This is a genomic window from Pseudonocardia sp. NPDC049635, assembly GCF_040659795.1.
GTDB lineage: Bacteria > Actinomycetota > Actinomycetes > Mycobacteriales > Pseudonocardiaceae > Pseudonocardia.
Window position 1 is genome coordinate 1 of record NZ_JBFAON010000001.1, and the last position, 220,035, is coordinate 220,035.

Here is a 220,035-nt window from a genome sequence, read left to right on the forward strand (position 1 = left end):
GATCGTGACACCGGTGGCGACGGTGCGGCCGGCCGTGCCGAGCACCGGCGGACGGCGCAGCCCGTAGCGGCGCAGGCCCAGTGCGGCCAGCGCGATCCCCCCGACGACGAGCCGGACGAGCTCACCGTGATGGGTGTCGGCCGAACGGGGGGTGCGGGCCGCCGTCGCCTCCGGATCGGCGCCGAGCCCCTTGCCGATCGCCTCGGCCAGCTCGACCCGGTCGCAACCGGGACGGACCCAGACCACGACGCTGCCGGTGCGCGGGTAGGCGTGCACCTGCCGGACCCCCGCGACGTGGTCGATCTGGTCCTCAACGGCCACGGCCAGCGCGACCCGGCCGCGCAACGCCGGCACGGCGTACCGGATCCGGCCCGCCGCGTCGCTCAGGACGGTGAGCTGCGGACCGTCGGGCCGGGGCCCGCTACGGATCCCGGCGTCGGCCCAGGTGTCGGTCTTCAGGATCCCTGCCCCGATCGGCTCTCGGCGCACGCTGTGAACGATCGCCGTGCGTGTTCGTGTGGTCGGTGTCCGCGCTCGGTGCTCGTGGTCAGTGCTCGTGGGTGTGCCCGCCGCCGCTGCCCGGGGCGGGGGCTTCCTCGCCGATCCGGCCGCGGGCCTCGCTGACGATGTCGGCGGTCGCCAGCCGGGCCCGCTCCGCGCCGGTCTCGGCGGCCCGGGCGCCGCGCAGGCCCCATGCCGTGGCCGTCACCGCGGCTTCGCGGACCGCACCGGAGCGGACCACCCGCTTCATCCCGTCGTAGGTGACCGCGCCGGCCAGGCCCGTGGCGACCAGCCCTGCAGCCTTACCCAGTACTGCTCCGAACACGAGCCGCTCCCTTCCGTATCCGGCCTGGCGCCGAGCTGCGACCACGGCCGGGGTGCCAGGCTAACGGCGGGGCACGACGTCCGGTCGCCCGGCGGCCGTCGACCGCCCACCCGGGTGGCGGTGGCCCCGGTGGTGTCGTCCCGGTGAGGCCCCGGTGAGGTCCCCCGGGCGGTGTCCCCGACGATGTCTCTGCCCCGGGTCGGGCGGGCGCGTGGGCGCGGCGTCGGTAACATCGAAGGGTTCCCGCAGGTCCGCCGCCCGCACCCCGCTGCGGCGCGACGCGGCCTGCCCCGGTCGTGCACGACGCGTGCGTCCGGCCCGAGTACGAGAGGTGGGCAGACGAGCCGATGAGTGGTCACTCCAAGTGGGCGACGACCAAGCACAAGAAGGCGGTGATCGACGCCCGCCGCGGCAAGATGTTCGCCAAGCTGATCAAGAACATCGAGGTCGCGGCCCGCACCGGTGGTGGTGACCCCGACGGCAATCCGACGCTCTACGACGCGATCCAGAAGGCGAAGAAGAGCTCGGTCCCCAACGACAACATCGAGCGTGCGGTCAAGCGCGGCTCCGGTGCGGACGCCGGCGGCGCCGACTACCAGTCGATCACCTACGAGGGGTACGGCCCGAACGGTGTCGCCGTGCTGGTCGAGTGCCTCACCGACAACCGGAACCGCGCCGCGACCGAGGTGCGGACGGCGATGACCCGCAACGGTGGCACGATGGCCGATCCCGGGTCGGTCGCCTACCTGTTCTCCCGCAAGGGCGTGGTGGTGCTCCCGAAGGGTGACCTCACCGAGGACGACGTGCTCGCGGCCGTCCTGGACGCGGGCGCCGAGGAGGTCAACGACCTGGGCGAGAGCTGGGAGGTCGTCTCCGAGGCGACCGACGTCGTGGCCGTGCGCACCGCGCTGCAGGACAGCGGGATCGACTACGACTCCGCGGAGGCGGTCTTCGTCCCCTCGATGCAGGTCGAGCTGGACGCCGAGGGCGCCAGGAAGGTCTTCCGGCTGATCGAGGCGCTGGAGGACTCCGACGAGGTGCAGAACGTCTACGCCAACTTCGACGTCTCCGACGAGGTCATGGCCGAGGTCGGCTGAGCCCGGTCCCGTTGCGGACCGCTGCCCGCCGCACACCCGTGCCGACGGCTCCGCCCGCCGCCCACCGACCGGTCCGCCCGGACCCGAGGTGCGGCGGCGGCCCCGGTGGTCGAGCCTGCCAGGCCGGGCCGGAGTTGTCGGGGCTCGGTTCTAGACTCGCCGCCGATGAGCACCGCGACGCAGGGCACCCCGTCCAAGGCCACCCCGGCGAAGGCCGCCGCATCGAAGGCGGCCGGTCGCTCGGCGCCGGATCGGCCGCGGTTGCTCCTGCTCGACGGGCACTCGCTGGCCTACCGTGCCTTCTTCGCGCTCCCAGCGGAGAACTTCCGCACCGGCACCGGGCAGACCACGAACGCCGTCTACGGCTTCACCTCGATGCTCATCAATCTGCTGCGCGACGAGGAGCCGACGCACCTGGCGGTCGCGTTCGACGTCTCACGTACCACGTTCCGCTCCGAGCGCTACGCGGAGTACAAGGCCAACCGCACCACCACGCCGGACGACTTCCGCGGCCAGATCGACCTCATCAAGGAGGTGCTCGGCGCGCTCAGCATCCCGGTGTTCGCGGTCGAGGGCTACGAGGCCGACGACCTGATCGCCACCCTGGCGACCCAGGCCGAGCGGCTGGGCTTCGAGGTGCTCATCACGACCGGTGACCGGGATGCGTTCCAGCTGGTGTCCGACGACGTCACGGTGCTCTACCCGAAGCGCGGGGTGTCCGATCTCGGCCGGATCGACCCGGCCGAGGTCGACAAGCGCTACGGGCTCACCCCGGCCCAGTACCCCGACTTCGCCGCGCTGCGCGGCGACCCCTCGGACAACCTGCCCTCCATCCCCGGCGTGGGGGAGAAGACGGCCGCCAAGTGGGTCCGCGAGTTCGGCTCGCTCGCCGAGCTGACCGACCGGGTGGACGAGGTGAAGGGCAAGGCCGGTGACGCGCTGCGCGCGAACCTGGCCAACGTGCTGCTGAACCGCCAGCTGACCGAGCTGGTCCGCGACGTCGACCTGGGATCGGGCCCCGAGCAGCTGGCGGTCCGCGCCTGGGACCGCGACGCGGTGCACCGGCTGTTCGACGAGCTGGAGTTCCGGGTGTTGCGTGAGCGTCTGTTCGCCACCCTGTCGTCGGCCGAGCCGGAGGCGGAGGACGGTTTCGAGATCTCCGGTGAGGTGATCGCCCCCGGCGCCGTGCGGGCCTGGCTGGACACCCACGCACGGGACGGCCGCCGGGTCGGGCTGAGCTTCGCCGGGGTGGCCGGGCCGGTCGCGGCGCGTGATCTCACCGGTGTCGCGCTGGCGGTGGGCGAGCCGACGGTCGAGCAGCGGGCCGCAGGTGCCACGGCCGGCGTGCCGAAGGCCGGGTACGCCGGCCTGGCCGGGCTCACCCCGGACGACGAGGCCGCGCTCGGTGAGTGGCTGGCCGACCCCGGCGTCCCGAAGGCCGCGCACGACATCAAGCCGGTGCTGCACGCGCTGCGGGCCCGCGGCTGGTCGGTCGCCGGGCTGACCAGCGACACGGCGCTCGCCGCGTACCTCGCCCGACCGGGGCAGCGCACCTTCGACCTGGCCGACCTGGCGCTGCGCTACCTGCGTCGCGAGCTGCGCACCGAGGAACCGGCGGACGGGCAGCTGTCCCTGCTCGGGGGCGAGGAGGAGGCCGACGCGCAGGCCGCGCAGCAGGAGATGCTGGCCGCCTCGGCGGTCGCCGAGCTGGCCGACGCGCTCGACACCGAGCTGGCCGGGCGCGGCGGCACCGAGCTGCTCACCGACCTGGAGCTGCCGCTGGCGTTCGTGCTGGCCGGCTGCGAGGCCGCAGGGATCGCGGTCGACTCGCAGATGCTGTCGGACCTGGCGTCCGACTTCGGTGCCCAGGTCCGCGACGCCGCGGCCAACGCCTACCAGGTGATCGGCAAGGAGATCAATCTCGGATCACCCAAGCAGCTGCAGGTCGTGCTCTTCGACGAGCTGAACATGCCGAAGACCAAGCGCACCAAGACCGGCTACACCACCGACGCGGACGCCCTGCAGAGCCTCTACGAGCAGACCGAGCACCCGTTCCTGCAGTTCCTGCTGCAGCACCGGGACGCCACCCGGCTCAAGGTCACCGTCGACGGCCTGATCAAGACGGTCGCCGACGACGGGCGGATCCACACCACCTACTCGCAGACGATCGCGGCCACCGGCCGGCTCTCCTCGACCGACCCGAACCTGCAGAACGTCCCGATCCGGACCGCGGCCGGGCGCCGGATCCGGGACGCGTTCGTGGTCGGCACCGGCCCGGGCGGGGAACGGTACGCGGAGCTGATGACCGCCGACTACAGCCAGATCGAGATGCGGATCATGGCGCACCTGTCCGAGGACGCGGCACTGATCGAGGCGTTCCGGTCGCAGCACGACTTCCACGCCGAGACCGCCGCCCGGGTGTTCGGTGTCGAGGCGGCGGAGGTGTCGGCCGAGCAGCGCGCGAAGATCAAGGCCATGAACTACGGCCTTGCCTACGGGCTGTCGGCCTACGGACTGTCCGCGCAGCTCCGGATCTCCACCGATGAGGCCAAGGGCCTGATGGACGACTACTTCGCCGGGTTCGGCGGGGTGCGCGACTACCTGGCCGGCGTCGTCGAGCAGGCCCGCAAGGACGGCTACACCGCCACCATCCTCGGCCGTCGCCGCTACCTCCCGGACCTGACCAGCGACAACCGGCAGCGCCGCGAGATGGCCGAGCGGATGGCGCTCAACGCGCCGATCCAGGGCAGCGCGGCGGACATCATCAAGGTCGCGATGCTCGGCGTGGCCCGGGCGCTGGAGCAGGAGGGGCTGCGCAGCCGGATGCTCCTGCAGGTGCACGACGAACTGGTGCTGGAGGTCGCCGACGGCGAGCGGGAGGCGCTGGAGAAGCTGGTCCGCGAGCAGATGGGGGCGGCCGCCGCGCTGTCGGTGCCGCTGGAGGTCTCGGTCGGCTACGGCCGCAGCTGGGACGCCGCGGCGCACTGAGCACGATCCGGCACTGGCGCTGTCACCGGTACCGGCGCCGCGTGCTGGTCCGGCAGGTGGACCGGGGCGAGCAGCCGGGCGGCCCGTCCCAGCTCGGCCACCAGCTGCTCGGCGGCGACGTCGTGCCGGCGGGCCGCCCGGTGCAGGGCCTGCGCCACGAGCGCGGAGCCCGGATCGGCGGACCGGTCGGCCGATCGGCGGACCCGGCGCAGGGCCAGGGCCAGCGCGCGGCCCGCCTCGGCGAGCGCGTCGACGTCGTCGAGATCGACGGTGAAGCTCGCCCCCGGCACGTCACCGCGCAACCCGGCCGCAGCCACCACGGGCCCCGCGACCCGGGTCCACGCGTGCAGCACGTGACGGCCGGCGACGGGCGCGGGCAGCGCCACCCCGGCGGCCTCGAGCTCGGCCAGGGCGCGCAGCAGCCCACCGATCCGCGCCGAGCGGGCCGTCCAGGTGGGCCGGTCACCGGGCAGGTCGCGCCGGGTCACCGTCCGGCCGGCCCGGCCGCTGTGGCCCCGTGGGTGGGGAACGGGGGACATCGGCGTCACCTCCCGCGATCGGCAGCCGCGACGACCGCCACGGGCGAGGTCGCAGGCCTCCGAGCTGCTGTTACCGGGTGCGGCCGGGTGGTCGTCCGGCGGGGGCGGACGGTCCGGCCGTCGCGCCGGGAGGTCAGCCCACCCCGGTCAGGAACCGGATGACGGCCTCGCGCGTCAGCTGTGCACCGGGGCTGCCGAAGGGCCGGTCGAAGACGTGGTCGGCGTAGGGGACCGTCACCAGCCGGCCGGGGACACCGGCGTCGCGCAGCTCCCGGTCGTAGGTGGCGACCCGGTCCGGGTGCACGTAGTGGTCGGCCGAGCCGAGCAGCAGCAGGGTGGGCGGCAGCCCCGGTCGCACCTGTTCCGACGGCGAGAGCAGCCGCATCAGGCCGGGCGCGTCGGCGGCGGCGCCACCGAACAGGGTCTGCTGCAGGTCCGTGTCGATCAGCGCCAGGTCGACCGGCGGATAGTAGGCGACGACACCGACCGGCGGCGGGCCCGGCGGTGGCGGCGGGGCGTCGGCCGGGCCGGTGCCCCCGGCCGACGCGGGCGCGTCCGAGCAGGCGAGCGTGCCGTCGAGCAGGCCGGACGTCGTGCTGAGCGCGAGCGTCGCCCCGGCGGACTGGCCGGCGAGCACCAGCCGGCCGGGATCGAGCTCGCCCGCGGCGTTCGAGCGGATCCAGTCGACCGCGCAGGCGATGTCGCGCTGCTGGTCACGGCCGACCGGCTCGGGCGGTGGGAGCCGGTAGTCGACAGCGGCGACGGCCCATCCGCGCTCGGCGAGCCAACGGTTCAGCGCCGTCCGGTCCTCCCTGTCGCCACGGACCCAGCTGCCGCCGTGCACCCACACCAGCACCGGGTGCGGGCCCGGGCCGGACGGCAGGTAGAGGTCCAGCGCGCGGCCCTCGGTGAACTCGACCGAGCGGTCCGGGGTCCCGGCGGGCTGGCCGATCTCGGTCAGCGCCGCGGTCCAGTCCAGCCGGACGCCCTCGGCGGCGGCCGTCCGGCCCTGGGCCGCGAGCACCGTCACCATCCCGACGACCGCGGCGAGCGACAGCGTCGCCGCCGCGTACCCGCTGAATCGGGCCCCCGCCGACCTGGTGGCGAGACCGAACACGATGCCCAGCACCGCGGCGATCGCCAGGTGCAGCGGGTACTGGCCGGTGAGGAGCGACCCGGCGAAGCCGGCGACCGGCGTCTCCGGTCGAAAAGCACCCACCAGGACGAACAACAGCGCGGCCGCCCAGATCAGGGCGAGCGCGCGGAGGAACGACGTCACCCCCGCACCCTGCCATCGGACCTCCCGGCCCGATCGAGGCGGTCCGCCCGGCGCGCCCCCGGCGGGAGCACAGGGAACGGCCGGTAGCGTGCGGATCTCGAACGCACGTGCGGGAGGGGTGACGCCGGTGCGGGTGCTCGGGGTCGACCCGGGGCTGACCCGGTGCGGGATCGGTGTCGTCGAGACCGGTGCCGGGCGGGGGGTCGGGTTCGTCGACGTCGGTATGGTCCGCAGCGGGGCCGACGTCCCGCTGGAACGGCGGTTGCTCGTCGTCGCCGACGAGGTCGAGCGCTGGGTGGCCCGGCACCGGCCGGACGTGATCGCCGTGGAGCGGGTCTTCAGCCAGCACAACGTCCGCACCGTGATGGGCACCGCCCAGGCCAGCGGTGTCGTCGCGCTGGTCGCGGCGCGGGCCGGGCTGCCGGTCGCCTTCCACACGCCGAGCGAGGTGAAGGCCGCGGTGACCGGTGAGGGCCGGGCGGGCAAGGCGCAGGTCGCGACGATGGTCGCGAAGGTGCTCGGGCTCGACACCCCGCCGAGACCGGCCGACGCGGCGGACGCGCTGGCGCTCGCGATCTGTCACTGCTGGCGTTCCCCGATGCAGGACCGGATGGCGCAGGCCAGGGCCCGGGCCGAGGAGCTGGCCGCGGTGCACCGGGCCCGGCTCGCCCGGGCCCGGGCGGAACAGGGCGACACCGCTCCGACCGCCGCCGCACAGTGGGCCGCCGCCCGCGCCGCCGCGGAGCGGACGGGCGGCACCTGGGCGCCCGGGGTGTCGGAGGTGCCCGGTAGCGTCGGGCATCGAACGACCGTTCGCGGGAAGGGGACCCGTCGGTGATCCACTCGGTGCGCGGCCCGGTGCTGGAGATCGGGCTCGACCACGCCGTCGTCGAGGTCGGCGGGGTCGGCCTCGCCGTGTACGCCACGCCGGCCACGCTCGGCGGTCTACGGCGCGGTGAGCAGGCCCGCCTCGCGACCACGCTGGTCGTGCGCGAGGAGTCGCTGACCCTCTACGGCTTCGTCGACGCCGAGGAGCGCGAGCTGTTCCTGCTCCTGCAGACGGTCTCCGGGATCGGTCCCCGGCTCGCGCTGGCCACCCTCGCGGTGCTGGAGCCGGACACGCTGCGCCGGGCGCTGGCCGACGGTGACCTGGCCGTGCTCACCCGGATCCCGGGCGTCGGGCGCAAGAGCGCGGAACGGCTCGTCGTGGAGCTGCGCGACAAGGTGACCGCACCCGCGGCCTCGCCCGCGGCGGCCGCCTCCCCGTCCGGCGTCACCTCCACCCGCGACCAGGTGGTCGAGGCGCTGCTCGGTCTCGGCTTCACCCAGAAGCCCGCCGAGCAGGCGGTCGACGCGGTGCTGGCCGGCTCACCGGACGCCGGGCCCAGCACGCTGCTGCGCACCGCGCTGTCGTCGCTGGGCCGGTCGAGGTGACCGCAGGCCCGGGCGGGGACGACACCGAGTTCCGCGACGTCGACGCCGTCGTCCACCCCGAGGATCTCGACGTCGAGGCGTCCCTGCGGCCGCGGTCGCTGGACGAGTTCGTCGGCCAGCCCCGGGTCCGCGAGCAGCTGCAGCTGGTGCTGGAGGGGGCGCGGCGGCGCGGCGACCCGCCGGACCACATCCTGCTGTCCGGGCCGCCCGGCCTCGGCAAGACCAGCCTCGCGATGATCGTCGCGCAGGAGATGGGCGCCGCGATCCGGCTGACCTCGGGGCCCGCCCTGGAGCGGGCCGGTGACCTGGCCGCGATGCTGTCCAACCTGGTCCCCGGTGACGTCCTGTTCATCGACGAGATCCACCGCACCGCCCGGCCCGCCGAGGAGATGCTCTACCTGGCGATGGAGGACTTCCGGGTGGACGTCGTCGTCGGCAAGGGCCCGGGTGCCACCTCGATCCCGCTCGACGTCGCGCCGTTCACCCTGGTCGGCGCGACCACCCGGGCCGGTTCGCTGACCGGGCCGCTGCGGGACCGGTTCGGTTTCACCGCCCACATGGAGTTCTACGACGACGCCGAGCTGGAGCAGGTGCTGCGCCGGGCCGCCGGGATCCTCGGTATCGACCTGCGCCCGGACGGCGCCGAGGAGATCGCCGGGCGCTGCCGCGGCACGCCCCGGGTCGCGAACCGCCTGCTGCGCCGCGTCCGGGACTTCGCCGAGGTGCGCGCGGACGGCGTGATCCGCCGCGACATCGCCCGCGCCGCTCTCGCCGTGTACGACGTCGACGAGCTGGGCCTCGACCGGCTGGACCGGGCGGTGCTCGGCGCGCTCGTCCGCTCGTTCCACGGGGGGCCGGTCGGGATCTCCACCCTCGCGGTCGCGGTCGGGGAGGACCAGGGCACCGTCGAGGAGGTCTGCGAGCCCTACCTCGTGCGGGCCGGGATGCTCGCCCGTACCCCCCGCGGCCGGGTCGCGACCCCGTTGGCGTGGTCGCACCTGGGGCTGACCGCGCCCGCCGACGCGCCGGCCGGGCACCGGATCGAACCGCTGTTCTGATTCCGGACCGCTCCGGGAATTGTGTCGGCTCGCTCTCGGGCCCGTTCCGCGAATCGTTCACGATGCCGTTCTCCGGTGCATTCCGTCCGGTCTGCGGCAATTCGGAGCAATCCGCCGACCCGGTCACGGCGCGGCCCGCCCGGGTAGCGGTACCGTCGTCGCTGCGTCGCCGGTCGGCTGCCCGGTTCGGGGCGGTGCGGCGGGCCTGCGCGGACCGCCCGGCACGGACTGCGGGTTCGGATCGGGCAGTGTGGGACAATCCACGCATCAGCGCCGTTGAGTGGTGGGGCAACGCAGCACCACCGTTCGTCCCTGCATTTCTGCGACGAGCGGCCTGAACGGTCGGGGGGGTGCTCGATGATTTCCCGGCGACCGGCACACTGATACGTGGCGAGACGAGACGGAGACCCCGCACGATGGATCTGATTCTTGCGCAGGAGGCCGGTGGTTCCGGTCTGCTGTCCCTGCTGCCCTTCCTCCTCATCCTGCTGCTGTTCGTGCCGCTGTTCCTCAACGGCCGCAGGCAGCGCAAGCAGATGATGGAGACCCAGGCGATGCAGCAGGCGCTGGAGGACGGCGACGTCGTCGTCACCACGTCCGGGCTGCGGGGAACCGTCACCGACGCCTCCTACGAGGACACGATCGACCTCGAGATCGCCGACGGCGTGGTCACGACCTGGCTGCGCGCGGCGATCCGGGAGAAGGTCAACCCCGACCCGACGTCGGAGGACGAGTCCGGTGGCTCCACCGAGTCCGCCGACGCCTCGCAGCAGCAGCCGGAGAACAAGCCGACGATCCACTGAGCCGCCGGCGGGCCCGGCCCGACCGGGGCCCCGCGCGGTCGCTGAACACCTCGCTGTGCGATCCGCTGTGCGACGGGCCGATCGGTGACCGCACCGGGCGCGCGGCGCCGCCGGCGGGGTGTGCACCGCACCGCGTGACGGCGACGGCGGCGGATATCCTCGCGGTCGTGAGCAGTACGAGCCCCGCCTCCTCCTCGTCGTCCCGGCCCACCGGCACGAACGAGCCGGTCCGCCGGTGACCGCCGTCGACGACATCCGGCCCGGGCCCGGTCTCGACGGGGACTCCGCGGAGGACCTGCAGCGGATCGCCGACCTGATCCGCTCGGTACCCGACCACCCGGAGCCCGGGGTGCTGTTCCGCGACATCACGCCGGTGCTCGCGCACGGCGGGGCGTTCGCGACGGTGGCCACCGAGCTGGCCGCGCACACCGGCGAGGCAGAGCTGGTGGTGGGTGTCGAGGCCCGCGGTTTCCTGCTGGGCGCCGCGGTGGCACTGGTCGCCGGGGTCGGGACCGTCCCGGTGCGCAAGGCGGGCAAGTTGCCCGCGGTCGCCGCGTCGCGCAGCTACGACCTGGAGTACGGCAGCGCCACCCTGGAGCTCCCGGCGGACGTCGTCGAGCCCGGCACCCGCGTCTACGTCGTCGACGACGTGCTCGCCACCGGAGGGACGGCCGCGGCGGCCTGCGCGCTGCTGACCGACGTCGGCGCGGACATCGTCGGGTTCGGCACCCTGCTGGAACTCACTGCCCTGCGCGGCCGAGGTCGGCTCGGCGACGTGCGGGTGGACGCGCTGCTCACCGCCTGAGACGCGGTCCGTTCAGGCGGGGTGGGCGTCGTCGTAGCGTCGTCGTGCCTCGAGCAGCTCCGGGACGGAGCCCTCCAGGATGTCGGCGAGCCCGCGCAGCGTCGTCGCCACCCGGCGGCCGAGCGGTGTCAGGGAGTACTCGACCCTGGGCGGGATCGTGCTGTGCACCTCGCGGACGACCAGACCGTCCCGTTCCAGGCTCTGCAGGGTGCGCGCGAGCATCCGTTCGCTCACCCCGTCGACCTTGCGGCGCAGGCCGTTGAACCGGAACGCGCCCTCACCCAGCGCGAGCAGCGCGAGGATGCCCCATTTGCTCCCGACGGTCTCGAGCGCGGTACGCGAGTCGCACCGGCGCGCGAACACGCTCGTGACGACCTCGTCGGACGGCTCCGGGTCCCGCTGCTCGGACGGTGTGGTCATGGTCTCAGTATAGGCACCAGTGGATGTGGACGCACTTACGAATAGTTAGTGCAGGTGCCGGCTCGGACGAGCCCGGTGACCGACACGTCCCCGGAGGACATCGTGACCATCTATGCCGTGACCGGAGCCGGCGGGCACCTCGGCTCCCTCGTCGTGCAGGAGCTGCTCGCCCGGGGGGTCCCCGCGGGCGACGTCGTCGCCGTCGCCCGCACCCCGCAGAAGGCCGAGGACCTGAGCGGACGCGGGGTGCAGGTGCGCCGGGGCGACTACACCGATCCGGCGTCGCTGCGGGCCGCGTTCGACGGTGTCGACCGGTTGCTGCTGGTCTCCGGTGACGCCGTCGGCCAGCGGTTCGCACAGCACGCCAACGTGGTCGACGCGGCGCGCGAGAGCGGTGTCTCGGCGATCGCCTACACCAGCCTCACCCGGGCGGACACCTCCCCGCTGGCGCTGGCACCGGAGCACCGGCGGACCGAGGAGCTGCTCGCCGGCTCCGGTCTGCCGTACACCGTGCTGCGCAACAACTGGTACCTCGAGAACTACACCGACCGGGCCGCCGAGTACCTGGCACGGGGGGAGATCCTCAGCGCGACCGGGACCGGCCGGATCGGTGCCGCCGCACGTCGGGACCTCGCCGGCGCGGCGGCGGTCGTGCTGACCACGGACGGCCACGACGGGCGGACCTACGAGCTGGCCGGGCCGCCGCTCACGCTCACCGAGCTGGCAGCGACCCTTTCCGAGGTGAGCGGCCGGCAGGTCGCCCACCGGGCGGTCCCGGCGGCCGAACTCGTGGCCGCCCTGACCGCCGCCGGCCTCGACGAGGCGACGGCCGGCTTCGTCGCCGCGATGGACGAGGCGATCGCGGGCGGCGCCCTCGACATCGAGAGCTCCGATCTCGCCGATCTCCTCGGGCGCGCGCCGACGCCCGTGGCCGACGTCCTGCGGGCCGCCCTGTGACCGGTCGCTGACCGGGACCGGTCGCCCGTCGCGTCCGTCGTGGAGGCGCCGGGCGGCGCGGGTCCGCCCCGCGCCGGTCCGCGGACTATCCTCGGCCACGGACCACCGCTACCGGGTACGAGCAGGAGGTGTGGTGACCGAGGTCGACCGGACGAGCACCCCGGCGGGTGCGCACCCCGCCACGCGCCCGCTCACGCCCGACGACGAACCGCCCCGTCCGTCCGCGACCCGGCGGGTACGGGCCCGGATCGCGCGCCGGATGACGCCGCAGCGGGTCGCGATCGTGACACCGGTGCTGGAACCGCTCGCCGCGGTGCACCGTTCGCTGCACCCCAAGGCCGATCTCGTCCTGCTGCAGCGGGCCTACGACGTCGCGGAGGCCAAGCACCAGGGGCAGACCCGCAAGTCCGGTGACCCGTACATCACGCACCCGCTGGCCGTCGCGACGATCCTGGCCGAGCTGGGCATGGACACCACGACGCTGGTCGCCGCGCTGCTGCACGACACCGTGGAGGACACCGACTACTCGCTGGAACGGCTGCGTGCCGACTTCGGCGACGAGGTCGCACACCTGGTCGACGGCGTCACCAAGCTCGACAAGGTCGAGTTCGGCACCGCCGCCGAGGCCGAGACCATCCGCAAGATGGTGGTCGCGATGGCCCGCGACCCCCGGGTGCTGGTCATCAAGCTCTCCGACCGGCTGCACAACATGCGCACCATGCGGTTCCTGCGCCCGGAGAAGCAGGTCAAGAAGGCGAACGAGACCCTGGAGGTGTTCGCCCCGCTCGCGCACCGGCTCGGCATGGCCACCGTCAAGCTGGAGCTGGAGGACCTGTCGTTCGCGATCCTGCAGCCGAAGAAGTACCAGGAGATCGTCCGGCTGGTCGCCGACCGGGCCCCGTCGCGGGACACCTACCTGCGTCAGGTCATCGACGAGGTGGCCGCCCAGCTGGACTCGGCGCGCATCTCGGCGAAGGTGGAGGGGCGCCCCAAGCACTACTACTCGATCTACCGCAAGATGATCGTCAAGGGCCGCGACTTCGACGACATCCACGACCTGGTCGGCGTCCGCGTGCTGGTCGACGAGGTGCGGGACTGCTACGCCGCGATCGGCATGGTGCACGCGCTGTGGCAGCCGATGCCGGGCCGGTTCAAGGACTACATAGCGCAGCCCCGGTTCGGGGTCTACCAGTCGCTGCACACCACGGTGATCGGCCCGGACGGCAAGCCCCTCGAGGTGCAGATCCGGACGCACGCGATGCACCGCACCGCCGAGTACGGCATCGCCGCGCACTGGCGCTACAAAGAGGTCAAGGGCGGCTCCGGCAAGGAGGTCGAGGTCGAGGAGATGGCGTGGATGCGCCAGCTGCTCGACTGGCAGCGCGAGGCCGCCGACCCCGGTGAGTTCCTCGACTCGCTGCGATTCGACCTCGCCGCCCGGGAGATCTTCGTGTTCACCCCGAAGGGCGACGTCGTCACCCTGCCGACCGGGTCCACCCCGATCGACCTGGCCTACGCGGTGCACACCGAGGTCGGGCACCGCTGCATCGGGTCCCGGGTGAACGGCAAGCTGGTCGCATTGGAGCGCCAGCTGTCCTCCGGTGACGTGGTGGAGATCTTCACCTCCAAGGCGGAGGACGCCGGGCCCAGCCGCGACTGGCTGTCCATCGCGAAGTCGCCGCGGGCCAAGGCGAAGATCAAGCAGTGGTTCGCCAAGGAACGCCGCGAGGAGGCCGTCGAGGAGGGCAAGGAGGCGATCACCCGGGAGGCGCGCCGCACCGGGATGCCCTTGCAGCGGCTCATCTCCGGCGACGCGATGTCCGCGATCGCCCGCGAGCTGCACTACCCCGACGTCTCCGCGCTCTACGCCGCGGTCGGTGAACACCAGACCAGTGCCCAGCACGTCGTGCAGCGACTGGTCGCCTGGTTCGGCGGCGAGGAGGAGGCCGAGGAGGAGCTCGCCGAGCGGGCGACGCCGTCCACGGTCCGGCACCGCAGGCCGTCCGGGAACGCGGGCGTCGTCGTGCAGGACGGCGACGGCAACGCGATGGACGACCTCTACGTCAAGCTCGCCCGCTGCTGCACCCCGGTGCCCGGTGACGAGATCCTCGGGTTCGTCACCCGCGGCGGCGGGATCAGCGTGCACCGCACCGACTGCACCAACGCCGGCGACCTCACCGCCCGGTCCGAACGTCTGGTCGACGTCGCCTGGTCGGTGTCGCCGGAGTCGGTGTTCCTGGTCGCGATCCAGGTCGAGGCGCTGGACCGGCACCGGCTGCTCTCCGACGTCACGAAGGTGCTGGCCGACGAGAAGGTCAACATCCTGTCGGCGTCGACGACGACCTCACGGGACCGGGTGGCGGTGTCCCGGTTCTCGTTCGAGATGGGCGACCCGAAGCACCTCGGCCACCTGCTGCAGGCGGTGCGCAACATCGAGGGCGTCTACGACGTCTACCGGGTCACCTCGGCGGCCTGAACAGCGCTGCCGTCCCGGGGGCGGATGTCCCGCCCCCGGGACCCGGATCAGCCGACCGTCGCCCCCTCGATGTCGACCGGGGTGTTCGGGGTGCCGTCCCCGCCCCCGGTCGACTCGCCTGCGCGGGCGACCGCGTCCAGAGTCCGCAAACCCTCCTCGCCGATCGAGCCGAACACGGTGTACTCCGGCGGCAGTTGCGCGTCACCGTAGATCATGAAGAACTGGCTGCCGCCCGAGTCGGGGGCCGCCGTCTTCGCCATCGCCAGCATCCCGCGGCCGTAGGTCAGGCCGTCGAACACCTCGTCCGGGATGGTGTAACCGGGACCGCCGGAGCCCTGCCCGGTCGGGTCGCCGCACTGCAGCACCTGCAGTCCGGGGCTGGTGGTCAGCCGGTGGCAGGACGTGCCGTCGTAGTAGCCCTGCTCGATCAGGCTCTCGAAGCTCTTCACCGTGCACGGCGCCAGCGCCCGGTCCAGCGTCAGGTCGATCGTGCCGGCGCTGGTGGTGAACGACGCCTGGACCGTGCCCTCGGCGGGGGTCGCGCCCTCGGCGGGCGGATCGACCGGCTTCGCCGCCGGCTGCTCTGCCGGATAGGCGCAGTCCACCGATGCGGGCAGCGCGGTGGGCCGGACCGGCAGCGGGGCGACCGGGAGCCCGGAGGTGTCCGGTCCGCTGTTCTGCTGGGCCTGTGCGGCCGGGTCGGCGGGCTCGGCCTCGCCACCGCCCCACGCGGCCGTCAGCGCGTAGACGCCGCCGGCGGCCACGGCGACCACCAGCACCGTCGCCACGACGGCGATCGTGGTGTTGCGCTTCTGCTTCTGGGCCCGCTCGGCCCGGCGGGCCTGCTGGGCCGCCAGCTTCCGCTTGGCCGCCTCCCGGCGCTGCTCGTTCGTCGCCACGCTCGTGCTGCTCCCTGGTCGATCAACGTCGTGTCGGAGGGTATCGGGGCACCTGGGAGCGAATCCGGGAGCCACCGGTTCTACGCTGGAGAGCCTGTGCGCACCGGCACGAGAGGACGTGGACCTGCAGTGACCGCCACCGAGCAGCAGGCGCAGCGCCGGGCGGGCAAGCCCGAGCCGTTCGCCGCGCCGAAGGGCATCCCGGAGTACCTGCCGCCGGAATCGGCCGGGTTCACCCACGTCCGGGACACCCTCGCCGGGGCGGCGGCGCGCGCCGGGTACGGCCACATCGAGCTGCCCGTCTTCGAGGACACCGGGCTCTACGCCCGCGGGGTGGGCGAGTCCACCGATGTCGTCTCCAAGGAGATGTACACCTTCGCCGACCGGGGCGACCGCTCGGTGACGCTGCGGCCGGAGGGCACCGCGGGCGTCGTCCGGTCGGTGATCGAGCACAACCTCGACAAGCAGGGCCTGCCGGTCAAGCTGCGCTACGCCGGGCCGTTCTTCCGGTACGAGCGCCCGCAGGCCGGACGCTACCGGCAGCTGCAGCAGGTGGGGGTCGAGGCGATCGGGGTCGACGATCCGGCACTCGACGCCGAGGTCATCGCGATCGCCGACGAGGGGTTCCGGGCACTGGGCCTCACCGGCTACCGGTTGGAGATCACCTCGCTGGGTGACGCCGAGTGCCGTCCGCGCTACCGCGAGCTGCTGCAGGACTACCTCGCCGGGCTCGACCTCGACGGGCCGACCCGCGAGCGGGCCGCGATCAACCCGCTGCGGGTGCTGGACGACAAGCGTCCCGAGGTCCGGGCGGCGATGGCGCAGGCCCCGCTGCTGATGGACCACCTCTCGGCGGCGGCGGCGGAGCACCACGCGGCCGTGCTGGCCCACCTGGACGACCTCGGTATCGCCTACACCCCGAACCCGCGGATGGTGCGCGGCCTGGACTACTACACGAAGACGACGTTCGAGTTCGTGCACGACGGACTCGGCGCCCAGTCCGGGATCGGCGGCGGTGGCCGCTACGACGGCCTGATGGGCACCCTCGGCGGGCCGGACCTGTCCGGGGTCGGGTTCGGCATCGGCGTCGACCGCACGCTGCTGGCCTGCGGTGTCGAGGGCGTGCAGCCCTGGTCGGCGTCCCGCGTCGACGTGTTCGGCGTGCCGCTGGGGGAGGACGCCCGCCGCAGGCTGGTCGTGGTCGCGGCCCGCCTGCGCGCGCAGGGCGTGCGGGTCGACCTGTCCTACGGCAACCGCGGCCTGAAGGGTGCGATGAAGACGGCCGACCGCTCCGGGGCCCGGTTCGCGCTCGTCCTCGGCGCCCGCGACCTGGAGAACGGCACGATCGGACTGAAGGACCTGGTCTCCGGCGACCAGCAGGACGTCCCGCTCGACGGCGTGGTCGAGGCCGTGGTGACCGCGGTCGCCGCCGAGGTCGGCTGAGCGCCGCGATGGCCGCGTCGGACCGGGAGGACTGGGACCGCAGGCACGGGGCCGCCGGCGTCGGGACCGCGCAGCCCCCGGACGCGTTGCGCGGCAGGCTCGATCTCGTCCCCGGTTCCGGCCGGGCACTCGATGTCGCCTGCGGGCGTGGCGCGGTCGCGGTGTGGCTGGCCGGGCGGGGGCTCGACGTCGTCGCGGTCGACGTGTCACCGGCCGGGCTCGCCGCGGGGGCCCGGCTGGCCACCGCGGTCGCCCCGCCCGGCCGGATCCGCTGGGTCGAGGCCGACCTCGACGACGGGTTCCCCACCGAGGACGGCGTCTACGACGTCGTCGTCTGCCAGCGGTTCCGGGCGCCCGCCCTCTATCCGGTGCTGGCCGCCGCGGTCGCCCCGGGTGGGCTGCTCGCGATCACCGTGCGGTCCGAGGTCGGTGACAGCGGTGGCCGGTTCCGGGCGGCTCCAGGTGAACTCGTCGCGGCGTTCGGCGGGCCCGACGGGTTCGACGTGCTCGCCCACCACGAGGCCGACGGCGAGGCGCACCTGCTCGCCCGCCGTCCGTGACGGACCTGCCCGCCGCGGTCCCCCGGCGTCCCGGCCCGGTCCGGCGCCCGGGACGGCCGGTGTGCCGGCGGCGGATCAGCGGCGGGCCGCGACGAGGGCGGCCAGACCGGTGGTGACCGGCACCGCGGCGACCAGGCCGATGCTGCCCGCCAGCGTCCTGACGATCTCGGTGGCGACGTCCTGGCTGGTCAGCACGTCCGTCACGCCTCCGGCGGCGACCGAGAACAGCAGCATCAACGGCAGCGCAGCACCCGCGTAGGCGAGCACCAGGGTGTTCACCGCGGACGCGACGTGGTCGCGCCCGATCCGCATCCCGGCCGAGAACAGCTCACGGGCGCCCAGCTCCGGGTTCGCCGCGCCGAGCTCCCAGACCGCCGAGGCCTGGGTGACCGTCACGTCGTCGAGCGCACCGAGCGCACCGATGACCAGCCCGGCCAGCACCAGGCCGCGGGGGTCGATCGGGGCCCCGCCGAGGGTGCCGATGAGGTTGGCGGTGGTGTCGTCGAGCCCGGTGAGCCGCGCAGCGGCGGTGAAGCCGTAGCCGATCACCCCGATCAGGGCCAGCGACACGAGCGTGCCGAGCACCGCGCAGGACGTCCGGGCGCTGAACCCGTGGGTCAGGTACAGCACCACGAACATGATCAGGCAGGCGCCGGTCACCGCCACGGCGAGCGGTGGGCCACCGGAGAGGATCGCGGGGAGCACGAACCACAGCAGGATGGCGAACGTCAGCAGCAGGCTCACCAGGGCGGCGAACCCGCGCAGGCGCCCGAGCAGGACGACCGCCAGCGCGAACGCGGCCGCCAGCCAGATCAGCGCCGGCGCCCGCTGGAAGTCGTTGAGCTGGTAGGACCCGGCCGAGTCGGGATCGCCACCGGACCAGGCGAGCGTCACCGGGTCACCGACGGCGAACCGTGGGCTGGACGGCTCGTTCGGGACCAGCTGCACCAGGTCACGGCCGGCCCGCGGACCGTCGGTCATCGCGATCGTGACGCCGGTGCAGGCGCCGTCCCCGGAGCCGGGGGAGCAGTCCGCGATCGCGACGGCGGTGACGTCACCATGCACCTGCTGGGTCGGCGGGAGATCGGGGGTCGGGACGTCCCCGGGCCACAGCAGTGCGACACCGGCCAGCGTCGCGAGCGCACACGGGATCAGCAGCGCGACCAGCAGGTTCCGTACCCGACGTCCGGCCGGGGTGGGGCTGCCGTGCCCGTGCCCGTGCCCGTGCCCGTGCCCGGAGCGGGGGTCGTGACCCGGGCCCGCTCGGTGTGCACGGCCGGAGCCGGCCGGGGTGGCGGTCCGCCGCCCGGCCGGAGCGGACGCCCCGCGCGGTCCGGCGTCGTCCGGGCCGGGTTCCTCGGACCAGGGGTCGTCGTCCGGCGGGGACTCCGGATGCCGCCCCGACCGGCCGCTGCCGTGCAGCCCCCGGCCGGGGCGCCCACCGGGGCCGTGTGCTGCGTCGTGCGGGGCATCGTGCGCTGCCCCGCGGTGCGGGGATCCGGCGGCACCGTAGGATGTGCCGTGACCGCCGGTGTCCGGCCGCCCGCCGTCAGCGTCGCCCTCGACCGTCCGGACGTGGGGCGGCCGCCGGCCGGTCCCGCTCTCGCTGCCGTGTGTGGACGGGGGGCCCGCGCCGCGCGGACGGGTCGCGGGTGGACCGGTGCCGTCCGTCCGGGCACGGTGCCCGCGTGGCCCGGGTTCACCGGCACGGGTGCGTGGTGCGGCATCCCACGGGCGAGGTCCCGTCGGATCTCCGGCCGGGCCGGTCCCGGCGGTGCGCCTGCGCGAGCCGGCCCCGTGCGGGGCAGGATCGTGGCCGCGGCCCTCGGCAGCGCGTGGGCGGCGGCCCGCATGATCCGTTCCCGGGCCGGTGTCGGCGCGCCCGACCGGGTCGCCCGCCGTGGTGCGCGGGGTGTACACCCGGCCCCCGGACCGGCCGGGACCTGCCGGACGGTCCTCGGGGGAGGCCGCCGGGTCCGTCGTCCACCGGGGCCGGTCCGGTGCCCCGGGCCGGTGGTGCCTGCCGGTCCCGTCCGCCCGGCGTCGCCCACCGGTCGCCCGGTCCGGACGCGCGTCACCGGGAGACCGCTCGGGATCGTCGGGCTGCACCCCGGCATCCTCGCAAGTGATCACCCGGCGTCGGGACGGTGCTCGCCCGGAGGACACCGCCCGGCGACGACCGGTTGCCCGTCGTTCGAACTTGTGTTCGACTGATGCTCGTGCGGTGGAGCGGACAGCAGGTGGGGGCCGACGGGGTCGGGGCGGATGCGGTGCTGCCGGGGATGCGGGGTCTCCTGCGCTCGGTGCGGACACCGGAGTTCGCGGGGATGGTCTTCCACGAGGTGGAGGCACACTCGGCGCTGAACCGGGTGGCCTCGTCGTCACCGGTGCCGTTCGGGTGGACGGTGAACCCGTACCGGGGTTGCGCACACGCCTGTACCTACTGCCTGCACGGGGACACCCCGGTGCTGACGGCCGATGGCCGGGCCCGGCCGATCGCCGAGCTCCGCCCCGGTGACGAGGTGATCGGCACCGTGACCGACGGCCGGGGCCGCCGGCGGTTCGTGCGCACCCCGGTGCTGGCCCACTGGTCGACCCGTCGTCGCGCGCAGCGGGTGACGCTCGACGACGGGACGGTCCTGGTCACCTCGGCCGAGCACCGGTTCCTCACCGGCCGCGGCTGGGCGCACGTCCGGCCGGGGCGGTGCCGCTCGTCCGCGGACCGGCCGCACCTGAGCACCGGATCGGAGCTGGTCGGGCCCGGCTCGGCGGCGATGCCCGCGCAGCGTCACCCCGCGGGCTGGGCGGAGGGTTACCTGTGCGGCCTCGTCCGCGCGGACACGGCCCGCAGCGAGCGGTCCGTGGAGCCGTTCCCGTCGGCATGGGTCGAGCTGGAGGCACTCGCCCGGGCCCATCACCTGCTCACCTCGGGCAGCGCGGGGCGTCGGGCCGGTACGGCGGGTGCCCTCGGGCGGGCGACCGCGGGTGTCGGCGGCGCGGGTGTCGGCGCTGCCGCCCCGGTCGGTGGTGCCCCGGCGGGCGCCCGGCCGGGGGATGCCCGGCGGCCCGCGGTGCCGGCACCGCGCGCCTGCGGCGCCCGGCTGCTGCAGGACCGTGCGACGGCCTCGCCGGTGGAATGGCCGGAGCACCCGGGGCCGGGCTGGTCCGCCGGGTTCCTCGGCGGCGTGCTCGACGCGAGCGGTGAGGTGAGCGCTGGCGTCCTGCGGATCACCCCCGGTGACGAGCGACTGACCCGGGCGACGGTGCAGGCGTTGCGCCGGCTCGGGTTCCGGGTGGCCTCCGAACCGACCGGCCGCCCGGGAGGTCGGGCGCTGCGGGTGCTCGGCGGGGCCGCGGAGCAGCTGCGTCTGGTCGCGGTGGCCGATCCGGCCGTCTCCCGGGTCCGCGACGTCGCGGGCGCACTGGTCGAGCAACCGCCGGACGGTGCGCCCCGGGTGGTCGAGGTGCACGACACCGGTGAGATCGTGCCGATGTTCGACATCACCACCGGCACCGGCGACTTCGTCGCGGCCGGCGTGATCAGCCACAACTGTTTCGCCCGCAACACCCACACCTACCTGGACCTGGACGCGGGCGCGGACTTCGACTCGCAGATCGTGGTCAAGGTCAACGTCGCCCGGGTCCTGGAGCGGGAGCTCGCCCGCCCCGGATGGCGGCGGGAGCACGTCGCGATGGGCACCAACACCGACCCGTACCAGCGGGCCGAGGGCCGGTACCGGCTGATGCCCGGGGTGATCGCCGCGCTCGCCCGGTCCGGGACACCGTTCTCGGTCCTGACCAAGGGCACCGTGCTGGCCCGCGACCTGCCCGAGCTGGCCGCGGCGAACGCCGACGTCCGGGTCGGCACGGGTGTCTCGGTCGCGCTGCTCGACCGTGGACTGCAGGCCCGGCTCGAGCCCGGCACGCCGAGCCCGCGGGCGCGGCTGGACCTGGTCCGCCGGATCACCGATGCCGGCCTGGCCTGCGGTGTCATGGTCGCACCGGTGTTGCCGTGGCTCACCGACTCCGAGGACGCGCTCGACGCGCTGCTCGGTGAGATCGCCACCGCGGGGGCGCGCAGCGCGACGGTACTGGCGCTGCACCTGCGGCCGGGCACCCGCGAGTGGTTCCTGCAGTGGCTGGGCCGGGAGCACCCGGCGCTGCTGCCGCGCTACGAGCGGCTCTACCGGCGCGGTGCGTACGTGGGGCGCGACTACCGGGACGCGCTCGCCCGCCGGGTGGCGCCGTTGCTCGCCCGGCACGGGCTGGACCGGCCGGAGACGAGCCCGGATGATCGCGGAGGCGCACGGCAGGTGGCGACCACCCGGGATCCGGGACGGGCCCGGCGGGGGCCGCTCCCGCCGGTGGCACCGCCCGACCCGAGGGAGGGTCAGCTGAGCCTGATCTGACACCCGGGCGGACGAGCGGTCGCGCCGGCCCGATCACCCGGGTCCGGGCCCGGGCCCGACGCCCGAGCGGCCGGGCGCAAACCTGGTGGCGGGCCCTCCGGGGTGTGCGGATAGCCTTGTCCGCCGTGATGCGAACCCACCCCGTCGGCACGCTGCGTGCCGAGAACGCCGGCCAGACCGTGACCCTCGCCGGATGGGTGGCCCGCCGCCGGGATCACGGCGGCGTGATCTTCATCGACCTGCGCGACCGGTCCGGGTCCGCCCAGGTCGTGTTCCGCGAGGGCGAGATGGCCGAGCGGGCCCACCGGCTGCGCTCGGAGTTCTGCGTGCAGGTCGTCGGGACCGTCGTCACGCGCCCGGCCGGGAACGAGAACCCCGAACTGCCGACCGGTGACATCGAGGTCACCGTCACCGAGTTGACCGTCCTGTCCGAGTCGGCGCCGCTGCCGTTCCCGATCGACGAGCACAGCGATGTCGGCGAGGAGATCCGGCTGACGCACCGCTACCTCGACCTGCGCCGCCCCGGGCCGGCTGCGGCGATGAAGCTGCGCAGCGACGTCAACAAGGCGGCCCGTGACGTGCTGGCGGCCGAGGACTTCATCGAGGTGGAGACGCCGACCCTCACCCGCTCCACCCCGGAGGGCGCCCGCGACTTCCTGGTCCCCGCGCGGTTGCGCCCCGGATCCTGGTACGCCCTGCCGCAGAGCCCGCAGCTGTTCAAGCAGCTCCTCATGGTCGGCGGCCTGGAACGCTACTACCAGATCGCGCGCTGCTACCGCGACGAGGACTTCCGTGCCGACCGGCAGCCGGAGTTCACCCAGCTCGACATCGAGATGAGCTTCGTCGACCAGGACGACGTCATCGCGCTCGCCGAACGCGTGCTGGTCGCGGTCTGGAAGCTGGTCGGGCACGAGATCAGCACCCCCATCCCGCGGATGAGCTACGCCGAGGCGATGTCGCGCTACGGCTCCGACAAGCCGGACCTGCGGTTCGGTATCGAGTTGACCGAGCTGACCGACTACTTCGCGGGTACCGGTTTCCGGGTCTTCCAGAACCCCTACGTCGGGGCCGTCGTCATGCCCGGCGGGGCGTCGCAGCCACGCAAGGTGCTCGACGGCTGGCAGGAGTGGGCCAAGCAGCGCGGCGCCCGGGGACTGGCGTACGTGCTGATCGGCGAGGACGGTTCGGTCGACGAGCGGGGCCCGGTCGTGAAGAACCTCTCCGAGGCCGAGCGGGCCGGTCTGGCCGAGGCCACCGGCGCGAACCCCGGTGACTGCATCTTCTTCGCCGCGGGCACCCCGTCGGAGGCGCGCGCGCTGCTCGGCGCGGCCCGCGGCGAGATCGCCCGGCGGATCGACGCGATCGACTCGTCGGCCTGGTCGTTCGTGTGGATCGTGGACGCCCCGCTGTTCGAGTCGACCGCCGACAGCGACGACGTCGCCGTCGGGGCCGGGGCCTGGACGGCGCTGCACCACGCGTTCACCTCGCCCACCCCCGAGTGGATCGACACCTTCGAGCAGGACCCGGGCAAGGCGCTGGCCTACGCCTACGACATCGTCTGCAACGGCAACGAGATCGGTGGCGGGTCGATCCGTATCCACGACGCGGACGTCCAGAAGCGGGTCTTCGAGGTCATGGGGCTGTCCGAGGCCGAGTCGAAGGAGAAGTTCGGGTTCCTGCTCGACGCGTTCTCCTACGGCCCTCCGCCGCACGGCGGGATCGCGTTCGGCTGGGACCGGATCACCGCGCTGCTCGCCGGCAGCGACTCGATCCGCGAGGTCATCGCCTTCCCGAAGACCGGTGGTGGCTTCGACCCGCTGACCCAGGCGCCCGCCCCGATCACCGCGGCCCAGCGCAAGGAAGCCGGGGTGGACGCGCGTCCGGCCGCACCGGCGCCCGGTGGTTCGGCCCCCGGCAAGCCGGCAGAGACCGGTGGTGGCGCACCGGAGAAGCCCGGTCCCGCCGCCTGACCGGCCTTCGGGTGGCCGGCCCTGCCGGGCGGGCCACCCGGGGCCGGGGCCCCGGGTGGCCCAGGACACGCCGTGCCGGCCCACGGTCGTCGAACCGGGCCCAGGACGCCCGGTGCCGGCCCGCGGTCGTCGAACCGGGCCCAGGACGCCCGGTGCCGGCCCGCGGTCGTCGAACCGGGCCCGTGGAGCCCCGGGGTGGGGCCCGGCGGTGTGCCGCCCGTGGCCTCCGACCGGTTGGAGATCGAGCACGTCCGTCCCGAGGGGCGTGCCCGTCACGAGGGGTAAGGTCCCGGACGATGACCGATCCGCAGGCGACACCCGGTGCGGTCGCGGCGATGGCCGGTGCCGCGCGGCTGCTGTCCCGGCGGGCTGGATCGGAGATCGAGCTCTCGGACCCGGAGGACCTCGGCGGCAGCGGCCGCTCGGTCGTGGCCCGGGCGAGGATGGCGCAGAATCCCTTCTCGGACCGGCGCAGCGTGGTGATCAAGCAGTACGCGCCGCCCGGCCCCGGCGACGAGCCGATCGCCTCCGACCCGTACCGCTACGAGGTCGCGTCCTGTCAGCTGTTCACCGCGCTGCCCAGCGACGTCCGGCCCAGCCCGGTGATCATCGCCCACGATCCGGAGCAACGGCTGCTCGTGCTCGAGGACCTCGGGCGGAGCATGACCCTCGCGGACAAGTTGTTCGGCCCGGACCGGGAGGCCGCGCGGATCTGCCTGCTCGGCTGGGCCAGGGGGCTGGGCCGGATGCAGGCCGCCACCGCGGGCCGGGAGGGCGACTTCGGGGCGCTGCTGCGGCGGCTGGGGGAGAAGGTTCGCCGCGACCCGATCGCCGAGCAGGCCAGGGCAGCGCTTGCCGGGCTGCCCGCACTGCTCGCCGACTCCCTCGGGATCGAGGTGTCGGAGATGGCCGTGCTGGAGGCCCGCGGCGGCGTCCGCCTGCTCGGTGGTACCGGGTTCCGGGCCTTCAGCCCCTCCGACACCTGCCCGGACAACAATCTCGTCACCAGCCGCGGGGTGCGGTTCGTCGACTTCGAGTGGGGGTGCTTCCGGGACGTCGTGCTGGACGCCGCCTACGTCCGGGTGCCGTTCCCCGGCTGCGCGGCCAGTTTCGACCTGCCGTCCGCGGTGCGCGACCAGATGCTCGACGCGTGGCGCGCCGAGGTCGCCCCGGTCTGGCCGGAGCTCGACGACACCGAGCTCCTGGAGTCCCGGTTGACCGACGCGCACGTGCTCTGGGTGTGGTGGTCGACCTGGCAGCTGCTGCCCCGGGTGCTGCACCGGGACCGCCCGATCGGCCGGGACGCCGGCCGGTCGCCGCGGATCAGCACCGCGCTGCGCCACTACTGGCAGGGGCTGGGAGCCGCAACCGCGGAGACCGGCCGCGCCGCGACGGCGGAGCTCGCCGCCGCGATCGTCGCAGCGCTCGACGTGCGGTTCCCGGACGCGCCGTCCGAGCTGCCGGTGTTCCCGGCGTTCCGAACCGCCGACCGGTAGTCCGGCGCCGGTCCCGGACGGTCCGCCCGTGCTGGGACGACCCCTGGGACCGAACGAACCGCACCGGGACCGCTCAGCACCGCCGGCGACCGGGTCGAGGCCGGCTGAGTGCCCGCTGAGCAGCATCTCGACGCGCCGGACGCCGGGCTTGCGTCCCCGGTGTTCCGCCGTGAGATGATCCCGCCCAGGGGAGCCGGGCCACGTCATGGGCACGGCATGACACACTCTCCGTACACGTCCGTCCACGTTCCGGGGTGGTTGATGGGTTCCGGCGAGTCTCGTCCGAGCGGTGCGGCAGCTGCCGAGACCGCAACCGGGCCGGTGGCGTTACGCATCCTCGTCGGGACGCATCTGAAGCGCTTCCGGGAGGCCGCGGGCGTCAGCCGGGCGGTCGCGGCCGACCTGATCCGTGGTTCCGAGGCGAAGATCAGCCGGATGGAGTCCGGCCGGGTCGGGTTCAAGCAGCGTGACATCGCGGACCTGCTGACCCTCTACGGCAACATCGGCGAGACCGAACGGGAGGAGCTGCTGGTCCTCGCGCAGCGAGCGAGCGAGCCGGGCTGGTGGCAACCGTTCAGCGACACGATGCCCGACTGGTTCACCACCTACGTGGGACTCGAACAGGCGGCCGTCACCATCCGGACCTACGAGCCGCAGTTCGTTCCGGGCCTGCTGCAGACCGAGGGCTACGCGCGGGCCGTGATCGAGCTGGGGCGACCGGCCCCACCGGCGGAGGTCGAGCGCCGCGTCACGCTGCGGATGGAGCGGCAGCAGATCCTGGAAGGGGCGTCGGCGCCGGAGTTCTGGGCGGTCATCGACGAGGCGGCACTGCGCCGGCCGATGGGGAGCGACCAGGCCATGCGTGACCAGCTGGAGCACCTGCTGAAGGTCTCCGAGCTGCCGAACGTGACACTGCAGGTGCTCCCGTTCAACCAGAGCGGCGCCGCCGCGACGGGGGGCCCGTTCATCCTCCTGCGGTTCGCCGACACCGACCTGCCGGACATCGTCTACCTGGAACAGCTGACCAGCGCGCTGTACCTGGACAAGCGGTCCGACGTCGAGACCTATCTGGTGCTGATCGACCGGCTCGCCGCGGCCGCCCTCACGCCGCGTCGCTCGCAGGCGATGATCTCGTCGCTGCGCGGGATGTTCTAGGCGGCCGCCACCCCCGCTGGGCCGGTGCAGCGGCCGGGCGGGGGGTGGTCAGTTCTTGAAGGCGACCCCGCCGTACTCGATCCACTCCCTGGTGACCTGCACCTCGGGTGCCACATCGTCCGGGTGCCAGGTGGAGACCTCGACGATGCCGGGCTCCACCACCGACAGCCCACCGAACAGCGCTTCGACCTCGTCCGGCGTGCGCACCCGGCCCCAGTTGCCCTGGGTGTTGGCGAGCATCATGTCGGTGAGGCTGCGGCGCACGTCGGGATCGGTGCTCGCCAGGTGCGAGATGACGACCGCGCTGCCCTTCGGCAGCCGGTCCAGCACCCCGGCGACCAGACCGGCCGGGTCGTCGGAGTCCGGGATGCAGTGCAGGAACGACAGGAACAGCGCGGCGGTCGGGCGGCTGAAGTCCAGCAGCCGGGTGACCTCCGGGTCGCCGTAGACCGACGCGAAGTCGCGGACGTCGGCCTGTACGACGGTGGACGCGTCGTCCTGCTCCAGGAGTGCACGGCCGTGCGCGAGCACGATCGGGTCGTTGTCGATGTAGACCGTGCGCGCCGAGGGATCCACCGCCTGCGCGACCTGGTGCACGTTGTCCTGGGTGGGCAGGCCCGACCCGTGGTCGAGGAACTGCCGGATGCCGTGCTCCTGGGCGAGGTAGCGGACGGCCCGGATGAGGAAGCGCCGGTTGTTGATCGCGAGCGCCGCGGTACCGGGGGCGGCCTCGGACAGCGCGGCACAGGCCTGCCGATCGACCTCGTAGTTGTCCTTGCCACCGAGGTAGAAGTCGTACATGCGAGCGACGCTCGGAGTGCTGACGTCGACCTCGGACGGAGTGACCGACCGCGCTCGATCCATACCCGTGACTCTCCCCTGTTCGGCCGTTGCGGCGGCCGGGCCCGTTCCGTCCACCCCAGGACCCGGCGAGCCGATCGTAGCGGTTGCGTCACGCATTCGTGCCACCACCCGGACGTGTCGCGAAAGGCGAACGGGGGAGCGGGCGACTGCTACGGTTGCAATTGCATCAGTCCAGAACGTCGGGAGGGACCGCGATGAGCGAGATCGATCTGCCGGATGGCCTGCAGTGGCGGAAGAGCGTGCGCAGCAACCCGAACGGGGCGTGCGTCGAGGTCGCCCCGCTGCCGGGCGGGGGTGCCGCGGTGCGCAACTCGACCCGGCCGGACGGCGCGTACGTGACCTACACCCGAGCCGAGATCACGGCGTTCCTGCAGGGCGTGCACGACGGTGAGTTCGACGACCTGATCGCCCCCTGACCGCAGGACGACGAGGTGGCGGGCGCCGATCGGTGCCCGCCACCGCTCACAGGCGGCGCAGGAAGTTCCCGATCCGCTCGACGGCCTGTTCCAGCTGGGGCAGCGCCGTCGCGTACGAGCAGCGGATGTGCCCTGCGCCGGACGGGCCGAACACGGTCCCCGGCACCACGGCGACCGACTCCTCGCGCAGCAGCCGCTCCGCGAAGGTCTCCGCGTCGAGGCCGGACGAACGGATGCTGGGGAAGGCGTAGAACGCGCCGGCCGGCTCGGGGCACTCCAGCCCGGCCTCACGCAGCCCCTTCACGAACACCCGGCGTCGGCGGTCGTAGTCGGCGACCATCTCGGCGACGTCGGGCTCGGCGTTGCTCAGCGCCTCGACCGCGGCCATCTGCGAGACGTGCGGTGCGCACAGCATCGTGTACTGGTGCACCCGCAGGCACAGTTCGGCGATCGGCCCCGGGGCGGCGAGCCAGCCGACCCGCCACCCGGTCATCGCCTGGGCCTTGGAGAAGCCGCCCAGCACCACGGTGCGCTCCCGGGCGCCGGGCACCGCACCCAGACAGGTGTGCGTGCCCTCGTAGGTGAGCCGGTCGTAGATCTCGTCGGAGAGCAGGTACAGGTCGTGCCGCTCGGCGAGCGCGACCAGTGCGCGCAGGACCTCCGGTGGCTGCACGGCACCGGTCGGGTTGGCCGGCGAACCGATGAGGACCGCCTTGGTCCGGGGGGTCACCGCGGCCTCGACGGCGGCGACGTCGATCGCGAACCCGTCCTCGGCCCGGGTCGGCACGCCCACCGGCGTCCCACCGGCGAAGGAGACGCACGGCTGGTAGGCGACATAGCAGGGCTCGGGGACGATCACCTCCTCGCCCGGGTCCAGCAGGACCCGCAGTGCCAGGTCGAGTCCCTCGGAGACGCCGGTGGTGACCAGGCACTCGGTGGCCGGGTCGTAGTGGGCCTCGTACCGGGACGCGAGGTCGGCGCAGATCAGCTCGCGCAGCCGGGGGAGGCCGGCGTTGCCGGTGTAGGTGGTGTAACCACGTTCCAGGGCGTAGATGCCGGCTTCGCGGATCCGCCACGGCGTGACGAAGTCGGGCTCACCGACACCGAGGGAGATGACGTCGTCCATCTCCGCGGCGATGTCGAAGAACCGCCGGATGCCCGACGGCGGGATGGCGGTGATCGTGCTGTTGAGCGGCTTCACGGCGTCACCGGCAACCGGTGGTCGGCCTCCGGCTCGGCGAACGAGTCGCCGTCGCGCTTGTGCGTCGCCAGCACGAAGTGGGTGGCGGTGGAACGCACACGGTCGATCGTGGACAGCTTCTGCGACACGAAGTCGCTGATCGCCCGGATGTCCGGTCCGACGACCGTGCAGCGCAGGTCGTGCCCGCCGGAGACGAGGTAGCAGTCGCGGACCTCCTCGAACCGGGAGATGCGCGCGGCCACGTCGTCGAACCCGACCCCGCGGGCGGGTTCCACCGCGACGTCGATGAACGCCGTCACCCGGGCCCCCGCCCGGCCGGCGCCGGCGAGCGCTCCGTCGGAGGTGCCGTCCTCGTAGCGGGCCCAGTCCACGACCGCGCGATGGCGCCGGATCACGCCGGTCCGTTCCCACTCGGTGATCCGCGCGTCGACCTCGTCGACGGGCAGTCCGAGCATGGTCGCGACGGTGTCGTGGCTCAGGGAGGCGTCCCGTTCGAGCAACTCGAGGATCTCGCGCACGCGCCCGACCCTACGTCGGGCACGGGCGTTCCGAGGCCGGGACCACGCCGTCGGTGACGGAGCCGACTCCGCCGGGTCGGTTCAGGCTGCCCGGGCCGTCCGGTCCGGCACCGGTGCGGCCTCGCGGGCCGGGTCGAGCAGGCCGCACTCGAGGTCGACCAGCCGGGCCCGGGTGCACGGGCCGCAGACGTACACGACCCCGCCCGGGCCGTGATGGCTGCTCCAGCTCAGGTCATGGATGTCGGCGGCGGTCCGTGGCCGGGTGCAGAGCGGGCATCCGAGGATCGTGTCCATGCCCGGCAAGGGTGCACCGGCCGTGTTGCCGGGGGGTGACGCGGCGCGTCACCGGAGTTGCGTTCCGGCGACGATCCGGGGTCCGTGACGATCATCTGACCAGGTCACGAATCGGGTTCGGCTAGGTGAACCGGACGTGCGACAGCCGGTCGCACCTCTATCTTCGCGCGCATGAGCAGTGAGCCGTCAGCGGGCGGCGACCAGCAGGGGGCCGCGGGCTCGCCGGGCGACGCGGGTGCCGCGGGGTCCGGCGGCCCGGGATCCGGGCAGCAGCCCTTCGGTCACGGCCCGTACGGGCAGGCGCAGCACCCGCAGCCACCCCCCGGCGCGCCGGACCACCGTGGTCAGCAACCCGGCGGTGATCAGCCGTACGAGGTCCCGCAGTACGGCGAGCACCCGTACGGCGCCCCGCAGTACGGGCAGCAGTACGGGCAGCAGCCGTACGGGGCACCGCCATACGGGCAGCAGCACGGTGCGCCGGATGCCTACGGCCGGCACACCCAGGGCGCGTACGGCCAGCAGTCGTACCCGCCCGGTCAGCAGTACGGCGGCTATCCCGGCCAGCCGCCCGCCGGGCACCCCGGGATGCCGGCCCCGGCCGCGGGGACCTCCCCGGACCCGCTGGTGCCGTTCTCGCTCAACGACTGGATCTCCAAGATCGTCGGCGTGCTCCAGCGCAGCTGGAAGCCGCTGCTGGTCGTGCAGGCGGCGGTCTGGGTGCCGATCGCGCTGCTGGAGGCGGTGCTGCGGCTGCTCGGGCTGGGCGCCGATCCGGTGCCGGGCGCCTTCCCGGGTCTGGGCAGCCTCCTCGCCCTCGAGATGGCGAACCTGGTCACCACGGTGCTGACGATCGTGCTGGGTGCCCTCGGGATGCTGGCGACGGTGTACGTCGTCGTGCGGGACGCGGCGGGTCGGCCCTACGAGCCGCGGCAGGTGTGGGCGTTCGTGACCGACCGTGGCCTCGCGGCCGTCGGCTGGTTCTTCCTCGCGGGGCTGCTCGCCGGGATCGGGATGATCCTGCTGGTGCTCCCCGGCATCTACCTCATGACCGTGTTCTTCGGTGCGTTGGCCGGGGTGCTCGCGGTGGAGCGGGCCGGCATCGGCCGGACGTTCGCGTTGGTCAACCCACGGTTCTTCCCGGTGCTCGGCCGGGGTGCGCTGCTGGTGCTGACGCTCGTCGTGGCGAGCGTCCTGATCGGTCTGCTGACCGTGCCGTTCGCCTTCCTGAGCAGCGTTCTCGCCGAGCTCGTCTACTCCGTGCTGTTCATCCCGCTCGGTGCGGTGTTCGGTGCGGCCGCCGTGGTCACCTACGCGGAGAACCGGTTCCACGAGCACAACCCGGTGCACACCCCCGTCCTGGCGGACGAGATGGAGCGCGCCTGACCGTCCTCCGGTCCCGTCCTGGCAGGCTGGGCGGTGATGAGTAGCGACGGCCTGTTCGACATCGATCCCGGGCCCGGGGCGGACGGCCCCGACGACGGCCCCCGCCCGGACGCCCCGCTGGCGGCCCGGATGCGTCCACGGACCCTGGACGAGGTCGTGGGCCAGGCCGACCTGTTGAAGCCCGGCGCCCCGCTGCGCCGCCTGCTCGACGGCGGCGCGGCGGCGTCGGTCCTGCTCTACGGGCCGCCCGGCACCGGCAAGACCACCCTCGCCCGGCTGATGGCCGGCGCCGGTGGTGCCGGTCCCGGTGTGCCCGCCCGGCACTTCGTCGCGCTGTCCGCGCTCTCGGCCGGGGTGAAGGAGCTGCGAGCGGTCATCGAGGACGCCCGGCGCAGGCGCGACCGCAGCGGCACCACGACCGTCCTGTTCATCGACGAGGTGCACCGCTTCTCCCGTACCCAGCAGGACGCGCTGCTCGGCGCGGTGGAGGACCGGCTGGTGCTGCTGGTGGCGGCGACCACGGAGAACCCGTCGTTCTCGGTGGTGTCACCGCTGCTGTCCCGTTCGCTGGTGCTCCAGCTGCGGTCCCTGGACGAGGACGACGTCCGTCGGCTGCTGCGGCGCGCCGTCACCTCCGAGCGCGGGCTGAACGGCACGGTGGAGCTGGCGCCCGAGGGGGAGGACGCGCTGGTGCGGCTGGCCGCGGGGGACGGCCGTCGCGCGCTCACCGCGCTCGAGGCCGCCGCCGACGGGGTGCTCGGCGCGGGCGGTTCCGTCGTCGACCTGGACGCCGTCGAGCGGGCCGTCACCGAGGTCGCCGTCCGCTACGACCGGGCCGGGGACCAGCACTACGACGTCATCAGTGCGTTCATCAAGTCCATCCGTGGCTCGGACCCGGATGCGGCCCTGCACTACCTGGCCCGCATGATCGTCGCCGGGGAGGACGCCCGGTTCATCGCGCGCAGGCTGATGGTGCACGCGTCGGAGGACATCGGTCTCGCCGACCCGACCGCGCTGCCCGCCGCGACCGCCGCCGCACAGGTCGTGCAGCTGGTCGGGATGCCGGAGGCCCGGCTCGCGCTGGCCCAGGTCACCGTGCACCTGGCGACCGCGCCGAAGTCCAACGCCGTGATCACCGCGATCGACGCGGCGATGGCCGACGTCCGGGCCGGGAAGGTCGGCGCCGTGCCGGCCCACCTGCGGGACGGGCACTACGCGGGCGCGCAGAAGCTGGGCAACGCGGTCGGCTACCGGTACCCGCACGACGACCCGGACGGGGTGCTGCGCCAGCAGTACCCGCCGGACGACGTGGTCGGGACCGACTACTACACACCGTCGGGCCGGGGGTTCGAGCGGACGCTCGCCGAGCGGGTCCCGAAGCTGCGCCGGATGGTCCGGGGTAGCGGTGACTGATCTCAGCCGGTGGTCAGCGTCAGGCCCAGCGCGCTGGTCGCGGTCCGGACCGGGGTGAAGTAGCTGGTGCAGTTGCCCGAACCGCCCGCACCGGTGTGCACGCCCTGTGCCTGACCGTTCGAGGTGATGTAGGGCGCGCCGGAGTCGCCCTCCTGCGCGCACGCCCCGACGGCGGTCAGGCCGGACTGCTGCTCGCCCTCGAAGTTGACGGTCACGTCGGTCCGCTGCACGGTCCCGCAGGACCGGCCGCTGGTGGAGCCGTGCAGGCAGACCGACGACCCGACGGGTGCGACGGAGGTACCGCGGACCCGGGTCCCGGCGACCGTCGGTGACACGCTGCCCTGCTCGACCGGGATCGCACCGACGTCGATACCGGCGCCCGCGGTACGGGCGCTCGACCCGATGGTGCTCCGGTCGGCCGCGTACCAGGTGGTGGAGCCGCGCACGCAGTGGCCGGCCGTGATCACCCAGTCGCCCGCGGAGTCGGACGCGGCGAAGCCCGCCGTGCACCGCCTGCTCCCGTCGCTGATGGTGTCTCCGCCGGCCACCGCCGCCTGCCGTTGCGGCGCCGCCGGAACCTGCTCGACCCGCACCACGGCCGGGTCCAGGCCGGCGGTGAGCTCGCGCACGAGCCGGTCCGCGTCCGTTCCCTCGACGACGTCGAGCACCACCTGTTCGGTCCGCGGGTCGATCCCGTAGGCCGCCAGCCCCTCCGGCACGGTGGCCGCGGTGCGGGTGTCGAGCTCGCGCAGCGCGGCCGAGGGGTCACGCGGGGGCCCGTCGCGGACGACCGGTGTGGCACCCAGCGCCTGCAGCCCCGGGGCGACGGCCGGGTCCCAGGTGCCCGCCATCAGCTTGCCGTCCTCGAACCAGGTCCCGGCGAGGGAGCCACCCGCCGCCTCGACGACCGCGGGCACCAGGTCCGCGGCGGCCGCCTCGCTGAGCACCGGAAGGTCCACCGGCAGCACCGGCGCCGCCGCGGCGGGGACGGCGACGCCCAGAGCGATCACGGCGGCCCCGGCGAGAGCGACGAGCGACAGGCGGTGCGGGCGGCGCAGCGGCACGGAGGTGGTCCTTCTGGGGAGCGGGCGGGGCACCCGGTTCAACGAGCCCGCGGCCGTCGGGGTCACGTTCCGCGGCGACACCGGAAGGAGTGACAGACAGTGGACGCCTGATCGGCGCATAGGTTGCCTCGATGAGCCGGAAACGACTACCCCGCGTCGCTACATACCGCAAATTGAGCATGTTGATTGACCCCGATCGGGTGTGTCGCCAGGGTTGATCGCAGGACGGGGTGCGGCCGAGCGGCCCTGCGGGCCGCCGGACCCCGGCAGAGGACACCGAGCGGGCCGACCGTCGCTCCGGGAACGGGGAGGACCGGCGGTATCGCGGGGACGGGATGCGGCGGGTCCGCATCGGAGGAGCGCTGGCACGATGCATGACGGACTCGCGGTGAGCGGACCGGCCGTGACCACCGGCCCTGCCCGGGACGGTGGTGGCGAGCCGGCCGGGTCGGTGCGCACCACGCCTGCTCCCGACCTGCTCCCGCCGGAGCTCCTGCAGGCGGCCGTCGCCGGTGACCCGCGGGCGGTCGCGCTGCTGCTCTCCCGGGTCCAGCCGCAGGTCGAGCGCTTCTGCCGGGCCCGGCTCGGGCGACGGGAGACGACCCTCGGGTCGGCCGACGACGTCGCGCAGGAGGTCTGCATGGCGGTGCTCGCCGTGCTGCCCGACTACCGCCTCTCCGGCATGTCGTTCCGCGCGTTCGTGTTCGGGATCGCCCGGCACAAGATCGCCGACGCGTTCCGGGCGATGGCGCGGAACCGGTGCGACGCGGTGGAGGAGCTGCCCGAGCAGATCGGTCGCGAGGAGGACCCCGAGCAGGTGGTGCTGGACGCCGAACGCAACGACCGGCTCAGCGAACTGCTGGGCATCCTCGGCAAGCGCCAGGTCGAGATCCTCACCCTGCGGATCGCGGTCGGCCTGACGGCCGAGGAGACCGCCGACGCGCTCGGATCGACGCCGGGCGCGGTCCGGGTCGCGCAGCACCGGGCCCTGCAGCGGCTGCGCCGCGAGCTGGAGGACCGGGCCGCCCGCCGGGACGCGGCCCCGGTGGCGGAGCACCCGCCCGCCCGGCCGCAGCCGGCCCGGTCCGCCGCCCCCACGCCGAGCCCGGTGCGACCGGCCGTCCCCGCCACGAGCACCGCACCGTCGGCTGCGGTGCCGGCAGCGCCGGCTCGGCCGGCACAACCGGTACCGGCGCGGCCCGCGGGGGCGGTCGTCCCGGCACCGCGAGCCCCGCGGCGGCAGCCGCACGACCCGGTCGGTCTGCCGGTCGCGGTCTGATCCGGCGCGGGCACGTCGGACTGGGCGGTCCCGGCCCCAGGCGCCGGCTGGTAGCGGGGCCCCGGCAGGTGACGTCCGCCGGAGGACCGCTGTCGCGCGGTGTGCCGCCCCACCCGGACGGCCCGGCCGCACCCTCCGGCTGTCCCGCGGCCCGGAGGCCGGGGAGTAACCTGGTCCACAGTTGCCGGGTCGGCCGGATCGAGGGGAGGGCCGCGTGACCAGCACCGCAGTGATCACCCGGGCACTGTCGTCCCGGGCGCTGACGCATCACGCGTCGTCGTCCCGGCCCGGCGAGCCCCGCCCGGGGCGAGCACCCGGCGCGGGCAGCTGACACTGCCCGCGATCGGTGAGCCTCCCGGCGCGCCCGCGTCGTCCCCGCCGTACGGTGTCCCCGCGCAGCGACCCCGGTCGCCGGCGCAGCCCGTCGCCGTACCCGTCACGAGAGACCTTCCGGTGCAGACCCACGAGATCGTCCGTCGCTTCACCGCCCACTTCGAGCAGGCCGGGCACACGCCCGTGCCGAGCGCCTCGCTGATCCTGGAGGATCCGCAGCTGCTGTTCGTGAACGCGGGCATGGTCCAGTTCAAGCCGTACTTCCTCGGTGACGTGCCCGCGCCGTACCCGCGCGCCACGTCGATCCAGAAGTGCGTCCGCACACCGGACATCGACGAGGTCGGCAAGACCACCCGGCACGCCACGTTCTTCCAGATGGCGGGCAACTTCTCCTTCGGTGACTACTTCAAGCGCGGCGCGATCGAGTACGCCTGGTCGCTCATCACGAAGAGTCAGGACGACGGCGGTTACGGCTTCGACCCGGAACGCATCTGGGTGACCGTCTACCAGGACGACGACGAGGCGATCGAGCTCTGGAAGGAGATCGCCGGCCTGCCCGAGGCGCGGATCCAGCGCCGCGGCGGCGACGACAACTACTGGGACATGGGCGTGCCCGGCCCCGGCGGACCCTGCTCGGAGATCTACTTCGACCGCGGCCCGGAGTTCGGCGCCGACGGCGGCCCGGAGGCCGACGAGGACCGCTACCTCGAGATCTGGAACCTCGTCTTCATGCAGGACGAGCGCGGCGAGCTGTCCCCGAAGAAGGGGCACCCGCCGATCGGGGAGCTGCCGCACAAGAACATCGACACCGGCATGGGCGTCGAGCGGGTGGCGTTCCTGCTGCAGGGCGTGGACAACGTCTACGAGACCGACCTGGTGCGCCCGGTCATCGCCAAGGCCGAGGAGCTCTCCGGCAAGCGCTACGGGCAGGACCCGGAGGACGACGTCCGGTTCCGGGTCATCGCCGACCACGCCCGGTCGTCGGTGATGATCGTCGGTGACGGCGTCACCCCCGGCAACGAGGGCCGCGGCTACGTGCTGCGCCGGCTGCTGCGCCGGATCGTGCGCTCGGCCCGGCTGCTCGGCGTCACCGGGCCGTGCCTGGGCGAGTTCGCCGCCGTCGTCCGGGACGCGATGTCGCCGACCTACCCCGAGCTGGCGAGCGACTTCGAGCGCATCTCCGCGGTGATCCGGGCCGAGGAGGAGACCTTCCGGGCCACTCTGACGGCCGGCGAGCGGATCTTCTCCGGCGCCGTCGAGGAGGCCCGCCGCGAGCGGCGCACCGTGCTGCCCGGCGACCAGGCCTTCCAGCTGCACGACACCTACGGGTTCCCGATCGACCTGACCCTGGAGATGGCGCAGGAGGCCGGGCTCTCGGTGGACCGCGAGCGGTTCGCGGCCCTGATGGACGAGCAGCGCACCCGCGCCAAGGCCGATGCGGCCGGGCGCAAGGTCGGTTTCGTCGACGCCTCGGTGTACCGGGCGGTGCTCGACACGCACGGTGCCACCGACTTCCTCGGCTACCAGACGGAGCGCTCGGAGGCCCGGATCGTCGGGCTGTTGCGCGACGGCGCGACGGTGCCCGCCGCCGAGGAGGGCGACGCCGTCGAGGTGTTGCTCGACCGGACACCGTTCTACGCCGAGGCCGGCGGCCAGCAGGCCGACACCGGCGTGCTCAGGGGTGCCTCGTTCGAGATCCGGGTGGACGACGTCCAGTCCCCGGTGGCCGGCCTGCGGGTGCACCGCGGTGCCGTCACCGCCGGGACCGTGACCTTGGACTCCGAGGTCGTCGCCGAGGTCGACCGGGCCCGCCGGGCCGCGATCTCCCGTGCGCACACCGCCACCCACCTGGTGCACGCCGGGGTGCGCGGTGCGCTGGGCAGCGCCGCGGCGCAGGCCGGTTCGCTGAACGCCCCTGGCCGGCTGCGGTTCGACTTCACCTCGCCCACCGGGGCCGTCGACCCGGCGGCGCTGGTCGAGATCGAGGAGGAGGTCAACTCGGTCCTGCAGTCCGACCGGGAGGTCCAGACCTACGAGACGACCATGGACGAGGCCCGCAAGCTGGGCGCCATGATGTTGTTCGGCGAGAAGTACGGCGACCGCGTCCGGGTGGTGGACATGGGCGACTACTCGCGCGAGCTCTGCGGCGGCACCCACGTGCGTCGCACCGGTGAGATCGGGCTGGTCCGGGTGCTGTCCGAGGCGTCCATCGGCTCCGGCGTGCGCCGGGTCGAGGCGCTCGTCGGGCTGGACGCGTTCCGGCACGCCACCACCGAGCACCTGCTGGTCAACCAGCTCGCCGAGCAGCTCAAGGCCCGGCCCGAGGAGCTGCCGGACCGGATCGCCGGCCTCGTCGAGCGGCTGCGCACCGCCGAGCGGGACCTGGAGAAGCACCGCGCCGACGCGGTCCTCGCCTCGGCCGGGACCCTTGCCCAGCAGGCCGAGGACCTCGACGGGACCGCGCTGGTCGCCGTCACCGCGCCGGACGGCGTCGGCGGCAACGACCTGCGGACCCTGGCGGCCGACGTCCGCGGCAAGCTCGGTGACCGGCCCGGTGTGGTCGCGTTGTTCGCGGTCGACCCGCAGAACGCGGGCAAGGTGTCCTTCGTCGTCGCCACCACCAGGGCCGCCCGGGACGCCGGGCTCGCGGCCGGGAAGCTGATCGGCGAGTTCGCGCCCGCCGTCGGCGGGCGCGGTGGTGGCAAGCCCGATCTGGCGCAGGGCGGTGGCACCGATCCGTCCGGGATCGACGCGGCGATCCAGAAGCTGCGCGCCGTCGTCCGCGGATGAGCAGCTCGCGCGGGCGACGCCTGGGAATCGACGTCGGCGCCGTCCGGGTCGGGGTCGCGATGTGTGATCCCGACGGGATCCTCGCCACCCCGGTGGAGACCGTCCCGCGCGGTGAGCGGGACGGTTCCGACGAGCCCGCCGTGCGCCGGATCGCGGAGCTGGTGGCCGAGCACGACGTCGTCGGCGTCGTGCTCGGTCTGCCGCGGAACCTGCGCGGTGAGGACGGCCCGGCGGCGCAGGCGGCCCGCGAGTTCGCGACCGCACTGCAGGCCGGGCTGGACGTCCCGGTCGAGTTCACCGACGAGCGGTTGACGACCGTCGTCGCCGCCCGCCAGCTGTCCGGGCGCGGGGTGAAGGGGCGCAAGCAGCGGGCCGTGGTGGACCAGGCCGCCGCCGTGCAGATCCTGCAGGGCTGGCTGGACGCGCGACGCTGACCCGGTGCACCGGACATGATCGACATCAGCGGCCCGGTGCTCGCCCGGGTCACCGGACCGTTACCCTCCATGCCGTGACCGGCGCCGGCGAGAACGACGTGAACCGACGATCCCGGACACGGGACCGGGCGTGAGTGCGTCGGTGACCGCTCCGCCCGTCCGCCACCGCCCGACGCCCGTGCACTACCGCAGGCGGCGGCTCGCGCTGCTCGCCTCGGCGCTCCTGGCCGGCGCGGTCCTGGTGGCCGCGGCGGTGTTCCTGAGCGGGCCGGACGACTACGTCGGGTCCGGCAGCGGGTCGGTGGTCGTCCGGGTGCAGGCCGGTGACCCCACCAGCGCCATCGGTGAGCGGCTGGTCGCCCAGGACGTCGTGAAGTCCCGGGCGGCGTTCCTGGAGGCGGCGGCACGGGAGTCGGGCATCCAGCGGGTCCAGCCCGGTTTCTACGAGCTGCGCTCGCAGATGTCCGGCGGCGCCGCGGTCGAGGGCCTGCTCGACCCGCAGCGCCGGGTCGGGTTCATGGACGTCAAGGGTGGCGTGCAGATCGACGACACCAGCGCTCCCGACGGCACCGTCAGCCCGGGTGTGCTCTCCCAGATCTCGCGGGCGACCTGCCTCGGCGCTGCCGACGGTGAGCCCGTCTGCACCGGCGTCGACGAGCTGCGGGCCGCGATGGCCGCCGCCGACCCGGCCGACCTGGGCGTGCCCGAGTGGGCGCACGAGGGCTACCGCAACGCGGCCCCCGAGCGCCGGATGGAGGGTCTGGTCGCCCCCGGGCCCTACGACGTCGACCCGCAGGGTGCCCCGCAGGACGTGCTGCGTGAGGTCCTCACGATCTCCGCGGAGCGGTTGGCGGAGGCCGGACTGTCCGGCGAGGGCGCCTACCGGACGCTGATCGTGGCCTCGATCGTCGAGAAGGAGGCCCTCGACCCGGACATGCCCCGGGTGGCCCGGGTGATCGAGAACCGGCTGGCGGCGAACCAGCGCCTGGAGATGGATTCGACCGTCAACTACCCGCTCGACGTGCAGGCGCTGCGCACCACCGCCGAGGCCCGCGGCACCCCGGGCCCGTACAACACCTACCTCAACACCGGGCTGCCGCCGACCCCGGTGGCGTCGGTGTCGGTCACCGCGCTGCGGGCCGCGGAGAACCCGCCGGAGGGGCCGTGGCTGTTCTTCGTGCGCTGCACCACCGAGGGGGAGTCCTGCTTCGCCGCGAGCTACGAGGAGCATCTCGCCAACGTGGCCCGCGCTCGCGAGGTCGGCGCGTTCTGAGGGGTCGGGAACGGCGCCGCTCGCCGTCCGTCCCGGGTAACGTCCTGACGCTCAGGGGTCAGGTGACCGCGGGCGGTTGCGCTGCCCTGCCGAGCAGGCCCCGTGTCGGATCTCCGGGTCAGCCGCCCCGGGGCCTCACTGCCCCCAGAGACCGGCCGGGGGCTTCGGTGAGGGTGCTGCCGTCGCGTCGGTGACGGCCGCGGCGCCGCGGGCCAGCGCCCGGGTGGCGGAGTCGTCGAGCACCCGGGCGGGGAACGGATCGGCCGCGGCCCGGCGGGTCAGCCCGGGGACCGGGAGCTCCCGGTCCGACCCGGCCAGAACGAGGTTGCCGAACCGGCGGCCGTGCAGCACGTCCGGCGCCGCGATCAGGGCCAGCTCGCCGAACGCCGCACCCGCGGTGGCGATCTGCCCCGGCAGGAACGGCCACGGCGCACCGTCGCCGAGGTTCGCGACGTGGATCCCGGTGGGGGCGAGCACCCGCCGGACGGCGTCCAGGAACTGCGCCGTCGTCACCTGGGCCGGGGTGCGGGCCCCGGCGAAGACGTCGAGCACGACGAGGTCGAACGCCCCGGCCGGGAACAGGCCCAGGCTCGCGCGGGCCTCCGCGGTCACGATCCGCAGACCGTCGCTCTCGTCCGGGCCGGGCAACCGGTGCGCGACCAGCTCGACCAGTGCGGCGTCGAGTTCGACGACGGTCTGCGCCGAACCGGGGCGGGTCGCGGCCAGGTAGCGGGCCAGTGTCCACGCACCGCCGCCGAGGTGCAGCACCCGCAGCGGCACGGCGGGCGGGGCGGCCAGGTCGGCGACGTGTGCGATCCGCCGGACGTACTCGAACTCCAGGTGCTCGGGATCGTCGAGGTCGACGTGTGACTGAGCGGTGCCGTCGAGCAACAGGGTCCACGACCGCGGACGGTCCGGATCCTGCACCAGCTCGGCGATGCCGTGCTCGACCTCGGTACCGGTGCCCACCGACCCATCCTGCCCCGCCCGGGGGGCGCGTCGGGTGCCGGGTGCCGCGCCTGTCCCCATGGGGGCGGTTCGTCCACAACCACGGGAACGGCAGGTCACACCGCCGACCGGAGCTGCAGGGTCGAGGCATGGACCTGCACCTGCTCGCAGCCCTGTTCGCCGGAGCCGTCACCGGGACCGCCACCGGGTTGTCGACCCGGTACGTGCTGCACCGGTGTTCCGGGCTCACCGCGCCGGGCTGCCCGGCGGCCCTGGGCGTGGCCGGAGCCGGGCTCGGGCTGTTCGCCGCGGGCGGGGTGCTCGCCGCCCGGTGGCTGCCGCTGCTCGCGGTGCTGTGCTGGCTCGTCGTCGCCGGTACGAGCACCGACCTCGCGCACCGGCGGCTGCCGAATGTGCTCACCCTCCCCGCGCTGCCGGTGGTGCTGGTGGCGCTCGTCCCGGCCGGTGGCACCGCCGTGCTGCGCGCCGGAGCGGGGGCGCTGCTGCTGGCCGGGGCCTACGCGGTCGTGCACCTGGTCGCACCGGTGGCGATGGGCGCCGGCGATGTGAAGCTCGCGGGCCCGGTGGGGGCCGCGGTGACCGCACCGGGCTGGGGCGGGCTCCCGGTCACGGCACTGCTGGCGATGCTGGTCTCGGGCCTGGTCGCGGTGCTGGCCCTGCTGGCCGGGCGGGCCCGGTGGGGCAGTCGCCTGCCGCACGGCCCGGTGCTGCTCGGTGCCGCGTTGACCGCGCTGCTCCCGGTCGTGACGGGGACCGTGACCTGCTCCGGGGCCACGACCACCGGGTGAGAGGATGGACGCCGTGCTGCGATGGATCACCGCCGGGGAGTCCCACGGCCCGGCCCTGGTGGGTGTGCTGGAAGGCATGGTCGCCGGAGTCGGGATCACCACGAAGGAGCTGCAGGCCGAGCTGGCCCGCCGCAAGCTGGGTTACGGCCGCAGCCCGCGGATGGCGTTCGAGGCCGACGAGCTCGAGGTGATCGGCGGTGTCCGGCACGGGATCACCCAGGGCGGCCCGGTCGCCGTGCGGATCGCCAACACCGAGTGGCCCAAGTGGGAGACCGTGATGGCGGCCGACCCGGTCGCCCCGGAGCTGATCGCGCACCGTGCCCGCAACGCCCCGCTGACCCGCCCCCGCCCCGGGCACGCCGACCTCGCCGGGATGACCAAGTACGGGTTCGACGAGGCCCGGCCGGTCCTGGAGCGCGCCAGCGCCCGGGAGACCGCGGCCCGGGTGGTGCTCGGCACGGTCGCCAAGGCGTTCCTGGAGCAGGCGCTCGGGGTGCGGATCGTCTCGCACGTCGTCGCGATCGGGGCCGTCGACGTCCCCGACGACGAGCCGCTGCCCGGTCCGGACGACCTGGAGCGGATCGACGCCAACCCGGTGCGGGCCTTCACCGGGTCCTCCGGGGCGGCGATGGCCGCCGAGATCGACGCCGCGCACGAGGCCGGGGACACCCTCGGCGGGGTGATCGAGGTGATCGCCTACGGGATGCCGGTCGGCGTCGGCACCTACGTGCAGGCCGACCGCAGGCTCGACGCCCGTCTGGCGTCCGCGCTGATGGGGATCCAGGCGATGAAGGGTGTCGAGATCGGCGACGGGTTCCGCACCGCACACCGTCGCGGCAGCGTCGCGCACGACGAGATGATCCCCGCCGGTCGGCCGCACGAGGGCCCGGCGGGCACCGTGCCGGTCACCCGGCTGACCAACCGGGCCGGCGGGATCGAGGGTGGGATGACCAACGGCGAGCCGGTCCGGATCCGGGTCGCGATGAAACCGATCTCCACCGTGCCGCGTGCGCTCCGCACGATCGACACCGTCACCGGGGAGGAGGCCACGGCCATCCATCAGCGGTCCGACGCGTGCGCCGTGCCGCGGGCCGGTGTCGTCGTCGAGACGATGGTGGCGTTGGTGCTGGCCCAGGCCGCGCTGGAGAAGTTCGGTGGGGACTCACTGACCGAGACCCGCCGCAACGTCGCCGGTTACCTGGCCGGGGGCGACCGGTGAACACCGCGCCGGGCCCCGACCCGCAGGGGCGGCCGTTCCTGGTGCTCGTCGGCCCGCCCGGTTCCGGCAAGACGACGATCGGGTCGCTGCTCGCGCAGCGCCTCGGCCTCACCTTCGCCGACACCGACGCGGTGATCGTCGAGCGGATCGGCAAACCGATCGCGGAGATGTTCGTGCAGGAGGGCGAGGCCGCCTTCCGGAAGCTGGAGCACGAGGTCGTCGCCGAGCAGCTGCGCGCCGGCCACGGCGTGCTCGCCCTCGGTGGTGGCGCGGTGCTGGCCGAGGCGACCCGGGAACTGTTGCGCGAGCACCGGGTCGTCGCGCTCGACGTCGACCTCGCCGACGGGATGCGCCGCACCGGCATGTCGACCGCCCGCCCGCTGCTGGCCGGGGTGAACCCACGGGCCACGTTCCGCGCCCTGCTCGCCGAGCGCGCCCCGCTCTACGCGCAGGTCGCGACCGTTCAGGTGCCGACGGCGCGGCGCAGCCCGAACCAGGTGGCCGCCGCCGTCCTCGGTGCGCTCGGCCTGCCCGGCGGTGCGGAGTCCGATGCCGCGCCGGACGCCTCCCCCGACGCCCAGGACCCGCTCGACCGGCCCACCCCACGGGTCGACTCGGCGCTGCCCGCACCGAGTTTCGGCGCGCCCGGCACGGACCCGACGGAGACCCGATGACCGACCCTCGCCCCCCCGAGCTGCCCGACGCCTCCGGGGACCGCGAGCCGGACGGGTCGGTCCGCATCGAGGTGAACGCCGAGCGCCCGTACCCGGTGCTGGTCGGGGCCGGCGTCGCCGGCCGGCTGGCCGAGATCGTCGCCGGGTCCGGTGCGGGCCGGGTGCTCGTCGTGCACCCGCCGACACTGGCCGAGCGTGCGGAGGCCGCGCGCACTGAACTGGCCGCCGCCGGGCTCGCCGCGTTCCGGCACGAGGTCGCCGACGCGGAGGCCGGGAAGACCCTCGACTCGCTGGCGACCTGCTGGCAGGCGTGCGCGGACGCCGCCCTGAGCCGGGCCGATGTCGTCGTCGGTCTCGGCGGGGGAGCGGTCACCGACCTCGCCGGGTTCGTCGCCGCCACCTGGATGCGCGGCGTGCGGGTCGTGCAGGTGCCGACCACGCTGCTCGCGATGGTCGACGCCGCGGTCGGCGGCAAGACCGGCATCAACACCGACGCCGGGAAGAACCTGGTCGGGGCGTTCCACGAGCCGACCGCGGTACTCGTAGACCTGGACACGCTGCGGACCCTGCCCCGCGAGGAGCTCGTCGCCGGTTCCGCCGAGGTCTGGAAGGCCGGCTTCATCGCCGATCCGGTGATCCTCGACCGGGTGCGGGCCGATCCGGTCGCCGCACTCGACCCGTCGGGGCCGGTGCTCGCCGAGCTGGTGCGGCGCTCGATCCGGGTGAAGGCCGACGTCGTCGGCGCGGACCTGCGGGAGTCGCACCTTCGGGAGATCCTGAACTACGGCCACACCCTGGGCCACGCCGTCGAGCGGCGGGAGGGGTACCGGTGGCGGCACGGCAACGCGGTCGCGGTCGGGCTGGTGTTCGCCGCGGAGCTGGCCCGGGCCGCGGGGCGGCTCGACGACGCTACCGCCGACCTGCACCGCGAGGTGCTGGAGCTGGTGGGGCTGCCGACGTCGTACCGGCCGGGGGTGCTGCCCGAGCTGGTTCAGACCATGCGCGGGGACAAGAAGTCGCGGGCCGGGACGCTGCGGTTCGTCGTCCTCGACGGGCTGGCGAAGCCGGGCCGGTTGGAGGGGCCCGACACCGCGCTGCTGGAGTCCGCCTACGCCGCGATCAGCGGCTGACCGGCAGACCGACGGCCCGGGACCCGAACCGGGGGTCCGGGCCGTCCGTTCTGCGGCGGGTCAGCCGATCGCGGGGTGGGTCTGCGACCGGAAGGCCTGGACGACCAGCACGATCCCGGTCACCACGGCGAACGCGCCGACCAGCCAGAGCAGCGCCAGGATCCCCGACGCCGGCCACACCAGCAGCAGGACACCGAACAGCACGTCGAGCGCCGCCCGGACGGCGACCCAGCCCCACGGCCCGCCGTGCTTGCGGACCTCGTAGGCCGAGATCGCGGTGACGACACCGGCCGCGATCGCCCAGAACGCGATCACGAACAGGATCGCGATCGCGGCCGACGCGGGCAGTGCGAACGCGACGACACCGGCGATGACCGAGACGACACCCTGCGCGACCGTCCAGCCCCAGCCGGGACGCTGCGCCCGGTGCCGGATGCCGAGCGCGATCGCGGCGATGCCGTCGACCAGCGCGTACGCCGCGAACACGAAGATCAGCGCCAGCAGCGCGAGACCCGGGGTGAACAACACCGCGAGCCCGAACGCCAGGACCAGCACGCCACGCAGCGCGACGAGCGCACGGACGCGCTTCGAGACCGCGCCGTCGCCGGTCGGATCCACCGGCGCCGGGGCACCGGCTCCGTCGTTGATGTCGGTCGTGTCCGCCATCTCTCGCTCTCCGTCCGATCAGGATAGTCAGGGTCGTCGTGCGTCCCGGTCCTGCGGGCCGTCGTCGACGGGCCGGACCGCGGTCACCGGGTCGGACGTCGGCCGGTCGCACTGTCCCACTCCGGGTACGGGGCGGACCGGGTCGAAAGTCCCGGTGGTCGCATCCGCCGCTGCGCTGCTGCCGGCCCCGCTGTCATGGCTGCCGGGGCGCTCGGCGTGCCCGGCCGGATCGGTGCCGGCCGGGGACGTGTCCGGGCCACCCGCCGCGGTGGCCGGTGCGGTGGGGACGCTGCCGAGCAGCGCGTCCAGCCACCGCGCCCGCGGATCGACGTCCACCAGCAGCAGCTTCACCAGCAGGGTCAGCGGCACCGCCAGCACCGCACCGAGCGGGCCGAGCAGCCAGGCCCAGAACACCAGTGCGACCAGGGTCACCGACACCGAGAGCCCGACCGCGTTCCCGACGAAACGGGGCTGGACCAACGAGGTGAGCACGAAGTTGACGACGACGAACACGACCGACACGGCGAGTGCCATCGCGGGCCCACCGGCCAGCAGCGCCAGCAGCACCGGCGGGATGAAGCCGATCCAGAAGCCGATGTAGGGGATGTAGTTGGTGATGAACACCAGCAGTCCCCACAGCACCGCCAGCGGCACCCCGAGCGCGGCCAGCACCACGGCGTCGATGACACCGGTCACCAGGCCGACCACCGTGGTGACGACCAGGAACCGCCGGGTCCCGTGGGCGAACCGGCGCAGCGCCGTCGCGATCGCCGGGCGGGCGGTGGCGACCGTGTCCAGCCGCGCCGACGCGGCCGTCGACTCGATCCCGAGGAACAGCAGCAGGGAGAACAGGAAGATCAGGTTTCCGGCCAGCCCGGCCACCTGCATCAGCAGGCCGGCTGCGAGCGCGGTGAGCCGCCGGGCGTCCAGGGAGGACGCGATCGCCTGCAGCTGCTCGGTGCCGACGCCGAACGCGGCGGCCCGCGCGGTGATCCCGGAGACGATCTGGTTCGCCTCGGCGGCATAACCGGGCAGCAGCGTCACCAACCGGGCGATCGCGACGACCGCGACGGTGGACAGCACCAGCAGCACCCCGTAGATCGCGAGCAGCAGGACCGTCGTGGCGATCCAGCCCGGGATGCCGGCCCGACGCAGCCTCCCGTGCAGCGGGTGCACCATGATCACGACCACCAGGGCGAGCGCCACCGGCCCGACGAGCCAGGCGGCGGCGTACAACCCGGCGGCTGCGACGACGGCCGCGGCCGCGCCCAGCAGGACGATCACGGCGCGGGGTGGGGAGGCGTTCTCGATCATGGTCATCTTCTAGCGTCGCGCGGAACGCTCGGTAACGGACCTAGGACCCTGATCACCGGGCAGGTGACCGACCTCGGGGAGGATGGCCGGATGCGAGTGGACATCGGGCACGGGGTGGCGCGGCTGCGCAGCCTCCCCGAGCGGTCGGCGCCGATCGGGCACGCCCGCCGCGCCGTCGACCGCTACCGCCTCCAACGGGGCAACCACCTGTCCGCGGCGGTCGCCTTCTACACCGTGATCGCGGCCGTCCCGCTGGCAATGGTGTCGTTCACGGCGCTGGGGCTCCTGGTGTTCTGGCGGACGACCTCGCCGGACGACCTCGTGCTCGCCGTGCGGACGGCGTTCCCGCCCGGGTTGATGTCGGCGGTCGAACCGGTCCTGGAGACGGCGGCCGACCGGCGTGGCTCGCTGGTCGGCATCGGTCTGCTGGGGGCGCTGTGGGCGGGCACTACCTGGACGTCGTACCTGCGGGAGGCACTGTCGGCGCAGTTCGGGCTGCCCGCGGTACGGATGGTCTCGCCGCGCCGGGTGCTCTGGGACCTGTGGGCGCTGGTGGTGCTGGGTGCGGCCGTGCTGGGCTCGATCGGGGTGACGCTGGCGGTCACCGGGCTCGCCGGGCTCACCCTGGAGCTGTTCGGGCTGCGCGACGCGATCGGCGGGCGGATCGCGCTGCGGGTGGTCGGGGCCGTGCTGGTGCTGGCCGTGGACACGGCGGTGCTGTGTTTCGTGCTGGCCCGGCTGCCGCGCCGTCCGGTGCCGCTGCGCCGGGTGCTGCGTCCCGCCGCGGTCGGCGCGGTCGCGCTGGAGCTGCTGAAGCTGGGGACCGCGCTGGCGGTCGGCGCCGTCTCCGACACCGCCGGCGGGGCCGTGTTCGGCACCGTGCTCGCGACGTTGTTCTTCCTGTTCGCGATGTCCCGGCTGCTGGTCATGCTGGCGGCATGGGTGGCCACCGACGGGGCCGACGGACAGGCCGCTGCACCACCCGGCCGGGTCGGCGTCGAGCGGGACGGGGTGGCGCTACCGGGACCCACCGGCCCCGCCGCCGACGACGGGGCGCGGCTGCGGTAACCGCACTCAGCCGCCGAACGCTGCCACGAACTGCTCCGCCGAGGTCGCGCGGAAGACCATGTTGGTGCGCTGCACGTCCTGCAGCGGTGCGCTGGGTGCGTCGGTGTAGCGGTGCCCGGGGTACACGGTCGGGTTGCCCTTCAGCGACGCCAGCTGCTGCAGCGAGTGGTACATCTGGGCGGCGTCACCACCGGGGAAGTCGGTGCGCCCGCAACTCTGGAGGAACAGCGTGTCCCCGGCGACGAGCCGGTCCCCGTCCGGGTCCTGGACCAGGAAGCACTGGCTGCCCGGGGTGTGGCCGGGGGTGTGCAGCAGCCGGATCCGCAGCGCCCCGACCTCGAGCACGTCGTCGTGGTCGTGCGGGGTCAGGTCGGTCGCCGACAAACCGGTCACCCGGGTCACGTAGTCGGACTCGGCCCGCTGCACGTGCACCGGCACCGGGTTCTTCCCGAGCAGCTCGGCCAGCCCGACCAGGTCGAAGCCCATCATCGACCCGCCGACGTGGTCGGGGTGGTGGTGGGTGGCCAGCACGCCGGTGAGCCGCATCCCGTCGGCGTCGAGCACCGCGAGCAGCTCGTCGGGGGAGTAGGCGGGGTCGACGACGACGGCCTCCCCGGACTCCCGGTCCCCGATCAGGTACGAGAAGTTCACCATCTGGGTGGCGACCGGGTCGCCGACGGCGTAGTCCTGCCCGGAGAGCAGCTGGCGGAAGTACAGGCCCATGCGCCCGACCCTAGGACATAGGGTCGGGCGCATGAGCCACCCCGACCGGCGCGACCGCCTCCGCACCGTCCTGCGCGCCGCCGGGCTGGACGCGCTGCTGGTCACCGACCTGCTCGACGTCCGGTACCTGACCGGGTTCACCGGCTCGAACGCCGCCGCCGTGATCGCCGCGGAACCGGCGGGGGACCTGCTGTGCACCGACGGCCGGTACCGGATCCAGGCCGGCGAGCAGTGTCCGGACCTGGAGATCGTGATCGACCGGCCGAGCGCCCCGGCCGCGGCGGGCCGGGTGCCGGCCGGTGCGACCCTGGGCTACGACTCCGCGGTGCTGACGGTGGACGGTCTCGCCGCGGTCCGGGACGCCACACCGGGCCGGCGGTTGCGCCGGGCCCCGGGGCTGGTCGGCGGGCTGCGCGCGGTCAAGGACGCCGCCGAGGTGGACGCCGTCGGCCGGGCCTGCGCGCTGGCCGACACCGCGTTGCGGGACCTGGTCGAGGCCGGCGGCCTGGCCCCCGGCCGGACCGAGCGCGAGGTGGCGCTGGACCTGGAGGACCGGATGCGCCGGCTCGGTGCGACCGGCCCGTCGTTCGAGACGATCCTCGCCGCCGGGGCGAACTCGGCGGTGCCGCACCATCGGCCCACCGACACGCCGCTGCGCCGCGGCGACCTCGTGAAGATCGACTTCGGGGCGACGCTGGACGGCTACCACTCCGACACCACCCGGACGTTCTGTCTCGGGACGGCGGCGGACTGGCAGCGGGAGCTGCACGCGCTGGTCGACGCCGCCGCGGCCGCCGGCCGGGCGGCGCTGGCCGACGGGGTCGCCGTCACCGCCGCCGACGCCGCCGCCCGTGACGTGATCACCGACGCCGGGCGCGGCGCGGACTTCCCGCACGGCCTGGGCCACGGCATCGGGCTGGCCGTCCACGAGGCCCCGTGGCTGACCTGGACCGGGAACGGGACGGTCGCGGCCGGGCAGCTCGTCACCGTCGAGCCGGGCGTCTACCTGGACGGCCGCGGCGGTGTCCGGATCGAGGACGTGCTGCACGTCGTCGCGGGCGGTCCGGCCGTCGCCCTCACCGCACTGCCGCGCGAGCTGCTCGAGGTGTGACACCGGGCCCCGGCATCCGAACCCGGCACCGGGATGTGGCGTCCGCCGGTCCCGGGGCTGCCGACGGCGGGAACCGTCCTACGTCATCCGTCGCAACCGGGACGTGAGGACCCGCCGCTGCTGTGCCGTCAACCGACGGGCGCGGGTCCGCGCGCGCCGCTCGTAGGGTCCGGGCAGTCAGTCAGTCAGGCGCCGCGCCCGGAGAGGTGAACTCGACCCGCCCGGGCGAGGTGTGGCCGGCACGGCGCCGCCGCTCGGCGGAGGGCGCCGCGACACCGAGAAGGAGCAGCGTGGCACGAGCCGCGGCCCGGCCCACCGCAGCGCCGGAGAGCAGCGACGACGACCCACCCCCCGCACGACCCGCCCGTTCGCCCGCCGTGGCCGGCCACCGCCTGCTCCCGCTCGCCGGGGTCGCGCTCGCGATCGGCGCCTTCGAGCTCGCCCCGCGCACCGGCCTGGTCGACGACCGGTTCCTTCCACCCGCGTCGACGATGTTCGCGGCGCTGGGCCGACTGCTCGGTGACGGCGCCGGACTGTGGATCCCGGTCGGCCAGACGCTGCTGGGATGGGCCCTGGGGCTGGGGCTCGCGGTGCTGGTGGCGCTGCCCCTGGGCATCATGATCGGGTCGGTCTTCCTGCTGTTCATGGCCAGCCGGTCGGTGGTGGAGTTCCTCCGGCCGGTCCCGTCGGTCGCGCTGATCCCGCTCGCGGTGCTGGTGTTCGGCGCCGGGCTGGAGAGCAAGGTGTTCCTCGCGGCCTGGGCGGCGACCTGGCCGATCCTGCTGCAGACCCTCTACGGGGTCCGCGACGTCGACCCGGTCGCCACCGAGACCGCGCGCTCGTTCGGGGTGTCCCGCCGGGAGCGGCTGCTGCGGGTCACGCTGCCCAGCGCGCTGCCCTATGTGGCCACCGGGGTGCGGATCTCCTCGGCGGTGGCGCTGATCCTGGTGGTCACCGCCGAGCTGGTGCTGGGCGCACCCGGGCTCGGGCAGGAGATCAACGTCGCCCGGCAGAGCGCCGCCGTCGACACGATGTACGCCCTGATCATCGTGACCGGGCTGATCGGCTGGGGTCTCAATGCCGTGCTCGCCCGGATCGAGGCCCGGCTGCTGGCCTGGCATCCGTCGCACCGGGAGCGGCGCCGATGAGCACGCCGACCCGTTCGACCCGGATGACCGGCCTCGGGCTCGAGGTGACCGTCCCGGTGCTGCTGCTGGTGGCCTGGGCGGTGCTGTCGCACGACAGCGAATCGTTCTACTTCCCGCCGCTGACCGACATCGTCCGGGCGTTCGGTGACACGTGGTTGTTCGACCGGGTCGGCAGCGACGTCGTCCCCAGCCTGTCCCGGCTGTTCGCCGGGTACCTGATCGCCGTCGTCGCAGCCGTCGGGATCGGGGTGGCACTCGGGCTGTCGGACACCGCGCGCCGGATGGCCGATCCGGTCGTGCAGTTCCTGCGGGCGGTCCCGCCGCCGGTGCTGATCCCGGCCGGGATCCTGGTGCTCGGTGTCGGTTGACGATGAAGGTCGCGCTGATCGCGTTCGTCTGCTTCTGGCCGATCCTGCTGAACACCGTCGACGGCGTGGCCGGGGTCGACCCGACCCTGCAGGAGACCGCGCGCAGCTACCGGATCCCGCGCGGCGAGTACCTGCGCCGGGTCGTGCTCCCCTCGGCGTCGCCGCAGATCTTCGCCGGCGCCCGGGTGAGCCTGTCCATCGCCGTGATCATGATGGTGGTGTCGGAGATGGTCGCCAGCACCGAGGGCATCGGCTACTTCGTCCTGCAGTCCCAGCGCACCTACGCCATCACCGAGATGTGGTCCGGGATCGCGTTGCTCGCCCTGCTCGGCTACGCCCTCAACGGCCTGTTCCTGCTCGTCGAGCGGCGCGCTGCGGTGGCACCGCGGCGCCCGCGCCGGCTCGTCCTGACCTCCCGGGAGGCACCTCCATGCTGCACGTCGAACACCTGCGGATGGTCTACGGCGAGGGCACCCGATCGGCGTTCGAGGCGGTCGGCGACGTCTCCTTCTCGGTGACCGAGCAGGAACTCGTGACGATCGTCGGCCCGTCCGGCGCAGGCAAGACCACCCTGCTCAAGTGCGTCGCCGGGCTGCTGCCGCAGACCGCGGGCACGATCACCCTGGACGGTGAGCCGGTCGACGGGCCGCCGGAGAAGATGGCGCTGGTCTTCCAGGACTACTCCCGCTCGCTCTACCCGTGGATGACGGTCGAGCAGAACGTCGCCTTCCCGCTCAAGCACCGCAGGCTCGCCGCCGACGCGCTCGCGACCCTGGTCACCGACACGCTCGGCTCGGTCGGCCTGGCCGGTGCCGGCCCGAAGTACCCGTGGCAGCTCTCCGGCGGCATGCAGCAGCGGGTGGCGATCGCCAGGGCACTGGCCTACCAGCCGGAGATCCTGCTGATGGACGAGCCGTTCGCGTCGGTGGACGCACAGACCCGGGCCGACCTGGAGGACCTCGTACTCGACCTGCGGGCCCGCTACGGCATCACCGTGCTGCTGGTGACCCACGACATCGACGAGGCCGTCTACCTCAGCGACCGGGTCGTCGTGCTGACCCCGTCGCCGACCGAGGTCGCGGAGATCGTCGACGTCGGCCTGCCCCGCCCGCGGGACCAGGTCGGGACCAAGGAGTTGCCGGAGTTCACCCGCCTGCGCGGCCACGTCTGGCGCTCGATCAAGCGCCCCACCACCCCCGAACCGACGTCCGCCTGACCGGAAGAGAGTGATCATGGGAGAGCCACGCCGGAGAGGTGCCCGCGTCCGCGCGGTCGCCGCACTCGCCGCGGTGGTCGCGCTCGTCGCGGCCGGCTGTGGTGGGGGTGACAGCGGCGGTGCCGACGGAGACGGCCCGACGACCGTCCGGGTCGGCACCCTGCCCATCGCCAACGCGGCCGGGATGTACCTCGGGATGGAGCAGGGCTTCTTCGCCGAGGAAGGCCTGGAGATCGAGCCGACGGTGCTGCAGGGCGGCAACGAGATCGTCACCGGGCTGGTGTCCGGCGACTACGACGTCGGGTTCGTCGGCTACATCTCGGCCGGCGTCGCCGCCGGGCGGGGCGTCCCGGTGTGCGTGCTCACCGCGAGCGACGCCACCGGCACCACGGCCGAGGACGACTGGCAGGTCATGGTGGCGGGACCGGACAACACCATCGGCTCCCCGCAGGACCTCGCCGCCGGCCCGATCGGGATCAACGCGCTCGGCGGTGTCGCCGAGGTGCTGATCCGCGCCGCACTCGACCGGGAGGGCGTCGACCCGGCCTCGATCGAGTTCATCGAGGTGCCGTTCCCCGAGGTTCCGGCGGCGATCGCCGCCGGCCGGGTCGCCGCGGCCTACACCGCGGAGCCGTTCGTGACGACCGTGCTCGACCAGGGTGGTGAGGTCGTGTTCGCGCCCCAGTCGAACCTCGCTCCCGAGTACCCGAACGGTGCCTACGCGGCGAGCCGGCAAGCAGTTCGTGCAGGGCGAGGCGGAGGTCGTCGAGCGGTTCACCCGGGCGATGGAGCGGTCGCTCGACCACGCCCGGGACGACCCGGACGCGGTGCGGGCGGTCATCCCGACCTTCACCCAGATCCCGCCGGAGCTCGCCGGGCGGATGCGGCTGCCGGTGTTCACCTCCGAGCTGGACCGGGCGGCGATCGACGAGCAGATGGGCTTCATGCAGCAGTACGGGGCGGTCGAGGAGGCGCCCACCGCCGACGAGCTGCTCTGCGGGTGAGCCGGTGGCCCGGGCGGGTTCAGGACCCGACCCGCCCGAGCGCCTCCCGCCACGGCACCCGCGCCCCGGTCCGCAGCACCGAGCGGTGGAACACCCGCGCGGCGACCCAACCCAGCACCCCGGTCGCGGCCAGCATGAGCAGCACCGTGACGACGATCTGGACGGTGCTCGCCGAACCGTCGGCGATCCGCAGCGGCATCAGGATCGCCGAGAACGGCGGCACCCACGCCAGCACCGTCGTCAGTGGCGACTCCGGTGAGCTCAGGTGGTAGAACGCGGCGCCGTACAGCAGGAACAGGCTCAGCATCAGCGGTGTGGTCGTGGAGTTCACGTCCTCCTGCCGGGACACCATCGAACCGGCAGCCGCGTACAGGACCGCGTAGAACGCGAACCCGAGCACGAACCAGCCCAGCACGCCCGCGAACACCCCGACCGCGGTCCCGGTCAGCGTCAGCAGGCCGGTCCCGAGCCCGGCCGCCAGCCCGACGACGCCGTAGAGCGCGAGCTGCAGCAGCCCCACCGCGCCGATCCCGAGGATCTTGCCCCAGAGCAGGTGCAGCGGCCGGATCGTCGAGAGCAGCAGCTCCACCACCCGGCTGGACTTCTCCTCGACCACGCCCATCGCCACGTAGGTGCCGAAGCCGAGGATCTGGCCGAACAGCAGGAACAGCGCGGCGACGCTCAGCGCCGTCCGCTGGCCCGCCTCCGGATCGGGCGGGTCCAGCGCATCGACGGTGAGCACGGCGGGCGGGGTCTGCTGGGCGACGACGTCGGGATCGACGCCCAGCCCGGTCAACGCGGCGTCGCGGGCCTGCCCGGCGAGCACGGCGTCCAGGACACCGCCGAGCCCGGCCGGGAGTTCGGAGTCGACGATCGCGGCGGCACCGGTGGCGTCGGGGACCAGCGCGACGTCGAGGTCGCCGGCCTCGACGGCCGCCCGGCCCTCGTCGGCCGAGCCCAGCGGCCGGATCTCGACCGGCGTGCCCGCCCGGTCGGCGGCGGCCTCGACGGCGGCGCCCAGCGACGCATCACCGACGACACCCACGGTGGAGCGCTCCGGTTCCCCGGAGCCGGAGAACATCGAGAACCCGACCACCCCGGCGGCGAGCACCAGCAGCACGATCACGTTGCTGATCACGAAGCTGCGCTTGACCACCTGGGCGCGGAACTCGCGCCGCGCGACCAGCAGCACGGCGCGACGGGCGGAGAGCGGTGGGGCGTCCATCAGGAGACCACCTCCCGGTACAGGTCGCTCAGCGACGGGGTGTGCACGGTGAAGCCGTGGACCGGCCCGGTGGCCAGCGCCGCGGCGAGGACCTCCTGATCGTTCGCGCCGTCGTTGAGGACCAGCGTCGTCCGTCCGTCGCGGACCTGTTCGACCCGGACCCCGGACAACCCGTCGGTCCAGCCGGGTGGCGCGGCGGGGGCGTGCACCTCGAGCCGGACCCCGCCGCTGCGGCGGACCTCACCGACCGTCCCGACGGTCCGCATCCGGCCGGCCACGATGATTCCGACCCGGTCGCAGAGCCGCTGCACCAGATCGAGCTGATGGCTGGAGAACAGCACCGGGACCCCGGTGCGGGCCTTCTCCCGGAGCACCTCGCTCATGACGTCCACCGCGACCGGGTCGAGCCCGGAGAACGGCTCGTCGAGGACCAGTACCGCCGGGTCGTGGACCAGTGCGGCAGCGAGCTGGACGCGCTGCTGGTTGCCGAGGCTGAGCGCGTCGACCGTGCTGCCCAGCCGCTCGGCGATGCCCAGGCGCCCGGCCCAGTGCTCCGCGGCGCGCTGCGCACCGGACCGGTCGACACCGTGCAGCTCGGCCAGGTAGGCGAGCTGCTCGCCCACCTTCATCTTCGGGTACAGACCACGCTCCTCGGGCATGTACCCGATCGTGCGGCGCACCTGCAGGTCCACCGGTCGGCCGGCGAGCCGGACCTGCCCGGAGTCGGCTGCCAGCACACCGAGCGCGATCCGCATGGTCGTCGTCTTGCCGGCGCCGTTGGACCCGACGAAGCCGAAGATCTCACCGGGGCGCACGTCGAAACTCACCCCGTCCAGCGCGACGGTCCGCCCGTAGCGCTTGTGCAGCGCGTCGATCTCGAGGGTCATGATCCGGCCCCGCCCAGGAACAGCGCGGCGATCACGAAGCCGGAGGCGTTGAACACGACGTGCGCGACGACCGCGGGCCACACCGACCGGGACCGCTCGTAGAGCAGCGCGCAGACCACACCGAGCAGGAACGCGATGACCAGGACCACGTTGATCCCGTGCGCCAGTGCGAACACCGCCGAGCTGGCGGGCACCGCGACCCACACCCCGTAACGGCGCAGCGCGCCGTAGCCGATCCCGCGGAACAACAGCTCCTCGGCGAACGGGACGAGCAGCGCTCCGGTCAGCATCACCCCGGTGAACACCAGGGCACTGCCCCCGTCGAGCGCCTCGCCGAGGAACGCCTGCGGGTTCGACATGTCCCCGGTGACCTGCTGGTACCCGGCACCGAGCAGGGCGGCCAGCCCGCGGGCGACCAGCCCCGCCGCGACGGCCACCAGCAGCCAGCCGATCGTGGTGCCGCGCAACCCGATGGCGGGCAGCCACCGCACCCGCAGCGCGAGCGCGCCGAGCGCCGCCAGCAGCGTGCACCCACCGGTGACCGCCAGAACCAGCACCGCCCCTGGCGTGCCGCCGCCGGTCAGGAACAGGACGGCGCCGGCGACGACACTGAGTCCCAGGTAGAGCACGGCACCGGTGAGCAGTTCGGTCCAACCGAGCGACGGGCGGCCGGGCGGGCCCGCACCGACCGGCGCACCTGGTGCGTCCGGTCGCGTCTCCGCGGTGGCGTCCGCCGGTGTCGATGGGGCGTCCGCCGGTGTCGATGCGGTGCCCGGCAGTGTCGTCGCGGCGTCCGCCGGTCTGGTCGTGTCGTCGGCCATCGTGGTCCCCCTCGCCACCGGTGTCGGTGGGCTCCGACGCTAGGGGCCATCGGGGTCGGCCCGCGTCGGCGCAGCGGACGAGATCGTGATCGGCCCGGTCTCGTCCGTGAGGACGAGCGGGCCGCGGGGGAGCGTGGCCCGCACCGTCCAACCCGGACCGCCGGCAGCGGAGGGGCCGGCGGTGAGCCGGCCGCCCAGCAGCGCGACCCGCTCGTGCATGCCGACCAGCCCCAGCCCGGACCCGGCATCGTCGGGGCGGTGGCCCGGCACCGGCCCTTCGTCGGTGACCTCGACCGTCACCTCCGACGGGTGGTTCCCGATCCGCACGACGGTGGGCGACGCGCCTGCGTGCCGGAGCACATTGGTGAGCGCCTCGGTGACGATCCGCTGGGCGAACAGTTCGGCGTCTCCGGGCGGGTCGACCGGGGTCCCGGTGACCTCGGCGTGCACCGGCAGACCGGCCTTCCGGGAGGCGATCAGCAACCGGTCCACGCCGTCCGGGTCGAGCGTCAACCCGTGCGGGTCCGGCGTGGCGCCTGCCAGCTCCGGCAGCACCTCCGCGATCCGGCGTCCGGACTCGGCGATGTGCGCCAGCGCTTCGGCCCGCACTGCCGGGTCGGCCGCCATCCGGGCCGCTCCGGCCTGCACCGCGATCGCGGACACGTGGTGGGCGACGACGTCGTGCAGCTCCCGGGCCACCCGCAGCCGCTCCCGGCCGACCGCATCGCGGGCGTCGGCGTCGGCGCGCTCCTCGCGCAGCCGCTCGGTCACCCGGCGGTGCCTGCCGATCATCACCCCCGCCGCCCACAGCGGGACGACGGCGAGGAACGACAGCAACGTCGTCGCCGGCGGACCCAGCTGCTCCCAGCTGCCGAACAGGGTCCCACCGGCGGCCACCACCGCGGTCGACACCAGGACGGCGACGCCGGAGCGGAGCATCGGCGCCCTGGTCGCGGCGCCCCACACGAGCAGGACCCAACCCGTCTCGGCGAACAGGTTGGCCCCGCCCAGACCACCGGCCGCGAACGACCCGGCGCCCGACACCAGCAGAGCGGAGGCCGGGGCGGTCCGCCACCAGGCGATCGCAGCGAACTGCACGGCGACCACGAGCGCCGCGAGCGGGTCGGTGGGGGGCAGCTGCAGCAGACCCTGGACCAGATCGACCTGGTCGCTGCCGATCTGTTGCCGGGGCAGGACGGCGAACGCGGCCGCGAGGACGAGGAACACTCCCAGGGTGACCAGGCCGACCCGGTCCGGCAGCGGTGGGACCCGGGCCCCGGCCGGACGCCCGGACGCGTCGGACCCGGTGTTCGCGCAGACCTGGGTCGGTGCAGGGCTCGCAGGGGCCCCGCTGCCCAGGGTGGTCCCGGTGTTCGCGGAGGCCCCGGAGCCCGGGGAACGCAGTACGCCCAGCACCCGGCGCATCGCGGCGAGCACCGCCCGGGCCTGCCCGTGCAGCGCCCGCAGCGCCTCGTCGGTGATCGGTCCGCCGGCCGCGCCGCTCGACCCGGCCCCGCCGAGTGCGGCCGCCCCGTCGACGACCCGGTGCAGACCGGTCAGCACCCCGCTGCCGATCTCCTCGGCGATCCGGGCCCGCTCGACGTCCAACGCGGCGGCCCGCCGGATCCGCTCGGTCTCGCGGCGCTCCTCCTCGGCCCGCCGGGCCGCCGTCCGCGTCCACCGCCCGGTGACCAGGCCGATGAGCACCAGCACCGACGCGCTGAGGCCCATCCCGACGACCGCCCCGACCTGCTCGCCGATGCCCTGGGAGTCCGGTTGTCCGCGGCTGCGGAGCAGGGCGGGGACCACCAGTGCACCCAGCAGCGGCAGGACCAGCCGGCCGGCGGCGCTGCCGGGCGAGCGGGCGACGGCGAACGCGAGGATCCCCCACCCGAACACACCGAACCCACCGACCAGGGCGAGGTGGGCGCTCATGAGGGCGGCCGCCAGCAGGTAGGCGCGGCGCGGCCGCCGGCGGCGCGCGAGCACCGCAGCGGCCTGCGCCACGAGGAGCACCGAGCCCACGACGACGGCGACGACCGGGTCGGACAGCACACCGCGGACGAGCGGGTTGCCCGCGGCGAACAACGAGATCATCTCCTGCACACCGAGCAACAGCACCAGCACCGCCAACGCCAGGTCCCCGGCGAGGGAACCGGGGAGCGGCGCCGGATCAGCGCCCGCCCGGGCCACCCGCGCCTCCCGCGTCGCCCGGTCCGGCGGTGTCACCGGCACCGCTTCCGATCAGGCCGTGCTCGTAGGCGAACACCACCAGCTGCACCCGGTCCCGCAGGCCCAGCTTGGCGAGCAGGTTCGACACGTGCGTCTTCACCGTGGTCCCGCCGAGCACCAGCCGGTCGGCGATCTCGGCGTTGGACAGGCCGGCGGCGACGAGCGCGAGCACCTCGCGTTCCCGGTCGGTGAGTGTCCCGGCGGGCCCGGCGTCGGGCTCCGCGGGCGCCGGCACGAACGAGCCGACCAGCCGGCGCGTCACCGACGGCGCGAACAGCTCGTGCCCCGCGTGCACGGTCCGCACCGCGACCTGCAGGTCCTCCGGCTCGACGTCCTTCAGGACGAAGCCGGAGGCGCCGGCCCGCAACGCGTCGTAGACGTGCCGGTCCAGATCGAACGTGGTGACCACCAGCACCCGGATGCCCGGGTCGCGCAGCGCCCGGATCCGCCGGGTGCCCTCGATCCCGTCCGTCCCGGGCATCCGGACGTCCATCAGCACGACGTCGGGGCGCAACGACTCCGCCAGCTCGGCCGCCGCGGCACCGTCGGTCGCCTCCCCGACGACCTCGATGTCCGGTGCGGCGGCCAGCACCGTCCGCAACCCGGCCCGGACCACCGCCTGGTCGTCCGCGACCACCACCCGGATCGTCATCGCGCCCCTCCCGTTCGCCGTACCGCCGCTGACCGGCCGCCCCCCGCGTGCTCCACCCGGCATCCTCGCAGGTGGCTCCGGCCGGTATCCTCGTCCGTCAGGTACGCACCGTCCGGAGCGAGGGTGCGCCCGACGCACCGCATGCCCGGCGTGACGCGCCGCCCGGTGCCGACAGTCAGAACCGACACCCGATCCAGGAGAGCGCGCACGTGGCGACGACGAACGACCTGAAGAACGGCCTGGTGCTGAACCTCGAGGGCCAGCTGTGGACCGTGACGGCGTTCCAGCACGTCAAGCCCGGCAAGGGCGGTGCGTTCGTGCGCACCACGCTGAAGAACGTGATGTCCGGCAAGGTCGTCGACAAGACCTTCAACGCCGGCACCAAGGTCGACACCGCGACGGTGGACCGCCGCGACATGACCTTCCTCTACCGCGACGGCACGGACTTCGTGTTCATGGACAGCGACACCTACGACCAGATCCCGATCTCGGAGAAGGCCGTCGGCGACGCCGCGAAGTACCTGCTGGAGAACGCCACCGCCCAGGTGTCGCTGCACGAGGGCGAGCCGCTGTTCGTCGAGCTGCCCACCTCGGTGGAGCTGGTCATCGCGCACACCGACCCGGGCCTGCAGGGCGACCGGTCCACCGGCGGCACCAAGCCGGCCACGCTGGAGACCGGCGCCGAGATCCAGGTGCCGCTGTTCCTGGAGACCGGCACCCGGGTGAAGGTCGACACGCGGGACGGTCGTTACCTCGGCCGCGTGAGCTGAGGTGCGCGCTCGGACCAAGGCCCGCAAGCGGGCACTGGACATCCTCTTCGAGGCCGAGGCGCGCGGTGAGGCCCCGCTGGAGGTGCTCACCGCCCGTCGGGAGACCGACGACGCACCGCCGGTGCAGGAGTACGCCGGGAAGCTCGTGGAGGGCGTCGCCGCCCACCTGGAGCGGATCGACCAGCTGCTGGCCGAGCACGCCGAGGGCTGGAGCGTCGACCGGATGCCGGCCGTCGACCGCGGGCTGTTGCGGATCGGCGTCTACGAGCTGCTGTGGGTGGACGACGTCGACGACCCGGTGGCGATCACCGAGGCGGTCGAGCTGGCCAGGACGTTGTCCACCGACGACTCGCCGCGTTACGTCAACGGTGTGCTCGGCCAGATCTCCGACATCGCCGAGCACCTGCGCGCCACGCTGTAGGTCCGGGCACGGCGAAGGCCCGCACCGTCTCCGCGACGGGTGCGGGCCTTCTGTGCTGTGTCGCCTGCCGACCGGTCGGTGGCGGCCGAGGGACTGTGCTGAGACCCCCGGCCGCCACCGCCGGGCCGAACACCGGGCGCGCCACCCTTCCCCTGGGGCGCGACCGGTGCGGACCCGATCATCCCACCTGGCTGCCCGGGCGGGCCTCGGGAGGTAGCACACCCCACTCGATGAGCTGGTCGGTCAGCTCACCGGGCGACATGTCGTAGATGATCGCCAGCGAGCGCAGGTCCTCGGCGCGGATCGAGAGGACCTTGCCGTTGTAGTCGCCGCGCTGGCTCTGGATGGCCGCCGCGTAGCGGGCCAGCGGGCCCACCTTGTCCGCCGGCAGCTGCTGCAGCCGCTCCAGGTTGATCACGATCTTCGTGGCGGGCTCGCTCCCGGACGGGATGCGGCCCTCGGGGAGCAGCTCGGCCACCGGGACGCCGTAGAAGTCGGCCAGCTCGGCCAGCTTCTGCACGGTGACCGCTCGGTCCCCGCGCTCGTAGGAGCCCACGACGACCGCCTTCCAGCGCCCGCCCGACTTCTGCTCGACACCGTGCAGCGACAGCCCCTGCTGTTGTCTGATCGCCCGGAGCTTCCCCCCGAGCGCCTTGGCGTAGTCGCCCATCGATCCCCTCGTTCCTGACGGTGGCGTACCGGCTTCGGACGGGCCGGTCACCGGCGGTGCGCCCACCCGTCCTCGCCGTAGCCCCTGTGGGTGGTCCCCGGTCGGGGCGGTGAGCCCGGTGCCGCGCGGGCACGGCCGGACCACCGTCCGCCCCGCGCACCACGACACTGCTGCACGTTCCCTGTTTGATACGGAGAGTAATCTTCCGGGTCGGGTCCGGCGCGGTCAAGTTCGACCCCCTGCTCGGGGGGTTGACGAGCGGTTTCCCACACGAACGGGGCAGTCCGTGTCCCTCGTCAGCGGTAGCGGTGGGTGCCGGGGCGCGGGTGGACCATATTTCCCGGCAGTTCGCATGGGCAGAATCGGGTATCCCGAGGCCCGCGTGCCAAGCCGTACCGGCCACTGCGGATCGTCACCGGACCGTGATCCCGACCGGGTGACGTGATGTGGCCGGGCTCGCCCTGTGACGCGCTGCGGCCGGGCCGCGGGGCCGCAGGGGCGGTTGCTAGGTTGGGTGCGGCAAGACCGTCCTTTAAGACCCGTCCGGTGAGGCGGGGAAGGAGCACACCTCGTGGCGCAGAACCGCCGCGGGGACGTCGGTGCGCAGGATCCCGCCCGGGAGCTGCTCAGCGCCGCCGACGTCGCCCGCACCGTCGCGCGCATCGCGCACCAGATCATCGAGAAGACCGCCTTCGGCCCCGACAGCCCGGACGATCTCGTCCTGCTCGGCGTGCCGACCCGTGGTGTTCACCTGGCGCACCGGCTGGCCGAGGCGATCACCGAGTTCGCCGGTGTCGCACCGGCGGTCGGGTCGGTCGACGCCACCCTCTACCGCGACGACCTGCGCCGCGGGCCGGCCCGCGCGCTGGAGTCCACCGCCGTCCCCGAGGGCGGGGTGGACGACAAACTCGTCGTGCTCGTCGACGACGTGCTGATGTCCGGCCGGACCACCCGTGCCGCGCTGGACGCGCTGCGCGACGAGGGCAGGCCGCGGATCGTGCAGCTCGCCGTCCTGGTCGACCGCGGTCACCGGGAGCTGCCGATCCGCGCGGACTACGTCGGGAAGAACGTCCCGACCTCCCGGTCGGAGCAGATCCTGGTCTCGCTCGCCGAGATCGACGGGAGCGACGGCGTCTGGATCACCCAGGGGGAGTCCTCGTGAGGCACCTGCTCTCGGTCGCCGACCTCGACGCCAGCGAGGCGACGGCGCTGCTGGACACCGCGGACCGGTTGCGGCAGGCGCTGCTCGGCCGCGAGGTCCGCAAGCTGCCGACGTTGCGCGGTCGCACGGTGATCACGATGTTCTACGAGAACTCCACCCGGACCAGGGTGTCGTTCGAGATCGCCGGCAAGTGGATGAGCGCGGACACGGTGAACGTGTCGGCGTCCGGTTCGTCGGTGTCGAAGGGCGAGTCGCTGCGCGACACGGCGTTGACGCTGTCCTCGATGGGGGCCGACTGCGTGGTCGTGCGACACCCGGCCTCCGGTGCGGCGCACCGGCTGGCGCACTGGATGGACACGGCGGGACCGCGCATCGATACGCCCTCCCGGAAGGCGACCGGTATGCCGACCGCGATCGTGAACGCCGGCGACGGCACGCACGAGCACCCCACCCAGGCGCTGCTCGACGCGGCCACCCTGCGGGACCGGCTCGGCGGGATCGCCGGGCGGCGGATCGCGATCGTGGGCGACGTGCTGCACTCGCGCGTGGCCCGCTCCAACGTCCTGCTGCTGGCGACCCTGGGGGCCGAGGTGGTGCTGGTGGCGCCGCCGACGCTCCTGCCGGCCGGGGTCGAGCAGTGGCCCTGCCGGGTCTCCTACCACCTGGACGCGGAGCTCCCCGCCGCCGACGCGGTGATGATGCTGCGGGTCCAGGCCGAGCGGATGCACGGCGGATTCTTCCCGTCGGCCCGCGAGTACGCGGTCGGCTACGGCCTCTCCGAGGACCGGGCCGCCCTGCTCGCCGAGCACGCAGTGGTGCTGCACCCGGGCCCCATGGTGCGTGGCATGGAGATCGCGCCGGCGGTCGCCGATGCGCCCAACTCCGCCGTCCTGCAGCAGGTGCGCACCGGTGTGCACGTGCGGATGGCCGTCCTCTACCACCTCCTCGCCGGAGCACCGGAGTGAACATGAGCGACCTTCTGATCACCGACGCCCGGCCCTACGGCGGCGAGGCGACCGACCTGCTGGTCAGCGACGGTCTCGTCGCCGCCATCGGCAGCGGCCTGGACGCGCCCGAGGGCGTCGAGGTGCTCGACGCCGGCGGCGCGGTCCTGCTGCCCGGCTTCGTCGACCTGCACGTGCACCTGCGCGAGCCCGGCGGCGAGGAGTCCGAGACGATCGAGACCGGCAGCCACGCCGCGGCACTGGGCGGGTTCACCGCGGTGTTCGCGATGCCGAACACCGACCCGGTCGCCGACTCCGACGTCGTCGTCGAGCACGTGTGGCGGCGCGGCGCCGAGATCGGCCTGGTCGACGTGCACCCGGTCGGTGCGGTCACCGTCGGGCTCGGCGGTGAGCGCCTCGCCGAGCTGGGCACGATGGCGAACTCGCGGGCCGCGGTCCGGATGTTCTCCGACGACGGCCGCTGCGTGAACGACCCGCTGATCATGCGCCGCGCGCTGGAGTACGCCTCGGCGCTCGACGCGGTCATCGCCCAGCACGCCGAGGACCACCGGCTCACCGCGGGTGCGCAGGCCCACGAGGGCGCGGTCGCGGCCCGGCTCGGCCTGGCCGGCTGGCCGGCGACCGCGGAGGAGACGATCGTCGCCCGGGACTGCGCGCTGGCCCGTGAGGCCCGCGCCCGGCTGCACGTCTGCCACATCTCGACCGCCCGCACCATCGACGTGCTGCGCGCGGCGAAGGCACAGGGGGTGCAGGTCTCCGCCGAGGTGACCCCGCACCACCTGCTGCTCACCGACGGCCGGCTGACCGGCTACGACCCGGTGAACAAGGTCAACCCGCCGTTGCGCACCGCGGACGACACCCGGGCGATGCGGGAGGCGCTGGCCGAGGGCGTGATCGACGTCGTCGCCACCGATCACGCGCCGCACGCCGCGCAGTACAAGGACACCGAGTGGCAGGCGGCCAGGCCGGGCATGCTGGGTCTGCAGACGGCGCTGTCGGTGCTGATCGAGACGATGGTCGAGCCGGGGTTGCTGGACTGGTACGGCGTCGCGCGGGTGCTCTCCGAGCGCCCGGCCGAAATCGGCAGGCTCGCCGACCAGGGCCGGCCGATCGACGTGGGCGAGCCGGCGACGTTCGCCCTCGTCGACCCGGACGCGGCCTGGACGGTCCGCGGCGCGAACCTGGCGAGCAAGGCGGCGAACACGCCGTACGAGGGAATGCGGCTGCCCGGCGTGGTGGTCGCGACGGTCCTGCGTGGTCGGATCACCGCGCGGGACGGGAAGGTTCAGGCATGACGAGCACGGGCAGCGCACGGAGCACGCGGGACGGGGCCGGCACGGCCCTGCTGGTCCTTGAGGACGGCCGGATCTTCCGTGGCGAGTCCTACGGCGCGACCGGGCAGAGTCTCGGCGAGGCCGTGTTCACCACCGGGATGACCGGCTATCAGGAGACGTTGACCGACCCGTCGTACCACCGCCAGATCGTCCTGCAGACCGCACCGCAGATCGGCAACACCGGCTGGAACGACGAGGACGACGAGTCGGCCCGCATCCAGGTCGCCGGTTACGTGGTCCGCGACCCGGCCCGGCGGCCGTCGAACTGGCGGGCCACCGGTTCGCTGGAGGACGCCCTGCGCGCCCAGGGCGTCGTCGGGATCGCCGGCATCGACACTCGGGCCGTGGTGCGGCACCTGCGTGAGCGGGGCGCGATGCGGGCCGGGGTCTTCTCCGGTGCCGCGCTGGCCGGTGAGCCCGAGCTCGTCGAGCGGGTGCGGCAGAGCCCGCAGATGGAGGGCGCCGACCTGTTCGGTGCCGTGACCACCGCCGAGCCCTACGTGGTCCCGGCGGCGGGGGAGCGCCGGTTCGTCGTCGCGGCCCTGGACGTCGGGATCAAGTACAACACCCCGCGGATGATGGCGGCCCGCGGCATCGAGGTGCACGTGCTGCCCGCGTCCAGCACGATCGAGGAGATCGAGTCGCTGCGCCCGGACGGGTTCTTCGTCGCGAACGGCCCCGGGGACCCGGCCACCGCCGACGGCCCGGTCGCGCTGACCCGGCAGGTCCTGGAGCGCCGGATCCCGCTGTTCGGGATCTGCTTCGGCAACCAGATCCTGGGCCGGGCGCTCGGCCGGGACACCTACAAGCTGCGCTACGGCCATCGCGGCATCAACATCCCGGTCGTCGAGCACGCCACCGGGCGGGTCGCGATCACCTCGCAGAACCACGGTTTCGCCGTCGCGGGGGAGGCGGGCGAGGAGTTCCACACCCCCTACGGCCGGGCCGTGATCACCCACACCTGCCCGAACGACGGCTGCGTGGAGGGCATGGCCGGGATCGACTTCCCGGCCTTCTCCGTGCAGTACCACCCGGAGGCCGCGGCCGGCCCGCACGACGCGGCGAACCTGTTCGACCGGTTCGCCCAGCTCATGACGGACAACCCGGCCGGTTACGCCGGCGTGGCCGCGCGCCGCCCGGCGGGTGCCGTCCCGGCGCCGTACCCGGAGCCGGAGGACGGCCCGGACGGCCCCGCCGGCAGCGGCCCGGTGACCGGTGGCGGCCCGGCGATCGGCGACGGACCGGCGACCGCCGGCGAACCGGGGAACAGCGGGGGACCGGGGGCCGGCAGCGAGCCGGCGACCGGCAGTGCAGCCGCCGGCGGACCGCAGGACGCTGTGCGGGCGCAGGCACCGGCAGCGACCGCCCAGCCGTCCCCGGCGGCACCACCGGCGGCGACGGCGGGCCCCTCGGTCGACCTGGACCCCGGCCGCCCGGGCCCGCGCCCGGCCGGGGGCCCCACCGGTGGGCCCGCGCCGACCACCCGGCTGCCGGTGACCCCGCCCGCGGGCACCCCGGCGGCCGAGCCGCCGACCAGCAGGCTGCCCACGGTGCCGGGCCCCGGCACACCTGACCCGCTGACGGCGCCGTTCTCCGACGTCGAGAACGCGCTGCGCCGTGAGGGCGGGGCATCGGACGTCCCGGCCGGACCCGACGAGCCCGCACACCACGCCGACCCGGTGACCGGCCGGTCCGGCCCGGTCGACGACCGTCCCTGGCCGCCACCCCCGGCCGGAAGCGCCGACGCCGAGCAGGCCCGGCAGGAGGAGAACTGATGCCCCGCCGCGACGACATCGACCACGTGATGGTGATCGGCTCCGGGCCGATCGTCATCGGCCAGGCCTGCGAGTTCGACTACTCGGGGACCCAGGCGTGCCGGGTGCTGCAGGCCGAGGGGATCCGCGTCTCGCTGGTCAACTCGAACCCGGCGACGATCATGACCGACCCGGAGTTCGCGGATGCGACCTACGTCGAGCCGATCACCCCGGAGTTCGTCGAGAAGGTCATCGCCGCCGAGCAGGCCGCGGGTACGCCGGTCACGGCGATCCTGGCCACCCTCGGCGGGCAGACCGCGCTGAACACCGCGATCGCCCTGCACGACAACGGCGTCCTGGAGCGCTACGGCGTCGAGCTGATCGGTGCCGACGTCGAGGCCATCCAGCGCGGCGAGGACCGGCTGAAGTTCAAGGACATCGTCACCGAGGTCGGCGGCGACGTCCCGCGCTCGCGGGTCTGCCACTCGATGGACGAGGTCCGCGAGGCAGCGGCCGAGCTGGGGTTGCCGGTGGTGATCCGGCCCTCGTTCACCATGGGCGGACTCGGCTCGGGCATGGCGCACTCGGCCGAGGAGCTGGAACGCCTCGCCGGCTCCGGGCTGGACGCCTCCCCGGTCACCGAGGTCCTCATCGAGGAGTCGGTGCTCGGCTGGAAGGAGTACGAGCTGGAGCTGATGCGCGACCGCCACGACAACGTGGTCGTCGTCTGCTCCATCGAGAACCTCGACCCGATGGGCGTGCACACCGGTGACTCGATCACCGTCGCCCCGGCGATGACCCTGACCGACCGCGAGTACCAGCACATGCGCGACGTGGGCATCGCGGTGCTCCGCGCGGTCGGCGTCGACACCGGCGGCTGCAACATCCAGTTCGCGGTGCACCCGGAGACCGGCCGCCTGGTCGTGATCGAGATGAATCCGCGGGTCTCCCGGTCGAGCGCGCTCGCGTCGAAGGCCACCGGCTTCCCGATCGCCAAGATCGCGGCCCGGCTGGCCGTCGGCTACACCCTCGACGAGATCCGCAACGACATCACCGGTGAGACCATCGCCGCGTTCGAGCCGGCGCTGGACTACGTCGCGGTCAAGATCCCGCGGTTCGCGTTCGAAAAGTTCCCGGGCGCCGACCCCGAGCTGACCACGACGATGAAGTCCGTCGGCGAGGCGATGTCGCTGGGCCGTTCGTTCCCGGAGGCGCTGGGCAAGGCGATGCGGTCGATGGAGCGGGCCAGGGCCGGTTTCTGGACCGCCCCCGACCCCGACGGCGAGCCGGAGTTCGCCACCCCGGTCGACGGCCGCATCTACGAGGTCGAGCGGGCCCTGCGGTCCGGCCGCAGCGTCGCCGACGTCGCCAAGACCTCCGGTATCGATCCGTGGTTCGTCGACCAGATCGCCCTGCTGGGGGAGCTGCGCGCGGAGATCGAGGCGGCCCCGGTGCTCGACGCCGACCTGCTGCGCCGGGCGAAGCGCTACGGCCTGTCCGATCGCCAGCTGGCCGCCGTCCGGCCGGAGTTCGCCGGCGAGGACGGGGTGCGCTCGCTGCGGCACCGGCTCGGCATCCGGCCCGTCTACAAGACGGTCGACACCTGCGCCGCCGAGTTCGCCGCGAAGACGCCGTACCACTACTCGGCCTACGAGACGGACCCGGCGGCCGAGTCGGAGATCGCCCCGCAGACCGAGAAGCCGAAGGTGCTGATCCTCGGGTCCGGGCCGAACCGGATCGGGCAGGGCATCGAGTTCGACTACTCCTGCGTGCACGCCGTGATGGCGCTGCGCGAGGCCGGGTTCGAGACCGTGATGGTCAACTGCAACCCGGAGACGGTGTCCACCGACTACGACACCGCGGACCGGTTGTACTTCGAGCCGCTGACCTTCGAGGACGTGCTGGAGGTCGTGCACGCCGAGCAGCAGTCCGGCACCGTCGCCGGGGTGATCGTGCAGCTCGGCGGGCAGACCCCGCTCGGCCTGGCGCAGCGGCTCACCGAGGCGGGGGTGCCGGTCGTGGGCACGTCCGCGGCCGCGATCGACCTCGCCGAGGACCGCGGGGCCTTCGGCGAGGTGCTCCGCAGGGCGGGCCTGCCGGCACCCGAGTTCGGCATGGCCACCAGCTTCGAGGGTGCCCGCGAGATCGCCGCCCGGATCGGCTACCCGGTCCTGGTGCGGCCCTCCTACGTGCTGGGCGGGCGTGGCATGGAGATCGTCTACGACGACGCGACGCTGGCCGGGTACATCGCCCGCGCCACCACGATCTCGCCGGACCGGCCGGTGCTGGTCGACCGGTTCCTCGACGACGCCATCGAGATCGACGTCGACGCGCTCTGCGACGGCGAGGAGGTCTATCTCGGCGGCGTGATGGAGCACATCGAGGAGGCCGGTGTGCACTCCGGTGACTCCTCCTGCACGCTGCCGCCGATCACCCTCGGCAGCTCCGTGCTGGCCAAGGTGCGGGAGGCGACGACGGCGATCGCGCACGGTGTCGGCGTGCGCGGGCTGTTGAACGTGCAGTACGCGCTGCACGGCGACGTGCTCTACGTGCTGGAGGCGAACCCGCGGGCGTCGCGGACGGTGCCGTTCGTGTCGAAGGCGACGTCGGTGCCGCTGGCCAAGGCGGCGGCCCGGATCATGCTGGGCGCCACGATCGCCGAGCTGCGCGGCGAGGGCCTGTTGCCCGCCACCGGGGACGGCGGCGCGCTGCCCGCCGACTCGCCGGTCGCGGTGAAGGAGGCGGTGCTGCCGTTCAACCGGTTCCGCAACACCGCCGGTCAGGGGGTCGACCCGCTGCTCGGCCCGGAGATGAAGTCGACCGGTGAGGTGATGGGCTTCGACGCCGCGTTCGGTCCGGCGTTCGCCAAGTCGCAGGCCGCGGCCTACGGGCCGCTGCCCGTCGCGGGCACCGTGTTCGTCTCGATCGCCGATCGGGACAAGCGCGCGATGGTCTTTCCGGTCCGCAGGCTCGCCGACATGGGATTCGAGGTGCTGGCCACCGACGGGACGGCGGAGATGTTGCGCCGCAACGGGATCGAAGTGACGGTCGTGCGCAAGCACTCGTCCGGGTCGACCCCGGACAACCCGACGATCGTGGACACGATCCTGGCCGGCGAGGTCGACCTGATCGTCAACACCCCGGTCGGGAACTCCGGTCCCCGGGTGGACGGCTACGAGATCCGCGCTGCCGCGGTGTCCCGGGGCGTCCCGTGCATCACCACGGTGCAGGGCGCCGCGGCCGCGGTGCAGGGCATCGAGGCGCTCGCCTCGGGCGGGCTCGGGGTGCGCTCGCTGCAGCAGGCGCACGCATCGCTGCGGGCCGCGGTCGAGGCCGGGGCCCCCGGCGGGACCGACGCCCCTGTCTCGGCTACATGAGCGCCCTCGCGTTCGGCGCCCGGTTGGTCGAGGCCGTCGACCGGCTGGGGCCGCTCTGCGCCGGGGTGGACCCGCACCCGGCGCTGCTGGAGGCCTGGGGGCTCGCCGACGACGCCGACGGGCTGGCCGGGTTCGCCGATCGCTGCCTGGACGGGTTCGCCGGCGCGGTGGCGGTGGTGAAGCCGCAGGCGGCGTTCTTCGAGCGGCACGGTGCCGCCGGGGTCGCGGTGCTGGAGCGGCTGCTGGCCGGGTTCGCGTCGACCCCGACGCTGACCCTGCTGGACGCCAAGCGCGGTGACATCGGATCCACGATGGACGGTTACGCGGACGCCTACCTCCGGGTCGGTGCCCCGCTCGGCGCCGACGCACTGACCCTGTCGCCCTATCTCGGTTTCGGTTCGCTCGAGCCCGCGCTGCGGGCGGCAGCGGGCGCCGGGCGCGGGGTGTTCGTGCTGGCCCGCACCTCCAACCCGGAGGGCGGGTCGGTCCAGCTCGCGGTCACCGACGGCGGCCGCTCCGTCGCGCAGTCCATGGTGGACGGTGCGGCGGCCCGCAACGCCGGGACGGACTGCGGCGACGTGGGCGTGGTCGTCGGCGCGACGCACGACCACGGGCTCGACCTGTCCGCCCTGCACGGCGCGGTCCTGGTGCCGGGCCTCGGCGCCCAGGGGGCCACCCCGGCCGAGATCGTCGAGCGGTTCGCCGGGACCGCCGGGCCGGTGCTCCCGGCCGCCGCCCGGTCGCTGCTGCGGGCCGGGCCGCGGCCCGCAGCGCTGCGTGAGGCCGCCCGTGCGCTCTCCGAGGAGCTCGCCGGACTGGCCGCCGGCGCCGCAGGCTGACTTCCGCACCGGGGCGGGGCGCTCAGCCCGGCGCGCCCGCCCCGGGGCTCCGCGGCGCGGCGGGCACCGACCGGGTGAGTCCGTGCACCCCGCCACCGGCCAGCAGGCCACCGAGGATCAGCGCGGTGAGCTCGTCGGCGAGCGCGGCGTCCTCGGCGGCGCCGCGCGGGGTGAACCAGTGCTGCATCCAGTCGAGCATCCCGATCACCGCCCGGGCCGCGATCCGCGGGTCGGTGGGCAGTGAGAGTTCCCCGGTCCGGGCCCCCTCGGCCAGCAACGACTCCACCGCCGCGAGGTAGTGGCGGTCCATCTCGTCGAAGCGGGCGAACGCGGGGGTGCGGGCCCGCCCGACGCGCTGCAGGTAGACGAAGGCGGCGGGGTAGTGGTCGGCGAACACCCTGACCTGGATCCGGACGAGTTCGCGCAACCGCACCGCGACCCCGCTGGACGAGTCCGCGAGCAGCGCGTCCACCTGGGCGAGCAACGCCTCGGCCGGTCCCTCGACCACCGCGAGGAGCAACTCCTCCTTGCTCGCGACGTAGTTGTAGACGCTGCCCTTGAGGATCCCGAGGCGCGCGCTGATGCCCTCCAGCGTGGCGTTGTCGTACCCGTGCTCCCGGAACTCCGCTCCGGCGGCCTCGACGAGCTCCGGGAAGCGGCTGGGGCGGGGCATCGGTTCCTCCGGTCGGTGCGCGGTCGGGCTCGGGTACACGGTGCACGTTCGGTGTCGACCCGGTGCCGGTTGGTTCAGTGCATGGTCCAGCCGCCGTCGACGGACAGGGTGGTGCCGGTCAGGTACGACCCGGCGGGGGAGGCCAGCAGCAGCAGCGGGCCGCTGATCTCGTCGAGCGTCCCGATCCGGCCCATCGGGATCCGGGCCGTCGCCGCGGCTGCGGCGGCCGGGCGGTCGAGCAACGGGGTGGTGAGCTCGGTGCGGACGTAACCCGGGGCGAGCGCGTTGACCCGGATGCCGTGCCGTCCGGTCCACTGCTGGGCCAGGTCGCGGGTGAGCCCGAGCAATCCCGCCTTCGACGCCGAGTAGGCCGCCTGCGGGACCGTGCCGGCGGTCAGGCCGAGCGCCGAGGCGATGTTGACGATCGCGCCCCCGCGGCCACCGTCGATCATCACGCGCCCCGCGTAGCGGCACATGGAGAGCGCACCGAGCAGGTTGACCTGCATCAGTTCGGCGGCCCGGTGCGGATCGTCGTCCTCGGCCGCGCTGATCCTCGACCGGATCCGCCACCAGCTGCGCTACGTCTACTCCGAGCTGCCGTTCTACCGGCGGCACTACGACGCGCACGGGTTCCACCCGGACCAGGTCCGCACCCTCGCGGACTTCACCGCGAAGGTCCCCGTGATCACCAAGAAGATGCTGGTCGCCGACCAGGCCGAGCATCCGCCGTTCGGCAGCTACACCCGTGACTTCTCCACGCCCGACGGACGTCGCGGGATCGCCCGTATCCACGGGTCGTCCGGCACCTCGGGTGTGCCGACGCTCTACGCGGTCTCCGAGGGTGACTGGGAGCGCGCCGCGGACGTGCACGCGATGGCCCAGTGGTGCGCCGGGATCCGGCCCGACGACCTGGCCCAGGTCGGGTTCCCGTTCGGCCTGTTCTTCGGCGGCTGGGGCGTGCTCCAGGGGCTGGAGATCGGCGCGACGGTCTTCCCCGCTCGGGGTCACCGACTCCGAGAAGCACCTGGAGCTGATCACCCGGCTCGGCTCGACGGTGTTCACCGCGACCCCGTCCTACGCCATCCACCTGCTCTCGGTGGCCGAGCGGATGGGGATCGACCTCGCCGGGAGCACCGTCCGCACACTGCTCGTCGGCGGCGAGCCCGGGGCTCCCTGCCCGGGACGCGCCGGATCATCGAACAGGGCTGGGGCGCCACCGTGGTGGACGCCGGCTCGACGTCGGAGATGTACCCGTTCCAGACGACCGTCGGCTGCCCGGCGGGCACCGGGACCCACCTGATCACCGATGAGGTGTACACCGAGATCGTCTCGGGCGACGACCCGCACACCGCCAGCCCGGCCGGCGACCGCGGCAGCGTGGTCTACACCCACCTCTGGCGCGAGTCGCAGCCGATGATCCGGTTCGCGCCCGGCGACGAGAGCTACCTCGACACCACGCCGTGCCCCTGCGGGCGGACCTACCCCCGGCTCCCGGAGGGTGTCCTGGGCAGGCTCGACGACATGCTGGTGATCCGCGGGGCGAACATCTTCCCGTCGGCGATCGAGACCGGTCTGCGCACCATCGACGAGCTGGGGCCGGAGTTCCGCATCCGGGTGACCCGGCCCGGGGCGCTGGACGAGATCAGCGTGGAGGCCGAACTGTCGCACGACGTGGTCGCGGCCGAGACCGGGCAGCCCGCCGGGGTCGTCGAGTCGCGGCGCTCCGATCTGGTGCGACGGACCGAGGCCGTACTCAGACGGATGGTCAACATCTCGGTCCCGGTCCGGCTGCTGGAGCCGGGCACGCTCCCGGAGACCACCTTCAAGGCCCGCCGGGTGGTGGACGAGCGTCCGGACATCAGGTGAGCGCGACCGGTGCGGAGGCCGCACCCCGGCCGTCCACCGCCCAGCAGACCGGTCGGCCGGTGCTGGTCGGCCGGGTCGACACGCTGGCCACGGACGTCGTCGGCGTCGAGTTGCTCCCGGCCGAAGGCGGTGTCCTCCCGGCCTGGGAACCCGGTGCGCACATCGACGTCGAGCTCGGCCCCGGCCTGGTCCGCCAGTACTCGCTCTGCGGTGATCCCGCCGACCGCGAGCACTGGCGGATCGCCGTGCTGCTCCGGCCCGACGGGGGCGGTGGTTCCCGCCGGGTGCACGAGCTCTCCGCCGGGGATGTGCTGGTCGTCCGTGGGCCGCGCAACCACTTCGCGCTGCGCCCGTCGGCCCGCTACGTGTTCGTCGCAGGCGGGATCGGGATCACTCCTGTCCTGCCGATGCTCGCCGCGGCCGACGCGGCCGGCGCGGAGTGGGTCCTGCACTACGGCGGCCGCAGCCGCACGAGCATGGCGTTCCTGCCCGAACTCGCGCGGTACGCCGACCGTGTCCGGCTGCACCCGCAGGACGAGGTGGGGCCGCTGGACCTGGACCGGATCGTGGGGGACATCCCACCGGGCACCTCGGTGTACTGCTGCGGCCCGGCCGGGCTGCTGGACGTGATGGCCGAGCGGTCCCGTGCGTGGCCGCCCGGCACGCTGCGGGTGGAGCGGTTCGCCGCCTCCGGCAGGACGGCGCCGTCCGGCGGGGCCGACTCCGCGCCCGACACCGCGCCTGACGCGGGGACCGACACAGGGACCGACACGGCGTTCGAGGTCGAGTGCCGTGCCTCCGGCGTGACCGTCCAGGTCGCGCCCGGCCGGTCGATCCTCGACGCGGTCGAGGCGGCGGGGTGGCGTGGTCGTGGCGTCGTCGTGCCGGGAGGGGATCTGCGGGACCTGCGAGACGGCGGTCCTCGACGGTGTTCCCGACCACCGCGACGAGGTGCTCGACGAGTCCGAACGCGCCGCCGGCGAGGTGATGATGATCTGCGTGTCCCGGGCGGTCGGTGCCCGGCTCGTGCTCGATCTCTGAACCCGGCGTCCGGCCGCCCGCGGGGTGCGCCGGACGGTCGACACGGACCCGTGCGCGGGGACACGCTGCGCCGACCCGCCGCCCGGGCGAGCCCGGCGGCAGTCGGCCCGTCGCCGGGCGGCCGTGCCGTTGATCACCATGTGGACGGCGAAAGCAGTGGTGGGACCCCCATTGACGCCCTACTGGAGGTCGTGGGTACGTTCGATCGCGGCTCCGGGGACGTCCCCCGGACGGGTCGGTGCGATCCACCGCCCTGCTGCCGCTTCGGCGGCGACGAGAACGACGTGTTCGACACGGAGAGTACGGAGGCAACACCGTGGCCCTTCCCCAGCTGACCGAGGAACAGCGCGCCGCCGCGCTGGAGAAGGCTGCGGCCGCGCGCCGAGCCCGGGCAGAGCTGAAGGAGCGTCTCAAGCGCGGCGGCACCACCCTCGAGGAGGTGCTGAAGCAGGCCGAGACCGACGAGGTCCTGGGCAAGATGAAGGTCTCCGCGCTGCTCGAGGCCCTGCCGAACGTCGGCAAGGTCCGCGCGCAGCAGATCATGGAGGAGCTGGAGATCGCGACCAGCCGCCGGCTGCGCGGCCTCGGCGACCGTCAGCGCAAGGCCCTGCTCGACCGCTACCCGAGCTGATCGGCGCGTCCCGTGACCGGAACCCCCTCCGCCGCGTGCTCCGAGCAGCCCGAGCGACCGGCCCGCGGGCGGCTGCTCGTGCTGGCCGGTCCCTCCGGTGTGGGGAAGAGCCGCGTGGTCGCGGGACTGCGCGAGGCGGTGCCGGAGCTGTTGTTCAGCGTGTCCGCCACGACCAGGCCGCCGCGGCCGGGTGAGGTGGACGGCCGTGACTACCACTTCGTCACCCGCGAGCGGTTCGACGCGCTGATCGAGCGTGGCGAACTCCTCGAATGGGCCGAGGTGCACGGGGGGCTGCAGCGCTCCGGCACGCCGCGGGAGCCCGTCGAACAGGCGCTCGAGGACGGCCGGCCGGTTCTCGTCGAGGTCGACCTGCAGGGCGCTCGTGCGGTGAAGTCGCTCCTCCCGGAGGCGCTCACCGTGTTCGTCGCCCCGCCGTCGATGGAGGAGCTGGCCCGCCGGCTGACCGATCGCGGGACCGACACCCCGGAGCAGCGTGAGCGCCGACTGCGGACCGCGATCGAGGAGATGGCGGCCCGCGACGAGTTCGACGAGGTCGTCGTCAACGACGACCTGCAGGCCGTGATCGGCCGGTTGGTAGCATTGGCGGTCGGCCGGGACGCCGTCGGAGACGTGTCCCAGGCCTGAGACATCCGGGCCCCGGCCGCCCTTTTCGCTTCTGGAGTGAGTACGTGAGCACGCCTACCGGCACCACCGCCCCCGAGGGCATCACCTACCCGCCGATCGACGACCTGCTCGGTCAGGTCAGCTCGAAGTACGCGCTGGTCATCTACGCGGCCAAGCGCGCCCGGCAGATCAACGACTACTACTCCCAGCTCGGCGAGGGCCTGCTGGAGTACGTCGGCCCGCTCGTCGAGCCGGGCCCCCGTGAGAAGCCGCTCTCGATCGCGATGCGTGAGATCCAGGCCGGCATGCTCGAGCACACCGAGGGCGAGTAGCACCCACCGATGCCCGAGTCGGCACCCGAGGTCCTGCTCGGCGTCTCCGGTGGGATCGCCGCCTACAAGAGCGCCGAGCTGCTGCGCAGGCTGACCGAGTCCGGTCACGCGGTGCGGGTGATCCCCACCGAGTCCGCGCTGAGGTTCGTCGGCGCCGCCACCTTCGAGGCACTCTCCGGGCGCCCGGTGGCGACCGGCGTGTTCAGTGACGTCCACGAGGTCCCGCACGTCGCGCTCGGGCAGCGCGCCGATCTCGTCCTGGTCGCCCCGGCCACCGCCGACCTGATGGCCCGGATCGCGCACGGCCGCTCCGACGACCTGCTGACCGCCGCGCTGCTCACCGCGCGATGTCCGGTGGTGCTCGCCCCCGCGATGCACACCGAGATGTGGGAGCACCCCGCGACCCGCGACAACGTCGCGCTGCTCCGGTCCCGCGGCACCGTCGTCCTGGAACCCGCCGCCGGCCGGCTCACCGGCAAGGACACCGGCAAGGGCCGGTTGCCCGACCCGGCCGAGATCGCCGACCTGGCCACGCTGCTGCTGGAGCGCCCCGACGCGCTGCCCCGCGACCTCGAGGGCAGACACGTCGTGGTGAGTGCGGGCGGTACCCGTGAGGCCCTGGACCCGGTCCGCTACCTGGGCAACCGCTCGTCGGGCCGGCAGGGCTGGGCGCTCGCGCGGGTCGCCGCCCAGCGTGGTGCCCGGGTCACCCTGATCGCCGGGCACACCGCGGACCTGGCCGTGCCGGCCGCGGTGGACGTCGTCCACGCCGGTACGGCGGTGGCGATGGAGGCCGCCGTCCGCGCCGCCGCCGCGGACGCCGACGCCGTCGTGATGGCCGCCGCGGTCGCCGACTTCCGGCCGGTCGCCACCGCGGCCGACAAGATCAAGCGGGGCACCGACGAACCCGCACCGCTTCGGCTGGCGCAGAACCCGGACATCCTCGCCGGGCTGGTGCACGACAGCCCCCGGCCGGGTCAGGTCGTCGTCGGGTTCGCCGCGGAGACCGGTGACGCGCAGGGTGACGTCCTGCACCACGGCCGCGCCAAGCTCGCCCGCAAGGGTTGCGACCTGCTCGTGGTGAACGCCGTCGGCGACGGCAAGGCGTTCGAGACACCCGACAACGCCGGCTGGCTGCTCGCCCGCGACGGCGGCGAGGAGGAGCTGCCGATGGGTTCCAAGGCTCTGCTGGCCTCCCGGATCTGGGACGCCGTCTCCCCACGCCTGAGCTGAGCCGCACACCCGGCAGCCGCGCCACACACCTGCTGCAACGGGTGTGCGGTACGGCTACCGGGTGTGCGGCCGGGGACAGCGGTGGTCGGTGCTGTCAGTCGTCGGCGAAGAACGGGTCGGCGGTGGGAGTGCTGCCGGTGCCGGTGTCCGAGTCGGTGCTGCTGTCCGTGCTGCTGCTGTCGGTGCTGCTGCTGTCGGAGCTGTCAGTGGTGTCAGTGCTGTCAGTGGTGTCGGTGGTGCCGGTCGTCGAGGGGGTCGCGCTGCCGGTCGTCGACGGCTCGGAGGCGCCCTCCGGGCTGCCGGACGTGCTCGTCGACGGCGACCGGTCCTCGGGGCGCGGCGCGGTGGAACGCTCCGAGGTGAGCGCGGTGGTGTCCTCACCGTCCGCCGGAGTCGTGGCGGACCCGGTCCCGGGCGAGGCGCTGCCGGTCGTCGCCACGTACTCGGCGACCGCCCAGCCGCCGTACTCGGGCAGCTCCACGAAGCCCTCACGGGTGTCGCCCACCGAGGTGGTGCTGCCGCGCTCGCACACCCCGACGATCGGGGCGTCGGTGGCGGGTTCCGAGCGCACGTTCACGCTCGACGTGCAGGTTCCGGTGCCGGCGGCAGCAGCAGTGCCTGCGATCACACCGGTGGCGGTGACCCCTGCCACCGCCAGGGCAGCGGTGACGGCGGCGATCCGTCGGGATTTCGGCTTCATCGTGGGACATCCTCCGTGCCGACGACGGTGGAGCACCGCCGTGGAGTCGTGTTTCGTCTGGTCCGGTGGCCCGTCCGCACGGTGTGCGGGGGTACTGCCCCGACCAACGAGCGGGGGCGCGCGCGATTCGCGAGCGGAGCGTCAATCACCCCATCCGGCGACCCTGTGTAGCTGAATCTCGGCCGGTGGTCACGGTGGGTGCACAGTTGCGCCTCGTGATCTCCGTACCGTCGCCCGATCTGGACTAGGGTCGGTCTCCGGCGGATGCTCCGAGGGCAGGAGCGTCCGAGCGCGCGCGGCCGCCGAGCGCGTCGCGCCGTCACGTAGACAGCACCACGGCAACACCAGAGCAGCACCACAACGGGATGGAGAAACTGCGCGTGTCGAACACGAGCCGCCGTCTGTTCACGAGCGAGTCGGTCACCGAGGGCCACCCCGACAAGATCTGTGACGCGATCAGCGACACGATCCTCGACGCGATGCTCGCGCAAGACCCGAGCAGCCGGGTGGCCGTCGAGACCCTCGTGACCACCGGGCAGGTGCACGTCGCCGGTGAGGTCACGACCAACGCCTACGTCGAGATCCCGCAACTCGTGCGGGACCGCATCCTGGAGATCGGGTACGACTCGTCCGCCAAGGGCTTCGACGGCGCCTCCTGCGGCGTGAACATCGCGATCGGCGCGCAGTCGCCGGACATCGCCCAGGGTGTCGACACCGCCTACGAGAAGCGCGTCGAGTCCGCCGAGGACGAGATCGCCAAGCAGGGCGCGGGTGACCAGGGCCTGATGTTCGGCTACGCCTGCGAGGACACCCCGGAGCTCATGCCGCTCCCGATCGCCCTGGCCCACCGGCTCTCCCGCAGGCTGACCGAGGTCCGGAAGAACGGCACGCTGCCCTACCTGCGCCCCGACGGCAAGACCCAGGTCACCATCGACTACGAGGGCGCCAAGCCGGCCCGTCTCGACACCGTGGTGCTCTCCACCCAGCACGCCGCGGACGTCGACCTCGACGGCATGCTCGCCCCCGACATCCTCACCCACGTCGTGACCCCGGAGGTCGAGGCGCTCGGCTGGGACCCGTCCGAGCCGCGACTGCTGGTCAACCCGACCGGGCGGTTCGTGCTGGGCGGTCCGATGGGTGACGCCGGGCTGACCGGCCGCAAGATCATCGTCGACACCTACGGCGGCATGGCCCGGCACGGCGGCGGTGCCTTCTCCGGCAAGGACCCGTCGAAGGTCGACCGCTCCGCCGCCTACGCGATGCGCTGGGTCGCCAAGAACGCCGTCGCCGCCGGGCTCGCCGGGCGGATCGAGGTCCAGGTCGCCTACGCGATCGGCAAGGCCGCCCCGGTCGGGCTGTTCATCGAGACCTTCGGCACCGAGAACGTCGACCCGGTCAAGATCCAGGCGGCCATCGAGGAGGTCTTCGACCTGCGGCCGGCCGCGATCATCCGCGACCTGAAGCTGCTGCGCCCGATCTACACCCCGACCGCCGCGTACGGGCACTTCGGCCGCACCGACGTCGAGCTCCCGTGGGAGGACACCTCCCGCGCCGACGCGCTCAAGTCGGCCGTCGGGGCCTGACCGACCGGCACCGGCCCGTGGCCGGGGCCGCCCCGTGCGGACCCGGCCACGGTCGTGTCCGGGGCCGCCACCGCGACGCCACCGGTGCCGTCCTCCCGGGGCGTCGGTGCCGTCTGGTAGACCCTGGCCGTGAGCACTCCCGCGACCGCACGACCCGCCGGGCGGGCGCGCGCCCGGCGTCCTGCGCGCAACCGCGGCGAGTGGCAGGAGGCGGCGACGCTGCCGGTGGCCCGGATCGTCGTCGACGTCGCGCTGCCGCACCTGGACCGGCCCTTCGACTACCGGGTGCCGACGCATCTGGACGACGTCGCCCGGCCCGGGGTCCGGGTCCGGGTCCGGTTCGCCGGCCGGATGGTCGACGGTTACCTGCTGGAACGCGCCGGATCCTCCGGGCACGACGGCGTCCTCGCCTGGGTGGACAAGGTCGTCTCCGCCGAACCGGTGCTGACCCCGCAGGTCGCCGGACTGGCCCGCGCCGTCGCCGACCGCTACGCCGGGGTGCTGGCGGACGTGCTGCGCCTCGCCGTCCCCGCCCGGCACGCCCGGGTCGAGTCGGAGGTTCCGCGCCGCCGCGCCGTCCCCGACCCGTCCCCGCCCGGCCGCACCGGGTGGTCGGCCTACCGGCGCGGTACGGCGCTGCTCGACGCCCTCGCGGGTGGCCGTGCCGCCCACGCGGTGTGGCAGCCGCTGCCCGGGGAGCACTGGGCGGTGCGGCTCGCCGAGGCCGCCGCCGCGACCCGGACGGCCGGCCGGTCCGCGCTGCTCGTCGTGCCCGACCAGCGCGACGTCGACCGGCTGTACGGTGCCTGCGCCGCGCTGCTCGGCGACGACGCGGTGGTCGCGCTCACCGCGGACCTCGGGCCCGCCGAGCGGTACCGCCGGTGGCTGGCGGTGCGGCGGGGGAGTGTGCGGGTGGTCGTCGGCACGCGGTCCGCCGCGTTCGCCCCGCTCGACGAGCTCGGGCTGCTCGCCGTCTGGGACGACGGCGACGACTCGCACTCCGAGCCGCGCGCCCCGTACCCGCAGGTGAGAGACGTTCTGGTGTTGCGGGCGCACCGCGAGGGCGCCGCCGTGCTGGTCGCCGGGTTCACCCGGACCGCGGAGGCCCAGCTGCTGGTCGAGTCCGGCTGGGCGGCGGCCGTGCAGGCCGACCGGGCGACCGTGCGGGCCCGCGCACCGCGGGTCACGGCGATCGGCGAGACCGACACCCAGCTGGTGCGTGACCCGGCCGCCCGCGCGGCGCGCGTCCCCGGGGTGGCGTTCGAGGCGGCCCGCGCAGCACTGACCGCCGGGCGTCCGGTGCTGGTCCAGGTGCCCCGGGCGGGCTACCTGCCGTTCCTGGCGTGCGCGTCCTGCCGGGAGGCGGCCCGCTGCCGGCACTGTGCGGGACCGCTCGGGCTGCCCCGCCCCGGTGCCGGGAGCCCGGACGCCGCCACCGGGCTGCCGGCGTGCCGCTGGTGCGGTCGGGTCGAGCCCGGCTACCGGTGCGGGAACTGCGCGTCGCGCCGGCTGCGGGCCGGGGTCGTCGGAGCCGGCCGGACGGCGGAGGAACTGGGCCGGGCGTTCCCCGGGGTCACGGTGCGGACCTCGGGCGGCGGGGCCGCGGTCGTCGACGACCTCCTGGCCGGCCCGGCACTGGTCGTCGCGACACCCGGCGCCGAGCCGGTCGCCGAGGGGGGTTACGGCGCGGCGCTGCTGCTGGACGGCGAGATGATGCTGGCCCGCCCGGACCTGCGGGTCGCCGAGGAGACGCTGCGCCGCTGGTTCGCGGCCGCGGCGGGCGTCGTCCCGCACACCGAGGGCGGCCGGGTCGTGGTCGTCGCCGACTCCGCGATCCCGACCGTGCAGGCACTGGTCCGCTGGGACCCGGCCGGGCACGCCGAGGCCGAGCTGGCCGAACGCGCCGAGGTCGGTTTCCCGCCCGCGGTGCGGATGGCCGCCGTCGAGGGCCCGCCCGCCGCCGTCGCCGAGATCTGCGAGGCCGTGCTCGACGCCGACCGGGACCCGCCCGAGGGCGTCGAACTGCTCGGGCCGGTGGAGATCGACCCCCCGGAGCGCCCGGGACGGGGCGCGGACCGGGACGACGTCCGGGAGCGCGCACTGCTGCGGGTGCCCCGTGCTGCCGGCCGCCGGCTCGCGGCAGCTCTGCACGAGGCGCAGGCGCTGCGCACGGCACGCAAGGCGACCGACACCGTCCGGGTGCGGATGGATCCGGGGGAGATCGAGTAACCCGGCCACGACGGAATGGCACAATCGGTTCCCCGCCCCCGACGACCGCCCGCGAGGAGAACCGTGCCCATCCAGCCCGTCCGGCTGTTCGGAGACCCCGTGCTCCGCACCCGTGCCACCGAGGTCACGGATTTCGACGCGGAGCTGCGCGCACTGGTCACCGATCTCACCGACACGATGCACGACGAGGGTGGTGCCGGCCTGGCCGCGCCGCAGATCGGCGTCGGCAAGCGGGTGTTCGTCTACGACTGCGACGGATTCACCGGTCATCTGATCAATCCCACCTGGGAGGCGGTCGGTGACGAGGACCAGGTGGGCATGGAGGGCTGCCTGTCCATCCCCGGCCTGGGCTGGGACTGCCGTCGCAAGCTGAGGGTCGTCGCCCGCGGCTGGAACATGCACGGCGAGCCGCAGGTGGTCGAGGGCTCCGAACTGCTCGCCCGCTGCATCCAGCACGAGACCGACCATCTCGACGGCGTGCTGTTCATCGACCGGCTCGATCCCGAGACCCGCAAGCAGGCCATGCGCGAGATCCGCGCCGCCGAATGGTTCGGTGAACCGGCACCGACCGTGCGGGTCAGCCCGCACCCCCTGTTCGGCAAGGCTCGATGAGACTGCTGTTCGCCGGCACGCCGGCGCCGGCCGTCCCGGCGCTGCGGGCGCTGCTGGACTCACCCCGGCACGAGGTGGTCGCCGTGCTGACCCGCCCGGACGCGCCGTCCGGTCGCGGACGCAGGTTGACCCGCTCACCCGTGGGGGAGCTCGCCGATGCCGCAGGCGTCCCGGTGCTCACCCCCGCCCGTCCGTCCGAGCCGGACTTTCTCGAGGCGCTACGCAAGCTGGCACCGGACTGTGCGCCGGTCGTCGCCTACGGGGCGCTGCTGCCGCGCCCCGTGCTCGACGTGCCCACCCACGGCTGGGTGAACCTGCACTTCTCGCTGCTGCCCGCCTGGCGCGGGGCGGCACCCGTGCAGGCCGCGATCCGGCACGGCGACGACGTGACCGGCGCGACCACCTTCCGCCTGGAGGAGGGCATGGACACCGGCCCGACCTTCGGCGTCGTCACCGAGACCGTGGGGCCCACCGATACGGCCGGGACGCTGCTGGGCCGGCTCGCGGAGTCCGGGGCGAAGCTGCTCGCCGCCACCCTCGACGGCATCGAGGACGGCACCGTCACGGCCGTGCCGCAGCCGGCGGACGGCGTCACCTACGCCCCGAAGGTCACCACCGCCGACGCCCGGGTGCCGATCGACGCGCCCGCCACGGCGGTCGACCGGCTGATCCGGTCGGTGACCCCGGACCCGGGCGCCTGGTACGAGTTCCGCGGGGAGCGGCTCGGCGTCGGCCCGGTCCGCCCGTTGCGCACCGGCGAGCTGGAGCTCGCCCCGGGCGAGTTGCGCGTGGAACGCCGGCGGGTGCTGGTCGGCACCGCCACCGTCCCGGTCCAGCTGGGCGAGGTGAAGCCGAAGGGCAAGCGCCTGATGGCGGCGCCGGACTGGGCCCGGGGCGCCCGGATCGAGCCTGGCGAACACCTGAGCTGACCCGCTGCACGCCGAGCGAGGCGGTGGCGGGCACCGACGACGAGCGAGAACGGCCGGATCCCTCCGGCCGAGGCGGGACGACCGCCGAGGAGACGACGTGAGCGAGCAGGACCCCGCAACCTCACCGGGCGAGGACCGACCCGGCCGTGGTGACCGGCGCGGCGGTGACGACCGGCCCGGTCGTGCCGAGCGGCCGCGCCGCGACGACCGCGCCGGATCCGGCTGGTCCAGCGGCGGGCCGGGCTCGGGCCGCGTGTCCCGCGACCGGGCTCACGACCGGCCCCGCCGCGACCGGGGCACCGGCGCCGGGCCGCGTCGTGAGGGTGCCCCCGGTGGCGGGCCGCGCCGCGATCGGGAACCCGGTGCCGGGCCGCGTCGTGAGGGTGCCCCCGGTGGCGGGCCGCGCCGCGATCGTGACTCCGGCTCCGCCCCGCGCCGCGATCGTGACACCGGCCGCGACCCGCGACGCGACCGTGCCACCGGCGGCCGTCGCGAACGCACCGCCGGGCCGCGCAACGCGGGCCCGCCGCGTGGCCGCAACGGCTCCGGCCGCCCCCCGGCGGGCGACCCGCCCCGCCAGGCGGCCTACGACCTGCTGACCGCGGTACGCGAGCGGGACGCCTACGCTAACCTGGCGCTGCCGGGGATCCTGCGCCGGCACGGGCTGCGCGACCGCGACGCCGCACTCGCCACCGAACTGGGATACGGCACCCTGCGCGCCCAGGGATTGCTCGACGCGATCATCGACGAGTGCACCGACCGGCCGCTGGCCAAGATCGAGCATCCGTTGCTGGACGCGCTGCGGCTGGGTGCCTACCAGCTGCTGCGCACCCGGGTCCCGGCCCACGCCGCCGTCTCCACCTGCGTCGACCTGGTCCGCGGTGAGCACGGCCCGCAGTCGGCCGGGTTCGTGAACGCGGTCCTGCGCCGGATCGGTGAGCACGACGAGCAGACCTGGCTGGACCGGCTCGCCCCGGATCCGGCCACGGACCCGGTCGGTGCGGCCGCCCTGCGGCACGCGCACCCGCGCTGGATCGCCCAGGCCTTCGCCGACGCGCTTGGCGACACCGGCGACGAGCTGACCGCCGCGCTGGCCGCCGACGACGCACGGCCGCGGGTGCACCTGCTGGCCCGGCCGGGTGAGATCTCGGCGGAGGAGCTGGCGCTGGCGACCGGCGGCGACGAGGCGCCGTGGTCGCCCTACGGGGTGCACCTCGAACCCGGCAGCGGTGAGATCGGCGAGCTCGACGCCGTCGCCGAGGGACTCGCCGTCGTGCAGGACGAGGGCAGCCAGCTGGTGGCGGCGGCACTCGCCCGGGCCGAGCTCGTCGGCGACGACACCGGTCGCTGGCTGGACCTCTGCGCGGGCCCCGGCGGAAAGGCCGCGCTGCTCGGCGGCCTGGTCGCCGCGCTCGGCGGCACCCTCGACGCGGTCGAGTCCGCGGAACGCCGCGCCGACCTGGTCCGGAAGATCACCTCCGAGCTGCCGGTGACGGTGCACGTCGCCGACGGCCGGGAGTCCGGGCTGCCCGACGGCGTGTTCGACCGGGTCCTGGTCGACGCCCCGTGCACCGGGCTCGGCGCGCTGCGCCGCCGCCCGGAGGCCCGCTGGCGCCGTCGCCCGGAGGACACCGCGGCACTCACCCGGTTGCAGCGCGAGCTGCTGATCGCGGCGCTACGGCTGGTCCGGCCGGGTGGTGTCGTCGGCTACGTGACCTGCTCACCGCACGTGTCGGAGACCGTGGGAGTCGTCGGGCGGATCGTCGGGCGGGCGGGGCGGCCGGGCCCGGCGGGGCCGGTCGAGCAGCTGGACGCCCGGGCCGTCCTGCCCGAGGGCATGCCGGACCTGGGCGAGGGGCCCTCGGTGCAGCTGTGGCCGCACCGCCACGGCACGGACGCGATGTTCCTCGCGTTGCTGCGCCGCCCGGCCGGCTGATCGTCCCGCCTCCCCCGTGCCGGATGTGATTCCTCCCTCGCACGGGGGTGCCGAAGGTGGTGGCGGGCAGGGATAGCCTGCGGGCGTGCACCCGATGATCGCGCCCAGCATCCTGTCGGCGGACTTCGCGCGGCTCGCCGACGAGGCCGCGGCCGTCGGGCCCCGCGGGGACGACCCGGGGGCAGACTGGTTGCACGTCGACGTGATGGACGCGCACTTCGTGCCGAACCTGACGCTGGGTCTGCCGGTGGTGCAGAGCCTCGGCGCGGCCACCGGCATCCCGCTGGACTGCCACCTCATGATCGAGGACCCGGACCGCTGGGCACCCGGTTACGCGGAGGCGGGTGCGCGCAACGTGACGGTGCACGTCGAAGCGGCCCGCGATCCGGTGATGCTCGCGAAGGACCTGCGGGCGGCGGGCTCGCTCGCCGGGCTGTCGATCAAGCCGGGCACTCCGCTGGAGCCCTACCTGGAGGTGCTGCGGCACTACGACACCTTGCTGGTGATGAGCGTCGAGCCCGGATTCGGCGGGCAGAGCTTCATCCCCGAGGTGCTCGACAAGGTGCGCACCGCCCGCCGGCTCGTCGACACCGGCCACCTGCGGCTGCTGGTCGAGATCGACGGCGGGATCAATGCCGACACGATCGAGCAGGCCGCCGAGGCGGGCGTCGACTGCTTCGTCGCGGGCTCGGCCGTCTACGGCGCCGATGACCCGGGTCGCGCCGTCGCCGCCCTGCGCGAGCAGGTCCGCCGCGTCAACCCGCACCGCTGGGCCGGCTGAGCCGGGCCGCTCCGGTGAGCACCGCGCCGCACGAGACCGCCGTCGCCGAGGCCATGCGCCGTGCGCTGGCCGCGTCCGATCTGGTGCACGGTCGCACCAGCCCCAATCCTGCCGTGGGCTGCGTGGTCCTCGACCCGGCCGGGAACGTCGTCGGCGTCGGCGCCACCGCACCGCCCGGTGGTCCGCACGCCGAACGCGCCGCCCTGGCCGAGGCGGGTCCCCGCGCCCGCGGCGGGACCGCCGTCGTCACCCTCGAACCGTGCAACCATCACGGCCGCACCCCACCGTGCGTCGACGCGTTGCTCGCGGCCGGGATCGCCCGGGTGCACGCCGCGGTCGCCGACCCGAACCCGGTCGCCGCCGGTGGCGTGGACCGGCTCCGGGACGCCGGCGTGGAGGTGATGCTCGGCACACTCGCCGACGAGGTCGTGCGGGGCCCGTTGCGCGGGTGGCTGCACCGGCAGCGGACCGGGCGACCGCATGTGACGTGGAAGGTCGCCACCACCCTGGACGGCCGGGTCGCGGCCGCGGACGGGACCAGCCGTTGGATCACCGGCCCGCAGGCCCGCGCCGAGGTGCACGACCTGCGCCGCAGGATGGATGCGATCGTCGCCGGTACGGGTACCGTCCTGGCCGACGACCCGGCACTGACCGCCCGCCACCCGGACGGCACCCTGTTCGACGTCCAGCCCCTGCGGGTGGTCGTCGGGCGCCGGGACATCCCACCCGGGGCCCGGCTCCGCACCGACGGTGCCGCCCCGACCGTGCACCTGCGGACCCGCGATCCGGCCGAGGTGCTGAGTGATCCCGCCATGCGGGATGTCGTCGACGTCCTTCTGGAAGGTGGGCCGATACTGGCGGGAGCCTTCGTCGCCGCGGGAGTCGTGGACCGGGTGCTGGTGCACCTGGCCCCCGCCCTGCTCGGTGAAGGTCCCCAGGCGCTCGGCGCCGCGGGTGTGGGAACGATCGCGGACATCGTGCGGTTGCAGGTGGACGAGGTCCGCCGCGCCGGCGGTGACGTGGTCATCGACGCACGACCGGCCCCCGGACCGGTCGGGTAGCAGGAGGCAACGAGGATGTTCACCGGCATCGTGGAGGAGGTCGGCGAGATCGTCGACGTCCGGACGGACGACGACGTCGTCGTGCTGACCGTGCGCGCCGCGCTGGCCGCCGAGGTCGGGCACGGCGAGTCGGTCGCGGTGAACGGCTGCTGCCTCACGGCCGTCGTCCCGGACGGGACGCAGCCGGGGCCGACGCTCACCCTGGAACTGGTTCCCGAGACGATCGAGCGCACCTCGCTGGGTGCGGTCGCCGCCGGGTCCGGGGTCAACCTGGAACGTGCCGTGCCGGCAGGCGGCCGGTTGGACGGGCACATCGTGCAGGGGCACGTCGACGGCGTCGGGACGCTGGTGTCGCGCGACCCGGGTGAACGCAGTGACGCGCTGCGCTTCTCGCTGCCCGCCGAGCTGTCCCGGTACGTGGTGGAGAAGGGATCGATCGCGGTCGACGGCGTGTCGCTGACCGTGGCCGCCGTCTACCCGGACGGGTTCGGGGTGGCGCTGATCCCGACGACGCTGGCCGACACCACGCTCGGCGCACGCACCCCGGGTGACCCGGTCAACCTGGAGGTCGACGTGATCGCGAAGTACGTGGAACGGATGACCGCGGGGTACCTGCAGGGCCCCGGGTCCGGAACGGAAGGGGCCGTGCGGTGAACGGGCCGTCGAACATCCCGGGCTGGAACGTCTCGGGCAAGCTGCCGGCCAACCCGCACACCGCGATGACGCCGTCCGAGCGGGCCGAGCGGTTCGCCCTGATCGAGAAGGCGATCGCCGACATCGCCGAGGGCAAGGCCGTCGTCGTGATGGACGACGAGGACCGCGAGAACGAGGGCGACCTGATCTTCGCCGCGTCCCGGGCCACCCCCGAGCTGCTGGCCTTCACCGTCCGCTACACCTCGGGCTACGTGTGCGTGGCGATCACCGAGGAGACCTGTGAGCGGCTCGACCTGCCGCCGATGCACCACACCAACCGGGACTCCTTCCGCACCGCGTACACGGTCACCGTGGACGCCAAGGAAGGCGTGACGACCGGGATCTCGGCCCAGGACCGGGCGCACACGATCCGGTTGCTGGCCGACCCGGCGACCGAGGCCGCCGAGCTGGTCCGGCCCGGGCACGTCCTGCCGCTGCAGGCCCGCGAGGGCGGTGTGCTGCGCAGGCCCGGCCACACCGAGGCCGCGGTGGACCTGGCCCGGATGGCCGGGCTGCCCCCGGCCGGTGCGCTGTGCGAGATCGTGTCCGAGAAGTACGAGGGCGAGATGGCCCGGGGCGAGGAGCTCGGGGTCTTCGCCGCGGACCACGACCTGACGCTGATCACGATCGCCGACCTGATCGCCTACCGGCGCCGGTTCGAGAAGCACATCGAGCGGGTCGCGACCGCCCGCATCCCCACCGCGCACGGCGACTTCCTGGCCTACGGCTACGACTCGCTGCTCGACGGGGTCGAGCACATCGCGATGGTGATGGGTGACGTGGGCACCCCCGCCGACGACGGCGAGAACGTGCTGGTCCGGGTGCACTCGGAGTGCCTCACCGGGGACGTGCTGGGCTCGCTGCGCTGCGACTGCGGCCCGCAGCTCGACGCCGCGCTGGAGGCGGTGGCCCGGGAGGGCCGCGGTGTGGTGCTCTACATGCGCGGGCACGAGGGCCGTGGGATCGGCCTGCTGCACAAGCTGCAGGCCTACCAGCTGCAGGAGGCCGGGGCGGACACGGTCGACGCGAACCTGGCGATGGGGTTGCCCGCCGACGCACGCGACTACGGCATCGGTGCCCAGATCCTGGCCGACCTGGGCGTGGTGTCGATGCGGTTGCTGACCAACAACCCGGACAAGCGGGCCGGCCTGGAGGGTTACGGCCTGCGGGTCGTCGGGCGCGAGGCGATGCCGGTCCGCCCGACCCCGCAGAACCTGCGCTACCTGCGGACCAAGCGCGACCGGATGGGGCACGACCTGCCCGACCTGGGCGGACTGGCCGACCCCGGGCACTGACGGCGGTGGCCCGGGGGGAGGACCCGGTCCGACGCGGATCGGGGAGGGAGGCGAGAATCGACCCATGAGCGGTGAGGGTAGGCCCACCGGGGCCGCACAGCTGGACGCGACCGGACTGCGGGTGGGTGTGGTCGCCGCCCGGTGGCACGCCGAGATCGTCGACACCCTGCTGGAGCGGGCCGTCGCCACGGCGCGGGAGGCCGGGGCGGAGCCGACCGTCGTCCGGGTGCCGGGCACCGTCGAGCTCCCGGTGGTGGCCCAGGAACTGGCCCGATCCCACGACGTGGTGGTCGCGCTGGGTGTGGTCGTCCGTGGCGGCACCCCGCACTTCGAGTACGTCTGCGACGCGGTCACGGCCGGGCTCACCCGGGTGGCGCTGGACGAGTCGACCCCGGTCGGCAACGGCGTGCTCACCACCGACACCATCGCCCAGGCGGTCGACCGCTCGGGCGCCCCCGGCGCGCCGGAGGACAAGGGCGCCGAGGCCTGTGTGGCGGCCCTGGAGTCGGCGCTGGTGCTGCGCGAGCTGCGGGCCGGTTCGGCGCAGCGCACCGCCGGGACCAGCGCATGAGCCCCGGCCCCGATCGGGCCGGGCAGGAAGGACCCTCCGTGACCGAGCAGCCGCCTCCGGGCCGCGGGTCCGGCGAAGCTCCCGATCAGCCGCGTGCCGCGGAGGCTGCGGTTCAGCCGGGTGCCGCGGCAGCTGTGGATCAGCCGCGTGCCGCGGCGCCGGCTCCGACCGGCCCGGGTCCGGACGCCGTCACCCTCCGCCCGCGGGCGATCCTGATCACCGCCTGGGTCTGCGCGGTCGGGGTGATGATCTTCTTCGGGATCGTCGCCTACCTCATGCCGTCCGAGGACACCGGTGTGATCTTCCGGCCGGTCGACCAGGCCTCGATGATGGTGATCGGCGCGTTCGTGGCGGGCGGGCTGCTGTTGATGGCGCGACCCCGGGTCCGCGCCGACGCGCACGGCGTCGAGGTCCGCAACGTCCTGACGACCCGCTGGTTCCCGTGGTCGGAGGTGTACGGCGTCTCGTTCCCGGACGGTGCCTCCTCCGCCCGGTTGGAGCTGCCCGACGACGAGTACCACCCGGTCCTCGCGGTCCAGGCCGTCGACCGCGGGCTCGCCGTGCGCGGTGTCCGCACCCTGCGCGACCTGCACCGCCGGGCCGTTGGCGCCGCCGGGCCCCGCGAGAGCTGACGGCGCTGCCGGGCCCCGCGAAGGCTGACGGTGCTGCCTGGCCGCGTGAAGGCTGACGGCGCCGCCCGGTTCCGCGAGTTCCGAGGGGCGCTGCCGAGCCGTGTGGGAGCCGCCGGCAGACCGGCTCCGCGAGGCCGGACCGGGGCCCGCGAGGACCGGTGGCGCGGGACCGGCCCCGGACGCTCAGCGGCCGAGCGCCCGCGACCGGGGCGGCGGCCCGTCCAGCCGGGTGCCGCCGAGATCGGCCCGGTCCGCGGCCTCGGCCCCGCTCCGGAAGCCCGATCCGGAAACCTGCGGGGCCCGGGCGCGGCGCAGGTCAGGGAACTCCTCGCCGTAGGCCCGCGCCACCCGGTCGCCCCGGTCGGCCAGCACCAGTTCGGCCGACCTCGCCCCGCGGGCCGCGGCATCGGCCTCGCCCACCGCGGCCCGCTGCGCCTCGCACAGCCGCTCGTGCACACGGGCGGCGAAGCCGTAGAGCCAGGAACGCCGGTACGCGGCGACCGACTCACCCGGATCGGGCGGTCGGACCCGCGCCACGTGGGTGGACGCCTGCAGCAGCAACGAGGTGTAGAGCAGCTCCACCCGCTCCCGGTCGGAGGCGAAACCGAAGATCGTGACCGCAGCGACCTTCCCGCTGCGCGAGTCGTGCATGACCCACCGGCAGTGCAGCGCCGCGGCGGTCCAGCCCAGCAGCCGGGCCTTCGCCGCGCTGTACGGGTCGTCGACCGCGATGCGGACGCCACCGATCGGGTCGTGGCCCGGTGGCCCGGTGTCGGCCAGCACCGCCTCGTCGACACCGTGCCGCGCCATCAGCTCGACCGCCTTGTTGGTGTAGATCTGCGCCTCGGCGGCGGTCCCCGCGCGCTCCGCCTTGGCCAGCAGCTTGCGGATCCGGTCGAGCCGGGCCTCCTGCAGCTCCGGGCCGGGCGTGGCGGGGGTGTCGTGCGTGGTGCTCACGGGTGCTCCTCCTCGGGGCCGGTGCATCGAACTCGTGTTCGACATGAGGTGTACCGCAGAGGACCGACGATTACCGGCCACCGACACGTCACTACACCCCGTCGAGGGGTGCCCGGGGGGCCGGGTGCGGCCCGGGCCGTCGGGGGTCGCAACTATCCTGGACGGCACCATGGCCGACCCGAGCACCTACCGTCCGGCGACCGGGACCATCCCGGACTCGCCAGGGGTCTACCGGTTCTCGGACCCACGTGGCCGGGTGATCTACGTCGGCAAGGCCAAGAGCCTGCGGCAGCGGTTGAACTCCTACTTCGCCGATCCGGCCGGACTGCACCCACGCACCCGGCAGATGGTCACGACCGCCTCGAAGGTCGAGTGGACGGTCGTCGGTACCGAGGTCGAGGCACTCCAGCTCGAGTACAACTGGATCAAGGAGTACGACCCGCGGTTCAACGTCCGGTACCGCGACGACAAGACCTACCCGGTGCTCGCCGTGACGATGCACGAGGAGTACCCGCGGTTGCACGTCTACCGCGGCCCGCGGCGCCGGGGCGTCCGCTACTTCGGCCCCTACGCGCACGCCTGGGCGATCCGGGAGACCCTCGACCTGCTGCTGCGCGTGTTCCCGGCACGGACCTGCTCGGCCGGGGTGTTCAAGCGGCACGGCCAGATCGGCAGACCCTGCCTGCTCGGGTACATCGACAAGTGCTCGGCCCCGTGCGTCGGGAAGGTCACCGCGCAGGAGCACCGCGACATCGTCGAGGGCTTCTCCGACTTCCTCTCCGGCCGCACCGACCGGATGGTGCGGCGGCTCGAACGCGACATGGCCGAGGCGTCGGAGAACCTGGAGTTCGAGCGCGCCGCACGATTGCGCGACGATCTCGGTGCGCTGCGCCGGGCCATGGAGAAGCAGGCGGTGGTGCTGGGCGACGGGACCGACGCCGATGTCGTCGCCTTCGCCGAGGACGAGCTGGAGGCCGCCGTCCAGATCTTCCACGTGCGCGGCGGCCGGGTCCGCGGCCAGCGGGGCTGGGTGATCGACAAGGTCGAGCCGACCGACACCGAGCAGCTCGTCGAGCGGTTCGTGTCGCAGTTCTACGGCGAGCAGCACGCGCTCGCCGGGTCCGCCGACGACGCCACCCAGCCGGTGCCCCGGGAGATCCTGGTCCCGGTGCTGCCCGCCGAGTCCGGTGCGTTGGAGCGGTGGCTGACCGGGCTCCGCGGTTCCCGGGTGCAGCTGAGGGTTCCGCAGCGGGGAGACAAGAAGGCGCTCGCCGAGACCGTCGCCCGCAACGCCAAGGAGGCGTTCACCCAGCACCGGCTGCGCCGGGCGGGCGACCTGACCGCCCGGTCGGCGGCGCTGCAGGAGATCCAGGAGAACCTGGAGCTCGACCAGGCGCCGCTGCGGATCGAGTGCGTGGACGTCAGCCACGTGCAGGGCACGAACGTCGTCGCGTCGCTCGTCGTCTTCGAGGACGGGCTGCCCCGCAAGTCCGAGTACCGCCGGTTCGAGATCCGGGACGGCGCACAGCGCCGGGGGGCGGCCGGGGGCGGGACGGGCGAGCACAGCGACGTCGCGGCCATCGCCGAGGTCGTCCGCCGCCGGTTCCGCCGCTACCTGGCCGAGACCGCGGGCGAGACCGCCGAGCCGGCCGGGTCCGGTGAGGTCGCGCCGGGTGAGGTGGTCCGCACCGGTATCGATCCGGAGACCGGCCGGCCGCGGAAGTTCGCCTACCCGCCGAACCTGCTCGTCGTCGACGGCGGGAAGCCACAGGTCGACGCGGCGGCCGCCGAGCTGGCCGCGCTCGGGATCACCGACGTCGCGGTCTGCGGTCTCGCGAAGCGGCTCGAGGAGGTGTGGCTCCCGGACGACGACGACCCGGTCATCCTGTCCCGGACGAGTGAAGGGTTGTACCTCCTCCAGCGGGTCCGTGACGAGGCGCACCGGTTCGCCATCACCTATCACCGGCAGCGTCGTTCCCAGGGCATGACCGCGTCCGAGCTGGACGGGGTTCCCGGCCTCGGGCCGGCGCGCAAGCAGGCGCTGTTGAAGCACTTCGGATCGGTGCGCAAGCTGCGTGCCGCCGGTGTCGAGGACATCGCCGGGGTGCCGGGTTTCGGGCGGCGCACCGCGGAGACCGTGGTGTCGGCGTTGCACGGTGGTGGCGCGCCCGGCCCGACGACCGAGGGGGAGGAACACCGATGACGGGGGCCGACGTGGGAGATCAGGCACCGGACGGTGGTCCGGGCATCGAGGTGGCGGTGGTCAGCGGCCTGTCCGGCGCGGGCCGCAGCACGGCGGCGAAGGTGCTGGAGGACCTCGGCTGGTTCGTCGTCGACAACCTCCCGCCGGAGCTGATCGCGACGATGGTCGACCTGGGCTCACGGGCCCGTGGCGAGGTCACCCGGATCGCGGTGGTGATGGACGTGCGTTCCCGGGCCTTCACCGACGACCTCGGTGCGGTGATCAAGGACCTGGACAGCCGGGGTTACCGGCCGAAGCTGTTGTTCCTGGAGGCGTCGGACGCGGTGCTGGTCCGCCGGTTCGAGCAGAACCGGCGCTCGCACCCGTTGCAGGGGTCCGGCCGGATCACCGACGGGCTCAACGCCGAGCGGGAGGTGCTGCGCCCGCTGCGCGAGGACGCCGATCTCGTCGTCGACACCTCGACGCTGTCGGTGCATGACCTGCGCGCCCGCATCGAAGGTTCGTTCGCCGCCGAGGGCGCGCATGCCGCGACCCGGATCACGGTGCTGTCGTTCGGTTACAAGTACGGCCTGCCGCTGGACTCCGATCTCGTCGTCGACGTGCGGTTCCTGCCCAACCCGCACTGGATCCCCGAGCTGCGCGAGCACACCGGGCGCGACCGCGAGGTCAGCGACTACGTGCTCTCCCAGGAGGGCGCCGAGGAGTTCGTGCAGCGCTACCTGGAGCTGCTGGACCTGGTCGGTGCCGGGTACCGCCGGGAGGGCAAGCGTTACCTGACGGTCGCCGTCGGCTGCACCGGTGGGAAGCACCGCTCGGTGGCGATCTCGGAGGAGATCGGCCGCCGGTTGGCCGGCCGGGACGGTGTCCAGGTCAACGTCGAGCACCGCGACATGGGGCGCGAGTGAGCGCAGCACCGGGTCTGCGCGTGGTGGCGCTGGGCGGTGGGCACGGCCTGCACGCCACGCTGTCGGCACTGCGCCGGTGCCCGGCCGTCACCGACGTCACCGCGGTGGTCACGGTCGCCGACGACGGCGGGTCGTCCGGCAGGCTGCGCCGCGAGCTCGGCCTGCTGCCGCCGGGTGACCTGCGGATGGCGCTCGCCGCGCTGGCCGCCGACGACGAGGGCGGCCGGTTCTGGTCGGGCCTGGTCCAGCACCGCTTCGGCGGGACCGGCGCCCTGGCCGGTCACGCCGTGGGGAACCTGCTGCTGGCGGCGCTGCTCGAACGTGACGGCGATCCGGTCCGCGCCCTCGACGCGGTCGCCGGGCTGCTCGGCTGCGCCGGTCGGGTGCTGCCGATGGCCCGGGTCCCGCTGGACATCGAGGCCCAGGTCGAGCTGGACGGTGTCGACGGGCCGCACCTGATCCGCGGGCAGGTGGCCGTCGCCTCCACCCCCGGCCGGGTACGGCGGGTCTGGCTGCTCCCGGAGAACCCGCCGGCCTGCGACGAGGCCGTCCGCGCGGTGCTGGCCGCAGACGTGGTGCTGCTCGGACCCGGGTCGTGGTTCACCAGCGTGCTGCCGCACCTGCTGGTCCCCGGTCTGCGCGACGCGCTGTTGCAGACCGCCGCCGCCCGGGTCGTGCTGCTCAATCTCAGCCCCGAGCCGGGGGAGACCGCCGGTTTCTCGCCCGAACAGCACCTTGAAGTACTGTCCGGTCACGCGCCCGAACTGCGGGCGCACGCCGTCCTGGCGGACATCGGGTCGGTGAGTCTCCCGGAGCGGTTGCACGCGGCCGCCTCCGACCTGCTGGTGCCGGGTGGGCGGGTGTGGCTGGCCGACGTCGCCGACGTCCGGGCGGCCACTCCGCGGCACGATCCGGACGCCCTCGCGGGCGCCCTGCTCGACGTGTTCCGCGACGCCGTCCCGGCGGTGGGGGAGAGCGGCCGGGACGGGGCACGGCAGCACGGCCCGCAGCGCGAGGCACGGCAGCACAGCCCGCGGCGCGGGTCACAACATCACAGCCCGCAGCGCGGAAGGAGCCCGCAATGGCCATGACCGCCACGGTGAAGGACGAGCTGAGCCGGCTCACCGTCACCAAGCAGTCGTCGCGGCGTGCCGAGGTGGCGTCGCTGTTGCGGTTCGCCGGTGGGCTGCACATCGTGGGCGGGCGCGTGGTGATCGAGGCCGAGGTCGACACCGGTTCGGTCGCCCGCCGGTTGCGGCGCGAGATCCACGAGCTGTACGGGCACACCGCCGACGCACACGTGATCTCCGCGGGTGGTCTGCGCCGCGGTGCCCGCTACGTGATCCGGGTGATCCGTGACGGTGAGGGGCTGGCCCGGCAGACCGGTCTGCTGGACAACCGGGGCCGCCCGGTGCGGGGCCTCCCGCCTCCCGTGGTGTCCGGTGACCTGTCGGACGCCGAGGCGGCCTGGCGTGGGGCGTTCCTGGCGCACGGGTCGCTGACCGAGCCGGGGCGCAGCTCCGCGCTGGAGGTGACCTGTCCCGGCCCGGAGGCGGCGCTGGCCCTGGTCGGTGCGGCGCGCCGGTTGGGTGTGGCGGCGAAGGCCCGCGAGGTGCGCGGTGCGGACCGGGTCGTCGTCCGCGACGGGGACGCGATCGGTGCGCTGCTCACGCGGATGGGTGCCCACCAGAGCGTGCTGTCCTGGGAGGAGCGGCGGATGCGCCGCGAGGTCCGGGCGACCGCCAACCGGCTCGCGAACTTCGACGACGCCAATCTGCGCCGGTCCGCGCGGGCCGCGGTCGCGGCGGCGGCCCGGGTGTCGCGCGCGCTGGAGATCCTCGGTGACGACGTTCCGGACCACCTGCGCGCCGCGGGGCGGTTGCGCGCCGAGCACACCCAGGCCTCGCTGGAGGAGCTGGGCCAGCTCGCCGATCCGCCGATGACCAAGGACGCGGTCGCCGGCCGGATCCGCCGGCTGCTGCAGACCGCCGACAAGAAGGCCGCGGAGCTCGGCATCCCGGACACCGAGTCGGCCGTCACCGCGGAGATGCTGGAGGAGGAGAGCGGCTGATCACCGTGGTGGTGCGCAGGGCCGCGATCCGCGTGGCCGGGCGCACCACGACGGCGATCATGGACGACGCCGCGCGATGATCTCGCGGATCTCCCGGACCACCCGGTCCGGGGTGCGGTCCAGGTCGTGCCAGGTGAAGCGCAGCACCGTCCACCCGGCCGCGACGAGCGCGTTCTGCTTGTGCCGGTCCCGCCGGAAGCGTTCGGCGTCGGAGTGGAAGGCCCAGCCGTCCACCTCGACCGCGAGCCGCGCCGCGGGGAATCCGAGGTCGATCGTCCACGGGTCGCAGGGGAGGCCGAGCACCCACCCGCCGATGCCCGCGGCCCGCAGCGCCGCGACGAGCAGCCGTTCGGCCGCCGACGCCGCGCCGTCGGAGGCCGCGGTGAGCAGCACCCGCGCCCGCCGCGCCCCGGGCCGCCCGACCATCCGGCAGTAGGCGTCGTAGAACATCTCCGGGGTCAGCGAGCGCTGAAGTGCCCGGTCGAACAGCGTCGGACCGTCGGGGCGGCGGGTCGCGAACTCCAGCAGCGTCAGCGCGCGGGAGGTCACCACGACGCCGCGGACGACCCCCCGGTCCTGGGCCGCGAGGTCGCGCCGCCGGATCCGCACCCCGGTCCGCGGGCGTACCCCGCAGCTGCGGGGGACGGTGACCTCCACGACGGTGGTGAGCCGGTCGAGGTCGCGGTGCCACCCGGCCGCGGTCGCCCCGCTCACGGTCGCGCCGGGGCCCGCATGCAGCACCGCGGCACGGACCCGGCCGGAGGGGGTCAGCGGATGGCCCTGCCGCGAGGAACACCGAGGGATGTACCCGCGACCACCCGTGTTCGCGGACCCGGCGCCAGAGCGCGTCGGTCGACAGCCCGCACGCCCGGGCCTGCGTGCGCGACACGAGCCCGGACTGCCGGCGCAGGAGATCGTCGAGGTCCACGGGCGGGAGGATCGGTGATCCGCGTCCCGGGGGAGGGGGAACGCGACGTCGACGTTCGCGGACGTGGACCATGATCGCCGTCGTGGTGCGTCCGGCCGCGCGGATCGCGGTCCCGTGCACCACGACGGTGATCACACCCCGTCACGGGAGCGCTGCGGGGGGTCCGGCATGATGCCGCCGTGACGAACCCGGCTTCCACCCTTCTCGCCGTTCATCTCGATCGATCCAGCATGCTGCGGCCGCTGCTCCCCGCGCTGCGCGCCGGAGTCGCCGACCTGCTCGAGGCCCAGAGCGGGCCCGACGAGCCGGAGGTCGTGCTGTCGACCGGGAACGACCTCACCCGTTCCCTCGCCGACGGCTCGCACCCGCCCGCCGTCCCGGTCCCGGCACACGAGGCCCTCGCCGCGCTCCCCGCGAAGCTGCGCGCGCTCGACGGGCCCGACCTGCGCTCCGGCGCCCACCGGCTGCTCGACGCCGTCGGTGAGGAGCTCGCCGCCCGCCCCGAGGCCGATCGTCCCGGCCGGGTCGTCGTCCTGCTCGTCGGTGAGGGCGCGGTCGGCGACACCACCGCGGTCCGCGAGCGGATCGCCCACCAGCAGTCCGCCTACGCCTGGGAGTTCGTGCTGGTGGACGTCACCACCGGCGGGGTCCCGGCCGAGGCGCAGCAGTCCGACGTGACGGCCGCCGGTGACGTCACGGGTGGGGCCGCGGCGGTCGCGGTCAAGCAGCGCTCCGGTGAGCCGGCCGCCGCCGCCCGGTTCGGCATCCCCGAGACGGCGACGATCACCGCCGGCCCCGGCCGGGAGGGGGTGACCGCCGCGCTGGCCGCGGCGACCTCGTTCGTGGCCCGGGCCAGGGCGGCGGCGCCGCACGAGCCCGTGGAGGGCTTCTCCGACGAGGAGCGCGCCGCTGCCGCGCGCCCCGACACCCGGCCCGGCTGGAAGAAGCTGCTGCGTATCGCCTGAGCCGTCCGTGATCCGCACCCGATCGGGTCCGGGTGCGGATCGCGGCGCAGGTCACCGGGTACGCGGGGTTCGTGGTGGGCGGTCCGCCGATAGGGTGGTCGCCGAGCACGGGGGGCGGCGCCCGCCCGACTGGGGTGGAGCGCCGTGACGACCTGCTGCCCCGCCGCCGGGACCCGGCGTGCCGGGGGCTGGGACACCCAGACGACAGCGCACGACGAGCCCATGGAGGCACTGTGACGGTCCGCGTAGGAGTCAACGGCTTCGGCCGCATCGGCCGGAACTTCTGGCGGGCGGTGGACGCCCAGCGCGCCGCCGGCACCACGGACATCGAGATCGTCGCGGTGAACGACATCACCGACAACGCGACGCTCGCCCACCTGCTGAAGTACGACTCGATCCTGGGCAGGCTGCCCTACGAGGTCACCACCTCCGGCGACGAGATCCTGGTCGACGGCAAGGGATTCAAGGCGCTCGCCGAGCGGGACCCGGCCCAGCTGCCGTGGAAGGACCTGGGCGTCGACGTCGTCGTCGAGTCGACCGGGCTGTTCACCAAGCGGGACGCCGCCTCGAAGCACCTCGACGCCGGCGCGAAGAAGGTGCTGATCTCCGCGCCCGCCTCCGACGAGGACATCACGATCGTCAAGGGCGTCAACGACGCCGACTACGACGGTTCGCAGAACATCGTGTCCAACGCGTCCTGCACCACGAACTGCCTGGCACCGATGACCAAGGTGCTCGACGACCTGGCCGGGATCGAGCAGGGTCTGATGACCACGATCCACGCCTACACCGCCGACCAGAACCTGCAGGACGGGCCGCACAAGGACCTGCGTCGTGCCCGCGCCGCCGCGCTGAACATCGTGCCCACCTCGACCGGCGCGGCGAAGGCGATCTCGCTGGTCATGCCGCACCTGAAGGGCAAGCTGGACGGTTACGCGCTGCGGGTGCCGATCCCCACCGGCTCGGCCACCGACCTCACCGTCGAGGTGCGCGAGGAGGTCACCGTCGACCAGATCAACGCCGCGATGAAGGCGGCCGCCGACGGCCCGCTGAAGGGCGTCCTGCGCTTCTCCGAGGACCCGATCGTGTCCTCGGACATCGTGACCGACCCGCACTCGTGCATCTACGACGCGCCGCTGACCAAGGTCATCGGCAAGCAGGTCAAGATCGTCGGCTGGTACGACAACGAGTGGGGCTACTCGAACCGTCTGGTCGACATCGCCGGGCTGGTGGCGTCGAAGCTGTGAGGACCCTCGACGACCTCCTGAACGAGGGGGACGGCGTGCAGGGCCGGACCGTGCTGGTCCGCTCCGATCTCAACGTTCCCCTCGACGACGACCGGAACATCACCGACGACGGCCGCATCCGTGCCTCGGTGCCGACCATCTCGACGCTGTCCGGGGCCGGGGCCCAGGTCGTCGTGACGGCGCATCTGGGCCGGCCGAAGGGCGGCCCGGACGAGAAGCTCTCGCTGGCCCCGGTCGCCGACCGGCTCGGCGAGCTCCTCGGCGCCCCGGTCCGGCTGGTGGAGCTCGGCAAGCCGCTCCCGAACATGGCCGCCGGTGACGTCGTCCTGCTGGAGAACATCCGGTTCGACGCCCGGGAGACCGCCAAGGACGACGCCGAGCGTGCCGCGTTCGCCGACGAGCTCGTCGCGTTGGTGGGGGAGGACGCCGCGTTCGTCTCGGACGGGTTCGGGGTGGTGCACCGCAAGCAGGCGTCGGTGTACGACGTCGCGCAGCGGCTCGATGCCTACGCGGGCGGCCTCGTGCTCTCCGAGGTCGAGGTGCTGCGCACCCTGGTCGGGGACCCGCAGCGGCCCTACGCGGTGGTGCTCGGCGGGTCGAAGGTGTCGGACAAGCTCGCCGTGATCGAGGCCCTGCTGCCCAGGGTGGACGCGCTGCTGGTGGGCGGCGGGATGTGCTTCACGTTCCTGGCCGCGCAGGGCCACGGCGTCGGCGCGTCCCTGCTCGAGGCCGACCAGATCGACACCTGCCGGACCCTGCTGGAGTCCGGCAAGATCGTCCTCCCGACCGACGTCGTGATCGCCGACGCGTTCGCCGCGGACGCGAACACCCGGACCGTCCCGGTCGGCGAGATCGCCGAGGGCTGGCTCGGTCTCGACATCGGGCCCGACTCGGTCGCCGCGTTCGCGGAGCGGATCGGTGCCGCGAAGACGATCTTCTGGAACGGTCCGATGGGCGTGTTCGAGATGGCGCCGTTCGCCGAGGGCACCCGCGGCGTGGCACGGGCGATCGCTGATTCCGGGGCGTTCTCGGTGGTCGGCGGTGGTGACTCCGCGGCCGCGGTGCGCGCGCTCGGCATCGCCGAGGACGGCTTCTCGCACATCTCCACCGGTGGAGGTGCGTCGCTCGAGTTCCTGGAGGGCGCCACCCTCCCGGGCGTCGCGGTGCTGGAGGGAGACCGATGAGCGACGGCGACGAGGGCCGTGCCGCCGGCGGGCCACGGCGGCCGCTGATCGCGGGCAACTGGAAGATGAACCTCAACCATCTCGAGGCCATCGCGGTGGTGCAGAAGCTCGCCTTCGCGCTGCCCGACCGGTACCTCGACAGGGTCGAGGTCGTGGTGCTTCCGCCGTTCACCGACATCCGCAGCGTCCAGACCCTGATCGACGGCGACAAGCTGCGCATCGTGCACGGGGCGCAGGACCTGTCCCCGCACGACGCGGGCGCCTACACCGGTGACGTGTCCGGGGCGATGCTCGCGAAGCTCGGCTGCCGCTACGTGGTGGTGGGGCACTCGGAGCGCCGGGAGATCCACGGCGAGGACGACGCCGTGGTGAACGCGAAGGTGCTCGCGGCGCTCAGGCACGGGATCACCCCGATCCTCTGCGTCGGCGAGGGCCTGGACGTCCGCGAGGCGGGCGAGCACGTGCAGCACTGCACCGACCAGCTGCGCGGTGCCCTGAAGGGGGTCACCGCGGAGCAGGCGGCCGGCCTCGTCCTCGCCTACGAGCCGGTCTGGGCGATCGGGACCGGCCGGGTGGCCGGCGCGTCGGACGCCCAGGAGGTCTGTGCCGCGCTCCGGGCGACGCTGGGCGAGCTGTACGGGGCCGAGCCGGCCCGGGCCGCACGGATCCTCTACGGCGGCTCGGTGAAGTCGTCGAACGTGGGGGAGATCGTCGGCCGGCCCGACGTGGACGGCGCGCTCGTCGGCGGCGCCAGTCTCGACGCCGAGGAGTTCGCGAAGCTCTCCGCGATCGCCGCGGGCGGCCCGCTGCCCTAGGCACCTCCGACCGCGAACCGTGGAGCCGTGGCCGCCGGAGGCGGGCCCACGGCTCCACGCGTTCCGGGGCACCCCGGCCGGAGGCGTGCCGGAGCGCGCGGAGTATCCTGGGCCACTCCGGCGAGCGACCAGGATTGGGAAGCGCGTGATCCTGACACTGCAGATCATCCTCATCGTGACCAGCCTTCTGCTGATCGCGCTGGTCCTGCTGCAGCGCAGCAAGGGCGGGGGTCTGACCAGTCTCTTCGGCGGCGGCGTCCAGTCCAGCCTGTCCGGCTCCGCCGCGGCCGACCGCAACATGGCTCGCTACACGATCTTCGTAGGGTTGATCTGGGTGATCGCGGTGGTCGGCAACGGCCTGATGCTGGCGAACGTCTGATCGCCGCGGGCGAGTAGAGGGGACGAGGGAGATGGCTGGCGGCAACGCGATCCGCGGCACCCGTGTGGGAGCCGGTCCGATGGGTGAGTCCGAGCGCGGCGAGACCGCCGCCCGCGAACGGATCCCCTTCTACTGTGCGAACGGGCACGTCAACAACACCTGGTTCGCCGCCGACGCCGAGGTCCCCGAGACCTGGGACTGCCCGCGTTGCGGCCTGCCCGGTGGACGCGACTCGGCGAACCCGCCGGCTGCGCCGCGCACCGAGCCGTACAAGACCCACCTGGCGTACGTCAAGGAGCGGCGCAGCGACGCCGACGGTGAGGCCATCCTCGAGGAGGCTCTCGGCCGCCTGCGGGCGTCCCGCGAGCTCTGACCGGCGTACCGGCCCGCCCCCCTCGTGACCCCAGGCACGTTCGGGATAGGTTTCGAGGTCATGACCCGCTGGACGCTGCCCCCGGAACAGATCCCCTCGGCCTGGTTCAACGTCGTTCCGCACCTGCCGAGCCCGTTGCAGCCGCCGTTGCACCCGGGCACCCGGGAGCCGGTCGGCCCGGCCGACCTGGCGCCGCTGTTCCCGGCAGCGCTGATCGAGCAGGAGGTCAGCGCCGAGCCGTGGATCGACGTGCCGGGTGAGGTGCTCGACATCCTGCGGCTGTGGCGGCCGACACCGTTGCAGCGGGCCACCCGGTTGGAGCAGGCACTGGGCACTCCGGCCCGGATCTACTTCAAGGACGAGTCGGTCTCCCCGGCCGGCAGCCACAAGCCGAACACCGCTGTACCGCAGGCGTTCTACAACGCCCGCGACGGCATCCGCCGGCTCACCACCGAGACCGGAGCCGGGCAGTGGGGCACGTCGCTGGCGTTCGCGGCCGCCCAGTTCGACCTGGAGCTGAAGGTCTACATGGTCCGGGCGTCGTACGGGCAGAAGCCCTACCGGCGGATCGCCGTCGAGACCTGGGGCGGCGAGGTCGTGGCCAGCCCGGTCGACGAGCCGGACCACCCCGGCTCCCTGGGCGCCGCGATCTCGGACGCCGTGCGGGACTGCGTGGGCCGCGACGACACGCACTACGCGCTCGGCTCAGTCCTCAACCATGTCCTGCTGCACCAGACCGTGGTCGGCCTGGAGGCGCGCGAGCAGCTGGAGCTGGCCGGCGAGACGCGCCCGGACGTCGTCATCGGCTCCTGCGGTGGCGGGTCCAACGTGGGCGGCATCACCTTCCCGTTCGTGCCGGACGAGGGGGTGCGGCTGCTGGCGGTGGAACCGCTGTCCTGCCCGACGCTCACCCAGGGCCGCTACGACTACGACTTCGGCGACACCGCGGGCCTGACCCCGCTGATGCCGATGTACACCCTGGGTCACGACTTCGTCCCGCCGTCGATCCACGCCGGTGGGTTGCGCTATCACGGCGCCTCGCCGCTGGTGTCGTCCCTGGTGAAGGACGGCCGGATGGAGGCGGCGGCGTACCCGCAGGGCAAGGTGTTCGAGGCCGCCGTCCAGTTCGCCCGCAGCGAGGGGAAGATCCCGGCCCCGGAGACCGGTCACGCGATCGCCGCGGCGATCGACGAGGCTCTCGCCGCGAAGGAGACCGGTGAGGAGCGGGTCATCCTGTTCAACTACTCCGGCCACGGCTTCCTCGACCTCGCGGCCTACGACGACTACAACAACGGCCGGCTCGACGACGAGACGGGCTGATCCGACCGGACGCGGCAGGAGCGCGGCGGCCCGGAGCAGGCCGTGCGGCCGGGTGCGGTGCCGCACGGGCGGCTCAGGGCCCGGCGGGGGCCCGCCGTCGCCGGGCGGTGTCGGCCTGCCCGGCGACGGTCCGCTCCGTTCTCGTGTGTCCGGTGCCCGCGTGCCCGGTGTCCGGGGTGGCCGACCGGGCGGCGTGCGCGGCCCCGAGGTCCGCGGCGGCCGCGGCGAACGCGGGATCGAAGAACAGGAAGCTGAGCAGCTCGGCGCCGTGGGTCAGGTCGGTGTCCGGGACGGCCCCGCCGACCAGCCGTTCCAGCACCAGCAGCGACGGGTTGCGCAGCGCCCGCAGGCCGCCGTACTCGCGGCGGCGGACCTCGGCGGCCAGCTCGGCGAGCTCGGTGGCCCGATCGGCGGGAGGACCCGCGAACCAGGTACCGACCCGCGAGTGCCGGGTGTCGGCGCCGCGGTCGATCTCCGTGTTGACCGCGCGCAGCGTGCGCAGGTCCTCCGTGACACCGGCGCCGAGCACGATGCGCAGCGCGAGCGCGGCGACCGCGTAGGCGTCGGGCACCCGGTCCGGGGGAGGCACGGCGTCCGGCGAGGGGGTCGCCGGGGTCGTCGCGACGACCCCGATCCGGTCCGCGCCCAGGCGCAGCGCGGGCTTCAGCGGCGTGTTGAGCCGGACACCGCCGTCGACGTACCACCCCGCGCCCGGACCGTCGATCCGGCGCGGTGCGAACAGCACGGGCACCGCGGCCGAGGCGAGCAGATGGTCCGGGCCCAGCCGGGTGCCGACGTAGCGGATGTCGCGGCCCGGGTCGTACGGCGGCAGCGCGACGTCGGGGCCGTGCTCGACGAACACGACCGTGCCGCCGGTCCCGGCGTCGGTGCAGGCGACCCCGACCGCGTCGACGGATCCGTGGGCGACCGCGTGGTGCAACCGGTCCCAGTCCACGACCCGCTCGACGACCGGATGGAGCCGGTCGGCGTCGAGCAGCCGGGTGACCCGCGCAGGCAGCCCGAGCGCGCGGCGCAGCCCCGAGGGGACACCCAGCAGGTCACCGGTGTAGGCGATGCCCGCCTCCAGCGCCGACGACGGCAGCGCGACCACCTCCGAGGTCCGCACCGACGCCCAGCGAGCGACGAGCTCGGCCGCGGCATCCTCCGGCTCGTACCCGGCGAGCCCGGCGAGCGCGGCCACGTTGAGCGCGCCCGCGCTCGTCCCGACCAGCACCGACGGCGCCGACCAGGTGCGGGTCAGCCGGGGCAGCAGCCGGGTGAGCGCCCCCGCCTCGTACGCGCCGCGGGCGCCGGCGCCGGCGACGACCAGTCCGGTCCGTCCCGCCATCGCCCGCCCCCTCGCCTCGGCCTCCGAGCGTCAGATTACCCGCGGGTCACCTCGGGTCGGCCGTCGCGGCTTCCCGCGGTGGCGTCGGCGGCCGTCGTGACGTGCCCGCCCCGGGGCCGGTGAGCTCGTCGGTGCGGCCGGTCCCGGACGCGCGGTGCTCAGCGGTGCGGGACCGGCCGGACGTGGGCGGCGGCCGTGCGCGCGCGGTCGCGGGCGGTGTCGACGTCGTCGGCGAATGCGACCGCGACCCCCATCCGGCGTCGCTCACCGGCCGTCGGCTTGCCGAACAGTCGCAGGTCGGCTCCCGGCACGGCGAGTGCCTCGGCGACACCCTCGTAGTCCGGGGCGGTCATCTCCTGCCCGCCGTAGACGACCGCGGACGCGCCGGGGGAGCGCAGCGTCGTGTCCACCGGCAGGCCGAGCACGGCGCGCGCGTGCAACTCGAACTCGCTGAGCCGCTGGGTGGCGAGCGTGACCAGACCGGTGTCGTGCGGTCGCGGACTGACCTCGGAGAACAGCACGGTGTGCTCGCCGCCGTCCCGGCCCTCGCGGACGAACAGCTCCACCCCGAAGATCCCGCGCCCGCCGAGCGCCTCGGTGACCCGGCCCGCCACGTCCTGCGCGGCGGCCAGCGCGGCGGGCGACATGGGCTGCGGCTGCCAGGACTCGACGTAGTCGCCGTCCTCCTGGCGGTGCCCGACCGGCTCGCAGAACGCCGTGCCCCCGGCGTGCCGCACGGTCAGCAGGGTGATCTCGTAGTCGAACTCGACGAAGCCCTCGACGATCACCCGCGGGTTCGACACCCGCCCGGCGCTGCGGGCGTGCTCCCAGGCCGACTCGGCCTCGCCGGCGTCCTTGAGCACCGACTGCCCCTTGCCCGACGACGACATCACCGGCTTCAGGACGCACGGCAGCCCCACCCGCTCGATCGCCGCCCGGACCTCGTCGAGCGTGTCGGCGAACGCGTAGGGCGACGTCGGCAGCCCCAGCTCCTCGGCAGCGAGACGCCGGATCCCCTCCCGGTCCATCGTCAGCTTCGCCGCCCGCGCGGTCGGCACCACGGTCGTCCCGGCGGCCTCGATCTCGACCAGCGCGTTCGTCGCGATCGCCTCGATCTCGGGAATGATCAGATCAGGCGCCTCCTGCTCGATCAGCGTCGCCAGCGTGACCGGGTCGGTCATGTCGATCGCGTGCCAGCGGTGCGCGACCTGGTGCGCCGGGGCGTGCGGGTAACGGTCGACGGCGACGACCTCGACGCCGAGCCGCTGGAAGGCGATCGCGACCTCCTTGCCGAGCTCACCCGAGCCGAGCAGCAGTACGCGGGTCGCGGCCGGGCCGAGCGGGGTACCGATGCGCATGGGGATCGACCCTAACGGCCGGTCCGGCGCCGGTACCGCATCCGAGGGCGCCATCTCACACCGGTGGATCCGGTGACCACCCGGCCGGGACGCCGGCGACGGCGTCGGCCGGGGCGGTCCGCACCGGCCGCCCGAGCGTGCGCGCCGCGGCCTCGACGTCGTCGTGGATGGCGGATCTGCTGTCCCCCCGTACGGTGCCGTGCCCGGACCGGGCAGCCGTGATCGAATCACGTCATGGTGACGTTCGTCGAGATCGTGAGCCCACACTCGCGCGTAGCACTCGGCGACGGCTGTGGCGCCCCCACCGAGCTCTACCGCCCGCTGAGCGAAGCGGCCGCCGGGAAGGACGTCCGCCTCGTTCTGGGCTGGGTTCCGGGCCCGGTGAGCCACCTCGACCTGGAGGCCTTCGCCGACGTCCGGACGGTGATGGGAGGGTCGGGACTGCGCCGGGCGATCGAGAACGGCCGCGTGAGAAGCGTTCCGTGCCGGCTCTCGGCCGTCCCCCGGCTCCTCACCGGGGCTCTCCGTCCGGATCTCCTCGTCGCCACCCTCGTGCGGCGCGGTGACGGGTTGTATCCCGGTACCGAATCCTCCTACCTGCGAGGGCTGATCGCGGCCGGCGTCCCCGTGGCCGCCGTGGTCTCCACCCTCGCGCCGTGCGCCGACTCGGGCCCCCCGATCCCGCCGGGGCAGGTCACCGTCCTCGCCGAGACCGACACGCCACCGCTCGAGATACCGGATGCCGCCCCGAGCGCTGCGGACGACGTCATCGCGCGGCAGGTCGCCGCCCTGGTGCCCGAAGGTGCCCGGATCCAGGTGGGCCCCGGGCGGTTGGCGCAGGCGATCGTGGGAGCGCTGGAGGTGCCGGTCCGGGTGGACTCGGGGTTGTTGCCCGAGCCCGTGGTCGACCTGGAGGCCAAGGGGCTCCTGATCGGTGAGCCCAGTGCCGCGTACCTCGCCGGCACCCGCCGCCTCTACGACTGGGCCGAGGGGCGCCGGATCCTGCATCCCATCGAGCACACGCACGACCTCGGCAGGCTCTCGGCGGCGGACGCCCCGCCCCTGGTCGCGTTGAACTCCGCGCTGGAGGTCGACCTGGACGGGCAGGTCAACGCCGAGGGCGTCGGGCCCGCGGCCGCGGGAATGATCGGGGGGCACCCGGACTTCTCCGCGGCGGCCGCCAGGGGCCCCGGCGCCTCCGTCATCGCGCTGCCGAGCACCGTGAAGGGGGCCCCGACGCTCGTCGAACGCCTGTCCCGGCCGGTCACCACGCCGTCGCACGACGTCGAGGTCGTGGTCACCGAACGCGGCGTCGCCGATCTGCGCGGCCTGGACCGCACGGAGCGCCGCGCCGCGCTCCGCGCGCTCTGGGACGGGGAGATCCTCGCCCGGGCGGACCGATCCGGGCACTGACCCGGCCCGTGGGCCGAGCACCGTCCCGTGCCGGCCGGCCCGGCCCGCTCCGGTGGTCTCCCGACGGACATCAGGTCGCCCGCGGCAGGAACCCCTCCGGCAACGCCCCCGCCGCCTCGGCGTCGATCAGCCAGCGGGTCCATCCGGTGCCGCGCGCCCCGGCCACCGGGAGCTCCGTCTCCGGGGTCCCGGTCAGCGCCCCGGCCACCGCGGGCGCCTTCCCGGCCCCGGCGGCGACCACCCACACCTCGCGGGAGCGACGGGCCGCGGCCAGGGTCATCGAGATCCGGGTCGGCGGCGGTTTCGGGCAGTCGAACACCGGGACGACGGTGGCGGCCTGTTCGTGCACGGCGGGGGAGTCCGGGAACACCGACAGGGTGTGGCCCTCCTCGCCCATCCCGACCAGGGTCACGTCGAACGCGGGTACTCCGTCCTCCCCGGGCAGGGCGAGATCGTCGAGCAGCCGGGCGTAGCTGCGGGCCGCCTGCACCGCGTCGTCGGCCGTGCCGCCTCCGGCGGGGGCAGCGGGCATCGGGTGCACCCGTGCCGGGTCCAGCGGCAGCCCGTCGAGCAGCGCCTCGCGGGCCTGCCGGTCGTTGCGCTCGGCGTCGTCCGCGGGCACGAACCGCTCGTCACCCCAGAACAGGTCGACCCGGGACCAGTCGACCGCCCGGTGGGCCGCGGAGGCCGCGACGTCGCGCAACAGCGCGATGCCGACCCCACCCCCGGTCAGCACCACGCGCGGGACGGCGCCGCTGGCCTGCACGTCGACCAGCGCGGTGACCAGCCGTGCCGCGACGGCCGCGGCCAGGGCGTCCTTGTCGGGATGGACGGCGATCTGGATCTTCTCGCTCACACTCACGCTCACACCTTCACCGGGGCGCGGCCGCGGGTCACCTGGGACACCCCGGCCAGCGCCTCCTCGTACACCTCGTCGGGATCGAGCCGCCGCAGCTCCTCGGCCAGGCAGTCGGGCACCTCGCGGCGGGCCAGCGCGATCAGCCGCTCCGGCTGGCCCGGCTGGGTCAACCTCGCGGTGCGGCCGTCCGGGCGGGCCAGCTCGATGTCGCCGGACGGCCGGTTCAGCCGGATCAGCGTCAGCCCCTGCTCCTGGGCCGACGGCGAACGCTTCACCCGCACCCCGAGCGCGGAGGCCAGCCAGCCGGCCATCAGCTCGGTGGACGGCGAGACCGCCTCCCCGGCGACGACGGCGCCGGTCACCTCCTCGTACGGCGGCACGTCCAGCGCCGCCGCCAGCTGGGCCCGCCAGAGCGTGAGCCGGGTCCAGGTGAGATCGGTGTCGCCGGGCGCGTAGTCCTTGCGCCGCTGCTCGAACGCCTTCATCGGGTTCTTCGCCGAGAGCGCATCGGTGATCCGGCGCTGCGCCAGCTTCCCGACCGCGTCCTCGGACGGGCTGGCGGGCGCCTCGCCCGGCCACCACGCGACGACCGGGGCGTCCGGCAGCAGCAGCGGCATCACCATGCCCGCGCCCGCGTCCTCCGCGGCGAGCGCGCCGTACCCGCGCAGCACGATCACCTCGCTGGCACCGGCGTCACCTCCGACCCGGATCTGCGCGTCGAGCCGGGCCGCCGCCCGGCGCTGCCCGCGGGCCAGCACGATCACCCGGCACGGGTGCTCTCGGCTGGCCGAGTTCGCGGCGTCGACGGCGCGCTCCAGGCCCGGGCCGTCGTCGGTGACGACGACCAGCGTGAGCACCCGGCCGAGCGCGAACACACCGCCGGACTCACGGAGCTCGACGAGCTTGCGGTTGACCGCCGAGGTGTTGCTCGACGGCAGATCGATGATCATGACGAGACCCCTCGTGGGTGGGAGGTGGTGCGGTGGCGGCTCACCGGCGGCGCCGTCGCGGCCGTTCGGAGGCTCACGGGCGGTGTTGTTGCGGTCGTTCGGAGGCTCACGGGCGGTGTTGTTGCGGCCGTTCGACGGCTCACGGCCGGCGCCACTGCCGGCCGGTGCGGGCCAGCATCTCGGCCGAGGAGTCGGGGCCCCACGAACCGGCGGGGTAGCCGTCCGGGCCCTCCGGCGAGGCCGCCCAGTGTTCGATCACCGGGTCGAGGATCTCCCAGGACCGTTCGACCTCCTCGTTGACCGGGAACAGCGACGGCTCGCCCAGCAGCACGTCCAGGATCAACCGCTCGTAGGCCTCCGGTGACGACTCGGTGAACGCGTTGCCGTAACCGAAATCCATGGTGACGTCGCGGACCTCCATCTGGTTCCCGGGCACCTTGGAGCCGAACCGCATCGTCACCCCCTCGTCCGGCTGCACCCGGATCACCAGGGCGTTCTGCCCGAGCTCCTCGGTCATCGTGGCGTCGAAGGGCAGGTGCGGCGCGCGCTTGAACACGACCGCGATCTCGGTGACCCGCCGCCCCAGCCGCTTACCGGTGCGCAGGTAGAACGGCACACCCGCCCACCGCCGGTTCTCCACCTCACAGGTGATCGCGGCGAAGGTCTCGGTGGTCGACTCGGGGTTGAACCCCTCCTCCTCCTTGAGCCCCGGCACCTGCTCGCCGCCCTGCCAGCCACCCTCGTACTGCCCGCGGGCGGTCGTCTCCGACAGCGGCAGCGCCAGCTTGACCGCCTTCAGCACCTTGATCTTCTCGGCGCGCAACTCGTCCGAGGAGAACGACGTGGGCTCCTCCATCGCGGTGAAGGCGAGCAGCTGCAGCAGGTGGTTCTGGATGACGTCGCGGGCGGCCCCGATCCCGTCGTAGTAACCCGCCCGCCCGCCCAGGCCGATGTCCTCGGCCATGGTGATCTGCACGTGGTCGACGTAGTTGGCGTTCCAGATCGGCTCGAAGAGCTGGTTGGCGAAGCGCAGCGCCAGCACGTTCTGGACGGTCTCCTTGCCCAGGTAGTGGTCGATGCGGAACACCGAGTCCTCGGGGAAGACCTCGTTGACGATCGCGTTGAGCTCCCTGGCCGAGGCCAGGTCGTGCCCGAACGGCTTCTCGATCACCACCCGCCGCCACACGTCCGGGTCCTCCTGCGCGGACAGCCCGGAGCGGGCCAGCTGCTTGCACACCACCGGGAACGCACTCGGCGGGATCGACAGGTAGAACGCGTGGTTACCACCGGTGCCGCGCTTCTCGTCGAGGTCACGGACCGTGCGCTCCAGCTCGTCGAACGCGGCGTCGTCGTCGAAGGAGCCCTGGACGAACCGCAGCCCCTCGGCGAGCCGGTCCCAGACCTCCTGCCGGAACGGGGTGCGGGCGTGCTCGCGGACCGCGTCGTGGACGATCTTCCCGAAGTCCTCGGTGTTCCACTCCCGGCGGGCGAAGCCGGTGAGCGCGAAGCCCGGCGGCAGCAGGCCGCGATTGGCCAGGTCGTAGATGGCGGGCATCAGCTTCTTGCGCGACAGGTCCCCGGTCACCCCGAAGATCACCAAGCCGCACGGGCCGGCGATGCGGGGGAGGCGCTTGTCCCGTGGGTCGCGCAGCGGGTTGGTACGGCCGCCGTTGGCGGTGGGCATCGCCCCTCCTGGTGTCGGTTCTCGACAGCTGGTCGTACGGCCCGTCGTGCGGCTAGTCGCCCGGCCGGGTGCCCCGCCCGGCTTCCAGAGCCCTGGCGAGCGTCACGAGGCCGGCCAACCGGTCGTTCAGGTGCAGCCGCAGCACCGGGCGCCCCCGGCTGCGCTGCGCGCGGACGACCGCACGGGCCTGTGCCGCATGCAGGCTATCCAGTCCGGACGATTCCGGCGCGGTCCCCGCGCCGAACGGATCACCGGTACCACCCGATCCGCCGGGATCTCCACCGCCGCCGGTGAGGTGGCAGTGGACCGCCCGGTCGGGTCCGCCGGTGTCGCCGCTGCGGCAACCCGGTGCCCACCCGAAGGCGACGGGCAGCCCGGTCCGTGCCGCCAACGGGCCGCGCAGCACCGCGACCGACGCGTCGGACTCCGGATCCAGCCAGGCCGACACCGCCAGGTGGCCGTCGGTGTCCGCGGCCGCGGCGAGTGCGTCCAGCGCGTCCGCGAGGGTGCCCACGCCGGGGGGCAGCCAGTCGTCCCCGTGCACCGCGACACCACCGTCGACGAACGACGGCGGGTCGTCCGGCCCACCGGGGACGGGTGCCGGTGCCACCGTGGAGAACGGGTCGGTCCGCAGGGCCCGGGCGGCCAGCGCCGCGGCGACCTGCCACAGCACGATCGTCGCGCCGGGTGAGGCATCGGTGCGGACGGCGCCGAGCCCCGGGGCGGGCGCCGGGCCGGTCCCGTCGGCGTGCACGTCGACCACCCGGACGGGTGCGGCCGGGTCCGTGACCCGCGGCCCGGGCAGCGTCTCACCGGGGCCGGTGGGGACGGCGGCCAGGCCGGCCGCGGTGAGCAGCGGCGCGAGCCATGCGGTCAGGGCGGGGGAGCGGTCGTCGTCGCGCAGCGCCAGCACCGACCGGCCGGCCGCGACCAGCGCGCCGGCGAGCAGCAGCGCCGGGTTCTCCGGATCGTCCTCGCCGAGCGCGGCGGCGGCCGGGACGGCTGCCCCGAGCATCCCGGCGACGTCGGCCCCGGCCAGACCGGCCGGGACCAGCCCGAGCGGCCCCAGGGCGCCGAACCGGGCGGGCACGTCGGCGTCCAGGGTGACGACGGTGATCCCGGCGCCGGGGGTGTCCAGCGGTGAGCCGGGCTCGGTCAGGTGCACGGTGCGGCCGTCGAGCGTCTCGACGCCGATCTCGTCGGCCAGCGCCGAGGCCACCGCGTGCCGAACGGCGCCGACCACCGGATCGTCCCCGGCCGGGTCGGCGACCACGAGCACGGTCTCGTCCAGCTCCCCGGAGAGCGCCTCGGCGACCTGGACCGGGTCTGCGGAGTCGAGCGCGGTCAACCGGGTGGTGTCCGGGGAGCCCGCCGCGACCAGCCGGGCCACGGCGACCGCGTCCGGGGTGCCGACCAGCAGCACCCGGTGTGCCCCGAGCACCGCGAACCGTTCGCGCAGCGCCGCGACCTGACCGGCCAGTGGGCGCGAGGCCCTGGCCAGACCGGTCCAGCCGGTGCCGGCGCCGGGCGTGGCGGGCCAGACGCTCGGGTCACCCTCGGCGACCCGGGAGGCGACGGTCTCCTCCGCGAGGTCACCGGCGATCCGGCGGGCGGCCGAGGCGAACGGTTCGCCGGCCAGCACCACCCGCACGGGCGCCGCGGGCCCCGGGCCGGAGCCGCCGGCGGCGGCGGAGCCGAGATCGGCCCCGTCGCCGCCGGATGTGTCCGCCACCGGCTACCGCGCGGCGTCGATCTGGGAGCGGACGGTCTCCTGCAGCTCGCCCCACGACTTCTCGAACTTCTGCACGCCCTCGTTCTCGAGGGTGAGGAAGACGTCGTCGAGGTCGATGCCGACGCCCTCCAGGTCGGTGAAGACCTGCTGGGCGGCGCCCGCGGTGTCGGTCACCCGGTCCCCGGAGACCTCGCCGTGGTCGGCGAACGCCTCCAGCGTCTTCTCCGGCATGGTGTTCACGGTGTTGTCCACCACCAGTTCGGAGACGTAGAGGGTGTCCGGGTAGTCCGGGTTCTTCACACCGGTCGACGCCCACAGCGGGCGCTGCGCGTTCGCACCCTTGGCGGCCAGCGTCTCCCAGCGGGCACCGGAGAACGCGGCCCGGTACGCCGCGTAGGCGAGCCGGGAGTTCGCGATCGCCGCCTTGCCGCGCAGCGCGAGCGCCTCCTCGCCGCCGACGGCCTCCAGCCGGGTGTCGATCTCCGAGTCCACCCGGGAGACGAAGAAGGAGCCGACCGAGTGGATCCGGGCCAGGTCCTGGCCGTTGTCCACGGCCTGCTCCAGACCGGTCAGGTAGGCGTCCATCACGGCCTTGTACCGCTCCACCGAGAAGATCAGCGTCACGTTCACGCTGATCCCCTCCGCGGTGGCGCGGGTGATCGCGGGCAGACCCGCCTCCGTGGCCGGGATCTTCACCAGCAGGTTCGGCCGGTCGACGGTCTTCCAGATGTCGGCGGCCTGGGCGACGGTCTGCTCGGTGTCGCGCGCCAGGCGCGGGTCGACCTCCAGCGAGACCCGCCCGTCGACGCCGTCGGTGCGCTCCCAGACCCCGGAGAAGACGTCACAGGCCTGCTGCACGTCGGCGACGGTGATCTCGCGGATCGCCGAGTCGACGTCGGCGCCGCGGGCGGCGAGCTCGCGGACCTGCTCGTCGTAGGCGGCACCGTCGGCCAGCGCCGCGGCGAAGATGGTGGGGTTGGTGGTGACCCCGACGACGTGCTTGTCCTCGATCAGCTCCACGAGGTTGCCGCTGTTGAGCCGCTCTCGGGACAGGTCGTCGAGCCAGATGGACACACCCGCCGCGGAGAGCGCGGCGAGACGATCGTTGCTCATGGTTGCTCCTTGTGGGTCAGGAGTGGCTCAGGCGGGCTTGTTCGCCGCGGCGAGTGTCTCCCGCGCGGCGGCGGCGACGGTCTCGCCGGTGAATCCGAACTTCTCGAACAGGGTGGCCTGGTCGGCGCTGGCACCGAAGTGCTCGATCGACACCGAGCGCCCGGCGTCGCCGACGAACTCGCGCCACGGCATCGCGATGCCCGCCTCGACCGAGACGCGCGCCCTCACCGCGGCGGGGAGCACGGACTCGCGGTACTCGGCGTCCTGCGCGGAGAACCACTCGACACACGGCATCGAGACCACCCTGGTGCCGACGCCCTCGGCCTCCAGGATCTTCCGCGCGGCGACCGCGAGGTGCAGCTCGGAGCCGGTGGCGATGATCACGACCTGCGGGTCGCCGGACGACGCCTCCTCCAGCACGTAGCCGCCGCGGGCGACGCCCTCGGCGGAGGTGCCGGACAGCGTCGGCACGTTCTGCCGGGTCAGCGCGAACCCGATCGGGCCGTCGGACGGGCGCTCCAGGGCGGCCTTCCAGGCGTAGGCGGTCTCGTTCGCGTCACCGGGCCGCACGACCGACAGCCCCGGGATCGCCCGCAGCGAGGCCAGGTGCTCGATCGGCTGGTGGGTCGGTCCGTCCTCGCCGAGGCCGATCGAGTCGTGCGTCCACACGTAGAGCGGGTTGGTCTTCATCAGCGCGGCCAGCCGGACGGCGGGACGCATGTAGTCGGAGAAGACCAGGAAGGTGCCGCCGTAGGGACGGGTCGGGCCGTGCAGCGCGATGCCGTTGAGGATCGCGCCCATCGCGTGCTCGCGGACGCCGAAGTGCAGCGTGCGGCCGTAGGGCTGGGCCTTCCAGGTGCCGGTGCTGGCCGAGACCGGACCGAACGAGTCGGCCCCCTTCATCGTGGTGTTGTTCGACTCGGCCAGGTCGGCCGATCCGCCCCACAGCTCGGGCAGCACGTCGGCGACGGCGGCGAGCACCGCGCCGGAGGCCTTGCGGGTCGCGAGGCCCTTCTCGTCGACCTCCCAGTGCGGCAGGCCATCGGCCCAGCCCTCGGGCAGCTGCTTCGCCAGCAGCCGATCGAGCAGCTGCTTGCGCTGCGGCTCCCGCTGCGCCCACTCGTCGAAGGTGCCCTGCCAGGCGTCGTGCTCGGCGCGGGAGCGCTCGCCGACCGAGCGGGTGTGCTTCAGCACCTCGTCGTCGACGTCGAACTCCTTGTCCGGGTCGAACCCGAGGACCTCCTTGACCGCGCGGACCTCCTCGTCGCCCAGCGCGGAGCCGTGCGCGGCGCCGGTGTTCATCTTGTTCGGCGACGGGTAGCCGATCACCGTGCGCAACATGATGAACGACGGCCGCGAGGTCTCCGCCCGGGCGGCCTGGAGCGCCTCGAGGATGCCGGTGACGTTCTCGCCGCCCTCGACGACCTGCACGTGCCAGCCGTAGGACTCGTACCGCTTCGCCGTGTCCTCGTTGAGGGCGATGTTCGTGTCGTCCTCGATGGAGATCTCGTTGGCGTCGTAGATCACCGTGAGGTTGCCGAGCTCCTGGCGCCCCGCCAGCGACGACGCCTCGGAGGTGACACCCTCCTCGATGTCACCGTCCGAGGCGATCACGTAGATCTGGTGGTCGAACGGGCTGGTGCCGGCGGGCGCGTCCGGGTCGAACAGGCCGCGCTCGCGCCGGGCGGCGATCGCCATGCCGACCGCCGAGGCCAGGCCCTGGCCCAGCGGCCCGGTGGTCATCTCGACGCCGGGGGTGTGCCCGTACTCCGGGTGCCCGGGGGTGAGCGAGCCCCACTGGCGGAGCTGCTCGAGGTCCTCCCGCTCCAGGCCGTAACCGGCCAGGTAGAGCTGGATGTAGAGGGTGAGGCTGGAGTGCCCGGCCGACAGCACGAAGCGGTCGCGGCCCATCCAGTCAGGATCGGCCGGATCGTGGCGCATCACCCGCTGGAACAGCGTGTAGGCGAGCGGGGCCAGGCTCATCGCGGTGCCCGGGTGACCACTGCCGCACTTCTGGACGGCGTCCGCGGCCAGTACCCGGACGGTGTCCACGGCCTTGCTGTCCAGGTCGGTCCAGTCGTCGGGCACATGCACGCGGGTGAGCGCGGCGACGGCGCTGTCCCCGGCGTGTGGGGACGTGGCGGTCTCGGACAAGGCGATGACTCCTGTACTCGCGTCGGCGTCTGAGGGGTCTCTGACGGGGATTTCTTGCGGGTCTGGCTGGTCGCTGATCGGTCGCTGATCGGTGCTGCCGTGGGCGGCTCGGCGGCGGGGAGCGGGTGCCGGCCCCGTGCGTTCCCGGTGCGCCGCGACGCTGCACTGCGACCTGGACCACCCGGTGGCGTCCTCGCCACCCCCGGCGCCGCCCACCCTACTGCGGACGCCCGGCCTGCGGGTTTGCCGACCGCCGCGGCACCGGCCCCGGTCACCCGACACGGGAGTACCCCGGCGCCCCGCGCGGCATGCCACCGGTTAGCATCGACGCGCTGTAGAACGTGGCGCCCTGCTACCGCGAGGACCTCGGCTCTAGAGCCCAGCCCGAACACCGAGCCGATCGAGGTACGAACAGGTGAGCGCACCAGCGTCGCGCCGGAGCCGGACCGCCGAGCCGCCCTCGGGAGCGGCCGTACCCACGGCCACCGGCCCGGCTCCGGAGTCCCCGGTCGTCGCTCCCGCCGGTCGGCTGGCCCGGATCCGGGCCACCCTGCTGGCGTACCTGGGCCTGACCAAGACCCGGATCATCGAGCAGCTGCTCGTGGTCACGGTGCCCGCGATGTTCCTCGCCCAGCGCGGGATCCCCTCGCTCTGGCTGATCGCCGCCACCCTGGTCGGTGGCGCGATGGCCGCCGCCGCGGCACACGCCCTGAACTGCGTCGTCGACGCCGACATCGACAAGCAGATGAAGCGCACCGCACGCCGGCCGCTGGCCCGCGGCGAGGTCCCCACCCGCAACGCACTGATCTTCGGCCTGGTGCTCGCCGCGGCCAGCTCGGTGTGGCTCGGGTTCACGACCAACTGGCTCGCGGCCGCGCTGTCGGTGGCGGCCATCGCGTTCTACGTGCTGGTCTACACGCTGATCCTGAAGCGGCGGACCGCACAGAACATCGTCTGGGGCGGCGCCGCCGGCTGCATGCCGGTCGTGATCGGCTGGGCCGCGGTCACCGGCACCGTCGAGTGGCCGGCGCTGGTGATGTTCGGCGTGATCTTCTTCTGGACGCCACCGCACTTCTGGGCCCTCGCCATGCGCTACCGCGAGGACTACGCGGCGGCCGGGGTGCCGATGCTGCCGGTGGTCGCGCCGGCGCCCGCGGTCTCGGTGCGGATCGTCGTCTACAGCTGGGTGATGGTGGCCTGGAGCCTGCTGCTGCTGCCGGTGACCTCCTGGGTCTACCTGGCGGTCGCCCTACTCGGCGGCGCGTACTTCGTGTTCCGGGCGCACCGGCTGCACGCAGCCGTCCGCGCCGGCGGCGAGGTCTCGCCGATGCCGCTGTTCCACCTGTCGAACATCTACCTGTGCGTGCTGTTCGCCGCGATCGCGGTGGACGCCGGGCTGGGACTGCCGGTCCTGTTCTAGGGGCTCCGGCGTCCACGCCGCTCAGCGCAGCAGCTCGGGCGTCTCCCACGGCTGCCCCAGCACGTGCTCGCCGAGGAACGCGTACACCGTCCGGTACCAGACGATCGCGTGGTTCGGTGCGAGGACCCAGTGGTTCTCGTCCGGGAAGTACAGGAAGCGGTGCGGGTTCGCCGCGGGATCGGCCTGCCGGGACACCAGGTCCCACCACAGCCGCAGACCCTCCCCGATCGGCACCCGGTAGTCCTTGTCGCCGTGGATCACCAGCATCGGGGTGGTGATCGCGTCGGCGTGCCGGTGCGGGCTGTTCTCCCAGGTCATCTCCGGTGTCATCTCGGTCAGCCAGTACTCGGCGTGGTCGGTCGTGGGGCCGAACTGGTCGAGTGCCCACAGGCTGGCGTGGGTGACGATCGCGGCGAACCGGTCGGTGTGCCCGGCGATCCAGTTCGCCATGTACCCGCCGAACGAGCCACCCATCGCGGCGACCCGGGTGCGGTCGATCTCCGGGCGGGTCAGCGTCGCGTCGGTGACGGCCATCAGGTCCTCGTAGGGCGGTCCTCCCCACCGGCCCCAGCCGCGCTGCACGAAGTCCTGCCCGTAGCCGGTGGACAGCGCCGGATCGGGCAGCAGCACCGCGTACCCACGGGCGGCCAGCAGCCACGGGTTCCACCGCCACGCCCAGGCGTTCCAGCTCGCCAGCGGGCCACCGTGGATCCACAACAGCAGCGGTGCCGGCCGGTCCGGCCCGGCACCCTCGGGCAGCACCAGCCAGCCGCGCAACCGGGTGCCGTCCGCCGCGGTCGTCTCCACCTCGGTGAGCTCGCCGGGCAGTTGCACCGCCGGTACCGGGCCACGCAGGTACTCCGGGGTGCCGTCGGCGCCCGTCGCGTCCACCCGGACCGGGGCCGGGGCGGCATCGACCGCGTTGCGCAGCGCGTACACCCACCGCCCGTCCGGTGACGGGCAGGGATCGGAGTAGCAGCCGTGGTCACCGGTCAGCCGGGTCACCGTGTCACCGCCTGCCGCGAGATCGATCCGGAACAGCGGGCCACGGCCGTCGTGGTCGGCGGTGACGATCAGCGCCGAGGAGTCCGCGGTCCAGCGGGCCGAGGACGGCCATCGGTCCCAGCCCTCGGCGACCGGGCGGGCCGGACCGCCCGCCAGCGGCACGAGCACCAGGTCGATCCGGGGCGCGACCTGCGGGGTGGAGATCCGCTCCCGGCGTACGACGACGGTCCGCCCGTCCGGGCTGATCCGCGGGTCGGAGTACTCGTGGCCGTCGTCGACGAGCAGGTCGCGGTGCTCGCCGGTGACCGTGTCGATAGCGACGATGCCGGGCCGCCAGGTGCCGTGCCCGTACGCCCGGTGCCAGCCGGTGACGACGGTCGAACCGTCCGGGGAGACGTCGAAGGAGGTCTCGTCGAGCGCCCGGCCCGGTGCCGGGGTGAGATCGGTCCATCCGGTGTCACCGGGCCCGTCGCTGTCCGGTGCGGCGACCAGCAACCGGTTCTCGGCCGGCCCGAGATCGCGGTCCCAGTGCCGCACCGGGTAGCCGGTGTGCAGGATCGCGGTGACCTTCGCGTCGCTGCGGGCCGCCCGGCGCTGCTCGTCGTCGGCGGCGCTCACCGCCGCGGGCAGCGTCGGCGAGGACGCCACCACGGTTCCGGAGCCGGCGGCGACCGCGACGTCGGCGAGCCCGCCCGGCCGGGTCCCGACCTGGCGGGCCTCGCCACCGCCTGCGGGGAGCAGCCAGAGCGCGGTGGGCGGGTCGGTGTCCGGAGCGTTGTCGAGGTCCGGCCGCGACGACCGGAACATCAGGTCACCGTCCGGGGTGAAGACCGGTCCCGACTCCCCGGCGGATCCCCGGGTCAGTCGCCGTGCCGGGGCGCCGCCGGCCGGGTCGATCTCCCACAGCGCCGTCCGGTAGCGGGTGGCGTCGGTCTCCAGCTCGGCGACGCCGGTGACCAGCCGGGTGCCGTCGGGGGACAGCGCCAGCCCGCCCAGGCGGGGGAGCGCGACGTAGGCGTCGAGATCGTGGAACGGGGTCTTGGGGGCGTCGTCCGTCGGCACCCCCGGTTCATAGCACCCACGGCCCCGTCTCCACGAGCGGACCGCGCGCCGCGGCCCCGCGGTTCAGGACGGGAGCAGCACGATCTTGCCGGTGGTCCGCCTGGCCTGCAGGTCCTCGTGCGCGCTGCGGGCGTCCTCGAGCGGGTAGCGGTGCCCGATCCGCACATCCAGCCGGCCTGCCGCGACCTCGGTGTAGACGGCGTCCGCCCGGGCCCGCAGGGCCTCGGTGGTGTCGACGTAGTCGAACAGCTTCGGCCTGGTCAGGTACAGCGAGCCGCCCGCGTTGAGCCGTTGGGGGTCGACCGGGGGCACTGGGCCGGACGCGGCACCGTAGAGCACCAGGGTGCCCCGTTTGCGCAGCGACGCCAGGCTCGCGTCGAACGTCGTCCGGCCGACGCTGTCGAAGACGGCGTCGACGCCGGCCCCGCCGGACAGCCGGCGGACCTCGGCGGCGAGATCGTCCACCCTGGTGTAGTCGATCACCTCGGCGGCCCCGGCGGCGCGGGCGAGCTCGGCCTTCTCGGCGCTCGACGTCGTCCCGATGACCCGGGCGCCCTTCGCGGTCGCCAGCTGGGTGAGCAGCAACCCCACCCCACCGGCGGCGGCGTGCACCAACACGGTCTCCCCACCGGCCAGCGGACGGCAGTCGTTGACGAGGAAGTGCGCGGTCATGCCCTGCAGCAGTGCGCCGACGGCGACGTCGTCGGCGATCGTCTCCGGCACCGGGACGGCCTTAGCCCACGGGACGGTGATCTGCTCGGCGTAGCTTCCCAGCGTCTCGGCCCAGGCGATCCGGTCGCCCACCTCGACGCCCTGCACATCGGGACCGAGCGCGACGACCCGGCCGCTGCCCTCCAGACCCGGCACGTACGGGGTCTCGATCGGGTAGATGCCCTCGCGCTGGTAGGTGTCGATGTAGTTGACGCCCGCCGCGCCGATCTCGACCAGCACCTCGCCCGGCCCGGGGGCCGGCGGCTCGACGTCGGCGACCTCCAGTACGTCCGGCCCACCGGTCCTGGTCACCCGTATCGCTCGCATGCGCGTTCCTCCTCGTCGTGATGGTCGGCTGCCGCCGATCATGCCCTCAGGCGTCGCGACGGTGCACGGACCGGGTCAGGCGTGGTCGGCCGCGGCCGCGGCGAACGGACGGCCGTCGGTGGCGGCTGCCGCAGCGCGCGGAGCAGGCGCGGAGGGCGCCGGGCGGGTGGCGGTGCCCGCCCACATCCAGGCCGCCGCGGCGGTGACCAGACCGGCGCCCAGCACGTGCAGCGACACCAGCAGTTCGGGCACGCCGAGTGCGTACTGCACGCTGCCGAGCACCCCCTGGGCGAGGACGACGGCGATCAGCGTCGCGTACCGGCGGTGCAACGCGGCGGGTGCCTGCACGGCACGGAACAGGAACCCGATGCCGACCAGCACACCGAGGTAGAGGAACAGTGCGTCGACGTGGACCTGGGTGAGCAGCGGGATCGGCACGTCGAGCCGGGGAGTGTCCGGGTCGCCGCCGTGCGGCCCGGCGGCGGTGACCAGGGTCCCGGCGACCAGTAGCACCGCGAGGACGGCGGTGGAGAGCAGCACCAGGCCGCGACCCGCGGCGGGGACGGTGCGGGTGACCGGGCCGTCGTCCTCGGTGGTGGCCGTGACCAGCAGCACCGCGAACCACACCAGCACCATCGAGGCGAGGAAGTGCAGCATCACCGTCCACCAGGCCAGTCCGGCGAGCACGGTGATCCCGCCGATCACCGCCTGCGCGACGACACCGATCGGCATCGCCAGCGCGAGCGCGGTGAGCCGCCGCCTGCGTGGCCGGGTGAACAGTGCCGCGAGCAAGGTGGCCCCGGCGGTGAGCACCACGAGGATGCCGAGCAGCCGGTTGCCGAACTCGATCCACATGTGCAGCGGCGCGATCTCGGCGTGCGACACGGGCACCATGCTGCCCGGCTCGCACTGCGGCCAGGTCGAGCAGCCCAACCCGGAGCCGGTGACCCGCACGACCGAGCCGGTCACGCCGATCCCGATCTGGGCGACCAGGTTCGCGATCGCCAGCCGGCGCATCAGCACCTGCGGGGTGGACGGCACACGGCGGAGGAGACCGGTCACGCTGGACACACTACAAATGGTAGAAGGACGCCTGTGGTGTTCCGCTACCGGGACACCAACCGGCGCATCAGGGCGTCGACCGGACCGGGTCGGCCGACGGCCTCGAACCGTGCTGCGAGCAGCAGCGACACCAGCCAGACCGCCACCGCGGCGAGCAGCGCGCCCGTGTTCCCCACGTACCGGCCGACGCCGCCGAGATCGGGATGCAGCACGATCGCCACCAGCACCGAGTTGAGCAGGTAGAAGGTCAGCGAGCGGCGGCCCATCGCGGCGACCGCGGAGGCCACCGGGCCCGGCCGGTCCTGCAGCCGCAGGCCGAGCAGCGCGAACGCCGCCGCGTACCCCGCGCCGCCGGCAACCCCGGTCAGCACCTGCAGCGCGAACAGCAGACCACCGGCGACACCCCCGGGTGTGATCCCCCCGGTGATGATCAGGACGACGGGCAGCGCGCCGAGCACGGACACGGCGATCCCGCCGACGGCGATCCGGGCCAGCGTGCGGCGGTGCGCCGCCGGGTCGTCCAGCAGGCCGGCCCGGGCGGCCAGGTAGCCGAGCACCACGAGCAGCAACAGCGGGTAGGCGAACCCGATGTAGAGCGGGCCGACGGCCGCCCCGACGATCCGGCTGATCCAGTCGGCGGCCGTGGTGTAGCCGGGGACCGCCTCCGCGGCGGCGCCGGAGACCGTCGGCGACCACAGCCCGATCATGCCCACCGGCACGGTCAGCGCGTAGGCCGCGGCGAGCCCGAGCGCCGCCCGGCGGACCGTCCGGTCCGGCCGGAACAGCAGCCCCCCGGTCAGCAGCGCCGCCAGACCGTAGGAGGCGAGGATCTCGCCCGGGAACACCAGGATCGCGTGCACCAGCCCGAACAGCACCAGGAACAGGCCGCGGCGGCGGACCAGCCGCCGGCAGTCGGCCTCGGGGACGCCGCGGCCGCGCCGACGGACCACCGACCAGGCGAGGCCGTAGCCGAACAGGATCGCGAACATCGGGAACGCCCGGTTGTCCAGCAGCAGCGTGGTCAGTACCGCCGCGACCCGGTCGACGGCGGCGGCGTCGGTCATCGGGGTGCCGAACGGGACACCGGCGTAGACCCCGGCGTAGGCCATCACGATGAGCAGCAGCATCGCGCCCCGGGCCAGGTCGGGGGCGAGCATGCGGCCGGTGTCCGGGCGTCCGGCCCGCTCGGTCTCGCGGGTCATGGCTGGGGCCTCCTGATCGGCGTGCCGCCGGGCGTGGGAGACCCGGCCGGCGTCGATCATGTCGGCCGAGCGGAGCAATCGGATCCCCCGGAAGTCATGGTCCCGGGTTTCCGAGGTGGATCGGCGGCCCCTCCTTCGGTGGGCGTGCCGATCAGTGCCAGCGGACCAGCCGCGCCGCCGCGAACCCGGCGGCCACCGCCCACCCGGCGAGCACCACCAGGGATCCGGCTGCCGGGAACCGCCCCTCGCCGAGTGCGGCCCGCAGCGCGTCGGCCAGCGCTCCCGAGGGCAACCAGGGCGCCACCGCGGCGAGCGGGCCGGGCAGGTCGGCCACCGGGACGAGGATCCCGCCGGCCAGCAGCAGCACGAACCACACGACGTTCGCCACCGCGAGCACGATGTCGGCACGCAGTGTCCCGCCGAGCAGGATGCCCAGCGCACCGAACGCTGCGGCACCCAGCAGCACCGCGACCAGGACACCGTCGATCCGGGCCCCGGCGGGCGTCCAGCCGAGGAAGGCGGCCAGCACCGTCAGCATCACCACCTGCAGCACCACCACGACCGCGACCGCGAGCAACCGTCCGCACACCAGCAGCCAGCGCGGCAACGCGGTCGCCGCGAGCCGGCGGAGCGCGCCGTAGCGGCGGTCGAAACCGAGCGCGATCGCCTGGCTGGTGAACGCCGAGCTCATCACGGCGAGGGCCAGCATCGACGCCAGGAACCAGCTCACCCGCGGTTCCGGCGAGGGCAGCGCGGGCACCACGGTGAGCCCGACCAGCAAGGCGGCCGGGATCAGCAACGTGAGCAGCACCTGCTCGGCGTTGCGCAGGGCCAGCCGGGTCTCCAGGCCGCCCTGCGCGCGGAGCATCGTCAGCGCGTTGCCGCGGCCCGGGTCGGGGGTGAAGGTCCCGGCGGGGAACCGTTCGGTCACGAGCGCAGCTCCCGTCCGGTCAGATCGAGGAAGACGTCCTCCAGGCTGCGCCGCACGACCTGCACGTCCTCGGCGAGCACCCCCTGGTCGGCACACCAGGTGGTGATCGCGGCCAGCGCGCCGGGGTCGATCCGGCCCTGCACCCGGTACCGGCCGGGCGCGGTCTCGCTGGTCGCGTAGCCGTGCGGGAGGCGGCGGTCCAGCCCCGCCGTGTCCATCCCGGGCCGGGCCCGGAACCGCAGCTCCGTCTGGTCGCCCGCGGTCAGCTGGGCGGGGGAGCCGTGCGCGACGACCCGGCCACGGTTGAGGATGACGACGTCGTCGGCGAGCTGCTCGGCCTCGTCCATCAGATGGGTGGTGAGCAGGACCCCCACCCCGTCCCGGCGCAGCGCACGGACCAGGTCCCACACCAGGTGCCGGGCCTGCGGGTCGAGTCCGGCGGTGGGCTCGTCGAGGAACACCAGCTCCGGGCGCCCGACGACGGCGCAGGCGAGCGCGAGCCGCTGCTGTTCCCCGCCGGAGAGCCGCTTGTAGGGCGTGCCCGCCCGCGCCCGCAGCCCGAGCACGTCGATCAGGTGGTCGGGATCGATCGGGTTCGCGGCGCAGGCCGCCACCAGGTGCAGCATCTCGCCGGTGCGTACGGCCGGGTAGGCGCCGCCGCCCTGCGGCATCACGCCGACCCGGGGTCGGACGGCCTCGTCGTCCGGGGCCCGGCCGAGCACCGTGACGGTGCCGGCGTCGGCCCGGCGGAAGCCGGTGCAGACCTCGACCGTGCTGGACTTGCCGGCCCCGTTCGGGCCGAGCAGCGCCAGGACCTCGCCGCGGGCCAGGTCGAGATCGACACCGTCGACGGCGGTGACCGGGCCGTAGCGGACGGCCAGGTCGCGTGCCTCGAGTGCGGGGCTCATCGGACGGGGTCCGGTTCCGGGGCGGGCACGTTCGCGGACGGGGCCCGCAGCAACCGGTGGACCACCAGCAGGGACAGAGCGAACATCACGATCCCGGCGATGACGGCGAGCGGCAGCTGGAACCCGCGGAAGATGAAGTCGGCCCCGGTCGGTGGCACCACCAGCGCGAGGAACGCCGACAGCAGCAGCATCGCGCGCCGGTAGTGCGGCATCGCCCGTGTCGCGACCAGCGGGAGCAGCGCCCAGAAGAGGTACCAGGGGTGCACGACCGGGCCCAGGAGCACCACGGCACCCAGACCCGCGCCGGTGGCGGTGACCGGATCGACCTTTCCGCGCAGGCAGCCGAGCAGCAGCACGATGATGATGACCGCGATCGGGATCGCGAACAGGCCCCTGGCCAGGGTGAGGGTGGCGGTGGTGTGGTCGCCGAGCCCGGCCAGCCGGCCCACCTGGCCGGCGAGCAGGCCGACGTCGGTGCTGACCGACATCCAGCTGAGGATCTCGCTGGGGGCGGACAGGCCGCGCAGCCAGTTGAACCCCAGGCCGGTCGCGAAGCTGAAGAACGAGAAGACGACGACCGCCACCGCGGTCAGCCAGCTGGTCATCACCACCCAGTCGACGAGTCTCCCGCCGCGCCGCCGGATGAGGTGGACGCCGACGAACCCGAGGGCGACCAGCGCGGGGAGCTTGACCGACGCGGCGGCCACCACCAGCGCGGCACCGAGCGTGATCTTCCACCAGGGCTGGATCGCGTCGTCGGGGCCGAGCATCACGTAGAGCCCGAGCAGCATCAGCGGGATCATGATCGACTCGTTGTGGATCCCGCTGACCAGGTGGAACAGCACCAGCGGGTTCGCGGCGCCGAGCCACAGCACCAGACCGGCGTCGAGATCGAAGCGGGCGGCCAGCCGGGGGAGGACCCAGACCAGCAGCGCGACCCCGAGCAGCGCGAGGATGCGGTGCTCGATGATCCCGAGCACCACGTTCTCACCGGACAACGCCGTGATGATCCGGCCCAGGCCGAGGAACAGCGGGCCGTAGGGGGCGGGTGTGTCCCGCCAGATCGTCGGGATCCCGCGGGTCAGCGGGTCGTCGATGCCCAGCGCCTGCGCCGGGCCGATCGAGTACGGGTCGATCCCGCGCGCGAGCGTCGCGCTCTGCGCCAGGTAGCTGTAGATGTCCTTGGAGAACATCGGCGGCGCGAGCGCCAGCGGCAGGCCCCACAGCAGTGCCGTGCGCCCCAGCTCGCGCCGCTCCGGTGCCGGGTGCTTGGCGCCGCGCGCGGTGAGCATCCGGGCGATCCACAGCCACGCCGTGACCACCATCAGCAGACCGGCGTAGGTGACGGCGATGGCCAGCGTGACGTTGCGGGCGGGCAGACCGATCACCCGCAGGCCGTTCAGCGGGTTCGGCACCGGGAACGCGCCGGAGCCCAGCGCGCTGATGCCCATGAGGATCGCCCCGGTCAGGCCGAGCCGCCGGGCGATCCGGGCCTGGTCACGCAGCCCGCGCCGGTTCGTCGGCCGGTTCCGGGAGCGTGGTCCGTCCGGATCCGCCGACGGCTCCGCTCGCCTGGGGGAGTCGTCGCGCCCGGGTGGGGCGACCTCGGGCGTCACCATGCGCACGAGGTTAATGGGGGCACCTGCCGGCCCGGGGTACCGGCCCTCACCGGCCGCGACCGGCAGCAGGGGTGAGCCCGGTCACCCGCAGCGGGGGCGGTTTTGCCGAGCGCGGGTATATCCGCAACACTGGTGTTGTGAAAACGAAGCGGACCGCGCAGACGCGCCAGGACCCGGCCTGCGGGCACGGGGCCGACGCGGCGCTGCCCGGATCCGGTTCGGGCACCCGGGCCGCGGTGGCCCGCGTGCTCATGGAGCAGGGCCCGGTCACGGCCGCACTCGTGGCCGGCGAGCTGGGCCTCACCGAGGCCGCCGTCCGGCGGCACCTCGATGCGCTGATCGCCGACGGTGAGGCGGAGGTCCGGGCGCCCGCCCGGTCGGCCCGCCCGCGCGGACGTGGCCGCCCGGCCCGGGAGTACCTGCTCACCGACACCGGCCGGGTCCGGTTCGGCCACGGGTACGACGACCTGGCCACGTCGGCGCTGCGGTTCCTCGCGGAGACGGCGGGCGAGCAGGCGGTGGACGCGTTCGCGCGCCGCCGGGTGCGGGACCTGCTCGGTGCCGACATGGACTCGGTCACCGCCCTCGCTGCACCGCAGGACCGGGCAGAGGCGCTCGCCCGGGTGCTCAGCGCCCGCGGTTACGCTGCACAGACCCGCCGCGGCGGGCTCGGCGTGCAGCTCTGCCAGCACCACTGCCCGGTGGCCCACGTCGCCACCGAGTTCCCGGAGCTCTGCGAGGCCGAGACGCGTGCCTTCGCCGATCTCCTGGGTACCCACGTGCAACGGCTGGCGACGATCGCGCGCGGCGACGCCGCGTGCACCACACACGTCCCGCTCGAGGATCCCGAACACCTCGGACGGGCGAAGCACCACGAGAAACGCCGGGCCGGGGCAGGGGGGCCACAGGCCTCCGTGCCGCGAACCCGGCAGGTGCACGAAGTAGACCGCCGTTCCGGCACCGAGAGTGGGCGACCCACCTCGCAGGTGCGGCAGGTGCAAGAAGAAGACGGTCCCGCCGGAAGCGGGTCCATCTCCCACCACGGTCCCCGAAAGGGAGGCAGTCCGAATGACGACCACTCCTGATGTGCGCACCGAGCTCACCCAGGAGGAGACGATCGCGGCGCTCGGCCGGTACGACTTCGGCTGGGCCGACTCCGACGAGGCGGGCTCCATCGCGAAGCGTGGCCTGTCCTCCGAGGTCGTCGCCGACATCTCCCGCCTGAAGGACGAGCCCGAGTGGATGCTCGAGTTCCGGCAGAAGGCGCTCGACATCTTCGGCAAGAAGCCGATGCCGCGGTGGGGCTCCGACCTGTCCGGGATCGACTTCGACAACATCAAGTACTTCGTGCGGTCCACGGAGAAGCAGGCCACCTCCTGGGAGGACCTGCCCGACGACATCAAGAACACCTACGACAAGCTGGGCATCCCGGAGGCGGAGAAGCAGCGGCTGGTCGCGGGTGTCGCCGCGCAGTACGAGTCCGAGGTCGTCTACCACCAGATCCGTGAGGACCTGGAGGAGCAGGGCGTCATCTTCCTGGACACCGACACCGGCCTCAAGGAGCACCCGGAGCTGTTCAAGGAGTACTTCGGCTCGGTGATCCCGAGCGGGGACAACAAGTTCTCCGCGCTGAACTCGGCGGTGTGGTCGGGCGGATCGTTCATCTACGTGCCGCCGGGCGTGCACGTCGACATCCCGCTGCAGGCCTACTTCCGGATCAACACCGAGAACATGGGCCAGTTCGAGCGGACGCTGATCATCGTCGACGAGGGCGCCTACGTGCACTACGTCGAGGGCTGCACCGCGCCGATCTACAAGACCGACTCGCTGCACTCGGCCGTGGTGGAGATCGTGGTGAAGAAGGGCGGTCGCTGCCGCTACACCACGATCCAGAACTGGTCGAACAACGTCTACAACCTGGTCACCAAGCGCGCCAAGGCCGAGGAGGGCGCGACCATGGAGTGGGTCGACGGCAACCTCGGCTCCAAGGTGACCATGAAGTACCCGGCCGTGTGGCTGATGGGCGAGCACGCCAAGGGCGAGGTCCTCTCGATCGCCTTCGCGGGCGAGGGCCAGCACCAGGACGCCGGCGCGAAGATGGTCCACCTGGCGCCGAACACGTCGTCGTCGATCATCTCGAAGTCGGTGGCCCGTGGCGGCGGCCGGACCTCCTACCGCGGCCTGATCCAGGTCAATCCGCGGGCCCGCAACTCCCGTTCGACGGTGAAGTGCGACGCGCTGCTGGTGGACACGATCTCGCGGTCGGACACCTACCCCTACGTCGACATCCGCAACGACGACGTGTCGATGGGGCACGAGGCCACGGTCTCGAAGGTCTCGGACGACCAGCTCTTCTACCTGATGAGCCGCGGCCTGACCGAGGACGAGGCGATGGCCATGGTGGTGCGCGGGTTCGTCGAGCCGATCGCCCGCGAGCTGCCCATGGAGTACGCGCTGGAACTGAACCGGCTGATCGAGCTGCAGATGGAGGGTTCCGTCGGATGACCTCGTCGGATGTTGCCGGCCTCGCCCCCGAGCTCAAGGGGGCCAAGAAGGGCCAGGGCGAGGTGCCCATCGCGTCGGCGGGCGAGCGGTTCCAGTCGTTCGACGTCGACGCCTTCGAGGTGCCCGGCGGGCGCGAGGAGAACTGGCGGTTCACCCCGCTGCGCCGGCTGAAGGGCCTGCACGACGGCTCGGCCGCCTTCGAGGGCGTCGCACCGGTCACGGTCACCGAGACCGCGGGCGTCACGGTGGAGAAGGTCGGACGCGACGACGCCCGGATCGGCGAGGGCGGCATCCCCGCCGACCGGGTCGCCGCCGCCGCCTGGTCCGCCTTCACCGAGGCCACCCTGGTGACCCTCGACGGTGAGCCGGAGCCGGTGACCGTCGTCGTGGAGGGCCCCGGCGAGGGCGCCACCGCGGCCGGGCACCTGCAGATCCGCACCACCCCGCACAGCCGGGCGACGGTCGTCGTCGAGCACCGGGGATCGGGCGTGCTCGCCGACAACACCGAGGTCGTGCTGGCCGACGGCTCGCAGCTGACCCTGGTGGTCACCGAGGAGTGGAACGACGACGCCGTCCACGTCGGCGCCGAGCACTACAACGTCGGTCGGGACGCCATGCTGCGCGCGACATCGGTGCAGCTCGGCGGCGACCTGGTGCGGGTGTCGTCGACCGTCGGATACACCGGGCCCGGTGGTGATGCCGAGCTGCTCGGCCTCGGGTTCGCCGACGCCGGCCAGCACCTCGAACAGCGACTGCTGGTCGACCACTCGGTGCCGAACTGCAAGTCCAACGTGCTCTACAAGAACGCGCTGCAGAGCGACTCGCGCGACTCCGCGCACGTGGTGTGGATCGGCGACGTGCTCATCCGGGCCGCCGCGGAGAACACCGAGACGTTCGAGTTCAACCGGAACCTGGTGCTCACCGAGCACGCACGGGCCGACTCGGTGCCGAACCTGGAGATCGAGACCGGTGAGATCGTGAGCGCCGGGCACGCCAGCGCGACCGGCCGGTTCGACGACGAGCAGCTGTTCTACCTGCGCAGCCGCGGCATCCCGGAGGACCAGGCCCGGCGTCTCGTCGTCCGCGGGTTCTTCGGCGAGGTCCTGAACAAGATCACCCTCCCGGAGCTGCGCGAGCGGCTCGAGGCGGCCGTCGAGGCCGAGCTCGCCCTGACCGGCGCCTGACCACCACACCTAGTACGGAGCCACCCACAGATGTCCACTCTGGAGATCAAGGACCTGCACGCCTCGGTCGAGACCGAGGACGGTCCGAAGGAGATCCTGCGCGGCGTGAACCTCACGGTCCGCGCGGGCGAGACGCACGCGATCATGGGCCCGAACGGCTCGGGCAAGTCCACGCTGGCCTACGCGGTCGCCGGGCACCCCAAGTACACGATCACCTCGGGCGAGGTGCTCCTGGACGGCGAGAACGTCCTCGACATGGCGGTCGACGAGCGGGCTCGGGCGGGCCTGTTCCTCGCCATGCAGTACCCGGTCGAGGTGCCCGGTGTGTCGATGGCGAACTTCCTGCGCAGCGCGGCCACCGCGGTGCGCGGTGAGGCGCCGAAGCTGCGCACCTGGGTCAAGGAGGTCAAGCAGGCGATGTCCGACCTGGACATCTCCCCCGAGTTCGCCGACCGCTCGGTGAACGAGGGCTTCTCCGGCGGCGAGAAGAAGCGCCACGAGGTACTGCAGCTCGGCCTGCTGAACCCGAAGATCGCCATCCTGGACGAGACCGACTCCGGCCTCGACGTCGACGCGCTGCGCGTCGTCTCCGAGGGGGTGAACCGCTACCGCGAGGGCGGCGAGACCGGCGTGCTGCTGATCACGCACTACACCCGGATCCTGAACCACATCCGGCCCGATCACGTGCACGTGTTCGCCGGTGGCCGGATCGTCGAGTCCGGCGGTCCCGAGCTGGCCGACGAACTGGAGAAGAACGGCTACGAGCGGTTCACGAAGGCTGCGGTCTGATCATGTCGCTGACCCACGGAACCGAGACCGCGGGCGGCCACAGTGCCGATGCTCGTTCCGCGGGCGCTCCTCTCGGTGCGGATGCTCGTTCCGCGGGCGCTCCTCTCGGTGCCGCCGCCGTGGCCCGGATCCGGGCGGACTTCCCGATCCTCGCGCGCACCGTGCGCGAGGAGAAGCCGCTGGTCTACCTCGACTCCGGTGCGACCTCGCAGCGTCCGCGCCAGGTGCTCGACGCGGAGCGGGCGTTCCTGGAGCGGCACAACGCGGCCGTCCACCGGGGCGCGCACCAGCTCGCGGAGGAGGCCACCGACGCCTACGAGTCCGCCCGCGCACGCATCGCGGCGTTCGTCGGGGCCGGTGACGACGAGCTCGTGTTCGTGAAGAACGCGACCGAGGGCATCAACCTGGTCGCCTACGGCCTGGGCAACGCCTCCGTCCGGAACGGTCTGGGACCCGAGTCGGAGCGCTTCGCGCTCGGGCCCGGTGACGAGGTCGTCACCACCGAGCTGGAGCACCACGCGAACCTGGTGCCCTGGCAGGAGCTGTGCCGCCGGACCGGGGCGACCCTGCGCTGGTACTCGGTCACCGACGACGGCCGGATCGATCTCGACTCGCTCGAGCTGTCCGACCGGACGAAGGTCGTGGCCTTCACCCACCAGTCGAACGTGACCGGGGCGGTCGCGCCGGTCACCGAGCTGGTCGAGCGGGCCCGGGCGGTCGGTGCGCTGACGGTGCTCGACGCCTGCCAGTCGGTGCCGCACATGCCGGTCGACCTGCACGCGCTCGGCGTCGACTTCGCGGTGTTCTCCGGGCACAAGATGCTCGGCCCCTCCGGTGTCGGTGTGCTGTACGGCCGCCGGGAGCTGCTGGAGGCGCTGCCGCCCTTCCTCACCGGCGGGTCGATGATCGAGCTGGTACGGATGGAGGGCTCGACCTACGCCCCGCCGCCGCAGCGCTTCGAGGCAGGCGTGCCGATGACGTCGCAGGCGGTCGGCCTGGGCGCGGCGGTGGACTACCTCGAGCAGATCGGGATGGACGCGGTCGCCGCGCACGAGGCGGCACTGACCGCGGCGGCCCTCGAACAGCTGTCGGCGATCGACGGCCTGCGCATCGTCGGGCCGCCGACACCGGGTGAGCGCGGGGGAGCGGTGTCGTTCGTCGTGGACGGCATCCACGCCCACGACCTGTCCCAGGTGCTCGACGACCGGGGCGTCGCGATCCGGGTGGGCCACCACTGCGCGTGGCCGCTGCACCGGCGCTTCGGGGTGGTGGCCACGGCCCGCGCGTCGTTCGCCGTCTACAACACCCTCGACGAGGTCGAGGCGCTGGTCGACGGCGTCCGGGCTGCCCAGAAGTTCTTCGGGACGGTGTGACCGCGTGCAACTGCAGCAGATGTACCAGGAGATCATCCTGGACCACTACCGCGATCCGCACGGCTCGGGTCTGCGCGAGCCGTACGACGTCGAGACCCACCACGTGAACCCGACCTGCGGGGACGAGGTCACGCTGCGGGTCACGCTGGACGACTCCGCGACGGTGGTGAAGGACCTGTCCTACGAGACGCTCGGCTGCTCGATCAGCCAGGCGTCGGTGTCGGTGCTGCACGATCTCGTCGTCGGCAGGCCGGTGGGCGAGGCCTGGAAGATCATGGCCTCGTTCCAGGAGATGGCGCAGGGCCGCGGCAAGGTCGAGCCGAACGAGGAGATCATCGGTGACGGCGTCGCCTTCGCCGGTGTCGCCCGGTACCCGGCGCGGGTGAAGTGTGCTCTCCTGGGGTGGATGGCGTTCAAGGACGCGGTCTCCCGCACCGACGCGACGATCGACCCCGTGGATGTCCCCGGGGGCATCACCGACGCGGCATCAACGACGGAGGGATCTCCGGCATGAGCGAGACGACAGAACAGCAGACCACCGAGCAGGACACCGAGGTCGTCCGCGGTGCGGCCGGGATGCCCGAGCCGCCCGCGGCTCCGGCGGACGGCGCCTCCCAGGACCAGCTGGAGGAGGCGATGAAGGACGTCGTCGATCCCGAGCTGGGAATCAACGTCGTCGATCTCGGCCTCGTCTACGGCATCGACCGGGACGGTGACACGGCCGTCATCGACATGACCCTCACCTCGGCGGCCTGCCCCCTGACCGACGTGATCGAGGAGCAGACCCGCTCCGCGCTCACCGCCGGTCCGGACGGCGGCCTGGTCTCCGACGTCCGGATCAACTGGGTCTGGATGCCGCCGTGGGGGCCGGAGAAGATCACCGAGGACGGCCGCGAGCAGCTGCGCGCCCTCGGTTTCCGGGTCTGACCTCTTGTCGCGAGCGGGTCCCTCGTGGCGGTCGTCGCCACGGCGGGCCCGCTCGTGTCGTGAGCGGGCCGACGGGCTCACCCGAAGTGGGTGGCCCGGATGCGTCGTTCCAGGCCGGTGACGCCGGAGGTGTCGATGCCGAACCCGTCCTCCAGCACTCCGATCACCTCGGCCGGCGTGCCGAGTTCGCGCTCCACAGCGCGGCCGTCGGTGTGGCGCACGGTGTAGCGGTTGCCGTTCAGCGTCGCGCGGCGGTCCGGGCCGGAGCGCGCGGCGACCAGCCCGGTCCGGAACGGTGACTCCGGATGGTGGGTGAGGTACCAGGAGCCCATCGCGTAGTCGACGTCCGGTACCGGGGTCAGGTCGAAGGTGTACTGGGTGATCCAGTCCCCGCCTCGGCGCCGCTGCTGGGTCCAGACACCCGTGCCGTCGGTGCGGAAGCGGTGTTCGGCGTGCGCCGTCGGCTGGACCGCGCCGGGCACGAGCCGGAGCGGCTCCGAGGGGCCCGTCCCGCCGAAGCCGACGTCGGCGAGGAAAGGGCCCTCTGCGGTCTCGACCAGGGTCATCCGGTGTGTGCGTGTGGTCGGTGGGTCGTCGTCGGTGAGGCCGAGCCGGACCCGTCCGACGACCGGGGTGACCCGGTAGCCGAGGTCGCCGAGCACGTCGTGCAGCAGCCGGTTGTGCTCGAAGCACCAGCCGCCGCGGTGCCCGTGCACCAGTTTGCCGACGACGCCCGCCCGGTCGAGGGGCGGCTCGATCCCGGTGAACGGGTCCAGGTTCTCGAACGGGATGGTCGTGACGTGTGCCCGGACGATCCGGTGCAGCAGGGCCAGGTCCGGTGGGCCGGGTGTCACGCCGGTCCGGTCGAGGTAGGCCGCCACGTCGGGGGACAGGTGGTCGGGTGGTAGGTCGAGGTACGGGTCGCCGCCGCGGGGGTCGCGGCCGGTCCCGATCGGCGGCCCTGGAGCCGGCGAACCGATCGGCCCCGGCCCTGGGATGGGTCCCGGGCTCGGAGCTGCGGCGGGCCCTGGGGCCGGGACTGCCGGGATGCTGGTCATGCCCGCGACCCTGCCCCCTCAACCCTGGTTCAGGTCAACCCGGCACCCGGCCGGCACCCGGCCGGGTGCGGTCAGCGTTCCCGGGCGCCGCGCAACGCCCAGGCGCGCAGGTGCGTGTAGCCGCGGGTGTGCAGGGTGGCGATCCGCCGCAGGTCGAAGCGGGGATCGTCGCGCAGCGCCTCGTGCATCTCCCGGTCCACCAGCACGCTGTCCGGTCGCGCCTCGGCGGTGAGCCGGGCGGCGACGTTGACGACCTCGCCGTAGACGTCGCCGTAGCGGGCCAGCACCATCCCGTGCGCGATCCCGATCCGCAGCGGCGGCAGCGACGGCTCGACCCGCACCCGGTCCCGTAGCCCGAGCGCGATCGCGGCGGCGTCGGCGGGATGCTCGGTCACGAACAGCACCTCGTCGCCGACGGTCTTGATGATGCGCCCGCGGCCGTTCGCGATCACCTCGTTGGTGACGGCCCCGAAGCGTTCGATCATCTCCCCGAGCTCGGCCATCGACCGGCGACGGGTGGTGCGGGTGAAGCCGACCATGTCGGCGAACCCGACCGACAGCGGCCAGGTGTCGGCGGAGATCAGCTCGGCGTCGGAGCGCCGGGCGCCCGCCGTCCACCGGACCGCGGTGGCGGCGAGGTGGCGCCGCCACACGTAGGACTGCAGGCTCTCCAGCTCGGGGAGCACCTCGGCGGCGAGCCGGGCGGCATCACGGGGGGTCAGCTCGCCGACGTGCGCGGCCGCCACCTGCGCGAGCATCCCGACCTGCCATTCCGCGAGCCGGGACAGCGACTGGGCGATCGCCCGGGCGACGGCCTCGCGGGGCCCGTGCTCGGGCAGCCACTCGCGGGTGAGGGCGACGACCTTGCGCGCCGCCTCCAGATCGACCCGGGTGAACACACGGTCGTCGGGATCCGGATCGGGGAAGCCGAGCGCCCGCCACAGCCTGCCGGACTCCTCGGGGTCGAGCCCGGTGGCCTCGACGAGTTCGTCGCGGGTGAACTCGCGGGGGGCGCCGAGGATGAACTCGTCGAGGACGGGCGCCTCGATCTCGCTCCAGTCGATCTGCGCGGGATCCGGGAGCGGCCGGCCGGGGAAGGACTCCTCGGTCACGGATCAGGTGGTGTGCACGACGAGCACGTCCACCCCGGCGCGACGGGTGGCGTCGGCGGGGACCGATCCGAGCAGCCGCCCGGACAGCGTGTTGAGGCCGCGATTGCCGACGACCAGCAGGTCTGCGTGATGGGTCTTGACCGCTTTGCGGAGCACGTCGACCGGGGCACCGTCCTCGGCGTGGGTGGTCACGTTCCGGGCGCCGGCCGCCGCCGCGCGGTCGGCGGCCTCGCGCAGCGCCTCCTCGGCGGGGGTCCAACCGGTGACCAGGTGCGCCTCGTCCTTCAGCGCGTCCTCGGCGGCGGCGGTGTCCTCACGGCTGGCCGGGGTGTAGGCCGAGACGATCACGAGGGTGGCCCCGCTGTCGGCGGCCACGCCCGCCGCGCGCTCGACGGCCGCGAAGGAGGTCGCCGAGCCGTCGGTCCCGACGACGATGGTCTGGTAAGCGGGCATGGGCAGCCTCCGATGGGGAGCGGGACCGCACCCGCCGGTGCGGGCGGCCCCTCGACGCTGAGTACTCCGATGTTACTACCGGTACTCCGATCAACCGATCGGCGCGGCGCTCCGTCATCACCTGATCGGGTGGAACCGTACGGCCGAACGAAGCATTCGTCGTTTGATCGGTGCGGGTGCCGCCCGGAACACGCCCGCCATCCCGGCCAGCGTCCCGGGCACGTCGTCGCGGCCGGTGAGGAAGGCGCGGCCGCTGCGGCCGGCGAAGAAGGCGTCGAAGAAGCCCGGCACGAGCCGGGCGGGCAGGTCGAGCACGGTCTGCAGGCCGTGCCGGCGGAGCCGGTGCACCGTGCGCGCCGAGGGCGACCACAGCAGCGCGCGGGCCGCGGACGCCGCCGCGCCCGGGTCCGCCGGGAGGTGCCGGGCCAGGACGGCGGCCACGGCCGGGGCGAGCTGCAGGGCCGGCGCGACGCTGAACCCGGTCGCCGGGTGCACGAGCGGTGTCGCCGCGCCGAAGGCCACCGGGTGCGCCGCGGCGCGCGGTGAGTCGACCGGGAAGCGGACCCGCTCGACCGGGGCGTCGTCCGGCACCGGGACGCCGAGTCCGGCCAACCGTGCCACCAGCCGATCCTGCAGCTCGGCGAGCGGGAGCCCCGGTCGGCGGGCGAGCGACGTCTCCTCCAGCAGGACCGTCCCGTCGCCGTAGGGGACGGCGTAGAGGAACGTCGGCCAGTCGCTCCACCCGGGGGCCGGCTCGGCGGCGGGGGAGCGCCAGTCCATGAACACCGCCTCACCCGGCGCGACGACCGGGCGGGCCGCCTCCTCGGTGACGACGACGCCGTAGGCGGTCTGCTCGGCGGCCGGACCGGCCGCCGGACGCAACCGCGACGGAGCCCCCGTCGCGTCCACGACGAGTGCGGCGAACACGACCGTCGTGTCCCCGTGCCGCGCGGCGCGCCCTGCACCTGCGGTACCCGCCGTCGCTCGGCCGCCCGCTGCACCCGCCGCACCGGCCGGCCGCAGGGTGACCCGGTAGCGGTCACCGTGGCGGCGCACGTCCCCGGCGTCGGCCCGGCCGGCGATCACGGTGACCCCGCCGAGCCGGGAGTCCAGATGTCTGCGCAGGCCCGCCGTGTCCAGCACCGCGTACGCGCCCAGGTCCCGGTCGGCGCCGCCGGGCAGCACCGCCCGGGCCCGCGGGCGCGCCGCCACCGCCGATCCGGGCAGGTCGGCCGGAAGCTCCTCCGGCCAGGCGCAGTAGGTGGCCCGCCAGGGCCGCTGCGGGGCCGGATCGGCGAGCCCGGTCCGGAGGCCGTGCCCGGCGCACGCTGCGGCGAGCGCCCGACCGGCGGGCCCACCACCCAGGACGAGCACGTCGAGGGCGGCCGTCCCGGGCGGCGGCCCGGTGCCCGTTCCCGCGCGCTGCACCGCGATCCCTCCCGTCAGACGTTGCGTCCGGACGCCAGGCTGCCACCGTCGATCCGCAGTGTCTCGCCGGTGATCCAGGACGCGGCGTCGGAGACGAGGAACGCGACGGCCTCGGCGACGTCGGCCGGAACTCCGAGCCGCTGCATCGGGTACCCGGCGGCGACGCCCTGTTCGTCGTGCGCGTACAGGGCCTCGGCGAAGCGGGTCTTCACCACCGCCGGGGCGACCGCGTTCACCCGGATCCCCGGGCCGAGCTGTCCGGCCAGCTCCTCGGTCAGCTTGATCAGGGCGGCTTTCGAGGCCCCGTAGGCGCCGATCACACCGGTCGGTCGCAGACCGCCGACCGAGGCGACGTTCACCACGGATCCGCCGTGTGCGCCCATCCAGGCCCGGTGCGCCTGCTGCACGAAACCCAGTGCGGCGACCACGTTGACCTCGAAGATCTTCCGCACCGCCGCGAGGTCGGCCTCGACCAGCGGGCCGTACTGCGGGTTGACGCCGGCGTTGTTGACCAGCACGTCGAGCGACCCGAACGACGCGACGGTCCGGTCGACCACCTCGGCGCGGTGCGTCTCGTCACCGGCGTTGCCCTGGACGGCGAGCACCCGTGACCGGTCGACACCGGTCTCGTCGACGAGCGCGGCGGCGGCTTCGCTCAGCTCCGGTTCGCGGCGACCGGTGATCACCACCGACGCTCCGCGTGCCAGCAGACCCGCGGCGATGCCGTACCCGATGCCGCGGGAGCCGCCGGTGACCAGCGCCGCCCGCCCGGACAAGGTGAGATCGGTCATGGGAGCCGACCCTACGTGGGGAAACGGCTCGCCCTGACAGGTAACCTGGCGGTGTGGTCCTGATCGAGTAGCCGGTGTCGCCGGGCACCGGTGTGCCCGCCCCGTCGCTCCCGAACTCTCAGCGCCCACCCCCTCGACTCCGTCTGGAGCCCTTTCACGTGATCACCGCGACCGCTCTCGAACTCCGCGCCGGGTCGCGGATCCTGCTCTCCGGCGCCGACCTGCGTGTCCAGCCCGGTGACCGGATCGGCCTGGTCGGCCGCAACGGTGCCGGCAAGACGACCTCGATGCGCGTGCTGGCCGGCGAGGGGGAGCCCTACTCGGGTGAGGTCCGCACCAACTCGCCGATCGGTTACCTGCCGCAGGATCCGCGTGAGGGCGACCTGTCGATCACGGCGAAGGACCGGGTGCTCTCCGCCCGCGGTCTCGACACGCTGCTGGCCAAGATGGAGAAGGCCCAGACGGCGATGGCCGAGCTGGTCGACGGGCCGGAGAACGAGAAGGCGGTCCGGGAGTACGGCCGGCTGGAGGAGCGGTTCTCGGCGCTCGGCGGGTATGCCGCCGAGTCGGAGGCCGCTCGGATCTGCACCCACCTCGGTCTGCCGGACCGGGTGCTCGCCCAGCCGATGCGGACGCTGTCCGGCGGGCAGCGTCGCCGGGTCGAGCTGTCGCGCATCCTGTTCGCCGCCTCCGACGGGGGCTCCCAGTCGGCGACCACCCTGCTGCTCGACGAGCCGACGAACCACCTCGACGCGGACTCGATCACCTGGCTGCGCTCGTTCCTGCAGAACCACGAGGGCGGCCTGGTCGTGATCAGCCACGACACCGATCTGCTGGCCGCCGTCGTCAACAAGGTGTGGTTCCTCGACGCGACCCGCGGTGAGGCCGACCAGTACAACATGGACTGGCGCCGCTACCTGGAGGCCCGCGCGACCGACGAGAAGCGCCGCCGCCGGGAGCGGGCGAACGCGGAGAAGAAGGCGTCGGCGCTGCACGCGCAGGCCGCGAAGATGGGCGCGAAGGCCACCAAGGCGGTCGCGGCGAAGAACATGGCCCGCCGCGCCGACCAGCTGCTCGCCGGGCTCGACGACGAGCGCCAGGCCGATCGGGTGGCGAAGATCCGGTTCCCCACCCCGGCCCCGTGCGGGCGGACCCCGCTGACCGCCGAGGGGCTGACCAAGGCCTACGGGTCGCTGGAGGTGTTCACCGGCGTCGACCTGGCGGTGGACCGCGGTACGAAGGTCGTCGTGCTCGGCCTCAACGGCGCGGGGAAGACGACGCTGCTGCGGCTGCTCGCGGGCACCGAGGCCGCGGACTCCGGGGAGGTCGTGCCCGGGCACGGCCTGCGGACCGGTTACTTCGCCCAGGAGCACGACACCCTCGACATGGACGCCTCGGTCTGGGACAACATCCGCCACGCCTCACCGGACGCGCCGGAGCAGCAGCTGCGTACGTTGCTCGGATCGTTCATGTTCTCCGGGGAGCAGCTCGACCAGCCGGCCGGAACGCTGTCCGGCGGCGAGCGGACGCGGCTCGCACTGGCCGGTCTGGTGTCGTCGGCGGCGAACGTGCTGCTGCTCGACGAGCCGACGAACAACCTGGACCCGGCGAGCCGTGAGCAGGTGCTCGACGCGCTGCGCCGCTTCGAGGGCGCGGTCGTGCTGGTCACCCACGACCCGGGCGCGGTGGAGGCACTCGAGCCGGACCGGGTGATCGTGCTGCCCGACGGCACCGAGGACCACTGGTCGGCCGACTACCTCGAGCTCGTCCAGCTGGCCTGAGCCGGAACGTTCGCCGACCGGTCGCCGCACGGGCGCGTGATCACCCGTCCGGACCACCAAGATCGTCGATCTTGTGGAGGCTCCGTGACCGGCGAGGGCCGGAATGGTGCGAGATCGATTCCAACGGGTGATGTCGTTCTGCTGATCGAAGGACGATCTTTCGGCTGATCACCGGACGGTGTGCGCCGTTCGGGGTAACCGCTCACCGATCGCGTTTTCCGCGTTCTGGCCAGAAATGGTCGTCTCGATCATCATGGCCTGATCGTCGCGCCGGATGCGGCGGTCCGCGGGGGCATCCGCGGTGGGGATGAGGAGGGCCCATGGCCGAACTGAAGAAGGGCGCCCGGATCACCGGGACGCAGCGGGGGAAACTCGCGGCCGATCTGAAGAAGAAGTACGAGAAGGGCGCCAGCATCCGGTCGCTCGCCGAGCAGACCGGCCGGTCGTACGGTTTCGTGCACCGTGTCCTCTCCGAGACCGGAGTGACCCTTCGCGGTCGCGGCGGGGCCACCCGCACCAAGAAGAAGTAGCCGCCGACCCGTCCGTCGAGCAGTAGGCGGAGCGGCGCCACCCGGACCACGCCACCGAGACCACCGACGACGCCGACCGGTCCCGACACCGCACCGGTACGGCGTCGTCGCACGTCGCGGACCGGTCCTCGACGGGCACGCCGGGACACGGCGGTTCGAGCCGGTGTACGACGGGACACGGCGGACACGGCGGACACGGCGGACACGGTCGCCGCGCTACGCCGTCGTAACGTGAACCCTCGCCGTCCACCACCGGCGAAGGGGAACATCGTTGGATCGCCCGCTCACCCTGATGCGCGGGGTCATCCGGGGAGCGGACTCGCAGTCCATCCGCCGTGGCTCCATCGCGAAGGGCACCTGGCCCCGCATCTGGGGCTTCGTCCGCCGGTACCGCGGCTGGCTCGCCGGTTACCTCGCGCTCACCACGGTCACCGCGGTGATCGGCGTCGTCACCCCGCTGCTGGCCGGGCGGGTGGTCAACACCATCGTCGCCGCGAACGACGTCCCCGACGCCGCCCGGGTGATCATCGTGATCGCCGGCGCGATCGCCGGTATGGCCGTGCTGGAGGCGGTGGTCGGGCTCGCCGGGCGCTGGTTCTCCGCCCGGCTCGGCGAGAGCCTGATCGCCGACCTGCGGGTCGCGGTGTTCCGGCACGTGCAGGCGATGCCGCTGGCGTTCTTCGCGCGCACCCGGACCGGGGCGCTGGTCAGCAGGCTCAACAACGACGTCATCGGCGCTCAGACCGCGATCACCAGCACGCTGTCCACGGTGCTGGCGAACACCATCCAGCTGGTGCTGGCGATCGCGGTCATGCTCGGTCTCGCCTGGCAGGTGACGCTGCTCGCGATGCTGTTGTTGCCGGTGTTCGTGCTGCCCGCGCGCCGGATGGGCACCTGGCTGGCCGAGCTGCGCCGGGAGGCGGCCGAGCTCAACGCCACCATGGGGAACCAGATGACGGAGCGGTTCTCCGCGCCCGGTGCGACGCTGGTGAAGCTGTTCGGCGACCCGGACGCGGAGGCGGACGTGTTCCGCGGGCAGGTCGTGCGGGTCCGGGAGATCGGCGTCCGCTCGGCGATGGTGTCGCGGTTGTTCGTGACCGCGCTGCAGCTGGTGTCCGCACTCGCCCAGGCGTTGATCTACGGTCTCGGTGGCTACCTCGCGGTCACCGGGCAGATCCCGGCCGGCACGGTCGTCGCGCTCGGGCTGCTGCTGACCCGGCTCTACACGCCGATGACGGCGCTGGCGAACGCCCGGGTGGACGTCATGACCGCGCTCGTCGCGTTCGAGCGCGTCTTCGAGGTGCTCGACCTGGTCCCGTCCATCACCGAGCCGCAGCGCCCGCGGACGCTGCCCGACGGCCCGGTCGACGTGCGGTTGCGCGACGTCCGGTTCACCTACCCGAACGCCGCGGACGTGTCGCTGGCCTCGCTGGAGGAGGTCGCGGTACTGGACCGTCGGGTCAACTCCGAGGTGCTGCACGGCATCGACCTGCACGTGCACGGCGGTGGACTGCTTGCTCTGGTCGGGACCTCTGGTGCGGGCAAGTCGACGCTGGCCGCGCTGGTGCCGCGGCTCTACGACGTCGACTCCGGCGCCGTCGAGCTGTCCGGTGTGGACGTCCGGGAGCTGGACCTCGCGACGCTGCGCCGCACCGTCGGCATGGTCACCCAGGACGGGCACCTGTTCCACGACACGATCAGCGCGAACCTGCGCTACGCCGCGCCGCAGGCGACCGACGCCGAGATGACCGAGGCGCTGCACCGGGCGCGGCTCGGCGATCTGATGGCGGCACTGCCGGACGGCCTGGACACCGTCGTCGGCGAGCGCGGCTACCGGCTCTCCGGCGGCGAACGCCAGCGGCTCACCATCGCGCGGCTGCTGCTGGCCCGGCCCCGGGTGGTGATACTCGACGAGGCGACCGCACACCTGGACTCGGAATCCGAGGTCGCCGTCCAGGAAGCACTCGTCGAGGCGCTCGTCGGGCGGACCGCGATCGTGATCGCCCACCGGCTGTCGACCGTGCGGGCCGCCGACCGGATCGCTGTCCTGGAGGCCGGGCGGGTGGTCGAGTCCGGTACCCACGACGAGCTGCTGGCGGCCGGCGGCCGGTACGCGATCCTGTACCGCACGCAGTTCGACCCGCAGGCCGAACCGACCACCCGGTGACCCGGCGGGCGGTTCAGACGCCGTCCAGCGGGTTCGGCACCGCGGCGTCCGGCTCGGCGACGACGGCGACCGCCCAGAACAGCAACGCCACCCCCACCGCGCCCGGGTCCTGCCTGCCCCGCGCCCGATCACCCAGGTAGGAGGCGCGACCGTGCCGCGCGGTCAGCTCGGCGGTCCGCTCGGCCCCCTCCCGGGCCGCCGTCGCCGCGGCCGCGTAGCCGTGACCGAGCGCGGTCACCGCCGGCGCGAGCGCGTCGACCAGCGTGCGGTCGCCCTCCCGCGCCTCGCCGACCCGCTGGATCGCGGTCAGCCCGTCGCGCGCCCCGGTGCCCAGCGCGGCGAGATCACCGTCGGGGGACCGCACGGTGCCCAGCGCCCGGGCGATCTCGGTGAACAGCAGCCCGAGCAGCGGCCCGCTGGTGCCACCGACCTCGTCGAGGAACACCTCCCCGAGCGCGGCGAACCCGCGCCGGCCGCTCCCGGCGAGGCGCACCGCCTGCCGGACACCGGCCCGCAGGTTGTCACCGAAGTCGCCGTCACCGGAGTGCTGGTCGAGATCGGTCAGCGCGGCGTGCCCGTCCTCCACGGCGCGGGCGAAGCGGTCGAGGACGGCGTCCTGGTCGAGTCGGCTCACTGGTCCTCCGTGGTGGCGCGCGGGAAGGCGGGGGTCTCGGCGGGGGCGGCCCACAGGGGCGCCCAGGCCGGCTCCAGGCGGGTCACGGTCAGCGAGAAACCGGCCATGTCCAGGGCCGGGACGAACGTACCGACCAGCAGCCCGGCCGGGTCCAGCCCGCGCTCGGACAGGCCCGTCGCCGCGAGGTCGGCCAGCACGTACAGCTCCAGCAGGGAGGTCCCGCCCATCCCGTTGACGACCAGCACGGCGCTCGGGGACCCGTCCGGCAGGCCGGCGACGAGCTCGTCCAGCATCCGCCCGACGAGTTCCTCGGTGGGCGGCCGCGGGATCGACCGCCGGGCCCGCTCACCGTGGATGCCGACGCCGTAGTCCAGCTCGCCGTCGAGCGTGAACGCCGGCTCGCCGGTCCGTGTCGAGGTCTGTGCGCGGGACGCCACGGCCAGGCTGCGCGAGGCGGCCACGACCTCGGCGCCCAGCCCGGCGAGCTCGTCCAGGCCGGCTCCGGTGTCGGCGGCCGCGCCCAGGATCTTCTCCACGACGACGGTCGCACCGGTTCCGCGGCGGCCGGTGGCGGTGTCGAGCCCGTCGGTGGCCAGGTCGTCGTCGACCAGCACCCGGCGCACGTCGATGCCCTCCATCCGCAGCCGCTCGGCGGCGATCCCGAAGTTGATCCGGTCGCCGGTGTAGTTCTTGACGATGTGCACCACGCCGCCGGGGCCCGCCGCGGCCCGCGAGGCGTGCAGCACCGCCTTGTTGTGCGGTGAGGTGAACACCGGGCCGGGGGCGACGGCGTCGAGCATCCCGCGGCCGAGGAACCCGGCGTGCAGTGGCTCGTGCCCGGAGCCGCCGCCGGACACCAGCCCGACCCTGCGCTGCGGTGACCGCCTGCGGGCGCGGAGGTGGAGCGGGTCGGAGTGCAGTTCGACCAGGTCGGCGTGTGCCCGGGCGAACCCGCGGACGGCGGTGGGGACCGGATCGCCCCCGGCGGGATGGAACGGCAACGGCATGCACCCGATCATGCTGGTGGCGCTGCCCGAACGCATCAGGGGGCGCGGGTGGCCGCACGAACCCCGTTCTCCACGACGTCCAGGACGGCGTCGAGGTCGTCGGTGGGCAGCCCCATCGCCAGGTGCGACACGAGCCCCTCCAGGACCAGCTCCAGGTACTGCGCGAGCACCGGGACCGGCACGTCGTCGCGCAGCGCACCGGCGGCGGCCTGCCGCTCCAGGCGGGCGCGGGTCGCCGCGGTGAGCGCCACCGAGTGTTCCTGCCAGCGGGCCCGGAACTCCGGTTCGGTGCGCAGCCGGCGGGAGACCTCGAGGCGGGTGCCCAGCCAGCTGCGGTCGGAGTCGGCGTCGAGCAGGTCGCGCATGACCTGCACCAGACCCTGCTCGGCGACGACGTCGGCCATCCGGCCGGCATCCTGCTCGGCCAGCGCCAGGAACAGCGATTCCTTGTCCCGGAAGTAGTGGAAGATCGCCCCCCGGGACAGCCGGGTGTACTGCTCCAGACGGCGGACGGTGGCGCCCTCGTAACCGTGGTCGGCGAAGCAGGTCCGGGCACCGTCGAGGATCTGCCTGCGCCGGGCGGCGAGCTGGTCCGTGCTGACGCGAGGCATGACCCCAGTATTCCGTACGCTTGTCCGGCTTGCCGGGGGCGACCCGACCCGGTGTCGCCTATCCGTCGCGACGTCCTGCAACCGTCACCCGGCGGGGGTAGCGTCGTCGTGGTGACAGCGGACGAGAGCGGCGTACGGGGGGACGGCCGGCTCCGGAGCCGGGCCGCGGCCGAGGCCTACGTCGCGTCGGTGTGTTTCAAGCACGGCCCTCCGGCCCTGGTCGGCGTCGAGATCGAGTGGCTGCTCCAGCACCCGGACCGGCCCGGTGAGCCGGTCGACCTGGATCTGCTCCGGGCGGCGCTCGGCGCGCACACCCCACCCGCTCTGGACCCGTCCTCGCACGGCAGGCCGCTGCCGGCCGGGGGCGTGGTCACCGTCGAACCCGGCGGCCAGGCAGAGATCTCCAGCCCGCCGTCGGACGGGCTCCGCCGGCTGGTCCGCGACATGACGGCGGACGCCGGCCACCTCCACCAGCTGCTCGCCCGGTACGGGCTCGCGCCGCACGACCGCGCCGCGGACCCGGTACGCCCGGCGCGCCGGCTGCTCGACCTCCCCCGGTACGCCGCGATGGAGTCCGTGTTCGACCGGGTCGGCCCGCACGGGCGCAGCGGCATGTGCTCGACGGCCGCGGTCCAGGTGTGTCTGGACGCGGGACCGGCCGACCGGATCGCCGGGCGGTGGGCGGTGCTGCACGAACTCGGCCCGGTGCTCGTTGCGGCGTTCGCGAACTCCCCGGTGCAGCACGGCAGGCGCACCGGGTGGAAGTCCTCGCGCCAGGCATGCTGGCTCAGCCTCGATCCGGGCCGCACCGCTCCACCGCCGGTGACCGACCCGGACCCGGCCGCGACCTGGGCGCGCCGGGTCGTGGACACCCCGCTGCTGTGCGTGCGCGGCACCGGGACCTGGGCGGTTCCACCCGGGGTGACCTTCGGGGACTGGGTCTCCGGCCGGGCGTCCACCGGCATCCTGGAGCGCCCGCCGACGGAGGCGGACCTCGACTACCACATCTCCACGTTGTTCCCACCGGTCCGGCCGCACGGCCACCTGGAGGTGCGCTACGTCGACGGCCAGCCCGGCGACGACTGGGCGCTGCCGACCGCGGTACTGCTGGCACTGACCTCGTCCGACGCGGTCGTCGACCGCGTGCGGGAGATCTGCGAACCGGTCCGCGACTCCTGGGTGGCCGCGGCCCGCGACGCGCTGGCCGACCCGGGACTGGCCGCCGCCGCCGCCCAGCTGTTCCCGCTCGCCCACGACGTCCTCGCCGAGGGCGGGCACCCGCTGGTCGACGCCCCGGGCCCGCTGCTGTCCCGGCTGCGCGAGGTGACCGAGAACCGGGTGCTGCGCGGGCGTTGCCCGGCCGACGAACCGTTCCCGCTGGAGAACACGATCGACGGCACGGTGACCACGGCCGTGCCGTTCCCGCCCGGCCTGTACCTCGGCGACGTCCCACCGGACGCGTCCGGGGACCGCCCACGCATCGAGGAGGGTGTGCGATGACCCGGCCCGACCTGACCGGCCCCGCCGAGCCGGGGGAGAGCCCGGAACGGCTGCGGGAGCGGGTGGCCGCGCTGCTCGGCCGCTCCCGCGAACGCAGCGTCCGGCTGACCGATCTCGACGACGGCGAGCTGACCGCGCAGCACTCCCCGCTGATGTCACCGCTGGTCTGGGACCTGGCGCACATCGGTTCCCAGGAGGAGCTGTGGCTGGTCCGCGACGTGGGCGGTCGCGAGCCACTGCGCCCCGAGATCGACGGCCTCTACGACGCGTTCCAGCACTCCCGCTCGTCCCGGGTCGAGCTGCCCCTGCTTACCCCGGCGCAGGCGCGCCACTACGTCGGCGAGGTCCGGGACAAGGCACTCGACGCGTTGCACCGCAGCCCGCTGCGCGGCCGTCCGCTGGAGCGCGACGGTTTCGCCTTCGGGATGATCGTCGCGCACGAGCAGCAGCACGACGAGACGATGCTGGCCACCCACCAGCTGCGTGCCGGGGGACCGGTGCTCGATGCGCCGGACCCGCCGCGGCCGGCGGCGCCGGTCGACCACGAGGCCGAGATCCTGGTGCCGGCCGGACCGTTCGAGATGGGCACCTCGACCGAACCGTGGGCGCTGGACAACGAGCGGCCCGCGCACACCGTCGACCTGCCCGCCTTCCGGATCGGCGCCCACCCGGTCACGAACGGCCGGTTCGCCGCGTTCGTCGAGGCGGGCGGTTACGACGACCCCCGGCTGTGGACCGAGGCCGGCTGGGCGCACCGGATCGCCGAGGACCTCACCGCGCCCCGGTTCTGGTTCCGCGACGCCGACGGCAGCTGGTGGCGTCGCCGGTTCGGCGTCGTCGAGCCGGTGCCGTCCGACGAGCCGGTGGTGCACGTGACGTTCCACGAGGCACAGGCCTTCGCCCGGTGGGCGGGCAGGCGGCTGCCGACCGAGGCCGAGTGGGAGAAGGCGGCCCGCTTCGACCCGGTCACCGGCCGGTCGCGACGCTTCCCGTGGGGCGACGAGCCGCCGACCCCCGCGCACGCCAACCTGGGCCAGCAGCACCTTCGTCCGGCACCCGTCGGGGCCTACCCGGCCGGGGTCTCGGCGCTGGGGGTGCACCAGATGCTGGGCGACGTGTGGGAGTGGTGCGACTCCGGCTGGCAGCCCTACCCGGGTTTCCGGATGTTCCCGTACCCGGAGTACTCGGCGGTGTTCTTCGGCGGGGACTACGCGGTGCTGCGCGGCGGCTCGTTCGGCACCGATCCCTCGGCGATCCGGGCGACGTTCCGCAACTGGGACCATCCGATCCGCAGGCAGATCTTCGCCGGGTTCCGGCTCGCCGGGGACGCCCGCCCCGGCGTCGACCTCTGACGGTGTGCCGGCACCTGGGCCGGATCGGTCCGCCGCAGACACTGGCGCGGACCCTGCTCGATCCCGAGCACGGCTTGCTCCGGCAGTCCTACGCGCCCGCCGACATGCGGGGCGGCGGCACGATCAACGCCGACGGGTACGGCGTCGGCTGGTACCCGCAGGGCCCGGGCGACGGCGCCGGGCCCGGTGGGGCGGGCGGCACGCCGGTGCGCCTGCGGTCGGCGCGGCCGCTGTGGTCGGACACCTCGTTCGCGGCGCTCGCGGGCACCGTCCGCACCGGCGCCGTGCTGGCCGCGGTCCGTTCGGCCACGGTCGGCATGCCGGTGGTGGAGACGGCCGCGGCCCCGTTCACCGACGGCCGGTGGCTGTTCAGCCACAACGGCGTCGTGCGCGGCTGGCCGGACTCGCTGGCCGGCCCGGCCTCCGCGCTGCCGGTGCGGGACCTGATCACCCTCGACGCCCCGACCGACTCGGCGGTGCTGTGGGCGCTGGTCCGGGCCGGGTTGCGGGGCGGCACCGACCCGGCCGCCGTGCTGAGCGGGATCTGCGAGCAGGTGGAGGCGGCAGCGCCGGGTTCGCGGCTGAACCTGCTGCTCACCGACGGCACGACACTGTGGGCGACCGCGTGGCGGCACGCGCTGGCGGTCCGCACCCGCGACCACGCCGTCACCGTCGCGTCCGAACCGACCGAGGATTTCCCCGACTGGACCCGGGTGCCCGACCGGCACCTGGTGGTGGCCCGACCGGGTCGCCACGACCTGTACCCGCTGGCCGGGCCATGAGCCCGGAGGGCGACCGAGAATCGAGGAGCAGCGTGTCCACTCCCGGCCTGATCCAGCTCGACGTCCACCTGACCGATGCCGACGCCGAGGCCGCACTGCGCGCCGACGTGCTCCGCGGGCTGACCACCCGGCCCCGGGAGATCCCGCCGAAGTGGTTCTACGACGCTCGCGGCTCGGAGCTGTTCGAGAAGATCACCGGCCTGCCCGAGTACTACCCGTTCCGCACCGAACGATCGCTGCTCATCGACTCGGTCGCCGACATCGCCCGCTCCTCGGGGGCCGACACCGTCGTCGAGCTGGGGTCGGGGTCGTCGACGAAGACCCGGCTGCTGCTCGACGCCTTCCTCGATGCCGGGACGCTGCGCCGCTACGTACCGCAGGACGTCAGCGAGTCGGCGCTGCGCCGGGCGATCGACGAGCTGCACCGCGACTACCCGACCCTCGCGCTGCACGGCGTGGTGGGCGACTTCACCACCGACCTGCACCGGCTGCCCGGCGCCGAGCCGGGCGGCAAGCGGATGATCGCCTTCCTGGGCGGCACGATCGGGAACCTGCAGCCGGGGCCGCGTCACGAGTTCCTGACCCACGTGCACGACGTGCTGGAGCCGGGGGAGCAGCTGCTGCTCGGCACCGGTCTCGCGACCGACCCGGATGTGATGGTGGCCGCCTACGACGACGCGGCCGGGGTCACCGCGGAGTTCAACCGCAACGTCCTGCACGTGCTGAACCGCGAGCTGGGCGCGAACTTCGACGTGGACGCCTTCACCCACGTCGCGCTGTGGGACGCGGAGAACGAGTGGATCGAGATGCGGTTGCGGGCCGACCGGGACATGCAGGTCAGGGTGCGTGAGCTGGACCTGGACCTGACGTTCCTGGCGGGGGAGGAGATCTCCACCGAGATCTCGGCGAAGTTCCGGCCGGAGGCGCTCGACGACATCGTGACCGCGGCCGGGTTCGAGCCGACCCGGCGCTGGACCGACCCGGACGCCCGGTTCGCGCTGAGCCTGCTCACTGCGGTCTGACCGGCGGCGGCCGGCGACCCGGGATTGCCTAGTCTGGAATTACGGAATACCGTACGAGCATGTCCGTCAGTGAACAGACGTCCTCGACCGGGGCCCGCGGCCGGCGCGCTCTCGCCGCCGGGCTGGTGGGCGCGTTGCTCGCCGGGCTCCTCGGCTGGGTGTTGGCCCCGGCGCCGTCGACCCCGGGACCGCAGACCACCGGTGACCCCGCGCTGGCCGAGCGGCTGCGCGCCGAGGCGGGCCCCGGGCGGTACGGCCTGGTCGCCGCCGTCGTCCGGGACGGCCGGGTCACGGTGGCCGGGATCGGGGAGGACGGTCACGGCAACCCGGTCGGGTCGGCCACCCCGTTCGAGGTCGGCTCGGTCACCAAGACCTTCACCGGAGCGGTGCTCGCCGAGCTGGAACGGCGCGGCCAGGTCCGGGCCGACGATCGGGTGCGCGACGTGCTGCCCGCGTACCCCTGGCGCCCCGGTGGTGCGGGCGAGGTGACCCTCGCCGAGCTCGCGACGCACCACTCCGGGCTGCCCCGCACCCCGGGCGGGATCGGCGAGCTCGCCCGCGGCGTCGTCGGTGCGTCGCCCTACGGCAACGACGTCGAGGACGTCCTCGCGGCGGCCGACCGCGCCGAGCTCGCCGGGCGCGGTGAGCACCACTACTCCAACCTGGGCAGCGCGCTGCTCGGCCACGCGCTCGCCGAGCGGGCCGGTACGCCGTACCCGCAGCTCGTCGACGAGGTCGTCGCCCGCCCGCTCGGCATGACCGGGACCGCGGTGCTCGACGCGCCGCCGCCCGGGGCGGCCCGCTCGCACGACCTCGCCGGCCGGCCGCAGCCGGTCTGGCTCGGCGAGGGTGACGCGCCCGCCGGTATCGGTGTGTGGTCGACCGTCGACGACCTGGTCCGCTACGCCGGGGCGCTGGGCGACCCGTCCTCCCCGGTGGCGGTCGCGGCGCAGCCCCGGGCCGGTTCCGAGTTCGGCCGCATCGGCTACGGCTGGAACGTCCTCGACGCCGACGGACGCACCCTGCTGTGGAAGAACGGCGGGGTCTCCGGGACCTCGTCGACGGTGCTCGCCGAACCCACGACCGGTGACGCGGTGGTCGTGCTCGGCAACACCGAACGTCCGGTCGACGCGCTCGCGGTGCGGCTGCTCGACGTGCCCTCACCGTTCCCCGGTTCGGACGGCGGTGCCGCCGACCTCGTCCGGGCCTGGCTCCCGGTGCTCGTCGGGACGCTGTTCCCGCTGATGGGCGGGTTGACCACGCTGTCCGCCGCACTCGGCGGATGGGCCGGACGCGAGCGGGTGAACCGGGTCGAGTTCGTCGGCACCGCGGGGACCGGGCTGTTCTTCCTCGCCATCACGTTCGCGGGCGGCGGCGTGTCCTGGTGGCTGGTGCTGCCGTGGATGGTCGGTTGCCTGACCTTCGGCGCGGGGCTCGGGACGGCGGCGGCCCGCTGGCGCGGGTGGGACGCCACCGGGGGCGCGGCGCGCTGGGCCGGCACGGTGTTCGGACTCGCGCTGGGACTCGGGATGACGGTGGCGGTCGCCGTGGTCACGCTGGGCGCCCTCTGACGCCGTCGCGACGTCCGGGCGGGATACCGTCACCACATGGGTGCCTCGAACGGTGACTGGCGGCTCGACGGCGTGCGCGTGATCCCCGGTGACGCGCTGGACACGAACACCCCGCAGACCCCCGGCATGCACCGCGCGGCGGCCGTCACGCACGACCGGGCCGGTGCGGAGAAGCTGTGGGCCGGGACGGTCACGATCCACCCCGGTGCCCGCACCGGTGCGCACCACCACGGTGAGCTGGAGAGCGTGATCTACGTGGTGCGGGGCCGGGCCCGGATGAAGTGGGGCGAGAACCTGGAGTTCACGGCGGAGGCCGGGCCGGGCGGGTTCATCTTCGTCCCGCCCTACGTGCCGCACCAGGAGATCAACGCGCTCGACGACGAGCCGTTGGAGTGCGTGCTGGCCCGGTCCGGGCAGGAGGCGATCGTGGTGAACCTCGACATCGAAGGGGTCGCCGCCCCGGAGCACGTGCGGTGGATCGATCCGGGCCATCCGCGTCCCTGAGCACCGCAGCGCCGGCCGGCCCCGCAGCGGCTCGACCGGGTGCCCTGGTGGACAACGGTGCCGCGCACCTACCGTCGGGGCATGCCGATGAACGCGGTGCACCGCCGCATCTGCCGTTCGGACAGCTGACCGGCTTCCCGCGCGGCTGACCGCCGCCGGGTTCGCGGCCCCGTCGACCGAGCCGGTCGCCCGCTCGTTCCGGTTCCGGGGGAGCCGGCCCACATGAGCCGGGCGCCCGGCCGTCACCGCCGGACGCGCAGCGGCATCGACTTCCAGGCTCGCAGGGTGTTGTTGTGATGGCGCACGGCCGGGCCCGCGTTCTCGATCGTGCGGACCCGCGACGCCAGCGCGGTGAGCAGGGCCTCCGCCTCCAGCCGGGCGACGTGCTGCCCGACGCACTGGTGCAGGCCCATCCCGAAGCCGACGTGCCCGGACGGGTCGCGGGACAGGTCGAAGACGTCCGGGGCGTTCCAGCGGCGCGGATCCCGGTTCGCCGATCCGAGGAACATCAGGATCTTCCGGCCCTCGGGGACGACGTGCCCGCCGACCCGGATGTCGGTGGTGGCGGTCCGGAAGAACGTCTGCACCGGCGACTCCCAGCGGATCGCCTCGTCGAACGCCACCCTGGCGAGCGAGGGCCGGTGCCGCAGCCGCTCCCACTGGTCCGGAAAGGTCGCGAAGGCGTGGAGCACCGCGGACAGCGCGTGCACCGTCGTGTCCACACCTGCCGAGAGCAGCGAGCGGACCACCAGCGGGGCCTGTTCCGGGGTGATCTCGCCGCGGTCGGCGGCGGCCCAGATGCGGGCGCCGAAACCGTCGTCGTCCAGCGCGTCCCGCCTGCACCGGTCGTTCACCCACGCGGCGAGCTCGCCTGCCCCGGGCGCGCCCGCGGCGACCAGGTCGTTGTGCGGGCCGAACGCGTTGAACAGGAAGTCGCCGTAGGGCAGCAGGTTCTCCCGGCCCTGTCCGTCGATCCCGACGGCGTCGGGAAAGACCCGCAGCGGGAACACCTCGGCGAGGTCGTGGACGGCGTCGAACTCGTCGCCGCGGGACAGCACCTCGTCGACGAGGACCTCCGCGTCGGCGAACCAGTCCGCGCGCAACCGGCGCAGTGCGCGAGGTCCGAGCACCGCGCTCAGGACCCGGCGGGGCGCGTCGTGCCGTGGCGGGTCGGCCTCCAGCAGCAGGCTCGGCGGACGCCAGGGCTTCTCGTAGCGGAAGTTGGACAGGCCGACCCCGGCCGCCGACTGGAATCCCTGCCAGTCCACCAGCGCGGCGTGCACCTGCTCGTAGCGGGCGAACGCGTAGACGTCGTACCGGGTCAGGTGCACCACCGGGCCGGCGTCGCGCAGCGCGGTGTGCAGCGGGATCGGGTTCTCCAGCACGTCGTGCGAGAACGGGTCGGTGTCGTCGGTGGGCAGCACCGCGCCGGGCCGGCCGGTCGATGTGCTGCTCGGTGCAGTGGTCACGGTGTTTCCTCCGCGGGTCGGGAGATCAGAGGTCCAGCACGAGCCGGTCGCTGCGGGAACGCGATACGCAGATGAACATGCAGTCACCCGCCTGCCGCTCGTGGTCGCCGAGCAGCGCGTCGCGGTGGTCCGGCTCGCCGGAGAGCACCTCGGTCTCGCAGGTTCCGCAGACCCCGCGGCGGCAGGACGACAGCACGTCGACCCCGGCCGCGGTGACCGCGTCGAGCACCGTCCGGTCCGGGGCGACCTCGACCGTCACACCGGTGCGGGCGAGCTCGACCCGGAACGGGGTGCGGCGGGCGGGCGCGGGCGGTGCGGCGCTCACGAACCGCTCCGTGTGCAGCGCGTACGCCGGCCAGCCGGCACAGGCGCTCTGCACGGCGGCGAGCATCGGTTCCGGTCCGCAGGCGTAGACCCGGACCCCGGCCCGTGGCTCGCCGAGGAACCCGGGCAGGTCCAGCAGCCCGGTCTCGTCCTGCGGGGCGACGACGACCCGGTCACCGTGGCCGGCCAGCTCGTCCAGGTAGGCCATCGACGCGCGGCTCCGACCGCCGTAGAGCAGCCGCCAGTCGGCACCGAGCAGGTCGGCCTGCACGATCATCGGCAGGAGCGGGGTGATCCCGATCCCGCCTGCGACGAACAGGTACCGGTCCGAGGGCACCATCGGGAAGTTGTTCCGCGGTCCACCGACTCCGACCTCGTCACCCACCGCGAGCTCGTCGTGCACCGACGCCGAGCCACCGCGGCCGTCCGGCTCGCGCAGCACCGCCACCCGGTAGCGGTGCGGGTCCCAGCGGTCCCCGCACAGCGAGTACTGGCGGGTCAGACCGTTCGGCAGTTGCAGGTCGACGTGCGCGCCGGGGGCCCAGTCCCGCAGCCGCCCTCCGGCGGGCGGGACCAGTTCGAGCTCCACCACCTCGTCCGCCCGCATCCGTTTCGCCGCGACCCGGAGCGTGGTGGCCTCCGCCGTGGCCGGGCCGGCGCCGCTCACCTGGGTTCCGTTCACGCGACCTCCTCGTCGTCGTTGTCACCAGGGTCCGCCGGGCCCATGCGCCGGCGTAGCAACTTCTCAATGGACGAGAGAGCTGGCAGGATCGCGCCGTGTCCAGAGCAGCCACGGGGGAGTCGTCGCTGGCCCGCGCGGTTCGGGTGATCGCCGCCTTCACCCCTGACGAGCCGGAGCTGCGGGTCTCCGAGATCGCCCGGCGCAGCGGGCTGCACGTGGCGACCGCGTCCCGGCTGGTGGCCGAGCTCGTCACGCACGGTCTGCTGGAGCGCGGCCCGCGCCGGGAGGTCCGGGTCGGCGTGCGGCTCTGGGAACTGGCTGCGCGCGCCTCGCCCACCATGTCACTGCGCGACGCCGCGCTGCCCTACCTGGAGGACGTGCACGCGGTCGTCGGGCAGCACACCCAGCTCGGCGTGCTCGACGGCACCGACGTGCTGTTCGTCGAGCGGCTCTCGGCCCGCGACGCGATCATCAACTACAGCCGGATCGCCGGCCGGATCCCGCTGCACCTGTCGTCGTCCGGGCAGGTGCTGCTCGCGCACGCCCCGCACGAGCTGCAGAACCGGGTCCTGGCCGGGACGCTGGAGCGGCACACGCCCCGCAGCGTGGCCACCCCGGAGGCGCTGCGGGACGCGCTGGACTCCGTCCGGCGGACCGGTTACGCGGTGCTGCCCGGTCACCTGCACCCGGACGCGGCCGGGGTCGCCGTCCCGGTCCGGGGCGCGTTGAACGAGGTGGTCGCCGCCCTCTCGGTGATCGTCCCGAACGACGGCCGCGCGCAGGCCAACGTACCGGTCCTGCTGGCCGCCGCCCGGGGGATCGGGCGCACGCTGAGCGCCGGGGTCAGTGCTCCTCGAACGAGTGCGCGAGCACCCAGCTCGGGAACGCCGTGATCTTCGCGTCCAGCACCAGCGGGCGCTCGCGCGGACCGGCCAGCCAGCCGGTGACGACCTCGGTCACGTCCCGCACCGTGCGCACCACGGCGGCGTCGCAGCCGAAGCCGCGCGCGATCGCGGCGAGATCGGTGTCGGGGAACTCGACGAGACCGGTCGGGTGCCCGGCCGGGCCGAAGTGCTGGACCTCCGCCCCGTAGGCGGCGTCGTCGTAGACCAGGACCACCAGCGCCAACCGGGCGCGGACCGCGGTGTCGAGCTCGACCAGGCTCATCATGAAGCCACCGTCACCGACGCCGGCGACCGTCACCCGGTCCGGGCGGGCGAGGGCCGCGCCGATCCCGGCGGGCAGCCCCAGCCCGATCGACTGGAAGGCCAGCGGCATGACGAAACCGTCCTGCACGACGTCGAGGAACATGCTCGGGTAGCCGACGAAGTTCCCGCCGTCCACGGCCAACGTCCGGTCGGCGGGCAGCAGGTCGTCCAGCGCGATCGTCACGGTCCGGGGGTCGATCAGGGTCTCGGTCGAGGTGTCGGTGTAGGGCACGTCGCGCCAGCGGCCGCCGGCGATCCTGGCCTTCAGCTCCGGGGTGCGCTGAGCCGACGGCGCGCCACCGCGCCGGGCCAGCTCGGCGACCAGGGCGCGGGCGGTGCGAGCGGTGTCGCCGACGACGCCCAGATCGACCCGCCGGTGCACGCCGACCGCCTCCGGGTCCCGGTCGACCTGCACGACGGTCGCCCCCGGCCCCGGCAGCGAGCCGCCGCGGGTGGTCCACTGGTTCAGCGAGGCACCGAAGGCGACCACCAGGTCGGCCTCGCCCAGCAGCTCGACGGCGGTCGGCGTGGCGAACCCGCCGGAGACGTCGATGCTCCACGGATTGCCCGCGAACAACCCGCGGGCCACCGCCGAGGTGGCGAGCAGCGCACCGGTGGCGTCGGCCAGCTCCTCGATCGGTCCGCGCGCGTGCCGTGCGCCGCGCCCGCCCAGCAGCACCGGCCGCCGGGCGCCGGTGAGCAGCCCGGCCAACCGGGCCACCGCGTCGGCCGACGGCTCCGCCTCACCGAGCACCTCCGGCGGACCGGGCACGGCGGCCCCCGGTGGGCACGGCGCGTCCTGCACGTCCAGCGGGAGCTGCAAGACGACGGTGTGCCCGTCCGCGGCCCGCCGGTGGGCGCGCACCGCCTCCTGCACGGCGGTCGCCGGGGTCGTGGCGGTCTCGACGACCGCACCCGCGGCCCGCAGCAGCGCGGCCTGGTCGAGCACGAAGTTGCTGGTCACGTCGGGCCGGGCGGTCGCACCGGTCAGCACCAGCAGCGGGGTCTGGCTCTTCGCCGCCTCGACGATCCCGGTGATCGCGTTCGTCAGGCCGGGCCCCTGGTGCACCGAGACCACGGCGGGCCTGCCGGTGACCCGCGAGTGCGCGTCGGCCATCACCGCCGCACCGGCCTCGTGCCGCGCGGCCACGAACCGCGCACCGCCCGAGACGAGCGCGTTCGTCACGTGGAAGTTGCCGCTGCCGACGACCCCGAACACGTCGGTCACACCGGCTTCCGCCAGCCTGCGACCGATCGCCGCGGCCACCTGCTCGTCCGATCCCACCTGGTCACTCCCCTCGTCGGTCGTGTCGGGTCGATGGTGCGTGGTGCCGGACGGGCGGAGAAGCGAAGTTTCATTCGACGGGAGTGCCCGTGTCAGACTCGCGCCGTGTCACGCACTCCGACGGGGGAGTCGGTGCTCGCCCGCGCCGTCCGGATCTTCGAGGCCTTCGCGCCGGGTGAGACGACGCTGAGCGTCTCGGAGATCTCCCGCCGGGCCGGGCTGCACATCTCGACGACGTCGCGGCTGGTGGCCGAGCTGACCGGGCACGGTCTGCTCGCCCGCGGGCCGGGGCGGACCGTGCAGATCGGCCTGCGCCTGTGGGAGCTGGGGCTGCGGGCGTCGCCGACGCTGACCCTGCGCCAGGTCGCGCTGCCGTTCCTGAAGGACCTGACGAACCTGGTCGGCCACCACGCCCAGCTCAGCGTGCTGGAGGGGATGGACATCCTGTTCCTGGAGCGGCTCTCCGCACCCGGTGCGGTGGTCAACCTCTCGCGGGTCGCCGGCCGGATGCCTGCCACCGCGACCGCCCCGGGTGTGCTGCTCCTCGCGCACGCCGATCCGGAGCGTCAGGAGGAGGCACTGGGCAGGCCGCTGCCGACCTATACCCGCTCCACGATCGGCGATCCGGACCGGTTGCGGTCCGCGCTGGCGCGGGCACGTCGCAACGGCTTCGTCACCTCGCCGGGCTGGGTCGAGCACCCCGCCTGCGGTCTCGCCGTACCGGTGCGCGAGACCGACGGCTCCCCGGTCGCGGCGCTCTCGGTGATCGTGCCCAACGACGACCGTGTGTTCGGTTTCCTTCCCGCGCTGCGCGCCGCCGCGATGGAGATCGGACTCGTCCTGCGGCGTGCGCACGCCGAACCCGCTCCGTGAGACAACCGAGCGGCAATCTCATTGATTGAAAGTCAGGTGTCGACCCGTCCGACGGGTCGACCATGCTCCCCGGCACCACCACGGACGGCCGGTGCACTCCTGCGACGCCGTCCCGACGACGACGTCGAAAAGGGGAACAGGACTGTGCTACGCCGTCTCTCACGCCGTGGTCTGGGCGCTCTCGCGCTCACCGCGGCCGCCGCGCTCGCGGCCTCCGCCTGTGGCTCCGGTGGCTCCGGGACGGGCGGTGCCGACGACCCGGTACGGATCGGCTACTTCCCGCTCGTGCACACCGCCTCGGTCGTCCACGCCGAGCAGAGCGGGGCCTTCGAGACCGAGGGCATGCAGGTCGAGCTCCTGCAGACCGCCGGGGGAGCACAGGCCATCCCCTCGCTGATGGCCGGGGAGTACGACATCACCTACGGCAACTACACCTCGGCGATCCTCGCCGCCCAGCAGGGACTCCCGGTGCGGTTCGTCGCGGGCAACGACATCGGCGGCACCGACCACGGGATCATGGTCGCACCGGACTCCCCGATACAGCAGGCCGCCGACCTGGCCGGGGGGTCGGTCGCGGTCAACAACCTGGAGAACATCGGCACCGTCGGTGTGCAGACCCACCTCGAGGGGGTCGGCGTCGACCCGGCGGGCATCCGGTTCGTCGAGCTGCCGCTGCCGGAGATGCAGGCCGCGCTCGACCGCGGCGACGTCGACGCGATCTGGCAGGTCGAGCCGTTCCGGGCGAGCGCGCTGGCCGGTGGGGCTCGCGAGCTGTTCCCGCTGTTCTCCGGCGCGTCCGCGGACATGCCGGTGGCGGGCTGGCTGACCACCGAGCAGTACGCGCAGGAGAACCCGGAGGCCCTCGCGAGCTTCCGGCGGGCACTGGCCGCCTCGGCCGGTGAACTGCAGGACGACCGGGAGCGGTTGGTCGAGCTGGTGCCGACCTACACCCAGGTGCCCGCGGAGGTCGTCGAGCAGATCGAGATGCCGCGGTTCGAGATCGAGCTCGACACCGGTCAGGTGCAACGGATCGCGGACCTGATGCACCGCTTCCAGATCATCGACGCGCCGTTCGACGCCGCCTCGATGGTCCTCCCGCAGTCGTGACCAGCTCGACGACCGGCCTCCCGGCGCCCGTGACCGGGACGGCCGGGCCCGCACCCCCGCGGCCCCGGGGCGCCCGGATCGACCCGGTGCTCGGTGTCGTCGGGATCGCTGCCCTCGTCGCGATCGCCGAGCTGCTCCCGCGCAGCGGGCTGGTCGACTCCCGCTACCTGCCACCGATCAGCGTCATGCTGGCCGAGCTCGGGAGGCAGGCGGCCGAGCCGGGGTTCTGGTCCGCGCTCGGGTCGACCGTGCTCGGCTGGGGGACCGGCCTGCTCATCGCGCTCGTCGCGGGGACGGCGGTCGGCATCCTGATCGGGACGACCCCGGTGTTGCGTGCGGTGACGAGCTCGACCATCGAGTTCCTGCGCCCCATCCCCTCGGTCGCGCTGATCCCGCTGGCGGTGCTGCTGTTCGGCACCGACATGCGCTCCACCCTGCTCCTCGTCGTGTACGCCGCGTTCTGGCAGGTCCTGGTCCAGGTGCTCTACGGTGTCGCCGACGTCGACCCGGTCGCGCGCGAGACGGCGCGGTCCTACCGGTTCCGGCCCTGGACCAGGGTCCGCACCGTCGTCTGGCCGACCGCGCTGCCCTACGTCATGACCGGCTTCCGGCTGGCGGCGGCGGTGGCCCTGATCCTGGAGGTCACCGGCGAGCTGATCATCGGTTCGCCCGGGCTCGGCCGGGAGATCGCGGTCGCCCAGAGCTCCGGCGCCGTCGAGGTCATGTACGCGCTGGTGCTGGTCACCGGTGCGCTGGGGGTACTGGTGAATCTCGGTGCCCGGTTCGTCGAGCGGCGCGCGCTGCGCTGGCACCCGTCCGTCCGCCGGGAGGTGGCCCGATGACCGGCGCACTGCGTTCCACACTGCGGGTGCTGGGGCTCCCGCTCGTCCTGGTCGCGATCTGGTGGGTCGCGACGGCGGGCAGCAGCAACTTCTACTGGCCCTCGCTGCAGTCCATCCTGGCCGCGTTCCCCGGCACCTGGTTCGACGGCCGCTTCGCCCAGGACGTGCTGCCCAGTCTGGGACGGCTCCTCGTGGGCTACGCGCTGGCCCTGGTCCTCGGCATCGGCGCCGGGATCGCGATCGGGTCCTTCCGGCGGCTGCGGCTGCTGCTCGAACCGGCACTGGAGTTCTTCCGCGCCCTGCCCCCGCCGATCCTGGTGCCGATCATCATCCTGTTCGCCGGCATCGGCGACGGGATGAAGGTCGTCGTCATCGTGTCCGGGGCGCTGTGGCCGGTGCTGCTCAACACCGTCGAGGGCGTGCGCGGGGTGGACGAGGTGCAGCGCGACACGGCCCGGGTCTACCGGCTGCGCCCGCTGACCCGGTTGCGGCGGCTGATCCTGCCCGCGGCGAGCCCGCAGATCGCGGCCGGTGCGCGGCAGTCGCTGTCCATCGCCATCATCTTGATGGTCATCTCCGAGATGTTCGCGGCCAGCAACGGCCTCGGCTTCACCATCGTCCAGTTCCAGCGGCAGTTCGCGATCCCCGAGATGTGGAGCGGGATCATCCTGCTCGGCCTGATCGGGGTGCTGCTGTCGATGATCTTCCGTCTCGTCGAGTCCCGTGCGCTCGCGTGGTACGACGGGGCACGCCGGGCCGACCGGAAGGGCTGACCCATGACCTCGATGACCCCCGCTGCGACGACCACCGAGCCGATCCTGGCCGTCGACGGTCTGCGCAAGATCTACTACGGGTCCGGCCGGGAGACCGAGGCGATCCGCGACCTGACCTTCGACATCGCGCCGGGGGAGCTGCTCTGCATCGTCGGCCCCTCCGGTGCGGGGAAGACGACGCTGCTCAAGTGCATCGCCGGGCTGCTCGGCGCCACTGCCGGTGACGTCCGGCTGGAGGGGGCACCGGTGACCGAGCCGCCGCCCGGGATGGCCGTGGTGTTCCAGGAGTACGGGCGCAGCCTGTTCCCCTGGCTGACCGTCCGGCAGAACGTGGACCTGCCGCTCCGCGAGAAGGGGCTGCCGAAGGCCGAGCGGATCCGGCTCGTCGACACCTCCCTCGACGCCGTCGGGCTGGGGGAGGCAGGGGAGAAGCACCCCTACGAGTTGTCCGGTGGCATGCAGCAGCGGGTCGCGATCGCCCGCGCGATCGCCTACGAGCCGCGGCTGCTGATCATGGACGAGCCGTTCGCGGCGGTCGACGCGCAGACCAGGGCCGAGCTGGAGGACCTGGTCCGCGATCTCTGGACGCGGCTCGGCGTCACGGTGCTGTTCGTGACCCACGACATCGACGAGGCGGTCTACCTCGGCCAGCGGGTGCTGGTGCTGTCGCACGCGCCGACCGTGGTGCTGGCCGACGTGCCGGTCGACCTGCCCGCCGAGCGCGACCAGCTGAGCACCCGGGGGTCGTCCCGGTTCGCCGAGCTGCGCGGGCAGGTCTACGAGCTGGTGCAGCAGGCGAAGCAGGGCCGCCGCTGAGGGGCCGGACCATGATCCACGTCTGGGGAGTGCCGGTGCGTGGGGGAGCACGCCACACTCCCAGGACGCGGATCATGGTCGAAGCCTCACAGATAGGGCCGGGTGATCATCTCCAGGAAGTGGCCGGCCGGGTCGCGGAAGTAGACCCCGCGGCCGCCGTGGCCGTCGTTGATCTCACCGGGCCGCTGCATCTGCGGATCGGCCCAGTGCTCGACGCCGTCGGCGACCAGCCGCGCGTACGCCCGGTCGAACAGAGCGTCGTCGACCAGGAACGCGTAGTGCTGCGGCTGGATCTGCGGGAACGCGTCGACCGGCAGGTCGGCGAACTGGATGAGGACGCCGCCGTCCAGGGAGAGGTTGGTGAACGGCCCCCAGGACGGGGCGTCCGCCGCCTCGAACACGCGACGGAAGAAGGCCGCCGACTCCGCTCGGTCCCGGGCGGCGACGATGGTGTGGTTGAACGTGCAGGGCATGGGTCTCCTCACGAGGTGGGTGCGGGCACCACGGGGAGACGCGAAGGAACGCTGCGCCCGCGGGCCCGTGCGGGTGGCCGACGCGTGGCGTCGGCGGGGGTGGTGCTCCTTCCGGCTGGGCCCATCGGGGGCGCGCCCTCGACCCTAGCAGCCGCCGCCGGCGGCGCAGCAGTTCCGCAGCACCCGAGATCTCCCGCGCAGCCGGGTCGCCACCACATCTCAGCCGCCGAGCAGCTTCTTCTGCACCTTGCCCATCGGGTTGCGCGGCAGCGCCTCGACGAACACCACCTCGCGCGGACGCTTGTGCCAGGACAGCTGGGACGCGACGTGGTCGATCAGCGCCTGACCGGGGCCCTCGCCCACGACGTAGGCGACGATCTTCTGCCCCAGATCGGGATCGGCGGCCCCGACGACCGCGCACTCGCTGACGGCCGGGTGGTCCATCAGCACCGCCTCGATCTCGCCGGAGCCGATCCGGTAGCCGCCGGACTTGATCAGGTCGGTGGACTCCCGGCCGACGATCCGGTGGAACCCGCCCGGGTCGCGCACGGCGAGATCACCGGTGCGGAACCAGCCGTCGGCGGTGCGGGTCTCGGCGTTCGCGTCGGGACGGTTCAGGTAACCGGAGAACAGCATCGGCCCGCGGACCTCCAGGCGGCCGACGGTCTCGCCGTCGTCCGGGACGGCCTCGCCCGCCTCGTCGTCGGCGGGCCGCAGCCGGGTCTGCGCACCGGGGACGGGCAGCCCCACCCAGCCGGCCCGGCGCTCACCGGAGGCGTGCGCGCTCAGCGTGATCATGGTCTCGGTCATGCCGTAGCGCTCCACCGGTGCCTGCCCGGTCAGCCCGGCGATCCGCTCGAACAGCGACGCGGGCAGCGGCGCGCTGCCCGACACCAGCAACCGGGCCCCGCCGAGCGCCCGGGCCGACGCCGGGTCCTCGACGATCCGGTTCCACACGGTGGGGACGCCGAAGTACATCGAGGCGTTCGCGGCGGCGTACCGGGCGGGTTGCGGCTTCACCGTGTGCACCACCCGGGAACCCAGCCGCAGCGAGCCGAGCACCCCGAGGATCAGCCCGTGCACGTGGAACAGCGGCAAGCCGTGCGCGACGGTGTCGTCCGGCGTCCAGTCCCACACCTCGGCCAGGCCGTCCAGCCCGGAGGCGATCGCCCGGCCGGACAGCTGCACGCCCTTCGGTGCGCCGGTCGTCCCGGAGGTGTAGAGCAGCATCGCGGTCGCTTCCGGATCGACCTCCCTCGGCGACGCGGGCGCGCTGCCCGGGACGACGACCGGGAGCTCGACCTCCGCGGGCCGCTCACCCGACCATGCGGTCGCCCCCGAGTCGCGCAGGACGTGGCGGCGCTCGGCCGGGCCGGAGTCCGGCGGCACCGGCACGACCGGCACCCCGGCGAGCAGGCAACCGGTGATCGCGACGACGGTGTCGGTGGAGGCCGTCGCGTGCACCGCGACCGGGCCGCCGTCCGGGATGCCCGCGGCGAACCGGCCGGCCCGGTCGACCAGCTCGGACCGGGACAGCGACTCCTCACCGACGGTGACGGCGCGCTCGAGGTCCTGGGCGGCGGTGAGCGAGGTGAGCAGCAACGATCTCTCCGGTGGGGTGCGGTGTGACGGGTACGTGTCTGGATGGTGCCGGGTGCTACTGGAAGGCCATCGCGGGAAGTACGAGTGTGCCGACCAGCGCGACCGGGCCGATCACGACCATGGACAGGCCCCAGCGGGTGAGCAGGGCGGTCATCCGCGGCCGCTGGTCGGGGTCGACCGTGGTCGCGACCAGGGTCGCACCCACCGTGGAGAACGGCGACACGTCCACGATGGACGAGCAGACGCCGAGCGCGCAGATCAGTGCCCAGCCCGCGACGCCCCCCTGTTCGATCAGCGGGATGGCCAGCGGGACGAGCGCGGCGAGGATGCCGGTGGTGGAGGCGAACGCCGAGACCAGCCCGCCCACCGCGCAGATGACCAGCGCGGCGATCAGCGGGACCGTCATCATCGCGGCGAGGTCGCCGAGCAGGTCGACCGCCCCCATCTCCTGCAGCACCCCGACGTAGGTGATGATGCCGCCGACCAGCAGCACGGTCGACCAGTCGATCTCCTTGAGCGCCCGGCGTCCGTCGTCCGGGGCGATCAGGGTGAGCGCGGCGCCGAAGGCGAAGGCGAGGACACCGATGTCCGGGTCGTTGCCCAGGACGGCGAGCACCACGACGGCCGCGACCAGGCCGAGCATCGCGACGACCGTGACCAGGTGGACGGTCTCGAACGGTTCGCGTGCGGGCCGACCCGGTTCGGTCCCGGTGTCGCTCCCCTCGAAGGTGCCGCCCCCGGTCGTGACGGCGGTACGGGCGCGGCGCCGCGAGCCGAACAGCAGGTATGCGGCGGCCAACAGCACGAGGTTCACGACGACGGCCACCGCGAGCAGCGTCAGCGGGTTCAGCTCGATCCCGGCCGCGTTGGCGGTGCCCCAGGTGACGATGCCGAACAGCGATGTCGGTGCGAACGCTCCGGCGGAGAGGCCGGTACCGATCGCCAGGCCCATCAGCATGGGGTCGATCGCGCGCCGGTGCGCGACGGACATCCCGATCGGCGCCATGACCAGGCCGCCCAGGGGCGAGCCCATCGCCGAGACCGCGGCGGTGAGCAGGAAGAACGTGAGCGGAAGTGCGGCCGTGTTGCTTCCGACGAGGATCAGCGCACGATCGACGAGCCGGCCGATGGTGCCGTTGGCCTTCGCGATCCCGAAGAAGTACGTCACCCCGACCAGCAGGATCAGGATGTCGATCGGGAAGCCGGCGACGATGTCCTCGAGCGCCAGTCCGGCGACGAGCAGGCCGATCCCGGTCGCGGCGGCGAACATGACGATGCCGATGTGGGAGCGCCGGATCTCCGCGATGACGAACACCGCCACGAACGTCAGCAGCGCGATGATCTGCACCGCCATGGGTTACCTCCATTGGTAGCCTTGTCGACCGGTCCACCTAGTGGCACAGTGGTCTGCTCTGTGGACCGTTCGGCGGGACGGTATGTCGCTTGTTCGAGGGGGTCAAGGGGTGGCGGCGACGAACAGCGTGGTCTCGGCGATCCGGGTGCTGGAGGCGGTGGGGGAGCGCCAGCCGGTCGGGTTGTCCGAGCTGGCCCGAGGGGTGGGCCTGCCCAAGAGCACCGTGCAACGCACCCTGCTGACACTGGCCGAGGTGGGTTGGTGCCGGGCCGACGAGACGTCGCGCTGGTCGCTGACCTACCGTGCCTTCGCCGTCGGCAACCAGGCCCGCGATACCGGTGAGCTGCGCGAACGCGCGCTTCCGGTACTGCACGAGCTGCAGCTGGCGACCGGGGAGACCGTCCACCTGGCCGCTCCCGACGGCCGCGAGCTGGTGCTGGTCGAGCGGCTCGACACCGCACACCGGCTGCGCGCCTTCCTTCCGCTCGGGCACCGGATCCCGCTGCACGCCTCGGCCACGGGGCAGGCCTACCTCGCGGTGTCCGCCGGCACCGTGGTGGAGGACTACCTGGCGGGTGGACCGCTGGAACCGAGCACGCGATGGACGATCACCGACGCCGACACCCTGCGGGCCCGGCTCGCCGAGATCCGGGCCCGCGGCTGGTCGGTCAACCCCGAGGGCCTCAGCGAGGGGATCGCCGCCGTCGGGGCGGCGATCCTCGGCCCGGACGGCCGCCCGGCCGGGGCGTTGTCGGTGTCCGGGCCGACCGTCCGGATGAGCGAGGAGGTCTTCGACGAGCACGGCCGGGCCGCTGCCGACGCCGCGCGGCGGATCTCCCGTGAGCTAGGCGGCCGGCCGGGGTGACTCAGCCGGCGCGGTCGGCGGTGAACTGGACGTCGATGCCGGCCGTGCGGGCCCCTTCGGCGTCGAGGAACCGGACGTAGCGGTTCTTCAGGGTCGTGCCGTCGTCGGCGAACACGCCGGTCCGGTGCGGGTAGAACCCGACCGTCGGCTCGGTCCCGGCGGCGCAGGTGCGGACCGCGTTGTGCAGGTCGGCGTTGGACCGGCGCAGGGTGCGCAGGAGCCGGCGGGCGGCGCCGGCCGGGTCGGCGACCGCGCGGCCCGGTGCGAGCTGCAGGGCCAGGTGCAGCCTGCGGTCGCCCGCGTCGTCCTCGTAGGACACCAGCCGATGGTTCTCGACGGCCTCCAGCAACTCCGGATCGGCGCTGACGGCGTCGCGCAACCCGTCCGGTGGAACCACCGCGCCGTTGAAGTCCACCGAGGAGTCGCTGCGGCCGTACTGGAACAGCAGCGGCAGGTCGAGCAGCCGGGCGTCGAGCACGGCGTGCAGTCCGGGGTGGCGGCGTGCGTGCCGGCGCAGTACCGGCAACAACTCGCGCATCGCCAGCACGTGGCCGCGGTCGTGGATGTTGTAGCGGATCCGCGGGCTGAGGTTCTGCGGTCGGGTCAGGGTGATCAGCAGCTCGCCGTCGTCACTCGTCTCGATCAGGTAGGCGTAGGGGTTGAACTGGAAGATGTTCGGGAGCACGCCGTAGTCGTCACGGCGGGTCAGCTCGGCCGACAGCTCCGGGTCGGCGGCGATCGCCCGGCGCAGCGCGATCGTGAACTCGGTCTCGGTGGCGATCGAGATCTCCAGGTCGCTGGCCCCGTAGGCGCCGATCACCGAGTGCGCGGCGCGCAGGATCCGGTCCCGCATGCCCTCGCTGATGCCTTCCCCGCCGAACGCGCAGACGATGTCGTAGGCCGCCCAGTCGAGCCGGTCGTCGTCGAGGAGTCCCTTCAGGAACGGTGGGTAGCCGGTGATCACGTAGGTGAAGTCCCGGCCGAACTCGCGCATCGTGTTGATGATCTTGTCCGGGTCCGGTCCGACCGACTTGACGACGGTGACGCCGGTCAGCGCCGCGGAGACGTTCATCCCGGTCGCCCACGCACCGAGGGAGAAGGCGTTGATGACGAACGGCGGCTTGCGCAGGCCGGCGGCGGTGCGCAGGAAACCGACCCGCAGCAGCTCCCGGGAGGCGCGCCGCTCGACCGGGCCGCGCACCCAGCTCGTCGGCACCCCCGACGAACCCGACGACTCGTCGACGACGACCCCGCGACGCGGGATCCGGCCGCGCACACAGCGGTCCGCGATGGAGTAGGGCCGGATGTAGTTGTCCTTGTCCATCACCGGCAGCGCCGCGAACGCCTCGGCCGCCCGCCGTGGGTCCCGCGGCAACCGTCGCGGCGCACCGTGCGCGGCCAGGAAGCTGCGGTAGGCGGGGACGAGCCGGGCGCTGCGTTCGAAGGTGCGGTGCGCGCGACGGACACCGAGTCGTGCGCGCAGCCGCTCGAAACCGGGTGCCAGCAGCAACCGGTGCGTGCCCGGCCGCCGGGCCAGCAGGTCGACGACGGACTCCTGCAGCCAGGTCAGCGGCCCCACGACGTGACTCCGTCCCGGTCGAGCAGCATCTCCGGCAGCGCGCGGCGCAGTGCCTCCGGTGGCGCGGCGCTGTGCCCGTAGCGGAAGAGCATCCAGGCCGTCCGGCCCGCGTCCTCGGTCACCCCGGCCGCTTCGGTGAAGGCGACGTGCGAGCGCGGGTTGGTGATCACCGTGCCGAACGGGTGCAGGTGCACACCGGCCCGGGTGAAGGCCAGCCAGGCCCGGAGGAAGACCCGGCCGGCGGTGACGTGCTCGGCGGCCGAGCCGAACGGCCCGGTGAGCCAGCCCAGCTCGCGGACCCCGCGCATGGTGTTCAGGTAGATCCGCCGCAACAGCGGCCCGGCCAGCGGCAGGTCCCACATCCCGCGGTGCCGCAGCGCGAAGCCGAGCAGCGGGCCGGGCAGCAGGAGCGTCCGGGCGGACAGTCCGTCGCGGGTGGCCTCGGCGGCTCGGTCCGAGGTGCGGATCCAGGCCATGATCTCGGCGTGCACGGCGTCGTTGCGCAGGTCGTCGAACAGCGTCTCCTGGTTGATCCGGACGATGCGGTCCACCAGCTCCCGCCGGTCGGTGCGGCCGAACTCGTGCCCGGCCGCCGCGGCGATCGCGCCGACCTCGCTCAGCACCGCCGGATCGACCGGCAGGTTCCGGTAGGGCCGCCGGGACGTCCGGCGGCGGCGGAACGCGGCCAGCCCGGCCTGCGCCTGCGGGGTGATCTCGGACGGCTCCAGCGACACGGTGCCCAGCGGCTGGTGCCGCGCGGTGGCACCGAAGTCCAGGTCCTCGTACCTGAGGTCGGCGGACACCGACCAACCGTGCCCGGCGGCGACCGTGGCGAGGGATTCCAGGTAGACGCCTGCGCAGACGTTGCCGAACGGCTTCCCGAAGTTCTCCGCGGGCAGACCGCGTTCCAGGTCGTAGAAGAGCTCGGCACGGCCGGCGTCGCGTACCCGGACGGCGATCGGCTGGGAGTTGTGCGGCGAAGGGTAGGCGCGGGCCTCGTCGAGGAGGTACGACCACGGACCCGGGAGAGAGGTGGACATGTCCGGAAGGGTGCTCCGTCGACGGATCGTCCGGATCCGTAGCGCTACCGGATGCACGGAGCCCGCCGCCCCGGGTGGGACGACGGGCTCCGCGGTGGTGGTCGTGCGCGTCAGCTCTTCAGCATGCCCCGCAGGACGTACTGGAGGATGCCTCCGTTGCGGTAGTAGTCCGCCTCACCAGGGGTGTCGATCCGGACCTTCGCGTCGAACTCGACGGTCTCGCCCGACTCCTTGGTCGCCGTCACGTGCACCGTCTTCGGGGTCCTGCCCTCGTTCAGCTCGGTGATCCCGGCGATGTCGAAGGTCTCGGTACCGTCCAGCCCGAGGCTCGACGCCGACTCGCCCTCGGGGAACTGCAGCGGGACGACGCCCATGCCGATCAGGTTCGACCGGTGGATCCGCTCGAAGGACTCCACGATGACCGCCTTGACACCCAGCAGCGCGGTGCCCTTGGCAGCCCAGTCCCGCGACGAGCCCGAGCCGTACTCCTTGCCACCCAGCACGACCAGCGGGGTGCCCTGGGCGGCGTAGTTCTGCGCGGCGTCGTAGATGAAGGCCTGCGGGCCGTCCTCCTGCGTGAAGTCGCGGGTGTAACCGCCGCTCACGCCGCCGTCGACGATCGCGTCCAGCAGCAGGTTGCGCAGCCGGATGTTCGCGAACGTGCCGCGGATCATCACCTCGTGGTTGCCGCGCCGGGAACCGAAGGAGTTGTAGTCCTTGCGCTCGACGCCGTGCTCGTCCAGGTACACCGCGGCCGGGGTGCCCGGCTTGATCGCACCGGCCGGCGAGATGTGGTCGGTCGTCACCGAGTCACCGAGCAGGGCGAGCACCCGGGCGCCGGAGATGTCGGTGACCGGCTGCGGCTCACGGGTCATGCCCTCGAAGTACGGGGGCTTGCGGACGTAGGTGGACTTCTCGTCCCACTCGAAGGTCTTGCCCTCCGGCGTGGGCAGCGCCCGCCAGCGGTCGTCACCACGGAAGACGTCGGAGTAGCTCTTGGTGAACATCTCCGAGGTGATCGACGAGTCGATGGTGCGCGCGATGTCCTCGGTCGAGGGCCAGATGTCGCGCAGGAAGACGTCGTTGCCCTCGGAGTCCTGGCCGAGGGGCTGGGTCTCGAAGTCGAAGTCCATCGTCCCGGCCAGCGCGTAGGCGATGACCAGCGGCGGGGACGCCAGGTAGTTCATCTTGACGTCCGGGTTGATCCGGCCCTCGAAGTTCCGGTTGCCCGACAGCACCGAGACGACGGTCAGGTCGTTGTCGTTGACGGCGGCCGAGACCTCCTCCGGCAGCGGACCGGAGTTGCCGATGCAGGTGGTGCAGCCGTAGCCGACCAGGTTGTATCCGAGCTTGTCGAGGTAGGGCCAGAGGCCCGCCTTCTCGTAGTAGTCGGTGACGACCTGGGAGCCCGGCGCCATCGACGTCTTCACCCAGGGCTTGACCGACAGCCCCTTCTCGACCGCGTTCTTCGCCAGCAGGGCGGCGCCGAGCATGACGCTCGGGTTGGACGTGTTGGTGCAGGAGGTGATCGAGGCGATCACCACGGCGCCGTGGTCGAGCACGAACTCGCCGCGCGACTCCGACCGCACCGTGACCGGCTTGGAGGGGCGGCCCTCGCAGCCCGTCGCGGCCGACTGGACGACCGGGGCCGGTTCGTCGTCGGCGAAGGTGTGTGCGGGCGCGTCGCTGGCCGGGAAGGACTCCGCGCCGGACTCGTCGAGGCCGGTCAGCTCCGCGACGTCGTCGTCGGTGTAGTCCTGAACGGCCTTGCGGAACGCCGGCTTCGCCGCGGACAGCTCGATCCGGTCCTGTGGGCGCTTCGGGCCGGCGATCGACGGGACCACCGTCGACAGGTCCAGCTCGAGGGTCTGGGAGTAGACCGGCTCGTGCGCCGGGTCGTGCCAGAGGCCCTGTTCCTTGGCGTAGGTCTCGACCAGCTGGATCTGCTCGGCGGAGCGGCCGGTCAGCTTCAGGTAGCGGACCGTCTCCTCGTCGATCGGGAAGATCGCCGCGGTGGAGCCGAACTCCGGGCTCATGTTGCCGATGGTGGCGCGGTTGGCCAGCGGCACCGAGCCGACGCCCTCGCCGTAGAACTCGACGAACTTCCCGACGACGCCCTGGCGGCGCAGCATCTCGGTGATCGTCAGCACCACGTCGGTGGCGGTCACGCCGGTCGGGATCTCACCGGTCAGCTTGAAGCCGAGGACCTGGGGGATGAGCATCGAGACCGGCTGGCCGAGCATCGCGGCCTCGGCCTCGATGCCACCGACGCCCCAGCCCAGCACGCCGAGGCCGTTGACCATCGTGGTGTGCGAGTCGGTGCCGACCAGGGTGTCGGGGTAGGCCTGGCCGTTACGGGGCATGACCACGCGGGCCAGGTTCTCGATGTTGACCTGGTGCACGATGCCGGTGCCGGGCGGGACCACCTTGAACTCGTCGAAGGCGCCCTGGCCCCAGCGCAGGAACTGGTAACGCTCCTTGTTGCGGCCGTACTCGAACTCGATGTTGCGCTCGAAGGCGTCCGGGGTCCCGAAGAAGTCGATCATCACCGAGTGGTCGATGACCAGCTCGGCGGGGGCGAGCGGGTTGACCTTCGCCGGGTCGCCGCCCATCTCGGTCACGGCCTCGCGCATCGTGGCGAGGTCGACCACGCAGGGGACGCCGGTGAAGTCCTGCATGATCACCCGGGCCGGGGTGAACTGGATCTCGGTGTCCGGCTCGGCCTGCGGGTCCCAGTTCGCCAGGGCGTTGATGTGGTCCGCCGTGACGTTCGCACCGTCCTCGGTGCGGAGCAGGTTCTCGAGCAGGACCTTGAGGCTGAACGGCAGGCGCTTCGAGCCCTCCACCGCGGAGAGCCGGAAGATCTCGTAGCCGGTGCCCCCGACGTCGAGCTGTCCTCTGGCGCCGAAGCTGTCGGTGCTGGCCACTGGTGGTCCTCCCGTGGTGGTGGGCGTACTGCGTCCGGTGCGGTGAGCGTCGGCCCGCTCGCAGCTCGGGGGCTCACCGGCGTGTCTCCGAGTCTCGCGCACCGCCTCGTCCGCGGCAGCGTGGACCCTGCTACCCCAAACAGTACGCGCGTCCTATAAGCAGTGCGAGGTGGGTGTGGCCGCCGTCCCTCCGGTCGGTGGGGCCCCCGGCCGGCGGGTCCCCCGGCCGACGGACCGGACGCCCGTGTCCGGTGTGTCGCACGGTGTTCGCGTGACAGGAGTGGCAGGCTTCCGGCGACCGCCACCGCTCCCCGCCGGGCGCGGGCACCCGCTCCCCGGGAGGACGAACCGTGACGCGCGAGCCGTCGGTGCTCCGGCCCGCCCGCGAGCCCCGTCGCCGGATGCCGCTCGCGGTCGGGGTGCTGGTGGTGCTGACCGCGCTGCTCCTGGCGACCCCGGCCGTCGGTGCGGCGGCCGTGGTGCCCGCGACCGGTGCGCTCCCCGCCGGCACCGTGCCCGCGCAGCCCCCGCCGCCCAACCCCGACGACGACGAGCTCGAGCGCAGCAGGCAGGGCGTGCAGGAGCGGTCCGCCGAGGTCGGGCGGCTCACCGCGCGCCTGGCCGAGCTCGACGCGCAGCTCGACGAGCTGCAGATCGAGGTCGCCGCGCGCGGCCAGGAGGCGCTGGAGGCGCGCGACACCGCCGACGCCGCGGGCCGGGAGGCCGACGCGGCCGCGGCCCGCGCGCTGGAGGCCAGGGCGGCGACCGAGGAGGCCGGTCGCGCCGTCGACGACGCGCGGACCCGGCTGGACGCCTTCGTCGGCGACGTCTACACCCACGGACTCGATCTCGGTCCGCTCGGACTGTTGTCCCGGGCGACCGACCCGCAGGACCTGATGGACCGGGCGTGGTTGACCGACGCGCTGAGCGAGGACCAGGCCTCGGTGCTGGAGCAGCTCCAGCAGGCCCGGATCGCACAGGCCAACGCCGACTCGCTGGCCCGCGCCGCCCAGGAGGAGGCCGACCGGCGCCGGGCTGCCGCGGAGGAGGCGTCGGCCGCCGCCGACCAGGCACTCGTCTCCGCCGCGGCCGCCGCGGACGAACAGCAGGGCAGGCTCGACGCGGTCCGCGCCGAGCGTGCCGAGGTGCAGGCCCGGCTGGACGAGGCGGCGAACGCCGACGCCGGACTGCGCGCACAGCGCCAGCGGTACCTGGCCTGGCAGGCCGAGCAGGAGCGGTTGCGCGTCGAGGCCGAGCGACGGGCCCGCGACGAAGCCAGGGCGCGTGTCGCGCAGGAGGAGGCACGCCGCGCGCCGACCGCGCCGGACCGCGGCCCGTCCGCGGCTCCGCCACCGGCGCCGCGCACGGGTTCGTCGGCCATCGAGACCGTGATCGACCGGGCGACGTCGCAGATCGGCACCATCTACGCCTGGGGCGGCGGCAACTCGCGCGGGCCGACCCGGGGCATCCGCGACGGCGGCGTCGCCGACTCGCACGGTGACTTCCGCAAGGTCGGCTTCGACTGCTCCGGGCTGATGCTCTACGCGTTCGCCGGGGTCGGGATCAACCTGCCGCGCTACAGCGGCAACCAGGCCAACGCCGGACGGCTCGTCCCGATCTCGGACATGCGCCGCGGTGACATGCTGTCCTGGGCGCGCAACGGCCGCACCCACCACATCGCGCTGTACCTGGGCAACGGGATGATGGTCGAGGCACCGTACTCGGGTGCCTCGGTGCGGATCTCCCCGGTTCGCTACAACGGCCTGAACAAGGTGACCCGGCTGCTCTGACGACGAGCCCGGGCCGGGCTCAGCCCGCCCGGAAGCGCACCGCGTCGGCCTCCGCGGCCAGCTCGTCGAGCACCAGGCGTACAGCCGGCCGCTCGACGGTCTCGGCCCGGGCGACGGCGTGCACCAGGCGGGCGGCCCGCACCCCGGCCAGCGGACGCAGGGCGAGCCGGGCGCCGTCGCGGTGGTCGGTCGAGTATCGGGGGAGCAGGGCCACCCCGTGCCCGGCGGCGACCAACTCCTCGGTGACGGAGAAGTCGTTGATCCGCTGCACCACCCGCGGCCTGGTGCCGGTGACCAGTGCGAGCGAGCGCAGCACGTCGTCGACCGGCCAGCCCACGCCGACCCCGATCCAGCCCTCGTCGACCAGGTCGTCCAGGCCGACCTCGGCCCGGGCGGCGAGCGGATGGCGGGTCGGGAGGGCGACGTCGAGCGGTTCGCGCAGCAGCGGCCGGACCTGGAGCCGTCCGCCGGTGAAGGGATCGAGACGCTCGTCGTGGTGGGTCACCACGATGTCGGCCTCGGCCGCGGCGGCCGGGACCTCCTCCGGTCGCAGGTCGCGGTCCCGGCAGGACAGCGACAGCCCGTCGTGTGCTGCGGCACGGCGGAGCAGGCCGGACAGCAGCAGCCGTGCTGCGGAGGGGAACAGCGCGACCCGGACCGTTCCGAGCGGCCGCTCACGGAGCCCGGCCAGGGTCTCGTCGAGGCGCCCGAGCGCGGCGAGGACGTCCTCGGAGCCTGCCACGACGGCCTCACCGGCCTCGGTCAACCGCAGCCCGCGCCCGTCCGGGACGGTCAGTGCGATGCCGGCCTCCCGGGACAGCACCTTGAGCTGCTGGGAGACCGCGGACGGGGTGAAGTTCAGCGCGGCGGCGACCGCGGTGACCGACCCCCGGTCGGCGAGCTCGCGCAGGATCCGCAGGCGTCGGACATCCATGAAGCAACGCTACAAGCCGGATTCAGATTGTCGTGCTGGACTGCACGGTCCTCGGTGACGGAGGGTCGAGGGCATGACCGTCCGCGACCGGGGCCTCGCCGTCGTCGTCGCCGTGCTGTGGGGGGCGAACTTCATCGCCATCCACGTCGGCCTCGAGCACTTCCCGCCGGTCTTCCTCGCCGGCCTGCGGATGCTCGTGCTCGCCGTGCCCGCGGTGCTGCTGGTCCCGCGACCGCAGGTGCCGCTGCGCTGGCTGGTCGGCTACGGGCTGGGTTTCGGCACCCTGCAGTTCCTGTTCCTGTTCCTCGGCATGTACGCCGGGATGCCGGCCGGCCTGGCGTCGCTGGTCCTGCAGGCGTCCGGGCCGTTCACCCTGGTGCTCGGTGCGTTGCTGCTGCGCGAGCAGGTCCGGCGGCGGCAGTGGATCGGGATCGGCGTCGCGGTCGCCGGGCTGGCGACCATCGCGCTGCTGCGGGCGCAGACGGCGGCGCTGCTCCCGGTGGCGCTCACCCTGCTCGGCGCGCTCGGCTGGGCCCTCGGGAACCTGTGCAACCGGTTGGCCCAGCGCGACGGAGCGGCCGTCGACCCGCTGCACCTGACACTGTGGATGTGCGTCGTCCCGCCGGTCCCGTTGCTCGCGATGTCCGCGGTCGTCGAGGGTCCGACGACCGGCTGGGTGGCGACGGCGGCGGTGTTCTCCTGGGACGGCCTGCCCGGCCTGGCTGCGCTGCTGTACCTCTCGGTGGTCGCGACGGTCGTCGGATCCGGGATCTGGACGGTGCTGATGCGCCGCTACCCGGCCGGGGTGGTGGCGCCGCACTCGCTGCTGGTGCCGGTGGTGGGCATGGGGCTGGCGATCGTGCTGCTCGGCGAGCGGCCCTCGGTGCCGGAACTGCTCGCCGGCGTGGTGGTCGTCATCGGCGTGCTCGCGGCGTCGGCGCCCGGCCGTCGCGTACCCGACGTCATGCGCCCGGACGTGGCCCGTTCGGGGTCGAGCCGCGGATGACGCACGGGTCCGCCCCGCTCCGGGGCGCCCGCGTCCCGCGCCCGACGGCACCGTCCCATGAGGACCGCCGGGAGTCGTCCCGTGTGTCGTCACCGCGGATTTCTCCTGGAGACCGGCCGTCAATGAGGGGTAGACTCGAACGTATGGTCGATGTGGACGGTGCGTTGCTCAGCCCGGAGGCGGTGGCCGCCGATCCGTGTCCGCACGGGGCGACCCTTGAGCTGTGCGGGTTGTTGTGCGGGGATCCGGTGGCGGTGGTGGATCCGGGTCGGCCGGTCGGCTTCGCGCTGGCGTTGGACTGCCAGCTCGGGGGCCGGGACACCGCACCACCACCCGCCGCCCCGGCGACCGCGACCATGACGATGACCATGGCCACCGACGGTGTTGACGATGCACCGCCGTTCTGATCCGAGACTGCGAAGCAGAACCCCTGCACCTCGGCGCCGGGGTCGTCACACATCCACGATGGCGTGTCCCGGGGTGCGGGCGACGATCTCATCGAGCAGGCGGCCACTGTCGAGGTCCTCCTCGAACAGGACGTTCAGGTCGGCGAGCCCGCCGCCGCGGTTGCCGAGCTCGTCGAAGGGACGGTCGATGCGTCTGAACCGGATGCCCGGATGACTCGGCGAGTCGAACTCGAGTGTGATCACGGTGTCCGGTCCCTCGCCCTCGACCAGGATGCACACATCCGTGCCGCCGGCGCGTTCCACGGCGGACTTCTGGGTGCGGGTGAACCGCAGGTAGGCGTGGAGCGCAGCGGCGCGTTGCGCCGGGACCCGGTAGGTGGGGGAGCGCCAGCCGGCGCCGGCTGGGAGCGGCATCGCTGCCAGCTCACGGTGTGGCGTCGCGCTCCTCGTGTCGAACAGGTGCAGCGACACCCACGGAGCGAGCCGGAGCGGGCGCTTGTCCGTGTGCTGCAAGGCGGCGAGGGCGGTGTGATCGTCGAGCGCGGCGTGTGCGATCACCGATGCACCGGGCCCGTGGACCGGCGCGACGACCGCGGGATGCACGGCCCACCAGCTCCACCTCGTTCCGCGCGAGTCGGTGCCGAACAGCCAGCCGGGCCCGGGATCGGCTGGTGCTCGCGGCCGCCACATCGGCAGGTACTGCTCGGCGGCCCAGGACAACTGCTGCAGCGGAGTCCGGGTACAGCGAAGCACGCCGTCACCGGCGACGTGCAGGACTGCTGCGGCAGTGTGGCCGATGTCGTGCACCGCGAACCTGTCGTCAGCCAGATGCAGGAGCCGCCGGGACGGCTGGTGCCACGCCGCGGGGGCCGGGATCGAGTCGGCCCAGCCGACGCTGCTGATGAGGGTGCCGTCCCTGCCCACGGTGATCGCACCCGCATGACAGCGGTCGACGACCAGGAACGTGTCCGCGACCGCCCGGACGAAACCTGCGGCGAGGTGGCTCCGGCACCCGTCCGGCAGCGCTTCCGCTCGGCGAGGATCCGATGGTGAGCGCACCGGGCGAGGCTACCCGGGACAGCCGGGGCCGGGACTTCTGCGCCGCGAGAATCGGCTCGCCGGGGGAGCCGTCCGTTGCTAACGTCGGTGTCATGGCACGAGGTATCTGGTCGCAGAAGGTCCGCACCGCCCGCTGACGGCGGCGCCCCTGCTTCCCTCCTGATCGCGTCCGCCGTTCCGGTTCCCCGCCGGGTGGCCGCCTGACGCTGCCCGGCTCCACTGCGAGCTGCGGAGCACTTCGTGAACCACCACCCCGAATCAGCCGATCTCGCCGGCGGCGCCGGTGCCGCACACGTCCGCGCCGACGGGATCTCCGTGACCCGCGGGTCGCGGCGCGTCCTGCACCGCGTGTCGGTCACCGTGTCCGCCCGGTCCCGGATCGCCGTCGTCGGCGAGAACGGGCGCGGCAAGACGACGCTGCTGCACGTCCTGGCCGGCCTTGTCGCACCCGACGAGGGAACCGTGCAGCGCTCCGGGACCCTCGGGCTCGCCCGGCAGGAGCTGTCCGCCCGCTCGGGCGAGACCGTGGGCACGCTGACCTCGGAGGCGCTCCGGGCGCCACAGCAGGCGCTGCGCGCGCTCGACACGGCGGCACAGGACCTCGCCGGCGCTGGACCCGGTGCCGGAGTCGGACCCGATGTCGGAGCCGCCACAGGGAGCCCCGCCGGAGCCGATGCCGGGGCGGCGGACCGGTACGCAGCCGCGCTGGACACGGCCGTCCGTCTCGACGCGTGGGACGCCGAGCGGCGGGTCGACGTCGCGCTGGAGGCACTCGGTGCCTGCACCGACCGCGCCCGTGAGCTGGCGACGCTCTCCGTCGGACAGCGCTACCGGGTCCGGTTGGCGTGCCTGCTCGGCGCCCGGCACGACGTCCTGTTGTTCGACGAGCCCACCAACCACCTCGACGCGGCCGGTCTCGACTTCCTGACCGCGACGCTGCGCGCCCACCCCGGCGGGTTCGCCGTCGTCAGCCATGACCGGGCCCTGCTGCGCGACGTCGCCGACCGGTTCCTCGATCTCGACCCGACCCGCGACGGGACTCCCCGGCTGTACGCCGGAGGTTACGACGCCTGGCAGCAGGGCCGACGTCGTGAACGGGAGCGGTGGGTCCGGGACCACGAGGAGCAGCAGGCGGAGCACCGCAGGCTCGCCGATGCCGTGTCCCGGGCCCGGGACCGGCTCAGCACCGGCTGGCGCCCGGACAAGGGGACCGGCAAGCACCAGCGACAGTCCCGGGCGCCGGGCGTCGTCCAGGCACTGAACCGGCAGCAGGACGCGTTGGACGCGCACTGGATCGACGTCCCGGTGCCGCCGCCGTCGTTGCGCTGGCCGGACCTGGGCGGCCGGCGCGGGGCACCGCTGCTGCGGGCGCACGGGGTCGCCGTGGACGGGCGGCTCGGCGGCCCGGTCGATCTCGTCGTCGACGGAGGTGACCGGCTGCTCGTGACCGGCCCCAACGGTGCCGGGAAGTCCACCCTGCTCGCCGTGCTGGGTGGTGCCCTCGCACCGGACCGGGGGCACCGGTGGGCCGCCGTCGGTGCCCGGATCGCCCTGGTCGCCCAGGAGACGACGTCGTGGGACCCGGCGCTGTCCGCCCACGAGGTGCACGCCCGGCACGTGGGCCGGCTGGTCGCCCGGGGCCTGCTCACCGACGCCGAGGCGGTCCCGCTCGGGTCGCTCGGCCTGCTCGACCGCGACGCGACGGCGGTCCCGGTCGGGCGGATGTCGCAGGGGCAGCGTCGTCGTCTCGACCTTGCCCTGGCGCTGGCCGGGCGGCCCGGTGCGATCCTGCTCGACGAGCCCACCAACCACCTGTCGGCGACGCTGGTGGACGAACTGACCGGGGCGCTGCGCGACACGGATGCTGCGGTCGTCGTCGCGACGCACGACCGGCAGCTCCTACGGGACCTGGCCGGGTGGCCGCGACTGGAGCTCGGCGCCCCGGTCGACCGGGTCACCGCATACTGAGACCCGGATCACACCACAGGAGGAGAAGATGGGTGTCGATCCCGGTCCGGCCCGTTCGTCAGGAGGATGGCGGCGCCGGACCGGCCGGCCGATCCGCACACCCGAGGGGAGCCATGATGGCCCGGTACATGTTCCTGATGTTCGACTCCGAGGACTGGTACGACGACGTCGACGAGCAGGGGATGGCCGACGAGATGCGGCTGCACCACGACTTCATGGAGGCGGTGCGTGCGGCCGGGGCGAGCGTGGTCGGCGGCGAGGCACTGGAACGGCCGTCGACGGCGAGCACGGTGCGGCGCGGTGACGACGGTGCGCCGATGGTGACCGACGGCCCGTTCGCCGACACCAAGGAGGCGCTCGGCGGCTTCTACGTGATCGAGGCCGCCGATCTCGACGTCGCGCTGCGGCTCGCCGCGATCTGCCCGGCCGGCACCGTCGAGGTGCGGCCGGTGCTCGACATCGGTGACGACGATCCGGTGACCCCCTGAGCGGGCCCGTGCCGGAGGCGGCACTGCAGCGGGCGTACCGGACGGCGTGGCCGGTCGTGGTCGCCACGACGGCTCGGGTGACCCGCGACCTCGATCTCGCCGAGGACTGCACCCAGGACGCGTTCGTCCGCGCCCTGGGTGCCTGGGCCGACGGTGTCCCGGCCAACCCCACCGGTTGGCTGACGACCACGGCTCGCCGGATCGCGCTCGACCGGCTGCGGCGGGAGACCGCGTTGCGCCGCAGGCTTCCGCTGCTGGTCGAGCCCGTTGTCGGGAAGGGGGCCGCACAGGAGGCCGGGCAGGAGGCACCGACGGAGCCCGCCGACCCGTTGCGACTCGTGTTCACCTGCTGCCACCCGGCGCTCGCCCGGGAGTCGCAGGTGGCGCTGACGCTGCGCCCGCTCTGTGGTGTCGACACCGCCGCGATCGCCGCGGTGCTGCTCACCGGGGAGGCCGGCGTCGCCGCGCGGATCACCAGGGCCAAACGCAAGATCGCATCCGCCCGGATCCCCTTCCGGATCCCGGCCGAGGACGAGCTGCCGGCCCGCCTGGATGCCGTGCTGACCGTGGTGCACCTGCTGTACACGGCCGGGCACGTCGGTTCCGGACCGGGTCTGACCAGCGCGGATCTGACCGGGCGGGCGTTCGGGCTGGCTCGGATGCTGGTCCGGTTGCTGCCCGGTGAGCCGGAGCCGCGGGCCCTGCTCGGGTTGCTGCTGCTCACCGAGGCGCGCGCCGGGGCCCGCACCGACGGCGGTGGGGAGCTGGTGCTGCTCGACGACCAGGACCGGTCGGGCTGGGACCGCCGGATGATCGCCGAGGGCCTCACACTGGCGACGGCCGCGCTGCGTGCCGGCCCGGACACCGGTCACGGGCGGTTCGCCCTACAGGCAGCGGTCGCCGGGTTGCACGTCGTGGCCACGTCACCGGAGCGGACCGATCGGGCGCTGATCGTGACGATGTACGACGCGCTGATGGGGGTGGCGCCGTCGCCGGTGGTCGCGCTCAACCGGGCGGCCGCACGCAGCCGGGTACCGGGGTCCGATCTCGGTGCGGTGCTCGCCGACCTGGACGCGCTCGCCGACGATCCGGCGCTCGCCCGCTACCCGTACCTGCCCGCGGCCAGGGCCGACCTGCTGCGCCGTCTCGGCCGCACCGTGGAGGCGGTGGCGGCCTACGACGCGGCGCTGGCGCTCACCACGAACCCGGTGGAGCGGCGCTTCCTCGCCGGACGCCGGGCGACCGTCCACGGGGGTTAGAGCGCGGCGTCGAGCACCCGTCGCAGGCCGCTCTCGAACAGCGGCTCCCCACCGCCCGGCCCACGGACCACTGCGCCGCCCAGCAACCGGGCCAGTACCGGCAGCTCTGCCGCGCGCCCGGAGCGCTCCAGGTCCGCGACGGTCGGCAGCCGGTCGCCGGACAGCGCGGCCGCCCCTCGGACGTAGCCGTGCACCAGGTGCAGCACCTCGACCGCCGTCCCCAGCGGGTGTCCCGCTCCGACGACGTGGGCGAGCAACGCCTCCGCCCAGCCGCACTCCGCCGGCCCGGCCTGCCGTGGCCCGGCCATCAGCCGGACCGCCCACGGGTGCTCGTCGAGCACGTCGCGCAGCGCGGTCGCCCAGATCTCCAGCCCGAGCCGCACCGGGCAGCCGGACAGGTCCGGCGGTTCGCCGAGCGCGGACTCCAGGACCAGATCGACCAGCGCGTCCTTGCCGGGCACGTGCCGGTACAGCGACATCGGTGCGGAACCCAGCTCCCGGGCCAGCCGGGGCATGGAGACGGCGTCGAGGCCCTCGGCGTCGGCGATCCCCAGTGCGGTGGCGACGATCCCGTCCCGGTCGAGGACGCGGCCCGGGGGCCGGGAAGGGGCGGCCCAGCGGGGGTCCTCCGAGGTGGTCACCGGCACGTGTGGATCATGACACGCAGTGCGTGAGTGGCTCTACGCATGTGGGGTAAGGCATACGCAACGTGATCCCGCCGGGCCCGCCGGGTCGTCGTCGGCCGGCACCTAGAGTGTTCGGCGTGCAAGGGTGGGAGGTCGCGGTCATCGCGCTGGCCGGGCTGTGGGCGGGGTTGATCAACACCGTCGTCGGCTCGGGGACGCTGGTGACCTTCCCGGTGCTGGTCGCGCTCGGCTACCCACCGGTGACGGCGACGACGTCGAACGCGATCGGGCTGATCTCCGGGACGATCACCGGCGCCGTCGGATACCGCAAGGAGCTGACCGGGCACGGCCGCAGGCTCGCCGGTTACGCGGTGGCGTCGTTCCTGGGTGCGATCGTCGGTGCCGCGCTGCTGTTGTCCCTGCCGCCGGACGCGTTCGAGACGATCGTGCCGGTTCTGGTGGGGCTGTCGGTGCTGCTGGTGGCGGTGCAACCGCTGCTCGCCCGGCGGCTCAAGGAACGCGCCACGCCGTCGCGGGTGTCCGGACCGCTGGTGTACCTGGCGGTCTTCGCGGTCGCGATCTACGGCGGCTACTTCACCGCGGCACAGGGGATCATGCTGGTCGGGCTGCTCGGGTTGCTGGTGTCCGACCCGCTGCAACGGCTGAACGCGTTCAAGAACACCCTCACCGCGGTGGTGAACCTGGTCGCGGGCGTGATCTACGCGGTGGTGGCGCCGGTCGACTGGGCCGTGGTGGGGATCATCGCGGCTAGCTCGATCGTCGGCGGCCTGCTGGGGGCGAAGGTGGGCAGGCGGCTACCCCCCGCGGTACTGCGCGGGGTGATCATCGTGATCGGTGTCGCGGCGATCGCGTTCCTGTTGCTGGAGTAGCACGGCGGTAACTGTCGGTGGCCCGTGGTCTGCTGGGCGTATGGACGACGACCGGGCAGCCGAGCTGGTCGCCGCGTTCGCGACGCTGGCCGGCCGCGACATCGCCGACGCGGAGGCCCGCGCGACGGTCGCGCACTCGCGTGCACTGAGTCCGGCCGCCGCGAACGCGATCTGGAGCCGGTACCGGCGGGCGTCGGCGACCGTGTCGCTGCGTGACTACCTGGCGATGACGCTGCGGTTCGTGGAGCAGGATCCGCCCGCCCGGTGACGGCGGGGCGGTCAGCGTCTGCGGCCGCGGGCGAAGTAGGTGATCGGGCCGGCGAAGTTGACCAGCGACGCCAGCGCCCACACCCAGCGCGGACCGTTCACCTCGGACGGGGCCCGCCGCGCCAGGTCGGCCCACGCCGCACCCAGCAGTCCGAACTGGAGCACCGCCGCGAGCACCACCGCGATCCGTCCTGCCGTGCCCAGCTCGCTCCAGCGCACCTTCGATCCTGCTGCCATCACCCGATCCTGGCACATACCGGGAGCGGGAGCACCGGTGTCGTGCGCTGCGCCTACCGTGGCACCGACGAGCGGGAGGGGCAGTCATGAGCCTGACCGGGGCGGCAGAGGCCGCGCTGCCGGTGATGATCGAGGACCTGCGCGGTTACGTCGAGATCGAGACCCCGAGCGACGACCGGCCGTCCCTGGAGAAGGGACTGTCCTGGCTGGACGGGCTGGTGGCCGACCGGCTCGGCCCGGCCGCATCGTCGACGCTGGTGCCCGGCGGGCGGTACGGGGACGTGCGGGTGCTGGAGTACGCCGGCACAGATGGCACAGCCGGCACAGATGGCATAGATGGCACAGCCGGGACCTCGGCGGAGCCGGTGCTCCTGCTCGCGCACTACGACACGGTGTGGCCGCTCGGCACGCTGGACACGATGCCGTTCGCGGTGCACGACGACCGGATCACCGGACCGGGTGTGTTCGACATGAAGGCGGGCCTGGTCCAGGCGCTGTGGGCCGTCCGGATCGCCCGTGCCGCCGGGCTGGCGCTGCCCCCGCTGCGGCTGCTGCTCACCGGCGACGAGGAGATCGGCTCGCCGGTGTCCCGGTCGGTGATCGAGCGGGCCGCCGACGGCGCCCGCGCCGGTCTCGTGTTCGAGGCGGCCGGCCCCGACGGGGAGGTCAAGACCGCGCGCAAGGGCGTGGGGATGTTCCGGCTCGACGTCGACGGCGTCGAGGCGCACGCCGGACTCGACCCGACGGCCGGGGCGAGCGCGGTCGACGAGCTGGCCCGCGCGGTGCTGGCCCTGCACGCGGCCCGCGACCTCGACGCCGGCACCAGCGTGAACGTCGGCGTGGTCGGCGGCGGCACCCGCTCCAACGTGACGGCCGGGCACGCCTGGTGCGAGATCGACGTCCGGGTCTCCGGTGACGCCGAGACCGCCCGGATCGACGGCGTCCTGGCCGGACTGCGTCCTCACCACCCGGACGCCACGCTGCGGGTCGAGGGCGAATGGAACCGCCCGGTGATGGAGCGGACACCCGCCACCGCCCGGCTCTACGAGCTGGCCCGGACAGCCGCCGCCGGGATCGGCACCGACCTGGCCGAGATCGCCGTCGGCGGGGCGAGCGACGCGAACTTCCTCGCCGCGCGCGGGCTCCCGGTGCTCGACGGGCTCGGCGCGCTGGGCGCCGGGGCGCACGCCCGGCACGAGCACGCGCTCGTCCCCGGACTGGTCCGGCAGACCGCGCTGACCGCGGCGCTGCTGCACGCACTGGCCTGATCGGTCACGCCCGGACGGTGGCGAGGGCAGCGTCCAGGGCGTCGTCGTCGCCGACGTTGCCGGGAACCACGACCTGCACGACGTCCCGCCCGTCCACGGTGCGCAGGTCCCACACCGACACCCCGGGCAGCACCTGCCCGCGGACCCGCGCGGAAACCGCGCCGAGCCCGTCGCGGGCCACCTGCGCGCCGGTGATCCCGCCCTTGGTGACGACGACGTCGAGCCGGTCACGCAGCCGGGCGACCGTCCCGGCGAGCACCCGCATGACCGACTCGCCGTGTGCCAGGGTGTCGTGCGCCGGCAGCCGGTCGCGCTCGCTGGTGAGGGTGGCGAAGCCGCTGTCGAGGGCCGCTGCGCAGGCGGCGGTGACCACCTCGGTCTCGGCGCCGGGATCGGTGAGCGCGGCAGCGGTGCGCACCACGGTGCCCGGCGTGCGTCCGGTCGCCGCACGTTCCAGCTGCCGGGTCGCGGCGGCCGTGTGCGATCCGCACACCAGCAGCGTGCTGCCCGGTCCGGCGACCGGCGCGGGCAGCAGACCGTCGCTGGTGACGCCGGCGATCGCAGCGGCGAGCGGTGCGCCGCCCCGGGCTACCAGCGTGCGGTGCGCCCAGGCCGTGCGGAGTGCGTCGGCGATCAGGCGGAGGTCGGTGTCGTCGTGGACGTCCGGCAGGAGCACCTCGCCCTCGGCGGCCGCGGCGAGCACCGCGGCCAGCGCGGGGGAGCGGACCGTCCCGATCCCGATCGGGACCGAGGTGCGGCCGGAACGCTCGCGGACGTAGTCGGGCAGGTGACCGTACCGGTAGCCGAAGACCGGATCGCGGGCGAACTCGGTCTCGTGCGCCGGCACGGTGACGCCGCCGATCCGGACCAGGTGGGTGCCCTCGACCGTGGTGCGCCCGCCGCCCGGGAACGCCGGCGCGAAGACCACCGGCGCCCGCGGGTCGATCGCGGCGCACTCGGCGAACACGTGCCCGCGCAGCGTGGAGTCGCCGCGCAGCACCAGCCGGACGTCGGCGTCCAGCCGCCGTCCGACCTCGGCCGCCTCGTCCCGGATCCGGCGGACCAGCGCGACGGCGGCGCTCTCGTCGAGGGCCCGGGTGTTGGTGAGCAGGTAGACCGCGTCGGCCCGGTCCAGCGCGGCGGTGAGCACCTCGGTGTCCCACTGCAGCAGCACCTCGACGCCGGTCGCGGACTGGGTCCCGGTGGGGTCGTCGTCGCACACCACGACCTTCGTCACGTTCGTCGTGGTCACCGCCCGCCCTCCCGGCGGGCAGCACCCGGGGTGTCGCCGAGCAGGTCGTCGGCGCGGGCGGTGAAGAACCGGGTGCCCCAGGTCATCACGGCGGCGAGGAAGGCGAGCACACCCAGCGACACCACGCCCCACACGCCGGTCTCGGTCGGCACGACGTCGTTGATCGCGGTCCGCATGATCGGTGCCACGAAGCCGCCGAGGTTGCCGATCGAGTTGATCAGTCCGATACCGGTGGCCGCGGCAGCCCCGGCGAGGAACGCCGTCGGGAACGACCAGCTGATCGGGCCGGCACAGAGGAACGCCGAGACCGCCACGGTGATCGCGGCGATGCCGAGCAGCGCCTGGCCGTTCGCACCGGCCCAGCCGGACACCAGGATCGCGGTGCCGGTCACGACGAACGCGATCGTCCCCCAGTTGCGCCTGCGCCGCAGCGTGTCCGCGTGCCGCCCGACGTAGTAGCAGGCGAACAGGCCGACCGCCCAGGGGATGGCGGTGACCAGCCCGACCTCCCAGCCGACGTCGCGGCCGATCAGCGACGACACCTGTTGTGGCAGGTAGAAGGTGGTGCCGTAGACGGCGATCTGCAGGCAGAAGTAGATGACGGTGAAGTACCAGACCTTCGCGCTCAGCATCGCCGGGACGATGCCGCGGGGGCCGTCGGAGTCCTTGACGGCGTTCTCGTGCTCCATCACCTCGCGCATCGCCGTCTTCTCCCCGGTGGTGAGGAACGGCGCCTTCGCCGGTGAGTCGATGAGCACGAACAACGCCACCACGCCGGCGACGACGGCCATCATGCCCTGCAGGAAGAACATCACCTGCCAGCCGAGGAACGGGGTGAACCGGTCACCGAAACTGATCATCACCCCGGACAGCGGGCCACCGACCATCTGGCTGAACGGTTGCGCCAGGTAGAAGATCGCGAACATCTGTACGCGCTTGCGGTTCGGGAACCACTCGGCGAGGAACATGATCACGCCCGGGAACAGCCCGGCCTCGGCGACGCCGAGCAGGAACCGCAGCACGACGAACATCGTGTCGTTCGTGGTGAAGGCGAACGCGGCGCCGACCAGGCCCCAGGTGATGGCGATCCGGGCCAGCCAGAACCGGGCCCCGTACTTCTTCAGCAACAGGTTGCTCGGGATCTCGAACAGTGCGTAGCCGATGAAGAAGATGCCTGCGCCGAGCGCGAACGCCCCTGCGCTGACGCCGCGGTCGACCTGCAGGCCCTCCTCGGCGAAGGCGATGTTGGTGCGGTCGAGGAAGGCGACGAAGTAAAGGACCACCAGCATCGGCATCAGCCGGCGGACGGACTTGCGGATCCCCGATTCCAGATGGGGGCTGTCGAGCAGTCCCCGTGGCGTATCCGAGGACGAGCCGGGCGGTGGCCCGGACGACGAGGTGGTCACGATCTCTCCTTCGAGCTCGGGACGGTGCGGTGGGCGCTGCGGAGCAGCCCCGGGATCTGCTGCGGTTCAGCCGAGGATCAGCACGAGCCCGACCCCGGCCAGCACGATGCCGACGGTCAGGAACGCGACCCGCGACCAGCTCCAGCCGGGGAACGGTCCGGGACGGGGGGACTGCTCGGGCACGGTGCCTCCACGGTGGGACGGGTGCGGTCGATTGCGCGGTCGTACGCTGCGGCTCAGTGCATGTACAGGCCGCCGTCGACGTTCAGGGTCTGGCCGGTCACGAAGCCGGCGTCGGCACTGATCAGGTAGGCGACAGCAGCGGCCACGTCGTGCGGGGTGCCGATCCGGGTGAGCACGCCGTCGGCCGCCATCGCGGCCTTGCGTTCCTCGCTCAGTGTGCCGCCCATGATGTCGGTGTCGATCGGGCCGGGGGAGATCGCATTCGCCGTCACCCCGTGCGGCCCCAGCTCGCGGGCGATCGACCGGATCAGGCCGACGATCCCCGCCTTGGCCGCCGAGTAGGGCGTCTTCGAGTAGGTGCCGCCGCCGCGCTGGGCCGACACCGACGACACCCCGACGATCCGGCCGACCCCGTGCCCGACCAGCGAGTGGGCGACCCGCTGGGTGACCCAGTGAGTGCCCTCCAGGTTGATCGAGACGACCCGGCGCCACTCCTGCTCGTCGACGTCCAGGTAGGGGACCGGCGAGGAGACCCCGGCGAACGCGACCAGCGCGACCAGCTGGGGCAGCTCGGCCTCGAGTGTGTCGACGGCGGCCACCGCCGCGGCCCGGTCGGCCACGTCGGCCCCGACCCCGGTCGCGCGCACGCCGTGCACCGCGGCCACCTCTGCGGCGGTCGCCGCGGCTGCGTCGCCGTCGACGTCGATCAGCCCGACGTTCCAGCCCACCCCGGCGAGATGGAACGCGGTGGCGCGACCGATCCCGCGCGGGGATCCGGCGCCGGTGAGGACGGCGGTGCGCTCCGCGGGGAACGGCGCGCTCATCGGCCGGTCCCCTGGACCGGTGCGGGGCCGAGCTCGTCGAGCAGCTGCTGCATCCGCACGTAGGCCCGGTTGCGGTAAGCGACCAGCTCGGACACCCGCTCGGCCGGGACGTCGAGGAACCCGCCACCGGACTTGGTGCCCAGGCGTCCGTTCTCGACGTGCTCGTCCAACGCGGGCGGGGTGGCGAAGCGCTCCGGCCAGCGGCCCTGCAGGGACTCGAAGCAGAATCTGTAGACGTCCAGACCGGCCATGTCGGCGATCGCGAACGGGCCGAAGAACGGCAACCGGAAACCGAACGTGGTGCGGACGACGGTGTCGACGTCCTCGGCGGTCGCGACACCCTCGTCGACGAGCTGCGCGGCCTCGGAGAACAGCGCGTACTGCAACCGGTTGAGGACGAAACCGTCGGCATCGGAGATCCGGGCCGGGTGTTTGCCGGTCGCCCGGACGATCTCCTCGACACCGGTGACCACCGCCTCAGAGGTGCCGGCGTGCGCGATCACCTCGACACCGGGTATGAACGGCGCCGGATTGGAGAAGTGCACGCCGAGGAACCGCTCCGGGCGCGTCACGGCCTTTGCGATCCGGCCGATCAGGATGGTCGAGGTGTTGGAGCCGATCACGGTCTCCGGCGCGGCCGCCGCGGAGACCCGGCGCAGCACGTCGTGCTTGATCTCGATCCGCTCCGGCACCGCCTCCTCGACGAACGTCGCACCCTCGACGGCCCCCTCGTAGGACGCGGCGACGGTGACCCGCTCGGCGATCGTGTCGGGTGCGTGCTCGGGGAACAACCGGTCGTCGGCGAACTGCTTCGCCTCGCCGATCAGCCGTTCCCGGTTGGCGGCAGTGGTCTCCGGGTCGACGTCGGCGATCCGGACGTGTGCGCCCGCCAGGGCCAGCACCTGGGCGATCCCACCGCCCATGTAGCCGCTGCCGATCACCGCGTGGATACCGGTGAGTGTCGGTCGGGATGTCACGGTGGTCTCCTCAGGAACGGGGGAGCAGGGTGCGCAGGTAGTCGCGGTTGGTGGCGCAGACGCCGAGCGAGTCGCCGCCGTACTGCTCCATCAGGAACGGGCCCCGGAAGCCGACCTCGACGGCGTCCCGCACCACCTGGCGGTAGTTGATGAGGCCGAGCTCCAACGACGTCGGTGTGGAGCTGAACCAGGAACCGTCCCCGGCCTCGTCCCGGGCGTAGTTCTTCACGTGCCAGTAGTTGGCGTAGGGCAGCGTCGCGGCATGCATCTCCCGCCAGTCCTCGATCGGCCGGTGCAGCCGGACGAGGTTGCCGATGTCGGGATTGAGGCCGACGTTGTCGAGGCCGATCTCCTGGATCAGTGCCACGGCGGAGTCGGCGGTGCCGAGGTAGGTGTCCTCGTACATCTCCAGCGCCATCGGCAGCCCGACGTCCTGGGCGTGCTTGCCGACCTCCCGTAGCCGATCGACGGCGAACGCCCGGGTGTCGGCGTCGTCCGGGTCCTTCCAACCGGGTGCGGTCCAGAACCAGAGCGCCCGCTTCTGGGCCTCGGAGAACGGGTGGTGCAGGCCGGTGGAGAACACGCTCATGCCCATCTCGGCCGCGGCGTCGACGGTGCGGTGGGCGTAGTCGAGGTTGCGGTCCTCCCGGCCGGGCTCCAGCACGCTCTGCCGCTGCACGTGCACCGAGATGATCGTGACGCCGTGCTGCTCGGCGATCGAGAGCAGCTCGGCCCGGCGGCTCGGTTCCAGGTCGGCCGGGCGGATGTGCGAGTCGGCCAGCTCCAGCTCGGTGAACCCGAGCGAGGCGACCTCGGCGAACAGGTCGTCCCAGCGCTCGGCCGGGGCGTCGTGCAGGGCGATCCCGTCCCGGCCGACCGGGGCGAAACCGTGCATGCACACGGCGATCGGCCAGGTGTCGGCGGTGAGATCGGGGCGAGCGGTCACGGCGGCTCCTCGTTCGCAACAGTGCGAGAATCTTTCAGAGATCCTATAGGATTATTCAGCAACGTCAATCGTGTTGATGCTCCGGATCAGCTCCGGTCAGTCCCCGTGTTCGAGGCGCAACGAACGCTCCCGGACGTTGCGCAGGTGTCGGGTCATGGCCGCGACCGGCGCGTCGACCTCACCGGACGCGAACGCCTCGACCACCGCGGCGTGCTCGGCGACCGCTTCCTCGACGTCCGGCACACCGCGCAGCGCGGTCTGCCGCATCCGGTGCACCTGCGCGCCGAGCGTCTCGGACATGTCGAGCAGGTACCGGTTGCCGCAATGGTGCAGTACGACGGCGTGGAAGTCGGTGTCGGCGGCGAAGTACTCGGTGGTCAGCTGCAGATCGACTCGGCCGGCGGCGAGCGCCTCGGCCACCCGCTCACCGGCCCGGGCGTGCTCCTGCTGCGCGTGCCGCAACTCCTCGAGCAGCTCCGGACCGGCCGGGGCGGCCATCCGGGTCGCGGTGGTCTCCAGCATCAGCCGGGCGTCGAACAGCTCGGCCAGCTGCGGGGCGCCCAACGGCGGCGCGACCCGGTACCCCTTCAGCGCCTCCCGGGTGACCAGGCCGGTCCGCTCCAGCTGGACCATCGCCTCCCGCACCGGCGTGGGGGAGACGGCAAGGTCACGGGCGATCGTGTCGATCCCGAGCCGGGCTCCCGGCTCCAGACCGCCGCTGAGCAGCAGCTCCAGGATCCGCTCGTAGACGTGGTCGCGCAGGCCGCGGCGCTCGATCCCGCCGCGCAGTCCCGGGGTGGTGCTCATCGGACCTCCGTCACGCCGGGGTCCAGCGTCAGGACCTCGTCGAGGATCGTGGCGAGGGCGGCCGGGTCGTGCGCGAATCGCCCGAGGAACATCCCGTCGACGCCGCCGGCGATCCGCGGCAGCAGGCCGGGGCCCGCGCTGCCGCCGTAGATCACCCGGGCGTCCGGTGCATCCGCGAGGTGTGCACGCAGCGCCGATCCGACCTCGCGCACATGACGGGGCGGAGCCGGCTCCGGCGCGCCGATCGCCCACACCGGCTCGTAGGCCACCACCGATGCTCCGGTGACACCGGCGGCCCTGGCCGGAGCGAACGCGCTGTCGACCTGGGCCCGCACGACGTCCGCGGCGTGCTGCGGCTCCGCCCGCTCGGTCTCGCCGACGCACAGTACCGGCGTCAGCCCGTTGCGCAGCGCGGCGAGCGTCTTCGCAGCGACGACGGCATCGGTCTCGCCGAAGTGGGCGCGCCGCTCGGCGTGCCCCACCTCGACCATCGTCGCGCCGACCTCGGCGAGCACCAGGCCGGTCACCTCGCCGGTCCACGGACCGTCGTCGTGCTCGGCGATGTCCTGCGCGCCGACCGCGATCCCGGCCGGGGCGGCGATCGCGACGGCGTCCGGGATCGTCGGGAACTGCGGCATCGCGAACAAACGGACCGTCCCGGAGGTGACGGCGGCGTGTCCGCAGGCGGTCGCCGCGACCGTCCGCAGCCACTCCAGGGTGCGCGCGTGCGAGAACCAGGTCTTGAAGCTGACGCCGATCAGCACGTGGGTTCCTCCCGCAACCGTTGCCCGACGGTCCGCACGACCAGTGCGAAGGAGACCGCCCCGGGATCGGGAGTGCCGATGCTGCGGTCCCCGTGCGATCGTGCCCGGCCCAGCCTGGCGCGCAGTTCGCGGGTCCCCTCCGCGGCTCCGGCCGCCGCCTCGGCGGCGGCGTCCCAGGCAGCCGCCGGCCCGTCACCGGCCGCGATCCGCTCGTCCAGGGTGCGGACGAACGGGACGATCGCGTCGACCATCGTCTTGTCCCCGACGGCGGCCCCGCCCGCCTCCTCCACCGCCCGGCCGGCGGCCCGCACCGCGCCGGCGACGGCCCGGGCGTCCGGCGCGGTGTCGTCACCCAGCGCGCCGCCCAGCGCGGCCAGCGCGGCCGCCCAGATCGCGCCGGAGGTGCCGCCCGCCCGGTCGCCCCAGGCGTCGGCGGCCCGGCGCAGCACGGTCCCGGCCCCGGCGCCGCGACCGGCCGCCGCGGCGGCGGCATCGCGGGCGGCCCGGCCGCCGCGCTGCATGCCGATGCCGTGGTCACCGTCGCCGGCAACCCGGTCCAGCCTGCCAAGCTCGTCGGCGTGCGCATCGAGCTCGCCCGCCACGTCGGCGAGCGCGGCCGCGACCAGCTCACCGCAGGCGCGCGACCCCGGGCCGGCCACGACCACCTCGTCGACCACCGCGTCGCCTGTCCCGGTGGCGGTCGGCGCCGACGCGGTCCGCTCCCGCTGTCCGTCGACCCGGCCGCGGCGGAAGGCCGGGGTGTCGCACGGCGCGGTCCAGAGCCGCTCCAGCTCGTCGTCGGGCCACAGCAGGGTGAGCGAGGCGCCTGCCATGTCGAAGCTGGTGCAGAACTCGCCGACCTCCGGATCGACGATCTCCAGGCCGGCCTCGGCGAGCAGCCGGTGGACGGTGCCGTAGACGACGAACAGCTCCTCGTACTTCACCGAGCCGAGGCCGTTGAGGATCGGCACGACCCGGGTCCCGGCGCCGTCCGGGGTCTCCGAGAGGAGCGTGCAGACGAGCAGGTCGGCGAGGCCGGCGGCGGTCGGCACCCCGGTCTCGTCGATGCCGGGCTCGCCGTGGATGCCCAGGCCGACCGCCATCCGGTTCTCCGGGACCCGGAACAGCGGCCCGCCGGCTCCGGGCAGGGTGCACCCGTCGAACGCGACGCCCAGTGAGCGGGTCCGGTCGTTGGCGAGCCGGGCGACCCGCTCCACGCCGTCGAGGTCGTAACCGGCCGCGCAGGCCGCCCCGGCGACCTTGAACACCGTGAGGTCGCCGGCGATCCCACGCCGGTCCGCGCGCCGGTCGGCGGCGGCACTCGACACGTCGTCGGTGACGACGACGGTCCGGCAGTCCGTCCCCTCGGCGCGCAGCCGCTCCTGGGCGGCGTCGAAGTTGAGAACGTCGCCCGCGTAGTTGCCGTAGGACAGCAGCACGCCACGACCCTGATCGGACTCGGCGGCGACCGAGTGAACCTGCTGGGCGGAGGGTGAGGCGAAGATGTTTCCCATCGCTGCACCGTGCGCCAGTCCCGGCCCGACCAGCCCGGCGAACGCCGGGTAGTGCCCGGAGCCGCCGCCGACGACCAGGGCGACGGTCGGCTCCGCGTCGGTGGTGCTCCGGACCACCCCGCCGGGATTGGCGCGCACCCACCGGGCAGACGCGGCGGCGAAGCCTGCCGTCATCTCGGCGCCGAAGTCGTCGGGGTCGTTGAACAGGCGCGTCATCGCGGTCCCATCGTCGAACGGTTCGGTGAATACCCAGAGATCCTATAGGATGTGGGAAGACGGAGCGGGTGATCCTTCACCGGCGTCACACGGGTCCCGCGGTCGAATGCCACGGTGAGCACGAGTCCGTCCCACGACACCCCCGCGTCCGGCCCCCCGAGCACCCCCGCAGGTGACGCCGAGCGGCTCGAACGCGCGGTGCTCGAGGTCAAGCGGGTGATCGTCGGCCAGGACCGGTTGGTCGAGCGGATGCTGGTCGGTCTGCTCGCCAAAGGGCACCTGTTGCTCGAAGGCGTCCCCGGCGTCGCGAAGACGCTCGCGGTGGAGACCTTCGCCCGGGTCGTCGGCGGCTCCTTCGCCCGTCTGCAGTTCACCCCCGACCTGGTGCCCGCCGACATCCTCGGGACCCGGATCTACCGGCAGGGACGCGAGGAGTTCGACGTCGAGCTCGGTCCGATCGTCGCCAACTTCGTACTCGCCGACGAGATCAACCGGGCGCCCGCCAAGGTGCAGTCGGCGATGCTCGAGGTGATGGCGGAGCGGAAGCTCTCGCTGGCCGGGCGGGACCACCCGATGCCCGACCCGTTCCTGGTGCTCGCCACCCAGAACCCGATCGAGAACGAGGGCGTGTACCCGCTGCCCGAGGCACAGCGCGACCGCTTCCTGTTCAAGCTCCTCATCGAGTACCCGGGCGTCGAGGAGGAGCGCGAGATCATCTACCGGATGGGTGCCGAACCGCCCACCGCCACCCAGGTGCTCACCCCGGCCGAGCTGGTCCGTCTGCAGCACACCGCCTCCGGCGTGTTCGTGCACCATGCGCTGGTCGACTACGTGGTACGGCTGGTGGTGGCGACCCGCAGGCCCGACGAGCACGGGCTGTCCGACGTCGCCTCCTGGATCGCCTACGGCGCTTCGCCCCGCGCCTCGCTGGGCATCGTGTCCGGCGCCCGCGCGCTCGCCCTGGTCCGCGGACGCGACTACGTGCTCCCGCAGGACGTGCTGGAGGTCGCCCCGGACGTGCTGCGGCACCGGCTGGTGCTGTCCTACGACGCCGTCGCCGATCAGGTCCCGGTCGATCACATCGTGTCCCGGGTGTTGCAGACCGTGCCGTTGCCGCAGGTCAGCGCCCGTCCCGGCGGGGCGGGCCAGGGCCCGGCGTGACGGCGGGCCCGGACGGCGGGCAGGCCCGCCTGGAGGCGTCGCTGCGCACCCTGGAACTCACCGTCCGCCGCCGGCTGGACGGTCTGCTGCAGGGCAACCACACCGGGCTGCTGCCCGGGCCCGGTGGTGAGCCGGGGGAGGCCCGCGCGTACCAGCCCGGTGACGACGTGCGACGGATGGACTGGTCGGTCACCGCCCGCACCACCACGCCGCACGTGCGGGACACCGTCGCCGATCGCGAGCTGGAGACCTGGGTGGCCGTCGACCTGTCCCGCAGCCTCGACTTCGGCACCGCGGGCACCGACAAGCGCCACCTGGTGCTGGCCGGGTTGACGGCCGTCGCGGTGTTGACCGCGGGTGGCGGGAACCGGCTCGGCGCTGTCGTCAGCAACGGTGCGGACATCCTGCGGTTGCCTGCCCGCGGTGGGCTCGTGCACGCCCGCGGGCTGGTCCGGCGGGTCGCGACGACGCCCGTTGCGGAGGAGGGAGTGCGCGGCGACCTCACGGCGGTGCTGGACCAGCTGCGTCGCCCGCCGCGCCGGCGCGGCCTGGTCGCGGTGCTGTCGGACTTCCTCGGCGAGCCGGTCTGGGAGCGGTCGTTGCGCGCCCTGTCCGGCCGGCACGACCTGCTCGCGATCGAGGTCGTCGACCCGCGCGAGCTGGAGCTGCCCGACGTGGGCACCGTGGTGCTGGCCGACCCGGAGACCGGCCGGCAGCGCGAGGTCACGACGACACCGCTGCTGCGCCGCGAGTTCGCCGCCGCCGCCTCGGCCCACCGGGACCGGGTCGCGCAGGTGCTGCGGCGCTGCGGTGCCGCACACCTCACCCTGCGCACCGACCGCGACTGGGTGGCCGACATCGTCCGGTTCGCGGTCGCCCGCAGGCATGCGTGGGCGGGTGCGGGGAGGTCGTCGGCATGAGGTTCGCGTCTCCGTGGTGGCTGCTCGGGCTGCTCGTCGTGGCCGCGCTGGTGGCCGGGTACGTGTGGCTGCTGCGCCGGCGACGCCGTGACGTCGTCCGGTTCACCAACCTGGAGCTGCTGGAGACCGTCGTTCCGCACCGGCCCGGTCGCTGGCGGCACGTACCGGCGATCGCGATGATCGCCGCGCTCGCGGTGCTGACCGTGGCGCTGGCCGGCCCGCAGGCGATGGCGAAGGTCCCGCGCAACCGGGCCACCGTGATGCTCGTGATCGACGTCTCGCTGTCGATGAAGGCGACCGACGTCGCACCGACCCGGCTCGCCGCCGCCCAGTCGGCGGCCAAGCAGTTCGCCGACCAGCTCACGCCCGGCGTCAACCTCGGGCTGGTCTCGTTCGCCGGGACCGCCGCAGTGCTGGTCTCGCCGACCACCGAGCGCCCCACCGTGAAGAACGGCGTCGACAACCTGCAGCTCGCCGAGTCGACCGCCACCGGCGAGGCGATCTTCACGGCGATGCAGGCGATCGATACCTTCTCCCGGTCGCTGGAGGGTGGCCCGGACGCCGAGGGCGTCCCGCCGCCGGCCCGGATCGTGCTGCTCTCGGACGGGACGCAGACCGTGCCCGGCCCGGACGGTGAGAACGAGCCCCGCGGCTCCTTCACCGCCGCGGCGGAGGCCGCCGAGCGCGGCGTCCCGGTCTCGACGATCTCGTTCGGCACCAGCTACGGCACGATCGAGCTGGACGGCGGGCGGACCCCGGTCGCCGTCGACGACGCCTCGATGGAACGCATCGCGCAGATCTCCGGTGGGCGGTTCTTCACCGCCGCCACCGAGTCCGAGCTGCGCGCCGTGTACTCCGACCTCTCCGAGGAGCTCGGCTACGAGGAACGCGAGGTCGACGCCAGCCGACCGTGGCTGATCGGCGGGTTCGCACTGCTGATCGGCGGTCTCGCCGCCGGGATCGGGCTGGGCAGGCGGTTGCCGTGAGCTTCGTCCCTGCTCGGGGTCGGCGGTACCGGTGGGTAGTGCGTTAGGTTCAGCCCCCGTGGGACGCAGTGTGCTCGTGACCGGAGGAAACCGCGGCATCGGCCTGGCGATCGCGACGGCGTTCGCGGCACAGGGGGACCAGGTGGCGGTGACCTACCGCTCCGGGAAGGACGGCCTGCCCGACGAGCTCCTGCCGGTGCACTGCGACGTCACCGACGCCGACTCGGTGGACGCCGCTTTCACCGAGGCCGAGGCGGCCCACGGCCCGGTCGAGGTGCTCGTGTCCAACGCGGGGATCACCGACGACGGGCTGCTGATGCGCATGGCCGAGGAGTCCTTCACCTCGGTCGTCGACGCGAACCTCACCGCGGCCTACCGGGTCGCGAAGCGCGCCTCGCGCGGCATGCTGAAGGCCAAGAAGGGTCGGATGATCTTCGTGTCGTCGGTGGTCGGTCTGTCCGGCTCCGCCGGGCAGGTCAACTACGCGGCCTCGAAATCAGGGCTGGTCGGGCTGGCCCGCTCGGTGGCCCGCGAGCTCGGGAGCCGCGGCATCACCGCCAACGTGGTCGCCCCCGGGTTCGTCGACACCGACATGACCCGGGCCCTGGGGGACAAGCGTCGCGCCGAGATCCTCGGGACGATCCCGCTGGCCCGCTACGCCGACCCGGACGAGGTCGCGTCCGTGGTCGCCTTCCTCGCCTCGCCCGGTGCGGGCTACGTCACCGGGGCCGTCGTGCCCGTCGACGGCGGCCTCGGCATGGGTCACTGACCCACCCGGTACACCACCCCCGAAAGGACGTCATGGGACTGCTCGACGGCAAGCGGCTGCTGATCACCGGTGTGATCACCGATGCCTCGTTGGCCTTCCACTCCGCCAAGATCGCCCAGGAGCAGGGCGCCGAGGTGGTGCTCACCGGGTTCGGCCGGATGCGCCTGGTCGAGCGGATCGCCCAGCGACTGCCGAAGCCGGCTCCGGTCGTCGAGCTGGACGTGTCGGACCAGGGTCAGCTGGACTCGCTGGCCGAGCGGATCACCCCGCACCTGGGTGAGGACCCGCGGCTCGACGGTGTGCTGCACTCGATCGGTTACGCCCCGCCCGGTGCGCTCGGCGAGGGCGCGTTCCTGAAGGCCGAGTGGGCCGACGTCGCCACGACCATCCAGGTGAGTGCGTACTCGCTGAAGTCCCTGGCCGTGGCGTGCAAGCCGCTGCTGCGGCCGGGCAGCTCGATCGTCGGGATGGACTTCGACAACCGGCAGGCCTGGCCCGCCTACGACTGGATGGGTGTCGCCAAGTCGGCCCTGGAGTCGGTCACCCGCTACCTGGCCCGCGACCTCGGGCCGGACGGGATCCGGGTCAACCTCGTCGCGGCCGGACCGGTGAAGACGATGGCCGCGAAGTCGATCCCGGGCTTCGGTGCGTTCGAGGAGGTGTGGGACTCCCGGGCCCCGCTCGGCTGGGACATGAACGACCCGGTGCCGGTCGCGAAGACGGTGTGCGCGGTGCTGTCCGATTGGCTGCCCACCACCACCGGCTCGATGGTGATGGCGGACGGCGGGGTGCACGCCGTGGGTGTCTAATCGGGGGGTGTCCGAACAGCCCCACCCCGAACAGCGCAGCACCGAACAGCGCAGCCCCGAACAGCACATCGCTGAACAGCACATCGCTGAGAAGCACGGGTCCGAGGTCGACGCCATCCTGGTGCTGTCGTTCGGCGGCCCCGAGGCCCCCGACGAGGTCCGTCCGTTCCTGGAGAACGTGACCCGTGGGCGCGGGGTCCCACCGGAGCGGCTGGACGCGGTCGAGGAGCACTACCAGCACTTCGGCGGGGTGTCGCCGATCAACGCGCGCAACCGCGAGCTGATCGCGGCCATCTCCGCCCGCACGGATCTGCCGGTCTGGTTCGGCAACCGGAACTGGCACCCGTTCGCCGAGGACGCCGTCCGGGAGATGGCCGAGGCCGGGGTCCGTCGGGCACTGGTGTTCGCGACGAGTGCCTACGGCGGTTACTCGGCCTGCCGTCAGTACCACGAGGACATCGAGCGGGCCCGGTCCGCGGTCGGGCCCTCGGCGCCGGAGCTCGTGAAGCTGCGGCAGTTCCACGACCATCCGCAGTTCGTCCGGGCGAACGCCGACGCCGTCCGGGCCGCACTGGACCAGCTGGACCCGCAGCTGCGTCAGCACGCCCGCCTGGTGTTCACCGCGCACTCGATCCCGAACGCGGCCGACGCCGCCGCCGGCACCCCCGCCGAGGGCGGCCACCGCTACTCCCGGCAGGTCGGCGAGGCCTCCGCGCTGGTCGCCGCCGAGCTGGGCATCGACGACTTCGACGTCGTCTGGCAGTCCCGCTCGGGACCGCCGCAGGTGCCGTGGCTGGAGCCCGACATCGTCGACCACATCGACGACCTGCATGCCAAGGGCGTCCCGGCAGTGGTCGTCGCGCCGGTCGGGTTCGTCTCCGACCACGTGGAGGTCATCTGGGACCTGGACAACGAGGCCGCCGAACGGGCCGCCGAGCACGGCATGGGTTTCGCCAGGGCGGCGACCGCCGGACCGGACCCGCGGTTCGCCGACATGGTGGTCGAGCTGGTCGCGGAGCACGTGCACGCCGCCGCGCCCCGGCGCCTCGGCAGCATGCCTGTGGCGGGGTGCACCCGCAACGGTGTGCCGTGCGCCGTCGACTGCTGTCTGCCGCAGCGTCGCGGCGGGGTGTGACGCTGCCCCGGTGCGGGGCGGCCGGCCCGTTCAGACCGGAGCGTCGGGTGCGGTCGTGCCCCGTTCGCGCACACGCTCGAACCAGGCGTGCGCGGCGGGGCTGCCGTCCTCGGAGATCAGCGGGCCGACCAGCCGGAGCATGCTGAGGGAACTGCCGTCGTGCAGCGCGGCGAGCACGGCGTCCGCGTCGCCGGCACGCACGAGATCGAACAGGGCCCGGTGCCGCTGCGCCCGCTCGACGAGACTCTCGGTGGACGACCGGGCCCGCCGGTTCATCGCCATCAGCAGCCAGAGCTGCAGCGACAACGCATGGTAGGCCTCGTCGAGCCGGCCGTGGCCGGCGAGCGCGACCAGCGCCCGGTGGAACCGGATCGTGTCCTCGACGGCACTGTCCTCCGCGCCCCGTCGCGCGTTCACCTCGAGGATGCGGGTGGCCTCGGCCAGCGGGGCCAGCACCCGCTCGTCCTGCACCGGGACCCCCAGCCGGATCGCCATCGTCTCCAGGTCGGTCCGCAGGGTGGTGATCTCGTAGACGTCCTGCAGCGAGAGTGCACGGACGCTGGCACCCCGGCGGGGGACCTGGACGACCAGGCCCTCCCGCTCCAGGAGCCGCAGCGCCTCGCGTACCGGCGGGCGGGACACGGCGAGCTGGTCCGCCAGCCGGTACTCCACCATCCGTTCACCGGGAGCGAGTTCCCCGTCGAAGATCATCCGGCGGAGCGCGTCGGCGGCCAACGCGACCATGCTCGGTGGGTCGGCGATCCGCCGTCCGGCCCGGATCGCGGCGGGCCCCTCGTCCCTCGCCACCGCGTCGGCTCCCGGCGCCCCCGTCGCTCCGGTCACCGTACCGGCCCGCCGGTGGCAGGGGCGGGGAGCAGGCCGAGCGCGCGCAGGTGCGCCAGGCTGCGCAACTGGGCCCCCCGGTCGTCGAGTTCGATCGCGATCATCCCGGTGTACCCGGTGGCGGCCACCAGGTCGAGCGCTGCCGCGACGTCGAGCGTGCCGGCCCCCAGCGCCAGGTGCTCGTCGTGGACGCCGTCGTTGTCGGTGAGCTGCACGTGGCTGATGCGGCCGGAGAGGCGCTCGACGAAGGTGGCGACGCCACCCGGCAGGAGGTGCGCGTGCCCGACGTCCAGGCAGGCACCCAGCGCAGGGGAGGACACCGCGTCCAGGATCGCCGCGATCTCGGCCGCGGTGGTGCCGAGGTAGCGGATCTCGGCCTCGGGCGGCAGCACGTTCATGTTCTCCAGGGCGAGCGTCACGCCGAGCTCGCCGGCCAGCTCGGCGACCTCGCGGAGGGTGTCGGTCAGCGCGCGGGGCACGTCGGGAGTGTCAGCGTCGAAGTGGAAGCCGGCGTGGACCACGAGGGTCGGGCAACCGAGCCGGTCGGCCAGCCGGACGTAGTCCTGCAGGTGCTGCCGGACCGCATCGCGCACCACCGGGGTGGACTCGGCGGTGTTCACCGAGGAGTCCGAGTGCAGGACCCGGGACAGCCCGTGGCGATCGGCCAGCTCGCGGGCGCCGGTGATCCGCATCTCGTCGAACATGTGCGGCCGGTTCGCCGGAACCTGGCAGGCCAGCTCCACGCCGCCCACCCCCGACCCGGCGCAGAACGCGAACGCGGACTCCAGCGGCCCGCGCCCACTGGAGAGGCCGATGACCGGCGAACCGACCGGCCCGGTGGGTGGGGAGGGTGGTGCGGGGATGGTCACTCGACTCCTCGTGGGCTCGATCACTCTTGACTATTGTCGACACTCTCAGGCTAGCCTAACCTGCCTCCTGCGGATGATGGCCCGGGCCCACCCCGAGCGGCAACCCGCACCTTCCGAGAAAGGTCCCCCGCACCCGTGTCCCCAGCGTCACCGGCCCTCGCCGCCCCGCCGGCGCCCCGCCCCAGAGTGGGGAGACCCCGGCGGGTCGCGCTCGCCGCCTGCATCGTATTGCTGATCGTGGTCGTGCTGTCGAGCATGGTCATCGGGGCCCGGTCGGTCGGGATCCACGGGGTGTGGCTGGCACTGACCGACCCGGTCGATCCGCGGATCTCGGCCACCGACGCCGTGGTCGTCCGCACACTGCGCCTGCCCCGCACGGTGGCCGGTGTCATCGTCGGGGCCGCACTGGGGCTGGCCGGGGCGCTGATGCAGGCGCTCACCCGCAACCCGCTCGCCGATCCCGGGGTGCTCGGCGTCAACGCCGGTGCGTCGTTCTGCGTCGTACTGGTGATCGGCGTGCTGGGTGGCGGCGCGCTGGCGATGGCCCTCGGCGGGCTCATCGGTGCGGCGGGCGCGGTCGCGGTGGTGATCCTCCTGGCCTGGCGGGGCACCGGGCGCGCCTCCCCGGCCCGTCTGGTGCTCGTCGGAGCCGCGACGAGCGCAGTGCTGGGTGGTGCGACGTCGGCGTTGGTGGTGTTCGACGCCGGGACGTTCGACCAGGTCCGCTTCTGGACCATCGGCTCGCTGGCCGGGCGGGAGAGCGACCTGCTCTGGCCGTCAGTCGCGCTGGTGCTGCTGGGGCTGGTCGTGGCGGTACTGGTGGCGGCGTCGCTGGACTCGCTCGCCCTCGGCGACGAGCTCGCCGTCGGCCTGGGAACCTCGACCGCCCGGGCCAGGCTGCTCACCGCGGGCGCGGTCGCCGTGCTGTGCGGCACCGCCACCGCGGTGGCCGGTCCGATCGGGTTCGTGGGGTTGGCGGTACCGCACGCCGCGCGTGCCCTGGGCGGGCAGAACACTCGGTGGTTGATCGCGTTCTCGCTGGTGCTCGGGGCCGTGCTGCTGCTGGGCGCGGACGTCATCGGTCGCCTGATCGCCGGCACCGGCGAGCTGCAGGCCGGTCTGGTGACCGCGGCCATCGGTGGTCCGCTGTTCATCGCGATCGCCCGTCGCCGGAAGCTGGCCTCGCTGTGAGCGCCGCACCGACGGAGACCGGCGCCCCCTGGGCCGCCCCCCGACGGACCGTCCGGCTCCTGGGGGAGCGGGTGTCCGGCCGGATCGGGACGCGGACACCGTGGGTCGGGGCCGGCTTGCTGCTTCTCGTCGGCGTCGCCGCGACGGCCGGCCTGCTGACCGGCAACGGTGACATCGCACCCGGAACGACCCTGCGCATCGTGGCCGGCGACTACTCCGGAGTGACCGCGTTCGAGGTGCTCGCCGTGCTCGACATCCGGTTGCCGCGGGTGCTGTGCGCGGTGCTCGCCGGATGGGCCTTCGGGGTGAGCGGGGCGATGTTCCAGGCGTTGACCGACAACCCGCTCGGCAGCCCGGACGTCATCGGTTTCACCTCCGGGGCGGCCACCGGTGCGGTGGTGGCGCTGCTCGTGGCCGCGAGCTGGGTGTCCTCGGCGATGCTCGGCGCGCTGCTCGGCGGCCTGCTGACCGCAGTGGCGGTCTACTGGTTGTCCTGGCGGGGCGGGGTCGCCGGGTACAGGTTGATCCTGGTCGGTATCGGCGTGACCGCCGTGCTCGGATCGGTGCGCGCGTTCCTGATCAGCCGGGCCGAGCTCGGCGAGGCCGCGGCGGCCTACCGCTGGCTCGTCGGCAGCCTGTCCGGGCGGAGCTGGGACGACATCGGGCCGCTGCTGCTCGGCACCGTCGTGCTGGTCCCGCTGACCCTCGCCTGCCTGCGCCCGCTGGAGCGGATCGGCGCCGGTGCGGACCTGGCGCGGGCGCTGGGCCTCGCCCTCGAACCCAACCGCGCATTGATCATGGTCGTCGGGACGGCGTGGTGTGCTGTGGCGGTCGCCGCCGCCGGCCCGGTGGGCTTCGTGGCGATGGCCGCGCCACAGCTGGTGCGGCGGATCACCCGTGCACCGGGCCCGCACGTCGTCACCGCAGGACTGTTCGGCGCCCTGCTCCTGGTGCTCGCCGACCTGCTCGGGATGTGGGTCGTGCGACCCGCACAACTGCCGGCCGGCATCGCCACCGCGGTGCTGGGCGGGCTCTACCTCATCTGGCTGCTGAACCGGGAACGGAGGGCACTGTGAACGACACCGGCCCGGACACACCGCTGCGTGCCGAGAAGCTGGCGCTGGGCTACGGGGGCAACACCGTGGTGCACGGTCTCGATCTCGCCATCGCGGCGGGGTCGTTCACCGTGCTGGTCGGCCCGAACGCCTGCGGGAAGTCCACCGCACTGCACGGGCTGGCCCGTCTGCTGCGCCCGCTCTCCGGTGGTGTGCTGCTCAACGGCCGCGACATCCACACCAGGCCGACGAAGGAGGTCGCCCGGGAACTCGGGCTGCTCCCGCAGTCACCGGTGGCACCCCAATCGGTCAGCGTGGTGGATCTCGTGGCGCGGGGACGGGCCCCGCACCAGAGCCTGCTGCGGCAGTTCTCCCGGGAGGACGAGGCCGCCGTCACCGAGGCGATGGCCCTGACCGGTGTGGAGCACCTGCGCGACCGCCCGGTGGAGTCGCTCTCGGGTGGTCAGCGGCAGCGGGTGTGGATCGCGCTCGCCCTGGCGCAGCGCACCCCGGTGCTGCTGCTCGACGAGCCCACCACGTTCCTGGACATGGCCCATCAGGTGGAGGTCCTCGACCTGTGCGCCGACCTGCACCGCGCCGGCCGGACCCTGGTCGCGGTCCTGCACGACCTGAACCAGGCGGCCCGCTACGCCACCCACATCGTCGCGATGAGGGAGGGCTCCGTCGTCACGGCGGGCCCCCCGGACGAGGTGATCACCGCCGAGATGGTGCGGGAGGTGTTCGGGCTCGACTCGGTGGTGGTCCCCGATCCCGAGACCGGCACCCCGCTGGTGATCCCGCGCCGGCCGCGCGGCGCACGCCGGCCGACCGACGCACTGGTCGACGAGCCGACCCGATGACGGTCCCACCCGGACCATCCCCACACAGACGGCCCCGTCACGGGGCCACCCCAGCACGGAGGACCGCGGCACCCGCCGCGACGAGGAGGACGACGATGATCCGACCAGCAGGCCGCACCGGTGCGGTGCTCGCGGCGCTGCTCGCGGTGCTGGTGCTCGCCGGCTGCGCGCGGGACGCGCGACCGGCCGGTGCCGATGTCGGAGCGACCCGGGTGGTCGAGCACGTGATGGGCAGCACCGAGGTGCCGGCCGAACCGCAGCGGGTGGTGCTGGCCTTCCCGGCGTTCCTCGACACCGCGCTGGAGGTCGGGGTGGTGCCGGTCGCCGCCCCACGATCGCGGTCCGGGTTCCCGGCCTACCTGGGTTCGGAAACGGCACAGATCGCCGACCTCGGTGCCTACGACGAGGGTGACATCGACCCCGAACGGATCGGCCAGCAGAATCCCGACCTGATCCTGTTCAACCAGTCTCCCGACCAGGAACTCGACATCGCGCGCTACGAACAGCTCAACGCGATCGCCCCGGCGGTCCCGATCGAGACCGGCCAGCAGAACTTCCGCCACGTCGCCGAGCAGGTCGCCGAGGCCCTCGGTCGCACGGACCAGCTCCGCGAGGCGGCCGCCCGCTACGAGGACCGCGTCGAACGGGTGCGGGAGGCACTCGCCGCGGTGCCCGAGGCGGACCTGCCGGTCTCGCTGGTGCGGCTGCGGGCCGATCACGTCCGGGTGATGACCGCCAACAACGACGCCGGGCAGGTGATCGCCTCCGTCGGGCTGAACCACGCTCCGCCGATCCCCGGTGCCGAACTGACCGGTGGCGCCGCCGGTACCAAGCACCTGTTCTACGAGACCAGCCTGGAGCTGCTGCCCGAGGCGCTCGGCGATTACGTCTTCGCCTACAGCAGCGAGGACGACGTGCTGGAGTCGGCGACCCGCCTCCCGGTCTGGCAGACCATCCCCGCGGTGCAGCAGGGAACGATGTTCGAGGTGGACTTCGAGGTCTGGATGCGGGGCCAGGGCTACCGCGCCACCCACGCCATGCTCGACGACCTCACGAGTGCCTACGGTGTCCAGGTCGACTGACGCCGCCCCGGCCCGCTTCACCGCGCGGGTCCGCGAGCGCACACAGGTCAGTCCGCACATGGTGCGCCTGTACTTCGACGGCCCCGGGCTCGCCGGGTTCTGTTCCACCGGCGTGCCGGACGAGCGACTGCACCTGTACCTCCCCGAGGCGCAGGCCGATCCGGAGGAGGTGATCGACCGGTTCCGGGCCAGCACGGCACGTTCGCCGGAACGGGAGCTCCCGCTGGCCCGGCGCAGCTACACGGTCCAGGACTGGGACCCGGACACCGGCGTGCTCGCCATCGACTTCGCCGAGCACCGGGGAGGCGCCGTCACCGAGTGGTTGCGGCGGGCCCGGCCGGGGGCGCCGGTCGGGTTGTCGGCGGCCAGCGGGTGGTACGCCCCGCCCGAGGGCACCACATGGCAGCTGCTCGTCTCGGACATGACCGGCCTGCCCGCGCTCGGCCGCATCCTCGACGGTCTCGGGGACGGCGCCCGGGTGCACGTGGTGACCGAGGTCCCCACCGATGACGACGATCCGGGCCTGCCCGGTGCGTCCGGCGTCACCCACCGGCGGCTGGTGGGCTCGGGCAACGGGCGGGCGCCGAGCCGGCTCACCGCGGCCGCGACGAGCTGGGAGCCACCCGACGGTCCGGGGTACGTCTGGTGCGCCGCGGAGGCCGCGACCTGCCAGGAGATCAAGGCGGCGCTGCGGGAGCACCCCGGCCAGGTCGGTGCGTCCGAGATCAGGGCCTACTGGCGGGCCGGCCGGGAACGCTGAGCGGCGCCCGGCCTTCGGTGACGAGGTCGTAACCGTTTGCGCGGACTGTTGCGCCGTGTCCGCACGATGGGGTGATGTACCGGGTCATGTCGCACGTCACCCACGCGGCCGGAGTCACCAGTCCGCCGCGCACCGATGTTCTCGCCGCCCCGCCGCCACCCGGCGTCCTGGCAGACATCGAGAACACCATCAACAGCGTCTTCGACCCGATCTCGAGCTGGTTGTCGAGCGTCGTGTTCTACGAGGTCTCGGTCTTCGGCGCCGACTTCCCGTGGATCGTCGCCTGGCTGGTGCTCGCCGGGATCATCTTCACGGTCTACTTCGGCTTCGTACAGTTCCGCAGCTTCGCGCTCGCCTTGAAGATCGTGCGGGGCAAGTACACCCGCCGGGACGAGCCGGGCGAGATCACCCACTTCCAGGCGCTGGCCTCGGCCCTGTCGGGGACGGTCGGGCTCGGCAACATCGCCGGCGTCGGTGTCGCGGTGACGATCGGTGGCGCCGGAGCGACCTTCTGGATGATCGTGGCCGGTCTGCTCAGCATGGCCACCAAGTTCGTCGAGTGCACCCTCGGCGTGAAATACCGCGAGGTGCACGCCGACGGGACCGTCTCCGGCGGCCCGATGCACTATCTGCGGATGGGCGTCGCCGAGCGGATCCCGAACGGCTTCGGACGCGTGCTGGGCCGGGTGCTCGCCGCAGGCGCCGCCGTCATGATCCTCTTCTTCGGGGTCGCCGGCGGGAACATGTTCCAGGCGAACCAGACCTTCGCCCAGCTGCGCAACGTGACGGGTGGCGAGGAGGGGATGCTGGGCACCGGCGGTGCCGCGCTCGCCTTCGGGGTGATCCTCGCACTGGTGGTCGGCGCCGTCGTGTTCGGCGGGATCAAGTCGATCGGTGCGGTGACCGGGCGGCTGGTCCCGGCGATGGCGATCATCTACGTCACCGCCTGCCTGATCGTGATCGCGGTCAACATCTCCCAGGTCCCCTCGGCCATGGGCCTGATCATCTCGGGGGCGTTCACCCCGGAGGGTGTGGCCGGTGGTGCGCTGGGCGCGCTCATCGTCGGCTTCCAGCGAGCGGCCTTCTCCAACGAGGCGGGTCTGGGGTCGTCCCCGATCGCCCACTCCGCGGTCCGCACCAAGAACCCGGCCACCGAGGGATACGTCGCGCTGATCGAGCCGTTCGTCGACACGGTGATCATCTGCACCATGACGGCGCTGACGATCGTCATCGCGGGGACGCCGTTCTGGCAGCAGGCCCAGGCGACCGCATTCGCCTCCGGCGGTGAGGACGTCGCCGACGGTGTGATCGTCACCTCCGACGCGTTCGCGACGGTGCTGCCCTGGTTCCCGTACGTGCTGGCGCTCGCGGTCCTGCTGTTCGCGCTGTCCACGATCATCACCTGGGGGTACTACGGCCAGAAGGCGTGGACCTATCTGTTCGGCAAGAACATGCTCAGCGAGCGGATCTACCAGGTGATCTTCTGCCTGTTCGTGATCGTCGGCTCGGTGCTGACGCTGGGCAGCGTGCTGGACTTCGCCGACGCGGTGCTGTTCCTGCTGGCCGTGTTCAACATCATGGGCCTCTACGTGATGGCGCCGGTGGTGAAGCGCGAGGTCGCGGAGTTCCGCAGGAAGCTGCGCAGCGGCGAGGTCACCGAGGTCGAGCCGTCCGAGCGGTCGATGCTCTAGCGGGCTGCCGGGCTCGTCACCGGTCCGGATCCGGCCGGGTGACGAGCCCGGTGACCAGGTCCGCTGCGCTCCCGGCCCGGGAGCGCAACGACCGGTCGTAGTGCCGGGTGGTCGCGATGCTGGCGTGACCGACGTCGGCCTGCACGTGCTGGATCGGCGCGCCCGCCTCCAGGGCGATCGTGACGTAGGCGTGCCGCAGTGCGTGCGGATGCACCCGCTCGGCGACCTCGGCCAGCTCGGGGCCGCCGTGCCGGGCGATCCGGCGCAGCAGTGTGTACAGGTCGTGGCGCGAGCAGCGGCCGCCGTCGCGGGTGGCCAGCATCGGCGACGCGGCGGCCCCGCCACCGCGCGCCGCCGGGAGCGGACCCCCGCCCTCGGCGTCACGCAGCCGCAGGTACCCGGTCAGAGCGTCGACGCAGGACTCACCCGGGAACACCTCGCGGACGGTGCCGCCCTTGCCGCGCACCCGCAACACCCGTTCCCCGCCGGAGACGACGAGATCGTCCCGGTCCAGTCCGGTGACCTCGGAGATCCGCAGGCCGAGGCTCAGCAGCGCGACGAACGCCACGGCCCGGGCCGCGTACAACGCGCGGTGCCGGGTCGGGTTCGGCAGCGCGGCCGCCGCGGCCCACAGCGCGCCGACCTGGGCCGGGGTCAACCGGATCGTCGGTGACGGCTCCCGCGAGCTCCCGGCCAGGCCGAGCCTGCCCCGGTGCAGCGCCGCCGGGTTGCCGTCGACGACGCCCTCCTCGGCCAGGAAGGCGTAGAACGCCGAGACCGTCGACAACATCCGGGCCCTCGTCCGCCGGCTCGCGCCTGCGGCGTCCAGGGCGTGCAGCCAGGTCGTGACGTGCGCCGCGGTCACCGCCCGCGGATCCAGCTCGTGACCCGCGCACCACCGGAAGAACGCCAGGTGGTGCAGCCGCCCACGGCGTGCGGGCGGGGGGGTCCGGCCGGCGGCGCCCGCCGGCCGCTCCGGGCCGGTACCGGTCACGGCGTCGGCCCAGGCCGGTGGGAGACCCAGCGCATAGGCGTAGGTGCGCCGGGTCCCGGCGGTGCCGTACCCGGCGAGCCAGCGGGCGACCAGCGCCCGCAGCGCGGCCGGGTCGTCCACCCCGGGCCAGTCGGCCTCGGGGACCGCGTGCGGCCCGGGCAGGGCCGGGTCGGGACGCCGGCCGAGCGCGGCGAGCACGAGTGCGGCGGGATCGTTCATCACCGGAGATCGTGCCCGACACCGCGAGCGCGGGCGGCTCCGGCGCGCGGACGCGGTCCGGACGTCGCGACGGAGCGGTGCGCGGGCCGGGCCGGACGGTCAGGGGCGGGTCGCGAGATCCAGCGCCTGGACCCGGTCGTGCAGCGCACGCACCCGGGCGGCGAGCGCGTTCGCCGCCCGCCGGTCACGCGGGTCGCGTTCGACCTCGTGCACCAGGTCCCGGTACTCGACGGCGACGGTGCTGTACTCGGCACCGAGACCGGCGTCCTCCAGCAGCGCCGTGCGCGACTCGATGGACAGCATCTCGTCGGCCATCTCGGCGACCTCGGACCGCAGCCGCTCGCCCTCCGCGGCGAGCGCGGCGGCGTCCCGGCGGCGCCTGCGACGCAGCTCCCACCATCGCCCGCCGCCCGCGACGAGGGCGACCAGCAGCACCGCGACGATGCCGATGCCCAGCCACGGCGGCCCGGGATCGGTGAGCTCGTCGACGAACTGTTCGGCGGCCTGGACGTCACCGCCGGGCAGACCGTCGACGAACTCGTCGACGTCGTCGTAGGTGTCGCTGGCGGCCGCGGTGTACTCCGGGCTGAGCACGAGCACGGTGCCGCCGCGCTCGGAGCGGACCGCGTGCGCCAGCTCGACCAGCTCGGCCTGTCCGTCGGCCCGCGGGACGACGACGACGGACAGCGCGAGATCGTGTTCCGCGGCGGCGGACTGGACGACGGCGGCGAGTTCGCTCTGGTCGCCGGGGGCGGCCACCCCGTTGTCGGCGAGATCGTCGACGATCGCGTCGACGTCCTGTGGCTGCGCGGACAGCACGGACGGCACGCCGTGCAACGGTGTCCGACCAGGCATCATGTGGTCCTCGTGACGGGTTCGTGAGCGGAGGGGGAGCCGGTGCGGGAACGGTACGTCAGGGCGCCGGACGGCATGGAATGGGTGGTCGGACGCAAGTTCCTGCTCGGCCCGCCGCGCTACCGCGGCTTCCGGTTCGGGCTGGGCGGCGGTGACCGGTACGTCGAGCCGCCGACCACCGCCACGGTCGGGGACGGTGCGGCGGAGGGCCCCGGTGCGGGCCGCCCCCGGGTGCAGCGCGACCGGCCGGCACCGGACCACACCGTCCGTCGCGAGCCGCCGGTGCGCTACCGCGACGTCGACAGCCACTGGCACCGGCCGCGCCGACGCTCGGGGCCGATCATCGTGCCGACCGGCCGTGGCAGCGGCGGCTGGGGCGGCTGGGGCGGCTCGGGCTCCGGCGGCTCGTCCGGGGGCGGCGACCGTGGCGGGATCGGTGGCGGGAACCGGGGCAGCAGCGGCGGGGGCAACCGCGGCGGTGGCGGTGGCGGCGGTGCGGGGGCGTTGCTCGCCGGGGCCGGGGGCGCCGGTGCACTGCTGATCAAGGTGCTGTGGTGGGTGCTGATCGCGGTGGCGATCGGCGCCGCGCTGTTCCTCGCGATCTTCGTCGTGATCCCCGGCATCCTGCTGGGCCTGCAGTTCCTGCTCATCGGGCTGTTGATCGCCTGGCGGGCGATGACCGGGCGGCCCTGGGTGGTGGAGGCCCGGGAGAACCGGGCGGCGCCGTTGATCCACGCCTGGGAGGTCACCGGCTGGAAGGAGAGCGGCCGGGTACGGGACGAGGTCGCCGAGGCGCTGCGGCGTGGGGACGAGCCACGCCCGGCCGGTGCCGTAGCGGTCGACGTCACCGGTTCCTGAACCGTCGGCGGTGGCGCCGGCCGACGGTCGACGACGCCGGGTTCGCCGCCGGCCCGGGCCCGTGGCCGGGTGCGACCGGCCGTCCTCGCCGACGGGAACGGCGGTCAGCGAGTGGTGGCCTGCACCGCGCCCGTGGCGGCCACGAGCAGCGCCACGTCGGCGCCGGAGCGTCGGTGGTGGCGGGCGGTGTCGGCCCGTAGCCGCTCGACGTCGAGCCCCGCCGGGACCCCGAGGCTCAGCCACCGGTCGATCAGGTCGGGCTCCATCTCCGGATGGAACTGCAGGCCCGCGCTACGGCCGACCCGGAAACCCTCGCAGCCGTCGTCGCTCTCGGCGAGGACGCTCGCGCCCGGCGGTGGCACGAGCTGCTCGCCGTTCCAGCGGAACCACGGGCCCGCCGGTACTCGGCCGGCGACCGGTCGGACGCGGTGCCAGCCGATCCGGGTCCGGCCCAGCGGACGGGTGCTGCCGCCGAGCGCCTCGGCGAGGAGCTGGGCGCCGAAGCAGATCGCGAGTACCGGCACCCCGGCGTCGTGGGCGCGCCGCAGAAAACGGGTTTCGGCCGACGCCCAGCCACGGATCCGGTCCCGCGGCCAGGGCGCGCCGAGGGTGACCACCAGGTCCCGTGGCCGCCGGTCGGGAAACGCGACGTCGACGTCCGGGGTGTCGAAGCGGTCGGCGGGCACGACCGTCTGCCACTGCGGCAGGTACCCGTGCGCGGCGAGCACCGGTCCGAGCAGACCGAGCCCGGCGACGTGGTCGTGCCCGATCACCAGTGCCGTGCGTGCCACCGCTCTCCCACCCCCTGCCGGCACCGATCATCGCAGCGGGCACCTCAGCCGGTCGCGGACCCGCTGCGGCCACCGAGATGCGCGGCGAAGTGCCGTTCGATCGCCCGGTGCAGCAGCAGCCGGTTCTCCGGGTTCGCGAAACCGTGGCCCTCGTCCTCGACGAGCAGGTACTCGACCGGGACGCCGCGTTCGCGCAGCGAGGCGACGATGTTGTCCGACTCGGCCTGGACGACGCGCACGTCGTTGGCCCCCTGGGCGACCAGCAGCGGGCTGCGGATGCGGTCGACCATGGTGATCGGGGAGCGGTCCCGCAGGTCGGCGGCCTGCTCCTCGACCTCGGGGTCACCGGCGTAGCGGTACCAGTTGTTGACGGTGAACGGCCTGGTGAACGGCGGCAGCGTCCGCAGGAAGTTCACCAGGTCGGAGACCCCCACGTAGTCGACCACGGCGGCGAAGCGGTCGGGCGTGAGGGTGGCGCCCAGGAGTGCGGCATAACCGCCGTAGGACGCCCCGTAGATGCCGATCCGCGCCGGGTCCGCGTACCCTTCCGCGACCGCCCAGTCGACGGCGTCGATCAGGTCGTCGTGCATGGCGCGGGCGAACTCGCCGATCGCGGCGGTGACGTGCCGGCGGCCGTAGCCGAGCGATCCACGGAAGTTGACCTGCAGCACCGCGTAACCCCGGTTCGCGAAGAACTGGACGGAGGACTCGTAACCCCACACGTCGGTCGCCCACGGGCCGCCGTGCACGTACAGCACCAGAGGCAGGCCGCGGGGCTCGACCCCGACCGGGAGGGTCAGGAACGCGCTCAGCGGCAACCCGTCGCGGGCCGGGAAACCGACCGGCGTCATCGGGGCGAGGACCTCGGGGCCGAGGCGCGACGGCCGGAACAGCTCGCGGCTCTCACCGGTGGAGTGGTCGTAGAACCACGTGATGCCGGGCTCACGGTCGTGCACGAACGTCGCGACCCAGCGCCGGCCGGAGTCGTCGGACGAGAGCGTGCCCAGCACGCCGTCGGAGAGCTTCTCCAGCGCGGCGTAGACGTCGGCGAAGTGCGGGTCGACGACCTCGATGTGCGGCCGGTCGGCGACGAACCGGGCGGCGAGGACCTCCCCGGTGCTCCGGCTGGTGTAGACGATCGGCGGCAGCACACCGGGCAGCATCGCGCCCATCACGTCGAGGCTGCGACCCTCGACCGCGGCGACGACGGTCTCCTCGCCGGTCTCCCGGTCGATGCGGACCAGACGCAGGTCGTCGGAGTCCTGGTAGGAGCCGATGAGCAGCCCGGCCCCGTCCGCGGTGACCTGCTGGGGATGGATGCTCATCGGGTAGTCGGCGCCCCCGAGGCTGTGCAGCAGCCGCCGCTGTCCGCTCTCGGGATCCACGGCGGAGATCTCGACCATGCCCTCCTCGGTGAGGACCGTGTGGAAGGCGGGCCTGCCCTCCCGGTCGAGGAGCAGCGAACCGGTGGGGTCGTCGGTCTCGTGCAGCACGGTCGTCTCGCCGGTCGCGACGTCGATCCGGAACGTGTCGAAGAACAGCGGACGCCGGTTCATCGCGACCAGCACACTGCCCGGTGCCGAGGGCAGCGAGTCGACGCCGGCGACCCGTGAACCGGGCTCCAGCGGGGTCAGGTCGACGGCCGGCTCGTCCGGGCGCTCCAGGTCGACCCGGTAGAGGTGCCAGTCCTCGTTGCCGTCGATGTCCTGCAGGTAGAGCAGCCACCGCGGGTCGTCGGTCCAGTGATAGGTCGTGATGCCGCGGCGGTCGTCGTGGCTGACGCAGACCGCGTCGTCGTGGGTCTCGTCGATCCCGCGCACCCAGACGTTGCGACGTCCGTGGGCCGGGGCCAGGTAGGCGATCCGGGTGCCGTCCGGGGAGATCGTCGGGAGGGCGAACGACGGGTCGGCGAAGAAGTCCTCGGCGTCGATCAGTGGAGCCGGGCCGGTCGGGATGTCGGTCATGCAGTTGCTCCGCTCGATCGTCGGCTGTTCGTCGGTCCCTATCCGACACCCGGCCGCAACGGCATGGTCAAGCTCGCCGCGCGGACGCCTGCGCGTGGACCGACGGCTCGAGCGTGCGGAGCCGTGCACCTAACCTTCGACGTTCTGTACGTAGCCGTTCGCCGCCGTCCCATGGTCGTGGCGCCGACCGAGGACCGGCGGGCGTTCGCCGGGCCGTGGCGGACCGGCTGGTGGGGCACCGCGGACCTCGCCGAGCCTGCGATCCGCTCGGGGCCGTGCACACCGCATCACCGGTCCGGCGGGCCGGCTGCGGCGGGGTGGGTGGCCGTGCGACGACGACTCGTGTGGTTCACCGGTGGCGCCGAAGCACTGCCACGTCGATCTCAGCCGTGATACCGGTCAGGCCGGGTAGTGCGTCGATCGCCTGGTCCCGCTGCCCGAGATCGAGATGGTGGGCGCCGGGCCCCATCGCTACCAGTGCTCGTGCCTCATCGTGCTTCACGGCCAGCCTCCACCGCACCGTCTCCCCGGCGATCGGGCTGAACCCGGCGAACGCACGTCGCAGCCGGTCGGCCTTGCGGGGATCGACCCCGATCATCCCGAGCCGATCACGCAGCTCCCAGAGATGTTCGGGACCCGCTGTCGCCAGGGTGACGATGCCGTCCGCGGTCAGGATCCGGTCGATCTCGGTGGTGTTGCGCGGCCCGAAGACGCTGAGCACCACTCCGGCCGTGCGCCCGGCCAGCGGCAACGGTTCCCAGACGTCGGCGGCGACGGCGGCCGCCAGCCGGTGCGTCCTGCTCGCGCGGCGCAGCGCGGCCGCGGAGAGATCCACCGTGAGACCCCACGATGCCGGGAGGGCGTCGAGGATCGGGGAGAGGTAGTGGCCGGTTCCACCCGCGAGGTCGACGACGAGCCGGGTCGTGGGTGGGGAGTGTTCGGCGACGAGCGCAGTGATCGTCGAGCGCAGCGGCTGGTAGTGACCACCGCCGAGGACGGCCTCGCGCGCAGCGACCATCGCGGCGTCGTCACCACGATGGCGTCGCCGGCCCGAGAGCAACGAGACGTATCCCTGACGGGCGATGTCGAACGAGTGCCCACGCGGGCAGCGGAGGCTACGTGCATCGCGCTGGAGCGGCGCTGCGCCGCAGTGTGGGCAGGTCAGCCGGCGGGCGACGGCGTCCAGCGCCGATCGGTCGTCGGTGACGGGGAAGGTGTCGGCCTGACGGCCGGCGGACGGGCTGTGCATGTGTGTGTCGTCCCTGGGGGTGGCGAGGGAACACGGCGGTGGCACGTCTGCACACCGAGCCCTTGTCGACACGGGTGGGAGGCCGTCGGGCCGACGACGGGCCGGACGGCGGAGTGCACCGCCTCAGGCGGTGCGGGGCCGCACGATCAGGGAATCCACAGCGGTCAGCGTACGGGAACGACGTGGCCGCGTTGCCCGGCGCCACTCCGTGGAACCGGCTATCGGAGCGACGTGGCCCGGTCGCCAGGCTCCAGCCTCCAACGAAACGATGGTTCTGCTGGGCAGTGGTTAGGTTGCAAAAACTGAAACTAGGGAATCTTGTTACTCAATACTGAACTGATAGGCTCAGCCGCGTGACCGACACCGCCGTACGCTGCGGATACAGCCGATGCCGCGCCGAGCTGCCACCTCCGGGACCGCAGGGCGGGCGGCCGCGCTCGTTCTGCCGGGACACGCGCTGGGAGGGCGGGCGCAGCTGCGCGCAGATGGCCCGCGCCGAACGCGACGCGCTCGGGACGCTCGGCCTGGACACCGGGGCGGGGGCCTTCGCCCTGGACGCGGACCGGCTCCGCGAACACGTCACCGCGGTCGCCGGGCCGGTCGCCGAGTTGGCCGCGGCACTGGAGGCCGTGCAGCAGCGGCTGGACGAGGTGCAGGCCGAGGCGCTCGCCGCCACCGAGCAGGCGAGGGTCCGGGCCGCCGAGGCCGACCGGGCCCGGCAGGAGGCGGAGGCCGCCCGCGACGACGCGCTCCGGCGGACCCGGGCTGCCGAGGCGTCCGCGGCCGACGCCCGCCGGGAACGCGGCGAGGCGGTGGCTCGCGCGGAGGAGGCAGCGGTCACCGCCCTGCAGGCGACCGAGGCGCTCGGCGCCGCGCGGCAGGAGGCCGCCGACGCGGTCGCGGCGCGGGACCGCGCGGTCGCCGACGTCGCCGCCGAACGGGAGCGCGCGCAGGCCGAGGCCGCTGCCACACAGGAGCGCGCGCAGGCCGAGGTCGCCGCCGTACGGGAGCGTGCGCGGGCCGAGGTCGCTGCCGAGCGGGAGCTCACCGATGTGGCCCGCCGGGAACGCGAGGAGGCGGTGCTCGCGGCGGCCCGGGCCGAGCGGGAGCGGGACGAAGCCGCGGGCGCGGTGGACCTACGGAGCCGCGAGCGTGATCAGGCCCTCGACGAGGTCACCGAGCTGCGCGAGAAGATCACCGTCGCGCAGGCCGAAGCGACGACGCTCCGGGAGGAGCGGGCCGGCCTGCGGTCCAGGGTGGAGGCGCTGGTCGCCGAGCGCGACACCGCGCTGGTCGAGCGGGCCCGGCTCGCGGAGACGGCGGAACGGGCGGAGCGGGAGCGGGCCGAGGCGGTCGCCGCGGAGCGGGCGGCGACGCGACGGATCCGCGAGCTGGAGGCGGTGTCCCGGCCGGAGGCGTCCGGCGGCGGGGCCCGCCTGCACCCCGAAGATCTGGCCGCTCTGGCAGAGGCTCTGCGCGGCAACTGAACCGGCCGGGCCTACTGGCCACCTGGGAAGCCGGAGAGTGAACATGCTCGTCACTCTGAAGCGGGTAGACGGTGCCGTCACCCGCCGGGGCGCGGGCATGGTCCGAACCGAAACGACGGGTGCCGCCCCGTCGCACGAGCGGTGAACCCGCTGAGCACGTCGTCGACCTCTGCCCGCGCGGTGGGCGCGTCCGCGGCGCCGGGATCGAACGGTGCGAGCGCACCCACCAGATAGCCCGCGTCACGGCCGTGCACCGTGTCCGGGACCGACGGTGTCCGCCCCGCCGCTCCGCCCAGATGTCGGATCCCGGTGACCACCATCGGCCCGACCCGAGCGGCGACACCGTCGAGTGCCGCGCCGCCGAGATCGTCGACGAGCAGGTCGTCACCGAGATAGGCGTGCGGGACCTCCGGCTCGGCGTACACGCGCGCGAAGCCGGCCGGGTCGAGCGGGCCCACCGTGTCAGCGGTGCCGGTCGGGCCGAGCGCGGCGCGCAGCGGTGCGAGCAGCACGTCGGCGCGGGCGGTGTCCCCGCACACCACGACGGCGATCCGCAACACCCGTTTCCCGCGCAACGGAGCCGGAAGGAACGGCAGGTCCGGATAGGGCACCACGGACAATCCGGAGGTGACCTCGTCGGGCAGTTCCCGGGTCCACTCGTGCCACGCGTGCAGCGCACCCGCGTCGTCCGCGGGCTCGTCGGCCGGCCCCAGCACCCGCTCCAGGCCACCGCCGGTGAGCGGCCCGGCCGGGAGCAGCCCGACCGTCACGGCGGTGACGACCTCGCCGTCGGCCGGGCCGGTGCCGCGCAACCGGGCGAACCGGGCCGGGTCCGCCCCGGCGTCGACGGTGCACGGCGTCCCGTCGGCCTCGACCAGTTCGAACCCGCGGACGTGATCCGCCGCCCAGCCGTCGGTGCGGGCGGTGAGCCCCAGCCCGCCACCGAACAGATAACCGGCGACGCCGACCGAGGGGGCGCTGCCGTTCGGGGGTCGTAGTCCGTACCGCGCGGCTGCACCGGCGACGTCCGCCCAGCGGGCACCGGCACCGACCCGTGCCACCCGGTCTACCGGATCGACGTCGATCGTGGCCATTCGGGTCGTGACCAGCAGGATGCCGCCGGTGGTCGGTGCGCGCAGCCCGTGCCCGGTGGCGTGCACGGTGACCGCGACGTGCCGCCGGGCGGCGACGGCCAGCACGGTCGCGGTCTCGGCCGTCCCGGCCGGTTCGACCACGACGGCGGGCCGGTGCGTCAGGCCGGTCTGGAACGACGCAGGTGCGCTGCCGTGGGCGACCGTGCCGGCGAGATCGTCGAGAAGGGTAGGTGTCGTCGTCACGGATCCACCGTCGATGGTCACCGGCCAGAAGTCCAAGACCCGGATCAGCTGGTCACTAGCATTCGTAGTTATGGAACTGCGTCATCTCCGGTACCTGGTCACGGTCGTCGACGAGGGCACCGTCACGGCGGCCGCCGAGAAGCTGCACGTGGCCCAGCCCGGGGTCAGCGCGCAGCTCCGCTGGTTGGAGCGTGAACTGGGGGAGCAGCTGCTCGAACGGGGACCGCGGGCCGTCGTCCCGACCGAGGCGGGCCGCGCGGTACTGCCGCACGCCCGCACGGCACTCGCCGCGGTCGAGGGAGCCCGGGACGCGGTGGCCGCCCTGCGTGGACTGCTCCGCGGGCGGGTCGCGGTCGGGATGGCCTCGTCGTTGCCCGAGACGGTGCTGGCCGCTCCGGTGGGCACCTTCGCGGCCGCTCATCCCCGGGTGGACCTCACGCTGCGCGAGGGCACCGCCGACGAGTTGGTGGGCGAGCTGCGGGCCGGACGGCTGGATCTGGCCGTACTCGGGTTCCCGCAGGCGCCACCGGACGGCCTGGACGGCCGGTTGCTGCAGGAGGAGCGCCTGGTCGCAGCCGTCGCGCAGGACGACGGGTACGCCGGCCGGGCGACCCTGACACCCGCCGAGCTGGCCACCCGTCGGTTGATCTGCCTGCCGCGCGGAAACGGTCTGCGCGCCGCGCTGGACACGGCGCTCGCCGGACACGGCGTCACCGCGCGGGTCGCGTTCGAGGCCGGTTCGATGAACCTGTTGCTGCGACTCGCCGCCGCCGGTGCCGGCGTCGCGGTCGTCCCGGAGCCCGCACTGGGCGCTCCTGCCGTGCTCGCACTGGAACGGCCGCCGGTCGCCGTCCCGCTGGAGCCCGAGGTGCGCGCCCGGCTGTATCTGGCCTGGCGGTCCGGCGGGCCCACCGGACCGGCTGCCCGCGCCCTGCTCGACGTGCTCCGCGACGGGTGAGCGTCAGGTGCGGGGGACCGACACCAGCACCCGCACCGCCTCGGCGACCGCGGCCCGGCGGGCGACCCGCACCGCGCTCGCGATCGGACGCAACGCGTCCGAGCGGGCCACCGCCGCCGACGAGGACAGCGCGCCCCCCGGCGCGTCCCCGGCCGCCGCGGACAGGATCGCGTCCACCTCGTCGGCCTGCTGCAGCACCCGTAGCGCCTGCGGCGGCATGCCGTCGGGCCACAGCGCCCGCGGCCGGCGGCGCAGCGACGCGGCGATCTCCTCGCGGACACCGGGACGGTGCCTGGCCACGCCGAGATCGGCGATCACCGAGGCGGCCTCCCGGACCTGGCCGCGCAATCCGCGCTCGGCGTCGTTCAACGGCACGTACTCGGGGACGGGGCCGCTGTCGGGGACCGCGTACACGGTCCACCGGACGACCCCGTCGGCGATCGGGGAGGGCACCAGGCCGAGCGCGGCGTCCGGGAACAGCACACCCTCGCCGGCGGCCGTCGCCTCGCGGGAGAACCGGCCCGGGCCGGGCAGCCCGCGCACGTCACCGGGCGCGGCGAGCACGAGGCGGGCCTGGCCACGCGGGGCGGCCCGGCGCACCGCGGCCAGCAGCAGCGCGACCGACGTCGGGCGCCCTCCGGGCCCCGGCAGGTCGGTCGCCGAGGCGATCCCGTCGTCGGCGGCCAGCACGTCGTGCGCCTCGGACCAGGGGGCGAGCGCGTCGAGGACGTCGTCGGACGCCGTGGCCCCGGCCAGCCAGGCCGAGGCCCACACGGCCAGGGTCGCGGAGGCACAGGTCACGGCGGACAGGCTAACCGCCGATCACGGTCCGCACACCCTGCACGTGGGTGACGCTGTGTATCTCAGTGCCTGCACGGTGTGACCACGCCCGGGTGGGCGTGTCGTGACCCGGTCACCGCGGGCCGCCGTCCGATACTCGGTGGATGAGCCGGACCCACGACTACCGGGGCATGTTCGACGCGTCGGGCACCCGGGCCGCCCGGCGCACACGGGTGCCCGAGGTGCCGGCCGAACCGGGACTCGTCGTGGAGGACCCGGTAACCGGGTTCTGCGGCGCGGTGGTCTCGATCACCGGTTCCGAGGTGACCCTGGAGGACCGGTTCGGCGGGCGGCGGGTCTTCCCGCTGCGCCCGGCGGCGTTCCTGCACGAGGGCGCACCGGCGACCCTGGTGCGGCCCGCACCCGCGGCCGCCGGGCGGACGCTGTCGGCTTCCGGTTCGGTGCACGTCGCGAACCTGAAGGCGCGCACCGCCCGGGCCGCCCGGATCTGGGTCGAGGGCCTGCACGACGCCGAGCTCGTCGAACGCGTGTGGGGGCACGACCTGCGGGTGGAGGGTGTCGTCGTCGAACCCCTGCACGGGGTCGACGACCTGGGCGCCGCCGTCCGTGCGTTCGACCCGGCGCCGCACCGGCGTCTCGGCATCCTGGTCGACCACCTCGTCGACGGATCCAAGGAGACCCGCCAGGCCCGCGACGCGTACCGGGCCACCCCGAGAGCCCAGCACGACGTGCTCGTCACCGGCCACCCGTACGTCGACGTGTGGCAGGCCGTCAAACCCTCGGTCGTCGGCATCCGGGAGTGGCCGACGATCCCGCGCGGCACCGACTGGAAGACCGGGGTCTGCGCCCGGCTCGGCTGGGGTGAGCCCGCCGACGGGGCCCGCCGGGTGATCGGCGCGGTCCGCAGCTACCGGGACCTCGAGACGCCGATGATCGGTGCCGTCGAGCGGCTCATCGACTTCGTCACCGCGGCCGCCCCCGGGGAACCGGACGACCGGGCCTGAAACCCCGCCGACACCCTGCGGCGCAATAACGATCAGGCCACCGGACGGGGTGTTCGGCGTGAATCGACGTCGTGGAATGTCCGGTTCTGGCACCCTGGGGGCATGACGGCACTGATCTGGCTGCTCATCGGGGTGGTACTGGTCGGCGCCGAGTTCGTGTCCGGCGAGCTGTTCCTGGTGATGCTCGGCGGAGGCGCACTCGCCGCGGCCGGAGGTGCCGCACTCGGACTGGACCCGGTCGGGAGCGCAGGCGTGTTCGCGGTCGTGTCCGTGCTGTTGCTACTGGCCGTGCGGCCGGTCGCGAAGCGGAAACTGCAGGAACGGATGGGCACCCTGGAGCGCCACCAGGACCGGTTCGTCGGATCGGCGGCCCAGGTCGTCGAACGGGTGGACGGCCAGCGTGGTCAGGTGCGGATCGGCAAGGAACTCTGGTCGGCCCGCTCCTTCGACGGCCAGGAGGTTCTCGAGGAGGGTGCGACCGTCACCGTCCTGCAGGTCACCGGCGCGGCCGTGCTCGTCACCGGCCGGGACGAACTGCCGGAGTCCTGATCCGCCCCGGCGGAAGGGCACCGGCGATGAGCCCCGGGGACTCCGGGGTGGACGTGAGCGCCGGTCCTCCGGCGCGCATCGAGGGGAGACCGGATGGATGCCGGTTTGATCATCGCAGCGATACTGCTGGTGCTGGTCGTGACCGTCGTCGTGAAGTCGATCGTCATCGTTCCGCAGGAGTGGGCGTACATCATCGAGCGGCTCGGGCGCTACCACAGCACCCGCGAGGGCGGCCCGGCGATCCTCGTCCCGTTCGTCGACCGGACCCGCGAGCGGGTCGACCTGCGCGAGCAGGTCGTGTCCTTCCCGCCGCAGCCGGTCATCACGCAGGACAACCTGACGGTCAACATCGACACGGTCGTCTACTTCAAGGTCAACGACGCCAAGTCCGCCGTCTACGAGATCGCGAACTACATCGCGGGCGTCGAGCAGATCACCACCACGACGCTGCGTAACGTCGTCGGCGGGATGACCCTGGAGCAGACGCTGACCTCGCGGGACCGGATCAACACGCTGCTGCGCGGCGAGCTGGACGAGGCGACCGAGCGCTGGGGGATCCGGGTCGCCCGGGTGGAGATCAAGGCGATCGACCCGCCGCCGTCGATCCAGGAGTCGATGGAACGGCAGATGAAGGCCGACCGCGAGAAGCGGGCCATGATCCTCAACGCGGAGGGCCAGCGCGAGTCGGCCATCCGCAGCGCCGAGGGCCAGAAGCAGTCGCAGATCCTCACCGCGGAGGGCGCCAAGCAGGCGGCCATCCTCGGCGCCGAGGCCGAGCGGCAGTCCGAGATCCTGCGGGCCCAGGGGCGCCGGGCCGCCCGGTACCTCGAGGCACAGGGTGAGGCGAAGGCGATCGAGAAGAAGTTCGCCGCGATCAAGGCGGGCAAGCCGACACCGGAGCTGCTCGCCTACGAGTACCTGCAGACGCTGCCGCAGATGGCGGAGGGCGAGGCCAGCAAGCTGTGGGTGGTCCCCTCCGACTTCGGCAAGGCCCTGGAGGGCTTCACCCGGATGCTCGGTGCACCCGGCGAGGACGGCGTCTTCCGCTACACCCCCAGCCCCGACGACGGCACCGTCTCCCGGCCCGCCGAGGACGACGAGTCGCTGGAGAACTGGTTCGACACCTCCACCGACCCGGAGATCGCCCGCCAGGTCGCGGAGGCCACCGCGGCCGCCCAGAAGGAGGTCCCGCCGGTGGGGGAGCGCGCCCCGGCCGGCGGTAACGGCGGCGGTGCGGCACCCGCGCAGCTGGAGGGCTCGCGGGAGGTACCGGGCCTGACCACCGACCCGCTGCCGAACGGCTCCCAGGAGCAGCGCGGCTGATCGACCGTTCGAACGGTGGGGCCGTGTCCCCGGTGCGGCCACCGGGGCCAGGTAGAGGATCTTGACGTCGTCGGGTTCGCGGCCGTGTGCGACCGCCCGCTCCCGGATGTCGTCCCG

197 protein-coding genes and 5 pseudogenes are annotated in these 220,035 nt (G+C 73.7%); 122 read left to right on the forward strand and 80 right to left on the reverse strand.

Annotated features, from left to right (window positions below; translation table 11 throughout):
* Together AB0J24_RS00005 and AB0J24_RS00010 are read right to left on the reverse strand one after the other, a co-directional pair.
* The coding region (locus tag AB0J24_RS00005) for an HMA2 domain-containing protein (RefSeq protein ID WP_358672962.1) at positions 1–489 on the reverse strand (489 nt) is incomplete at its 3' end.
* A 58-nt stretch (positions 490–547) separates the two neighbouring features.
* Positions 548–826 (reverse strand): DUF1490 family protein, encoded by a 279-nt coding sequence (locus AB0J24_RS00010; protein ID WP_358672964.1) that lies wholly within the window; start codon positions 824–826, stop codon positions 548–550.
* A 347-nt stretch (positions 827–1,173) separates the two neighbouring features.
* Between AB0J24_RS00010 and AB0J24_RS00015 the strand changes: the two genes are divergently transcribed.
* Both AB0J24_RS00015 and polA read left to right on the forward strand, forming a co-directional pair.
* Positions 1,174–1,923, forward strand: coding sequence for a YebC/PmpR family DNA-binding transcriptional regulator (locus tag AB0J24_RS00015; RefSeq protein WP_358672966.1), 750 nt, complete (start codon positions 1,174–1,176; stop codon positions 1,921–1,923).
* 165 nt (positions 1,924–2,088) lie between these two features.
* Positions 2,089–4,911 (forward strand): DNA polymerase I, encoded by a 2,823-nt coding sequence (gene polA, locus AB0J24_RS00020; protein WP_358672968.1) that lies wholly within the window; start codon positions 2,089–2,091, stop codon positions 4,909–4,911.
* On the opposite strand, the gene AB0J24_RS00025 is transcribed toward polA, so the two are convergent.
* Both AB0J24_RS00025 and AB0J24_RS00030 read right to left on the reverse strand, forming a co-directional pair.
* Complete coding sequence (locus AB0J24_RS00025) at positions 4,878–5,450, reverse strand: hypothetical protein (protein WP_358672970.1); 573 nt, start codon at positions 5,448–5,450, stop codon at positions 4,878–4,880. The genes polA and AB0J24_RS00025 overlap by 34 nt on opposite strands.
* 133 nt (positions 5,451–5,583) lie before the next feature.
* Complete coding sequence (locus AB0J24_RS00030) at positions 5,584–6,729, reverse strand: alpha/beta hydrolase (protein ID WP_358672972.1); 1,146 nt, start codon at positions 6,727–6,729, stop codon at positions 5,584–5,586.
* 127 nt (positions 6,730–6,856) lie between these two features.
* On the opposite strand from AB0J24_RS00030, the pseudogene ruvC reads away from it, so the two are divergent.
* The 5 genes and pseudogenes from ruvC to AB0J24_RS00055 all read left to right on the forward strand — a co-directional run.
* A pseudogene (gene ruvC, locus AB0J24_RS00035) lies at positions 6,857–7,408 on the forward strand (crossover junction endodeoxyribonuclease RuvC); the annotation flags it as partial.
* Positions 7,409–7,563: 155 nt separating this feature from the next.
* Complete coding sequence (gene ruvA / locus AB0J24_RS00040; RefSeq protein WP_358672974.1) at positions 7,564–8,163, forward strand: Holliday junction branch migration protein RuvA; 600 nt, start codon at positions 7,564–7,566, stop codon at positions 8,161–8,163.
* On the forward strand, positions 8,160–9,221 hold the full coding sequence (ruvB, locus tag AB0J24_RS00045) for a Holliday junction branch migration DNA helicase RuvB (protein WP_358672976.1): 1,062 nt from the start codon (positions 8,160–8,162) through the stop codon (positions 9,219–9,221). The genes ruvA and ruvB overlap by 4 nt, the downstream gene beginning before the upstream one ends.
* 416 nt (positions 9,222–9,637) lie before the next feature.
* Entirely contained in the window at positions 9,638–10,024 is a 387-nt protein-coding gene (yajC, locus tag AB0J24_RS00050; RefSeq protein ID WP_358672978.1) for a preprotein translocase subunit YajC, read from the forward strand.
* A 235-nt stretch (positions 10,025–10,259) separates the two neighbouring features.
* Positions 10,260–10,829: an adenine phosphoribosyltransferase gene (locus tag AB0J24_RS00055; protein WP_358672980.1), complete on the forward strand. Its 570-nt coding sequence runs from the start codon at positions 10,260–10,262 to the stop codon at positions 10,827–10,829.
* A gap of 12 nt (positions 10,830–10,841) precedes the next feature.
* Here the strand turns inward: AB0J24_RS00055 and AB0J24_RS00060 are convergent, their stop codons facing one another.
* Entirely contained in the window at positions 10,842–11,249 is a 408-nt protein-coding gene (locus AB0J24_RS00060) for a helix-turn-helix domain-containing protein (protein WP_358672982.1), read from the reverse strand.
* A gap of 75 nt (positions 11,250–11,324) precedes the next feature.
* Here AB0J24_RS00060 and AB0J24_RS00065 point away from each other — a divergent pair, with 75 nt between their 5' ends.
* Positions 11,325–12,206, forward strand: a complete 882-nt coding sequence (locus tag AB0J24_RS00065) for an SDR family oxidoreductase (RefSeq protein WP_358672984.1) — start codon at positions 11,325–11,327, stop codon at positions 12,204–12,206.
* A gap of 133 nt (positions 12,207–12,339) precedes the next feature.
* Positions 12,340–14,682 (forward strand): bifunctional (p)ppGpp synthetase/guanosine-3',5'-bis(diphosphate) 3'-pyrophosphohydrolase, encoded by a 2,343-nt coding sequence (locus tag AB0J24_RS00070; RefSeq protein WP_358672986.1) that lies wholly within the window; start codon positions 12,340–12,342, stop codon positions 14,680–14,682.
* 47 nt (positions 14,683–14,729) lie between these two features.
* Here the strand turns inward: AB0J24_RS00070 and AB0J24_RS00075 are convergent, their stop codons facing one another.
* Positions 14,730–15,581, reverse strand: coding sequence for a peptidylprolyl isomerase (locus tag AB0J24_RS00075; RefSeq protein WP_358672988.1), 852 nt, complete (start codon positions 15,579–15,581; stop codon positions 14,730–14,732).
* Positions 15,582–15,710: 129 nt separating this feature from the next.
* Here AB0J24_RS00075 and hisS point away from each other — a divergent pair, with 129 nt between their 5' ends.
* Complete coding sequence (gene hisS / locus AB0J24_RS00080; RefSeq protein WP_358672990.1) at positions 15,711–17,024, forward strand: histidine--tRNA ligase; 1,314 nt, start codon at positions 15,711–15,713, stop codon at positions 17,022–17,024.
* An 8-nt stretch (positions 17,025–17,032) separates the two neighbouring features.
* Positions 17,033–17,584, forward strand: a complete 552-nt coding sequence (locus AB0J24_RS00085) for a methyltransferase domain-containing protein (protein WP_358672992.1) — start codon at positions 17,033–17,035, stop codon at positions 17,582–17,584.
* Between the two features lie 75 nt (positions 17,585–17,659).
* Here the strand turns inward: AB0J24_RS00085 and AB0J24_RS00090 are convergent, their stop codons facing one another.
* Complete coding sequence (locus tag AB0J24_RS00090) at positions 17,660–18,649, reverse strand: YibE/F family protein (RefSeq protein ID WP_358672996.1); 990 nt, start codon at positions 18,647–18,649, stop codon at positions 17,660–17,662.
* Positions 18,650–19,797: 1,148 nt separating this feature from the next.
* Here AB0J24_RS00090 and AB0J24_RS00095 point away from each other — a divergent pair.
* The 4 genes from AB0J24_RS00095 to AB0J24_RS00110 all read left to right on the forward strand — a co-directional run bounded on the left by AB0J24_RS00095 (position 19,798) and on the right by AB0J24_RS00110 (position 26,614).
* Positions 19,798–21,993 (forward strand): intein-containing Rv2578c family radical SAM protein, encoded by a 2,196-nt coding sequence (locus tag AB0J24_RS00095; protein ID WP_358672999.1) that lies wholly within the window; start codon positions 19,798–19,800, stop codon positions 21,991–21,993.
* Between the two features lie 125 nt (positions 21,994–22,118).
* Complete coding sequence (gene aspS / locus AB0J24_RS00100; protein ID WP_358673001.1) at positions 22,119–23,963, forward strand: aspartate--tRNA ligase; 1,845 nt, start codon at positions 22,119–22,121, stop codon at positions 23,961–23,963.
* 296 nt (positions 23,964–24,259) lie between these two features.
* On the forward strand, positions 24,260–25,459 hold the full coding sequence (locus tag AB0J24_RS00105; protein WP_358673003.1) for a hypothetical protein: 1,200 nt from the start codon (positions 24,260–24,262) through the stop codon (positions 25,457–25,459).
* Between the two features lie 321 nt (positions 25,460–25,780).
* Positions 25,781–26,614: a Scr1 family TA system antitoxin-like transcriptional regulator gene (locus AB0J24_RS00110; RefSeq protein ID WP_358673005.1), complete on the forward strand. Its 834-nt coding sequence runs from the start codon at positions 25,781–25,783 to the stop codon at positions 26,612–26,614.
* A gap of 48 nt (positions 26,615–26,662) precedes the next feature.
* Here the strand turns inward: AB0J24_RS00110 and AB0J24_RS00115 are convergent, their stop codons facing one another.
* A complete protein-coding gene (locus AB0J24_RS00115; RefSeq protein WP_358673007.1) occupies positions 26,663–27,574 on the reverse strand; it encodes an SAM-dependent methyltransferase in 912 nt (303 codons plus the stop codon).
* 98 nt (positions 27,575–27,672) lie between these two features.
* On the opposite strand from AB0J24_RS00115, the gene AB0J24_RS00120 reads away from it, so the two are divergent.
* Positions 27,673–27,894: a DUF397 domain-containing protein gene (locus tag AB0J24_RS00120; RefSeq protein WP_358673009.1), complete on the forward strand. Its 222-nt coding sequence runs from the start codon at positions 27,673–27,675 to the stop codon at positions 27,892–27,894.
* A gap of 46 nt (positions 27,895–27,940) precedes the next feature.
* Here AB0J24_RS00120 and AB0J24_RS00125 read toward each other — a convergent pair whose 3' ends face one another.
* The 3 genes from AB0J24_RS00125 to AB0J24_RS00135 form a co-directional block, all read right to left on the reverse strand.
* Positions 27,941–29,095, reverse strand: coding sequence for an aminotransferase class I/II-fold pyridoxal phosphate-dependent enzyme (locus AB0J24_RS00125; RefSeq protein WP_358673011.1), 1,155 nt, complete (start codon positions 29,093–29,095; stop codon positions 27,941–27,943).
* Complete coding sequence (locus tag AB0J24_RS00130) at positions 29,092–29,613, reverse strand: Lrp/AsnC family transcriptional regulator (RefSeq protein WP_358673013.1); 522 nt, start codon at positions 29,611–29,613, stop codon at positions 29,092–29,094. Before AB0J24_RS00130 ends, AB0J24_RS00125 begins: the two co-directional genes overlap by 4 nt.
* A gap of 81 nt (positions 29,614–29,694) precedes the next feature.
* On the reverse strand, positions 29,695–29,907 hold the full coding sequence (locus tag AB0J24_RS00135; protein WP_358673015.1) for a hypothetical protein: 213 nt from the start codon (positions 29,905–29,907) through the stop codon (positions 29,695–29,697).
* A 171-nt stretch (positions 29,908–30,078) separates the two neighbouring features.
* Between AB0J24_RS00135 and AB0J24_RS00140 the strand changes: the two genes are divergently transcribed.
* Positions 30,079–31,290 (forward strand): hypothetical protein, encoded by a 1,212-nt coding sequence (locus tag AB0J24_RS00140; RefSeq protein ID WP_358673017.1) that lies wholly within the window; start codon positions 30,079–30,081, stop codon positions 31,288–31,290.
* Positions 31,291–31,326: 36 nt separating this feature from the next.
* On the forward strand, positions 31,327–32,703 hold the full coding sequence (locus AB0J24_RS00145) for a replication-associated recombination protein A (protein ID WP_358673019.1): 1,377 nt from the start codon (positions 31,327–31,329) through the stop codon (positions 32,701–32,703).
* Between the two features lie 2 nt (positions 32,704–32,705).
* On the opposite strand, the gene AB0J24_RS00150 is transcribed toward AB0J24_RS00145, so the two are convergent.
* A complete protein-coding gene (locus AB0J24_RS00150; protein ID WP_358673021.1) occupies positions 32,706–33,767 on the reverse strand; it encodes a S1 family peptidase in 1,062 nt (353 codons plus the stop codon).
* A 370-nt stretch (positions 33,768–34,137) separates the two neighbouring features.
* Here AB0J24_RS00150 and shbA point away from each other — a divergent pair.
* The 4 genes and pseudogenes from shbA to AB0J24_RS00170 all read left to right on the forward strand — a co-directional run.
* Positions 34,138–34,779 (forward strand): annotated as a pseudogene (gene shbA / locus AB0J24_RS00155) (RNA polymerase sigma factor ShbA); the annotation flags it as partial.
* A 720-nt stretch (positions 34,780–35,499) separates the two neighbouring features.
* Positions 35,500–38,169, forward strand: coding sequence for an alanine--tRNA ligase (gene alaS, locus AB0J24_RS00160; RefSeq protein ID WP_358673023.1), 2,670 nt, complete (start codon positions 35,500–35,502; stop codon positions 38,167–38,169).
* Entirely contained in the window at positions 38,166–38,603 is a 438-nt protein-coding gene (ruvX, locus tag AB0J24_RS00165) for a Holliday junction resolvase RuvX (RefSeq protein WP_358673025.1), read from the forward strand. The genes alaS and ruvX overlap by 4 nt, the downstream gene beginning before the upstream one ends.
* Positions 38,604–38,745: 142 nt before the next feature.
* Positions 38,746–39,876, forward strand: a complete 1,131-nt coding sequence (locus AB0J24_RS00170) for an endolytic transglycosylase MltG (RefSeq protein WP_358673027.1) — start codon at positions 38,746–38,748, stop codon at positions 39,874–39,876.
* 135 nt (positions 39,877–40,011) lie between these two features.
* Here AB0J24_RS00170 and AB0J24_RS00175 read toward each other — a convergent pair whose 3' ends face one another.
* Positions 40,012–40,845, reverse strand: a complete 834-nt coding sequence (locus tag AB0J24_RS00175) for a fused MFS/spermidine synthase (protein ID WP_358673029.1) — start codon at positions 40,843–40,845, stop codon at positions 40,012–40,014.
* A 128-nt stretch (positions 40,846–40,973) separates the two neighbouring features.
* Between AB0J24_RS00175 and AB0J24_RS00180 the strand changes: the two genes are divergently transcribed.
* The 4 genes from AB0J24_RS00180 to aroB are packed head-to-tail and all read left to right on the forward strand — an operon-like array spanning position 40,974 to position 44,656.
* Positions 40,974–41,633, forward strand: a complete 660-nt coding sequence (locus AB0J24_RS00180; protein WP_358673031.1) for an A24 family peptidase — start codon at positions 40,974–40,976, stop codon at positions 41,631–41,633.
* 13 nt (positions 41,634–41,646) lie between these two features.
* Positions 41,647–42,852 carry a chorismate synthase gene (gene aroC / locus AB0J24_RS00185; RefSeq protein WP_358673033.1) on the forward strand — a complete coding sequence of 402 codons (1,206 nt, stop codon included), beginning with the start codon at positions 41,647–41,649 and terminating at the stop codon, positions 42,850–42,852.
* Positions 42,849–43,526 (forward strand): shikimate kinase, encoded by a 678-nt coding sequence (locus AB0J24_RS00190; RefSeq protein WP_358673035.1) that lies wholly within the window; start codon positions 42,849–42,851, stop codon positions 43,524–43,526. The genes aroC and AB0J24_RS00190 overlap by 4 nt, the downstream gene beginning before the upstream one ends.
* Positions 43,523–44,656, forward strand: a complete 1,134-nt coding sequence (aroB, locus tag AB0J24_RS00195; RefSeq protein ID WP_358673037.1) for a 3-dehydroquinate synthase — start codon at positions 43,523–43,525, stop codon at positions 44,654–44,656. The genes AB0J24_RS00190 and aroB overlap by 4 nt, the downstream gene beginning before the upstream one ends.
* A 60-nt stretch (positions 44,657–44,716) precedes the next feature.
* On the opposite strand, the gene AB0J24_RS00200 is transcribed toward aroB, so the two are convergent.
* On the reverse strand, positions 44,717–45,322 hold the full coding sequence (locus tag AB0J24_RS00200) for an HdeD family acid-resistance protein (protein WP_358673039.1): 606 nt from the start codon (positions 45,320–45,322) through the stop codon (positions 44,717–44,719).
* Positions 45,323–45,349: 27 nt separating this feature from the next.
* Positions 45,350–46,636: an AI-2E family transporter gene (locus AB0J24_RS00205; protein ID WP_358673041.1), complete on the reverse strand. Its 1,287-nt coding sequence runs from the start codon at positions 46,634–46,636 to the stop codon at positions 45,350–45,352.
* Between the two features lie 90 nt (positions 46,637–46,726).
* Between AB0J24_RS00205 and AB0J24_RS00210 the strand changes: the two genes are divergently transcribed.
* Positions 46,727–47,704, forward strand: a complete 978-nt coding sequence (locus tag AB0J24_RS00210; RefSeq protein WP_358673043.1) for a YhjD/YihY/BrkB family envelope integrity protein — start codon at positions 46,727–46,729, stop codon at positions 47,702–47,704.
* A gap of 6 nt (positions 47,705–47,710) precedes the next feature.
* On the opposite strand, the gene AB0J24_RS00215 is transcribed toward AB0J24_RS00210, so the two are convergent.
* Positions 47,711–48,427 carry an MBL fold metallo-hydrolase gene (locus tag AB0J24_RS00215; RefSeq protein WP_358673045.1) on the reverse strand — a complete coding sequence of 239 codons (717 nt, stop codon included), beginning with the start codon at positions 48,425–48,427 and terminating at the stop codon, positions 47,711–47,713.
* Positions 48,428–48,458: 31 nt separating this feature from the next.
* Between AB0J24_RS00215 and AB0J24_RS00220 the strand changes: the two genes are divergently transcribed.
* From AB0J24_RS00220 to AB0J24_RS00250, 7 genes and pseudogenes are all read left to right on the forward strand, one after another.
* Positions 48,459–49,538 (forward strand): Xaa-Pro peptidase family protein, encoded by a 1,080-nt coding sequence (locus AB0J24_RS00220; protein WP_358673047.1) that lies wholly within the window; start codon positions 48,459–48,461, stop codon positions 49,536–49,538.
* Between the two features lie 290 nt (positions 49,539–49,828).
* A complete protein-coding gene (locus AB0J24_RS00225; RefSeq protein WP_358673049.1) occupies positions 49,829–50,686 on the forward strand; it encodes an ABC transporter permease in 858 nt (285 codons plus the stop codon).
* Positions 50,683–51,054 carry a hypothetical protein gene (locus tag AB0J24_RS00230; RefSeq protein WP_358673051.1) on the forward strand — a complete coding sequence of 124 codons (372 nt, stop codon included), beginning with the start codon at positions 50,683–50,685 and terminating at the stop codon, positions 51,052–51,054. The genes AB0J24_RS00225 and AB0J24_RS00230 overlap by 4 nt, the downstream gene beginning before the upstream one ends.
* A gap of 2 nt (positions 51,055–51,056) precedes the next feature.
* The gene (locus tag AB0J24_RS00235) at positions 51,057–51,572 is read left to right on the forward strand and encodes an ABC transporter permease subunit (RefSeq protein WP_358673053.1); all 516 of its coding nucleotides are present in this window, start codon (positions 51,057–51,059) and stop codon (positions 51,570–51,572) included.
* Positions 51,485–52,270 (forward strand): ABC transporter ATP-binding protein, encoded by a 786-nt coding sequence (locus tag AB0J24_RS00240; RefSeq protein WP_358673055.1) that lies wholly within the window; start codon positions 51,485–51,487, stop codon positions 52,268–52,270. The genes AB0J24_RS00235 and AB0J24_RS00240 overlap by 88 nt, the downstream gene beginning before the upstream one ends.
* Positions 52,271–52,454: 184 nt before the next feature.
* Positions 52,455–52,955: pseudogene (locus AB0J24_RS00245) on the forward strand (ABC transporter substrate-binding protein); the annotation flags it as partial.
* Positions 52,956–52,983: 28 nt separating this feature from the next.
* Positions 52,984–53,274 (forward strand): hypothetical protein, encoded by a 291-nt coding sequence (locus AB0J24_RS00250; RefSeq protein ID WP_358674385.1) that lies wholly within the window; start codon positions 52,984–52,986, stop codon positions 53,272–53,274.
* 19 nt (positions 53,275–53,293) lie between these two features.
* Here AB0J24_RS00250 and AB0J24_RS00255 read toward each other — a convergent pair whose 3' ends face one another.
* From AB0J24_RS00255 to AB0J24_RS00275, 5 genes are read right to left on the reverse strand one after another with little or no spacing between them, the layout of a single operon-like run.
* Entirely contained in the window at positions 53,294–54,499 is a 1,206-nt protein-coding gene (locus tag AB0J24_RS00255; RefSeq protein ID WP_358673057.1) for an ABC transporter permease, read from the reverse strand.
* The gene (locus AB0J24_RS00260) at positions 54,499–55,386 is read right to left on the reverse strand and encodes an ATP-binding cassette domain-containing protein (protein ID WP_358673059.1); all 888 of its coding nucleotides are present in this window, start codon (positions 55,384–55,386) and stop codon (positions 54,499–54,501) included. Before AB0J24_RS00260 ends, AB0J24_RS00255 begins: the two co-directional genes overlap by 1 nt.
* Positions 55,383–56,207, reverse strand: a complete 825-nt coding sequence (locus AB0J24_RS00265; RefSeq protein WP_358673061.1) for a type II CAAX endopeptidase family protein — start codon at positions 56,205–56,207, stop codon at positions 55,383–55,385. Before AB0J24_RS00265 ends, AB0J24_RS00260 begins: the two co-directional genes overlap by 4 nt.
* Positions 56,208–56,246: 39 nt before the next feature.
* Positions 56,247–58,436, reverse strand: a complete 2,190-nt coding sequence (locus AB0J24_RS00270; protein ID WP_358673063.1) for a histidine kinase — start codon at positions 58,434–58,436, stop codon at positions 56,247–56,249.
* Complete coding sequence (locus AB0J24_RS00275; RefSeq protein ID WP_358673065.1) at positions 58,381–59,091, reverse strand: response regulator transcription factor; 711 nt, start codon at positions 59,089–59,091, stop codon at positions 58,381–58,383. The genes AB0J24_RS00270 and AB0J24_RS00275 overlap by 56 nt, the downstream gene beginning before the upstream one ends.
* A gap of 209 nt (positions 59,092–59,300) precedes the next feature.
* On the opposite strand from AB0J24_RS00275, the gene efp reads away from it, so the two are divergent.
* Together efp and nusB are read left to right on the forward strand one after the other, a co-directional pair.
* On the forward strand, positions 59,301–59,861 hold the full coding sequence (gene efp, locus AB0J24_RS00280) for an elongation factor P (RefSeq protein ID WP_358673067.1): 561 nt from the start codon (positions 59,301–59,303) through the stop codon (positions 59,859–59,861).
* Position 59,862: 1 nt separating this feature from the next.
* On the forward strand, positions 59,863–60,282 hold the full coding sequence (gene nusB / locus AB0J24_RS00285) for a transcription antitermination factor NusB (protein ID WP_358673069.1): 420 nt from the start codon (positions 59,863–59,865) through the stop codon (positions 60,280–60,282).
* A gap of 178 nt (positions 60,283–60,460) precedes the next feature.
* Here the strand turns inward: nusB and AB0J24_RS00290 are convergent, their stop codons facing one another.
* The gene (locus AB0J24_RS00290; RefSeq protein ID WP_358673071.1) at positions 60,461–60,952 is read right to left on the reverse strand and encodes a transcriptional regulator; all 492 of its coding nucleotides are present in this window, start codon (positions 60,950–60,952) and stop codon (positions 60,461–60,463) included.
* Between the two features lie 571 nt (positions 60,953–61,523).
* Here AB0J24_RS00290 and pyrR point away from each other — a divergent pair.
* The 6 genes and pseudogenes from pyrR to pyrF all read left to right on the forward strand — a co-directional run bounded on the left by pyrR (position 61,524) and on the right by pyrF (position 70,383).
* Complete coding sequence (gene pyrR, locus AB0J24_RS00295; protein ID WP_358673073.1) at positions 61,524–62,114, forward strand: bifunctional pyr operon transcriptional regulator/uracil phosphoribosyltransferase PyrR; 591 nt, start codon at positions 61,524–61,526, stop codon at positions 62,112–62,114.
* Entirely contained in the window at positions 62,111–63,079 is a 969-nt protein-coding gene (locus tag AB0J24_RS00300) for an aspartate carbamoyltransferase catalytic subunit (protein ID WP_358673075.1), read from the forward strand. The genes pyrR and AB0J24_RS00300 overlap by 4 nt, the downstream gene beginning before the upstream one ends.
* 2 nt (positions 63,080–63,081) lie before the next feature.
* Entirely contained in the window at positions 63,082–64,374 is a 1,293-nt protein-coding gene (locus tag AB0J24_RS00305) for a dihydroorotase (protein WP_358673077.1), read from the forward strand.
* A pseudogene (gene carA, locus AB0J24_RS00310) lies at positions 64,371–65,507 on the forward strand (glutamine-hydrolyzing carbamoyl-phosphate synthase small subunit); the annotation flags it as partial. The gene AB0J24_RS00305 and the pseudogene carA, both read left to right, overlap by 4 nt.
* 680 nt (positions 65,508–66,187) lie before the next feature.
* Positions 66,188–69,544: a carbamoyl-phosphate synthase large subunit gene (carB, locus tag AB0J24_RS00315; RefSeq protein ID WP_358673079.1), complete on the forward strand. Its 3,357-nt coding sequence runs from the start codon at positions 66,188–66,190 to the stop codon at positions 69,542–69,544.
* Complete coding sequence (pyrF, locus tag AB0J24_RS00320; RefSeq protein WP_358673081.1) at positions 69,541–70,383, forward strand: orotidine-5'-phosphate decarboxylase; 843 nt, start codon at positions 69,541–69,543, stop codon at positions 70,381–70,383. Before carB ends, pyrF begins: the two co-directional genes overlap by 4 nt.
* A gap of 22 nt (positions 70,384–70,405) precedes the next feature.
* Here the strand turns inward: pyrF and AB0J24_RS00325 are convergent, their stop codons facing one another.
* Positions 70,406–71,056, reverse strand: coding sequence for a TetR/AcrR family transcriptional regulator (locus tag AB0J24_RS00325; protein WP_358673083.1), 651 nt, complete (start codon positions 71,054–71,056; stop codon positions 70,406–70,408).
* 74 nt (positions 71,057–71,130) lie between these two features.
* Positions 71,131–71,562, reverse strand: a complete 432-nt coding sequence (locus AB0J24_RS00330; RefSeq protein ID WP_358673085.1) for an SDR family oxidoreductase — start codon at positions 71,560–71,562, stop codon at positions 71,131–71,133.
* Here AB0J24_RS00330 and AB0J24_RS00335 point away from each other — a divergent pair.
* The 6 genes and pseudogenes from AB0J24_RS00335 (at position 71,531) to coaBC (ending at position 76,783) form a co-directional block, all read left to right on the forward strand.
* Entirely contained in the window at positions 71,531–72,922 is a 1,392-nt protein-coding gene (locus tag AB0J24_RS00335; RefSeq protein WP_358673087.1) for a phenylacetate--CoA ligase family protein, read from the forward strand. The two genes, AB0J24_RS00330 and AB0J24_RS00335, sit on opposite strands and share 32 nt — an antisense overlap.
* Positions 72,923–73,005: 83 nt before the next feature.
* A pseudogene (locus AB0J24_RS00340) lies at positions 73,006–73,963 on the forward strand (PDR/VanB family oxidoreductase).
* 316 nt (positions 73,964–74,279) lie between these two features.
* The gene (gene mihF / locus AB0J24_RS00345; protein WP_358673089.1) at positions 74,280–74,594 is read left to right on the forward strand and encodes an integration host factor, actinobacterial type; all 315 of its coding nucleotides are present in this window, start codon (positions 74,280–74,282) and stop codon (positions 74,592–74,594) included.
* A 12-nt stretch (positions 74,595–74,606) separates the two neighbouring features.
* The gene (gmk, locus tag AB0J24_RS00350; RefSeq protein WP_358673091.1) at positions 74,607–75,239 is read left to right on the forward strand and encodes a guanylate kinase; all 633 of its coding nucleotides are present in this window, start codon (positions 74,607–74,609) and stop codon (positions 75,237–75,239) included.
* Between the two features lie 44 nt (positions 75,240–75,283).
* On the forward strand, positions 75,284–75,550 hold the full coding sequence (gene rpoZ, locus AB0J24_RS00355; protein WP_186360156.1) for a DNA-directed RNA polymerase subunit omega: 267 nt from the start codon (positions 75,284–75,286) through the stop codon (positions 75,548–75,550).
* 9 nt (positions 75,551–75,559) lie between these two features.
* On the forward strand, positions 75,560–76,783 hold the full coding sequence (gene coaBC / locus AB0J24_RS00360; RefSeq protein WP_358673093.1) for a bifunctional phosphopantothenoylcysteine decarboxylase/phosphopantothenate--cysteine ligase CoaBC: 1,224 nt from the start codon (positions 75,560–75,562) through the stop codon (positions 76,781–76,783).
* A 94-nt stretch (positions 76,784–76,877) separates the two neighbouring features.
* Here the strand turns inward: coaBC and AB0J24_RS00365 are convergent, their stop codons facing one another.
* Positions 76,878–77,483 carry an SH3 domain-containing protein gene (locus AB0J24_RS00365; RefSeq protein WP_358673096.1) on the reverse strand — a complete coding sequence of 202 codons (606 nt, stop codon included), beginning with the start codon at positions 77,481–77,483 and terminating at the stop codon, positions 76,878–76,880.
* 365 nt (positions 77,484–77,848) lie between these two features.
* Here AB0J24_RS00365 and metK point away from each other — a divergent pair, with 365 nt between their 5' ends.
* The 11 genes from metK to AB0J24_RS00420 all read left to right on the forward strand — a co-directional run bounded on the left by metK (position 77,849) and on the right by AB0J24_RS00420 (position 89,805).
* On the forward strand, positions 77,849–79,066 hold the full coding sequence (metK, locus tag AB0J24_RS00370) for a methionine adenosyltransferase (RefSeq protein ID WP_358673099.1): 1,218 nt from the start codon (positions 77,849–77,851) through the stop codon (positions 79,064–79,066).
* A gap of 129 nt (positions 79,067–79,195) precedes the next feature.
* Entirely contained in the window at positions 79,196–81,295 is a 2,100-nt protein-coding gene (locus AB0J24_RS00375; RefSeq protein WP_358673102.1) for a primosomal protein N', read from the forward strand.
* A gap of 63 nt (positions 81,296–81,358) precedes the next feature.
* Positions 81,359–81,907, forward strand: a complete 549-nt coding sequence (gene def / locus AB0J24_RS00380) for a peptide deformylase (protein ID WP_358673104.1) — start codon at positions 81,359–81,361, stop codon at positions 81,905–81,907.
* The gene (gene fmt, locus AB0J24_RS00385) at positions 81,904–82,836 is read left to right on the forward strand and encodes a methionyl-tRNA formyltransferase (RefSeq protein WP_358673107.1); all 933 of its coding nucleotides are present in this window, start codon (positions 81,904–81,906) and stop codon (positions 82,834–82,836) included. The genes def and fmt overlap by 4 nt, the downstream gene beginning before the upstream one ends.
* A gap of 97 nt (positions 82,837–82,933) precedes the next feature.
* The gene (locus AB0J24_RS00390; RefSeq protein ID WP_358673110.1) at positions 82,934–84,772 is read left to right on the forward strand and encodes a transcription antitermination factor NusB; all 1,839 of its coding nucleotides are present in this window, start codon (positions 82,934–82,936) and stop codon (positions 84,770–84,772) included.
* A 94-nt stretch (positions 84,773–84,866) separates the two neighbouring features.
* The gene (gene rpe / locus AB0J24_RS00395) at positions 84,867–85,553 is read left to right on the forward strand and encodes a ribulose-phosphate 3-epimerase (protein ID WP_358674304.1); all 687 of its coding nucleotides are present in this window, start codon (positions 84,867–84,869) and stop codon (positions 85,551–85,553) included.
* A gap of 53 nt (positions 85,554–85,606) precedes the next feature.
* A complete protein-coding gene (gene ribD, locus AB0J24_RS00400) occupies positions 85,607–86,614 on the forward strand; it encodes a bifunctional diaminohydroxyphosphoribosylaminopyrimidine deaminase/5-amino-6-(5-phosphoribosylamino)uracil reductase RibD (RefSeq protein WP_358674306.1) in 1,008 nt (335 codons plus the stop codon).
* 15 nt (positions 86,615–86,629) lie between these two features.
* Positions 86,630–87,268 carry a riboflavin synthase gene (locus tag AB0J24_RS00405; protein ID WP_358673113.1) on the forward strand — a complete coding sequence of 213 codons (639 nt, stop codon included), beginning with the start codon at positions 86,630–86,632 and terminating at the stop codon, positions 87,266–87,268.
* Positions 87,269–87,333: 65 nt separating this feature from the next.
* Positions 87,334–88,602, forward strand: a complete 1,269-nt coding sequence (locus tag AB0J24_RS00410) for a bifunctional 3,4-dihydroxy-2-butanone-4-phosphate synthase/GTP cyclohydrolase II (RefSeq protein ID WP_358674308.1) — start codon at positions 87,334–87,336, stop codon at positions 88,600–88,602.
* 64 nt (positions 88,603–88,666) lie between these two features.
* Positions 88,667–89,173, forward strand: a complete 507-nt coding sequence (ribH, locus tag AB0J24_RS00415) for a 6,7-dimethyl-8-ribityllumazine synthase (RefSeq protein WP_358673116.1) — start codon at positions 88,667–88,669, stop codon at positions 89,171–89,173.
* 134 nt (positions 89,174–89,307) lie between these two features.
* On the forward strand, positions 89,308–89,805 hold the full coding sequence (locus AB0J24_RS00420; protein ID WP_358673119.1) for a PH domain-containing protein: 498 nt from the start codon (positions 89,308–89,310) through the stop codon (positions 89,803–89,805).
* A 183-nt stretch (positions 89,806–89,988) separates the two neighbouring features.
* Here AB0J24_RS00420 and AB0J24_RS00425 read toward each other — a convergent pair whose 3' ends face one another.
* Positions 89,989–90,762, reverse strand: a complete 774-nt coding sequence (locus AB0J24_RS00425) for a DUF2786 domain-containing protein (RefSeq protein WP_358673122.1) — start codon at positions 90,760–90,762, stop codon at positions 89,989–89,991.
* A gap of 169 nt (positions 90,763–90,931) precedes the next feature.
* Here AB0J24_RS00425 and uvrC point away from each other — a divergent pair, with 169 nt between their 5' ends.
* Genes uvrC through whiA form a run of 4 tightly spaced genes read left to right on the forward strand, consistent with a single transcriptional unit; the run spans position 90,932 to position 95,941 of the window.
* On the forward strand, positions 90,932–92,965 hold the full coding sequence (gene uvrC / locus AB0J24_RS00430; protein ID WP_358673125.1) for an excinuclease ABC subunit UvrC: 2,034 nt from the start codon (positions 90,932–90,934) through the stop codon (positions 92,963–92,965).
* Positions 92,962–93,870, forward strand: coding sequence for an RNase adapter RapZ (gene rapZ / locus AB0J24_RS00435; protein WP_358673128.1), 909 nt, complete (start codon positions 92,962–92,964; stop codon positions 93,868–93,870). The genes uvrC and rapZ overlap by 4 nt, the downstream gene beginning before the upstream one ends.
* A gap of 14 nt (positions 93,871–93,884) precedes the next feature.
* Complete coding sequence (yvcK, locus tag AB0J24_RS00440; protein ID WP_358674311.1) at positions 93,885–94,961, forward strand: uridine diphosphate-N-acetylglucosamine-binding protein YvcK; 1,077 nt, start codon at positions 93,885–93,887, stop codon at positions 94,959–94,961.
* Positions 94,952–95,941, forward strand: a complete 990-nt coding sequence (gene whiA, locus AB0J24_RS00445; RefSeq protein ID WP_358673131.1) for a DNA-binding protein WhiA — start codon at positions 94,952–94,954, stop codon at positions 95,939–95,941. Before yvcK ends, whiA begins: the two co-directional genes overlap by 10 nt.
* 57 nt (positions 95,942–95,998) lie before the next feature.
* Here the strand turns inward: whiA and AB0J24_RS00450 are convergent, their stop codons facing one another.
* Positions 95,999–96,655, reverse strand: coding sequence for a DUF559 domain-containing protein (locus tag AB0J24_RS00450; protein WP_358673133.1), 657 nt, complete (start codon positions 96,653–96,655; stop codon positions 95,999–96,001).
* A gap of 393 nt (positions 96,656–97,048) precedes the next feature.
* Here AB0J24_RS00450 and AB0J24_RS00455 point away from each other — a divergent pair, with 393 nt between their 5' ends.
* The 7 genes from AB0J24_RS00455 to AB0J24_RS00485 all read left to right on the forward strand — a co-directional run bounded on the left by AB0J24_RS00455 (position 97,049) and on the right by AB0J24_RS00485 (position 103,152).
* Positions 97,049–97,834: a hypothetical protein gene (locus AB0J24_RS00455; RefSeq protein WP_358673136.1), complete on the forward strand. Its 786-nt coding sequence runs from the start codon at positions 97,049–97,051 to the stop codon at positions 97,832–97,834.
* A gap of 233 nt (positions 97,835–98,067) precedes the next feature.
* A complete protein-coding gene (gene gap / locus AB0J24_RS00460; protein ID WP_358673139.1) occupies positions 98,068–99,081 on the forward strand; it encodes a type I glyceraldehyde-3-phosphate dehydrogenase in 1,014 nt (337 codons plus the stop codon).
* Positions 99,078–100,265: a phosphoglycerate kinase gene (locus AB0J24_RS00465; protein ID WP_358673143.1), complete on the forward strand. Its 1,188-nt coding sequence runs from the start codon at positions 99,078–99,080 to the stop codon at positions 100,263–100,265. The genes gap and AB0J24_RS00465 overlap by 4 nt, the downstream gene beginning before the upstream one ends.
* Positions 100,262–101,080, forward strand: coding sequence for a triose-phosphate isomerase (tpiA, locus tag AB0J24_RS00470; protein WP_358673150.1), 819 nt, complete (start codon positions 100,262–100,264; stop codon positions 101,078–101,080). The genes AB0J24_RS00465 and tpiA overlap by 4 nt, the downstream gene beginning before the upstream one ends.
* A 145-nt stretch (positions 101,081–101,225) precedes the next feature.
* Positions 101,226–101,459, forward strand: coding sequence for a preprotein translocase subunit SecG (gene secG, locus AB0J24_RS00475; protein ID WP_358673153.1), 234 nt, complete (start codon positions 101,226–101,228; stop codon positions 101,457–101,459).
* A gap of 31 nt (positions 101,460–101,490) precedes the next feature.
* Complete coding sequence (locus tag AB0J24_RS00480) at positions 101,491–101,832, forward strand: RNA polymerase-binding protein RbpA (RefSeq protein WP_358673156.1); 342 nt, start codon at positions 101,491–101,493, stop codon at positions 101,830–101,832.
* A gap of 60 nt (positions 101,833–101,892) precedes the next feature.
* Positions 101,893–103,152, forward strand: coding sequence for a TrpB-like pyridoxal phosphate-dependent enzyme (locus AB0J24_RS00485; protein ID WP_358673159.1), 1,260 nt, complete (start codon positions 101,893–101,895; stop codon positions 103,150–103,152).
* Between the two features lie 73 nt (positions 103,153–103,225).
* On the opposite strand, the gene AB0J24_RS00490 is transcribed toward AB0J24_RS00485, so the two are convergent.
* Together AB0J24_RS00490 and purT are read right to left on the reverse strand one after the other, a co-directional pair.
* Positions 103,226–104,500, reverse strand: a complete 1,275-nt coding sequence (locus AB0J24_RS00490) for a patatin-like phospholipase family protein (RefSeq protein WP_358673162.1) — start codon at positions 104,498–104,500, stop codon at positions 103,226–103,228.
* Positions 104,501–104,658: 158 nt separating this feature from the next.
* Entirely contained in the window at positions 104,659–105,858 is a 1,200-nt protein-coding gene (gene purT, locus AB0J24_RS00495; protein ID WP_358673165.1) for a formate-dependent phosphoribosylglycinamide formyltransferase, read from the reverse strand.
* Positions 105,859–106,092: 234 nt separating this feature from the next.
* Here purT and AB0J24_RS00500 point away from each other — a divergent pair, with 234 nt between their 5' ends.
* Positions 106,093–107,271, forward strand: a complete 1,179-nt coding sequence (locus AB0J24_RS00500; RefSeq protein ID WP_358673168.1) for an acetyl-CoA hydrolase/transferase C-terminal domain-containing protein — start codon at positions 106,093–106,095, stop codon at positions 107,269–107,271.
* Between the two features lie 70 nt (positions 107,272–107,341).
* On the opposite strand, the gene pgl is transcribed toward AB0J24_RS00500, so the two are convergent.
* From pgl to tkt, 6 genes are all read right to left on the reverse strand, one after another.
* Positions 107,342–108,127: a 6-phosphogluconolactonase gene (gene pgl, locus AB0J24_RS00505; RefSeq protein ID WP_358674314.1), complete on the reverse strand. Its 786-nt coding sequence runs from the start codon at positions 108,125–108,127 to the stop codon at positions 107,342–107,344.
* 8 nt (positions 108,128–108,135) lie between these two features.
* The gene (opcA, locus tag AB0J24_RS00510) at positions 108,136–109,080 is read right to left on the reverse strand and encodes a glucose-6-phosphate dehydrogenase assembly protein OpcA (RefSeq protein ID WP_358673171.1); all 945 of its coding nucleotides are present in this window, start codon (positions 109,078–109,080) and stop codon (positions 108,136–108,138) included.
* A 139-nt stretch (positions 109,081–109,219) separates the two neighbouring features.
* Positions 109,220–110,764, reverse strand: coding sequence for a glucose-6-phosphate dehydrogenase (zwf, locus tag AB0J24_RS00515; protein ID WP_358673174.1), 1,545 nt, complete (start codon positions 110,762–110,764; stop codon positions 109,220–109,222).
* 52 nt (positions 110,765–110,816) lie between these two features.
* Positions 110,817–112,496, reverse strand: coding sequence for a hypothetical protein (locus AB0J24_RS00520; protein WP_358673177.1), 1,680 nt, complete (start codon positions 112,494–112,496; stop codon positions 110,817–110,819).
* 3 nt (positions 112,497–112,499) lie between these two features.
* On the reverse strand, positions 112,500–113,609 hold the full coding sequence (gene tal, locus AB0J24_RS00525; protein ID WP_358673180.1) for a transaldolase: 1,110 nt from the start codon (positions 113,607–113,609) through the stop codon (positions 112,500–112,502).
* Positions 113,610–113,636: 27 nt separating this feature from the next.
* Positions 113,637–115,703, reverse strand: a complete 2,067-nt coding sequence (tkt, locus tag AB0J24_RS00530; RefSeq protein WP_358674316.1) for a transketolase — start codon at positions 115,701–115,703, stop codon at positions 113,637–113,639.
* A 589-nt stretch (positions 115,704–116,292) separates the two neighbouring features.
* Between tkt and AB0J24_RS00535 the strand changes: the two genes are divergently transcribed.
* Positions 116,293–117,183 carry a heme o synthase gene (locus AB0J24_RS00535; RefSeq protein WP_358674319.1) on the forward strand — a complete coding sequence of 297 codons (891 nt, stop codon included), beginning with the start codon at positions 116,293–116,295 and terminating at the stop codon, positions 117,181–117,183.
* A gap of 21 nt (positions 117,184–117,204) precedes the next feature.
* Here the strand turns inward: AB0J24_RS00535 and AB0J24_RS00540 are convergent, their stop codons facing one another.
* From AB0J24_RS00540 to mptB, 7 genes are all read right to left on the reverse strand, one after another.
* Entirely contained in the window at positions 117,205–119,250 is a 2,046-nt protein-coding gene (locus AB0J24_RS00540; RefSeq protein WP_358673183.1) for a prolyl oligopeptidase family serine peptidase, read from the reverse strand.
* A 63-nt stretch (positions 119,251–119,313) separates the two neighbouring features.
* Positions 119,314–120,288, reverse strand: coding sequence for a quinone oxidoreductase (locus tag AB0J24_RS00545; RefSeq protein WP_358673186.1), 975 nt, complete (start codon positions 120,286–120,288; stop codon positions 119,314–119,316).
* A gap of 75 nt (positions 120,289–120,363) precedes the next feature.
* The gene (locus AB0J24_RS00550) at positions 120,364–121,350 is read right to left on the reverse strand and encodes a COX15/CtaA family protein (protein WP_358673189.1); all 987 of its coding nucleotides are present in this window, start codon (positions 121,348–121,350) and stop codon (positions 120,364–120,366) included.
* A 44-nt stretch (positions 121,351–121,394) separates the two neighbouring features.
* On the reverse strand, positions 121,395–122,552 hold the full coding sequence (locus tag AB0J24_RS00555; protein WP_358673193.1) for a DUF418 domain-containing protein: 1,158 nt from the start codon (positions 122,550–122,552) through the stop codon (positions 121,395–121,397).
* Between the two features lie 151 nt (positions 122,553–122,703).
* Complete coding sequence (locus AB0J24_RS00560) at positions 122,704–123,483, reverse strand: ABC transporter permease (protein WP_358673196.1); 780 nt, start codon at positions 123,481–123,483, stop codon at positions 122,704–122,706.
* Positions 123,480–124,391 (reverse strand): ABC transporter ATP-binding protein, encoded by a 912-nt coding sequence (locus tag AB0J24_RS00565; RefSeq protein WP_358673198.1) that lies wholly within the window; start codon positions 124,389–124,391, stop codon positions 123,480–123,482. The genes AB0J24_RS00560 and AB0J24_RS00565 overlap by 4 nt, the downstream gene beginning before the upstream one ends.
* Positions 124,388–126,010 (reverse strand): polyprenol phosphomannose-dependent alpha 1,6 mannosyltransferase MptB, encoded by a 1,623-nt coding sequence (gene mptB, locus AB0J24_RS00570; protein WP_358673200.1) that lies wholly within the window; start codon positions 126,008–126,010, stop codon positions 124,388–124,390. Before mptB ends, AB0J24_RS00565 begins: the two co-directional genes overlap by 4 nt.
* A 203-nt stretch (positions 126,011–126,213) precedes the next feature.
* On the opposite strand from mptB, the gene AB0J24_RS00575 reads away from it, so the two are divergent.
* The 7 genes from AB0J24_RS00575 (at position 126,214) to AB0J24_RS00605 (ending at position 132,788) form a co-directional block, all read left to right on the forward strand.
* Positions 126,214–127,095, forward strand: a complete 882-nt coding sequence (locus AB0J24_RS00575) for a transcriptional regulator (protein WP_358674322.1) — start codon at positions 126,214–126,216, stop codon at positions 127,093–127,095.
* Entirely contained in the window at positions 127,079–128,515 is a 1,437-nt protein-coding gene (gene sufB, locus AB0J24_RS00580; protein WP_358673202.1) for a Fe-S cluster assembly protein SufB, read from the forward strand. The genes AB0J24_RS00575 and sufB overlap by 17 nt, the downstream gene beginning before the upstream one ends.
* The gene (gene sufD / locus AB0J24_RS00585) at positions 128,512–129,699 is read left to right on the forward strand and encodes a Fe-S cluster assembly protein SufD (protein ID WP_358673205.1); all 1,188 of its coding nucleotides are present in this window, start codon (positions 128,512–128,514) and stop codon (positions 129,697–129,699) included. The genes sufB and sufD overlap by 4 nt, the downstream gene beginning before the upstream one ends.
* Before the next feature lie 30 nt (positions 129,700–129,729).
* A complete protein-coding gene (gene sufC, locus AB0J24_RS00590) occupies positions 129,730–130,488 on the forward strand; it encodes a Fe-S cluster assembly ATPase SufC (protein ID WP_358673208.1) in 759 nt (252 codons plus the stop codon).
* A gap of 119 nt (positions 130,489–130,607) precedes the next feature.
* Positions 130,608–131,861, forward strand: a complete 1,254-nt coding sequence (locus tag AB0J24_RS00595) for a cysteine desulfurase (RefSeq protein WP_358673211.1) — start codon at positions 130,608–130,610, stop codon at positions 131,859–131,861.
* 4 nt (positions 131,862–131,865) lie between these two features.
* On the forward strand, positions 131,866–132,375 hold the full coding sequence (gene sufU, locus AB0J24_RS00600; protein WP_358673214.1) for a Fe-S cluster assembly sulfur transfer protein SufU: 510 nt from the start codon (positions 131,866–131,868) through the stop codon (positions 132,373–132,375).
* Positions 132,372–132,788 (forward strand): metal-sulfur cluster assembly factor, encoded by a 417-nt coding sequence (locus AB0J24_RS00605; RefSeq protein WP_358673217.1) that lies wholly within the window; start codon positions 132,372–132,374, stop codon positions 132,786–132,788. Before sufU ends, AB0J24_RS00605 begins: the two co-directional genes overlap by 4 nt.
* A gap of 77 nt (positions 132,789–132,865) precedes the next feature.
* On the opposite strand, the gene AB0J24_RS00610 is transcribed toward AB0J24_RS00605, so the two are convergent.
* The 5 genes from AB0J24_RS00610 to AB0J24_RS00630 all read right to left on the reverse strand — a co-directional run bounded on the left by AB0J24_RS00610 (position 132,866) and on the right by AB0J24_RS00630 (position 137,630).
* The gene (locus AB0J24_RS00610) at positions 132,866–133,669 is read right to left on the reverse strand and encodes an arylamine N-acetyltransferase (RefSeq protein WP_358673220.1); all 804 of its coding nucleotides are present in this window, start codon (positions 133,667–133,669) and stop codon (positions 132,866–132,868) included.
* 248 nt (positions 133,670–133,917) lie between these two features.
* A complete protein-coding gene (locus tag AB0J24_RS00615; RefSeq protein ID WP_358673223.1) occupies positions 133,918–134,958 on the reverse strand; it encodes an adenylate/guanylate cyclase domain-containing protein in 1,041 nt (346 codons plus the stop codon).
* A 3-nt stretch (positions 134,959–134,961) separates the two neighbouring features.
* On the reverse strand, positions 134,962–135,411 hold the full coding sequence (locus AB0J24_RS00620; RefSeq protein ID WP_358673226.1) for a universal stress protein: 450 nt from the start codon (positions 135,409–135,411) through the stop codon (positions 134,962–134,964).
* A 117-nt stretch (positions 135,412–135,528) separates the two neighbouring features.
* Entirely contained in the window at positions 135,529–136,839 is a 1,311-nt protein-coding gene (locus AB0J24_RS00625) for a lycopene cyclase family protein (RefSeq protein WP_358673229.1), read from the reverse strand.
* 14 nt (positions 136,840–136,853) lie between these two features.
* Positions 136,854–137,630 (reverse strand): SDR family oxidoreductase, encoded by a 777-nt coding sequence (locus AB0J24_RS00630; RefSeq protein ID WP_358673232.1) that lies wholly within the window; start codon positions 137,628–137,630, stop codon positions 136,854–136,856.
* Positions 137,631–137,788: 158 nt separating this feature from the next.
* On the opposite strand from AB0J24_RS00630, the gene AB0J24_RS00635 reads away from it, so the two are divergent.
* The 3 genes from AB0J24_RS00635 (at position 137,789) to AB0J24_RS00645 (ending at position 142,108) form a co-directional block, all read left to right on the forward strand.
* The gene (locus tag AB0J24_RS00635) at positions 137,789–139,411 is read left to right on the forward strand and encodes an ABC-F family ATP-binding cassette domain-containing protein (protein WP_358673235.1); all 1,623 of its coding nucleotides are present in this window, start codon (positions 137,789–137,791) and stop codon (positions 139,409–139,411) included.
* A 320-nt stretch (positions 139,412–139,731) separates the two neighbouring features.
* Positions 139,732–139,941: a helix-turn-helix domain-containing protein gene (locus AB0J24_RS00640; RefSeq protein ID WP_010240451.1), complete on the forward strand. Its 210-nt coding sequence runs from the start codon at positions 139,732–139,734 to the stop codon at positions 139,939–139,941.
* 271 nt (positions 139,942–140,212) lie between these two features.
* Positions 140,213–142,108, forward strand: coding sequence for an ABC transporter ATP-binding protein (locus tag AB0J24_RS00645; RefSeq protein WP_358673238.1), 1,896 nt, complete (start codon positions 140,213–140,215; stop codon positions 142,106–142,108).
* A gap of 13 nt (positions 142,109–142,121) precedes the next feature.
* On the opposite strand, the gene AB0J24_RS00650 is transcribed toward AB0J24_RS00645, so the two are convergent.
* The 3 genes from AB0J24_RS00650 to AB0J24_RS00660 are packed head-to-tail and all read right to left on the reverse strand — an operon-like array spanning position 142,122 to position 144,360.
* Complete coding sequence (locus AB0J24_RS00650) at positions 142,122–142,742, reverse strand: DAK2 domain-containing protein (protein WP_358673241.1); 621 nt, start codon at positions 142,740–142,742, stop codon at positions 142,122–142,124.
* Positions 142,739–143,749 (reverse strand): dihydroxyacetone kinase subunit DhaK, encoded by a 1,011-nt coding sequence (locus tag AB0J24_RS00655; RefSeq protein ID WP_358673244.1) that lies wholly within the window; start codon positions 143,747–143,749, stop codon positions 142,739–142,741. The genes AB0J24_RS00650 and AB0J24_RS00655 overlap by 4 nt, the downstream gene beginning before the upstream one ends.
* Positions 143,750–143,784: 35 nt before the next feature.
* Complete coding sequence (locus AB0J24_RS00660) at positions 143,785–144,360, reverse strand: helix-turn-helix domain-containing protein (RefSeq protein ID WP_358673247.1); 576 nt, start codon at positions 144,358–144,360, stop codon at positions 143,785–143,787.
* Between the two features lie 111 nt (positions 144,361–144,471).
* Between AB0J24_RS00660 and egtA the strand changes: the two genes are divergently transcribed.
* Genes egtA through AB0J24_RS00690 form a run of 6 tightly spaced genes read left to right on the forward strand, consistent with a single transcriptional unit; the run spans position 144,472 to position 151,091 of the window.
* Positions 144,472–145,860 carry an ergothioneine biosynthesis glutamate--cysteine ligase EgtA gene (gene egtA / locus AB0J24_RS00665; protein ID WP_358673250.1) on the forward strand — a complete coding sequence of 463 codons (1,389 nt, stop codon included), beginning with the start codon at positions 144,472–144,474 and terminating at the stop codon, positions 145,858–145,860.
* Entirely contained in the window at positions 145,857–147,212 is a 1,356-nt protein-coding gene (gene egtB / locus AB0J24_RS00670) for an ergothioneine biosynthesis protein EgtB (RefSeq protein WP_358673252.1), read from the forward strand. The genes egtA and egtB overlap by 4 nt, the downstream gene beginning before the upstream one ends.
* A gap of 2 nt (positions 147,213–147,214) precedes the next feature.
* Positions 147,215–147,994, forward strand: coding sequence for an ergothioneine biosynthesis protein EgtC (egtC, locus tag AB0J24_RS00675; protein WP_358673255.1), 780 nt, complete (start codon positions 147,215–147,217; stop codon positions 147,992–147,994).
* A gap of 32 nt (positions 147,995–148,026) precedes the next feature.
* A complete protein-coding gene (gene egtD, locus AB0J24_RS00680) occupies positions 148,027–149,016 on the forward strand; it encodes an L-histidine N(alpha)-methyltransferase (RefSeq protein ID WP_358673258.1) in 990 nt (329 codons plus the stop codon).
* Between the two features lie 59 nt (positions 149,017–149,075).
* Positions 149,076–150,587: a serine hydrolase gene (locus AB0J24_RS00685; protein ID WP_358673261.1), complete on the forward strand. Its 1,512-nt coding sequence runs from the start codon at positions 149,076–149,078 to the stop codon at positions 150,585–150,587.
* Positions 150,588–150,623: 36 nt separating this feature from the next.
* Positions 150,624–151,091, forward strand: coding sequence for a cupin domain-containing protein (locus tag AB0J24_RS00690; protein WP_358673264.1), 468 nt, complete (start codon positions 150,624–150,626; stop codon positions 151,089–151,091).
* A gap of 242 nt (positions 151,092–151,333) precedes the next feature.
* On the opposite strand, the gene AB0J24_RS00695 is transcribed toward AB0J24_RS00690, so the two are convergent.
* Both AB0J24_RS00695 and AB0J24_RS00700 read right to left on the reverse strand, forming a co-directional pair.
* On the reverse strand, positions 151,334–152,560 hold the full coding sequence (locus tag AB0J24_RS00695; protein WP_358673267.1) for a cytochrome P450: 1,227 nt from the start codon (positions 152,558–152,560) through the stop codon (positions 151,334–151,336).
* Positions 152,561–152,585: 25 nt separating this feature from the next.
* A complete protein-coding gene (locus AB0J24_RS00700; RefSeq protein WP_358674325.1) occupies positions 152,586–153,491 on the reverse strand; it encodes a PDR/VanB family oxidoreductase in 906 nt (301 codons plus the stop codon).
* Between the two features lie 170 nt (positions 153,492–153,661).
* On the opposite strand from AB0J24_RS00700, the gene AB0J24_RS00705 reads away from it, so the two are divergent.
* Positions 153,662–154,459, forward strand: a complete 798-nt coding sequence (locus AB0J24_RS00705; protein ID WP_358673270.1) for an IclR family transcriptional regulator — start codon at positions 153,662–153,664, stop codon at positions 154,457–154,459.
* Here the strand turns inward: AB0J24_RS00705 and AB0J24_RS00710 are convergent.
* A complete protein-coding gene (locus AB0J24_RS00710) occupies positions 154,410–156,059 on the reverse strand; it encodes a thiamine pyrophosphate-binding protein (protein WP_358673272.1) in 1,650 nt (549 codons plus the stop codon). The genes AB0J24_RS00705 and AB0J24_RS00710 overlap by 50 nt on opposite strands.
* Before the next feature lie 105 nt (positions 156,060–156,164).
* Between AB0J24_RS00710 and AB0J24_RS00715 the strand changes: the two genes are divergently transcribed.
* From AB0J24_RS00715 to AB0J24_RS00735, 5 genes are all read left to right on the forward strand, one after another.
* Positions 156,165–156,932 (forward strand): IclR family transcriptional regulator, encoded by a 768-nt coding sequence (locus AB0J24_RS00715; protein ID WP_358673275.1) that lies wholly within the window; start codon positions 156,165–156,167, stop codon positions 156,930–156,932.
* Positions 156,933–157,076: 144 nt separating this feature from the next.
* On the forward strand, positions 157,077–158,039 hold the full coding sequence (locus AB0J24_RS00720; protein ID WP_358673278.1) for an ABC transporter substrate-binding protein: 963 nt from the start codon (positions 157,077–157,079) through the stop codon (positions 158,037–158,039).
* Positions 158,036–158,881 (forward strand): ABC transporter permease, encoded by an 846-nt coding sequence (locus AB0J24_RS00725; RefSeq protein WP_358673281.1) that lies wholly within the window; start codon positions 158,036–158,038, stop codon positions 158,879–158,881. The genes AB0J24_RS00720 and AB0J24_RS00725 overlap by 4 nt, the downstream gene beginning before the upstream one ends.
* Positions 158,878–159,654 (forward strand): ABC transporter permease subunit, encoded by a 777-nt coding sequence (locus tag AB0J24_RS00730; protein WP_358673284.1) that lies wholly within the window; start codon positions 158,878–158,880, stop codon positions 159,652–159,654. Before AB0J24_RS00725 ends, AB0J24_RS00730 begins: the two co-directional genes overlap by 4 nt.
* Before the next feature lie 3 nt (positions 159,655–159,657).
* Complete coding sequence (locus AB0J24_RS00735; protein WP_358673287.1) at positions 159,658–160,470, forward strand: ABC transporter ATP-binding protein; 813 nt, start codon at positions 159,658–159,660, stop codon at positions 160,468–160,470.
* Positions 160,471–160,556: 86 nt separating this feature from the next.
* Here AB0J24_RS00735 and AB0J24_RS00740 read toward each other — a convergent pair whose 3' ends face one another.
* The 3 genes from AB0J24_RS00740 to AB0J24_RS00750 form a co-directional block, all read right to left on the reverse strand.
* Positions 160,557–160,943: a VOC family protein gene (locus tag AB0J24_RS00740; RefSeq protein WP_358673290.1), complete on the reverse strand. Its 387-nt coding sequence runs from the start codon at positions 160,941–160,943 to the stop codon at positions 160,557–160,559.
* A 219-nt stretch (positions 160,944–161,162) separates the two neighbouring features.
* Complete coding sequence (locus tag AB0J24_RS00745; protein ID WP_358673292.1) at positions 161,163–162,545, reverse strand: acyl-CoA synthetase; 1,383 nt, start codon at positions 162,543–162,545, stop codon at positions 161,163–161,165.
* Between the two features lie 55 nt (positions 162,546–162,600).
* Positions 162,601–163,899: an SLC13 family permease gene (locus AB0J24_RS00750; protein ID WP_358673295.1), complete on the reverse strand. Its 1,299-nt coding sequence runs from the start codon at positions 163,897–163,899 to the stop codon at positions 162,601–162,603.
* A 109-nt stretch (positions 163,900–164,008) separates the two neighbouring features.
* Here AB0J24_RS00750 and AB0J24_RS00755 point away from each other — a divergent pair, with 109 nt between their 5' ends.
* Positions 164,009–164,764: an IclR family transcriptional regulator gene (locus tag AB0J24_RS00755; protein ID WP_358673298.1), complete on the forward strand. Its 756-nt coding sequence runs from the start codon at positions 164,009–164,011 to the stop codon at positions 164,762–164,764.
* Between the two features lies 1 nt (position 164,765).
* Here the strand turns inward: AB0J24_RS00755 and AB0J24_RS00760 are convergent, their stop codons facing one another.
* From AB0J24_RS00760 to acnA, 3 genes are all read right to left on the reverse strand, one after another.
* Positions 164,766–166,343: a hypothetical protein gene (locus AB0J24_RS00760; RefSeq protein WP_358673301.1), complete on the reverse strand. Its 1,578-nt coding sequence runs from the start codon at positions 166,341–166,343 to the stop codon at positions 164,766–164,768.
* A complete protein-coding gene (locus tag AB0J24_RS00765) occupies positions 166,331–167,383 on the reverse strand; it encodes a hypothetical protein (protein ID WP_358673304.1) in 1,053 nt (350 codons plus the stop codon). Before AB0J24_RS00765 ends, AB0J24_RS00760 begins: the two co-directional genes overlap by 13 nt.
* A 110-nt stretch (positions 167,384–167,493) precedes the next feature.
* Positions 167,494–170,310, reverse strand: a complete 2,817-nt coding sequence (gene acnA, locus AB0J24_RS00770; protein WP_358673307.1) for an aconitate hydratase AcnA — start codon at positions 170,308–170,310, stop codon at positions 167,494–167,496.
* A gap of 350 nt (positions 170,311–170,660) precedes the next feature.
* Here acnA and AB0J24_RS00775 point away from each other — a divergent pair, with 350 nt between their 5' ends.
* On the forward strand, positions 170,661–172,100 hold the full coding sequence (locus AB0J24_RS00775) for an NlpC/P60 family protein (protein ID WP_358673310.1): 1,440 nt from the start codon (positions 170,661–170,663) through the stop codon (positions 172,098–172,100).
* 19 nt (positions 172,101–172,119) lie between these two features.
* Here the strand turns inward: AB0J24_RS00775 and AB0J24_RS00780 are convergent, their stop codons facing one another.
* Entirely contained in the window at positions 172,120–173,034 is a 915-nt protein-coding gene (locus AB0J24_RS00780; RefSeq protein ID WP_358673313.1) for a LysR family transcriptional regulator, read from the reverse strand.
* A 73-nt stretch (positions 173,035–173,107) separates the two neighbouring features.
* Here AB0J24_RS00780 and AB0J24_RS00785 point away from each other — a divergent pair, with 73 nt between their 5' ends.
* Positions 173,108–174,040 carry an EamA family transporter gene (locus AB0J24_RS00785; RefSeq protein ID WP_358673316.1) on the forward strand — a complete coding sequence of 311 codons (933 nt, stop codon included), beginning with the start codon at positions 173,108–173,110 and terminating at the stop codon, positions 174,038–174,040.
* A gap of 143 nt (positions 174,041–174,183) precedes the next feature.
* Positions 174,184–174,447, forward strand: coding sequence for a hypothetical protein (locus tag AB0J24_RS00790; protein ID WP_358673319.1), 264 nt, complete (start codon positions 174,184–174,186; stop codon positions 174,445–174,447).
* 45 nt (positions 174,448–174,492) lie between these two features.
* Here AB0J24_RS00790 and AB0J24_RS00795 read toward each other — a convergent pair whose 3' ends face one another.
* Positions 174,493–175,506: a hypothetical protein gene (locus AB0J24_RS00795; protein WP_358673322.1), complete on the reverse strand. Its 1,014-nt coding sequence runs from the start codon at positions 175,504–175,506 to the stop codon at positions 174,493–174,495.
* A 240-nt stretch (positions 175,507–175,746) separates the two neighbouring features.
* Between AB0J24_RS00795 and AB0J24_RS00800 the strand changes: the two genes are divergently transcribed.
* From AB0J24_RS00800 to AB0J24_RS00810, 3 genes are all read left to right on the forward strand, one after another.
* On the forward strand, positions 175,747–177,474 hold the full coding sequence (locus tag AB0J24_RS00800) for an ATP-binding cassette domain-containing protein (protein ID WP_358673325.1): 1,728 nt from the start codon (positions 175,747–175,749) through the stop codon (positions 177,472–177,474).
* Positions 177,475–177,590: 116 nt separating this feature from the next.
* On the forward strand, positions 177,591–177,962 hold the full coding sequence (locus tag AB0J24_RS00805) for a YciI family protein (protein WP_358673328.1): 372 nt from the start codon (positions 177,591–177,593) through the stop codon (positions 177,960–177,962).
* A gap of 8 nt (positions 177,963–177,970) precedes the next feature.
* Complete coding sequence (locus AB0J24_RS00810) at positions 177,971–179,221, forward strand: DUF6596 domain-containing protein (protein WP_358673331.1); 1,251 nt, start codon at positions 177,971–177,973, stop codon at positions 179,219–179,221.
* Here the strand turns inward: AB0J24_RS00810 and AB0J24_RS00815 are convergent.
* Entirely contained in the window at positions 179,218–179,868 is a 651-nt protein-coding gene (locus AB0J24_RS00815; protein ID WP_358673334.1) for a TetR/AcrR family transcriptional regulator, read from the reverse strand. The two genes, AB0J24_RS00810 and AB0J24_RS00815, sit on opposite strands and share 4 nt — an antisense overlap.
* 116 nt (positions 179,869–179,984) lie before the next feature.
* On the opposite strand from AB0J24_RS00815, the gene AB0J24_RS00820 reads away from it, so the two are divergent.
* Positions 179,985–180,737, forward strand: a complete 753-nt coding sequence (locus tag AB0J24_RS00820; RefSeq protein ID WP_358673337.1) for a sulfite exporter TauE/SafE family protein — start codon at positions 179,985–179,987, stop codon at positions 180,735–180,737.
* A 40-nt stretch (positions 180,738–180,777) separates the two neighbouring features.
* Positions 180,778–181,005: a hypothetical protein gene (locus AB0J24_RS00825; protein ID WP_358673340.1), complete on the forward strand. Its 228-nt coding sequence runs from the start codon at positions 180,778–180,780 to the stop codon at positions 181,003–181,005.
* An 11-nt stretch (positions 181,006–181,016) separates the two neighbouring features.
* Here the strand turns inward: AB0J24_RS00825 and AB0J24_RS00830 are convergent, their stop codons facing one another.
* Positions 181,017–181,241 carry a PLDc N-terminal domain-containing protein gene (locus AB0J24_RS00830; protein ID WP_358673343.1) on the reverse strand — a complete coding sequence of 75 codons (225 nt, stop codon included), beginning with the start codon at positions 181,239–181,241 and terminating at the stop codon, positions 181,017–181,019.
* An 86-nt stretch (positions 181,242–181,327) separates the two neighbouring features.
* Between AB0J24_RS00830 and AB0J24_RS00835 the strand changes: the two genes are divergently transcribed.
* Complete coding sequence (locus tag AB0J24_RS00835; protein ID WP_358673345.1) at positions 181,328–182,509, forward strand: M20/M25/M40 family metallo-hydrolase; 1,182 nt, start codon at positions 181,328–181,330, stop codon at positions 182,507–182,509.
* Between the two features lie 4 nt (positions 182,510–182,513).
* On the opposite strand, the gene AB0J24_RS00840 is transcribed toward AB0J24_RS00835, so the two are convergent.
* The 8 genes from AB0J24_RS00840 to AB0J24_RS00875 form a co-directional block, all read right to left on the reverse strand.
* Positions 182,514–183,761, reverse strand: a complete 1,248-nt coding sequence (locus tag AB0J24_RS00840; RefSeq protein WP_358673348.1) for a four-carbon acid sugar kinase family protein — start codon at positions 183,759–183,761, stop codon at positions 182,514–182,516.
* Positions 183,758–185,167 (reverse strand): MFS transporter, encoded by a 1,410-nt coding sequence (locus AB0J24_RS00845; RefSeq protein ID WP_358673351.1) that lies wholly within the window; start codon positions 185,165–185,167, stop codon positions 183,758–183,760. The genes AB0J24_RS00840 and AB0J24_RS00845 overlap by 4 nt, the downstream gene beginning before the upstream one ends.
* A gap of 236 nt (positions 185,168–185,403) precedes the next feature.
* Positions 185,404–186,174 (reverse strand): SDR family oxidoreductase, encoded by a 771-nt coding sequence (locus AB0J24_RS00850; protein WP_358673354.1) that lies wholly within the window; start codon positions 186,172–186,174, stop codon positions 185,404–185,406.
* Positions 186,171–187,151, reverse strand: coding sequence for a 3-hydroxyacyl-CoA dehydrogenase family protein (locus AB0J24_RS00855; protein WP_358673357.1), 981 nt, complete (start codon positions 187,149–187,151; stop codon positions 186,171–186,173). Before AB0J24_RS00855 ends, AB0J24_RS00850 begins: the two co-directional genes overlap by 4 nt.
* Before the next feature lie 10 nt (positions 187,152–187,161).
* On the reverse strand, positions 187,162–188,097 hold the full coding sequence (locus AB0J24_RS00860; protein ID WP_358673358.1) for a sugar phosphate isomerase/epimerase family protein: 936 nt from the start codon (positions 188,095–188,097) through the stop codon (positions 187,162–187,164).
* A gap of 96 nt (positions 188,098–188,193) precedes the next feature.
* A complete protein-coding gene (locus tag AB0J24_RS00865) occupies positions 188,194–188,904 on the reverse strand; it encodes a GntR family transcriptional regulator (protein ID WP_358673360.1) in 711 nt (236 codons plus the stop codon).
* Positions 188,901–189,668, reverse strand: a complete 768-nt coding sequence (locus AB0J24_RS00870; RefSeq protein ID WP_358673362.1) for a triose-phosphate isomerase family protein — start codon at positions 189,666–189,668, stop codon at positions 188,901–188,903. The genes AB0J24_RS00865 and AB0J24_RS00870 overlap by 4 nt, the downstream gene beginning before the upstream one ends.
* Positions 189,662–191,398, reverse strand: coding sequence for a dihydroxyacetone kinase family protein (locus AB0J24_RS00875; protein ID WP_358673365.1), 1,737 nt, complete (start codon positions 191,396–191,398; stop codon positions 189,662–189,664). The genes AB0J24_RS00870 and AB0J24_RS00875 overlap by 7 nt, the downstream gene beginning before the upstream one ends.
* Positions 191,399–191,512: 114 nt before the next feature.
* On the opposite strand from AB0J24_RS00875, the gene AB0J24_RS00880 reads away from it, so the two are divergent.
* The 6 genes from AB0J24_RS00880 (at position 191,513) to AB0J24_RS00905 (ending at position 197,178) form a co-directional block, all read left to right on the forward strand.
* A complete protein-coding gene (locus AB0J24_RS00880) occupies positions 191,513–192,559 on the forward strand; it encodes a MoxR family ATPase (RefSeq protein WP_358673368.1) in 1,047 nt (348 codons plus the stop codon).
* The gene (locus AB0J24_RS00885) at positions 192,556–193,479 is read left to right on the forward strand and encodes a DUF58 domain-containing protein (RefSeq protein WP_358673372.1); all 924 of its coding nucleotides are present in this window, start codon (positions 192,556–192,558) and stop codon (positions 193,477–193,479) included. The genes AB0J24_RS00880 and AB0J24_RS00885 overlap by 4 nt, the downstream gene beginning before the upstream one ends.
* A complete protein-coding gene (locus AB0J24_RS00890; protein ID WP_358673374.1) occupies positions 193,476–194,465 on the forward strand; it encodes a VWA domain-containing protein in 990 nt (329 codons plus the stop codon). The genes AB0J24_RS00885 and AB0J24_RS00890 overlap by 4 nt, the downstream gene beginning before the upstream one ends.
* 58 nt (positions 194,466–194,523) lie before the next feature.
* Positions 194,524–195,234, forward strand: coding sequence for a 3-oxoacyl-ACP reductase FabG (gene fabG, locus AB0J24_RS00895; RefSeq protein WP_358673377.1), 711 nt, complete (start codon positions 194,524–194,526; stop codon positions 195,232–195,234).
* A 32-nt stretch (positions 195,235–195,266) separates the two neighbouring features.
* The gene (gene fabI / locus AB0J24_RS00900; RefSeq protein ID WP_358673380.1) at positions 195,267–196,043 is read left to right on the forward strand and encodes an enoyl-ACP reductase FabI; all 777 of its coding nucleotides are present in this window, start codon (positions 195,267–195,269) and stop codon (positions 196,041–196,043) included.
* An 82-nt stretch (positions 196,044–196,125) separates the two neighbouring features.
* Positions 196,126–197,178, forward strand: coding sequence for a ferrochelatase (locus AB0J24_RS00905; protein WP_358674328.1), 1,053 nt, complete (start codon positions 196,126–196,128; stop codon positions 197,176–197,178).
* 30 nt (positions 197,179–197,208) lie between these two features.
* Here the strand turns inward: AB0J24_RS00905 and AB0J24_RS00910 are convergent, their stop codons facing one another.
* Together AB0J24_RS00910 and AB0J24_RS00915 are read right to left on the reverse strand one after the other, a co-directional pair.
* The gene (locus AB0J24_RS00910) at positions 197,209–197,985 is read right to left on the reverse strand and encodes a GntR family transcriptional regulator (protein ID WP_358673383.1); all 777 of its coding nucleotides are present in this window, start codon (positions 197,983–197,985) and stop codon (positions 197,209–197,211) included.
* Between the two features lie 32 nt (positions 197,986–198,017).
* Positions 198,018–198,890 carry a sugar phosphate isomerase/epimerase family protein gene (locus AB0J24_RS00915; protein WP_358673386.1) on the reverse strand — a complete coding sequence of 291 codons (873 nt, stop codon included), beginning with the start codon at positions 198,888–198,890 and terminating at the stop codon, positions 198,018–198,020.
* A 186-nt stretch (positions 198,891–199,076) separates the two neighbouring features.
* On the opposite strand from AB0J24_RS00915, the gene AB0J24_RS00920 reads away from it, so the two are divergent.
* From AB0J24_RS00920 to AB0J24_RS00945, 6 genes are all read left to right on the forward strand, one after another.
* Positions 199,077–200,081, forward strand: coding sequence for an iron ABC transporter permease (locus AB0J24_RS00920; RefSeq protein ID WP_358673389.1), 1,005 nt, complete (start codon positions 199,077–199,079; stop codon positions 200,079–200,081).
* Positions 200,078–201,157: an iron chelate uptake ABC transporter family permease subunit gene (locus AB0J24_RS00925; protein ID WP_358673391.1), complete on the forward strand. Its 1,080-nt coding sequence runs from the start codon at positions 200,078–200,080 to the stop codon at positions 201,155–201,157. The genes AB0J24_RS00920 and AB0J24_RS00925 overlap by 4 nt, the downstream gene beginning before the upstream one ends.
* Entirely contained in the window at positions 201,154–201,996 is an 843-nt protein-coding gene (locus tag AB0J24_RS00930; protein ID WP_358673394.1) for an ABC transporter ATP-binding protein, read from the forward strand. The genes AB0J24_RS00925 and AB0J24_RS00930 overlap by 4 nt, the downstream gene beginning before the upstream one ends.
* 95 nt (positions 201,997–202,091) lie before the next feature.
* A complete protein-coding gene (locus tag AB0J24_RS00935) occupies positions 202,092–203,078 on the forward strand; it encodes an ABC transporter substrate-binding protein (RefSeq protein WP_358673397.1) in 987 nt (328 codons plus the stop codon).
* On the forward strand, positions 203,062–203,838 hold the full coding sequence (locus AB0J24_RS00940; protein ID WP_358673400.1) for a siderophore-interacting protein: 777 nt from the start codon (positions 203,062–203,064) through the stop codon (positions 203,836–203,838). The genes AB0J24_RS00935 and AB0J24_RS00940 overlap by 17 nt, the downstream gene beginning before the upstream one ends.
* An 86-nt stretch (positions 203,839–203,924) precedes the next feature.
* The gene (locus AB0J24_RS00945) at positions 203,925–205,529 is read left to right on the forward strand and encodes an alanine/glycine:cation symporter family protein (RefSeq protein WP_358674332.1); all 1,605 of its coding nucleotides are present in this window, start codon (positions 203,925–203,927) and stop codon (positions 205,527–205,529) included.
* Between the two features lie 16 nt (positions 205,530–205,545).
* Here AB0J24_RS00945 and AB0J24_RS00950 read toward each other — a convergent pair whose 3' ends face one another.
* Both AB0J24_RS00950 and AB0J24_RS00955 read right to left on the reverse strand, forming a co-directional pair.
* The gene (locus AB0J24_RS00950; protein ID WP_358673403.1) at positions 205,546–206,742 is read right to left on the reverse strand and encodes a tyrosine-type recombinase/integrase; all 1,197 of its coding nucleotides are present in this window, start codon (positions 206,740–206,742) and stop codon (positions 205,546–205,548) included.
* 99 nt (positions 206,743–206,841) lie between these two features.
* Complete coding sequence (locus AB0J24_RS00955) at positions 206,842–207,570, reverse strand: DUF6676 family protein (RefSeq protein WP_358673406.1); 729 nt, start codon at positions 207,568–207,570, stop codon at positions 206,842–206,844.
* A 69-nt stretch (positions 207,571–207,639) separates the two neighbouring features.
* Here AB0J24_RS00955 and AB0J24_RS00960 point away from each other — a divergent pair, with 69 nt between their 5' ends.
* Positions 207,640–208,455 carry a hypothetical protein gene (locus AB0J24_RS00960; RefSeq protein WP_358673409.1) on the forward strand — a complete coding sequence of 272 codons (816 nt, stop codon included), beginning with the start codon at positions 207,640–207,642 and terminating at the stop codon, positions 208,453–208,455.
* A 104-nt stretch (positions 208,456–208,559) separates the two neighbouring features.
* Here AB0J24_RS00960 and AB0J24_RS00965 read toward each other — a convergent pair whose 3' ends face one another.
* The 3 genes from AB0J24_RS00965 to AB0J24_RS00975 form a co-directional block, all read right to left on the reverse strand.
* On the reverse strand, positions 208,560–209,246 hold the full coding sequence (locus tag AB0J24_RS00965; protein WP_358673412.1) for a gamma-glutamyl-gamma-aminobutyrate hydrolase family protein: 687 nt from the start codon (positions 209,244–209,246) through the stop codon (positions 208,560–208,562).
* A 44-nt stretch (positions 209,247–209,290) separates the two neighbouring features.
* Positions 209,291–211,210 (reverse strand): S9 family peptidase, encoded by a 1,920-nt coding sequence (locus tag AB0J24_RS00970; protein ID WP_358673415.1) that lies wholly within the window; start codon positions 211,208–211,210, stop codon positions 209,291–209,293.
* Positions 211,211–211,559: 349 nt separating this feature from the next.
* Positions 211,560–212,459: a putative RNA methyltransferase gene (locus tag AB0J24_RS00975; protein ID WP_358673418.1), complete on the reverse strand. Its 900-nt coding sequence runs from the start codon at positions 212,457–212,459 to the stop codon at positions 211,560–211,562.
* 353 nt (positions 212,460–212,812) lie between these two features.
* Between AB0J24_RS00975 and AB0J24_RS00980 the strand changes: the two genes are divergently transcribed.
* A complete protein-coding gene (locus AB0J24_RS00980) occupies positions 212,813–213,946 on the forward strand; it encodes a response regulator receiver protein (RefSeq protein WP_358673421.1) in 1,134 nt (377 codons plus the stop codon).
* Positions 213,947–214,023: 77 nt separating this feature from the next.
* On the opposite strand, the gene AB0J24_RS00985 is transcribed toward AB0J24_RS00980, so the two are convergent.
* On the reverse strand, positions 214,024–215,283 hold the full coding sequence (locus AB0J24_RS00985; RefSeq protein ID WP_358673424.1) for an FAD-dependent oxidoreductase: 1,260 nt from the start codon (positions 215,281–215,283) through the stop codon (positions 214,024–214,026).
* A gap of 13 nt (positions 215,284–215,296) precedes the next feature.
* Between AB0J24_RS00985 and AB0J24_RS00990 the strand changes: the two genes are divergently transcribed.
* On the forward strand, positions 215,297–216,241 hold the full coding sequence (locus tag AB0J24_RS00990) for a LysR family transcriptional regulator (RefSeq protein ID WP_358673427.1): 945 nt from the start codon (positions 215,297–215,299) through the stop codon (positions 216,239–216,241).
* Between the two features lie 3 nt (positions 216,242–216,244).
* On the opposite strand, the gene AB0J24_RS00995 is transcribed toward AB0J24_RS00990, so the two are convergent.
* Positions 216,245–217,042, reverse strand: coding sequence for a hypothetical protein (locus AB0J24_RS00995; RefSeq protein ID WP_358673430.1), 798 nt, complete (start codon positions 217,040–217,042; stop codon positions 216,245–216,247).
* Between the two features lie 143 nt (positions 217,043–217,185).
* Here AB0J24_RS00995 and AB0J24_RS01000 point away from each other — a divergent pair, with 143 nt between their 5' ends.
* The 3 genes from AB0J24_RS01000 (at position 217,186) to AB0J24_RS01010 (ending at position 219,918) form a co-directional block, all read left to right on the forward strand.
* Complete coding sequence (locus AB0J24_RS01000) at positions 217,186–218,046, forward strand: DUF3097 domain-containing protein (protein ID WP_358673432.1); 861 nt, start codon at positions 217,186–217,188, stop codon at positions 218,044–218,046.
* 102 nt (positions 218,047–218,148) lie between these two features.
* A complete protein-coding gene (locus AB0J24_RS01005; RefSeq protein WP_358673435.1) occupies positions 218,149–218,595 on the forward strand; it encodes an NfeD family protein in 447 nt (148 codons plus the stop codon).
* Positions 218,596–218,688: 93 nt separating this feature from the next.
* Complete coding sequence (locus AB0J24_RS01010; protein WP_358673438.1) at positions 218,689–219,918, forward strand: SPFH domain-containing protein; 1,230 nt, start codon at positions 218,689–218,691, stop codon at positions 219,916–219,918.
* Positions 219,919–220,035: the final 117 nt, after the last annotated feature.

Coding starts and splice junctions, on each gene's coding strand:
- AB0J24_RS00690 (WP_358673264.1), top strand. CDS start 150,624: ATGGGTGCCTCGAACGGTGACTGGCGGCTCGACGGCGTGCGCGTGATC.
- purT (WP_358673165.1), bottom strand. CDS start 105,858: ATGCGCATCGGTACCCCGCTCGGCCCGGCCGCGACCCGCGTACTGCTG.
- AB0J24_RS00215 (WP_358673045.1), bottom strand. CDS start 48,427: ATGGGCCTGTACTTCCGCCAGCTGCTCTCCGGGCAGGACTACGCCGTC.
- metK (WP_358673099.1), top strand. CDS start 77,849: ATGGAGAAACTGCGCGTGTCGAACACGAGCCGCCGTCTGTTCACGAGC.
- AB0J24_RS00990 (WP_358673427.1), top strand. CDS start 215,297: ATGGTCACCGGCCAGAAGTCCAAGACCCGGATCAGCTGGTCACTAGCA.
- AB0J24_RS00410 (WP_358674308.1), top strand. CDS start 87,334: ATGACGCCGTCCGAGCGGGCCGAGCGGTTCGCCCTGATCGAGAAGGCG.
- AB0J24_RS00120 (WP_358673009.1), top strand. CDS start 27,673: ATGAGCGAGATCGATCTGCCGGATGGCCTGCAGTGGCGGAAGAGCGTG.
- AB0J24_RS00180 (WP_358673031.1), top strand. CDS start 40,974: ATGGACCTGCACCTGCTCGCAGCCCTGTTCGCCGGAGCCGTCACCGGG.
- ruvX (WP_358673025.1), top strand. CDS start 38,166: ATGAGCAGCTCGCGCGGGCGACGCCTGGGAATCGACGTCGGCGCCGTC.
- AB0J24_RS01000 (WP_358673432.1), top strand. CDS start 217,186: ATGAGCCGGACCCACGACTACCGGGGCATGTTCGACGCGTCGGGCACC.
- AB0J24_RS00115 (WP_358673007.1), bottom strand. CDS start 27,574: ATGCGTGACGCAACCGCTACGATCGGCTCGCCGGGTCCTGGGGTGGAC.
- AB0J24_RS00945 (WP_358674332.1), top strand. CDS start 203,925: ATGTCGCACGTCACCCACGCGGCCGGAGTCACCAGTCCGCCGCGCACC.
- coaBC (WP_358673093.1), top strand. CDS start 75,560: ATGCCCGAGTCGGCACCCGAGGTCCTGCTCGGCGTCTCCGGTGGGATC.
- AB0J24_RS00545 (WP_358673186.1), bottom strand. CDS start 120,288: ATGCGAGCGATACGGGTGACCAGGACCGGTGGGCCGGACGTACTGGAG.
- AB0J24_RS00950 (WP_358673403.1), bottom strand. CDS start 206,742: ATGAACGATCCCGCCGCACTCGTGCTCGCCGCGCTCGGCCGGCGTCCC.
- AB0J24_RS00140 (WP_358673017.1), top strand. CDS start 30,079: ATGAGCAGTGAGCCGTCAGCGGGCGGCGACCAGCAGGGGGCCGCGGGC.
- AB0J24_RS00490 (WP_358673162.1), bottom strand. CDS start 104,500: ATGGCGGGACGGACCGGACTGGTCGTCGCCGGCGCCGGCGCCCGCGGC.
- AB0J24_RS00780 (WP_358673313.1), bottom strand. CDS start 173,034: ATGGATGTCCGACGCCTGCGGATCCTGCGCGAGCTCGCCGACCGGGGG.
- AB0J24_RS00480 (WP_358673156.1), top strand. CDS start 101,491: ATGGCTGGCGGCAACGCGATCCGCGGCACCCGTGTGGGAGCCGGTCCG.
- rpe (WP_358674304.1), top strand. CDS start 84,867: ATGATCGCGCCCAGCATCCTGTCGGCGGACTTCGCGCGGCTCGCCGAC.
- AB0J24_RS00970 (WP_358673415.1), bottom strand. CDS start 211,210: ATGACCGACATCCCGACCGGCCCGGCTCCACTGATCGACGCCGAGGAC.
- zwf (WP_358673174.1), bottom strand. CDS start 110,764: ATGCCCACCGCCAACGGCGGCCGTACCAACCCGCTGCGCGACCCACGG.
- AB0J24_RS00935 (WP_358673397.1), top strand. CDS start 202,092: ATGATCCGACCAGCAGGCCGCACCGGTGCGGTGCTCGCGGCGCTGCTC.
- AB0J24_RS00825 (WP_358673340.1), top strand. CDS start 180,778: ATGGACGACGACCGGGCAGCCGAGCTGGTCGCCGCGTTCGCGACGCTG.
- ribD (WP_358674306.1), top strand. CDS start 85,607: ATGCGCCGTGCGCTGGCCGCGTCCGATCTGGTGCACGGTCGCACCAGC.
- AB0J24_RS00850 (WP_358673354.1), bottom strand. CDS start 186,174: ATGAGCGCGCCGTTCCCCGCGGAGCGCACCGCCGTCCTCACCGGCGCC.
- fabI (WP_358673380.1), top strand. CDS start 195,267: ATGGGACTGCTCGACGGCAAGCGGCTGCTGATCACCGGTGTGATCACC.
- AB0J24_RS00630 (WP_358673232.1), bottom strand. CDS start 137,630: ATGACCGATCTCACCTTGTCCGGGCGGGCGGCGCTGGTCACCGGCGGC.
- AB0J24_RS00485 (WP_358673159.1), top strand. CDS start 101,893: ATGACCCGCTGGACGCTGCCCCCGGAACAGATCCCCTCGGCCTGGTTC.
- AB0J24_RS00830 (WP_358673343.1), bottom strand. CDS start 181,241: ATGGCAGCAGGATCGAAGGTGCGCTGGAGCGAGCTGGGCACGGCAGGA.
- AB0J24_RS00200 (WP_358673039.1), bottom strand. CDS start 45,322: ATGGCGGACACGACCGACATCAACGACGGAGCCGGTGCCCCGGCGCCG.
- AB0J24_RS00875 (WP_358673365.1), bottom strand. CDS start 191,398: ATGACGCGCCTGTTCAACGACCCCGACGACTTCGGCGCCGAGATGACG.
- rapZ (WP_358673128.1), top strand. CDS start 92,962: ATGACGGGGGCCGACGTGGGAGATCAGGCACCGGACGGTGGTCCGGGC.
- AB0J24_RS00700 (WP_358674325.1), bottom strand. CDS start 153,491: ATGCGGGCGGACGAGGTGGTGGAGCTCGAACTGGTCCCGCCCGCCGGA.
- AB0J24_RS00235 (WP_358673053.1), top strand. CDS start 51,057: ATGAAGGTCGCGCTGATCGCGTTCGTCTGCTTCTGGCCGATCCTGCTG.
- AB0J24_RS00365 (WP_358673096.1), bottom strand. CDS start 77,483: ATGAAGCCGAAATCCCGACGGATCGCCGCCGTCACCGCTGCCCTGGCG.
- AB0J24_RS00730 (WP_358673284.1), top strand. CDS start 158,878: ATGACCGGCGCACTGCGTTCCACACTGCGGGTGCTGGGGCTCCCGCTC.
- mptB (WP_358673200.1), bottom strand. CDS start 126,010: ATGGTGACGCCCGAGGTCGCCCCACCCGGGCGCGACGACTCCCCCAGG.
- AB0J24_RS00740 (WP_358673290.1), bottom strand. CDS start 160,943: ATGCCCTGCACGTTCAACCACACCATCGTCGCCGCCCGGGACCGAGCG.
- ribH (WP_358673116.1), top strand. CDS start 88,667: ATGAGCGGTGAGGGTAGGCCCACCGGGGCCGCACAGCTGGACGCGACC.
- AB0J24_RS00105 (WP_358673003.1), top strand. CDS start 24,260: ATGACCGATCCGCAGGCGACACCCGGTGCGGTCGCGGCGATGGCCGGT.
- AB0J24_RS00145 (WP_358673019.1), top strand. CDS start 31,327: ATGAGTAGCGACGGCCTGTTCGACATCGATCCCGGGCCCGGGGCGGAC.
- AB0J24_RS00265 (WP_358673061.1), bottom strand. CDS start 56,207: ATGGCCGACGACACGACCAGACCGGCGGACGCCGCGACGACACTGCCG.
- AB0J24_RS00735 (WP_358673287.1), top strand. CDS start 159,658: ATGACCTCGATGACCCCCGCTGCGACGACCACCGAGCCGATCCTGGCC.
- AB0J24_RS00890 (WP_358673374.1), top strand. CDS start 193,476: ATGAGGTTCGCGTCTCCGTGGTGGCTGCTCGGGCTGCTCGTCGTGGCC.
- AB0J24_RS00655 (WP_358673244.1), bottom strand. CDS start 143,749: ATGCCGTTGCCGTTCCATCCCGCCGGGGGCGATCCGGTCCCCACCGCC.
- AB0J24_RS00790 (WP_358673319.1), top strand. CDS start 174,184: ATGGTCGATGTGGACGGTGCGTTGCTCAGCCCGGAGGCGGTGGCCGCC.
- AB0J24_RS00565 (WP_358673198.1), bottom strand. CDS start 124,391: ATGAGCCCCGCACTCGAGGCACGCGACCTGGCCGTCCGCTACGGCCCG.
- whiA (WP_358673131.1), top strand. CDS start 94,952: ATGGCCATGACCGCCACGGTGAAGGACGAGCTGAGCCGGCTCACCGTC.
- AB0J24_RS00785 (WP_358673316.1), top strand. CDS start 173,108: ATGACCGTCCGCGACCGGGGCCTCGCCGTCGTCGTCGCCGTGCTGTGG.
- AB0J24_RS00750 (WP_358673295.1), bottom strand. CDS start 163,899: ATGGCGGTGCAGATCATCGCGCTGCTGACGTTCGTGGCGGTGTTCGTC.
- AB0J24_RS00335 (WP_358673087.1), top strand. CDS start 71,531: ATGGAGAGCGCACCGAGCAGGTTGACCTGCATCAGTTCGGCGGCCCGG.
- fmt (WP_358673107.1), top strand. CDS start 81,904: ATGAGACTGCTGTTCGCCGGCACGCCGGCGCCGGCCGTCCCGGCGCTG.
- AB0J24_RS00555 (WP_358673193.1), bottom strand. CDS start 122,552: ATGACCCGCGAGACCGAGCGGGCCGGACGCCCGGACACCGGCCGCATG.
- AB0J24_RS00975 (WP_358673418.1), bottom strand. CDS start 212,459: ATGCACAGCCCGTCCGCCGGCCGTCAGGCCGACACCTTCCCCGTCACC.
- AB0J24_RS00330 (WP_358673085.1), bottom strand. CDS start 71,562: ATGCAGGTCAACCTGCTCGGTGCGCTCTCCATGTGCCGCTACGCGGGG.
- AB0J24_RS00405 (WP_358673113.1), top strand. CDS start 86,630: ATGTTCACCGGCATCGTGGAGGAGGTCGGCGAGATCGTCGACGTCCGG.
- AB0J24_RS00230 (WP_358673051.1), top strand. CDS start 50,683: ATGAGCACGCCGACCCGTTCGACCCGGATGACCGGCCTCGGGCTCGAG.
- AB0J24_RS00135 (WP_358673015.1), bottom strand. CDS start 29,907: ATGGACACGATCCTCGGATGCCCGCTCTGCACCCGGCCACGGACCGCC.
- AB0J24_RS00275 (WP_358673065.1), bottom strand. CDS start 59,091: ATGACGATCCGGGTGGTGGTCGCGGACGACCAGGCGGTGGTCCGGGCC.
- tal (WP_358673180.1), bottom strand. CDS start 113,609: ATGAGCAACGATCGTCTCGCCGCGCTCTCCGCGGCGGGTGTGTCCATC.
- egtB (WP_358673252.1), top strand. CDS start 145,857: ATGACCCGGCCCGACCTGACCGGCCCCGCCGAGCCGGGGGAGAGCCCG.
- AB0J24_RS00210 (WP_358673043.1), top strand. CDS start 46,727: ATGCGAGTGGACATCGGGCACGGGGTGGCGCGGCTGCGCAGCCTCCCC.
- sufD (WP_358673205.1), top strand. CDS start 128,512: ATGACCTCGTCGGATGTTGCCGGCCTCGCCCCCGAGCTCAAGGGGGCC.
- yajC (WP_358672978.1), top strand. CDS start 9,638: ATGGATCTGATTCTTGCGCAGGAGGCCGGTGGTTCCGGTCTGCTGTCC.
- AB0J24_RS00865 (WP_358673360.1), bottom strand. CDS start 188,904: ATGAGCACCACCCCGGGACTGCGCGGCGGGATCGAGCGCCGCGGCCTG.
- AB0J24_RS00805 (WP_358673328.1), top strand. CDS start 177,591: ATGGCCCGGTACATGTTCCTGATGTTCGACTCCGAGGACTGGTACGAC.
- sufC (WP_358673208.1), top strand. CDS start 129,730: ATGTCCACTCTGGAGATCAAGGACCTGCACGCCTCGGTCGAGACCGAG.
- tpiA (WP_358673150.1), top strand. CDS start 100,262: ATGAGCGACGGCGACGAGGGCCGTGCCGCCGGCGGGCCACGGCGGCCG.
- AB0J24_RS00220 (WP_358673047.1), top strand. CDS start 48,459: ATGAGCCACCCCGACCGGCGCGACCGCCTCCGCACCGTCCTGCGCGCC.
- AB0J24_RS00095 (WP_358672999.1), top strand. CDS start 19,798: ATGCTCGTGCGGTGGAGCGGACAGCAGGTGGGGGCCGACGGGGTCGGG.
- opcA (WP_358673171.1), bottom strand. CDS start 109,080: ATGATCATCGATCTGCCGTCGAGCAACACCTCGGCGGTCAACCGCAAG.
- polA (WP_358672968.1), top strand. CDS start 2,089: ATGAGCACCGCGACGCAGGGCACCCCGTCCAAGGCCACCCCGGCGAAG.
- AB0J24_RS00500 (WP_358673168.1), top strand. CDS start 106,093: ATGGTGACGTTCGTCGAGATCGTGAGCCCACACTCGCGCGTAGCACTC.
- AB0J24_RS00085 (WP_358672992.1), top strand. CDS start 17,033: ATGGCCGCGTCGGACCGGGAGGACTGGGACCGCAGGCACGGGGCCGCC.
- AB0J24_RS00015 (WP_358672966.1), top strand. CDS start 1,174: ATGAGTGGTCACTCCAAGTGGGCGACGACCAAGCACAAGAAGGCGGTG.
- AB0J24_RS00255 (WP_358673057.1), bottom strand. CDS start 54,499: ATGGACGCCCCACCGCTCTCCGCCCGTCGCGCCGTGCTGCTGGTCGCG.
- AB0J24_RS00605 (WP_358673217.1), top strand. CDS start 132,372: ATGAGCGAGACGACAGAACAGCAGACCACCGAGCAGGACACCGAGGTC.
- AB0J24_RS00060 (WP_358672982.1), bottom strand. CDS start 11,249: ATGACCACACCGTCCGAGCAGCGGGACCCGGAGCCGTCCGACGAGGTC.
- AB0J24_RS00835 (WP_358673345.1), top strand. CDS start 181,328: ATGAGCCTGACCGGGGCGGCAGAGGCCGCGCTGCCGGTGATGATCGAG.
- AB0J24_RS00685 (WP_358673261.1), top strand. CDS start 149,076: ATGTCCGTCAGTGAACAGACGTCCTCGACCGGGGCCCGCGGCCGGCGC.
- AB0J24_RS00205 (WP_358673041.1), bottom strand. CDS start 46,636: ATGATCGAGAACGCCTCCCCACCCCGCGCCGTGATCGTCCTGCTGGGC.
- AB0J24_RS00025 (WP_358672970.1), bottom strand. CDS start 5,450: ATGTCCCCCGTTCCCCACCCACGGGGCCACAGCGGCCGGGCCGGCCGG.
- AB0J24_RS00240 (WP_358673055.1), top strand. CDS start 51,485: ATGCTGCACGTCGAACACCTGCGGATGGTCTACGGCGAGGGCACCCGA.
- pyrF (WP_358673081.1), top strand. CDS start 69,541: ATGAGCGCCCTCGCGTTCGGCGCCCGGTTGGTCGAGGCCGTCGACCGG.
- AB0J24_RS01005 (WP_358673435.1), top strand. CDS start 218,149: ATGACGGCACTGATCTGGCTGCTCATCGGGGTGGTACTGGTCGGCGCC.
- AB0J24_RS00260 (WP_358673059.1), bottom strand. CDS start 55,386: ATGACCCTCGAGATCGACGCGCTGCACAAGCGCTACGGGCGGACCGTC.
- AB0J24_RS00765 (WP_358673304.1), bottom strand. CDS start 167,383: ATGTCCACCTCTCTCCCGGGTCCGTGGTCGTACCTCCTCGACGAGGCC.
- AB0J24_RS00305 (WP_358673077.1), top strand. CDS start 63,082: ATGAGCGACCTTCTGATCACCGACGCCCGGCCCTACGGCGGCGAGGCG.
- AB0J24_RS00325 (WP_358673083.1), bottom strand. CDS start 71,056: ATGCCCCGCCCCAGCCGCTTCCCGGAGCTCGTCGAGGCCGCCGGAGCG.
- AB0J24_RS00640 (WP_010240451.1), top strand. CDS start 139,732: ATGGCCGAACTGAAGAAGGGCGCCCGGATCACCGGGACGCAGCGGGGG.
- AB0J24_RS00290 (WP_358673071.1), bottom strand. CDS start 60,952: ATGGGCGACTACGCCAAGGCGCTCGGGGGGAAGCTCCGGGCGATCAGA.
- sufB (WP_358673202.1), top strand. CDS start 127,079: ATGACGACCACTCCTGATGTGCGCACCGAGCTCACCCAGGAGGAGACG.
- aroB (WP_358673037.1), top strand. CDS start 43,523: ATGACCGACCCTCGCCCCCCCGAGCTGCCCGACGCCTCCGGGGACCGC.
- carB (WP_358673079.1), top strand. CDS start 66,188: ATGCCCCGCCGCGACGACATCGACCACGTGATGGTGATCGGCTCCGGG.
- uvrC (WP_358673125.1), top strand. CDS start 90,932: ATGGCCGACCCGAGCACCTACCGTCCGGCGACCGGGACCATCCCGGAC.
- AB0J24_RS00620 (WP_358673226.1), bottom strand. CDS start 135,411: ATGCCCGCTTACCAGACCATCGTCGTCGGGACCGACGGCTCGGCGACC.
- AB0J24_RS00660 (WP_358673247.1), bottom strand. CDS start 144,360: ATGCCTCGCGTCAGCACGGACCAGCTCGCCGCCCGGCGCAGGCAGATC.
- AB0J24_RS01010 (WP_358673438.1), top strand. CDS start 218,689: ATGGATGCCGGTTTGATCATCGCAGCGATACTGCTGGTGCTGGTCGTG.